This is a genomic window from Ewingella sp. S1.OA.A_B6, from assembly GCF_049889095.1.
GTDB lineage: Bacteria > Pseudomonadota > Gammaproteobacteria > Enterobacterales > Enterobacteriaceae > Ewingella.
Genome location: NZ_JBLJFK010000002.1, coordinates 1 through 230,686 on the forward strand (window position 1 = coordinate 1; position 230,686 = coordinate 230,686).

200 protein-coding genes, 1 tRNA gene, 1 other RNA gene, 6 pseudogenes and 1 other annotated feature (1 of these 209 cut by a window edge) are annotated in these 230,686 nt (G+C 51.3%); of the genes and pseudogenes, 117 read left to right on the forward strand and 91 right to left on the reverse strand.

Annotation, left to right across the window (positions count from 1 at the left end; all coding sequences use genetic code 11):
- Window positions 1-383 (forward strand): transketolase-like TK C-terminal-containing protein (locus ACMV8I_RS08285; RefSeq protein WP_498864763.1); only part of this gene is annotated, 383 nt, incomplete at its 5' end.
- A gap of 112 nt (window positions 384-495) precedes the next feature.
- On the opposite strand, the gene ACMV8I_RS08290 is transcribed toward ACMV8I_RS08285, so the two are convergent.
- A complete protein-coding gene (locus tag ACMV8I_RS08290) occupies window positions 496-1,629 on the reverse strand; it encodes a DUF1176 domain-containing protein (RefSeq protein WP_498864764.1) in 1,134 nt (377 codons plus the stop codon).
- Window positions 1,630-1,779: 150 nt separating this feature from the next.
- Between ACMV8I_RS08290 and ACMV8I_RS08295 the strand changes: the two genes are divergently transcribed.
- Window positions 1,780-2,958: a hypothetical protein gene (locus ACMV8I_RS08295; RefSeq protein WP_498864765.1), complete on the forward strand. Its 1,179-nt coding sequence runs from the start codon at window positions 1,780-1,782 to the stop codon at window positions 2,956-2,958.
- A 103-nt stretch (window positions 2,959-3,061) separates the two neighbouring features.
- Here the strand turns inward: ACMV8I_RS08295 and nudK are convergent, their stop codons facing one another.
- Together nudK and ACMV8I_RS08305 are read right to left on the reverse strand one after the other, a co-directional pair.
- Complete coding sequence (nudK, locus tag ACMV8I_RS08300) at window positions 3,062-3,637, reverse strand: GDP-mannose pyrophosphatase NudK (RefSeq protein ID WP_498865018.1); 576 nt, start codon at window positions 3,635-3,637, stop codon at window positions 3,062-3,064.
- 112 nt (window positions 3,638-3,749) lie between these two features.
- Window positions 3,750-4,034 (reverse strand): winged helix-turn-helix domain-containing protein, encoded by a 285-nt coding sequence (locus ACMV8I_RS08305; RefSeq protein WP_498864766.1) that lies wholly within the window; start codon window positions 4,032-4,034, stop codon window positions 3,750-3,752.
- 408 nt (window positions 4,035-4,442) lie between these two features.
- Between ACMV8I_RS08305 and acrD the strand changes: the two genes are divergently transcribed.
- Complete coding sequence (acrD, locus tag ACMV8I_RS08310; protein WP_498864767.1) at window positions 4,443-7,601, forward strand: multidrug efflux RND transporter permease AcrD; 3,159 nt, start codon at window positions 4,443-4,445, stop codon at window positions 7,599-7,601.
- A 303-nt stretch (window positions 7,602-7,904) separates the two neighbouring features.
- Here the strand turns inward: acrD and ypfM are convergent, their stop codons facing one another.
- Window positions 7,905-7,964, reverse strand: a complete 60-nt coding sequence (gene ypfM / locus ACMV8I_RS08315; protein ID WP_139804174.1) for a protein YpfM — start codon at window positions 7,962-7,964, stop codon at window positions 7,905-7,907.
- Between the two features lie 276 nt (window positions 7,965-8,240).
- Between ypfM and ACMV8I_RS08320 the strand changes: the two genes are divergently transcribed.
- The 8 genes from ACMV8I_RS08320 (at window position 8,241) to ACMV8I_RS08355 (ending at window position 17,150) form a co-directional block, all read left to right on the forward strand.
- A complete protein-coding gene (locus ACMV8I_RS08320; RefSeq protein ID WP_498864768.1) occupies window positions 8,241-8,714 on the forward strand; it encodes a tetratricopeptide repeat protein in 474 nt (157 codons plus the stop codon).
- Window positions 8,715-9,445: 731 nt separating this feature from the next.
- Window positions 9,446-11,938, forward strand: coding sequence for a type VI secretion system Vgr family protein (locus tag ACMV8I_RS08325; RefSeq protein ID WP_498864769.1), 2,493 nt, complete (start codon window positions 9,446-9,448; stop codon window positions 11,936-11,938).
- A complete protein-coding gene (locus ACMV8I_RS08330) occupies window positions 11,938-13,224 on the forward strand; it encodes a VRR-NUC domain-containing protein (protein WP_498864770.1) in 1,287 nt (428 codons plus the stop codon). Before ACMV8I_RS08325 ends, ACMV8I_RS08330 begins: the two co-directional genes overlap by 1 nt.
- 11 nt (window positions 13,225-13,235) lie before the next feature.
- Complete coding sequence (locus tag ACMV8I_RS08335; protein ID WP_498864771.1) at window positions 13,236-14,450, forward strand: DUF3396 domain-containing protein; 1,215 nt, start codon at window positions 13,236-13,238, stop codon at window positions 14,448-14,450.
- A 326-nt stretch (window positions 14,451-14,776) separates the two neighbouring features.
- Window positions 14,777-15,160 (forward strand): ArsC family reductase, encoded by a 384-nt coding sequence (locus tag ACMV8I_RS08340; RefSeq protein WP_498864772.1) that lies wholly within the window; start codon window positions 14,777-14,779, stop codon window positions 15,158-15,160.
- A 1-nt stretch (window position 15,161) separates the two neighbouring features.
- Entirely contained in the window at window positions 15,162-16,289 is a 1,128-nt protein-coding gene (dapE, locus tag ACMV8I_RS08345; protein ID WP_498864773.1) for a succinyl-diaminopimelate desuccinylase, read from the forward strand.
- Window positions 16,286-16,954 (forward strand): M15 family metallopeptidase, encoded by a 669-nt coding sequence (locus tag ACMV8I_RS08350; RefSeq protein ID WP_498864774.1) that lies wholly within the window; start codon window positions 16,286-16,288, stop codon window positions 16,952-16,954. Before dapE ends, ACMV8I_RS08350 begins: the two co-directional genes overlap by 4 nt.
- 10 nt (window positions 16,955-16,964) lie before the next feature.
- The gene (locus tag ACMV8I_RS08355; RefSeq protein WP_498864775.1) at window positions 16,965-17,150 is read left to right on the forward strand and encodes a YpfN family protein; all 186 of its coding nucleotides are present in this window, start codon (window positions 16,965-16,967) and stop codon (window positions 17,148-17,150) included.
- Between the two features lie 52 nt (window positions 17,151-17,202).
- Here ACMV8I_RS08355 and ypfH read toward each other — a convergent pair whose 3' ends face one another.
- From ypfH to dapA, 7 genes are all read right to left on the reverse strand, one after another.
- A complete protein-coding gene (gene ypfH / locus ACMV8I_RS08360; RefSeq protein ID WP_498864776.1) occupies window positions 17,203-17,829 on the reverse strand; it encodes an esterase in 627 nt (208 codons plus the stop codon).
- A gap of 111 nt (window positions 17,830-17,940) precedes the next feature.
- Complete coding sequence (locus ACMV8I_RS08365; RefSeq protein WP_498864777.1) at window positions 17,941-19,989, reverse strand: tRNA(Met) cytidine acetyltransferase TmcA; 2,049 nt, start codon at window positions 19,987-19,989, stop codon at window positions 17,941-17,943.
- A 1-nt stretch (window position 19,990) separates the two neighbouring features.
- Entirely contained in the window at window positions 19,991-20,443 is a 453-nt protein-coding gene (locus ACMV8I_RS08370; protein ID WP_498864778.1) for a DUF441 domain-containing protein, read from the reverse strand.
- Between the two features lie 123 nt (window positions 20,444-20,566).
- Window positions 20,567-21,445 (reverse strand): KPN_02809 family neutral zinc metallopeptidase, encoded by an 879-nt coding sequence (ypfJ, locus tag ACMV8I_RS08375; protein ID WP_498864779.1) that lies wholly within the window; start codon window positions 21,443-21,445, stop codon window positions 20,567-20,569.
- Window positions 21,446-21,669: 224 nt separating this feature from the next.
- On the reverse strand, window positions 21,670-22,383 hold the full coding sequence (gene purC, locus ACMV8I_RS08380) for a phosphoribosylaminoimidazolesuccinocarboxamide synthase (protein ID WP_498864780.1): 714 nt from the start codon (window positions 22,381-22,383) through the stop codon (window positions 21,670-21,672).
- Window positions 22,384-22,478: 95 nt separating this feature from the next.
- Entirely contained in the window at window positions 22,479-23,549 is a 1,071-nt protein-coding gene (bamC, locus tag ACMV8I_RS08385) for an outer membrane protein assembly factor BamC (RefSeq protein WP_498864781.1), read from the reverse strand.
- A 16-nt stretch (window positions 23,550-23,565) separates the two neighbouring features.
- Complete coding sequence (gene dapA, locus ACMV8I_RS08390; protein ID WP_498864782.1) at window positions 23,566-24,447, reverse strand: 4-hydroxy-tetrahydrodipicolinate synthase; 882 nt, start codon at window positions 24,445-24,447, stop codon at window positions 23,566-23,568.
- Window positions 24,448-24,574: 127 nt separating this feature from the next.
- Here dapA and ACMV8I_RS08395 point away from each other — a divergent pair, with 127 nt between their 5' ends.
- Together ACMV8I_RS08395 and bcp are read left to right on the forward strand one after the other, a co-directional pair.
- Window positions 24,575-25,153 (forward strand): glycine cleavage system transcriptional repressor, encoded by a 579-nt coding sequence (locus ACMV8I_RS08395; protein WP_498864783.1) that lies wholly within the window; start codon window positions 24,575-24,577, stop codon window positions 25,151-25,153.
- A gap of 13 nt (window positions 25,154-25,166) precedes the next feature.
- A complete protein-coding gene (bcp, locus tag ACMV8I_RS08400; protein ID WP_498864784.1) occupies window positions 25,167-25,634 on the forward strand; it encodes a thioredoxin-dependent thiol peroxidase in 468 nt (155 codons plus the stop codon).
- Between the two features lie 76 nt (window positions 25,635-25,710).
- Here the strand turns inward: bcp and ACMV8I_RS08405 are convergent, their stop codons facing one another.
- Window positions 25,711-26,775: an AI-2E family transporter gene (locus ACMV8I_RS08405; protein WP_498864785.1), complete on the reverse strand. Its 1,065-nt coding sequence runs from the start codon at window positions 26,773-26,775 to the stop codon at window positions 25,711-25,713.
- Between the two features lie 281 nt (window positions 26,776-27,056).
- Here ACMV8I_RS08405 and bepA point away from each other — a divergent pair, with 281 nt between their 5' ends.
- Window positions 27,057-28,577, forward strand: a complete 1,521-nt coding sequence (gene bepA, locus ACMV8I_RS08410) for a beta-barrel assembly-enhancing protease (protein WP_498864786.1) — start codon at window positions 27,057-27,059, stop codon at window positions 28,575-28,577.
- 28 nt (window positions 28,578-28,605) lie between these two features.
- Window positions 28,606-28,965, forward strand: a complete 360-nt coding sequence (gene arsC / locus ACMV8I_RS08415; RefSeq protein ID WP_498864787.1) for an arsenate reductase (glutaredoxin) — start codon at window positions 28,606-28,608, stop codon at window positions 28,963-28,965.
- An 18-nt stretch (window positions 28,966-28,983) separates the two neighbouring features.
- Here arsC and hda read toward each other — a convergent pair whose 3' ends face one another.
- The 3 genes from hda to upp form a co-directional block, all read right to left on the reverse strand.
- Window positions 28,984-29,691: a DnaA inactivator Hda gene (gene hda, locus ACMV8I_RS08420; protein ID WP_498864788.1), complete on the reverse strand. Its 708-nt coding sequence runs from the start codon at window positions 29,689-29,691 to the stop codon at window positions 28,984-28,986.
- A 325-nt stretch (window positions 29,692-30,016) separates the two neighbouring features.
- On the reverse strand, window positions 30,017-31,309 hold the full coding sequence (gene uraA, locus ACMV8I_RS08425; RefSeq protein ID WP_498864789.1) for a uracil permease: 1,293 nt from the start codon (window positions 31,307-31,309) through the stop codon (window positions 30,017-30,019).
- Between the two features lie 192 nt (window positions 31,310-31,501).
- Window positions 31,502-32,128 (reverse strand): uracil phosphoribosyltransferase, encoded by a 627-nt coding sequence (gene upp / locus ACMV8I_RS08430; RefSeq protein ID WP_188474621.1) that lies wholly within the window; start codon window positions 32,126-32,128, stop codon window positions 31,502-31,504.
- 233 nt (window positions 32,129-32,361) lie between these two features.
- Between upp and purM the strand changes: the two genes are divergently transcribed.
- The 5 genes from purM to ppx all read left to right on the forward strand — a co-directional run bounded on the left by purM (window position 32,362) and on the right by ppx (window position 38,875).
- A complete protein-coding gene (purM, locus tag ACMV8I_RS08435) occupies window positions 32,362-33,399 on the forward strand; it encodes a phosphoribosylformylglycinamidine cyclo-ligase (protein WP_498864790.1) in 1,038 nt (345 codons plus the stop codon).
- A 24-nt stretch (window positions 33,400-33,423) separates the two neighbouring features.
- Window positions 33,424-34,062, forward strand: a complete 639-nt coding sequence (purN, locus tag ACMV8I_RS08440) for a phosphoribosylglycinamide formyltransferase (protein ID WP_498864791.1) — start codon at window positions 33,424-33,426, stop codon at window positions 34,060-34,062.
- A gap of 219 nt (window positions 34,063-34,281) precedes the next feature.
- A complete protein-coding gene (gene speG / locus ACMV8I_RS08445) occupies window positions 34,282-34,857 on the forward strand; it encodes a spermidine N1-acetyltransferase (protein ID WP_498864792.1) in 576 nt (191 codons plus the stop codon).
- A gap of 358 nt (window positions 34,858-35,215) precedes the next feature.
- Window positions 35,216-37,300 (forward strand): polyphosphate kinase 1, encoded by a 2,085-nt coding sequence (ppk1, locus tag ACMV8I_RS08450; protein ID WP_498864793.1) that lies wholly within the window; start codon window positions 35,216-35,218, stop codon window positions 37,298-37,300.
- Window positions 37,301-37,321: 21 nt separating this feature from the next.
- The gene (gene ppx / locus ACMV8I_RS08455) at window positions 37,322-38,875 is read left to right on the forward strand and encodes an exopolyphosphatase (protein WP_498864794.1); all 1,554 of its coding nucleotides are present in this window, start codon (window positions 37,322-37,324) and stop codon (window positions 38,873-38,875) included.
- Between the two features lie 85 nt (window positions 38,876-38,960).
- Here the strand turns inward: ppx and ACMV8I_RS08460 are convergent, their stop codons facing one another.
- The gene (locus ACMV8I_RS08460; protein WP_498864795.1) at window positions 38,961-41,198 is read right to left on the reverse strand and encodes an EAL domain-containing protein; all 2,238 of its coding nucleotides are present in this window, start codon (window positions 41,196-41,198) and stop codon (window positions 38,961-38,963) included.
- Window positions 41,199-41,745: 547 nt separating this feature from the next.
- On the opposite strand from ACMV8I_RS08460, the gene ACMV8I_RS08465 reads away from it, so the two are divergent.
- The 3 genes from ACMV8I_RS08465 to ACMV8I_RS08475 all read left to right on the forward strand — a co-directional run bounded on the left by ACMV8I_RS08465 (window position 41,746) and on the right by ACMV8I_RS08475 (window position 46,600).
- Window positions 41,746-41,904 carry a YfgG family protein gene (locus tag ACMV8I_RS08465; RefSeq protein ID WP_498864796.1) on the forward strand — a complete coding sequence of 53 codons (159 nt, stop codon included), beginning with the start codon at window positions 41,746-41,748 and terminating at the stop codon, window positions 41,902-41,904.
- 36 nt (window positions 41,905-41,940) lie between these two features.
- Window positions 41,941-43,380 (forward strand): magnesium transporter, encoded by a 1,440-nt coding sequence (gene mgtE, locus ACMV8I_RS08470; RefSeq protein WP_498864797.1) that lies wholly within the window; start codon window positions 41,941-41,943, stop codon window positions 43,378-43,380.
- Between the two features lie 226 nt (window positions 43,381-43,606).
- Window positions 43,607-46,600 (forward strand): diguanylate cyclase domain-containing protein, encoded by a 2,994-nt coding sequence (locus ACMV8I_RS08475; protein ID WP_498864798.1) that lies wholly within the window; start codon window positions 43,607-43,609, stop codon window positions 46,598-46,600.
- A 22-nt stretch (window positions 46,601-46,622) separates the two neighbouring features.
- Here the strand turns inward: ACMV8I_RS08475 and alkA are convergent, their stop codons facing one another.
- The 6 genes from alkA to ACMV8I_RS08505 all read right to left on the reverse strand — a co-directional run bounded on the left by alkA (window position 46,623) and on the right by ACMV8I_RS08505 (window position 51,619).
- Window positions 46,623-47,492 (reverse strand): DNA-3-methyladenine glycosylase 2, encoded by an 870-nt coding sequence (alkA, locus tag ACMV8I_RS08480; RefSeq protein ID WP_498864799.1) that lies wholly within the window; start codon window positions 47,490-47,492, stop codon window positions 46,623-46,625.
- Window positions 47,493-47,655: 163 nt separating this feature from the next.
- Window positions 47,656-48,231, reverse strand: a complete 576-nt coding sequence (locus ACMV8I_RS08485) for a TerD family protein (protein ID WP_498864800.1) — start codon at window positions 48,229-48,231, stop codon at window positions 47,656-47,658.
- A 101-nt stretch (window positions 48,232-48,332) separates the two neighbouring features.
- Window positions 48,333-49,364 (reverse strand): TerC/Alx family metal homeostasis membrane protein, encoded by a 1,032-nt coding sequence (locus ACMV8I_RS08490; protein ID WP_498865019.1) that lies wholly within the window; start codon window positions 49,362-49,364, stop codon window positions 48,333-48,335.
- 25 nt (window positions 49,365-49,389) lie between these two features.
- Complete coding sequence (locus ACMV8I_RS08495) at window positions 49,390-49,836, reverse strand: tellurite resistance TerB family protein (protein ID WP_498864801.1); 447 nt, start codon at window positions 49,834-49,836, stop codon at window positions 49,390-49,392.
- 20 nt (window positions 49,837-49,856) lie between these two features.
- Window positions 49,857-51,029, reverse strand: coding sequence for a TerD family protein (locus tag ACMV8I_RS08500; protein ID WP_498864802.1), 1,173 nt, complete (start codon window positions 51,027-51,029; stop codon window positions 49,857-49,859).
- A 2-nt stretch (window positions 51,030-51,031) separates the two neighbouring features.
- Window positions 51,032-51,619: a TerD family protein gene (locus ACMV8I_RS08505; RefSeq protein WP_498864803.1), complete on the reverse strand. Its 588-nt coding sequence runs from the start codon at window positions 51,617-51,619 to the stop codon at window positions 51,032-51,034.
- Window positions 51,620-52,341: 722 nt separating this feature from the next.
- Here ACMV8I_RS08505 and ACMV8I_RS08510 point away from each other — a divergent pair.
- The 7 genes and pseudogenes from ACMV8I_RS08510 (at window position 52,342) to yegD (ending at window position 60,037) form a co-directional block, all read left to right on the forward strand.
- Window positions 52,342-52,743, forward strand: a complete 402-nt coding sequence (locus tag ACMV8I_RS08510; RefSeq protein ID WP_498864804.1) for a transposase — start codon at window positions 52,342-52,344, stop codon at window positions 52,741-52,743.
- Window positions 52,744-52,747: 4 nt separating this feature from the next.
- Window positions 52,748-53,797, forward strand: a complete 1,050-nt coding sequence (locus ACMV8I_RS08515) for an ATP-grasp domain-containing protein (protein ID WP_498864805.1) — start codon at window positions 52,748-52,750, stop codon at window positions 53,795-53,797.
- Window positions 53,787-54,959 carry a phosphoribosyltransferase domain-containing protein gene (locus ACMV8I_RS08520; protein WP_498864806.1) on the forward strand — a complete coding sequence of 391 codons (1,173 nt, stop codon included), beginning with the start codon at window positions 53,787-53,789 and terminating at the stop codon, window positions 54,957-54,959. Before ACMV8I_RS08515 ends, ACMV8I_RS08520 begins: the two co-directional genes overlap by 11 nt.
- Window positions 54,949-55,737: pseudogene (locus ACMV8I_RS08525) on the forward strand (HAD family hydrolase); the annotation flags it as partial. The gene ACMV8I_RS08520 and the pseudogene ACMV8I_RS08525, both read left to right, overlap by 11 nt.
- A 33-nt stretch (window positions 55,738-55,770) precedes the next feature.
- Window positions 55,771-56,862 carry a cysteine protease StiP family protein gene (locus tag ACMV8I_RS08530; RefSeq protein ID WP_498865020.1) on the forward strand — a complete coding sequence of 364 codons (1,092 nt, stop codon included), beginning with the start codon at window positions 55,771-55,773 and terminating at the stop codon, window positions 56,860-56,862.
- A gap of 12 nt (window positions 56,863-56,874) precedes the next feature.
- On the forward strand, window positions 56,875-57,822 hold the full coding sequence (locus ACMV8I_RS08535) for an HpcH/HpaI aldolase/citrate lyase family protein (protein WP_498864807.1): 948 nt from the start codon (window positions 56,875-56,877) through the stop codon (window positions 57,820-57,822).
- 862 nt (window positions 57,823-58,684) lie between these two features.
- Window positions 58,685-60,037 carry a molecular chaperone gene (gene yegD, locus ACMV8I_RS08540; RefSeq protein ID WP_498864808.1) on the forward strand — a complete coding sequence of 451 codons (1,353 nt, stop codon included), beginning with the start codon at window positions 58,685-58,687 and terminating at the stop codon, window positions 60,035-60,037.
- A gap of 79 nt (window positions 60,038-60,116) precedes the next feature.
- Here the strand turns inward: yegD and ACMV8I_RS08545 are convergent, their stop codons facing one another.
- Entirely contained in the window at window positions 60,117-61,070 is a 954-nt protein-coding gene (locus ACMV8I_RS08545) for an aldo/keto reductase (RefSeq protein ID WP_498864809.1), read from the reverse strand.
- 224 nt (window positions 61,071-61,294) lie between these two features.
- Between ACMV8I_RS08545 and ACMV8I_RS08550 the strand changes: the two genes are divergently transcribed.
- The 14 genes from ACMV8I_RS08550 (at window position 61,295) to ACMV8I_RS08615 (ending at window position 82,584) form a co-directional block, all read left to right on the forward strand.
- Window positions 61,295-62,554, forward strand: coding sequence for an MdtA/MuxA family multidrug efflux RND transporter periplasmic adaptor subunit (locus tag ACMV8I_RS08550; protein WP_498865021.1), 1,260 nt, complete (start codon window positions 61,295-61,297; stop codon window positions 62,552-62,554).
- Window positions 62,554-65,703 (forward strand): MdtB/MuxB family multidrug efflux RND transporter permease subunit, encoded by a 3,150-nt coding sequence (locus tag ACMV8I_RS08555; RefSeq protein WP_498864810.1) that lies wholly within the window; start codon window positions 62,554-62,556, stop codon window positions 65,701-65,703. The genes ACMV8I_RS08550 and ACMV8I_RS08555 overlap by 1 nt, the downstream gene beginning before the upstream one ends.
- The gene (gene mdtC / locus ACMV8I_RS08560; RefSeq protein ID WP_498864811.1) at window positions 65,700-68,804 is read left to right on the forward strand and encodes a multidrug efflux RND transporter permease subunit MdtC; all 3,105 of its coding nucleotides are present in this window, start codon (window positions 65,700-65,702) and stop codon (window positions 68,802-68,804) included. The genes ACMV8I_RS08555 and mdtC overlap by 4 nt, the downstream gene beginning before the upstream one ends.
- Complete coding sequence (gene mdtD / locus ACMV8I_RS08565) at window positions 68,801-70,276, forward strand: multidrug transporter subunit MdtD (protein WP_498864812.1); 1,476 nt, start codon at window positions 68,801-68,803, stop codon at window positions 70,274-70,276. Before mdtC ends, mdtD begins: the two co-directional genes overlap by 4 nt.
- On the forward strand, window positions 70,273-71,664 hold the full coding sequence (baeS, locus tag ACMV8I_RS08570; RefSeq protein WP_498864813.1) for an envelope stress sensor histidine kinase BaeS: 1,392 nt from the start codon (window positions 70,273-70,275) through the stop codon (window positions 71,662-71,664). Before mdtD ends, baeS begins: the two co-directional genes overlap by 4 nt.
- The gene (gene baeR / locus ACMV8I_RS08575) at window positions 71,665-72,384 is read left to right on the forward strand and encodes an envelope stress response regulator BaeR (RefSeq protein ID WP_498864814.1); all 720 of its coding nucleotides are present in this window, start codon (window positions 71,665-71,667) and stop codon (window positions 72,382-72,384) included.
- Between the two features lie 159 nt (window positions 72,385-72,543).
- Entirely contained in the window at window positions 72,544-72,882 is a 339-nt protein-coding gene (locus ACMV8I_RS08580; RefSeq protein WP_498864815.1) for a YegP family protein, read from the forward strand.
- 172 nt (window positions 72,883-73,054) lie between these two features.
- A complete protein-coding gene (gene trhP / locus ACMV8I_RS08585) occupies window positions 73,055-74,437 on the forward strand; it encodes a prephenate-dependent tRNA uridine(34) hydroxylase TrhP (RefSeq protein WP_498864816.1) in 1,383 nt (460 codons plus the stop codon).
- 509 nt (window positions 74,438-74,946) lie between these two features.
- Window positions 74,947-75,846 carry a lipid kinase YegS gene (gene yegS / locus ACMV8I_RS08590; protein WP_498865022.1) on the forward strand — a complete coding sequence of 300 codons (900 nt, stop codon included), beginning with the start codon at window positions 74,947-74,949 and terminating at the stop codon, window positions 75,844-75,846.
- 276 nt (window positions 75,847-76,122) lie between these two features.
- A complete protein-coding gene (locus ACMV8I_RS08595; protein WP_498864817.1) occupies window positions 76,123-77,685 on the forward strand; it encodes an MFS transporter in 1,563 nt (520 codons plus the stop codon).
- The gene (yiaK, locus tag ACMV8I_RS08600) at window positions 77,672-78,685 is read left to right on the forward strand and encodes a 3-dehydro-L-gulonate 2-dehydrogenase (protein ID WP_498864818.1); all 1,014 of its coding nucleotides are present in this window, start codon (window positions 77,672-77,674) and stop codon (window positions 78,683-78,685) included. Before ACMV8I_RS08595 ends, yiaK begins: the two co-directional genes overlap by 14 nt.
- 193 nt (window positions 78,686-78,878) lie before the next feature.
- Window positions 78,879-80,093: a D-mannonate dehydratase ManD gene (gene manD / locus ACMV8I_RS08605; RefSeq protein ID WP_498864819.1), complete on the forward strand. Its 1,215-nt coding sequence runs from the start codon at window positions 78,879-78,881 to the stop codon at window positions 80,091-80,093.
- Between the two features lie 11 nt (window positions 80,094-80,104).
- Window positions 80,105-81,130 (forward strand): Zn-dependent oxidoreductase, encoded by a 1,026-nt coding sequence (locus ACMV8I_RS08610; RefSeq protein WP_498864820.1) that lies wholly within the window; start codon window positions 80,105-80,107, stop codon window positions 81,128-81,130.
- Window positions 81,131-81,294: 164 nt separating this feature from the next.
- Window positions 81,295-82,584 (forward strand): MFS transporter, encoded by a 1,290-nt coding sequence (locus ACMV8I_RS08615; RefSeq protein WP_498864821.1) that lies wholly within the window; start codon window positions 81,295-81,297, stop codon window positions 82,582-82,584.
- Window positions 82,585-82,722: 138 nt separating this feature from the next.
- On the opposite strand, the gene ACMV8I_RS08620 is transcribed toward ACMV8I_RS08615, so the two are convergent.
- Window positions 82,723-82,962 carry a hypothetical protein gene (locus tag ACMV8I_RS08620; RefSeq protein ID WP_498864822.1) on the reverse strand — a complete coding sequence of 80 codons (240 nt, stop codon included), beginning with the start codon at window positions 82,960-82,962 and terminating at the stop codon, window positions 82,723-82,725.
- A gap of 84 nt (window positions 82,963-83,046) precedes the next feature.
- The gene (locus tag ACMV8I_RS08625; RefSeq protein ID WP_498864823.1) at window positions 83,047-84,351 is read right to left on the reverse strand and encodes an Nramp family divalent metal transporter; all 1,305 of its coding nucleotides are present in this window, start codon (window positions 84,349-84,351) and stop codon (window positions 83,047-83,049) included.
- A gap of 258 nt (window positions 84,352-84,609) precedes the next feature.
- On the opposite strand from ACMV8I_RS08625, the gene ACMV8I_RS08630 reads away from it, so the two are divergent.
- The gene (locus ACMV8I_RS08630; protein WP_498864824.1) at window positions 84,610-86,181 is read left to right on the forward strand and encodes a hypothetical protein; all 1,572 of its coding nucleotides are present in this window, start codon (window positions 84,610-84,612) and stop codon (window positions 86,179-86,181) included.
- Between the two features lie 43 nt (window positions 86,182-86,224).
- On the opposite strand, the gene ACMV8I_RS08635 is transcribed toward ACMV8I_RS08630, so the two are convergent.
- Window positions 86,225-87,037 carry an IclR family transcriptional regulator gene (locus ACMV8I_RS08635; protein WP_498864825.1) on the reverse strand — a complete coding sequence of 271 codons (813 nt, stop codon included), beginning with the start codon at window positions 87,035-87,037 and terminating at the stop codon, window positions 86,225-86,227.
- A 276-nt stretch (window positions 87,038-87,313) separates the two neighbouring features.
- Between ACMV8I_RS08635 and ACMV8I_RS08640 the strand changes: the two genes are divergently transcribed.
- The 5 genes from ACMV8I_RS08640 to ACMV8I_RS08660 all read left to right on the forward strand — a co-directional run bounded on the left by ACMV8I_RS08640 (window position 87,314) and on the right by ACMV8I_RS08660 (window position 93,189).
- Window positions 87,314-88,852, forward strand: coding sequence for a sugar ABC transporter ATP-binding protein (locus ACMV8I_RS08640; RefSeq protein ID WP_498864826.1), 1,539 nt, complete (start codon window positions 87,314-87,316; stop codon window positions 88,850-88,852).
- 68 nt (window positions 88,853-88,920) lie between these two features.
- The gene (locus ACMV8I_RS08645; protein WP_498864827.1) at window positions 88,921-89,994 is read left to right on the forward strand and encodes an ABC transporter permease; all 1,074 of its coding nucleotides are present in this window, start codon (window positions 88,921-88,923) and stop codon (window positions 89,992-89,994) included.
- Between the two features lie 37 nt (window positions 89,995-90,031).
- Window positions 90,032-91,138, forward strand: a complete 1,107-nt coding sequence (locus ACMV8I_RS08650) for an ABC transporter substrate-binding protein (RefSeq protein WP_498864828.1) — start codon at window positions 90,032-90,034, stop codon at window positions 91,136-91,138.
- Complete coding sequence (locus ACMV8I_RS08655) at window positions 91,138-92,025, forward strand: SMP-30/gluconolactonase/LRE family protein (protein ID WP_498864829.1); 888 nt, start codon at window positions 91,138-91,140, stop codon at window positions 92,023-92,025. Before ACMV8I_RS08650 ends, ACMV8I_RS08655 begins: the two co-directional genes overlap by 1 nt.
- Before the next feature lie 186 nt (window positions 92,026-92,211).
- Entirely contained in the window at window positions 92,212-93,189 is a 978-nt protein-coding gene (locus ACMV8I_RS08660; RefSeq protein WP_498864830.1) for an SEL1-like repeat protein, read from the forward strand.
- Between the two features lie 83 nt (window positions 93,190-93,272).
- On the opposite strand, the gene ACMV8I_RS08665 is transcribed toward ACMV8I_RS08660, so the two are convergent.
- The 3 genes from ACMV8I_RS08665 to ACMV8I_RS08675 all read right to left on the reverse strand — a co-directional run bounded on the left by ACMV8I_RS08665 (window position 93,273) and on the right by ACMV8I_RS08675 (window position 96,060).
- Window positions 93,273-94,082, reverse strand: coding sequence for a pyrroline-5-carboxylate reductase family protein (locus ACMV8I_RS08665; protein WP_498864831.1), 810 nt, complete (start codon window positions 94,080-94,082; stop codon window positions 93,273-93,275).
- Between the two features lie 34 nt (window positions 94,083-94,116).
- Window positions 94,117-95,274, reverse strand: a complete 1,158-nt coding sequence (locus tag ACMV8I_RS08670; RefSeq protein ID WP_498864832.1) for a M20 aminoacylase family protein — start codon at window positions 95,272-95,274, stop codon at window positions 94,117-94,119.
- A gap of 72 nt (window positions 95,275-95,346) precedes the next feature.
- Complete coding sequence (locus ACMV8I_RS08675) at window positions 95,347-96,060, reverse strand: GntR family transcriptional regulator (RefSeq protein ID WP_498864833.1); 714 nt, start codon at window positions 96,058-96,060, stop codon at window positions 95,347-95,349.
- A gap of 566 nt (window positions 96,061-96,626) precedes the next feature.
- Here ACMV8I_RS08675 and ACMV8I_RS08680 point away from each other — a divergent pair.
- From ACMV8I_RS08680 to dcuR, 8 genes are all read left to right on the forward strand, one after another.
- Window positions 96,627-97,754: an ABC transporter substrate-binding protein gene (locus tag ACMV8I_RS08680; RefSeq protein ID WP_498864834.1), complete on the forward strand. Its 1,128-nt coding sequence runs from the start codon at window positions 96,627-96,629 to the stop codon at window positions 97,752-97,754.
- A 50-nt stretch (window positions 97,755-97,804) separates the two neighbouring features.
- Window positions 97,805-98,698, forward strand: coding sequence for a branched-chain amino acid ABC transporter permease (locus ACMV8I_RS08685; RefSeq protein ID WP_498864835.1), 894 nt, complete (start codon window positions 97,805-97,807; stop codon window positions 98,696-98,698).
- Window positions 98,691-99,578, forward strand: coding sequence for a branched-chain amino acid ABC transporter permease (locus ACMV8I_RS08690; RefSeq protein WP_498864836.1), 888 nt, complete (start codon window positions 98,691-98,693; stop codon window positions 99,576-99,578). Before ACMV8I_RS08685 ends, ACMV8I_RS08690 begins: the two co-directional genes overlap by 8 nt.
- Window positions 99,575-100,354 carry an ABC transporter ATP-binding protein gene (locus tag ACMV8I_RS08695; protein WP_498864837.1) on the forward strand — a complete coding sequence of 260 codons (780 nt, stop codon included), beginning with the start codon at window positions 99,575-99,577 and terminating at the stop codon, window positions 100,352-100,354. Before ACMV8I_RS08690 ends, ACMV8I_RS08695 begins: the two co-directional genes overlap by 4 nt.
- Window positions 100,351-101,070: an ABC transporter ATP-binding protein gene (locus ACMV8I_RS08700; RefSeq protein ID WP_498864838.1), complete on the forward strand. Its 720-nt coding sequence runs from the start codon at window positions 100,351-100,353 to the stop codon at window positions 101,068-101,070. Before ACMV8I_RS08695 ends, ACMV8I_RS08700 begins: the two co-directional genes overlap by 4 nt.
- 53 nt (window positions 101,071-101,123) lie before the next feature.
- Complete coding sequence (locus ACMV8I_RS08705) at window positions 101,124-101,975, forward strand: VOC family protein (protein WP_498864839.1); 852 nt, start codon at window positions 101,124-101,126, stop codon at window positions 101,973-101,975.
- A 106-nt stretch (window positions 101,976-102,081) separates the two neighbouring features.
- The gene (locus ACMV8I_RS08710; RefSeq protein ID WP_498864840.1) at window positions 102,082-103,707 is read left to right on the forward strand and encodes a sensor histidine kinase; all 1,626 of its coding nucleotides are present in this window, start codon (window positions 102,082-102,084) and stop codon (window positions 103,705-103,707) included.
- Window positions 103,704-104,423, forward strand: a complete 720-nt coding sequence (gene dcuR, locus ACMV8I_RS08715) for a two-component system response regulator DcuR (protein WP_498864841.1) — start codon at window positions 103,704-103,706, stop codon at window positions 104,421-104,423. The genes ACMV8I_RS08710 and dcuR overlap by 4 nt, the downstream gene beginning before the upstream one ends.
- Here dcuR and ACMV8I_RS08720 read toward each other — a convergent pair.
- Window positions 104,417-105,376 (reverse strand): FAD:protein FMN transferase, encoded by a 960-nt coding sequence (locus ACMV8I_RS08720; protein ID WP_498864842.1) that lies wholly within the window; start codon window positions 105,374-105,376, stop codon window positions 104,417-104,419. The two genes, dcuR and ACMV8I_RS08720, sit on opposite strands and share 7 nt — an antisense overlap.
- A 61-nt stretch (window positions 105,377-105,437) precedes the next feature.
- Window positions 105,438-108,215 (reverse strand): flavocytochrome c, encoded by a 2,778-nt coding sequence (locus ACMV8I_RS08725; protein WP_498864843.1) that lies wholly within the window; start codon window positions 108,213-108,215, stop codon window positions 105,438-105,440.
- Window positions 108,216-108,917: 702 nt separating this feature from the next.
- Between ACMV8I_RS08725 and ACMV8I_RS08730 the strand changes: the two genes are divergently transcribed.
- Both ACMV8I_RS08730 and fumA read left to right on the forward strand, forming a co-directional pair.
- Window positions 108,918-110,429, forward strand: coding sequence for an anion permease (locus tag ACMV8I_RS08730; RefSeq protein WP_498864844.1), 1,512 nt, complete (start codon window positions 108,918-108,920; stop codon window positions 110,427-110,429).
- 166 nt (window positions 110,430-110,595) lie between these two features.
- Window positions 110,596-112,242 carry a class I fumarate hydratase FumA gene (gene fumA, locus ACMV8I_RS08735; protein WP_498864845.1) on the forward strand — a complete coding sequence of 549 codons (1,647 nt, stop codon included), beginning with the start codon at window positions 110,596-110,598 and terminating at the stop codon, window positions 112,240-112,242.
- A gap of 71 nt (window positions 112,243-112,313) precedes the next feature.
- Here fumA and ACMV8I_RS08740 read toward each other — a convergent pair whose 3' ends face one another.
- The gene (locus ACMV8I_RS08740; protein ID WP_498864846.1) at window positions 112,314-113,258 is read right to left on the reverse strand and encodes an AEC family transporter; all 945 of its coding nucleotides are present in this window, start codon (window positions 113,256-113,258) and stop codon (window positions 112,314-112,316) included.
- Window positions 113,259-113,750: 492 nt separating this feature from the next.
- Between ACMV8I_RS08740 and ACMV8I_RS08745 the strand changes: the two genes are divergently transcribed.
- Complete coding sequence (locus tag ACMV8I_RS08745) at window positions 113,751-115,436, forward strand: NAD-dependent malic enzyme (RefSeq protein WP_498864847.1); 1,686 nt, start codon at window positions 113,751-113,753, stop codon at window positions 115,434-115,436.
- Window positions 115,437-115,592: 156 nt separating this feature from the next.
- Here the strand turns inward: ACMV8I_RS08745 and ACMV8I_RS08750 are convergent, their stop codons facing one another.
- From ACMV8I_RS08750 to ACMV8I_RS08770, 5 genes are all read right to left on the reverse strand, one after another.
- Window positions 115,593-116,594: a VirK/YbjX family protein gene (locus ACMV8I_RS08750; RefSeq protein WP_498864848.1), complete on the reverse strand. Its 1,002-nt coding sequence runs from the start codon at window positions 116,592-116,594 to the stop codon at window positions 115,593-115,595.
- Between the two features lie 386 nt (window positions 116,595-116,980).
- Window positions 116,981-120,064, reverse strand: coding sequence for an efflux RND transporter permease subunit (locus ACMV8I_RS08755; protein WP_498864849.1), 3,084 nt, complete (start codon window positions 120,062-120,064; stop codon window positions 116,981-116,983).
- Window positions 120,064-121,215: an efflux RND transporter periplasmic adaptor subunit gene (locus tag ACMV8I_RS08760; RefSeq protein WP_498864850.1), complete on the reverse strand. Its 1,152-nt coding sequence runs from the start codon at window positions 121,213-121,215 to the stop codon at window positions 120,064-120,066. Before ACMV8I_RS08760 ends, ACMV8I_RS08755 begins: the two co-directional genes overlap by 1 nt.
- Window positions 121,216-121,311: 96 nt before the next feature.
- The gene (locus ACMV8I_RS08765; protein WP_498864851.1) at window positions 121,312-122,493 is read right to left on the reverse strand and encodes a sensor histidine kinase; all 1,182 of its coding nucleotides are present in this window, start codon (window positions 122,491-122,493) and stop codon (window positions 121,312-121,314) included.
- Window positions 122,490-123,185 carry a response regulator gene (locus ACMV8I_RS08770; protein WP_498864852.1) on the reverse strand — a complete coding sequence of 232 codons (696 nt, stop codon included), beginning with the start codon at window positions 123,183-123,185 and terminating at the stop codon, window positions 122,490-122,492. The genes ACMV8I_RS08765 and ACMV8I_RS08770 overlap by 4 nt, the downstream gene beginning before the upstream one ends.
- 129 nt (window positions 123,186-123,314) lie before the next feature.
- Between ACMV8I_RS08770 and ACMV8I_RS08775 the strand changes: the two genes are divergently transcribed.
- From ACMV8I_RS08775 to ACMV8I_RS08790, 4 genes and pseudogenes are all read left to right on the forward strand, one after another.
- Entirely contained in the window at window positions 123,315-124,103 is a 789-nt protein-coding gene (locus ACMV8I_RS08775; RefSeq protein WP_498864853.1) for a MipA/OmpV family protein, read from the forward strand.
- A 508-nt stretch (window positions 124,104-124,611) separates the two neighbouring features.
- Window positions 124,612-124,962: a DUF1304 domain-containing protein gene (locus tag ACMV8I_RS08780; RefSeq protein WP_498864854.1), complete on the forward strand. Its 351-nt coding sequence runs from the start codon at window positions 124,612-124,614 to the stop codon at window positions 124,960-124,962.
- Between the two features lie 344 nt (window positions 124,963-125,306).
- Window positions 125,307-127,229, forward strand: coding sequence for a methyl-accepting chemotaxis protein (locus ACMV8I_RS08785; RefSeq protein ID WP_498864855.1), 1,923 nt, complete (start codon window positions 125,307-125,309; stop codon window positions 127,227-127,229).
- Window positions 127,230-127,306: 77 nt separating this feature from the next.
- Window positions 127,307-127,689, forward strand: a pseudogene (locus tag ACMV8I_RS08790) (hypothetical protein).
- 79 nt (window positions 127,690-127,768) lie between these two features.
- On the opposite strand, the pseudogene ACMV8I_RS08795 reads toward ACMV8I_RS08790, so the two are convergent.
- From ACMV8I_RS08795 to ACMV8I_RS08810, 4 genes and pseudogenes are all read right to left on the reverse strand, one after another.
- Window positions 127,769-127,978 (reverse strand): annotated as a pseudogene (locus ACMV8I_RS08795) (Fic family protein); the annotation flags it as partial.
- Window positions 127,979-128,124: 146 nt separating this feature from the next.
- The gene (locus ACMV8I_RS08800; RefSeq protein WP_498864856.1) at window positions 128,125-128,379 is read right to left on the reverse strand and encodes a hypothetical protein; all 255 of its coding nucleotides are present in this window, start codon (window positions 128,377-128,379) and stop codon (window positions 128,125-128,127) included.
- A 1,842-nt stretch (window positions 128,380-130,221) separates the two neighbouring features.
- A pseudogene (locus ACMV8I_RS08805) lies at window positions 130,222-130,479 on the reverse strand (DUF2280 domain-containing protein); the annotation flags it as partial.
- 31 nt (window positions 130,480-130,510) lie between these two features.
- Window positions 130,511-131,149: a putative metallopeptidase gene (locus ACMV8I_RS08810; protein ID WP_498864857.1), complete on the reverse strand. Its 639-nt coding sequence runs from the start codon at window positions 131,147-131,149 to the stop codon at window positions 130,511-130,513.
- Window positions 131,150-131,666: 517 nt separating this feature from the next.
- Here ACMV8I_RS08810 and ACMV8I_RS08815 point away from each other — a divergent pair.
- Window positions 131,667-132,194: a hypothetical protein gene (locus ACMV8I_RS08815; RefSeq protein ID WP_498865036.1), complete on the forward strand. Its 528-nt coding sequence runs from the start codon at window positions 131,667-131,669 to the stop codon at window positions 132,192-132,194.
- A gap of 77 nt (window positions 132,195-132,271) precedes the next feature.
- Entirely contained in the window at window positions 132,272-132,718 is a 447-nt protein-coding gene (locus ACMV8I_RS08820) for a hypothetical protein (protein WP_498864858.1), read from the forward strand.
- A 159-nt stretch (window positions 132,719-132,877) separates the two neighbouring features.
- Here the strand turns inward: ACMV8I_RS08820 and ACMV8I_RS08825 are convergent, their stop codons facing one another.
- Window positions 132,878-133,132 (reverse strand): hypothetical protein, encoded by a 255-nt coding sequence (locus ACMV8I_RS08825; RefSeq protein ID WP_498864859.1) that lies wholly within the window; start codon window positions 133,130-133,132, stop codon window positions 132,878-132,880.
- A 271-nt stretch (window positions 133,133-133,403) separates the two neighbouring features.
- Here ACMV8I_RS08825 and ACMV8I_RS08830 point away from each other — a divergent pair, with 271 nt between their 5' ends.
- Together ACMV8I_RS08830 and ACMV8I_RS08835 are read left to right on the forward strand one after the other, a co-directional pair.
- Window positions 133,404-133,616, forward strand: coding sequence for a hypothetical protein (locus tag ACMV8I_RS08830; RefSeq protein ID WP_498864860.1), 213 nt, complete (start codon window positions 133,404-133,406; stop codon window positions 133,614-133,616).
- Between the two features lie 244 nt (window positions 133,617-133,860).
- The gene (locus ACMV8I_RS08835) at window positions 133,861-135,024 is read left to right on the forward strand and encodes a tyrosine-type recombinase/integrase (RefSeq protein ID WP_498864861.1); all 1,164 of its coding nucleotides are present in this window, start codon (window positions 133,861-133,863) and stop codon (window positions 135,022-135,024) included.
- A gap of 15 nt (window positions 135,025-135,039) precedes the next feature.
- On the opposite strand, the gene ACMV8I_RS08840 is transcribed toward ACMV8I_RS08835, so the two are convergent.
- Window positions 135,040-135,116 (reverse strand) — tRNA-Arg (locus ACMV8I_RS08840).
- 312 nt (window positions 135,117-135,428) lie between these two features.
- Here ACMV8I_RS08840 and folD point away from each other — a divergent pair.
- Together folD and ybcJ are read left to right on the forward strand one after the other, a co-directional pair.
- Entirely contained in the window at window positions 135,429-136,295 is an 867-nt protein-coding gene (folD, locus tag ACMV8I_RS08845) for a bifunctional methylenetetrahydrofolate dehydrogenase/methenyltetrahydrofolate cyclohydrolase FolD (protein WP_498864862.1), read from the forward strand.
- 28 nt (window positions 136,296-136,323) lie between these two features.
- Window positions 136,324-136,545, forward strand: a complete 222-nt coding sequence (gene ybcJ / locus ACMV8I_RS08850) for a ribosome-associated protein YbcJ (RefSeq protein WP_140470623.1) — start codon at window positions 136,324-136,326, stop codon at window positions 136,543-136,545.
- Between the two features lie 82 nt (window positions 136,546-136,627).
- On the opposite strand, the gene cysS is transcribed toward ybcJ, so the two are convergent.
- Window positions 136,628-138,019: a cysteine--tRNA ligase gene (cysS, locus tag ACMV8I_RS08855; RefSeq protein ID WP_498864863.1), complete on the reverse strand. Its 1,392-nt coding sequence runs from the start codon at window positions 138,017-138,019 to the stop codon at window positions 136,628-136,630.
- 219 nt (window positions 138,020-138,238) lie between these two features.
- Here cysS and ppiB point away from each other — a divergent pair, with 219 nt between their 5' ends.
- The 4 genes from ppiB to purK all read left to right on the forward strand — a co-directional run bounded on the left by ppiB (window position 138,239) and on the right by purK (window position 141,197).
- Window positions 138,239-138,733: a peptidylprolyl isomerase B gene (ppiB, locus tag ACMV8I_RS08860; RefSeq protein WP_498864864.1), complete on the forward strand. Its 495-nt coding sequence runs from the start codon at window positions 138,239-138,241 to the stop codon at window positions 138,731-138,733.
- Window positions 138,734-138,743: 10 nt separating this feature from the next.
- Window positions 138,744-139,469: a UDP-2,3-diacylglucosamine diphosphatase gene (locus ACMV8I_RS08865; protein ID WP_498864865.1), complete on the forward strand. Its 726-nt coding sequence runs from the start codon at window positions 138,744-138,746 to the stop codon at window positions 139,467-139,469.
- A gap of 157 nt (window positions 139,470-139,626) precedes the next feature.
- Window positions 139,627-140,136 carry a 5-(carboxyamino)imidazole ribonucleotide mutase gene (gene purE, locus ACMV8I_RS08870; protein ID WP_498864866.1) on the forward strand — a complete coding sequence of 170 codons (510 nt, stop codon included), beginning with the start codon at window positions 139,627-139,629 and terminating at the stop codon, window positions 140,134-140,136.
- Window positions 140,133-141,197 (forward strand): 5-(carboxyamino)imidazole ribonucleotide synthase, encoded by a 1,065-nt coding sequence (purK, locus tag ACMV8I_RS08875; protein WP_498864867.1) that lies wholly within the window; start codon window positions 140,133-140,135, stop codon window positions 141,195-141,197. The genes purE and purK overlap by 4 nt, the downstream gene beginning before the upstream one ends.
- A gap of 45 nt (window positions 141,198-141,242) precedes the next feature.
- Here the strand turns inward: purK and ybbP are convergent, their stop codons facing one another.
- Both ybbP and ybbA read right to left on the reverse strand, forming a co-directional pair.
- Window positions 141,243-143,675 carry a putative ABC transporter permease subunit YbbP gene (gene ybbP, locus ACMV8I_RS08880; protein WP_498864868.1) on the reverse strand — a complete coding sequence of 811 codons (2,433 nt, stop codon included), beginning with the start codon at window positions 143,673-143,675 and terminating at the stop codon, window positions 141,243-141,245.
- Window positions 143,672-144,358 (reverse strand): putative ABC transporter ATP-binding protein YbbA, encoded by a 687-nt coding sequence (gene ybbA / locus ACMV8I_RS08885; RefSeq protein WP_498864869.1) that lies wholly within the window; start codon window positions 144,356-144,358, stop codon window positions 143,672-143,674. Before ybbA ends, ybbP begins: the two co-directional genes overlap by 4 nt.
- On the opposite strand from ybbA, the gene tesA reads away from it, so the two are divergent.
- From tesA to ACMV8I_RS08910, 5 genes are all read left to right on the forward strand, one after another.
- A complete protein-coding gene (gene tesA / locus ACMV8I_RS08890) occupies window positions 144,329-144,976 on the forward strand; it encodes a multifunctional acyl-CoA thioesterase I/protease I/lysophospholipase L1 (RefSeq protein WP_498865023.1) in 648 nt (215 codons plus the stop codon). The two genes, ybbA and tesA, sit on opposite strands and share 30 nt — an antisense overlap.
- A 41-nt stretch (window positions 144,977-145,017) precedes the next feature.
- Window positions 145,018-145,794, forward strand: coding sequence for an SDR family oxidoreductase (locus ACMV8I_RS08895; RefSeq protein ID WP_498864870.1), 777 nt, complete (start codon window positions 145,018-145,020; stop codon window positions 145,792-145,794).
- 92 nt (window positions 145,795-145,886) lie between these two features.
- Window positions 145,887-146,744 (forward strand): co-chaperone YbbN, encoded by an 858-nt coding sequence (locus tag ACMV8I_RS08900; RefSeq protein ID WP_498864871.1) that lies wholly within the window; start codon window positions 145,887-145,889, stop codon window positions 146,742-146,744.
- Window positions 146,745-146,964: 220 nt separating this feature from the next.
- Window positions 146,965-147,873 (forward strand): SPFH domain-containing protein, encoded by a 909-nt coding sequence (locus ACMV8I_RS08905; protein ID WP_498864872.1) that lies wholly within the window; start codon window positions 146,965-146,967, stop codon window positions 147,871-147,873.
- Complete coding sequence (locus tag ACMV8I_RS08910; RefSeq protein ID WP_498864873.1) at window positions 147,873-148,328, forward strand: NfeD family protein; 456 nt, start codon at window positions 147,873-147,875, stop codon at window positions 148,326-148,328. The genes ACMV8I_RS08905 and ACMV8I_RS08910 overlap by 1 nt, the downstream gene beginning before the upstream one ends.
- Before the next feature lie 4 nt (window positions 148,329-148,332).
- Here ACMV8I_RS08910 and cueR read toward each other — a convergent pair whose 3' ends face one another.
- The gene (cueR, locus tag ACMV8I_RS08915) at window positions 148,333-148,758 is read right to left on the reverse strand and encodes a Cu(I)-responsive transcriptional regulator (RefSeq protein WP_498864874.1); all 426 of its coding nucleotides are present in this window, start codon (window positions 148,756-148,758) and stop codon (window positions 148,333-148,335) included.
- 96 nt (window positions 148,759-148,854) lie between these two features.
- Here cueR and ACMV8I_RS08920 point away from each other — a divergent pair, with 96 nt between their 5' ends.
- From ACMV8I_RS08920 to ACMV8I_RS08935, 4 genes are all read left to right on the forward strand, one after another.
- Complete coding sequence (locus ACMV8I_RS08920; RefSeq protein ID WP_498864875.1) at window positions 148,855-149,055, forward strand: cation transporter; 201 nt, start codon at window positions 148,855-148,857, stop codon at window positions 149,053-149,055.
- Between the two features lie 124 nt (window positions 149,056-149,179).
- A complete protein-coding gene (locus ACMV8I_RS08925) occupies window positions 149,180-149,989 on the forward strand; it encodes a TraB/GumN family protein (RefSeq protein ID WP_498864876.1) in 810 nt (269 codons plus the stop codon).
- 355 nt (window positions 149,990-150,344) lie between these two features.
- Window positions 150,345-150,824: a Cys-tRNA(Pro)/Cys-tRNA(Cys) deacylase YbaK gene (gene ybaK / locus ACMV8I_RS08930; protein ID WP_498864877.1), complete on the forward strand. Its 480-nt coding sequence runs from the start codon at window positions 150,345-150,347 to the stop codon at window positions 150,822-150,824.
- Window positions 150,825-150,876: 52 nt separating this feature from the next.
- A complete protein-coding gene (locus ACMV8I_RS08935; RefSeq protein ID WP_498864878.1) occupies window positions 150,877-152,094 on the forward strand; it encodes an MFS transporter in 1,218 nt (405 codons plus the stop codon).
- A gap of 106 nt (window positions 152,095-152,200) precedes the next feature.
- Here the strand turns inward: ACMV8I_RS08935 and ACMV8I_RS08940 are convergent.
- The 11 genes and pseudogenes from ACMV8I_RS08940 to ACMV8I_RS08990 all read right to left on the reverse strand — a co-directional run.
- Window positions 152,201-152,431 (reverse strand): annotated as a pseudogene (locus ACMV8I_RS08940) (helix-turn-helix domain-containing protein); the annotation flags it as partial.
- 39 nt (window positions 152,432-152,470) lie between these two features.
- Window positions 152,471-152,992, reverse strand: coding sequence for a P-loop nucleotide/nucleoside kinase family protein (locus tag ACMV8I_RS08945; protein WP_498864879.1), 522 nt, complete (start codon window positions 152,990-152,992; stop codon window positions 152,471-152,473).
- An 86-nt stretch (window positions 152,993-153,078) separates the two neighbouring features.
- Window positions 153,079-153,336: a helix-turn-helix domain-containing protein gene (locus ACMV8I_RS08950; RefSeq protein WP_498864880.1), complete on the reverse strand. Its 258-nt coding sequence runs from the start codon at window positions 153,334-153,336 to the stop codon at window positions 153,079-153,081.
- Window positions 153,337-153,409: 73 nt separating this feature from the next.
- The gene (locus ACMV8I_RS08955; RefSeq protein ID WP_498864881.1) at window positions 153,410-153,553 is read right to left on the reverse strand and encodes a hypothetical protein; all 144 of its coding nucleotides are present in this window, start codon (window positions 153,551-153,553) and stop codon (window positions 153,410-153,412) included.
- A 710-nt stretch (window positions 153,554-154,263) separates the two neighbouring features.
- On the reverse strand, window positions 154,264-155,583 hold the full coding sequence (locus ACMV8I_RS08960; RefSeq protein WP_498864882.1) for an inosine/guanosine kinase: 1,320 nt from the start codon (window positions 155,581-155,583) through the stop codon (window positions 154,264-154,266).
- Window positions 155,584-155,627: 44 nt separating this feature from the next.
- A complete protein-coding gene (gene hemH / locus ACMV8I_RS08965) occupies window positions 155,628-156,590 on the reverse strand; it encodes a ferrochelatase (protein WP_498864883.1) in 963 nt (320 codons plus the stop codon).
- Window positions 156,591-156,823: 233 nt separating this feature from the next.
- The gene (adk, locus tag ACMV8I_RS08970) at window positions 156,824-157,468 is read right to left on the reverse strand and encodes an adenylate kinase (protein ID WP_498864884.1); all 645 of its coding nucleotides are present in this window, start codon (window positions 157,466-157,468) and stop codon (window positions 156,824-156,826) included.
- Between the two features lie 103 nt (window positions 157,469-157,571).
- Window positions 157,572-158,456, reverse strand: a complete 885-nt coding sequence (locus tag ACMV8I_RS08975; protein ID WP_498864885.1) for a DMT family transporter — start codon at window positions 158,454-158,456, stop codon at window positions 157,572-157,574.
- Window positions 158,453-159,334, reverse strand: a complete 882-nt coding sequence (locus ACMV8I_RS08980) for a DUF6024 family protein (RefSeq protein WP_498864886.1) — start codon at window positions 159,332-159,334, stop codon at window positions 158,453-158,455. Before ACMV8I_RS08980 ends, ACMV8I_RS08975 begins: the two co-directional genes overlap by 4 nt.
- Window positions 159,334-159,732, reverse strand: coding sequence for an NUDIX hydrolase (locus ACMV8I_RS08985; RefSeq protein ID WP_498864887.1), 399 nt, complete (start codon window positions 159,730-159,732; stop codon window positions 159,334-159,336). Before ACMV8I_RS08985 ends, ACMV8I_RS08980 begins: the two co-directional genes overlap by 1 nt.
- Before the next feature lie 14 nt (window positions 159,733-159,746).
- A complete protein-coding gene (locus ACMV8I_RS08990; protein ID WP_498865024.1) occupies window positions 159,747-160,418 on the reverse strand; it encodes a hypothetical protein in 672 nt (223 codons plus the stop codon).
- Window positions 160,419-160,679: 261 nt separating this feature from the next.
- On the opposite strand from ACMV8I_RS08990, the gene ACMV8I_RS08995 reads away from it, so the two are divergent.
- Window positions 160,680-161,552 carry a LysR substrate-binding domain-containing protein gene (locus tag ACMV8I_RS08995; RefSeq protein ID WP_498864888.1) on the forward strand — a complete coding sequence of 291 codons (873 nt, stop codon included), beginning with the start codon at window positions 160,680-160,682 and terminating at the stop codon, window positions 161,550-161,552.
- Window positions 161,553-161,614: 62 nt separating this feature from the next.
- On the opposite strand, the gene htpG is transcribed toward ACMV8I_RS08995, so the two are convergent.
- The 4 genes from htpG to dnaX form a co-directional block, all read right to left on the reverse strand.
- The gene (gene htpG / locus ACMV8I_RS09000; RefSeq protein ID WP_498865025.1) at window positions 161,615-163,483 is read right to left on the reverse strand and encodes a molecular chaperone HtpG; all 1,869 of its coding nucleotides are present in this window, start codon (window positions 163,481-163,483) and stop codon (window positions 161,615-161,617) included.
- A 197-nt stretch (window positions 163,484-163,680) separates the two neighbouring features.
- Window positions 163,681-164,286 (reverse strand): recombination mediator RecR, encoded by a 606-nt coding sequence (recR, locus tag ACMV8I_RS09005; protein ID WP_498864889.1) that lies wholly within the window; start codon window positions 164,284-164,286, stop codon window positions 163,681-163,683.
- Window positions 164,286-164,615, reverse strand: a complete 330-nt coding sequence (locus ACMV8I_RS09010; protein ID WP_498864890.1) for a YbaB/EbfC family nucleoid-associated protein — start codon at window positions 164,613-164,615, stop codon at window positions 164,286-164,288. The genes recR and ACMV8I_RS09010 overlap by 1 nt, the downstream gene beginning before the upstream one ends.
- A 42-nt stretch (window positions 164,616-164,657) precedes the next feature.
- Complete coding sequence (gene dnaX / locus ACMV8I_RS09015) at window positions 164,658-166,601, reverse strand: DNA polymerase III subunit gamma/tau (RefSeq protein WP_498864891.1); 1,944 nt, start codon at window positions 166,599-166,601, stop codon at window positions 164,658-164,660.
- Window positions 165,267-165,331 (reverse strand) — a sequence feature (DnaX frameshifting element). It overlaps the preceding gene by 65 nt.
- Window positions 166,602-166,923: 322 nt before the next feature.
- Between dnaX and ACMV8I_RS09020 the strand changes: the two genes are divergently transcribed.
- Window positions 166,924-168,987 carry an alpha-amylase gene (locus ACMV8I_RS09020; protein WP_498864892.1) on the forward strand — a complete coding sequence of 688 codons (2,064 nt, stop codon included), beginning with the start codon at window positions 166,924-166,926 and terminating at the stop codon, window positions 168,985-168,987.
- A gap of 48 nt (window positions 168,988-169,035) precedes the next feature.
- On the opposite strand, the gene apt is transcribed toward ACMV8I_RS09020, so the two are convergent.
- Window positions 169,036-169,587, reverse strand: a complete 552-nt coding sequence (gene apt / locus ACMV8I_RS09025; RefSeq protein ID WP_498864893.1) for an adenine phosphoribosyltransferase — start codon at window positions 169,585-169,587, stop codon at window positions 169,036-169,038.
- Between the two features lie 184 nt (window positions 169,588-169,771).
- Complete coding sequence (locus tag ACMV8I_RS09030; protein WP_498864894.1) at window positions 169,772-170,140, reverse strand: DUF454 family protein; 369 nt, start codon at window positions 170,138-170,140, stop codon at window positions 169,772-169,774.
- Between the two features lie 144 nt (window positions 170,141-170,284).
- Between ACMV8I_RS09030 and priC the strand changes: the two genes are divergently transcribed.
- Entirely contained in the window at window positions 170,285-170,821 is a 537-nt protein-coding gene (gene priC / locus ACMV8I_RS09035; RefSeq protein WP_498864895.1) for a primosomal replication protein PriC, read from the forward strand.
- A 231-nt stretch (window positions 170,822-171,052) separates the two neighbouring features.
- Window positions 171,053-171,226 (forward strand): pleiotropic regulatory protein RsmS, encoded by a 174-nt coding sequence (rsmS, locus tag ACMV8I_RS09040; protein WP_498864896.1) that lies wholly within the window; start codon window positions 171,053-171,055, stop codon window positions 171,224-171,226.
- 79 nt (window positions 171,227-171,305) lie between these two features.
- On the opposite strand, the gene mscK is transcribed toward rsmS, so the two are convergent.
- Together mscK and ACMV8I_RS09050 are read right to left on the reverse strand one after the other, a co-directional pair.
- Window positions 171,306-174,644 (reverse strand): mechanosensitive channel MscK, encoded by a 3,339-nt coding sequence (gene mscK / locus ACMV8I_RS09045; protein ID WP_498865026.1) that lies wholly within the window; start codon window positions 174,642-174,644, stop codon window positions 171,306-171,308.
- A 352-nt stretch (window positions 174,645-174,996) separates the two neighbouring features.
- Window positions 174,997-175,265: pseudogene (locus ACMV8I_RS09050) on the reverse strand (TetR family transcriptional regulator); the annotation flags it as partial.
- Between the two features lie 141 nt (window positions 175,266-175,406).
- Between ACMV8I_RS09050 and ACMV8I_RS09055 the strand changes: the two are divergent.
- From ACMV8I_RS09055 to ykgO, 4 genes are all read left to right on the forward strand, one after another.
- Window positions 175,407-176,597, forward strand: a complete 1,191-nt coding sequence (locus ACMV8I_RS09055; RefSeq protein WP_498864897.1) for an efflux RND transporter periplasmic adaptor subunit — start codon at window positions 175,407-175,409, stop codon at window positions 176,595-176,597.
- 17 nt (window positions 176,598-176,614) lie between these two features.
- The gene (acrB, locus tag ACMV8I_RS09060) at window positions 176,615-179,767 is read left to right on the forward strand and encodes a multidrug efflux RND transporter permease subunit AcrB (protein ID WP_498864898.1); all 3,153 of its coding nucleotides are present in this window, start codon (window positions 176,615-176,617) and stop codon (window positions 179,765-179,767) included.
- Window positions 179,768-179,889: 122 nt separating this feature from the next.
- A complete protein-coding gene (locus tag ACMV8I_RS09065; protein ID WP_498864899.1) occupies window positions 179,890-180,147 on the forward strand; it encodes a type B 50S ribosomal protein L31 in 258 nt (85 codons plus the stop codon).
- A gap of 20 nt (window positions 180,148-180,167) precedes the next feature.
- Window positions 180,168-180,308 carry a type B 50S ribosomal protein L36 gene (gene ykgO, locus ACMV8I_RS09070; RefSeq protein WP_498864900.1) on the forward strand — a complete coding sequence of 47 codons (141 nt, stop codon included), beginning with the start codon at window positions 180,168-180,170 and terminating at the stop codon, window positions 180,306-180,308.
- A 127-nt stretch (window positions 180,309-180,435) separates the two neighbouring features.
- Here ykgO and ACMV8I_RS09075 read toward each other — a convergent pair whose 3' ends face one another.
- The 3 genes from ACMV8I_RS09075 to ACMV8I_RS09085 are packed head-to-tail and all read right to left on the reverse strand — an operon-like array spanning window position 180,436 to window position 182,934.
- Window positions 180,436-181,314: a metal ABC transporter substrate-binding protein gene (locus ACMV8I_RS09075; protein WP_498864901.1), complete on the reverse strand. Its 879-nt coding sequence runs from the start codon at window positions 181,312-181,314 to the stop codon at window positions 180,436-180,438.
- Between the two features lie 25 nt (window positions 181,315-181,339).
- Window positions 181,340-182,197, reverse strand: a complete 858-nt coding sequence (locus tag ACMV8I_RS09080) for a metal ABC transporter permease (protein WP_498864902.1) — start codon at window positions 182,195-182,197, stop codon at window positions 181,340-181,342.
- Window positions 182,197-182,934 carry a metal ABC transporter ATP-binding protein gene (locus tag ACMV8I_RS09085; RefSeq protein WP_498865027.1) on the reverse strand — a complete coding sequence of 246 codons (738 nt, stop codon included), beginning with the start codon at window positions 182,932-182,934 and terminating at the stop codon, window positions 182,197-182,199. The genes ACMV8I_RS09080 and ACMV8I_RS09085 overlap by 1 nt, the downstream gene beginning before the upstream one ends.
- Window positions 182,935-183,343: 409 nt before the next feature.
- Between ACMV8I_RS09085 and ACMV8I_RS09090 the strand changes: the two genes are divergently transcribed.
- The 3 genes from ACMV8I_RS09090 to ACMV8I_RS09100 all read left to right on the forward strand — a co-directional run bounded on the left by ACMV8I_RS09090 (window position 183,344) and on the right by ACMV8I_RS09100 (window position 184,547).
- Window positions 183,344-183,697, forward strand: coding sequence for a hypothetical protein (locus tag ACMV8I_RS09090; RefSeq protein WP_498864903.1), 354 nt, complete (start codon window positions 183,344-183,346; stop codon window positions 183,695-183,697).
- Window positions 183,698-183,927: 230 nt separating this feature from the next.
- Window positions 183,928-184,296: an Hha toxicity modulator TomB gene (gene tomB, locus ACMV8I_RS09095; protein WP_498864904.1), complete on the forward strand. Its 369-nt coding sequence runs from the start codon at window positions 183,928-183,930 to the stop codon at window positions 184,294-184,296.
- A 47-nt stretch (window positions 184,297-184,343) separates the two neighbouring features.
- On the forward strand, window positions 184,344-184,547 hold the full coding sequence (locus tag ACMV8I_RS09100; protein WP_188474474.1) for an HHA domain-containing protein: 204 nt from the start codon (window positions 184,344-184,346) through the stop codon (window positions 184,545-184,547).
- A gap of 463 nt (window positions 184,548-185,010) precedes the next feature.
- Here the strand turns inward: ACMV8I_RS09100 and ffs are convergent.
- Window positions 185,011-185,107: signal recognition particle sRNA small type (gene ffs, locus ACMV8I_RS09105), an RNA gene on the reverse strand.
- A gap of 206 nt (window positions 185,108-185,313) precedes the next feature.
- Between ffs and ACMV8I_RS09110 the strand changes: the two genes are divergently transcribed.
- A complete protein-coding gene (locus tag ACMV8I_RS09110; RefSeq protein ID WP_498864905.1) occupies window positions 185,314-185,628 on the forward strand; it encodes an MGMT family protein in 315 nt (104 codons plus the stop codon).
- 60 nt (window positions 185,629-185,688) lie between these two features.
- On the opposite strand, the gene ACMV8I_RS09115 is transcribed toward ACMV8I_RS09110, so the two are convergent.
- Window positions 185,689-186,246: a YbaY family lipoprotein gene (locus ACMV8I_RS09115; RefSeq protein ID WP_498864906.1), complete on the reverse strand. Its 558-nt coding sequence runs from the start codon at window positions 186,244-186,246 to the stop codon at window positions 185,689-185,691.
- A 252-nt stretch (window positions 186,247-186,498) separates the two neighbouring features.
- On the opposite strand from ACMV8I_RS09115, the gene tesB reads away from it, so the two are divergent.
- Window positions 186,499-187,365, forward strand: coding sequence for an acyl-CoA thioesterase II (gene tesB / locus ACMV8I_RS09120; protein ID WP_498864907.1), 867 nt, complete (start codon window positions 186,499-186,501; stop codon window positions 187,363-187,365).
- A 115-nt stretch (window positions 187,366-187,480) separates the two neighbouring features.
- Here tesB and amtB read toward each other — a convergent pair whose 3' ends face one another.
- The 5 genes from amtB to ACMV8I_RS09145 all read right to left on the reverse strand — a co-directional run bounded on the left by amtB (window position 187,481) and on the right by ACMV8I_RS09145 (window position 193,728).
- The gene (amtB, locus tag ACMV8I_RS09125) at window positions 187,481-188,770 is read right to left on the reverse strand and encodes an ammonium transporter AmtB (protein WP_498864908.1); all 1,290 of its coding nucleotides are present in this window, start codon (window positions 188,768-188,770) and stop codon (window positions 187,481-187,483) included.
- A gap of 67 nt (window positions 188,771-188,837) precedes the next feature.
- Window positions 188,838-189,176 (reverse strand): P-II family nitrogen regulator, encoded by a 339-nt coding sequence (gene glnK / locus ACMV8I_RS09130; RefSeq protein WP_498864909.1) that lies wholly within the window; start codon window positions 189,174-189,176, stop codon window positions 188,838-188,840.
- Between the two features lie 340 nt (window positions 189,177-189,516).
- Entirely contained in the window at window positions 189,517-191,301 is a 1,785-nt protein-coding gene (locus ACMV8I_RS09135; protein ID WP_498864910.1) for a SmdB family multidrug efflux ABC transporter permease/ATP-binding protein, read from the reverse strand.
- A complete protein-coding gene (locus ACMV8I_RS09140; RefSeq protein WP_498864911.1) occupies window positions 191,294-193,081 on the reverse strand; it encodes a SmdA family multidrug ABC transporter permease/ATP-binding protein in 1,788 nt (595 codons plus the stop codon). The genes ACMV8I_RS09135 and ACMV8I_RS09140 overlap by 8 nt, the downstream gene beginning before the upstream one ends.
- A 191-nt stretch (window positions 193,082-193,272) precedes the next feature.
- Window positions 193,273-193,728: an Lrp/AsnC family transcriptional regulator gene (locus ACMV8I_RS09145; RefSeq protein WP_498864912.1), complete on the reverse strand. Its 456-nt coding sequence runs from the start codon at window positions 193,726-193,728 to the stop codon at window positions 193,273-193,275.
- A 118-nt stretch (window positions 193,729-193,846) separates the two neighbouring features.
- Between ACMV8I_RS09145 and ACMV8I_RS09150 the strand changes: the two genes are divergently transcribed.
- Complete coding sequence (locus tag ACMV8I_RS09150) at window positions 193,847-194,890, forward strand: PLP-dependent cysteine synthase family protein (protein ID WP_498864913.1); 1,044 nt, start codon at window positions 193,847-193,849, stop codon at window positions 194,888-194,890.
- A gap of 74 nt (window positions 194,891-194,964) precedes the next feature.
- Here ACMV8I_RS09150 and ACMV8I_RS09155 read toward each other — a convergent pair whose 3' ends face one another.
- A complete protein-coding gene (locus ACMV8I_RS09155; RefSeq protein ID WP_498864914.1) occupies window positions 194,965-196,074 on the reverse strand; it encodes an ElyC/SanA/YdcF family protein in 1,110 nt (369 codons plus the stop codon).
- Window positions 196,075-196,249: 175 nt separating this feature from the next.
- Window positions 196,250-197,068 (reverse strand): HMP-PP phosphatase, encoded by an 819-nt coding sequence (gene cof, locus ACMV8I_RS09160; protein ID WP_498864915.1) that lies wholly within the window; start codon window positions 197,066-197,068, stop codon window positions 196,250-196,252.
- A gap of 232 nt (window positions 197,069-197,300) precedes the next feature.
- On the opposite strand from cof, the gene ACMV8I_RS09165 reads away from it, so the two are divergent.
- Together ACMV8I_RS09165 and queC are read left to right on the forward strand one after the other, a co-directional pair.
- Complete coding sequence (locus tag ACMV8I_RS09165) at window positions 197,301-199,001, forward strand: SgrR family transcriptional regulator (protein WP_498864916.1); 1,701 nt, start codon at window positions 197,301-197,303, stop codon at window positions 198,999-199,001.
- 89 nt (window positions 199,002-199,090) lie between these two features.
- Window positions 199,091-199,795, forward strand: coding sequence for a 7-cyano-7-deazaguanine synthase QueC (queC, locus tag ACMV8I_RS09170; RefSeq protein WP_498864917.1), 705 nt, complete (start codon window positions 199,091-199,093; stop codon window positions 199,793-199,795).
- Window positions 199,796-199,873: 78 nt separating this feature from the next.
- On the opposite strand, the gene ACMV8I_RS09175 is transcribed toward queC, so the two are convergent.
- From ACMV8I_RS09175 to bolA, 9 genes are all read right to left on the reverse strand, one after another.
- Window positions 199,874-200,275, reverse strand: coding sequence for a YbgC/FadM family acyl-CoA thioesterase (locus ACMV8I_RS09175; protein ID WP_498864918.1), 402 nt, complete (start codon window positions 200,273-200,275; stop codon window positions 199,874-199,876).
- Window positions 200,276-200,396: 121 nt separating this feature from the next.
- Window positions 200,397-200,783, reverse strand: a complete 387-nt coding sequence (locus tag ACMV8I_RS09180; protein WP_498864919.1) for a ComEA family DNA-binding protein — start codon at window positions 200,781-200,783, stop codon at window positions 200,397-200,399.
- Between the two features lie 137 nt (window positions 200,784-200,920).
- Complete coding sequence (gene ppiD / locus ACMV8I_RS09185; protein ID WP_498864920.1) at window positions 200,921-202,801, reverse strand: peptidylprolyl isomerase; 1,881 nt, start codon at window positions 202,799-202,801, stop codon at window positions 200,921-200,923.
- 171 nt (window positions 202,802-202,972) lie between these two features.
- Window positions 202,973-203,248 (reverse strand): nucleoid-associated protein HU-beta, encoded by a 276-nt coding sequence (gene hupB, locus ACMV8I_RS09190; RefSeq protein ID WP_140470871.1) that lies wholly within the window; start codon window positions 203,246-203,248, stop codon window positions 202,973-202,975.
- A gap of 216 nt (window positions 203,249-203,464) precedes the next feature.
- On the reverse strand, window positions 203,465-205,819 hold the full coding sequence (gene lon, locus ACMV8I_RS09195; RefSeq protein WP_498864921.1) for an endopeptidase La: 2,355 nt from the start codon (window positions 205,817-205,819) through the stop codon (window positions 203,465-203,467).
- A gap of 192 nt (window positions 205,820-206,011) precedes the next feature.
- On the reverse strand, window positions 206,012-207,286 hold the full coding sequence (gene clpX, locus ACMV8I_RS09200; RefSeq protein WP_498864922.1) for an ATP-dependent protease ATP-binding subunit ClpX: 1,275 nt from the start codon (window positions 207,284-207,286) through the stop codon (window positions 206,012-206,014).
- A gap of 183 nt (window positions 207,287-207,469) precedes the next feature.
- Window positions 207,470-208,093 carry an ATP-dependent Clp endopeptidase proteolytic subunit ClpP gene (gene clpP, locus ACMV8I_RS09205; protein ID WP_498864923.1) on the reverse strand — a complete coding sequence of 208 codons (624 nt, stop codon included), beginning with the start codon at window positions 208,091-208,093 and terminating at the stop codon, window positions 207,470-207,472.
- A gap of 433 nt (window positions 208,094-208,526) precedes the next feature.
- Window positions 208,527-209,831, reverse strand: coding sequence for a trigger factor (tig, locus tag ACMV8I_RS09210; RefSeq protein ID WP_498864924.1), 1,305 nt, complete (start codon window positions 209,829-209,831; stop codon window positions 208,527-208,529).
- A gap of 462 nt (window positions 209,832-210,293) precedes the next feature.
- Entirely contained in the window at window positions 210,294-210,608 is a 315-nt protein-coding gene (bolA, locus tag ACMV8I_RS09215) for a transcriptional regulator BolA (RefSeq protein WP_498864925.1), read from the reverse strand.
- Window positions 210,609-210,973: 365 nt separating this feature from the next.
- On the opposite strand from bolA, the gene ACMV8I_RS09220 reads away from it, so the two are divergent.
- The 9 genes from ACMV8I_RS09220 (at window position 210,974) to ACMV8I_RS09260 (ending at window position 221,556) form a co-directional block, all read left to right on the forward strand.
- The gene (locus ACMV8I_RS09220) at window positions 210,974-211,552 is read left to right on the forward strand and encodes a lipoprotein (RefSeq protein ID WP_498864926.1); all 579 of its coding nucleotides are present in this window, start codon (window positions 210,974-210,976) and stop codon (window positions 211,550-211,552) included.
- A 170-nt stretch (window positions 211,553-211,722) separates the two neighbouring features.
- Window positions 211,723-213,201: a muropeptide MFS transporter AmpG gene (gene ampG / locus ACMV8I_RS09225; RefSeq protein ID WP_498864927.1), complete on the forward strand. Its 1,479-nt coding sequence runs from the start codon at window positions 211,723-211,725 to the stop codon at window positions 213,199-213,201.
- Between the two features lie 554 nt (window positions 213,202-213,755).
- Window positions 213,756-214,709, forward strand: coding sequence for a cytochrome o ubiquinol oxidase subunit II (gene cyoA, locus ACMV8I_RS09230; protein WP_498864928.1), 954 nt, complete (start codon window positions 213,756-213,758; stop codon window positions 214,707-214,709).
- A 3-nt stretch (window positions 214,710-214,712) separates the two neighbouring features.
- A complete protein-coding gene (cyoB, locus tag ACMV8I_RS09235) occupies window positions 214,713-216,704 on the forward strand; it encodes a cytochrome o ubiquinol oxidase subunit I (protein ID WP_498864929.1) in 1,992 nt (663 codons plus the stop codon).
- Window positions 216,694-217,311 carry a cytochrome o ubiquinol oxidase subunit III gene (locus ACMV8I_RS09240; RefSeq protein WP_498864930.1) on the forward strand — a complete coding sequence of 206 codons (618 nt, stop codon included), beginning with the start codon at window positions 216,694-216,696 and terminating at the stop codon, window positions 217,309-217,311. The genes cyoB and ACMV8I_RS09240 overlap by 11 nt, the downstream gene beginning before the upstream one ends.
- Window positions 217,308-217,640, forward strand: a complete 333-nt coding sequence (locus tag ACMV8I_RS09245; protein ID WP_498864931.1) for a cytochrome o ubiquinol oxidase subunit IV — start codon at window positions 217,308-217,310, stop codon at window positions 217,638-217,640. Before ACMV8I_RS09240 ends, ACMV8I_RS09245 begins: the two co-directional genes overlap by 4 nt.
- A gap of 18 nt (window positions 217,641-217,658) precedes the next feature.
- A complete protein-coding gene (cyoE, locus tag ACMV8I_RS09250) occupies window positions 217,659-218,543 on the forward strand; it encodes a heme o synthase (protein WP_498864932.1) in 885 nt (294 codons plus the stop codon).
- 187 nt (window positions 218,544-218,730) lie between these two features.
- Window positions 218,731-220,095 carry an MFS transporter gene (locus ACMV8I_RS09255; protein WP_498864933.1) on the forward strand — a complete coding sequence of 455 codons (1,365 nt, stop codon included), beginning with the start codon at window positions 218,731-218,733 and terminating at the stop codon, window positions 220,093-220,095.
- A gap of 162 nt (window positions 220,096-220,257) precedes the next feature.
- The gene (locus ACMV8I_RS09260) at window positions 220,258-221,556 is read left to right on the forward strand and encodes a Gfo/Idh/MocA family protein (protein WP_498864934.1); all 1,299 of its coding nucleotides are present in this window, start codon (window positions 220,258-220,260) and stop codon (window positions 221,554-221,556) included.
- A 173-nt stretch (window positions 221,557-221,729) separates the two neighbouring features.
- Here the strand turns inward: ACMV8I_RS09260 and ACMV8I_RS09265 are convergent, their stop codons facing one another.
- Window positions 221,730-222,221, reverse strand: a complete 492-nt coding sequence (locus ACMV8I_RS09265; protein ID WP_498864935.1) for a YajQ family cyclic di-GMP-binding protein — start codon at window positions 222,219-222,221, stop codon at window positions 221,730-221,732.
- Between the two features lie 259 nt (window positions 222,222-222,480).
- Here ACMV8I_RS09265 and panE point away from each other — a divergent pair, with 259 nt between their 5' ends.
- Together panE and yajL are read left to right on the forward strand one after the other, a co-directional pair.
- Window positions 222,481-223,392, forward strand: coding sequence for a 2-dehydropantoate 2-reductase (panE, locus tag ACMV8I_RS09270; protein WP_498864936.1), 912 nt, complete (start codon window positions 222,481-222,483; stop codon window positions 223,390-223,392).
- Window positions 223,355-223,960, forward strand: coding sequence for a protein deglycase YajL (yajL, locus tag ACMV8I_RS09275; RefSeq protein ID WP_498864937.1), 606 nt, complete (start codon window positions 223,355-223,357; stop codon window positions 223,958-223,960). Before panE ends, yajL begins: the two co-directional genes overlap by 38 nt.
- Before the next feature lie 42 nt (window positions 223,961-224,002).
- Here the strand turns inward: yajL and ACMV8I_RS09280 are convergent, their stop codons facing one another.
- Window positions 224,003-224,572, reverse strand: a complete 570-nt coding sequence (locus ACMV8I_RS09280) for a DUF3251 domain-containing protein (protein ID WP_498864938.1) — start codon at window positions 224,570-224,572, stop codon at window positions 224,003-224,005.
- 205 nt (window positions 224,573-224,777) lie between these two features.
- Between ACMV8I_RS09280 and nrdR the strand changes: the two genes are divergently transcribed.
- From nrdR to pgpA, 6 genes are all read left to right on the forward strand, one after another.
- Window positions 224,778-225,227: a transcriptional regulator NrdR gene (gene nrdR, locus ACMV8I_RS09285; RefSeq protein ID WP_498864939.1), complete on the forward strand. Its 450-nt coding sequence runs from the start codon at window positions 224,778-224,780 to the stop codon at window positions 225,225-225,227.
- Window positions 225,228-225,235: 8 nt separating this feature from the next.
- Window positions 225,236-226,360 (forward strand): bifunctional diaminohydroxyphosphoribosylaminopyrimidine deaminase/5-amino-6-(5-phosphoribosylamino)uracil reductase RibD, encoded by a 1,125-nt coding sequence (gene ribD, locus ACMV8I_RS09290; RefSeq protein ID WP_498864940.1) that lies wholly within the window; start codon window positions 225,236-225,238, stop codon window positions 226,358-226,360.
- Window positions 226,361-226,540: 180 nt separating this feature from the next.
- The gene (ribH, locus tag ACMV8I_RS09295; protein ID WP_188474345.1) at window positions 226,541-227,011 is read left to right on the forward strand and encodes a 6,7-dimethyl-8-ribityllumazine synthase; all 471 of its coding nucleotides are present in this window, start codon (window positions 226,541-226,543) and stop codon (window positions 227,009-227,011) included.
- Between the two features lie 20 nt (window positions 227,012-227,031).
- Window positions 227,032-227,448, forward strand: coding sequence for a transcription antitermination factor NusB (gene nusB, locus ACMV8I_RS09300; protein ID WP_497231325.1), 417 nt, complete (start codon window positions 227,032-227,034; stop codon window positions 227,446-227,448).
- Window positions 227,449-227,640: 192 nt separating this feature from the next.
- On the forward strand, window positions 227,641-228,627 hold the full coding sequence (gene thiL, locus ACMV8I_RS09305) for a thiamine-phosphate kinase (RefSeq protein WP_498864941.1): 987 nt from the start codon (window positions 227,641-227,643) through the stop codon (window positions 228,625-228,627).
- 77 nt (window positions 228,628-228,704) lie between these two features.
- Window positions 228,705-229,199: a phosphatidylglycerophosphatase A gene (pgpA, locus tag ACMV8I_RS09310; RefSeq protein ID WP_498865028.1), complete on the forward strand. Its 495-nt coding sequence runs from the start codon at window positions 228,705-228,707 to the stop codon at window positions 229,197-229,199.
- Between the two features lie 78 nt (window positions 229,200-229,277).
- Here pgpA and ACMV8I_RS09315 read toward each other — a convergent pair whose 3' ends face one another.
- Window positions 229,278-230,252: an aldo/keto reductase gene (locus ACMV8I_RS09315; RefSeq protein WP_498864942.1), complete on the reverse strand. Its 975-nt coding sequence runs from the start codon at window positions 230,250-230,252 to the stop codon at window positions 229,278-229,280.
- Between the two features lie 158 nt (window positions 230,253-230,410).
- On the reverse strand, window positions 230,411-230,686 hold the final stretch of the coding sequence (dxs, locus tag ACMV8I_RS09320; protein WP_498864943.1) for a 1-deoxy-D-xylulose-5-phosphate synthase. 1,587 nt of this gene lie beyond the right edge of the window; the window shows 276 of its 1,863 coding nt (coding positions 1,588-1,863); the start codon falls outside the window, past its right edge; it ends in the stop codon at window positions 230,411-230,413.

Sequence of the window (230,686 nt, forward strand, 5' to 3'; positions counted from 1 at the left end):
GCGGTGCTTACGTGCTGAAAGATTGCGACGGCACACCTGACGTGATCCTGATCGCGACCGGTTCTGAAGTGGGTATTACGGTAGAAGCGGCCGATAAACTGGCGGCAGCGGGCACCAAGGTGCGCGTCGTGTCCATGCCGTCAACTGACGCCTTCGACAAGCAGGACGCGGCCTACCGTGAATCTGTGTTGCCGAAAGCGGTGAGCGCCCGCGTAGCGGTAGAAGCGGGTATCGCTGACTACTGGTACAAATACGTTGGCCTGAACGGCGCAGTGGTGGGTATGACCAGCTTCGGCGAGTCAGCCCCGGCGGAAGAGCTGTTCAAAGAGTTTGGCTTCACGGTAGAAAACGTTGTGGCCAAAGCACAAAGTTTGCTGGCTTAATCGTCAACGCCAGAGGTGCAGCGCGCTTAATCTCTCGCGTTGAAGCCATATTCACTGTGCTAAGCACCCATCTGGGTGCTTTTTTTATATCTGGACAGTGCCTTTATCAGGACTATTGTGTTCTCCATAACACTGGCCATTCTCCGCTGGTGTTGTAACCATCGCAAACAGGCTCCGAAGCAAACGAGGTAAGCTGGAACTGCCTGCCATCATAGATCCAGCGAGATGAAACGCCGCAGTCCCCTATTCCACGGCCTTTATCAAAGGTTGAAAGCTCGCCGGTTTTCTGGTCGAAATCGGCATTAATCAGCTCGGGAGCCTGCTCGTCATCGCCCAGTTTGAAAGGCATGTTCAACGCCAAATCTTCAGTTTTGTAAGGCGTCTGTCGTGAAACAGTAAAACCAAGCACAAACAGGTTATAGGCTCCGATATCGCAGTTGACCGTCATCAGCGCTTTGTCATTGCTAAGCGCGTACAGATGTACTTCCCGCTCAGAAGGCTCAAGACTGCAATCATTGTTATCGATAGTGGCTGCTGCGCTTTGGGTTATACCGGAAATCTCGCTGTCACTAAGAGGATGTGGCTCGCTAAAGCTCGGTTTAACCGGTGCTTCCGGAGCAGCAGGAACTGTACCTGGCAGTTTAGCACCACGGCTGACCCAAGCAGATTTTGTGCCGACCCGCCCTTGCTGGGCATCAATCGCCAGCAAGGCGGCCTTAAGTCCTTTAAGCGAGATAGCGGGATGCGATGTTTGGGCCGGCACCGACTTCCCGCCCAGTTGAATCACTTTGCCTTCGCGAATAACGTTGATGAACTCATTGATCACCAAACGATTGGTGGTGGAAAGTTGTCTTTTACTGACATCCCATTCACGATGATTAAACATCAGCGTTTTGCCATCAAGTTGTAAACGATTCACTATAGGCTGTCCGATGCTTGGTTCATCGCCATTACGCTGATACTCAATTTTAACCGATGAGTGGCCTTCTGCACCGGCTTCACGGGTTATGTTCAATACCAGATCCTGACCATCCTGCGAATTACGCGTGGCGCAGTGATTCAGGTTGTCGCAACTCACCTGCCAGTCATTGTAGATAGCCTGTAGCGGAGCGGCCTCGGCATTTACGGCCAGCAGGGCCGTCAGCAAAAATAGGGGGGCGGTTAGGCAATTAGAAATCATCGCGTTCAACTCATTTTCGAATTCATCGTCTTGATGATAGCGTATGCGGATGCAGGGTAATGACATAAATTGCACAATAATCAAATACCCAACAAAAAAACAAGCGGCGACGCATTAACACTGCCATCAGACTGATACCCTGTATCGGAATACCTCTTTATCTCGAATGTATAAAAAACAATCAAAATAATAAAGCGCATTTTTCAGGAGACACGGATGAAGTTTTGGATAATTTCGATGGCATTTTTTTCATTATCTGCTTTTGCCGAAGAGCCACTTTTGGTATTCACAGGCACGTTGGGCAAATCTAACATCGTGATGGAACTGGATCTGAATAAACCCGATGAGGTTACAGGTCGCTATTTTTATCAAAAGCATCGTCTGGACTTACCCATCAATGGGACGCTGAAAAATAATGAATTGAGTTTGAATGAAGGAACAGATGACTTCGATGATACACCACGCCCGACGCTGACGTTGGATCGTGATGAGCAGGGAAACTGGCAAGGAACCTGGACTAACACGGCGGGTAAATCGTTGCTGCTGGAACTGACTCCAGCAGTGCTCCCTGATACCCCAGAGCAAAGCTATCCGGGCTCGCTGGTGCACAGTGAGCCTTACGAATATCTGCGCTTATCGGGCCTGAGCCTGGTGGAAGGGAAAAGTCAGGAATTCATGGGATATACCCTGCAATGGTGGAGCGAACCCCAGTCGCACATCAGCTTGTTCGACATTGTTGCGGGTTATCCGGAAAAACAGCGTGCAGCCATCAATCAAAAACTTCGCGCCCGTCTCTGGCAGGAAGTCATTGGCTGGCATGCCTGTATGTTGAGTGCCAGTCGGTTTGGCGAGGGGGAATACAGCCAGACGGTGACGCCAACCTTCCTGAATGCGGATGTGGTAAGCATTAGTATTTTTACCAACTACGACTGCGGCGGCGCTCATCCTGATTTCGGCGAAACACCGATTAACCTCGATGCTAAATCAGCTGAGCCATTAACACTCGAAGATGTGCTTTGGGTTGGTGAAGGTAAACCCCTGCACTATCTTGAGGCTCAAGATCGTACATCAGCCAGCAACCCTGATGTCGATTTCGATACCTTCGCAGCCTATCGTGAAAAGTCCTTTGCCCCTTGGTTGATAAAACAGATGGCGATCGCCCATCCGCAGGAGATGGTCAAACCTACCGAGGATAGCGACGACGACTGTGATTACTCCGACGCTGAGATCTGGCATTTTCCGGCCTGGTACTTTACAGCAAAGGGGATCTATTTCGGACCTACTTTCCCACGCGTTATGCGTACATGCGAAAGTCCAGACTGGTCAATATTGCCCTGGTCAGCCATTAGCGGACATACAGGCAGATTGATGCTGAAGCTCCCAAAAGTGGATTAATGCTGTCGCAGCACAGGCCATGTGCAATGAATGAAATATTGAAGTAATAAAGGGCCGCCCGGCCCTTTTCTTTTATACACGCTGACAATATCCGCCAGGTGCTTTATGCCATCCAGCCCTGAACTTGAGCGTAATGCAGCAGCATGATGGTTTTGCCATCTTTAATACGTCCGTCCTTTATCATTTCCAGAGCCTGCACAAACGGCAGCTCCAGGACTTCGATGTCTTCATCGTCTATACCACCACCGGCGGTTGCACGTTGTGATTCGTCATACTCGGCAGCAAAAAAATGCACGACTTCAGTCACGCTGCCCGGAGACATGTAAGCCTCAAACAGCTTCTCCACCTTGCTGATCGCATAACCGGTTTCTTCGATGGCCTCTTTACGGATGCAATCTTCCGGCGAGTCGTTATCCAGCAGGCCCGCGCAGGTCTCCAGCAGCATACCGCTATCATTGCCGTTGACATAAGTGGGCATGCGGAACTGGTTTATCAGCAAAACGGTTTTTTTGCTGCGGTTATAAAGCAAAATGGTCGCGCCATTGCCGCGGTCGTAGACTTCACGAGCCTGGGGTTGGCGTTCACCATTTCGTTTGATCAAATCGTAGGTGTATTTGCGCAGAACATACCAGTTATCAGAAAGTAACTGGTTTTTTATGTTTTCAATCTTCGATGACATACCGCGTCCCCGCTCAAAAGGTGGATGAGAGAAGCCAGCCATAATAGGTTCCTTACCTAAAGTATGCCAACGTAAATAGTGCGTTTCTCATCCTGCGGTAAGGTGATACAGGCTATCCTTGTGCGATGGCATTGAGGATCTGCTCACGGTTGAGATCAATCCACTGCTCGTCCAGCGGCCCACAGCCGATGAGTTGATAATAACCGTCATTATTACGGACACCTTGCTGAATAAATTCCAGCTCGACGCCCATACCAGGCAAGGCCTTCAAAACATCCTGCAAGGTCCGTCTTGGCCAACCGGTAAGCACCATTAATTTTGGTACGTTCGGTCGCTGTTCGTTTTTCAACAACCAGCACACATAAAGCCGGCGGGCAAATACCGAATTCAGCCCCATGAATCACTCCTGTTCTCTATTTTTTGATCGCATTATCGTCTTCTATTTCATGATCTGGTCATCAAATAGTAGCGTGAGAGTAAGAAATTTGTCGGCATGATGATGTATCAGCACTAATCTTTTTTACATTATCTCCTTTATTTCTCCACGTTTTATTCCTGACCAGCGGGTAAAGTGCTTATGCATAATGTTGCCTCACCCTTTACCGCTTAATGTGGCATCATTTGGGCTTTCAGCACTATTTTGGCTTTTGGCACTATTTTCGATGTGAAGACATCGGCGCAGCGAGGCATCTCCCCTCTCAGCGTTTATACCCTAAATAATTCGAGTCACAGAGTCGGTGACAGAAATTCTGTTTATTTACTGATGTTAGTCACTCTGTTCGGGTGATAACGAGGTTTTTGACGCATGGCCAACTTTTTCATCGATCGCCCAATTTTTGCCTGGGTTTTGGCGATCATCATCTCCTTGTCCGGTGCGCTGGCTATTCACTCTTTACCTATTGAGCAATATCCCGATCTGGCACCGCCAAACGTGCGTATTACAGCAACCTATCCGGGCGCTTCAGCCCAGACGTTGGAAAATACCGTCACTCAAATCATCGAGCAGAACATGACCGGGTTAGATAACCTGATGTACATGTCCTCGCAAAGTAGCAGCAACGGTAAATCTCAGATAACCCTGAGCTTTGAGGCAGGTACAGACCCGAGCGAAGCGTTGCAACAGGTGCAAAATCAGCTGCAGCAGGCGCTTAAACGTTTGCCACAGGCTGTACAAACCCAGGGCGTGACCGTGTCGAAAACCGGTGATACCAACTTGATGACCGTCGCGTTCGTCTCCACAGACGGCAGTATGGATAAGCAGGATATTGCCGACTATGTAGCCTCCAATATTCAGGATCCGCTAAGCCGCATCGACGGGGTGGGCAGTATCACCGCCTACGGCTCGCAATATGCTATGCGAATCTGGCTCGATCCTAACAAACTCAATAACTACCAGCTGACCACCAGCGATGTGGTCTCGGCAATTCAGGCGCAGAACAGCCAGGTCGCCGTGGGTCAGTTGGGCGGCGCACCGTCCGTCGATTTCCAGGCACTAAACGCCACCGTTAATGCGCAATCTCAGTTGCAGACGCCGCAGCAGTTCCGCGATATTAGCCTGCGGGTGAATCAGGATGGTTCGCAGGTAAAACTCGGTGATGTCTCGGTTATTGGACTGGGTGCTGAAGACTACAGCATTTTGAGTCGTTACAACGGACAAGCGGCTTCTGGGATGGGTGTACAGCTGGCTTCCGGTGCCAATGAACTGGAAACCGATAAACTGGTTCGCGCACGGCTTAGCGAACTGGAAAAATATTTCCCACACGGTCTGGAGACACGCGTTGCCTACGAAACCACTCCCTTCGTTAAAGCGGCAATCACCGACGTGGTTAAAACGCTGTTTGAAGCGATCGTGCTGGTATTCCTGGTGATGTATCTGTTCCTGCAAAACTTCCGCGCTACGCTAATCCCGACCATCGCCGTGCCGGTGGTGCTGCTCGGTACCTTTGTGGTACTGCATCAGTTCGGCTATACGATTAACACCCTGACCATGTTTGCCATGGTACTCGCAATCGGGCTGCTGGTAGATGATGCCATCGTGGTGGTAGAGAACGTCGAACGCGTGATGAGCGAAGAGGGGTTAAGCCCCAGAGAAGCCACGCGTAAATCGATGGGGCAAATTCAGAGTGCGCTGGTTGGTATCACGATGGTGTTGTCGGCGGTATTTATTCCGATGGCCTTCTTTGGCGGTACCACCGGGGCCATCTACCGCCAATTCTCCATCACCATTGTTGCAGCTATGGTGCTTTCCGTGTTTGTGGCCCTGACGCTTACTCCTGCCCTGTGCTCTACGTTATTAAAACCTATCGCCAAAGGGCATCACCACGGTAAAACCGGTTTCTTCGGCTGGTTTAACCGCATGTTTGACCGCAATGCCAGCCGTTATGAAAGAGGAGTAGGCAGCGTCCTTAAGCACAGTATGCTCTACATGTTGGCCTATCTGCTGATTCTGGGCATCCTGGCTTTCCTGTTCGTCAAATTGCCAACCTCCTTCCTGCCGCAGGAGGATCAGGGTGTTTTGACCGTACAGGTCCAACTGCCACCGGGTTCCACCCTGCAACAAACGCAGAAAGTGGTCGAGAAGATCGAACACTACTTCCTGACTGATGAGAAAAAAGACGTTGTGTCGGTATTCTCGACGTTGGGCGCAGGCCCTGGCGGTAACGGTCAGAACGTGGCGAGGCTGTTTATCAGTCTGACAGACTGGGATCTACGGACCTCAGGTAAAAACTCGGTGTTTGATGTCATCGAGCGGGCAACCAAACAGTTTAAGCACATCAAGGAAGCGCGAGTCATTGCCAGCGGCCCACCTGCGATCAATGGTCTGGGGACTTCCGCCGGTTTCGACATGGAATTGCAGGATCATGCCGGTAATGGTCATGACGCTCTGATGTCGGCACGCGATCAGTTGCTGGAAATGGCGGCTAAAAACAGCAATTTGAGCCGCGTTCGCCATAACGGTCTGGATGACAGCCCACAGTTGCAGATCGACATCGATCAAGCCAAAGCGCAGGCACTCGGCGTCTCCATCACCAATATCAACAGTACGCTAAGTACCGCCTGGGGGTCGACGTATGTGAATGACTTTGTTGACCGTGGTCGGGTGAAGAAAGTCTACGTCCAGGCAGAAGCCCCGTTTCGCATGATGCCCGATGACGTGAACAAATGGTTCGTGCGTAATTCCGCAGGCACCATGGTCCCCTTCTCGGCATTTGCAACCTCACATTGGCAAACCGGGTCGCCACGTCTTGAACGTTATAACGGTTACTCAGCATTAGAAATTGTGGGGGAAGCTGCCGTCGGCGTCAGCAGCGGTACGGCAATGGATGACATGGAGCAGTTGGTCGCCAAACTGCCGGGCGGTTTTGGTCTGGAATGGACCGGCCTCTCCTATCAGGAACGCTTATCCGGTGCGCAGGCCCCGGCGCTCTATGCTATTTCACTGCTGGTAGTATTCCTGTGCCTGGCGGCGCTGTACGAAAGCTGGTCAATTCCCTTCTCGGTCATGATGGTGGTGCCGCTTGGCGTGATCGGTGCGGTGATGGCGACCTGGTTGCGTGGGCTGGAGAACGATGTTTACTTCCAGGTCGGGATGCTAACCATCATCGGTCTGTCGGCGAAAAACGCCATTCTGATCGTCGAATTTGCCAACGATCTGAACCTGAAAGGTAAATCGTTAATGGAGGCCACACTCGAAGCATCACGCCAGCGTTTGCGCCCTATCCTGATGACGTCACTGGCATTTGTTTGCGGCGTACTGCCGATGGCGACCAGCCAGGGCGCAGGCTCAGCCAGTCAGCACGCAGTAGGGACCGGAGTGATTGGCGGAATGATTTCCGCTACCGTTCTGGCCATCTTCTTCGTTCCGCTGTTCTTTGTACTGGTGCGACGTCGCTTCCCGGCAAAAAATTCGGTAACGCCACTGATGGGTGATAGCGTCGAAACCCTACAGGAACCGCATAAATAAAGACGAGAATAACCAATAAAAAAGGCGCTAATTTTGGTTAGCGCCTTTTTACTTATTGTCATTTAAACTGCAATTTTTGTACTGCGTTATGTAAAACGGAACATTAAACTGCGGTATAATAAGGATTTCGTTTTGTATCACCTCGACATACTTTTTTATATTACTGTGTATGCGGCTCTAAGATGAGGATGTTTATATTGGTTCCCACGGGTGTCATATTAATACAAAACTAAATAGAGCAATGACAATTGACACAACAAACGGAATTTTTAATACTCTTTATCTTTCTAACTCTCTGGGCGATTAACCGCGCAGCATGGCTTCGATAAAGTCTTTCCAGTTACCCAACTCTTGTTCGACCATAATACTCCCCTTAAATTTAACGAAAGTGATCATACAGCGAAAATTTAACCATACCAATTCTAATTACCGATATTTTAATCAGGATCACAGTTGGAAAACCGGTAATCAGCCAAATCAAAACGTTAGCATTAGTCCTAAAATTCGGACAGTTATTGCCCTATCCGCCATGACGCGCTATTTTATTTGACTTTAGTTACTATCAGTATCGGCACTTCAGCTGCTTTTCTTTAACTGTTCCTGCTTTCATACGAAAAGAAAGAGTAAGGGTCACTGTACATGCTACAAAAAATTGAGAAACTGAGCCTTCAGGGTCGTTATGAAGATGCACTGCAAAGGGCGCTGAGAATGTTGTCTTCGAAGACCCAGCATCCGCAGTTACTTTACAAGGTGGCCTCTTTGTACGACATCATCGGGCTGGAACAGCAAGCTGTACCCTTCTATGAGGCAGCCATAAAGTGCCATCTTGGCGGCGAGGATTTACGCGATGCTTATTTAGGCCTTGGCAGCACTTACCGCACGCTGGGACGTTATCAAGAATCGCTGGAAACCTTCGATGAAGGCTTGCGCCTGTTCCCAGATGCCAATGATATCCGCATGTTTCGTGCCATGACGCTTTATAATTTAGGTCATGCCAAACAAGCGGTATCGCAATTATTATTACTGATGACTGAAAGCTCCACGTTGCAGGAAATCATCCGTTATAAAAAAGCCATTACTCACTATTCTCATGACCTCGATCGGATTGAATAAAATGCGCCATTACTTCTGATATATAACTACATCAGGCCATGTATTTTATCTTTCCCAGCGACTGAATTGATTAATAAAACTGTACGGTTTCCATTTTAAATAGCACCTCTGAAGCCGGTTTTGACAGCATTCAGCGCCGCCGAACATTGTGGATGCGTCGTCAGACGTGACGGCTATATTCAATTCAGCCCTATTTCCTTCGGGTATGGGGTGAGGAAAATTCGCCCAGTAACGGATTATATTAATTTACTGAACAATAGCCATTATCTCATCATGTTACGCGCAAGAATGACATTCCGGTCTGGATCCCTTTTCCCGCATTATTGTTAATAGCTTTGGGTCATCAAACTGGCCCGGCAATACGTTGTGATCACAGGTAACGTTTCCCATGACAGAGATATCCTCAGCGGTTCCTTTCACCCTTTATGGTATCAAAAATTAATAGATTCAATGCATCACCAACAAAGCTCTGTAGCTGTGCGATTGACCTTGAGCTGGACAGTCTTTCGGCAACTGACCCTATGACCAGATATATTCCTGATTTAATCTACCGGAAACCCGCTGTCGTATGAACGGACGGATTTCAACATGCGTGAGTTTTTGCATATCCTCAGCGAGCAGGACGCCCGAGAGAAATATCCTTTTTTGTATGAATTATCATCATCCCACTTGATTTGTAGGGGTAATGGACAGACAATTCCAGGCCACTGATTAAACTCAGGATCGAGTTGATGGATACCGCCTCTCCCTATACCCTTACGATCAATGGCAGCCCCGTTTCTCCCGATGTACTGCGTTTTCGTGGCACCGAGGCCCTAAGCAAGCCCTTTAGCTGGCGCATCGAATTCACCACCCCACAGGCCAATATCCGCCCTGAACAGGTGCTGATGAAATACGCCAGTTTCGCGATGCGGGATAATAAGGTGGTCCACGGTATCATCACCGGGCTGGAGTGGCTTTCGACGAATGCTGACCAGTCGCACTACCGCATCACTCTCGAATCCCGTCTTGCTCTACTGTCACATACCCGCCGTTGTGCCGTGTTTCTGGATAAATCGGTTCCGGAAGTCGTGGAGCAGATACTGCGGGCACACGGGCTGGAAGAGCCGGATTTTGAATTTCGCCTCGAACGCACCTATCCCTCGAGAGAGCTGATCACCCAATGGAGGGAAACTGACCTCCAGTTCATTCAGCGTATCCTCGCCGAAGTGGGTATCTGGTTCCGTCAGGAAATGAACGACGTCACCGAACTGGAATTGACGGTATTTTGCGACAGCCAGACTCACTATCAATTTAATCATGTTCTGCCGTATCACGAACCTTCTGGTCTGTATGACGGAGCCGAGCTGTGTGGTTGGGGCATCAAAGTCAGGTTCAACACGACGCCGGCTAAAGTCACTACCCGTGATTATAATTATCGCACGGCGGCTGACCCCATGGACTCGACAGCAGAAGTTCGTTCCCCGGCAGTCACCACCGGAGGGCATTACCGTTACGCTGAACCTTACCAGACCGCCGGAGATGAGCTGGAACCCGAAACCGAAAGCGGTGCTTTCTATGCCCGGCTGCATCACGAACGTCTGTTGAATAAATCTGCTCTCGTCCACCTGTTCAGTAACGCTTACTGGCTAAGTCCTGGCATGGTCATTGAGCCACAGGGTCTTACTCTGCGTGACATCCCAGACGGCATACTGATTTACTTCACCTCATACATTGGCGCGCGTGATTCCCGCCTGCATGTGTCGGTGTGGGGCATGCCTTACAGCGAACAATTCTGCTGCCGACCACCAGAAATCCCGCGTCCGGTGATGTACGGCTCGTTACCGGCCCGGATTGAAAGCCGCCAGCCGCATGATAACTACGCTCATCTTGACCGGCTGGGTCGCTATCGGGTGAAACTGGATTTCAGCCGCGAAGATGCCGAGCCGGGCTACAACTTCCTGTGGGTACGGATGGCAAAACCCTACGCCGGAGAAACGCACGGCTGGCATACGCCGCTGACTGACGGCACCGAAGTCGGGATCCTGTTTGATGGGGGCGATCCGGATAAGCCCTATATCGGCCATGCGTTTCATGACTCTGAGCACCCCGACATCGTAAACCGGGACAACCGCAGCCAGAACATACTCCGCACAGCAGGAAAAAATGAAATTCGTCTTGAGGATAAACGCGGTGAAGAGCATATCGCTCTCAATACTGAGTTCGGTAAGACACAGCTGAATCAGGGCCATATCGTTGACGATCAGAATAAACAACGCGGGATCGGCTTTGAGTTGCGTACCGACGAATACGGCGTTATCCGCGTAGCAAAAGGGCTGTTTATCAGCGCCGACGGCCAGACTAAAGGCCAGGGCGAGGTGCTGGATATGAACACGGCCCTCAGGGAAATCGAGGTTTGCCAGCAGCAAATGCAGCACCTTGCCGCCGCAGCCCGACAGGCGGAAGCGCTGGAGGCGGATATCGCCAGCCAGCTCGCGATGTTTAACCAGCGGCTGAAACCGTTGAACGAGATGCTCCACTTCTCGGCTCCGCAGGGTATCGCCTTCACCAGCGGCGAACATATGCAACTGGCCGCAGAGAAGAACGTCGCCATGAATGCGGGCGGAGATATCAGCGCCGGAGCAATGGGCAACATCGTGGGGCTGGCGGGTGAGCAGGTTGGGTTATTTGCGCGTACCGGCAAGCTGAGCGTGATATCCAGCGAAGGCCCGGTACAGATTCAGGCGCAGAACGGCGCGATGCACCTGAGTGCAGAGCAAAAGCTGAGCCTGGTATCGGCGGCAGACATGCTGTTTGCGGGTAAGAAAAAAGTCACCTTAATCGGCGGCGGCAGCTACGTGATTATTGATGCCGGGAAAGTGGAATACGGCACGGCGGGGACCTATACGCGCAAGATTAAGCGGACGACGACGACGGCAAGGGCGACGATGCCGGTAAGCATGCCCAGGATGGGGACGCCGTACATCTATTCTGCCATTTATCAGTTGCAGGATGAGCAGGGCAATATTCTGTCGGGAACGCCTTACAGCCTGAAAACATCTTCGGGTCAGACTGCAACGGGATACAGCGATGATGAAGGCCGTACTGTGCCTGTATATAGCCGCCAGCCGGAAGATGTGAAGCTGCACATCGTGCAGGAGAAGCCACAACAGAAAGAAACGTTGTGGTTTGTTGGCGGTGACGATAACCAGCAACTGACAACAGAACTCAGGGAGGATGCGTAATGGAACTGCCCGATTTACCCGATACCTCAATGGACATTCCTACCGGGACGAACAATCAGCCATGGGACTGTACGACAACCGGCGTAGAAATGGTGGAGAAGCGTTCCAGGCTCCCCACACCGGAAAACCGCAAGTATCTGCATATGAAAGTCGAGTACGCCATGCGCTTTCCTCGTCTGTCAGCAAATATCCGCCGGAATGGCAAAAGCTACCAGATGAGCCTTAAGCAGTTGATGATGAGCGGGCTTATCCGTGCCGACGAAATCGCCCGCAATTACCACTGGTGGTATAAGGCGGAAGTGTCATTCGATATGCGGACCAGCCCGCCACGCCCGTTTCTCAGTAGTACCCTTCTGGAGAAGGACGGCGCAGGTCGTCGACACACCACCAACCCATTTCCTGTGCCGGGTAAAGGTATCTACCGCCGCCCGGATGTTATTATCGTCAAGAATAAGCAGGATCGCTGGCCGGGGCTAACCGGGCTGGATAACGGAGGTCATATGCATGTTGATAATTTGGCTCGTTTGGTGGAGGTGAAGTTTCCGGGAGATGTCCTTTATCGGGATCAGTACGACGAATATATGCAGATTGTTGGCGATGATTCTACACGAATGACCATTCTGGAGATCCACGACTGCCGCCCAGAAGGGCAGCAGTGGAGCGATCAGGTGGTGAATGTGACGATGAAAGCCTGGAAAACCAGCGGTGCAAAATACTGGCCGCTGTTTCTCTATCCGCCGATCTTTATGCCACGTCCGCCATCAATCCCCGTCGCCGCAAAAATAGAGCCCTGGACTTACGCTGGTAAAATGGTGGCCGACCTCAGCGAAGGTGCCATACAGGGCGTTGCCGAGGGTTGGAATGCATTATCAAAAGAGACACAACAGGTACTAAGCTCTGCGGCTGGTTGGCTTAACGACGAAGGTGAGTGGGTTTATCAGCAAGGAAGCGAGGCCTGGGTATGGGCCAGTAAAACCGGCAAGTACGTCAAATCCTGGACCAATACCCAGATTCAGGCGGCATGGGCAGAAATACAAATAGCCACCGATATGACACTGGAGATGCTGAAACAGGTGGACTGGGTGCAAGTCTTGACCAACGTTGCTAAAACGGTCGGAGTGATCCTGGTTGCCGTGGGTATCGGGGTGCTGGTCGTAACGTTGGGTATACCAGAAGCCATTATTGGGGCATTTTTACTGATTGTCCGTCTGGCAATCAGTGCCTGGGGAGCTCTGTCGGGGATCCTCGGAGCAGGTGCGGGTACGGCAGCACTGGCAGCTGGTTAAAAGGAGCAGGTATGGAATTGCAGGATTTTGAACTGAATTATATCGAGAAATGGCTACCTGAAGCCTCTGTTAAATACAAAGATGGCAGCCCGGCGGTCAATCTTGGTCTGATCATCACCGTGTTTTTTAAAGATGGGCATACACCAGAAGTTCGCCAAAAGATGGTGGCTTGTGTCGATCGTTTTTATGCGGAATTTAAATCGCATCTGAAGAAAACGATAACAAAGAGCTGGGTGGGTATCACGGAAAAGAACTATCAGAAAAAGCGGCAGGAAATTCTCGATTCAACACCAGAAGAGATCTTTTCCTGGTATCTGGGGAGTGCAGAGAAGGATTTTCTTGCGCCTGATTACGAAGTTTCTTTGTTAGGACAACGTGTTTTCCATAACGATAATGACAGATCCGTAATTAAACTAATCTTCCCATTTTCTTTGCTAAAAGAGCCTGATGGTAAAGAGCGCTACCAGAACTGGTTACTGTGGTTATGTGATACCTTTTCTGTAGAAAGTGGCTACGCTGGATTATCCTTTATTCTCCCAAGAGAATTTCAACGAATGTTCCCGTATGAATTTGCCTTGGCACAGCGTTTTTCCGGGGTGATGGTGGATTCGCTGGGCTTTCTTGAAGGCGGTGGAGCTGTTATTGGTCTGAAAGGTGCCTGTTGGTATACCGTGATCGGTACGCCCTGGTTGGAAAAACTGGGCGGAGGTGAACTGTTAAAGCACCGTTTAGCCAAAACACCGGAAATCACCCCGCTGGACTACAGCAATGGTGTGATCCTTAAGGCCGGAAAACTGCCACCGCCGTTGGGTGAACTCAAAACCGACGGTTTATCACCACTGTTAGTCAAGGTCAACCAGCTTATTCGCCCTGTCCGCTTCAATGATTCGAGATCCCTGCATTTTTACTCTGAATATGAAGGGTTTCAGTTCGATAAAGAATCTACCATGAAGTGGTACAGACGTTTCGACGAAGCCAGCGCCCTGCTGGATAAAGACGAAATAGGAAAATCATACGAACCAGTACGTATCAAATGCTGGACGGATGAAATAGCTCCCTACGCCGGACGTTGGGCGTCGATCGTTGAAGGTACAACTCAGTATATCCAGACCCGCAAAGGACAGACGATGCCGGAGTTTGAGGATAAATACGGCAAGAAATACCGTGCCTGCTGGTCACTGCTGGAGCGTGATGATAAGGGCAGTGTTTTCCTTATTCCTGATTAATCTGCCGAATATTAATGCACCATGTTCATCTATATCATGGTGCCATTTCTTCTCGAGAATTTAGTAGAAAATGAAGGGTAGCTAATCTTGCACAAGCTGATAAGCCAACCAAATTTGAGATAAGGCAGTTAAATACTCTCGAGGAAATACACACGCTACTTAGAGAAAGAGGAATTAGATAGCCTCTCCGAAAAGGCTGGCGTTTCAACCAAGGTTGGGCTCGCACCGAATTCTGGATCCTGTATCGATTTTCCCGCATTATTGTTAATAACTTTGGGCAATTAAACTGGCCCGGCAATACATTGCGATCACAGGTAACGTTTTCCATGACAGAGACATCCTCAGCGGTTCCTTTCATCCTTTATGGCATCAAAAACTGCGATACCGTCAAAAAAGCGCGCCGCTGGCTGGACGAGAACGGTACCGGCTATCGTTTCCATGATTACCGGGCCGACGGTCTGGATGACGCACTCTTGCAGCAGCTTATCGACAAACAGAGCTGGGAGGCGATGCTGAACACCAAAGGCACTACCTGGCGCAAGCTGGATGAGGCGACGCGTGCCGCCTGCGATAATCAGACTGCGGCCAAAGCCCTGATGCTGGAGCATCCGGCCATCATTAAACGCCCTTTGCTACTCGCCGCCAGCGGCCAGTCTCTGTTGGGTTTCAAGCCTGAAAACTATCAGCAGTTCCTCGCGGAGGTTAAGTAACATGAGTTGCCCGGTTCTCGATTTAGCACAGCAGTTAATCCGCCGCCCTTCCCTTAGCCCGAACGACGCAGGTTGCCAGGAGATCTTAATCGCCCGATTAAAAGCTATCGGCTTTCATATTGAACCGATGAATTTTGGCGATACTCTGAATTTCTGGGCCACCCGTGGTGAAGGCAAAACGCTGGCGTTTGCTGGACATACCGACGTGGTGCCGACCGGCGACCCTAAGCTATGGGTCACCGGTCCGTTCGAACCGGCCCTGCGCGACGGCATGTTGTACGGACGCGGGGCGGCAGATATGAAAGGTTCTCTGGCCGCCATGGTTGTCGCTGCCGAACGTTTTGTCGCCAATAACCCAAACCACCAAGGGCGCCTGGCATTTCTTATCACCTCCGATGAGGAAGCCAGCGCGGTCAACGGCACGGTGAAAGTGGTCAATGCATTGATGGAGCGCCGCGAACGGTTGGATTTCTGCCTGGTCGGCGAACCCTCCAGCACCAGCCGCGTCGGCGATATCGTTAAAAATGGCCGCCGTGGTTCCATGACCGCCACTCTTCATGTGCACGGCGTGCAGGGTCACGTCGCCTATCCGCATCTGGCGGACAACCCGGTACACCGAGCAATGCCAGCGCTGAATGAACTGGTGGCCACCGAGTGGGATCGGGGCAATGAGTTCTTCCCACCAACCAGCATGCAGATTGCCAATATCAACGCCGGTACCGGCAGCAATAATGTGATCCCAGGCGAGCTGTATGTGCAGTTCAATTTCCGCTTCAGCACTGAGCTGACCGACGCCATGATCAAACAGCGTGTGGCCGAACTGCTCGATCGGCATAATTTGCAATACACCTTAAACTGGGTGGTCTCCGGACAACCGTTCCTGACTTCGCGCGGTGAACTGGTCAACGCGGTGGTTAACGCCGTGCGCCATTACAGCGAAATCACACCGGAGCTGCAAACCACCGGTGGCACCTCCGACGGGCGGTTTATTGCGCTGATGGGGACGCAGGTGGTGGAGCTGGGACCGGTCAACGCTACCATCCACAAAATTAACGAATGCGTGCACGCTGCCGATCTGCAACTGCTCAGCCGCATGTATCAACGCATCATGGAACAGCTGGTCGCATGATAGATAACGCCATGCTAACAGGCCGCACAGCGACGCACCTGGTGCCACTGGGCGACGGCCCCCACCGCCTGCAGGCTGAAGCCGCTGGGGCTTTTAGCCGCATGCAGGATGCCGCACGTCTGGCTGGGTTTGACCTGCAACCGGCCAGCACGTTTCGTGATTTCGAACGGCAATTGGCTATCTGGAATGGCAAATTTCGCGGTGAGCGACCAGTATTAGATCAGCAGAGTCAGCCGGTTGAAGTCAGTTCGCTGCCGGATGCGGCGCGCTGTGAGCTGATCCTGCGTTGGTCAGCCCTGCCGGGCGCCAGCCGCCACCACTGGGGCAGTGATCTGGACATCTATGATCCGACGTTATTACCCGCAGACAGTAAACTTCAGCTGGAACCGTGGGAATATGAAACAGGCGGATATTTCGCTGCGATGAATCAGTGGCTTACGGCTAATATGGCAGAGTTTAGTTTTTACCGGCCCTTTGCCGTGGACCGGGGCGGCGTCGCCGTCGAACCCTGGCATTTGAGTTATCGTCCTCTGGCCGAACTGTGCGAAGCTCAGCTCACTCCGGAGGTTCTTATCAATGCATGGCATGGACAAGACGTTGCAGGTGCAGACTGGGTGATCGCCCATCTGGCAACGATCTTCCCGCGTTTTATCGCAATTAATTAAGGAGTCAGCCATGGAGTGGATTAAAGATTACTGGTGGATCATTCTGATTATACTGGCCGGGATCATCATTAGCGGCGTCAAAGAACTGAACCGTGTTGATGTTAAAAAGTATCTGAACGACAAACCTGAAATCCCGCCGCATCGCGATAATAATGCCGAGTGGGATAACGATGATGACTGGCCTAAGAAGAAATAAGCGGGTCAGATGCAGAAAGCAGCCATTCGGCTGCTTTTTTACTGGCATTCATTCACTGACGCAAATAGGCCAGCGCAGTACTGATCATCTGCTGATCCAGCCCGTGCGCCATATCAGGTTGCAGGTCCAGAGTGCACTCATTACCCAACGACTTCAGACGTTCAGCAGCGCTTTTAGACTGGAAGGGATTGATCACCGGATCCTGCTCGCCGTGGATAAAGTGAATAGTGGTTCCGGCATCAATCGGGGTTTCCGGCAGGTTGCCGAAACGCCCGCTAAACGCCACTATTCTGCCTGCCAGCCCGGCTTCCACCTTGGTGGATTCCAGCGCCATAATCGTCCCCTGTGAAAAACCTACCAGCACGGTATTCTGCGGCTTCACACCGCTGCTTTGCTGCCACTCACGCACCGTGTTAATAAACAACGGCATCGCCGCATCTATGCGCGACTGACGATTTTTCTCGGTGACGCCCTGTACCGAGAACCACTGGAAGCCGCGACCAAAATCACAGATATCCGGACTACCGATGCTGACCACCAGCGCATTGGGAAAAGCAGCCGCGAAAAACGTCCCGACTTCACCCATCGATACCGGGTTATCACCGACGCCGTGGAACAGCAAAATAAGCCGGTCTGCCGCTATTTCCGGCTGCTGAACAATAATGCTTTCAATCGACATGGTGTTGCCTCAGGTAGGGAGTTTGCTGCGCCCTGAAAAGCGCGCGTCTTGGGCCACTATACCGCGTAGTGAACAAGGTGAAACCGGGTTTTATTGAACGACTTTTTCGATTTATTGCAACGACGTCAGGCGCGGTAAGGTGAATTGCCGCCAGTGATGACACAGAGCGGCATTACGGGTTTCCAGCGCCAGCGCGGTTTCCTCACGCCAGTGGCGCAACAGCGCTTTGCGGCCACTCAGTTGCAGGTTCGACGTGCATTGCGCCACAGTGAGCCCCTCCTGAAGATGAGCACGCAGCGCTGTCATAGGTAATTCAGTACACAGTAATAAACGTTGCAGCGCCGCATAACTGCTTTCCAGTGCGCGGTGAGCGAAGGCGAAACCGGCCAACTCCCGCCAGTCATCATCCGTCAATGTGGCGTCATCACTGGCGTTCAAATCTAAATCCAGAGGAATGATACGTTGAAGCCAGTACACGTCACGAGCCAGTTGCTGAACCGCATCATCAGCCATTGCATGACCGGCATCACTAAGCGGCAGTACCGCCATCGCGGCGTAACAACCGCTGCTGGCTTCCCGCTGACTGCCTATTCGTACCAGTCTGTAACCCGCCCTCTGCCACAGAGCAGCCAGTTCGGAGGTATAGCCAAAACTGACCGACAGGAAATCCAGCCCCTGCGATACGGCCGGCCCGACCTGCTGCGCCAACAATGCCAGTGCGATACCCTGACGACGCATGTCAGGCTGAACGGCAATACGGCTGACGCGACGTGAACGCAGTACCGGTGCGCAACCCTGCCCGGCGTGAGCCGCCAGAGATTGTGCCACCAAATTGCCACGCGGACGTCGCCTTCCGGCCCAGACTTCGTGGGCCAGCGCCTCACTTAAGCCACCCTCGTCCACCAGCCATATCGCCCCCGCCACGCGGTTTTGCAACATGGCTGCGGCAAAAGCGCTGCCGGGCACATCGAGCAGGCGGCGTAAATCCAGGGGTGAAGTTCGGTAATGTGCGCTGGTCAACAGGCCGTAAAAACCGGCCAGCAGGTTGGGTTCTGACAACCACTGCGCGTTATCTATCGTGCAGAACTGAATGTCTTCGGATTGGAGGGCTAAGGCTGGCGCATCATTGAACAGCAAAAGATGGTCAAGAAAAGGCTCCAGCGGGTCAGTCGCAGACCAGCGGATCGGCACCTCCAGGCGCAGGTCATGCCACTGCGGGAGTGACGCGCAGAATTTGAGTATGAAACCGCGGCCAGTGCCTTCATAGCCCTGCACGGTAGTCGTCAGCAGCACGCGCGGGAAGAAAGCGATAAGTTTAGATAATAACGGTGCAGGAATAGCGGCCGCTTCGTCAATCAGCAACCAGTCCACTTCCGTGACGGCATTATTCTCGCAATACTCCAGCAGGGCATCGGGCGACCAGAAACGTGCTTTCCCCTGACCTTGGTCGCAAAGCTGCTGTGCCGCGGCTTTGGCCGGTGCGCTCACCCAGCATGTACCCGGCCACTTAGCGACTAACATGCCCGCCAGCGTTGATTTTCCCCGTCCTCGGGCAGCAGTCAGTATCCAAACACCTTCTTTGGCTGCCAGTAAACGTGACAAAATCTGCTGTTGTTGCCGCGTCGGCTGCCCGTCCGGCGGCGTCCAATCTGGGGCCGCCGGTAAGTAAGTCAACGTGCACGGCAGATGCTGGCGCCAGATCAGACCACTGGGATCCTGTTCAAGACATTGCTGCAAACGACGGATGAAATTCGGCGTGGGGATCGGTTCAGGCCGTTCACTCCAGCGGACGCTGTCAGCGTCTGGCTGCAGCGGCCACTGCTGCCACTGCGGCACCAGTAAAATCAGCCAGCTTCCGGCACGTAACGTGCCGGCGAAAGCGGCCAGTGCCTCCGCGTTCAGTCCAAACCGTGCATCAAATATACCGTGCTGTTTTTCCTGCCCAAGCAATGCAGGAACAGCAGAGAAAGTGACTGACTCAGCCCCTAATGGCGGTCTGTCACTCACCCACAGCCAGTCACCACACAGCCCTTCACTGAACGCTGCTGCCTGCTCTGCACACCAGCCCGCTTCACCGCTTAATACCAGCAAGCGACGCACACCCAGTTGCTGCAGTTGATATTGCAGCGCGGTTTTCAGCGCGGGATCGGGGAGCGTCACTTCAGGTTTTCCCCACCATCAATGAGAGCAGTCCGGCGGCAATCAGCGGCCCGACAGGTACGCCTTTAAACAGCGCCACACCCAGCACGGTGCCGACCAGCAGACCGGCCACCAGATGGGGTTGGGAGCCCATCAACGTCAGACCGCGCCCACCCAGCCACGACACCAGCACGCCGACCACAATCGCCAGGATAGATTTCCAGTGCATAAAGGAGTGCATCACGGTGCTGGCGCTGATCTTCCCGCTGGCAATCGGTGCCATGACACCAATCGTCAGAATAATGATGCCGATAGTCAGGCCATAACGTTCTATCCACGGGAAAAACTGGTTGAGCGGCGTGATGCGAACGGTAAGAAGAAAGAACATCGCGATGGTAACGGCACTGTTATTACTGATAATCCCCAAACCAGCAAACACCAGTAAAATCAAAAGAGTAGGATCGAGAAAAGCCATGTCTATCCCTGCATTTCAATATATAAAGAGAAAAGAGGCACGCAGGCCCCTCTGGATCGTACGCTGATTATTGAACAGTTTCTGCGGGCAGACCAGCGTTCAATGGCTTGAATTGGCAGGGGATTAGCGGTTGGCGAAGGTATTGCACTGGTTCGGATCCCCACTGTCGAAGCCGCGTTTGAACCAGGTGTAGCGCTGCTGCGAGGTACCGTGAGTAAAGCTGTCCGGCACCACTCGTCCCTGACCTTGCTGTTGCAAACGATCGTCACCAATGGCCTGCGCGGCATCCAGCGCTTCTTTCAGATCTCCCTCTTCCAGCGCATTCTGCTGCTGCATGCTGTGTCCCCACACGCCGGCAAAGCAGTCGGCCTGCAATTCCATCTTCACCGACAGTTGGTTGACGGTGGTTTGCGAAGCGCCCTGCTGCATCTGCTGCACTTTGCTATCGATGCCCATCAGATGCTGCACATGATGACCCACTTCATGCGCGACGACATATCCCTGCGCAAAGTCGCCGCCTGCGCCGAGCTTGTCTTTTAGCTCCTGATAAAAGGATAAATCGATATAAACCGTGCTGTCCGCCGGGCAATAGAACGGCCCCATGACGGACTGGCCGGTGCCACAGCCGGTACGGGTTGAGCCACGATACATCACCAGTTTGGGGTCAATGTACGTTTGCCCCTGACGCTGAAAGATCGTTTTCCAGGTGTCTTCGGTTGAGGCGAGGATCACCGAGGTGAATTTAGCCTGCTCGTCATCTTTCGGGCTTATCGATTGAGCGCGCGTCTGCTGGGTACCGCCGGACTGGCCGCCGTCAATGAGCGGCGTGAGGTCCACACCGTAGTAACCCGCAATCAGCACGACGATAATGATCACAATACCGCTTTTACCACGAATAGGCAGACGCATACCGCCACCACCTAAGCCACCTCTTCCGCTGCCCGAACTCTCTCCGCGCCTGTCTTCCACATTGTCGCTTTCACGACGTCCTTGCCAACGCATAGATTCATCTCCCCTGCTGTTTTCTTAAGATTAGATAATGAGCTATGTAAATACCATTGGCCCAAAGCGGCAATTTTAAAGCAGATGGGCACAAAGAGAATGAATTCAGGGCAATAAATGCGAAAAATAAAAAAAGGCAGTCAAATGACCGCCCTTCTCACTGACAACATCAGTATTACCGCTGCGTAAACGATTGCGTCGTCAGGCTAAAAAATCGTTGCCGATCAGTCTAATTTAACACCGATGCGGTGAGCGACCTCTTCGTAAGCTTCGATCAGGCCACCCAGACTCTGGCGGTAGCGATCTTTGTCCATCTTGTTGAGGGTTTTCTTGTCCCACAGACGGCTGCCATCTGGGGAAAACTCATCGCCCAATACCACTTCACCGTTGAACAGACCAAATTCCAGTTTGAAATCGACCAAGATCAGACCGGCATCATCAAACAGTTTACTCAGCACGTCGTTGGCTTTGTAGCTCAGCTCTTTCATACGCGCCAGATGCTCTTCGTTCACCCAACCGAAGGTTTTACAGTAAGACTCGTTGATCATCGGGTCATGCATCGCATCGTTTTTCAGGAATAGATCGAACAACGGTGGATTGAGTTCCAGACCTTCTTCAATGCCCAGACGTTTTACCAGCGACCCCGCCGCACGGTTACGGATCACGCATTCTACCGGGACCATATCCAGTTTTTTCACCAGCACTTCGGTGTCAGACAGCAGACGCTCCATTTGCGTAGGAATACCAGCTTCTTCCAGTTTAGTCATGATGAAGTGGTTAAACTTGTTGTTAACCATGCCCTTACGGTCAAACTGCTCAATGCGCTGACCATCCAGTGCTGACGTATCATTACGGAACTCCAACACCAGCAGATCTGGATTTTCGGTGGTGAAGACGGTTTTCGCCTTTCCGCGATACAACTCAGCTAACTTTTGCATCTTAAGTTACTCCAATAGGTAGTGGTAATACTTGCAACATCATTTGATAAAAAAAAGGATGTAAAAAGGGGCCGAAGCCCCTTTCTGATAACATTTTACTTCGTAGCACTGCTCTGACTAAACGCAGCCTGCATGACCGCCACCATCGCATCGTTCTGCGACTGGCTGAGTGCATGTCCTTTAGGATCAAGGAATTGCAAGCTACTGCGGTTGTCGAGATCGCCGACCTGAAGCTTGTAATCACCGGAAGCCAGACCCGGATCTTTCGCACCTAATGTATCCCAGGCGCTGTCGTTCAACGGGCTATAGGTCACAGACATCGTTCCTAGCGGACGGCTGCTGTCGGTTACTTTCATGCCCGCTTTAGCCAAGGCATTTGGCAGACGATCCCACACTACGCCGTAGGTTGCACGCACGATAAGTACAGCCAGACCCGTGTCATCCGCGCCGCTCTGCACGTCGATTTCACCTGCTTTGCGGTTATCCAGACTGGCTTGTGTATCCTGCTGCACTTTATCAAGGCTTGCAGTGATGGAGTTCAGCATCTGGCTGTTGTAACGCTGGATCTCAGCCGGTGCGGTAACCACCTTATCTTGCTGTTTCAGCTCAAGCGTTTTCACCGTCAGGGCTAACTGGTAGCTCTGCTGCTGAACGCTGATCTGGTAACGGCCCTGATACTGGAAGTCTTCATCAGCACGATTCCAGTCAACCATGTCAGTAGACAAAGTCTGTTTAGCATCATCGCGGCTGGCAATTTTAAAGTTATTCTGCTGAACCGCTTTAACCACGTTGTTCCACAGGTCGCGGTTTTGCGGGGTATTTTCCAACAATACGGTACCGCTGTCGCCGGTAAATTGGGTACGCGAACCGTTGAGCAGCGCCAGCGGCTGCATTGGCGGACGGATATCCAGTTGTTTGCCAACGCTGCCTTTAAGCGCGCCGCGAGGAATTTCATAAGTACCATTTTGCAGTGGCAGAATCATTCCAGCAGGGGCTTTCAGCTCACTGACAGGAGGAGCGTCCAGATAGGCTTCATCGCCACTTACCTGACGTTTATAGCGCTGATCGGTGGAACATGCCGCCAACAGCATGATGAGGGATATCCCCACTACTTTCGCAACCATAGACTTTTGCAATCTGGTTTTTTGAACTAATGAACAGGCCATCAAATCTCCCTAAGAGTTACAGCAAACCGGCGCTTTTTAATGCGTTTTCCACTACCGGACGGGCAGCATCTGTTAACGGCGTCATAGGCAGACGCAGTGTATCGGTTGCCATCAACCCCAGTGCCTTACAGGCCCATTTCACCGGGATCGGGTTTGCTTCTACAAACAAATGCTGATGCAACGGCATCAAGCGCTGATTTAAGCGACGCGCTTCGGCAAAATTGCCCTGCGCGGCCAGCTCACAAAGTTGTGCCATTTCACGTGCTGCCACGTTGGCTGTCACGGAAATAACCCCTTTGCCGCCGAGTTGCATGAAGTCCAGGCCACTGGCGTCATCGCCGCTCAGCAGAATGAAGTCTTCATCATCAACCAGCACTTGGATCTGGCTAACACGACTTAAGTTCCCCGTTGCCTCTTTAAGAGCAACAATATTCTTTATTTTTGCTAAACGAGCCACGGTTGGCGGCAGCATGTCGCAGCCGGTACGTGAAGGCACGTTATAGAGAATTTGCGGCAGGGACGTATGTTCAGCGATGGCTTTAAAATGCTGGAACAAACCTTCCTGAGTCGGGCGGTTATAATAAGGTGTGACGGTCAGACAGCCAACAATGCCTGTATTTTCAAAACGCTGGGTGAGCGAAATCGCTTCGGCGGTGGAGTTAGCACCGGTTCCTGCGATAACGGGAATGCGCCCATCGGACAGTTCTAGCGTTTGCATGACCACGTCACCGTGTTCGTCATGCGTTAATGTCGCCGACTCACCGGTTGTGCCTACGGAAACGATCGCCGCAGTACCACTGGACACATGATAATCAATCAGTTTTTTTAAACTCGCGCGATCGACGGCACCTTTGTCGTCCATCGGCGTAACCAGTGCAACAATACTTCCCGTAAACATTGACCTTCCCCTCCACAAACAGGTCACTCATGGTACTTTTGACACCACTGCAAAAGCAAGCAATCAACGTGTTGTAAGCGCTTGTCCGGCGGTTTTTTTTATGTTTACCTTGAGAATACTCCCAAGCATGACAGGAAGAGCAATTTTGCCGCAGCCACAACAACACTATCTTGTTATCACCGCATTAGGTGCTGACCGCCCAGGTATCGTGAACACCATTACCCGTCAGGTCAGCAGTTGCGGTTGTAATATCGAAGACAGCCGTCTGGCAATGCTCGGTGACGAGTTCACCTTTATTATGTTTCTTTCCGGCAGTTGGAATGCCATCACCCTGATTGAGTCCACTCTGCCGCAAAAAGGGGCCGAGCTGGAGCTTCTGATCGTAATGAAACGCACCAGCGCTCACGAACGCCCACCGATGCCCGCAACCGTGTGGGTTAAAGTCGAAGTCAAAGATTCCCCGCACCTGATCGAGCGCTTTACCGACTTGTTCGATACGCATCGGATGAACATTGCCGAACTGGCATCCAAGACCCATCCAGTCGAGGGTGTTAATCCAGTTCAGTTGTCTATACAGATAACAGCTCACAGCCCGGCCAACGCCGATGCAACAATTATTGAGCAAGCTTTTCATCAGCTATGTACAGAACTGAATGCGCAAGGCAGTATTAATGTCGTAAGCAACACTCAGCATGATGACAATTGACGGAGATATAAAAATGAGCCCACTGAAAGCCGGTGATTCTGCGCCGCAATTTAGTTTGCCTGACCAGGACGGCGAACAGATTAATCTGGCCGACTTCCAGGGACAGAAGGTCCTGGTCTATTTCTACCCCAAGGCCATGACGCCTGGTTGTACCGTTCAGGCCTGCGGCCTGCGTGACAATATGGACCAATTGAAAGAAGCAGGTGTAGAAGTGCTGGGGATCAGCACGGATAAGCCAGAAAAACTTTCGCGCTTTATTGATAAAGAGATGCTGAATTTCACGCTGCTGTCTGATGAAGATCATCAGGTCTGCGAACAGTTTGGCGTCTGGGGCGAGAAAAGCTTCATGGGCAAAACCTATGACGGCATCCACCGCATCAGCTTCCTGCTTGACGGTGACGGTAAGGTTGAAAAAGTGTTCGATGATTTCAAAACCAGCAATCACCACGACATTGTGATGGCTTATCTCAACGAGAAATAAGCCTCAGCAACACAGCCAGATAAAAAAAGCGCAGACGCGCTTTTTTATTTTGTATTATTTGACCAGCAACGACGTATTAAGGCGCTTCATTGAGTAGCTCATCAGGCCAAACGTGTACCACGGCTTTCACCAGCGTTGCCAGCGGAATGGCAAAGAATACGCCCCAGAATCCCCACAATCCGCCGAAGATCACCACAGACAGAATAATCACCAGTGGGTGCAGATTCACCGCTTCAGAGAACAGCAGCGGCACAATGACGTTGCCGTCCAGCCCCTGCACCACCAGATATGCCACAAACAGCGTCCAGAAGTCAGCACCCATCCCCCACTGGAACAGCGCCACGACCACCACCGGAATAGTCACCAGCATGGCACCAATATAGGGAATAAGGACAGACAGACCGACCAACACCGCCAGCAGTAGCGAATAGCGCATGCCCATGATGAAGAACACCAGATAGGTCGCCACGCCGACGATGATCATCTCCAGTACTTTTCCACGAATATAATTAGTGATTTGCTGGTTCATCTCCTGCCAGACCTGCCCTGCCAGACCTCGGTCACGCGGCAACACGCGACGTACCGCACTGACCATCTGCTCTTTATCTTTGAGCAGGAAAAACACCATCATCGGCACCAGAATCAGGTAAATCGCCAGCGTCAGTAAACCGACCAGCGATGCCAGAGAGAATTTCACCAAATTATCACCGACGCCCGACAGCTTGGCGCGCAGGTTTTCAGCCATCATATCGATGATGCCGGCATCAACCAGAGCCGGATAGCGCTTAGGCAAGGTGGCCGCGAAATCGTAAAAGCGGTTGAGCATACTGGGCAAATCAGCCATCAGATTGATGCCCTGCTGCCAGGTGACCGGCGCGATAACAAACACTGCCAGCATCACCACACCGGCGAAAATCAGCAGCACGACGCTGGTAGACAGCGTGCGGGACAGCCCAAAATGTTGTAGCCGGGCCACCGGCCATTCGAGTAAATACGCCAGCACTATCGCCACCAGTAATGGGGCAAGAATGCCGTTGAAAAAATAGAGAATACAAAACCCAGCGACCAAAATTGCCAATAAGGCAATGGCCTGAGGATCGGTGAATCGTCGGCGGTACCATTGTAATAACATCTCTAACATCGGATATCGCTCCTGTAAGATCCTGGTATAACGGGCCAACAGACGATTTGCCTGCATCCCTGCCCCTGATTCAGCCTTAGCGTAACTTTATGCTGAATATGTTGTCACAGAGGGTAATGGTTAATCGCTTCAAAGTTTTCTGATCAGACTACTATTAAGTGTCAGAAAAATAGCAAAGAATGTGCCAGTGAAAGAGTGTACTGGAGTCCGTTTCACGGAAGAAGAGCTCTTATGGCTGTTTACGTCAGAGTGATCAATTATTCATTAGGAATGGCTTAATTATGGCAATGCGGTTTAACAAAACGGTGACCGCCCTTCTGATGGGCACCATGCTGGCGGGAGCAATAGCACCCGCTCTCGCGGATGACAGCACCTACTGGACGACGCCCATCGCGTCAACCAATCCGAACAAACCGTCGGTAGCCGATCAGTTGCCGGACATGGGCACCACGGCCGGGGGCATCCTGAGTATCGATCAGGAACTGCAAATGGGCGATTTTTATGTTCGCCAGATGCGTGCCAGTACCCCGCTGATTAACGATCCCCTGCTCAATCAGTACATCAATGAACTGGGGATGCGTCTGGTTGCCAGCGCTTACTCGGTGCGTACCCCTTTCCACTTCTATATCGTCAATAACGATGAGCTGAACGCCTTCGCCTTCTTCGGCGGCAACGTAGTGCTGCACTCAGCGCTGTTCCGCTACACCGACAACGAAAGCCAACTGGCTTCGGTGATGGCGCACGAAATCTCTCACGTTACCCAACGCCATCTGGCGCGTGCGATGGAAGATCAGCAAAAAAGCGCCCCGTTGACCTGGGTTGGCGCACTCGGCTCTATTCTGCTGGCAATGGCCAGCCCGCAAGCCGGGATGGCTGCGCTGACCGGAACCCTCGCAGGAACCCAGCAAAATATGATCAGCTTCACTCAGGGTAATGAGCAGGAGGCTGATCGCATCGGTATTCAGGTATTGCAACGCGCCGGGTTTGACCCGCAGGCGATGCCCGCTTTCCTGCAAAAATTAGCCGACCTATCAAGCTACTCGAGCAAACCGCCGGAAATGCTGCTGACGCACCCCTTGCCTGACAGCCGCCTGGCAGATGTGCGTAATCGTGCCAATCAGATGTCACATCCGGCGGTACATTCGTCGCAAAGTTTTCTGTTAGCTAAAGTGCGCATTTTGGGGATGTACGGTTCAGAGTCCTATCCGCTGAGCGATGACTATTTGCACCAGTTGAGCAACGGCAACGTGCGCGAACAGCTGGCGGCCCGCTACGGCAAGGCGCTGCAGTTCTACAAAGCGAAGAAATACGATCAAGCACGCCCCATTCTGGATGCGTTGCTGGCGCAGAATCCAGGCAACGACTGGTTCCTTGATTTATCTACCGACGTTGATATTGATCAAAAACATGCCCCGCAGGCCATTGCCCGGCTGGAAAAAGCCAACGCCGAGACCAGTAAAAACCCGGTGCTGTTACTGAATCTGGCCAATGCTTACGTGGAAGGCGGCCAGCCGGCTAATGCCAGCCGCATTCTCAACCGCTATACGTTCAGCTACCCTAATGATCCGAATGGCTGGGATTTACTTTCACAGGCTGCCGCAGCGCAGGGTTTACGCGCGCAGGAACTGGCCGCCAGGGCAGAAAGTATGGCACTAGTAGGGCGTCTTGATCAGGCGATAGAATTATTAAGTAATGCCAGTGCGCTGCAAAAATTGGGCACTCTGGAACAGGCCCGCTACGATGCCCGCATTGACCAATTGCGCCAGTTGCAAAGGCGTTTTCGTCAATATCAGAAGGGCTAAGTTCTGCATGAATTATGAGGTTATGAACATGCCACATCATGATGTTGCGATTTATCACAACCCACGCTGTAGTAAGAGTCGTGAAACGCTGAAATTACTCGAAGAGAAAGGCCTGGATCCGGACGTGATTTTGTATCTGGAAACCCCGCCGTCAACCGATACGCTGAAAGCGCTGATCGGTAAGCTGGGATTCAGCTCTGCACGCGAACTTATGCGTAAAGGCGAGGAGATTTACAAAGAATTGAATCTGGCGGATCCGGCAATCGACGAGCAGCAACTGATCCAGGCGCTGGCCGACCATCCCCGGCTGATCGAACGCCCTATCGTGCTGGCAAACGGCAAGGCACGGATCGGACGTCCGCGGGAGCAAGTGCTGGAGATCGTATAATCCAGTTAAAGCCTGTTTCTACAGGCTGAGAATATCTTTCACAAAAGGAATAGTGAGTTTGCGCTGGGCGGTGATAGACGCCCGGTCAAGCTGATCCAGCGTGGTAAATAACGTGCGCATCTCGCGATCCAAGCGCTTCAACAGGAAACGCCCGACGTCTTCTGGCAGTTCAAAGCCCCGCAGTTTAGAACGCAGTTGCAATGCCTGAAGTTTCTCTTCATCGGACAACGGTTGAAGCCTATAGATTTGCCCCCAATCCAGCCGCGAGGCTAAATCCGGCAGGCGGAGATTAAGCTGGCGCGGCGGACGGTCGCCGGTAATAAACAGCCGTGTGCGGCCCGTTTCCAGAATACGATTGTACAGGTGAAACACCGCGGCTTCCCACTCATCATCCCCGGCAATGCCTTCGATATTATCGATACACACCAACGCCAGATGTTCCATGCCGTCCAGCACTTCCGGCACGAAGTAGGCACGTTTATCAAGCGGCACATAGCCTACTGCTTCACCGCGCTGAGAGAGCTCAGCACAGGCCGCGTGCAGCAAATGGCTGCGGCCGCCGCCTTCGCGTGACCAGAAGTAGATGTAGGTGCCATGCTCCTGTTGCAGCGCCGTCTGAATGGCAGAGAGCAGAGAGGGGTTCTCGCCCGAATAAAAACTGGCAAAAGTTTCATCATCGGGAAGATAAAGTGGCAGGGAAAGCTGTGCCGGCGTATTCAGAAGCACCTCAACCAATACGGTCTGAAGACCGCGAATGTTGTCATCAACAAAAAGTTGTTATCTCAGCTGTTAACTATACCCAAAATCATTCGATTTGCAGCTAGGCGGCAATTGAATGAATCCTGGTGAGCTTACTCAAGTAAGTGATTCAGGTGAGTGAAAGCAGCCAAAAACCCTGCAATTTGAAGGATGCAGGGTATAAACGAATATGTACGGGCAGAATTCTAACATAGGATCCTGCCGGAGTTGAACTGTACGCGCCCAACCACTTGCTAACAGGTCGAATCCGCCGGGGAAATAATCTTCTCCGGCGATCTTTCCGCACCGGGGTTCACGCCGGTGGATTTTCCCGCTCATCTTCGATATCAATGATCTCTTCTTCGCCGCGCACCATTTCAATTACCTTAAACAGCAGGCTGAGGAAAATGCCGACGATGGTCGCCAATGCCATGCCTTTCAGCTCAGCCGCACCAATGTGAATTTTTGCGCCGCTGACGCCGATGATAAGGATCACTGCAGTCAGGATCAGGTTTTTCGCTTTGTTGTAATCCACTTTAGATTCGATCAACACGCGGATACCTGATGCAGCAATCACGCCGTAAAGCAGCAGGGAAACACCGCCCATTACCGGCACTGGCACAGCCTGGATCGCGGCCGCCAGCTTACCGATGCATGAAAGCATGATGGCCAGAATCGCCGCCCCGCCGATCACCCAGGTGCTGTAAACCTTGGTTATCGCCATCACACCAATGTTCTCGCCATAAGTGGTGTTCGGCGTTGATCCGAAGAAACCAGATAACACCGTGGACAGCCCGTTTGCCAGCATGGAGCGGTGTAGGCCTGGATCACGCAGCAGGTCTTTTTTCACGATGTTTGCTGTCACCACCAGGTGCCCGACATGCTCAGCGATCACCACCAGCGCCGCAGGCAGAATAGTCAGGATCGCCACCCATTCGAAACGCGGGGTATAGAATGTCGGTAAGGCAAACCAGTGTGCTTTGGCGATAGTTGAAGTCTCTACCACCCCCATGAAGAACGACAATACATAGCCAACCAGTACGCCGATCAGGATTGGGATGATCGCTAAAAAACCTCGAAACAGCACGGAACCCAGCACGGTCACACCCAAGGTCACCATCGAAATGATGATAGTGGTGGAATCTATCGCTACGCCATCAGCTGGCAATAAGCCGGCCATATTAGCCGCCACGCCCGCCAGTTCCAGCCCGATGACGGCCACGATCGCTCCCATCGCCGCCGGAGGGAATACCACGTTGATCCAGCCAATCCCGGCTTTTTTAACAATCAGCGCCACCAGACAAAACAGCAGCCCGCAGACGATAAATCCGCCAAGCGCGGCTTCATAACCCATCGGTAACAGCAAGAGAACCGGTGAAATAAAAGCGAAGCTTGATCCAAGATAGGCCGGGATTTTACCTTTACAGATGTAGAGGTATAACAAGGTCCCGATGCCGTTGAACAACAGTACCGTCGCCGGATTGATTTTGAACATTATCGGCACCAGTACGGTCGCACCGAACATGGCAAACAGGTGCTGTAAGCTCAGGGGGATAGTCTGCAAGATCGGCAGACGTTCGCTTACCCCGATAACACGACGGGTCATGGGTTGTTCCTCTATGAAGTTATGAAATCGAAATTTGTACTCTACATAATTCAAGTCGCAGGAAGGCGGCAAGCCCATGAGTCCCCGGGAGCATAGATAACTATGTGACCGGGGTGAATGGCCGCAGCCAACGCATCTGTGGCTTGAAGTATGACGAGTAAAAAAAAGCCGACTCATTAGTCGGCTGATTGCTTACTTAGTACCAAATATCTTATCGCCCGCATCCCCGAGCCCCGGGATGATGTAACCATGCTCGTTGAGACCCTGGTCGATTGAGGCGGTGTACAGCTCAACGTCAGGATGGGCCTTCTCCAGCGCAGCAATACCTTCTGGTGCAGCAACCAGTACCAGCACCTTAATGCTCTGGCAGCCGGCTTTTTTCAGCAAATCGATAGTGGCAATCATTGAACCACCGGTTGCCAGCATGGGGTCAACCACCAACGCCAGACGTTCTTCAATATTGGAAACCAGCTTCTGGAAATATGGCACAGGCTTCAGGGTTTCTTCATCGCGATAGATCCCGACCACGCTGATACGCGCGCTTGGCACGTTTTCCAACACGCCTTCCATCATGCCGAGACCCGCACGTAGAATAGGCACGACGGTAATTTTCTTGCCCTTAATCTGATCGATTTCAACCGGGCCGCACCAGCCTTCGATGGTGACTTTTTCGGTTTCTAAATCAGCGGTCGCTTCATACGTTAGTAAACTTCCCACCTCAGAAGCCAGTTCGCGAAAACGTTTCGTGCTGATGTCATTTTCACGCATCAGGCCCAGCTTGTGTTTCACCAGCGGGTGTTTCACCTCGACGATCTTCATTTTTAATTCTCCTAAGGTGGTTGAGCTGCAAAAAAAAATCGCGAGATTATAACGCCTTTTATTTTGAACGCCACAGCCATTAGCTTGATCGACATCAATAGAATCCTGATAAACAGTATAGACAGGAGATTCATCCTCACACCGCATATGCCCCTCGCAAACGTTTGCCTGGGCTGTTAGAATTGCGGCGCTTCATTTCAACCACTAACCCAAACCGCCATGGGGACTCCGCAGTGACCGATAAAACCTCTCTCAGCTATAAAGACGCAGGCGTGGATATCGATGCCGGTAACGCATTGGTAGACCGTATCAAAGGTGTAGTAAAACAGACTCGTCGTCCTGAAGTCATGGGCGGGTTGGGTGGTTTTGGTGCCCTGTGCGCGCTACCGCAAAAATATCGTGAACCTGTACTGGTTTCAGGGACCGACGGCGTTGGCACCAAGCTGCGTCTGGCTATGGACCTGAAACGTCACGACACTATCGGCATTGACCTGGTCGCCATGTGCGTCAATGACCTGATTGTCCAGGGTGCTGAACCCCTGTTCTTCCTTGATTATTACGCTACCGGCAAACTGGACGTTGATATTGCTGCCAGCGTGATCACCGGTATCGCCGAAGGCTGTAAGCAGTCTGGCTGTGCGCTGGTCGGTGGTGAAACCGCTGAAATGCCGGGCATGTATCACGGTGAAGATTACGACGTGGCCGGTTTTTGCGTCGGCGTAGTGGAAAAATCAGAAATTATCGACGGCAGCAAAGTCGCTGACGGCGACGTCGTGATCGCTCTGGCTGCCAGCGGCCCGCACTCTAACGGTTACTCTCTGGTACGCAAAATTCTGGAAGTCAGCAACACCAATCCGGAAACAACCGATCTGGCGGGTAAATCCCTGGCCGATCACCTGCTGGCTCCGACCAAAATCTACGTAAAATCGATCCTGAAATTGATCGAAAACGTCGAAGTCCACGGCATCGTTCACCTGACCGGTGGCGGCTTCTGGGAAAATATTCCACGCGTCCTGCCGGAAAATACTCAGGTCATCATTGATGAAGCCAGCTGGCAGTGGCCAGACGTCTTTACCTGGCTGCAAACTGCCGGTAACGTCACCCGCCATGAGATGTACCGTACCTTCAACTGTGGCGTTGGTATGCTGGTCGCCCTGCCTGCTGAACTGGCAGACGAGGCGATTGCCCTGTTGAATGATAATGGTGAGAAAGCGTGGAAAATCGGCAGTATTAAAGGGTCTGACTCCGCAGAACGCGTTATCATTAAGTAACTTTGGCTAAAGATGGGTGTTGAGATGAAAAGGATTGTGGTTTTGGTGTCCGGCGAAGGGAGTAATCTCCAGGCGCTGATTGATGCCTGCCAACAGGGACGAGTCTACGCGAAACTCAGCGCCGTCTTCAGTAATAAAGCGTCCGCGTTCGGGCTGGAACGGGCACAGTCTGCTGGCATTCCTGCTCATGCGCTGGACGTGAAATCTTATGCTGACCGTGCGGCGTTTGACGCCGCATTGGCCGACGCCATCGATGCTTACAACCCCGATCTGGTGGTTCTTGCCGGTTACATGCGGGTTCTGGATGCCAACTTTGTCCAGCGCTTCGCTGGCCGGATGCTAAATATCCACCCTTCCCTGCTGCCAAAATATCCCGGCTTACACACTCACCGTCAGGCGATTGAGAACCAGGATGAAGCGCATGGCACCTCAGTTCACTTTGTCACTGAACAGCTGGATGGCGGACCGGTTATTTTGCAGGCCCGAGTGCCGGTATTTAGCGATGACACCGAGCAGGACCTGATAGAACGCGTGCAAACGCAGGAACATAGCATCTATCCGCTGGTGATCAGCTGGTTTGTTGATGGCCGGTTACAGCTCAAGCAGGGCCAGGCCTTTCTCGACGGTAACCTTTTGCCAGAACAGGGTTACGCAGCAGATTAAACTATTGAAATCGATTATTTCTCTATAAACCGGCCACGTGCCGGTTTTTTATTTTATCTTATTTGGCACTTGTTTACAGTTCAGCCGATATAATTGCTTTTCGGCGCACGTTTAAACGTCGTTTGTGTGCCGACCTTCACCTAAAACACGGCTGTTTTAGATTTCATTTTCACGAAGGTTACCTCAGGTAAAACGGCTATATTCTTTGAGGAACACCCCATGCTTAGCAATAACAGCGTCAGATTACGTCCACTGGAAAAGGACGACCTGTCGTTTGTTCATCGTCTTGATAATAACGCCAGTGTCATGCGTTATTGGTTTGAAGAGCCTTATGAGGCATTTGTCGAACTGACCGATCTTTATCACAAGCATATCCATGACCAAAGCGAACGCCGCTTTATCATTGAATTCCAGGGCGGGCCAGTCGGCTTAGTCGAACTGGTGGAAATTAACCATATTCACCGACGTGCGGAATTCCAAATCATCATTGACCCACAACATCAGGGCAAAGGATTTGCTGGTGACGCGGTGCGTCTGGCGATGGATTATGCCTTCTCGGTCCTCAATCTCTACAAGCTGTATTTAATCGTCGATAAAGAAAATAAAAAGGCGATTCATATTTACAGCAAATTAGGGTTTGAACTCGAAGGTGAACTGAAGCAGGAATTTTTCGTTAACGGGGAGTATCGTAACGCTATCCGTATGTGTATTTTCCAGCCACAATTTTTGGCCATGTACAAAACGAAACATTCAGAAGCCAAACGCGTTGATCCCATTGGCGCTGGCGTGGTTTAGTTTCAGTGACTCATTTAATTTCAGGGAGTTAACCCTATAACCAACAGTACCGGCGAACCTTTTTTTATTCCAGGTAACAAGGGATATCTTGTTCACCGGTAAGACTTTTCTTCCTTTTCTTTCTCCCTTTTTGAGCCCTTATCGACCTATCAGGTTAAACCTCTGCTTTATGTTGGACATTCCTGTCAATCTTTCGCAATATTGTTCATAGACACTAGGCCCCTCTCTCTTCGGATTTTCATCAGAGATATGTCGAGCACCTTCGGGTGTGAGCTGGAAATGACGAGAGTTTTCCCTGCAGTTGTAGCGATAACGCTGAATGTTGGGCCAGGTTTCAAGTTTACTGAATGGGGTTTAAATGGGTCAGGAAAAACTTTACATAGAAAAAGAGCTGAGCTGGTTGTCCTTTAATGAACGCGTTTTGCAGGAAGCGGCAGATAAAAGCAATCCACTGATTGAGCGCATGCGATTTTTGGGCATCTATTCCAACAATCTGGATGAATTTTACAAAGTCCGTTTTGCTGACCTCAAGCGCCGGATATTGATCAGCGAGGAGCAAGGTTTCATTGGCGCATCGCGTCATCTGCTGAAAAAGATCCAGGCCAAAGTGCTGAGCATTGACCAGGAATTTGACGGTCTCTATAACGACCTGCTGCTGGAGATGGCCCGCAACCAGATTTTCCTGATCAATGAGCGTCAGGTTTCTGAAAACCAACAAAACTGGCTTCGGCAGTACTTCAAGCACCATTTACGCCAATTCATCACACCCATTTTGATTAACCGCGACACCAACCTGGTGCAGTTCCTCAAAGACGACTACACCTATCTGGCCGTCGAGATCCTTCGTGGTGAAGAGGTGCATTACGCGCTACTGGAAATTCCTTCAGACAAAGTGCCACGTTTCGTTAATTTGCCACCGGAAGCCCCACGCCGCCGTAAACCGATGATCTTGCTTGATAACATCCTGCGCTACTGTCTGGATGATATTTTCAAAGGCTTCTTCGATTACGATGCACTCAACGCCTATTCGATGAAAATGACCCGTGATGCCGAATACGATCTGGTCACTGAGATGGAATCCAGTCTGCTGGAACTGATGTCATCCAGTCTTAAACAGCGTCTGACCGCAGAACCTGTGCGGTTTGTTTATCAGCGCGATATGCCGGATGACATGGTGGAACTGCTGCGCGAAAAACTCGGTATTTCCAACTACGACTCCGTGATCCCCGGCGGCCGTTACCATAACTTTAAAGACTTCATCGGCTTCCCAAATGTGGGAAAAGCCAATCTGGTCAACCGCCCGCTACCACGCCTGCGTCATCTGTGGTTCGATAAATTCCGCAACGGGTTTGCTGCGATCCGCGAGCAGGATGTGCTTCTTTACTACCCGTATTATACCTTTGAGCACGTGCTCGAACTGCTGCGCCAGGCATCGTTTGACCCGAACGTACTGTCGATTAAGATCAATATTTACCGCGTAGCAAAAGACTCACGCATTATTGAATCGATGATACATGCCGCGCACAACGGTAAAAAAGTCACGGTGGTGGTCGAACTGCAAGCGCGTTTCGATGAAGAGGCCAATATTCACTGGGCCAAGCGTCTGACCGAAGCCGGTGTTCACGTTATCTTCTCTGCGCCGGGTCTGAAGATCCACGCCAAGCTGTTTCTTATCTCACGCCGCGAAGGCGATGAAATTGTCCGCTATGCTCATATAGGGACCGGCAATTTCAACGAAAAAACCGCGCGGCTTTATACTGACTATTCTTTGCTGACCGCAGACAGTCGTATCACCAATGAAGTTCGCCGGGTATTTAACTTTATCGAAAACCCTTACCGTCCGGTTACCTTCGAGCATCTGATGGTATCGCCGCAAAACTCCAGAAGCATGTTGTATGCATTGATCGATCAGGAGATTGCCAACGCGCAGGCAGGTAAGAAAGGAGCTATTACTCTAAAAATCAATAATCTGGTAGATAAAGGCCTGATTGACCGGCTTTACGCCGCCTCGAATGTTGGGGTAAAAATCCGCCTGCTTATCCGCGGTATGTGCTCTCTGGTACCCGAGTTGCCAGGCGTTAGCGAAAATATTCAGGTGACCAGTATTGTTGACCGTTATTTAGAACACGATCGGGTATATGTGTTTGAAAACAATGGTGATAAGAAGGTATTCCTCTCCTCGGCTGACTGGATGACCCGTAACATTGATTATCGTATTGAAGTGGCGGTAGCGCTGCTGGATCCGAAAATCAAACAACGCGTGCTGGATATCCTCGAGCTGCTGTTCAGCGACACGGTTAAAGCCAGACATATTGATAAAGATCTCAGTAATCGTTATGTTCCACGCGGAAATCGTCGTAAGGTGCGCGCGCAATCGGCCATCTACGAGTATCTGAAAGCGTTTGAGCACGGAAACAACAAACAACAAAAAGATCAGGCCTGACACTTTGGAGCACCACATATTATGCCCCTGAAAAACACCATGAATGCCAAACCACAGGAAATTGCTGCTATCGACCTTGGGTCGAACAGTTTCCATATGGTGATCGCCCGCGTCGTCAATGGCGCGCTGCAGGTGTTAGGCCGCCTGAAACAACGTGTCCATCTGGCCGACGGCCTCGACAGCAATAGTGTTCTCAGCGAAGAGGCAATTAAGCGAGGGCTAGATTGTCTGGCACTGTTTGCAGAGCGTTTGCAGGGCTTCGCCGCTGAGAACGTCACCATCGTCGGCACCCATACTCTGCGACAGGCCGTGAATACAGAAGAGTTTTTAAAACGCGCCGCCGCCGTTATCCCCTACCCAATTGAGATCATCTCCGGACAGGAAGAAGCACGCCTGATTTTCATGGGCGTTGAACACACCCAGCCGGAAAAAGGCCGTAAGCTGGTGATCGACATCGGTGGCGGCTCAACCGAGCTGGTGATTGGCGAAGATTTCGAACCTCTGCTTGCAGAAAGCCGCCGCATGGGTTGCGTCAGCTTCGCACAGCAATTCTTCCATGAAGGTGAAATCAGCCGCGCCAATTTTAAGCGTGCACAGCTGGCCGCGGCGCAAAAGCTTGAGACCCTGGCCTGGCAGTATCGCCTGCAGGGCTGGCAGTATGCGCTCGGCGCCTCAGGAACCATCAAAGCTACCTATGAAGTACTGGTGGAAATGGGTGAAAAAGATGGTCTCATCACCCCTGAGCGGCTGAAAATGCTCACCGAAGAGGTGCTGAATTTTAAAAGCTTCTCCTCTCTGAGTTTACCTGGCTTGTCTGAAGACCGGCAGTCTGTATTTGTGCCGGGACTGGCTATTCTATGCGGAGTTTTTGACGCACTGGCCATCAAAGAGTTGCGCCTTTCAGACGGCGCACTGCGCGAGGGTGTGCTGTATGAAATGGAAGGCCGGTTCCGTCATCAGGATATCCGCACCCGCACGGCGAAAAGCCTGGCTGAGCACTACAATATTGACCGCGAACAGGCCCGCCGCGTGCTGGAAACCACGGAGCTGCTGTACGCTCAATGGCTGGCGCAAAACAGCAAACTGGTTCAGCCTCAACTTGAGTCTCTGCTGAAGTTTGGCGCGATGCTCCATGAAGTCGGCCTGAGCATTAACCATACCGGCATGCATCGTCATTCGGCCTATATTCTGCAAAACACTAACCTTCCAGGATTCAATCAGGAGCAACAAACGCTGTTGGCGACGCTGGTACGGTTCCATCGCAAAGCCGTGAAACTGGAAGAGTTACCGCGCCTGAACTTGTTCAAGAAAAAATATTACCTGCCGCTGATCCAACTGTTGCGTTTGGGAGCCTTATTAAACAATCAGCGCCAGTCAACCACTAAGCCGGAAACTCTGCGCCTGAATACTGATGACAGCCACTGGACGCTGTGCTTCCCGGCAGGATACATGGCACAAAACAACCTGGTTCAATTAGATTTTGAACGTGAACAGAGTTATTGGGATGACGTCACTGGCTGGAAACTGATGATTGAAGAAGAAGATCCTAATCAGGATGATGCTGTGAAAGCATAAATCAGGCATTGCAATTAAAAAACCCTCTTCCTAAGGGGTTTTTTAATTGGCATCGTTTTCTCCATCCAGAAACGATGAAAAATCATCATCTTGCAGGGCTGACGGGATGAGAAATCAGCGTGGTCAGCCGTTCAGGTTTACCAATCAAATACCCTTGCATGTAATCAACACCCAGAGCACGAAGTGCCACGCGCTGCTCTTCGGTTTCAACATATTCAGCCACGATTGACAAATGTCTCATTCGGGCAACCTGACAGATTGACTGCACAATGTAAGCATCCAAAGGATCGGTCAACATATTGCGCACAAAGCTGCCATCAATTTTCAGAATATCGGCCTGAATCAGCTTAAGGCGGTCATAGCTGGCGTAGCCGGTGCCAAAATCATCTATAGCAATACGGCAACCGTAATTACGCAAGTCACGCATCGAATAATCGGCATATTTTATATTATGCAGTAAGTGTGACTCCGTGACCTCCAATACAATCTGATACGGTTCTACCTCATATTCAGCCATCAGTGCTTTAAACTCCGAGCTGAATGCTGGACGGCACAAGGTTGAAGGTGAGAAGTTTACCGCAAAGCGCACGCTCGGCATTTTCTCGCGATGCTCATGAATAAACATCAGCGTGTGCTTAAGCACCCACATATCCAGCAGATAGGCCAGACCGAATTCATGGACAACAGGCAGGAATTTATCAGGTGACATCAGCTCACCACTTTCGTCCAACATACGGATCAACACTTCGTGATAGCTATCTCCCCGAATCCCCGCAATGGGCTGAGCCATAAGAATGAACAGATCTTCATCTAACGCACGCTGAACTTTATGCAGCATCTCAACTTTGCTTTTGATCTCGTTCTGAACCTGGCGATGATCGCTTTTATTTGACTCCGGTTTACCGGTAGTCAACGATATTTCAGCAATACCACTCAGCTCACCCAGCAACATATGTAGATGTTCAACCGGAGAGAAGACGGTACAGTAAGCTAAACCGATATTTGGGCGCAGCGGTAAGTCATTCCAAATCAAGCGAAAATTATCGACATAATGCTGAATCCGCTCTAGTTTTTGTTCGCTATCATCACAATTCAAGCGCAATGCCAAATCATAGCCGGGAAGATGGTAAACCCTTTCGCCAGGCAGCATCAAAAGCTTCAAACCCATGGCCAACTGTTGCTTAAATTGGATGCGTAATTGCATACCGTAGTTACGGCTGAGCACATCCATCTCCGAAACACGGACGAAACAGAGTAAAGAGCGCGGATATAGAGAGAGATCACGGGAGAATGCCCGCAGGTTAGGCAAGCCAAAGATAGGGTCCAGCAGAGACGCGGAACGGGTTTTCTGCATCAACCGACGCTGGCGGGAGGAGATAGCCGACATCAGCAGCAAGCTCAGCGTAAATACCAGCATGAGCGTAGAAACAAAGAGTAAATTGTGGATAAACCCTTTTTCACTGATAAAGCCACTGCGATGGGTAAACAACACAGTGATCACTACCGTCCATACTATAACGACAGTGTGATAACCGTAGCGCATCGCGCCAAACAGCATCACCGGCAACATTAGCGCCAAAGTGTAATCACTGAGTATAATCTTCGCGACCGGGCCAGTAATACCTTTCATACAGAGCAGGAAAACCATCGAGGCCAACAACATAAGCCACAGAATAACTTCTGCTGCTTTCAGTCCTGCAGTTCGTTCATTGCGTATGTTAGCCAGAATCACCCGCAGATAACGCGGCTTACGGATAATACGCAGTAGCAGGTACCACACGTGGCTGCTGAGCAAAATGCCTAACATCGTAGCCTGGAAGTTGATCAACGTACGCAGGTTCATAAAGTCACGAGTGACCAGGCCGATGTAATTAGGCAACAAGCCCATATCCGCCACGATCTGCAATAGTGATTCAAATAACACAGACAATATTAACACCAGCCACAGCACGTACGGCCCCGGCATCCGAAGTAAACCGAAGCCCGCTGACCAACGCCTACCCGCATGCCATCGATAACCCGCCCAGGCAACGGTGAGCGAAAATAGCCAAATCAGCGTCATTATTATCGTCATCACGGAGTCAATACGCAGGTAGTAACGGATGAGTAATGTCAAAGCGATACCCGGCATGGCACGCCAGTCAAAGACCATGAGCAGTGCCACACATGCGGCTATCGGCATGTACATCAAATAAGTGCGACCTTGCGGCAGCGAAATAACCGGTGATAAGTAGGAGGCGGCGTTAATCAATACCAACGCACTAAGCACGGGCAGGCCCCAAAATTGACGGCTAAACTCACGCCATGAAAAAAATTTATTCATAAAGTCGATCATGTTTCCCGGATGAAGTTCACGCAATACCTGACAGATTGAGTTGACGAGAGGTCGAGCGAACATCGAGAAAAACAGCCCGCCAGCATAGATTCCCACCGACTAACAGACATGCCCAATAAACAATTTGTTTCGGTAAATGTCGCAGGACTTGGCTCAAATGCGATAAAAAATGTTTTTACATTTCAGAGTAATTAATACCAAATTCTAGTTTGGTCTATATTAAACTATTTGATGCTAGTCAATAAACTGCGCATTGGCTAATTTTCACAAAAACATTCCAAGTCAATTACTCTGTAGGTTAATAGCCTTATTTTTTAATTTCAAAGGGTTATCATTCACCAGATCTTCGTACTATGTGCGGACATAAACAGCACTAAAAAACAGTAGTTTCTTATACAAACATAAGATTTTTCCCGCTAAATCAGACTTTTTCTAGCTGATAAAGTTGATGTAATATATTGTCATGGTTCATAGGTTTGTTTTAATTCATTATTTTTTAATATCAGGAGAGCAGACTTAATAAGCTGAAATCATTATGTCGAGAAAAACTAAAATCAAGATGACAAAAATCGTGCTGACGATCAGTTTTATTATTCTGTTCGGACGTCTGGTTTACTCAGCGCTCGGCGCCTGGTCCCACCACCAAAATCTGAAACAGACTCAGGTTGAGCAATCCACACCGCCTGCTCACTGAAAGATTTCTTAAAAATTCAAAGGATAACGACTCAGCATGTCTGCCACTCAACATCGATACCCTATAAAAAAACTGGCGAAAACACGTAGCCGTATCCTCAGCCTACTGTTGGACAGTGATCAGCTTGCCGACAGTATTCTTGGCGAATCCAAAGAGATAGACGTTGCAACCCATGCGCTATTGATGGATCAGACGGCAGAACTTAGTCAGCTGATTTCCGGCCTGCACGCCGCCGACCTGGCAGATATCCTGGAGGCTCTACCGAACCATGAACGTCTGGCCTTATGGCGGCTGGTTGACCCTGCCGATCGGGGTAAAGCGCTGGTAGAAGTCTCAGAAACGGTATGGGACAGCCTAATTGAGGAAATGAGTGACAAAGATCTGCTGAAAACCATGTCACTGCTTGATGTTGATGATCAGCTTTACCTGGCCGAATACTTGCCTCGCGATCTTATGGGTCGCGTTCTCACGTCACTTGACCCACGCCAGCGGGAAAAAGTGCGCGAAGTCATCAAATTTGGCAAGGATACCGTCGGTCGGATTATGGATTTCAAACTGCTGACCGTACGTCCGGATGTCACTTTAGGCACGGTTCAACGGTACTTGCGCTACCGCAAAGACATTCCAGAAGCCAGTGACAAACTTTTCATCACCGATCGTAAAAATACCCTGCTTGGCGAACTGCCGCTGACCACGATTTTGCTCAATCCGCCACATCGCTTGGTGTCAGAAGTCATGAATGAAGACCAAACCTATTTTGAGGCCGATGATAAGGCTGAAGATGCGGCCAGCGCTTTCGAACGTTATGACCTTATCACCGCACCCGTTATCGATAAAAAAGGCAAGCTGATGGGCCGTCTGACGGTCGAGGAAATTGTCGACTTCGTGAACAGCGATACCGATAGCAATCTGCGTCGCATGGGCGGTCTCAGCCCGGAAGAAGATGTTTTTTCTCCGGTAGGGAAAGCGGTTCGCAATCGTTGGGCCTGGTTGGCCATTAATCTTTGTACTGCCTTTGTTGCCTCAAGGGTTATTGGTCTGTTTGAGCACACAATCTCGCAACTGGTCGCGCTTGCCGCACTGATGCCCATTGTGGCGGGTATTGGGGGGAATACGGGCAATCAAACTATCACCATGATTGTTCGCGCACTGGCATTGCATCAGTTGCAAGTCGGTAACCTAAAATTCTTGATATTCAGGGAGTTAGGAGTCGCAATGATCAACGGCCTGGTATGGGGCGGACTGATGGGTGTGGTTACCTGGCTACTTTATGGTGACTGGGAAATGGGTGCAGTAATGACACTGGCAATGGTTCTTAATCTGCTGGTCGCCGCGATGATGGGCGTCATCATACCTTTAACCATGGTGCGTATGGGGCGTGATCCTGCGATCGGCGCCAGCGTTATGATCACCGCCATTACCGACACCGGTGGTTTTTTCATTTTCCTCGGACTGGCCACCATCTTCCTGCTGTAAGTCATTTATTAGGCTAATCTTTGATTAGCCACTTTCTACATTACCTTTTTTGACGTCATGCCATTCCCCGCCCATCAACGGAGAAAACCTTTTTCTATAACGCAGTTCAGGTAATCGGGGCCATCAATGCAGCGTAATCATCATCATTCGTTATCAATTAATTACTAATGTAGAATTCATTTCATTATCAATCTGTTTCGGGACGAGTCTGAGAAAGGTTTTCACCATGGAAAAAAACATGCTTGGTCTGTTCTCGGCTTCACAGGTTACCTGGAAGGTATTGCTGGCATTGGGCCTCAGTATTGGCTTACTGGCTCTCGTCTCTCTGAAGGTCATCCAGCAAACTTCAAGTCTGGCCGCCATCTGGTTGCCCACCGCTTTGCTAATACCGGTGCTTTTCCATTATTGCTACCGCGACTGGATCCCGTTGCTTTTTGCCGCAGCGCTGGGGCTTGCCGCGGTTCATACTGCAGTAGGCACACCCTTTGCGCACTATTGGCCCTATGTTCTCAACAACCTCATTGAGGCAGGGCTTTGCGCATTGTTGCTCCGCAAACTGCTGCCTGCTCAGGACCCGCTGTCCGGGCTGACAAACTGGATAAAATTCCTGGCGGTTGCTGTCGTATTCTCACCGCTGCTTAGCTCTGTGTTTTCTACGCTGTTTATTTTGCATTCGCACTCTGCGCAGGAACTGCAACATAGTTTCGCCACTTGGTATATCTCAGAAGCCGTGGGAATCTTATCGCTAACGCCGCTTGGCCTAATCTACCAGCGCGGTTATTGGCAGCAGTTAACCCATTCACGACGCCTGTATGAAATGCTGCTGACGCTGACGTTAACCCTGCTGGCCGGTTTCCTCGCACTGAAATGGTTGCCTTATCCCTTTGCTTTTATTACTATTCCACTGCTATGGACCGCGATCCGCCTGCCTCGTGTTGAAGCTTTTTTCATATTTCTTTGCATGACGCTGATGATTACGCTATTGCAAACCACTGGCGTTATATCAGTGATACTGCATTTCACTCCCCTTCCTGAGAGTTTATTGTTTACTCCTCTTATTCTGATCCTGCTGCCCGCCAATGCCATGGCGATGGCGATGCACGCCCTGCGGGTGGAGAAGTCCAACATTACCCAAAGTGAAAGCCGTTTTCGCAATGCGATGGAGTATTCGGCCATCGGCATGGCGCTGGTATCTCCTCAGGGGAAATGGCTGCAGGTGAATAAATCGCTGTGTAACTTACTGGGGTATGAGGCAAGTTATCTCAAGACACTGACCTTTCAGGAGATCACCCACCCGGAAGATCTGAGCATAGACCTGGCCATGTTACAGAAACTATTGGATGGCGATATTCAGAGCTATCAGATAGAGAAGCGGTATCTGTGCCGCAGCGGAGAGATGGTCTGGGCTCTGCTGGCGGTGTCTCTGGTAAGAGATGACAATCAAAATCCGCTCTATTTCATCTCGCAAATCGAAGATATCAGCGATCTGAAAAAGACAGAAATTACCAATAAGCGCCTGTCTGAAGCATTACACGAAGAGAAAGAGTTACTGCATATCACGCTGAGTGCCATCAAAGAAGCGGTGATCTCCACTGATCGCAATATGGACGTGACTTTCATGAATCCGGTGGCAGAGAAAATGACCGGCTGGACGCAACAACATGCCCAGGGCAACCCCGTAAGCAGCATTGTGCATATCAGCGTCGGCGCCGATGGCCCATTGATCGATAATCTGATGCAGTTTGATATCAATAAAAACCTGCACTCTTCTATCGATCAATCACTTACCTTGCATGGTTATCCCAGCGGTCAGTTTGACGTACAACTGGCGGTATCGCCGCTGCGTACCCTAAAGGATGAGCCAATAGGCATCGTGCTGGTGCTACAAGATGTCAGTAAATCCCGCGAACTGATGCGCCAGCTCAGTTACACCGCTTCTCATGACCTGCTCACCAGCTTATCCAACCGCGGCAGTTTCGAAGTGAGCTTAAAAGACGCGCTGCAACTCACCGCTGACGAACATCAGCATCACACTTTAGCCTTTATCGATCTTGACCACTTTAAAGCGGTCAATGATACCGCAGGCCACGCAGCAGGCGACGAGTTATTACGCCAGATAAGCCATCTGATGCAAGAGCAAATCCGTGACAGCGACAAGCTGGCACGGCTGGGCGGAGATGAATTCGCACTGGTTCTCTTCAACTGTCCGCAGGAGCAGGGACTGCAGGTTATCCATAAACTAGTTCGTAAAATCAACGAGTTCCAATTTATGTGGAACAACCAGATTTACCGCATCGGTGCCAGCGCCGGGATCACCCGTATCGTCGACGCCTCGGTGAACGGCAGCGAATACATGGCCCAGGCCGATATCGCCTGTTACACCGCCAAGAATCGCGGGCGTGGCCAGGTATTTAACTATGAAGCACGGCAAAAACGCCTGCTCTCTCCACATACCGAAATATTTCGCCCCGCAGATATCCGCCAGATCATCAATGAGGATAAATTGTCGTTGAATTGTCGCGCAGCTTCGCCACCCAGAACACCGCTGTCGGTCTGTTTCTATCAGCTTTCCATACAGTTTGTTGAACCGCTCAATGGCATTAAACGGGCCGATATCATGCTCGAAGCGGCGCGTTTTTACGATATGATGCCGGATATTGACCGCTGGATGCTGCGAAAAATACTAAAAGAGTACGCCCAAGGGATCAGCAATAAAGGCATTTGCGTCGCCATTCCACTCTCTACTGAAGGGTTGTTACAGGATTCGCTGCGCGAGGAGCTGATCAGTTTGCTCGACAACACCGTAATGCCTCTCTCCTCGGTCAATCTGATGATTAACGATGACGTCCTGCTCAAATACGACCACTTGAGCACCTTCATTGCCGGGCTGAAACAACGCGGCTGTAAAATTGTGCTGCAAAATGTCGGGAAAAATCTCAATGAGTTTAATAGATTGGCAACAGGCTCAGTGGACTATGTGCAAATAGACCCTGACTTCATGAAACAGATCCATTACAACCAGATGGACGAGGTGCTGGTGACTATTTTGCATGGCAATATACACCGCATAACCGCGCAGACCCTGGCTGGGCCTGCCGATCTCAACCAAACGCTGGATAAGCTCACCAGCATTGGTATAGATCTGGTGGAAGGCGATACCATCGCACCGATGACCTCCCTGGACAGCCTGCTCAACACCGGCTATTTCGGCATCCACTGATCGTAGCGGAGGCTTGTTACCCTCACTCTGGTTGGAAGCTGTCGTTAAACCACAAGTGCAGCGTGGCGTAAGTGCGCCACGGTTGCCAGACTTCGGCGTAACGAGCAATATTCGCCTGCGTCATTCCCGGAAAACGTTGTTTAATCAAATAATCACCGCTGAGGAAAACATCCGGCGCTGACCACGCCCGCATGGCGACGTAACTGGCTGTCCAGTTACCAATACCGGGCATCGCCAGCAATGTTTTTACGCCCTGTTGCAGATCAGTTATCGCATCTAACGGCAGCGTTGCCTGTTCAACGGCTTGCGCCACGCCAATCAGGCAGGCTGCGCGTTTCGCCTGGATGCCTATCCCGCGGAGATCATCCACACAAAGCTCAGCAATGCACGCCGCAGTAGGGAATAAATGCGTTAGGCCGTCGAAGGGTGTGGTAATGGGTTGTCCCCATTTTTGGGTCAGTCGTGTCGCTAACGTGGCGGCCATTTTCACGCTCACCAACTGCCCGAGAATCGCACGGACAATCAGTTCAAAACGGTTAATGCAGCCCGGCAGGCGCAGTCCGACAGCATTTTCTGCCAGCTTTCCCAGTCCGGCTGCGATAAGCAGAGGATCAGCGTCCAAATCCAGCAACCGTCGAACTTGCTGCTCGACCTGCGACGTCACCGTCTGCAATGACGGTGATAGCTGCAGTTCAACACAGTTTCTCTCCGCTATTGGCCGCAGCCTTAGCCAACCGGAGAAGGTTTCATCGCCGGACACAACCACCAGCGTACGTTGATAAAACTCACCCTCTTTCTGCTCAATACCGGCCAACGTGCGTGCGCCAAGAAATGCCATCATCCACTGCCAGTCATAGGGTGGTGCGTAACTGAGATATGTTTTTGCAGACACGATAGTTCCCAGAATCAAGTACAGAATAAAAATGAGAGTACAACCCCATCAGCAGTGTAACAGGTGAGATAAAAAGATAAAAAAACCGACGGAATTTCCGTCGGTTTTAGGTCTTGCGGTACCGGATTGAATCACCGGTTCAGGGCGTGACGTTAACCCACACTCAGATACTCACACCAAAATTCTTCGCGAGTGCGGAGAGCCCGCCTTCATAACCTTGTCCTACGGCTTTGAATTTCCACTCGCCGTTGTGGCGGTAAAGCTCGCCGAAGATCATCGCTGTTTCAGTTGCGGCATCTTCAGAAAGATCATAACGGGTCAGCTCAACCTGGTCATCGTTGTTCACCGCACGAATGAAGCCGTTAGTGACCATGCCGAAGTTTTGTTTGCGCTCTTCCGCTTCATAAATGGTCACGGCAAAAACTATTTTCTTGGCCTTCGCATCGACTTTATCGAGATGGATCAGCAGCTGTTCGTCATCGCCGTCACCCTCACCGGTACGGTTGTCACCCTGATGTATAACGCCACCACAGGTACTGGTAATGTTGTTGAAGAAGATGAAGCTGCTGTCAGACAGAACTTTGTCATCTTCGCCGACAATAAATGCCGAGGCATCGAGGTCAAAAGCCGCGCCATCCGTTTTACGGGAATCCCAGCCTAAACCAAACATCACCGATTTCATCGACGGTGCTTCTTTAGTCAGGGACACGTTGCCACCTTTTTTCAAAGATACAGCCATAATTCAACTCCTTAATTACATTTTGTTGAAAGGCACTGCCTTACTTAGCAGTACCGTTAAGCGAAAATTAAACGCCTCTCCGGGCTGTCAACGGCTCAACATTACGATTGAGCCGGTTGGTCTTTAGCCGGGAATATCACGCTGGCAACAATACCAATGGCCAGTACCACCAGCACCACATACAGGCTGGCAGTTGCACTGATACCAAAGCCATGCCCCCACAGATGGTCACTGGCATTTAAGCCCAGCTTGAAGGCAATGAAGAACAGCAGTGCGATAACAGCCTTCTCCAGATGCACCAGATACTTGCGCAGTGCTTCCAGTACGAAATACATGGTGCGCAGGCCAAGAATGGCAAACATCATGGCGGAGTAGACGATCAGCGGTTCGCGGCTGACTGCAATGACGGCGGGTACGCTGTCGAAGGCAAACATGATGTCGGAAAGCTCAACCACGGCCACGCACAGCAGCAACGGTGTGGCATATTTCGCGCCTTTCTTTACATCAAAGCTGAAGCCTTTGTTTTCAGGCTTTTCCATCTCAGCGCTGACTTCTTTGGCACTGAGCATAAAGCGGTTACCCGCCAGCTTTGGCCAAACAGGATAGAAGCGCCGTACCAGACGATTTGCAAAGTGATCGGAATAGTCTTCCGTCTCGCCATCATCATCGCCGGAGCGCAGCATCATCACAGCGGTCAAAGCCACTAGCACGGCGAACAACATTTCTACCCACGGGCCGAGCATCAATAAACCGGACCCGATGGCAACAAAAATGGCGCGGAACACAATGGCGCCGATAATTCCCCAGTACAGCACACGGTGACGGTAGCCATCCGGCACTTTGAACCAGGCAAAAATAGCCATCATCACGAACAAATTATCGACCGAGAGTACTTTCTCCAGCGCATAACCGGTAACAAACAGACTGGCAACTTCAGCGCCGTGACTGACGTACAGGAACGCGGCAAAAGCTAACGCGGTAACAATCCAGAACAACGACCACAGCACCGCACTCTTTAACCCAATGGCTTTATCACCACGGTGCGCTAATAAGTCGATCAACAAGGCAGCGATAGCCAGTACCACAAATACGGCGACAGTTACCGGCGGAAAACCAATCAGGGTAGATTCCATCATTACTCTCAATCAAAACGAACAATCAGAAAAATTCTTCAGGCTTCAGGCCCAACTCATTACACACTTCCAGCAGCGCCCGCTTTTCATCTTCATCGAAATTAGCGTCACTCTTGGCAATCATCACACCTAGCCGAACGGCAGCGCGTGCTTCTTCGGGTTTTTTACGTAATTTACCGACGGTCTTCAGGCACTCAGAGCGCCCAATATCCAGATCGAAATCGAACTTGGCAGAGAGCTTCTGGAACTCACTTATCACCTCTTCGGTACTGAACACTTTCAGGGTGTCGCTGATTTCAAAATATTTAATCAGCTTTTGTTTTTCCTGCGCGCTGACCACGCCATCGGCGAAGGCAATGTAGGTGCCCACAGCCACACATCCCTGCATGAAGTCTTTACCTTTATAACGGCTGACTTCAGACAACAGCGTTTCACGCCCCTGATTAAATTTGTTTTTAGCCCAATCCAACATGTTGTTTTCCTCTGTGAAATTTATTTGCTGCCTGCACGCCAGTTGAAACCCCAACCATAGGCTTTATCCATAGGTTCGTGGCCACCAAAATAGACATTCAGGCGTTCGACTTTTAAGGTGTTATTGATGTTCTCAAGACGGGCAATGGCGCACATTGACTGGCTGCCGCCGTCCGCATTCAGGCGGGTTTCAATCGGTGGCTGCTCCGGTAATTGCAGCGTCACTACACCGTCGGTTTTCGCCCAGTTCGGAACACCTTTATAAATGAAGGCGAAGATCACGACTTCTGCGATATCGTCCCACTTTGCACCGTTAATATTGAGCCACTCGCCTTCCGAGGCTGAGCCCGTGCGGTCGTCTGCTTCAAGATGCACATAAGGTACATTCTGGTAATCGCCAAAACGATTTCCCAACGCTTGCACTAAATCCTGATGGCCGTCCTTGAAGCGCACGTAGGCTCCCAAATCCAGATCGATGGCATTAAGCTTGCTGAAAAACCCGCCGCCGGACGCCCGATTCCAGTTCAGATTGACCCGAATACGCCCAAAGCCCTGGCTTTTGCTGAGATTAACCGGCTTGGTTAAATTAACGCTCGGCTGCTCTTTAGTAAGCGTGACTTTGCTAAGATTGATCGGTTTCACCGCCGCTGCAGGAGATGGAACCGACACAGGTTTTGGCACCTCTTCAACGGGTGTATCGATGATCACACCAAAGTGCTCGGCCAGCGGCTGTAACCCTCCGTTGAACCCCTGGGCGACAAAGCGGAATTTCCACTCACTGTTACGCCGATAGAGTTCACCGAGGATCAATGCAGCCTCATTGCGACCGGCTAAATCTACCGGGCAGGCCAGATGAGGCTTGCCATTCACTTCCACGCTGATACCTAAAGTACGCAACGTCTGAATGGTATGCCCTGCCTCAGGCGTAATGGTAAAAGCGACGCGTTGTACACTGGCAGGCAGCGCGCTGAGATTGACTGAAAATGAACTGTTATCCCCTTCCGTCAGTAACAGGACGGAGCGGTCGTTGCTCTGCTTCTGGCCGTAGAAAATAAAATCGTCATCAGATTGAGTTTTACCGTTGGCATCTAACCGAAAGGCTGACACATCACCCGCAATGGCACTTTTAACCCGAATGATCAGCGTAGCTTCAGGGACAGACCCGTTGCCACCAGCAATAAGTTGAGTCGCCATGCTTACCCCACCAGCTCACGAATAACCAGCGGCAACATGCTTTCCACCGTTCGTCCGCTGGAAGTCTGGCCGTGAGCCTTGAAGGTCCAGTCATTGCCCTTACGGGACAGTGATGCGATAAACAACGCCGAGTGCGCCCCCTTCTCCGACAGATTGAAATTCGCCAACTCTTTGCTGCGCTGGTCAAGAATACGCACGCTGGCATTCTCAACTTTGGTGAAATTCTGACCGGTAAAACTGTTCACTGTGAAAGCCAGATGTTCGACGTCGGAAGGTACGCGGCTCAAATCGATGAGGATCACTTCATCGTCGCCATCTCCGGCACCAGTACGGTTATCGCCACTGTGTTTGACTGAACCACAGCTGGATTGCAACTTGCGAAACCAGATGGTGTCGACCGCTTCGCCGTCGCTGTCGAGCATCACGCAGGAGGCATCCAGATCAACCTCACCCCCGCCGCCACCGAACATACCAAATAGCCCTTTGCTTTTCGCCGCATCCCATCCCAGACCGATATGCACAGCCGTCACGCTAGCGCCGGATTCTTTAGCCAGGGATACCGATTGATTTTTACTGAGTGAAATAGCCACAAAAGCTCCTTTTTGGAAAAATGGTATTAGAAATCGATTAGTTCAAATAATTACCAGCGTCATATTCGACACCATTTGATAACCACAAAAGAAATAATGACAAAATTAGGGTTATTTTTTAAATTTCCCGAAAAATATAAAGGCGATCGATACATAAATAAGAATGCACACAAAATACGCACAATGACGAGATAGATTCTCTGATGTTACGAGCGACAGTATTACGCGATTTTATTCACTTTGTTTAGGAAAGGTTTATTGTTTTACACAGAAACACACTTTGATAGAAAAATTGACAATAACCATAACTATTATCCTGCTTATTATTTTTCAAGCTATGCAATACATGATATTTGCTTGAACTTTCACTTTATCGATCAGTAAGCGTGAAAAAAATCAATCGTAAGCTCATGTTTTAAATTGAACAATAGACATTTCATGATCATTTTCTTTTTTGTCGATCTGGATTCCAATGTACAGAAAAAATACCCCTCCAGCGTCGTACTGACGTAATATTTAATTCAGGACGGCATATTGCAAAGAAACGTAAATAATATTGCTTAAAGCATTTTATTTCCTGCCAACTATGAAAAATTCATGAAAAAATACGCTGTTATTTTATAAGAAATATTGCCCCCGTCATTCCCTGAATATTTTTTTTCATTCATTGAATTCTGGCGCAATAAATTAAACTGGCTGACAGCTTAGTTTTAACGTTATTTATGGTGGTTTTGGTATTGATAAACTCCAATAGATACAACCTGTTTAACATTCGCATACAGCTTATTTTTGCCTTTAGTTCTCCGCTTAGTGTACATGCGAGAGATCGCCAATTACTTAGCGAGATAATCCCGCGATGCGGCAAGAATTCGGCGTTCAGTATTGAGCAGATAAACATGCTTTCCGAAGGCGTAGAGCTTCAGCTAACTATGTCACCGGAGATGGAAATTCCCATGCTGGTCAATACCCTGAAGACCCACAGCGCTAAACAGCTCGGGGAACTGTCGGGGGTGAAAAAGAATGGGCTGTGGTTACGCGGCTATGTAGCACATTCCCTGGGAAATCTGCCAGAGGCTCAACACAATCTGTCAGCGCTGATTGCTAAAAACCGGCGGGAGAAATAATCCAATGATCTGGCTTATGGAAGGTCTTTCATCACAACGCGGCATTCTCCAGGCTTTACGCTGCGCCATTACCACAGAAAAATGGTGTAACCGTGAGGGAACGCCTCTGCAACTGATGGCATCACACCGAAATTTTCGGCCGGAAATTACCGGCATGGCCGACGTTGCGCTAAGCGAACCGGTGGATAAAACCCAGAAGCTGGCGTTTATTTTCGACACTATTGCGCGCTATTCGGTCACGTTGATTCATACCGGTCGCGCGGACACCTGGTTTGAAGAGCATCGCCCGCAAATAGAAGCCAAAGGCGTGGTGCTTATTACCGGTACGCTGAGCGTTGAAAGCCTGCAACTCGCCGATGACAAATACCGTTTTAGCCTGCAACTGGCGCAAAACGGTATCGCTCACACTCCAGCCTGTCTGGTGGATTCTCTTTCCGCGCTGAAAGCGGCACTAAAAAGCATTAAATCTGATTTCAGCGAGCTGTGTATAAAACCTAATCAGGGCATTTATGGCTGCGGTTACTGGCGTCTTGATGATCATGCTTCAGCAGATTTGGTGCTGCGAAAACCAGAAAGCCGGCGGATAAATACACAAACTTATCTGGATATGGTAGAGAAAAGCGGCGATCTGTCGCAACCCATGTTAGTGATGCCTTACCTGCCGGGCCCGGAATGCAGTATCGATATAGTAACCGAACAGGGACGTACGCTGGCTGTGCTCGGCAGACGTAAAAACGATGCATTACAGCAGTTTTTTACCGAAGGTGAAGAGATAGAACTGGCCCGTCGGGTAGCCACACTTTTGCATGCTGACGGTCTCATTAACGTTCAAACCCGGGCTGATAATCAGGGAAAGCCGCTGGTGCTGGAATGTAATCTGCGTCCGAGCGGCGGTGTGCCTTATGGTCTTGAAAGTGGCATTAACTTACCTGCCATCATGGTGGCTTCGCGTATGGATTTACCGCTGTCCGAGCAGAAACTCCAGCGCTGTAACGTGCGCATTCTCGACCATGCCGTCCACATTCCTGCCCGCGAGTTAAGTCATGAAAAATAAATCCGTCGTTGACGACGCCTGTCTGGATAAAAAACTGAGAGATGAACACTACCAGGCGTCGCTGAGCGCAGGTGTAATGTCATTACAGCTTCGCAGCCAGTCGGGCTGGAGCGCAAATACTTTGTTCGATATGGCCCAGCGCCGCAATCCGCGCCGCGCGTTCTTATTCGTCAGTAAAATTTTAGGCCGTCATATTCCATGCTCCCCGGGGATCATCCGCCAGGCATTTACCGACCTTGCAGACAATATTCCAGACGGGCTGCCCGGTCCGACGCTGGTTACCGGCATGGCAGAAACCGCAGTCGGGCTGGCGGCTGGCGTGCACTCAGCTCTCTCGCAGCGCTATACCGATTGTATTCTGCTGACTACCACCCGCCACCCACTCGGAAGTGATTTGCTCTGTCGTTTCGAGGAGGAACACAGTCATGCCACCGCGCATTTAGTTCATCTACCAACAGACCCTGCACTACAGGAAAAGCTGTTACAGGCCCGCACGCTGGTCATGGTGGATGATGAAGCGACGACCGGGAAAACCTTTCTCAACTTATTCAACGCGTTGAAAGAGGCCGGAATGTGCAAGTTGGAACACATCGTCACCGCGACGCTCACCGATTGGTCGGAAAACGCACTGGCAAGGCAAATCGACCTGCCAGTCACCGCCGTATCGCTGGCCAGTGGCCGCTGGCAGTGGGAGCCGGCAGCGCATCCGCCGCCAATTAACGCACCGGAAGTTAACGTCACGGCCCGTGGATCACAACCGCTGAATGCCATTGCGCATCTGTGGGGGCGAACCGGTGTCGAATTCCATACCCGGCTACTCACCGCCACGGCCCCGCAGAAAGGCCAGCGCATTCTGGTGCTGGGCTCCGGCGAATATGTCTGGCAGCCCTATTTATTGGCCCAATGGCTGGAGGACCAGGGAGCGGAGGTCTGTTTCAGTTCGACCACTCGCTCACCGGTCGCCATCGGCAACGCCATTCGCTGTGCCATGAGCTTTACCGATAACTACGGCCTGGGTGTACCGATGTATGTCTATAACGTCGATCCTGCACAGTGGGATCGGGTGATTCTATGTTCAGAGACGCCGGCCGCTGCGTGGGATCCGACTTTTCTGGCGCAATTTAAAAATCTGGAAATCAACGAGGCTAGCCATGACTGCTAACATCGCCGCGCGGCCGCTGATCTTCACCGACCTTGATGACACCTTGTTTCAGACAGGACGAAAAATCACCGATTCCCGTGAGCGCCAGCTAAGCCTGCCGGGCGCGCTCGACAGAAGCCTGACGCCCCGCAGTTTCATGACGCCGCGTCAGCATAATTTAGTCCAGTGGCTATTGACCTGTGCGGAAACCATTCCGGTGACAGCACGGGGCACTGAGGAAATTGCGCGTGTTTGCATTCCCTTTGATTCATGGGCAATAACGACTCACGGCGCAGTGATCCTCACACCTGAAGGTCAAGCGGACCCGCAGTGGCAACAGTTGATTACGGAACAAATGCGCAGTTTTCGGCCAAGGCTGCTTGCGCTGGAGCAGCACCTTAGCCAAATGCTCTCGGATCCGCAGGCCGTCTCGCCACACTTGCCTGTTGAAGCAGGATGGTGCCGGATGAACGAAGAGTACGGTATGCCGGTCTATCTGGTAATGAAGGTTAACGATAGTCAGCACCTTATCGCGCTGAATCACTATGCCAACTGGGTGGAGCAGACCTTCGATCTCGACGGTTTTTATGTGCACCGTAATGGCAATAATGTCGCCTGGCTGCCGAAGTGCATTGAGAAAGTACATGCGGTGAAATTCCTGCTGGCAAGGCTGCGTGCAGAGAACCCCGATCGCCCGGCATTGGGTTTTGGCGATAGCCTTTCAGATTTTAGTTTTATGCAGCAGTGCGACTTTCTGGCGATACCACAGCGCAGCCAACTGCTGGATGCACTGGAAAGTGCGCAGCCCGCCGCCCCATCAGAGGAGAGCAACATGCTGTCACCTGAAATAGCGCCACAGACATTGCTTTCTGGCTCCTATCCGCCCGGCGATATCCACTTTTTGCTCGCCCCGGCGCAGATTGCGTTCACCTCCGTGGCGGAGAAAGAGCGGCTGATTCAGAGCGGTGAAAAGCACTATTCGGAAATGCTGTCGCAAGAGCCATCCCCCTCTGACAAACATTTGTCGCTCTACCAGCATGCCATGACCGATTTTGGCGCACGCCTGGCCCAAGAGGTCACGGCGCTGGCGAAAGGCCTGGCGGCACAGGTGACCGCCAGACCGATTGTGTTGACCTCGCTGGTTCGTGCCGGTGTACCGCTGGGCGTTTGCCTGCTGCACGCCCTGCGCGATATGCAGATAGACACCGTGCATTACGGCATCAGTATTATCCGCGACCGCGGGCTGGACGAGGCTGCGTTGGCGCACATTATCCGGCAGCACGGCAGCGCAGGCGTCGTGTTCATCGATGGCTGGACGGGAAAAGGCGCTATTTCACGCCAGCTCACCACGTCACTGGCCAACCGGCCTGAATTCGGCTCACCGCCCAGGCTGGCCGTGCTGGCTGATCCCGGAGGATGTGCGTGGTTGTCGGCTAGCGGGGAAGACTGGTTGATGCCTTTCGGCATTCTCGGCGCACCGATTTCCGGGCTGGTCAGCCGCTCGCTTTGGCGCGAAAACGGGTTTCATGCCTCGATGTTCTGCCAACATCTGCAACCTTTCGATCTCAGTGCAGGTTTTGTCGCAGCGGTCGACGCCCTGCGTCATCAGCAAACCGGGAATATTCCCGCGGCCCATCCGCGTAAAGAAGAAAAAAAACGTCTGCAACGGTTGAGTGAGCAGGTGATAAACCGGCTTGCCGAACGCTTTAAGGTTGGCTCGATAAACCACATTAAACCCGGTATTGCCGAAGCGACCCGCGCCGTGATGCGCCGCGTACCAGATCACGTTCTGGTCGCCAGCAAGCAAGATGCCGACGTCGCACTGCTGGTCCATCTGGCAGAAAGTTTGGGGATTCAGGTAGAAGAAGTCGGATCTGACATCGGGGTATACCGCGCCGTCACCCTGATTAAGCCTATTCCATGAGTCGGAGATAAATTGATGAGAAAAATCACCCCCAACGATCTCGGGGCCACCATGTATGTTCCCGCGACGCATCCGGAACTGACGCGCATTGCCCGCGGAGAAAAATATCCGGAACTGCTGTCGATGGTGATCTGTCTGGAAGATGCCGTGCTGGATCGCGATATCCCGCAAGCGCTGGATAACCTGCGTAAGACGCTGTTCATTCTCAAGAGCCCGCGCAATTTCAGCGACGGGCCGCTGGTGTTTATCCGCCCGCGAAGCACCGCTATGGCTGCCAGACTGGTGGCTGATAAAACATTTTGTTTGCACGCGGCTGACGGTCTGGTGTTGCCAAAGTTTACGTTATCCTCACTCGATACCTGGCTGCGCATTACTGCAGGCACCCATCTGCTGTGGATGCCAACGCTGGAAGATTCCGAGGTGTATGACGTCACCAAAATGCAGCAGATGGCCGACGCGCTGAAAGCCAAAGCCGCCAACCGCGTACTGGCGCTGCGCATTGGTGGTAACGATCTGATGAGCGTATTGGGTTTGCGCCGTAGTAAGGAACATACGCTGTACGAAGGTCCGCTCGGCTATGTGATCAAAATGCTGGTGAGCGTGTTCGGCGCACAGGGTTTCGCGCTGACGTCCCCGGTGTGTGAATTAATCGAACCCGACGACATGCTAAGGCGCGAACTCAAACAGGATATCCTGCATGGACTGGTCGGTAAAACGGCTATCCATCCCAGTCAGATCCCAGTCATCCACCAAGCCCTGCGCGTCGCCCCGCGCGACTATCAGGAGGCGTTACGCATCCTCAATGCCGACAGCGCGGTTTATAAATCCGACGGTGCCATGTGTGAACCTGCGACACACATCAATTGGGCCCACAGGATTATTCAACAGGGGAAGAAATATGGGTACAGGGAGACAAGCCCTTGCGAGCAGGATCTGGGGACTGCCGCCCAAACCGGCTAATGCTTTAACTTCAGGACCTTGGGTCGCCACCCAATCTGGCTTTAAGGCCAAGACCTTGGGTTGCCACCCAAACTGGCTTTAAGGTCAAAGTCGTGGGCGCCGGCCCACACCGGGTTAAGGGCAGTAAACGCTGCCCTTAACAATCCTGCGTTTTTTTGCTGCTGTAGCACCGCAGCTGCGCTGGTCACAATGGCCGTGTTTCAGGGATTTCCGTTATAACCGCAAAATGTCGTCGCTTAGGCGATGCCTTCGCTGCGGGCTCCAACCCGCGTAAAAAGACTCGCGGTTTTCCACCTCTTGCTCAGCGCCATTTTTGAATGCGGTCCACGCATCTAAAACAACACTTGGTCTGCGCCTTCCCCTCTCCACGAGGGGAAGGCGGGGATGGGGTGTGGGTGTGGGTTTGGGTTTGGGTTTGGGTTTGGGTTTGGGTTTGGGTTTGGGTTTGGGTTTGGGTTTGGGTTTGGGTTTGGGTTTGGGTTTGGGTTTGGGTTTGGGTTTTGAAGTTAGAAAAGCCTCGGCCGCATTCAGAAATGCCGCTGAACGAGAGGTGGAAAACCGCGTGTGTGTTTTCGCGGGTTGTAACCCGAAGAGAAGGAACCGCAACGCGGCGGTATTTCGCGGCTATAACAGAGATACCTGAAACACGGCCATCCCAACTTGCGCAGCAACGGAGTAAATAAAACGCGGGATTGATAAGGGGATTCGTTTCAATCTCCTTATCCCGGTGTGGGCCGGCGCCCACGACCTTGACGTTGAAGTTGAAGTTGAAGTTGAAGTTGAAGTTGAATTCAAAATTGAATTTGAAATTAAAACCAAAACCACATACAGTCCCGCCCCTTCTTTGGCATGGGGAATAGTGATGTTTATTGGATTTGACTACGGCACCGCAAATTGTTCAGTCGCCGTGATGCGCGATAATAACGCCCACCTGCTGGCGTTAGAAAACAACGATCCTTATTTACCCTCCATGCTGTGCGCGCCTACGCGTGAAGCGGTCAGCGAATGGCTAAACCGTCACGGACAGGTTCCGCCGGGCAGTGACGACAATATTGCGCTGTTACGCCGCAGTATCAATTTTAACCGTGAGGAAGATATTCAGGTTAACGCCAACAGCGTGAATTTTGGTTTGCACGCTCTTTCTACCTATATAGAAGATCCGGAAGAAGTCTATTTCGTGCGCTCGCCCAAATCCTTCCTGGGCGCTAATGGTCTGAAACCCCAACAGATTGCGCTGTTTGAAGATCTGGTCTGTGCCATGATGTTTCATATCAAACGTCAGGCAGAAAGCGCACTGCAACAAAGCATCGAACAGACGGTCATTGGCCGTCCGATTAACTTTCAGGGCATGGGTGGTGAAGAAGCCAACCGTCAGGCACAGGGGATTTTGCAACGTGCCGCCGAACGGGCGGGTTTCCGCGATATTGCTTTCCAGTTTGAGCCGGTCGCGGCGGGTCTTGATTTTGAAGCCACGCTGAGCGAAGAAAAAACCGTACTGGTCGTTGATATCGGCGGCGGAACCACCGACTGTTCAGTCCTGTTGATGGGGCCGCAATGGCGAGACAAAGCCGAGCGCCAACAAAGTCTGCTTGGCCACAGCGGCTGCCGCGTGGGCGGAAACGATCTGGATATTATGACCGCGTTTAAACAGCTGACACCGCTGTTTGGTATGGGCAGTGAAACGGCGAAGGGCATTGCCATTCCATCCCTGCCCTACTGGAACGCCGTTGCGACCAACGACGTGCCTGCCCAACTGGATTTCTACAGCGTGGCCAATGGTCGCATATTGCGCGATTTAATCCGCGATGCCGCTCAGCCACAGCAGGTGAAACGCCTGCTGAAAGTGCATCAACAACGTCTGAGCTATCGTCTGGTACGGATGGCGGAAGAGAGCAAAATCGCGCTGTCTGCGCGTGAAAACGTCACGGCGACACTGGACTTTATCGAAGCAGGCCTGACGGAGAATATCAGCCAACAACAGCTGAGTGAGGCGATTTCGCAACCGCTGGAGCGCATTCAGGAGCAAGTGAAACTGGCGCTCTCCACCAGCAATATCACGCCGGACGTGATTTACCTGACCGGAGGCAGCGCACGTTCACCGTTACTGCGCGCCGCATTACAGTCCCAACTACCCGGTATTCCACTGGTGGGGGGGAATGATTTCGGCTCGGTCACCGCCGGGCTGGCCCGCTGGGCACAAACCCTGTTCCGCTAACTGCCTGACCTCTGAATGTAAAAAACCGCCTGTGTACTCATCATGTCACAGGCGTTTTTTTTATTTTAAAGCAGGAAGATCACCAACTGCTGGCCTCGTTCAGTGCGCGGATATCCGCGTCATCCAGCGTAAGGTCAGCCGCTTTAGCCAGTTCATCCAGCTGTTGCAGTGAGGTGGCACTGACGATAGGAGACGTCACACTCGGCCGGGCGATCTGCCACGCCAGTGCGATTTGCCCCGGCTTAGCCCCGTGTTTCTGCGCCACCTGATCGAGCGCAGCAAGAATTTTCAACCCACGATCGTTGAGATACGTATCGACCACTTTGCTACCGCGCTGGCTTTTACTGGCATCCGCTTTAGTCCGGTATTTGCCGGTGAGGAACCCGCTGGCCAGCGCAAAAAAGTTGATCACCCCCAGACCGTTGTCCGATACCACTTTTTCCAGATCTTCTTCATACACTTTACGATCGCACAAATTATAGAGCGGCTGGAGGGTTTCATAGCGAGCCAGCCCGTTATCTTTACTGACTTTCAGCGCTTCAATCAGGCGCGGTGCGCTGTAGTTGGAAGCACCGACTGCGCGCACTTTACCCTCTTTGATCAGCGTATCAAACGCGGCCATCGTTTCCGCCAGCGGCGTATCGGCGTCATCATCATGGGACTGATACAGATCGATATAGTCCGTTTGCAGACGCGTGAGGGAGGCCTCAACCGCTTGTTTAATGTAACGTGGGGAAAGACCCACTTTGCCTTCGCCCATTAGTTTTCCCACCTTGGTAGCCAGGATAATCTGGTCACGCCTGCCGTTTTTTTTCAGCCAGTTGCCGATAATGGTTTCAGACTCACCGCCGCTATTGCCTTCTGCCCAGTTGGAGTACATGTCGGCGGTATCAATAAAGTTAAGTTCATGTTCGAGCAAGGCGTCGAGAAGGCTAAAAGATGTCGATTGATCAACGGTCCAGCCAAATACATTACCGCCGAAAGTTAATGTCGGTACCTGAATACCAGAACGACCCAGTTCTCTTTTACTCATGACGTGTTCCCTTTTTATGGTCAGATTGGAAATTGCTTTGTCTATGAACCATTAGCCGCAAGAGAATAACAGTAGCACCTCACCTTATAATGTCAGGCCGGATTAAGGTGTTAATTTGTTAGAGGATGAAAGTGACTCCTTATTTCCTCCATTTTTCATCTGCTGCCAATGGCTACACTAGCGTCTCAGAACAGGCTCAGAATGCCGTCGCCCTGGTCATCAATATAAAGAGTGAGATTGTGCTAAAAAGCCCTCTGCGATTTTTAATTATTCTGCTGGTGCTGCTGATTACTGCGGCAACCATCGGGTATGTCTATGTTGACAGGTCCGGTTCGGACAACATAAAAGCCAACGCGCCCAACGCGAAAAGTGCCACACGGCCTGCCGGGGGACGCCGCAATATGCCGCTGCCGCCGGTTCAGGCAGCGATGGCCACCGAAAAATCCGTGCCGCAGTATCTCAGCGGGCTTGGCACCGTGACCGCGTCCAATACCGTGACGTTACGCAGCCGGGTTGATGGTCAGTTGATGTCGCTGCATTTCACCGAAGGGCAACAGGTCAAAACCGGTGATCTACTGGCAGAGATCGACCCGCGCCAGTATCAGGTACAGCTCACACAGGCACTGGGGCAGCTCAACAAAGATCAGGCTACGCTCGATAACGCCCGTCGTGACCTGGCGCGTTACCTGCAACTGGTTAAAACTAATATGGTTTCACGTCAGGAGCTGGACACTCAGCAGTCGCTGGTGCGCCAGAGCGAAGGGGCCGTGGCGGTGGATCAGGGCGCGGTTGACAGTGCCAAACTGCAACTGACCTACAGCAAAATCACTTCGCCGATCGATGGCCGCGTTGGCCTCAAACAAGTGGATATCGGCAATATTATCTCCAGCAGCGACACCACCGGCATTGTAGTACTGACCCAAACGCAGCCAATTGACGTGATTTTCACCCTGCCCGAAGCCAGTATTGGTGCCATTGTTCAGTCGCAGCAAAACGGCCAGCCACTGACGGTGGAGGCCTGGGACCGCACTAATCAGCATCAGTTGACGCAGGGCACGTTGCTGACCCTTGATAATCAAATAGATGTCACCACCGGCACCATTAAGCTGAAAGCGCGTTTTGATAATCAGGACAACGCGTTGTTCCCCAACCAGTTCGTCAATGCCCGGCTGAAAATCGGCACGCTGAAAAATGCAGTGGTGGTGCCTACCGCTGCGGTACAAATGAGTAACGACGGCCACTTCGTCTGGGTAGTAGACAGCGATAACAAAGTCAGTAAACACATTGTGACAACCGGTACACAGGACAGTCAGCAAACCGTCGTCACCGCCGGGCTGAGCGCCGGGGTTAACGTGGTGACTGATGGTATTGACCGGCTGACCGAAGGCGCTATTGTCGAGGTCATCCAACCCGAAACTGCCGCGCAGGCCGCCGCAGCGGCCGATAAGGTGCCAGAAAAACATCATCGCCAAAGGAAGTCCTGATGCAGGTAATGCCGGATAAACCCCAGGGCGGGCCGTCACGGCTGTTTATTCTGCGCCCGGTGGCCACCACGCTGTTGATGATCGCCATTCTTCTGGCCGGTATTATCGGCTACCGCGCCCTGCCGGTTGCCGCGTTGCCAGAGGTCGACTATCCGACTATTCAGGTGATCACACTCTATCCAGGTGCCAGTCCGGATGTCACTACCTCAGCCATTACTGCACCGCTGGAGCGCCAGTTCGGGCAGATGTCCGGCCTCAAGCAGATGCAGTCGCAAAGCGCCGGTGGCGCGTCGGTCATCACCCTGCAGTTCGGTCTGGAACTGCCTCTGGATGTCGCCGAACAGGAAGTGCAGGCCGCCATCAACTCCGCAACCAATTTACTGCCCGCCGATCTGCCGAACCCGCCAGTTTATAGCAAAGTTAACCCGGCCGATCCGCCCATAATAACGCTGGCGGTAACGTCAAGCGCCCTGTCGATGACGGCGGTGGAAGATCTGGTGGAAACCCGTGTAATGCAGAAGCTGGCCCAGGTCAGCGGGGTCGGGCGGGTGAGTGTTTCCGGCGGGCAGCGCCCGGCGGTACGGGTTAAACTCAATGCGCCCGCCATGTCGGCCCTTGGGCTAACCAGCGAACAAGTGCGCGCGGCCATCGCGGCAGCTAACGTCAATTCCGCTAAGGGCAGCTTCGACGGCCCGGAGCGCTCGGTCACACTGTCCGCCAATGATCAGATGAAAACCGCCGCCGATTACCGCGCGCTGGTGATAAGTTATAAAAACGGTGCGCCGGTGCTGCTTAGCGATATCGCCAGCGTCGAGCAGGGTGCTGAAAACAGTAAACTGGCGGCGTGGGCCGACACACATCCGGCCATCGTGCTGAGTATTCAGCGCCAGCCAGGCGCCAATGTGATCACCACCGCCGACAGCATCCGGGCAATCCTGCCTGCGCTGCAACAGAACCTGCCGAAATCTGTCCACATCGAATTAGTGACTGACCGTACCGTCACCATCCGGCACTCGGTCAGCGACGTACAGTTCGAGTTATTGCTTTCCGTGGCGCTGGTGGTCATGGTGATGTACCTGTTTTTACGCAATATGGCCGCGACGCTGATCCCCAGCGTGGCCGTACCGCTGTCGCTGATTGGCACCTTTGCTGCCATGTATTTTCTGGGTTTTTCGGTCAATAATCTGACGCTGATGGCGCTGACCATCGCTACCGGGTTTGTGGTCGATGACGCCATCGTGGTGATCGAAAATATTTCGCGTTATATCGAGAAAGGCGAAACGCCGCTCAATGCCGCGCTAAAGGGGGCGGGAGAAATCGGCTTTACCATTATTTCCCTGACTTTTTCACTGATTGCCGTGCTGATCCCGCTGCTGTTTATGGGCGATATTGTCGGGCGATTATTTCGCGAATTTGCCGTGACGCTGGCAGTAGCGATTCTGATTTCCGCCGTCGTCTCGCTCACCCTCACGCCCATGATGTGCGCCCGTATGCTCAGCCATGAATCGCTGCGTAAACAGAATCGTTTTTCCCGCGCCTCGGAGCGGATATTTGAGCGCATTATCGCCACCTATGGCCGCGGCCTGACGGTGGTGCTGCGCCATCAGTGGCTGACGCTTGGGGTGGCACTTGGCATGCTGGCGCTGACCGCCCTGCTCTATGTTTTGATCCCCAAAGGCTTTTTCCCGGTGCAGGATAATGGGCTGATTCAGGGCACGCTGGTGGCGCCGCAGTCGGTGTCATTCAGTAATATGGCCACCCGTCAACAGCAGGTGGCAGCGATTATTTTGCAGGACCCGGATGTGGAGAGCCTGACGTCGTTTATCGGCGTGGACGGCACCAACCCGACGCTCAATACCGGCCGCTTACAGATTGCCCTCAAACCGCTGAGCAACCGCAGTGACAGAGTGAGCGCTATTATTCCGCGTTTGCAGGAGGCCATCGCCAGAGTGCCGGGCATTGCGCTTTATCTGCAACCCGTGCAGGACCTGACCATCGATACTCAGGTGGCACGCACGCAATATCAGTTCACCTTACAGACGCTGACTGCCGATTCGCTCGGCCGCTGGGTGCCACCGTTGCTGGATAATCTGCGCACCCTCCCGCAGTTGCAGGATGTGAGCAGTGACTGGCAGGATCAGGGGCTGGAAGCCTATATCAAGGTAGATCGCGACAGCGCCAGCCGTCTGGGCATCAGCATGACTGACGTCGACAACGCGTTATACAACGCTTTCGCCCAGCGGCTGATCTCCACCATATACACCCAGGCCAACCAGTATCGCGTGGTGCTGGAGCACGATACTGCACAGACACCCGGCCTGAGTGCCTTGCAGGATATCCGCCTGATTGGCAGCAATGGCACCAGCATTCCGCTTAGCACCATCGCTCAGTTTGAACTGCGCAAAACGCCGCTTTCGGTCAACCATCTCGACCAGTTCCTGTCGGCCAGCGTGTCGTTTAACGTAGCCCCCGGCTACTCCCTCGGCGAAGCGGTTGACGCTATAAAACAGACCCAACAGCAGCTGGCACTGCCCGCCGATATCAGCGTTCATTTTCAGGGCGCAACGCTGGCGTTTGAAGCCGCGCTCAGCAATACGCTGTGGCTTATTCTGGCCGCCGTGGTAGCAATGTACATCGTGCTTGGCGTGCTTTACGAAAGCTTCATTCACCCGGTTACTATTTTGTCGACGCTGCCAACTGCGGGCGTTGGCGCACTGCTGGCGCTGATGCTGGCAGGCAGCGAGTTGGACGTGATTGCCATCATCGGCATCATTTTGCTGATCGGTATCGTGAAGAAAAACGCCATCATGATGATCGACTTCGCGCTGGCCGCCGAACGCGATCAGGGTATGACACCGTATGACGCGATTTATCAGGCCTGCCTGCTGCGCTTCAGACCGATTTTGATGACCACGCTGGCGGCGCTGTTTGGCGCATTGCCGCTGATGCTCAGTACCGGTGTTGGCGCAGAACTGCGGCGTCCGCTGGGAATCTGTATGGTCGGCGGGCTGGTGGTCAGTCAGGTGCTGACACTGTTCACTACGCCGGTGATTTATCTGTTGTTTGACCGCTTGGCTCGCCGCCTGCGTCCACACGCCTATCCCCACACAGGATTGCCGCAGCCCGACCCTGAGCGGCCTCCGCGATGAAACTCTTCGCGCTGTTCATCCACCGGCCAGTCGCCACTACGTTGCTGACGCTGGCGATTGTGCTGGCCGGCATACTGGGTTTCCGACTACTGCCAGTGGCACCGCTACCGCAGGTGGATTATCCGGTGATTTCGGTTACCGCCTCGCTGCCGGGTGCTGACCCGGAAACCATGGCAGCGTCAGTGGCGACGCCGTTGGAAAGCACGCTAGGCCGCATTGCCGGTATTAATGAGATGACCTCCGTCAGTACCCTCGGCAGCACGCGTATCACGCTGGAGTTTAATTTTGACCGCGATATCAACGGTGCTGCGCGCGACGTGCAGGGGGCGATCAACGCGGCACAAAGTCTGTTACCCACCGGAATGCCAAACCGCCCGACCTACCGCAAAGCCAACCCTTCCGACGCACCGATCATGATCTTAACGCTGACGTCAGATACCTACAGTCAGGGCCAGCTGTACGACTTCGCCTCGACACAGCTGGCGCAAACTATTTCGCAGCTGGACGGCGTGGGTGATGTCACGGTTGGCGGCAGTTCCCTGCCTGCGGTGCGGGTCGATCTCAATCCTGATGCGCTGTTCAATCAAGGCATATCACTGGATGCAGTGCGTCAGGCGATTGCCGCGGCCAACGTGCGCAGACCGCAGGGTGCGGTGGAAGATGAGAGCCAGCGCTGGCAGATCCGCACCAATGATGCCCTCAAGACCGCTAAAGATTACGCACCGTTGGTGGTTCACGTCAGTAACGGCAATACCGTCCATCTGCGCGACGTCGCCGCCGTCAGTGACGGCGTACAGGATCAGCGCAACGCCGGGCAAACCAGCCTGGGCAACGGTGCCGTCAGACCGGCGATCCTGCTGCTTATCCGCCGCAGTGCAGACGCTAATATTATTGCCACCGTGGACGGTATCCGGGCGGAATTACCCCTGCTCCGTGAGGTGATACCGGCGGCCATCAGTTTGCAGGTGGCACAAGATCGCTCACCCACGATTCGTGCCTCACTTGATGAGGTAGAAACCTCACTGAGCATCGCTGTAGCATTGGTGATCCTGGTGGTGTTCCTGTTCCTGCGCTCGTGGCGTGCGACGCTGATCCCTGCCGTCGCCGTACCGGTGTCGCTGATCGGCAGCTTTGCGGCCATGTATCTGTGCGGCTTTAGCCTGAATAACCTGTCGCTGATGGCGCTGACCATCGCCACCGGTTTTGTGGTCGATGACGCCATCGTGGTACTGGAAAATATTTCGCGGCACATCGAAGCCGGAATGAAACCGATAGAAGCCGCACTGCAGGGTGTCAGAGAGGTCGGATTTACCGTGTTATCAATGAGCTTATCACTGGTGGCGGTGTTTATTCCGCTGCTGCTGATGAGCGGTTTACCGGGGAGGCTGTTTCGCGAGTTTGCCGTGACGCTATCCGTGGCAATAGGCATTTCCCTGTTGGTATCGCTGACGTTAACGCCGATGATGTGCGCCTGGCTACTGCGCCCTTCAGCCCTGCCTCAGCCGCCGAGAAAGCGCGGCGTCAGCCGGCTGTTGCTGCGCATGCAGCAGAGTTATGGTCGTTCGCTGAACTGGGTGCTCAACCATGCGCGCTGGGTCAGCGTGGTGCTGCTCGCGACCATCGCTCTGAATATCTGGCTCTATATTGCCATCCCAAAAACGTTCTTTCCTGAGCAAGACACCGGCCGCCTGATGGGCTTTATTCAGGCAGACCAGAGCATTTCGTTTCAGGCGATGAAAGGTAAAATGTCGGACTTTATCCGCCTGGTCAGCCAGGACAAGGATGTCGCCAACGTCACTGGCTATACCGGAGGTTCACGGACTAACAGCGGGATGATGTTTATTTCGCTCAAGCCGCTGTCGGTGCGTCAAAGTAATGCGCAGGAAGTGATTGCGCGCATCCGCACCGCGGCTTCTCAGGAAGCCGGAGCCGGGCTTTACCTCTCGGCCGTGCAGGACGTGCGCGTCGGCGGACGACAGGGAAATGCCAGTTACCAATACACGCTGCTGTCGGACAACTTGCAGGATTTACGTCAGTGGGAACCGAAAGTCACCGCCGCGCTCAGCGCGTTGCCGGAACTGGCTGATGTCAGTTCAGATCAACAAAATCAGGGCGCGGAGATGCAACTGACTTACGACCGCACCACGATGGCACGCTTGGGCATTTCGATTTCCGCTGCCAATACGCTGCTCAATAACGCCTTCGGCCAGCGGCAGATCTCCACGATTTATCAGCCGCTAAACCAGTACAAAGTGGTGATGGAAGTCGCGCCGCAATATACGCAGGATGTCAGTTCGCTGAGTAAAATGTTTATGATTAATAGCAGCGGGACCTCGGTGCCGCTCTCGTCGTTCGCCACATGGCGACCGGCCAACGCGCCGTTGCAGGTGAACCATCAGGGAATGTCGGCGGCGGCAACGATCTCCTTTAACCTGCCGGAGAGCGGCAGCCTGTCTGAAGCATCCGCAGCCATTGACCGCACCATGACTCAGCTTGGCGTACCTGCAACCCTTCATGGGCAGTACGCCGGTACCGCGCAGGTGTTTCAGGAGACGCTGAAATCTCAGCTGCTGCTGATCATCGCCGCCATTGCCACGGTATATATTGTGCTTGGTATATTGTATGAAAGTTATATTCACCCGCTGACTATTCTGTCGACCCTGCCCTCAGCGGGCGTCGGTGCGCTGCTGGCGCTGGAATTATTCAGTGCGCCGTTCAGCCTGATTGCCCTGATTGGTATTATGCTGTTGATAGGTATTGTGAAAAAAAATGCCATTATGATGGTGGACTTCGCCCTCGACGCGCAAAGACGCGGGCACCTTACCGCCCGTGAAGCGATCTTTCAGGCCTGCCTGTTGCGTTTTCGGCCCATCATGATGACCACGCTGGCGGCGTTGTTTGGTGCGCTGCCTCTGGTACTCACATCAGGCGACGGCGCAGAATTGCGCCAACCGCTTGGCATCACCATCGTCGGCGGTCTGGTCGTGAGCCAACTACTGACGCTTTACACCACGCCGGTGGTGTATCTGTTTTTTGACCGGCTGCGCAGCCGGCTCAGCCGACCATCGCGGCTGACATCACTTGCTGAGACAGATTTATGACTTCATCCCCAGAGATAACAGACGCTACGCCACCCGCCCCGCTCCCACCTTCTGTGCGCTGGCAACTGTGGATAGTGGCTTTTGGCTTTTTCATGCAGGCGCTGGACACCACCATCGTCAATACGGCGCTGCCATCAATGGCGGCCAGCCTCGGAGAAAACCCGCTGCATATGCACAGCGTGGTGGTGGCCTATGTACTGACCGTGGCCGTCATGCTGCCCGCCAGCGGCTGGCTCGCGGACCGCGTTGGTGTCAAATGGGTGTTCTTTTCGGCCATTGTACTGTTTACCCTTGGTTCGCTGCTGTGCGCGCAATCCTCCAGTTTGCAGGAACTGGTGATGTCTCGCGTGGTTCAGGGGATAGGCGGGGCAATGATGGTGCCGGTTGGGCGGCTGACGGTGCTGAAAATCGTTCCACGCAGCGAATATATGGCCGCGATGACCATGGTGACCCTACCCGGTCAGATTGGTCCGCTGCTGGGTCCTGCACTGGGCGGTTTTCTGGTGGAGTACGCCAGCTGGCACTGGATTTTTCTGATTAATCTGCCTGTCGGTCTGGCCGGATGCATCGCGACATTGATGATCATGCCTAATTATCAGATGCAGACCCGACGCTTTGATATCAGCGGTTTCGTGATGCTCGCGGTCGGCATGGCCACCCTGACGCTGGCGCTGGACGGCAGCCGTGGGCTCGGCCTTTCGCCGTGGCAGTTGGTACTGTTGGTGGCGACAGGTCTGGCATCACTGGGGATTTACTGGCTGCACGCGCGCGGCAATCTGTCAGCGCTGTTCTCGCTGCGTCTGTTCCACACGCCAACATTTAAAATTGGTCTGATTGGCAGTTTCCTTGGCCGTATCGGCAGCGGTATGTTGCCGTTTATGACCCCGGTATTTCTGCAACTCGGCATGGGGTTCACTCCCTTCAACGCCGGTCTGATGATGGTGCCGATGGTGCTCGGCAGCATGGGCATGAAGCGCGTGGTGGTTCGGCTGGTGAATAAACTCGGCTATCGGCAGGCGCTGGTCACCGCCACATTATTACTGGCGCTGATCACCCTGATCTTTCCATTCGTCGCCATTTATGGGGCATTCTGGATGATCCCGGTGGTACTGTTCTTCCAGGGCATGGTTAACTCACTGCGCTTCTCCTCAATGAATACGCTGACGCTCAAAGATCTGCCATCGCGTCTGGCGAGCAGCGGTAACAGTTTACTGTCGATGGTTATGCAGCTGTCGATGAGCCTTGGTGTCAGCATCGTGGGGATTTTTCTCGGCCTGTTCGCTCATCAGCAAGTCATTGCCGGCAGCGCCAGTATGCACAGCACTTTTCTTTATTGTTATTTATGCATGTCATTGGTTATCGCCCTGCCCGCCTGGATATTTTCACGCGTACCTGAAGGCGGCCTGAAAAACACCTTAATTGACCGCCGCCGCGCACAGGCCGCTTCACACAACCCAATGAGAAAATCATGAGACCTGGAATTACCGCCAAATTGTTTATGGCCATTTTCTTCACCTGTGGACTGGTGTTAATCACCATGAACTGGGGCGTGAGGATGAGTTTTGAACACGGATTTATCGACTATATCCGTCAAAGCAACGAGCAGCGAATGGAGCTGCTGGCCGACACTTTACAGGAACAATATAAGCAGCACGGCAACTGGGAGTTTTTGCAAAAAAACGACAAGCTGATCTATCAAATCATGCGTTCGTTTGAGCAGAACAGCGGCAGCAATCAGGCGCTGCCACCACAAGGTTGGCGGACAAAATTCTGGATCCTCGACAGTCACGACCGGCGCATTGGCGGTTCCGAAGCAACCATCCCAGCTGACCTGAAAGGTACGCGGCGTATCATGAACGTTGACGGTGTGAATATCGGTACCGTGCTTTCCACGCCCGCCGAGCGCCTGACGCGCAACGCCGATATCAACTTCGACCGTCAGCAGAACCGCACAAGTTGGATCATCGTCGGCTTCACCATTCTGCTGGCCGCCGCCGTCACTTGGCTGCTGTCACGCGGCATGCTGGCACCCGTCAAACGGCTGGTTAAGGGAACGCACCAGTTAGCAGCTGGAAATTTCAGCAGCCGGGTCAAAGTGGACAGTCAGGACGAACTTGGAAAGCTGGCGCAGGACTTCAACCAGTTGGCGATGACACTGGAAAAAAATGAGCAGATGCGGCGTGCTTTTATGGCTGATATTTCCCATGAGCTGCGCACGCCGCTGGCGGTACTGCGCGGCGAGCTGGAAGCCATGCAAGACGGCGTACGCAAGATGACGCTCGACTCGCTGGGTTCGTTGCAGTCAGAAGTCTCCATTCTGACCAAACTGGTGGATGACCTGCATCAGCTATCACTCTCTGATGCGGGTGCGCTGGCCTACCGGAAAGAGGAGATAGATGCGGTACATCTGATTCAACTGGCGGAAGCTGGCTATCGCGATCGTTTCCAGCAAAAACAGCTGAGTCTTACGAGTTCGCTACCGGAAAAAGTCATGCTGTTTGGTGACCCACAGCGCCTGTCACAGCTGTTCAATAATTTGCTGGAAAACAGCCTGCGCTATACTGACGGCGGGGGCGGTTTAGACATTATCGCCAACAAACGGGATAAATCGCTGCGTATTGTTTTTCAGGACACCGCGCCGGGCATTAATGACGAACAGTTGCAGCATATTTTCGAGCGTTTTTACCGCGCTGAAGGATCGCGCAACCGTGCCAGCGGCGGTTCTGGGTTAGGCTTGGCTATCTGCCAAAATATTGTTGAAGCCCACAGCGGGCGGATAAGTGCCAGCCATTCACCTTCCGGCGGCATCTGCATTACTCTCAATCTGCCGCTTTCCATTCCACTTGGACCGAGAAACTGAATGAATTCCTCTGTGATATCCGGCCCTGCGCCGCTGCAAATTTTGATTGTTGAAGATGAGCCGAAACTCGGTCAGCTGTTGGTTGACTACCTCGAAGCCGCCGGTTATGCCACTCAGTGGTTGTCCAACGGCAATGAAGTGGTACCGCTGGTGAAAGCGCATCCGCCCGCGATGATCCTGCTGGATTTGATGCTGCCGGGTATCAGCGGTCTGAGCATCTGCCGTGATATCCGCCAATTCTCCGATATCCCGATCATGATGGTCACCGCCAAAACCGAAGAGATCGACCGCCTTTTGGGGCTGGAGATCGGCGCGGATGATTACATCTGCAAACCTTATAGCCCGCGTGAAGTGGTCGCCAGAGTCAAAGTGATCCTGCGCCGCTGCGTGCGCCCAAGCGACAGCCCGGCCGAAGATTTCGGTCTGCACATTGACGAAGCCTGTTTTCAGGCCAGTTATAAAGGTCACGATTTGGATCTGACACCGGCGGAATTTCGCCTACTGAAAACACTGTCAGTTAAACCGGGCTACGTATTCACCCGGGAAGTGCTCCTGAATAATTTGTACGACGATTACCGCGTGGTCACTGACCGCACTATCGACAGCCACATTAAGAACTTACGCCGTAAGTTAGAGTCTATCGACGGAGATAAAGCTTTTATTCGCGCGGTTTACGGCGTGGGCTATCGCTGGGAAGCCGAGCCTTGCAGGATGGTCTGACGTCCACTTGATGTGCATAAAATGGTAAATCTGGCTTAAGTCTGCCCGTTGGATCACAGTTTTACTGATAAATACCGCTGCCAGAGGATCGCCCGCCAGCGAAAATCCTGTCGTTAACTACACTTATCTCTGGATGAAATCACGCACTGGAGAAATCATATGGCAACGGGTCATTATGATCTTAAAAAAGCAAAGAACGGACAATTTCACTTTAACCTGAAGGCCGGTAATGGAGAGATTATTCTCACCAGTGAGATGTATGCCAGCAAAGCATCAGCAGAGAATGGCATCGCGTCCGTACAAAGCAATTGCACCGATGAGAACCAATTTGAAGTCAAACCTGGCAAAGACGAACAGCACTATTTCGTTCTCAAGGCCAAAAACCACCAGGTAATTGGCGTCAGCGAGATGTACACCACCGACGCGGCGGCGCGTAAAGGCATGGCTTCGGTGATGAAAAGTGGTCCCTCGACCGAGGTCAGGGATCTGACGCACTAATTGAGATCCCATTCCTGGCTTCAACTATTCAGGGGCTAAATTGATCTAAGCCCCTGATCGGTCCAAATACCCATACTAACAGGCTGCTTTTTCCTTTTTCAGACGCTACAATTCGGGCCTTTCGTCGCCCCCTTAGGGACGGCCCTGACTTGCTATCAGACTGAGAATAACTATGTTTACTCCGGAATTACTCTCTCCGGCTGGTTCGCTTAAGAACATGCGCTACGCCTTTGCTTATGGTGCAGACGCGGTTTATGCCGGCCAGCCTCGTTACAGCCTGCGCGTCCGCAATAACGAGTTCAACCATCAGAATTTGGCTATCGGCATCAATGAAGCCCATGAACTGGGCAAAAAATTCTATGTCGTGGTGAACATTGCCCCACATAACGCCAAGCTGAAAACCTTTCTGCGTGATTTAAGACCGGTGATCGACATGGGGCCTGATGCGCTGATCATGTCCGATCCTGGGCTGATTATGATGGTTCGCGAAGCCTTCCCGCAGATGGACATCCACCTTTCGGTGCAGGCCAATGCGGTCAACTGGGCGACGGTGAAATTCTGGCAGCAAATGGGGCTGACGCGGGTGATTCTTTCACGCGAACTCTCACTCGAAGAGATCGCTGAGATCCGTGCTCAAGTGCCGGACATGGAAATCGAAATCTTCGTGCATGGCGCACTCTGCATGGCTTATTCAGGCCGCTGTCTGCTCTCCGGTTATATTAATAAACGCGACCCGAATCAGGGTACCTGCACGAATGCTTGCCGCTGGGAATACAAAGTTCAGCCGGGCAAAGAAGACGATCTCGGCAATATCGTGCATCAGTACGAGCCGATCGCGGTGCGACAGGTGGCGGCAGAAGAAGCGCCTGAATCCACGCTGGGCATCGGCCAACCGACCGACAAAGTCTTTATGTTAGAAGAGGCACTGCGCCCCGGCGAATACATGAGTGCCTTCGAAGATGAACACGGCACCTATATTATGAATTCTAAGGATCTACGCGCCATTCAGCACGTGGAAACCCTGACAAAAATGGGTGTTCACTCGCTGAAAATTGAAGGCCGGACGAAATCCTTCTATTACTGCGCCCGCACCGCACAGGTGTATCGCCGTGCGATAGATGATGCCGCCGCCGGAAAACCTTTTGATCCGACGCTGCTGACCACGCTAGAAGGGCTGGCGCACCGCGGCTACACCGAAGGTTTCCTGCGCCGTCATACCCATGATGCCCAACAGAATTACGAATACGGTTTCTCAGTCAGTGACCGCCAGCAGTTTGTCGGCGAATTTACCGGTAACCGCGTGGACGGCTGGGCAGAAATTGACGTCAAAAACAAATTCAGCGTTGGCGACAGCGTTGAAATGATGACGCCGAAAGGCAATGTACAGTTCACACTCGCGGCATTGCGTAACAAGAAAGGTCAACCGGTGGAGGTTGCACCGGGTAATGGTCACATTGTTTATGTATTGCTGCCAGAAGAGGTCGGTCTGGAGTTAGCTATTTTGTTGCGCAATCTTGAAGATACTGACACACGCAATCCTCACGCTAAAGCCTGAGCGTTAATAATTTCATTAAATAGCGTTAACAATGACGCCACACTACGTGGCGTTTTTTATTGGTCTTTTTTAAAAATAACATCAAAAATAAGAAACCGGTCACATTCATCCTCTGTTTCTTTAGTTATTATCTTTTCGCAATTTACACGAATGATAAATAAATTATCGAACTACACTAAGAACCACCTCCTTGGCCAGCTCAACCTCCCTTGAGCTGGCTTTTCTTATTATATCAACACATCCCATCTCATGAAAACCCATTCAATAATCAAGGCTGATATTGAAACTCGTTAATATCATGATTTAACTTCATCGATAATAAAAAATATATTTCATTATAAAAAAACCATCTTATATTTAGCATTCCGATATTATTCAGCAATTGATAACGCCTGAACGTTCTACTTCATTACCTGATTATTCCGATAGCTTTGATACCGGTTTGTCCTCTATATTTATGGGTAAAAGATAACCCTTGCGACAGACAGGAAGCATTCATGAAGGAAAGTATGCAAGAGACGCCGGGCGCGCTTTTGATTTTAAACGGCAAAGGGGCAGGCAATGAGGCGCTGCGTGAAGCGATTTATGCCTTGCGCGCAGAAGGAACCCGCCTTGAAGTCCGTGTCACTTGGGAACATGGCGATGCAGCCCGCTATCTGGCAGAAGCCGTAGCATTAGGCTGTGAAACGGTGATCGCGGGAGGCGGTGACGGCACCATCAATGAAGTCGCCACCGCGCTGATTAATCTGCCTGAGGAAATGCGTCCGGCGCTGGGTTTATTACCGCTCGGCACCGCCAACGACTTTGCCACCAGCTGCGGTATTCCTGTTGCACTGGATCAGGCGTTACAGCTGGCGATAAAAGGCCGTGCAGTGAACATCGACCTCGCCCGCGTCAATGAAAAACGCTATTTCATTAATATGGCAACCGGCGGTTTTGGTACCCGTATTACCACTGAAACGCCTGAAAAGCTGAAGTCTGCGCTGGGCGGCGTCTCCTATTTCATTCACGGCCTGCTGCGCATGGACCAACTTAAGGCCGATCGCTGTGTAATCACCGGCCCGGATTTCTCATGGGAAGGCGAAGCGCTGGTGATCGGCATAGGTAATGGTCGTCAGGCCGGTGGCGGCCAGCAGATCTGCCCTGAGGCGCTGATTAACGACGGTTTGCTTCAGCTACGTCTGCTGACCTCAGAAGAACTGTTGCCGTCGTTCCTGCGCAGTCTGCTCAACAATGAAGAAAATAAAAATATCGTCTCCGCTCATCTCCCGTGGCTGGAGATCACCGCGCCACATGAAATGACCTTCAATCTTGATGGAGAGCCGCTAACCGGCACTCAATTTCGCATCGAAGTCGTGCCAAACGCTATTCAGTGCCGCCTTCCCCCACAGTGCGAACTGCTGGGCTGATCTTCTTTCACACCGCTTTATCGTTCATTCTCTGTACTGTGATCTGCCTTGCAGTACAGAGCAAATCTGCGCCTTTTTTTGTGATCCTTTCTGTCTTATTTTGATAATCATACTTGTATGGTAGACGTCTAGTGCTTAGATTTACTCTGCCGATGTCGCTGAATAATTCAACGTTGAACTTCCGCGGGCAAAAGAATAGCCGTCTAGTCGAGGCTTTTGTTCATCCAGAATTTATTTGATGTTCTGCGGCGAATTATCAAAGAGTGCAGGGGAATTATGATTAATCATCATAAAGAAAGACCTATATCTGTAAAAAATATGCTGGCTTACGGTGGAGGCGATTTCTTCGGCGGCGGGTGTTTCGCGGTATTAGGCTTGTGGATCATGTTTTTCTATACCACCTATGCCGGATTAAGCCCGGCAGAGGCGGGGGCCGTTATTGCTACAGCCCGCTTGCTGGATGCTTTTTTTGATCCGTTGATGGGATACGTGACGGATAATTTCTACCGCAATAAACTGGGCAGAAAATATGGTCGCCGCGGTTTCTTCTTCTTACTCGGCGCACCACTGATTATGGTGACTTACATTATTATGTGGGTCAGCGGTATGGGTTTCTGGTATTACCTGTTCACATATATTCTCTTCTACGCCGCCTATACGCTGGCAATTGTGCCTTATGAAACGCTGGCAGCAGAAATGACGTCCAGCTTTAAAATGCGCACTAAACTCACTGGTGTGAGGATGTTCTTCTCTACCGGTGCGGCAATATTAGCCGCCTGGCTGCCGGGGCGAATTATTACTTACCTTGGCAAAGATTCTTCCTCATCATTTTTGATTATGGGGGTTATTTTCGGTGTACTGTTTGCCGTCGTGATCCTGATGCTCTACTTCTATACATGGGAACGGCCGATCCCCGTTGACGTTTCCGCACCAAAACTTTCTTTTCGCCGCGACATGAAGCACCTGTTTAGATCGCTGGTGTCGACCATGAAAGTCCGTACCTTCCGCCAGCACGTCGGGATGTATCTGGGCGGTTTCGTCGCACTCGATGTGCTCGGTGCCGTCCTGGCTTACTACCTTATTTTTGTACTCGGGCAAAATGCCGTCACAGCATCGAATGCAATGACATTAATGACATTGGTACAGTTTGTCTGCGTGGCCCTGTTTATTTTCTTGTGCATGAAATTAGGCAACGGAGCCTCATACCGAATCGCACAGTTATTTATGCTCGCGAGCGTCGGGTTATTTTTAGCCATTCACTTACTGCAATTACCTTTTAATATAACGTTGATTTATCTCTCCGTTATATTAATGGGCGTCGGCCGCTCCGGCACCAGTTACGTCTGCTGGAATATCTACAGTTTTATTCCAGATGTGGATGAGATGCTAACCGGGAAACGTCGTGAGGGGATTTTTGCGGGTGTCATGACTTTTGTCCGCAAAGCGGTGCAGGCAGTCGCGTTATTTGGCGTTGGATTGTTATTGCAACATTATGGATTTACCCCAAAAACCAGCACACAGCCCGCTGAAGCGGTTTATGGCATCACGCTGGTATTTGGCACCGGCTCGGTTGTCTTCCTGTTGGTCGGTCTGTACAGCTCAATGAAGTTCAAGCTCACGCGTCATAATCATGGGTTACTGGTGAATGAAATTGAACGTCTGAAGGCCGGTGGCAGTAAAAAGGATGTGACGCCGGAAACCCGTGTAATGGCCGAGCAACTGACAGGCTGGCCATACGAAAAATGTTGGGGTGAAAATAACATCCTTAGTCAGGCAGAAGATATCTCGCCTTTAACCTCCTCTAACATCTCAACCGGAGCCAACCATGCAAAGAATTGAATTCAACCTGATGCAGCAGACTGTCCAGCGTGCCTTGCTCAACGCAGGTCTTGACGAAGACAGTGCGCGAGTGTGCGCGCGCATTCATACCGAATCCAGCTGTGACGGCATTTCATCTCATGGTTTGAACCGCGTGGCCCGTTTTGTGGATTACGTCAAGAAAGGCTGGATCGATATTCACGCCAAACCCGAACTGGAAAAATCACTCGGTACCCTCGCCATTTATAACGGGCATCAGGGGATTGGTATCACCAACGCGTTGTTTGCCGTCGAAAAAGCTACTGAAATGGCGAAAGAACATGGCACAGGGATTGTGGCAATGAAAAACAGCAGCCATTGGATGCGCGGCGGCAGCTATGGCTGGTACGCTGCTGAACAGGGCATGGCGGCCATTTGCTGGACGAATACCGAGTCCTGTATGCCCGCATGGGGCGGAAAAAACACGCGAGTGGGCAATAATCCGTTTGTGATGGCAATTCCGAGAGCTAAAGGACCCATTGTACTGGATATGGCAATGTCTCAATATTCCTACGGAAAATTACAGGTCACCCGACTGAAAAACGAAAAACTGCCCTTCCCCGGCGGCTACGATGCGCAGGGGAAGCTGACCGATGAACCGGGCCCGATCGAAGCATCCAAGCGTATTCTACCCACCGGGTACTGGAAAGGTTCGGGGCTGGCGATTGTGCTCGACGCGATGGCCGCGTTGCTGTCTGCAGGCTCGCCGACCAATGAGATCGACAAGATCGACAAAGGCAGTTGCACCGGTGCCAGCCAGATTTTCATGATTTTTGACCCGTCGCAGTTAGGTGGTGCTGAATTCACTGAGCGCATGGCCGACAGCGTTGCAGATTACGTCAATCAGTCAGAGCCCGCAGAAAACAGCCGCGACGTTCGTTATCCGGGCCAAACGGCAGCCTCAAATCGCGAAGAAAACCGTCGTCTCGGGATCCCGGTCGATGATGATGTATGGAATGAAGTGATGCAGCTGGCAGAGTAGTCCCCTCTTGTTTTTCCTTTCCCCCCACGCCTGCCACCGCAGGCGTTTTCTTTTATATTTTCGGCCTTTCTACTGGCCAAAATGTGATCTTGTCTGGCAAAAAACAATATACATACTTGTATGGTAGTTGTGCTATGACGTATTTATAACCAAAGAAAATACGCCCTACTTTTACTGCAGAAGGTTGTAACCGATGAAGATCGTGAAAGCTGAAGTCTTTGTTACCTGTCCCGGACGTAACTTTGTCACGCTGAAAATCACCACCGACAGCGGCCTGACCGGCCTCGGCGATGCCACTCTGAATGGCCGCGAGTTGCCGGTTGCGTCCTACCTGAAAGATCACGTCTGCCCGCAGCTGATTGGCCGAGACGCCCACCAGATCGAAGACATCTGGCAGTTCTTCTACAAAGGCGCGTACTGGCGTCGCGGGCCAGTAACCATGTCGGCTATTTCGGCGGTCGATATGGCACTGTGGGACATCAAGGCCAAAGCCGCCAATATGCCGCTGTATCAGTTGCTCGGCGGCGCGTCACGCACAGGCGTAATGGTTTACTGCCACACCACCGGCCACTCCATTGATGAAGTGCTGGACGACTACGCCAAACATAAAGAGCTGGGTTTCAAGGCAATTCGCGCGCAGTGCGGCGTGCCGGGCATGAAAACCACCTACGGGATGGCGAAAGGTAAAGGTCAGGCTTACGAGCCAGCCACCAAAGGCATCTGGCCGGAAGAGCAGCTGTGGTCCACCGAAAAATATCTCGATTTCACCCCGAAACTGTTTGAAGCCGTACGCAATAAGTTTGGCTTTGATGAACACTTACTGCACGACATGCACCATCGCCTGACGCCGATTGAAGCAGCACGCTTTGGCAAAAGTATCGAGCAATATCGTCTGTTCTGGATGGAGGACCCAACACCTGCTGAAAATCAGGCGTGTTTCCGTCTGATCCGCCAGCATACCGTCACGCCTATTGCGGTGGGCGAAGTATTCAACAGTATCTGGGATTGTAAGCAGCTGATTGAAGAGCAGTTGATCGACTATATCCGCACCACGCTGACCCACGCGGGCGGCATCACTGGCATGCGCCGGATTGCGGATTTTGCGTCGCTCTACCAAGTACGCACTGGCTCACATGGCCCATCGGATCTTTCACCGGTGTGTATGGCGGCCGCGCTGCACTTTGACCTGTGGGTGCCGAACTTCGGCGTGCAGGAATACATGGGCTACTCCGAGCAGATGCTGGAAGTCTTTCCGCATAACTGGACCTTTAATGACGGCTATATGCATCCGGGAGAGAAACCGGGGCTTGGCATCGAGTTTGACGAAAAACTGGCGGCGAAATATCCGTACGAGCCGGCGCACCTGCCGGTGGCCCGTCTGGAAGACGGTACATTATGGAACTGGTAAGGAAATCGAAAATGAAAAGCGTTGTTATACAACAACCCGGAACGCTGGTGATCGAAGAGCGGCCACTGCCACAACCGGCCGCAGGTGAGGTGCGGGTAAAAGTCAGTTACGCCGGAATTTGCGGTTCTGATGTGCATATTCACCACGGCCACAATCCGTTTGCCAAATATCCGCGGGTGATTGGTCACGAGTTCTTCGGTCATATTGACGATGTAGGTCAAGGTGTTGACGCCGGTCGCATTGGTGAACGCGTGGTGGTTGATCCGGTGGTCAGCTGCGGCCACTGCTACCCCTGTTCTATCGGCCGGCCGAACGTGTGCACTGAATTGCAGGTGATCGGCGTGCACCGGGATGGCGGTTTCAGCGACTACGCCTGTGCACCTGCAGCCAATGCTTATGAGGTTCCGCCAACCATTTCCGACGAGCTTGCCAGCATGGTGGAACCCTTTACTATTGCGGCGAACATTACGGCGTTCCTGAAACCTCAGCCACAAGATACCGCGCTGATCTACGGTGCCGGCCCCATGGGTCTGACGGTTATTCAGGTATTAAAGGGGGTTTATGGGGTGCAAAAAGTCATTGTGGCTGACCGCATTGACGAGCGCCTGGTCATGGCAAAACAGAGCGGCGCAGACTGGACTATCAACAATCAGCATCAGTCCGTGACTGACGCACTGGCAGCTGAAGGTATACGCCCGACAATCGTAGTGGATGCTGCCTGCCATCCGGCGATTTTACAGGAAGCTATTTTACTGGCCTCCCCCGCCGCCCGTATCGGTATGATGGGCTTCTCCGGTGAAGCCAGCAGCGTGACTCAGCAGAGTATTACCAGCAAAGAGATTTCACTGTTTTCATCGCGCCTTAACAGTCACCGCTTCCCGCAGGTGATTGAATGGATGGAGCAGGGAAAAATTGATCCGAAAAAACTGGTGACGCACTGGATGCCCGCGACTGACGTTGAAGCCGCCATGCATTTGTTTGAAAAAGACCAGCGCGCCTGCTGCAAAGTACTGTTGAAGTTCCCGATGAATGGCTGATCCACAACACATTGACTCGCCACATCATTACACAGGAAGGATGCAGCTTCATCCTTCCTGTTTTCTATGTTCTATTTCAACACCTGTAATACCCGTATGTTATTTACTTTATACAACACCGGCAGTACGCATCACTATTATAAATAATACCAAGTGGAGCTTCTATGTTTAAAAACCTACGCTGGATCATCGTATTCCTGTTATTCATGGTTTACATGATTAATTACCTCGACCGTGTTGCACTGTCGATCACAGTACCCATGATAGAAAAAGAGCTGACCATTAACCCAGAGCAATTTGGTTTGATATTTGGCAGTTTCTTCTTCGGCTACGCAATATTTAACTTCCTCGGTGGTTTAGCCGTGGATAAATTCGGCCCGACCATCGTGATGGGGATAGCCGTCGGAATGTGGTCACTATTTTGCGGAATGACGGCCATTGCTACCGGCTTTTATTCCATGCTTATACTGCGGGTATTATTCGGCATGGCCGAAGGACCTATCTGCGCCTCGGCCAATAAGATGATCAACGGCTGGTTTCCGAAGAAACAGGCCGCCACCGCCATGGGTTTACTCAGCGCCGGTTCGCCATTAGGTGGCGCAGTGGCAGGTCCGATTGTCGGTTATCTGGCGATCTCTTTTGGCTGGCGCCCGGCTTTCATGGTGATTGCCTCCATCGGTATCGTCTGGATGGTTATCTGGTTCTTCACCGTGGCGGATAACCCATTAAAAAGTAAACGTGTTTCGCAGAACGAATTACGTTTAATTGATCGGATGAAAAATGAAAATCTGAGCAAGGAAGAAGATTTAGCCCAGGCCGCCCATGGTTTAGGTTATTACCTGCGCCAACCGATTATTCTGGTCACCGCTTTTGCTTTCTTCTGCTACAACTATATTTTATTCTTCTTCCTCAGCTGGTTCCCGGCCTATCTGGTGCAGGCTCACGGTCTGAATATTAAAGAAATGAGCCTGACGACCGTGATCCCCTGGATTGTCGGGTTTGTCGGACTGGCGCTGGGCGGGATTATTTCCGATAAAATATTCAATATTACTGGCCGTCTGTTACTGTCGCGGAAAATAATATTGGTCGTTAGCCTGTTAGCAGCAGCAATTTGTGTTGCTCTGGCTGGTATTGTCACCAGCGTGGTACCTGCTGTGGTGCTGATGTCTATTTCGATCTTCTTCTTGTATACCACCGGTGCGATTTACTGGGCGATTATTCAGGATGTGGTGCATAAATCACGTGTGGGCGGGACCAGTGGGTTTATTCATCTTATTGGCAGCGTGTCTGGAATTATCGGCCCGGTGGTGACGGGTTATATCGTGCAGAATACCGGCCGCTTTGATAGCGCCTTTATTCTTGCCGGTGGCGTCGCCGCTCTCGGTGCCATCCTGGTGTTCTTCGTCATTAAACCCCCTAAACGTCTACCCGCTAATCATGTAACTCAGCTGTAAATCGGTATCTCCGTGGTAATAAAAAACGCCTTCTGATATCAGAAGGCGTTTGTCCATTCATCTTTCTCGTCGCCGTTTCAGCTGAGGTAAAAACAGTCTGCTGTTGACTCAACATAATGTAATGACCCTATCACTGCGTTAACGCTGATTTTTGTCCATTTCTGAAGACCACTGCGCAATCTGCTCGGGGGATAAAAACTCTACCGTTTCACTCTGCTGCCCATCTTGCCCTTTGACAATACTGGCAATACAGGGGAATTTTTCGGGCATCTGCCGTAGCAGTTCTTGTTCCTGCTGATCGGGGCTTAACGTTTCCGTATTGAGAAAATCTTCTAACATCCAGGTACGGTATTGCATTGGGGTTTTCAGTAGCTTCATAAGCCCTCAGAGTCTTTGGCGCGCAAAGAACCGATGCTACAGGATACTGACTGTCATTAAAAAGGGCTGAGTGACTATTTTATGTTATCCAAGACCCGGAATATTCACCCCGAAAATCTGCAAGAGCAGCACGATATTCAACGTAATGATGACCACCGTACCGACGACGGAAACCACTACGGTCAGGCGGTTATTAACGAATTCTCCCATGATGTCGCGCCGGCGGGTAAACATCACCAGGGCAATCATCGGCGCGGGTAATGCCAGACTCAATACCACTTGGCTATAGACCAGAGCGTCGGTAGCATTTACGCCCATCGCTACCACAATAAAGGCAGGCACCATGGTCACCAAACGGCGCAGCCATATCGGAATGCGAAAACCCACAAAGCCCTGCATGATCATCTGACCGGCCATCGTACCCACAACAGAGCTCGAGATCCCGGAGGCAATCAGCGAGATCAGGAACACGCCCGCCGCGCCGAGACCCAACAAGGGGGTCAAGGTATGGTAGGCGGTTTCGATTTCTGCCACATCACTGTGACCGGAGTGGAACGCGCTGGAAGCCATGATCACCATCGCGATATTCACCAGCCCTGCCACTGTCAGCGCAATCACTACTTCGATATTAGAAAATCGCAACACTCTGCGGCGCTCAACCTGATTTTTGACCTGAATGCGGTGCTGGGTGAGACCGGAGTGCAGAAAAATGGCGTGCGGCATCACCGTTGCACCGATGATCCCAACGGAGATAGTCAGCGCCTGGGCATCGGGCAGTTGCGGCATAATCATGCCCATACCGGCGGCAGCCCAATCTACCGGCACGATAAACATCTCCACCAGATAGCAAAGTGCGATGACTGCCACCAGCCCACCAATCATCAGTTCAAGCGGCCGGAAACCGCGCTTTTCCACCATAAGTAAGAGGTAAGTGATGACTGCTGTAACGCCCATACCCGCCAGCAACGGCATATTGAACAACAGCGACAGCGCGATCGCGCCACCAAGGAACTCAGCTAAATCTGTGGCCATCGCCGCGACTTCGCTGACTCCCCACATTCCCCACACTACCGGCTGCGGAAACTGCTCACGACACATCTCAGCCAGATTTTTATTGGTGACGATCCCAAGCTTGGCCGACAGTGCCTGAAACAACATCGCAATCAGATTCGCCATCACCACCACCCACAGCAGCGTATAGCCATATTTCGATCCGGCCTGGATATTGGTGGCAAAATTTCCGGGATCCATATACGCAATCGACGCGATAACCGCAGGGCCGGCAAACAACAACGGGGTCATCATTCCGCGCTTACGCCCGGAGAGCGCATTGCCAATAGCTGCGTTGGTCCGCTCGGTCATTGAGGGGGAAAGATTCACTTCGCGCATTCTGATCCTTGCCCTATACAGGGTGCATTATTGTGCTGTTCGATTTTCATTCGGCAACATCAAATATAGCACTGGCTATACTCTATAGAGCAAGCTCAGTTTAAGCCTGGATTGAGCCATTCTGTATCAAAATATAACGCGGTATGGCAGGAAGGATCCCGCGAGCATAAAGTTTTCCTAAATTTTGCCGAAAATAACACCGTAAAGGATCAACGTATCCATCAACGCGCAGACGTGAAAAATAAGGGACTTATCAAGATGACTGTAATATCTATGGCGGGTAATCAATCTTTTAATTCGCTGTTATCGGCAACCAAAACAACGATAGCACTTCCAGTCACCGAGCAGGCGCAGCAGACCCCGACGACACAATCGGTTTCTGTTACCCTCGGACGATTGGAGGCATCAGACAGTACCCCGGTCTACACCATTACCCGGCCGGTACCGTTATGGGAAAAGGCGTCGGGCGACAGCATCAGCTCAAAAATGGCAGGCAATTTTTCCTCTGCAGCCACCGCCGTACGTTTTCAGGGTCTGGGCGCCGCGTTGCTTAACCGTTTTAGTACTGATAGCAGTAACTTCTCCCAATCGGTTCGGCAGGCGTCCGCCAGTGATGGAATGAATACGGCGAAAAATGCTAACAATCAATTCAGCCTGAGTATCAAAACGGCAAGTGGAACACTGGTTAACGTAATGCTGGGCAGCGATAACGATGGATTAGGCGTACAAATTGAGGTAACCAACGGCAATCTGAATGAAGCTGAACGTGCAGCACTGGCAAAAATGTCGGATGGATTTCAGAAAGCCATTGATGGCCTGACGGAACAACCGCCACGCCTTGACCTCGGCGGGTTAACCAAATTCGATACTTCGGTACTGTCTTCAGTGGACCTGCATGCCAGATTGGCCGCTTCCGAGGGTCAGACGCTGGATTTCCACGCCGATAGCCAGCAGCGCTCGGTGAAATCGACCGGGATCGCGGGCACAGTAGATATCAGCGTAGACATGAGTAAACGCGCACTATTAGGCAACGCCACTCAGCAGCAACAGGCGCTTAACCAGTATTTAAAGCAGTTTGATAGCGCGAAGGTTCGCGGCAACGGCAATGAATCGTTGATGACCATGTTCAAAGACGCCTTCAGTGCTCTGAACAGTAACTATGGCGAAGCTGTCGCGACGCAAAAAAATAGCGCACCAGCACCGATCCACTTTTCCCTGAGTGGCACAGATAAAAACATGCTGACCGGGCTGGCAGATTTCACCGCCTCCGTCACGCAGACGCCGGACAATACCACCAATCCGCTGCGCCCGGATGAAGCCGATACCTTCGCTTATCAGGTATCGCAAACCAGCAGCGTCACAGGTACTAGCGCTATGGACCGGGCTATCAGCCAGAAGCAGCAATCCCATTTGGTGGCCAGCTACCATAAACCGCTGTCCTCAGGACTTAAACTCCACCTGACCACGCTGAAGGATTCGCAAAACTACGAGTACACACAAATAGATGACAAAGCGAAAAGTGCCACCGAGATCCAGTACCGCAAAGGTGCATTGGCCAGCGCAACACTGAACCAGTCAGCCAGTACCTCACTTCACGTATCTAGATACATAAAAGGATCTCTGGAATCAGATGCCACCCACCCAGAGCAAACCGCCAAATCCGTGGATTTACTCGGTATGCTGCAATCAGCCTGGGAAAAGGACAATACCCGCATGTCATTTGATACTTACCTAAGCCAGCACACTCTGCCGGACTTCAGCACTCTGGTATTGTTACAGACGGATCCTTTGAAGATGAGTCAAACCGAAGAGAGTACCTCTGCGGCGTGAAATAACGCACAGGTATAAGTATCAGCGCGGTAGATCCCCGCGCTTAAGAAACGAAGCCTATCTCATGCGAAATGCGCTGCGCGATATCTTGAATGGCGTTGACCAGCGCTTTTGCGCCCACGTGCTTAAGCTTGGCCGTTGGCAAAGAAACGGAGACGCTGTACTTAACGTTATGATGTATATCAAAAACGGGTGCAGCAATGCAGGACACGCCAAGCTCTTTCTCTTCTCTGTCCATCGCTAATTTCAGCCGACGGATATCCTCCAACTCTTCGAGCATTTTGGGCAGTTCGGTGATCGTATTTCGGGTGAAAGCCTGAATCACCTCTCGGTGTGTAAGCCAATAATTCGCCGCAAACTGACTTTTCTCGTAGGCCATAAAAATCTTGCCCATTGCCGAGCAGTAAAGCGGCATGTGCTGGCCAATATAGGCACGGGTACGCATCATCCCAGTGGTCGGTTCAAGCTTGTAAATAAGGAGAATGTGGTCATCTTCCCGGGTCGAAAAATTAACTGTTTCTCCGGTGATCAAATTCAACTGTTCAAGATGCGGTGCGGCCACATGGATGATATTGAGCGAAGACAGCGCTTTTTGTCCGATAGAGATGAGTTTCGTCGTCAAGCGATAACTGCCCGGTGAGGGGGCTGGCGTCACGTAACCGCTGGCATGGAGTCCCTGCAACAGGCGATGGACCGTGCTTTTATTCATTTCGGCCAACTCAGCTAAATGGGCAAGCGGGCATCCGTTAGGAAAATTGCCCAGGATCTCAATCAACTGAAGGCCCCGAAACAGGCTCTGGCTACCCAGAGTTTTCTCTTTTTTAGTTTTGTCGTCATCAGTTGTTATCAAATTCATCCCTCGCATCCTTTACTTGCAAAAATATCAGACTAGCACGCTTCACGCGGTGAAGAGAAAGTGTGTTACCGGTCACATTTACGCAACATAATATTTAACTAATTGATTTTTAAATAAAATAAAAACATCCTCTTCTTTGATTATTTCTAATATTGCGCATAGTATTTTTGAAATCAGGTTTCGCATACTGAAATGCACAGTGCGATAGTAGACCAGACATTCAGTACTTTCTATTTTTTTGGTAAACCAGCATGGCGTTAAAAAGGGCGTGTAAAGATGCAAAACGACAATCATCCGGGCAACGATCGGCCAATTTTGTCTCTTAACCACATTGTTAAACGCTTTGGCGGAAACCTGGCGGTCAATGACGTCAGTCTGCAGGTTATGCCCGGCGAGGTATTGGCGCTACTGGGTGAAAATGGCGCAGGCAAGTCCACGCTCATTAAAGTGCTGGCCGGCGTTTATCAACGAGACGGCGGTGAGATTTTATTTCAAGGTCAAAACATCAGCTCAGCAGCAGAGCTAAAAAGCGGATCCAGGCAGCCGATCGCTTTTATTCATCAAGACCTCGGACTGATTGAATGGATGACCGTTGCCGAAAATATGGCACTGGTCATGGGTTTTCCACGCCGAATGGGGCTGATTAACTGGAAGGCTATCCGCCAATGCGCGCTCGATGCGCTGAAAGACGTGGGGATTTTGCTCGATCCTGATGCTCGCGTGTTCGAACTGTCGCGCACAGAAAAATCACTGCTGGCAATCGCCCGTGCGGTGGCAGTGAACGCCGAACTGCTGGTGTTGGACGAACCCACCGCCTCACTGCCTGCCAACGACGTCAGGCATCTGTTTGCAGTGATAAACCGCCTGCGGGACAAAAAAGTCGGCATGATTTATGTCACACATCGGCTGGATGAAGTGATCGAAATTGCCGACAGCGTGTGTGTCATGCGCGACGGACGCTATGTAGCAGGCGGCAAAACGTCTGAATATTCCCTGCGTGATTTGGTTCATATGATTGTCGGAGAGAGCGTCGATGAGGACCAGCGTGAACCCCTGCCAGTCAATAAGCCTCCCGTTTTACAGCTGCATGACGTTGCTGTCGGTGAAATCGGCCCCGTCTCTTTTTCCCTGCAACCAGGTGAAATGCTGGCACTGGCAGGGCTGAGAGGTGCAGGTCAGGAAGAGATTGGGCGCTTACTTTTTGGGTTGCGTGAAACCAACGCAGGCAGCATTACTTTCCGCGGCGAACGTTACGAGGTGAACACTCCGGCTCAGGCGATCCAGAGAGGCGTATCTCTCGTGGCCGGCGACCGTACAGGTGAGAGCCTGGTAATGACCATGAGCGTCAGGGAAAACCTGTTTCTTAACCCCTGCACCGTCGGACACAAACTGTTTTCGCGCTACAGCAACCGCCAGGAAATAGCCGCGAGTTGGTGGAAAGTGCAACTTTTTGATATTCGGCCAAAAGACGTTAATACCACCATCAGTGCCCTCTCGGGAGGCAATCAACAAAAAGTGGTTATGGCTCGCTGGATGAACCTCAACAGCCCTCTGCTTATTCTCGAAGATCCTACCGCGGGCGTTGACGTCGGTGCGCGTGCAGAAATCTATAATCTGCTGAATAAGTCACTCGCTGAAGGCGTTGCGGTATTGATTATTTCCACCGATTTCGAGGAGATAGCGCACATCTGCAATCGTGCGCTGGTCTTTAACCGCGGCAAAGTTGTCGGCGAGCTCAAAAATGAACGCGTCTCGTTTGCGAATCTTTTGGAGTTGGCATCTGCCAGCACAGGGGAAACAATCGCAACATCCTGATTTTACTTTTCAACCACCGATTCTATCTGGCGAAAGCGTTTAATAAGAACCATGAGGCGTAAAATGTCATGTCAAAAACATCTGTAAAATCAACGGCGCTGGAACAACGCGTCAACTTTCGTGAGCATGGCGCTGGCGCATGGAGTATGCAGATCCTCACCCGTTACGGTCTGCTGCTGCTGTGCATCGTACTGGTGATTTTCTTCTCTCTGACGACGCCGGCGTTTGCCTCAATGCTCACTCTGCAAGCCATTCTTTCGAGCAAGTCCAAAATTGCTCTCCTGGCGCTGGCAGCAACCATTCCGATGATTGTCGGAAAAATTGACCTCAACGTCGGCTTCGGCATTGTGCTTTGGCACATTCTGGCCATCACTCTTCAGGTGCAGTACGGCTTTTCGTGGGAGTTTGCCGTATTAGCTGTGCTGGTGCTTTCAGCACTTTACGGGCTGCTGAACGGTATTTTAGTCGCGCTGGCCGATATCGACAGCTTTGTTGCCACGCTGGGTTCTGGCACGGTTATCTACGCCATTGCCCTTTGGCACTCTGGCGGACGCCAGATAGTCGGTGATCTGCCCGATGCCTTTACAGCCATTCATCATACTGAGATTGCAGGCATTCCGATTGTTGCCTTCTATGTTCTTCTGGTCGCCGTGGTTTTGTGGCTGGTCACCGAACACACACCGCTTGGGCGCTGTATGTATGCGGTTGGCGGCAATCCGGCTGCGGCAAGGCTGAATGGCATTTCAGTCACTCGCTACACTATCGGCGCCTTTATTGCCTCCAGCGTATTGACCGGTTTCACCGGCGTATTAATTGCCTCCGAGCAGGGTGTGGGCCAGGCCAGCGTCGGCATGGACTATCTATTACCGGCGCTGGTCGGCGCCTTCTTAGGCAGTACGACCATCAGACCCGGACGCGTCAACGTCTGGGGAACGGTGGTCGGTATTACCGTGCTGGCGATCGGCATTGCCGGTATCCAGCAGTTTGGCGGCGACTTCTGGGTCGAACCGCTGTTCAACGGCGTTACGCTGCTGCTGTCCATTACTATCGCGGGCTACGCCCAGCGCCGCCGGCTGCTAAACCAGAAAGCGGTGCAACGTAGTCAGGCTGTCATTAAAGAAGAGTCGTCCCCTACCCCATAAACCGATATATGACCTTAAGTCGCACTGGAGAAAAACAATGAAATCAAAAAACCTCTTCGTCGGAATTGTATTAAGCAGTGCCCTGTTCAGCGCCCCTGCCGCATGGGCAGATGCCTATCTGGATCAGGCTAAACTGGCGGTAGAAAAAGCCACAACGCCGGTCACTCAGTGGGACGGTCCGACTACCGGGCCAAAATTGGTGGCGGGTAAGCGCATCATCTTTATCGCCTCGGATATGAAAAACGGCGGCGTTCAGGGCGTACAGCAGGGAATGAGTGAAGCCGCCGCCGCCGCCGGATGGAAGCTTGAAACCCTCGATGGCGGTGGCTCTATCAAGGACCAGCTCTCATCCCTGAATCAGGCTATTGCGCAAAAGCCTGACGGTATCGTGATTGGTGGGTGGAATCCTAACGTGGCAAAAATTCCGCTGAAAAAAGCCATCAGCGAAGGCATCACACTGGTTGCCTGGCATGCCGTGCCTGAGCCTGGCCCAATCCCTAAATACAATGTTTTCTACAATGTGACCTCCGACTCAAACCAGGTATCACAAATAGCGGCACAGTACGCAGTAGTCAAATCGAACGGTCAGGCAAAAGTATTGATCTTCACTGATTCGCTTTACCAAATTGCCCTTGATAAGGCCAACGTGATGAAGAAGGAGATTGAGAAGTGCAGCGGTTGCCAGGTGCTTGAGTTCATCGATACCCCGCTGGCGGATACGGCCAACCGCATGCCGTCAATGACGTTTAGCCTGCTGCAAAAATATGGCGATAAGTTCCAGTACGCGCTCGCCATCAATGATCTCTACTTTGACTTTATGGCACCGTCGCTGAAAACCACAGGTAAAGGCGGTGATAAAGCCCCGTTTAACATTTCTGCCGGTGACGGCTCAATCTCTGCCTATCAGCGTATTCGCTCCGGTGATAGCCAGTCAGCCACGGTGCCTGAACCGCTTAAACTGCACGGCTGGCAACTGCTGGATGAATTGAATCGCGCCTTCGCCAAACAGCCACCTTCAGGTTACGTGACGCCGGCGCACCTGGTTACTCGCGACAATATTGGCAACGACGGTGGTAAAAATAATATGTTTGACCCACAAAACGATTATCAGGGTCATTACAAAACCATCTGGGGCGTGAAGTAATGTGGAATAAGGTTGCGTCTGACCTGAGCACACCGGCGGTTGCACTGGATAATAAGCCAGAGAAGCTATGCTCACCGGCAATCTGGGCTGAAGGCCCAGTATGGTTGCCGCGCGAAAATGCGCTTGTGTTCAGTGATGTTAAAGGCAACCGCATGTTTCGCTGGTCGGCGCGCGACGGGGTCAGCCTGTTTCGCGCCTCGTCCAACTTTGCCAACGGCAATGCCCTTGACTCTGAAGGACGGATCATCAGTTGCGAGCACGGAAGGCGAGGGATCAGCCGCACCGAACACAACGGTGAGATCACCATGTTAGTTGATCGGGTTGACGGTAAACGTTTCAACTCGCCCAACGACGTGGTGGTGCGTTCTGATGGCACCCTCTGGTTTACCGATCCTCCCTACGGCATCATTAATGATGAAGAAGGGTATAAAGCTGAAAGTCAGGTGATCGGCTGCTACGTCTACTGTTTCGACCCGCGTGATGCTTCGTTGAGCATTGCGACCAGCGACGTACAACGTCCTAACGGACTGGCATTTTCGCCGGATGAAAGCCTGCTCTACGTCGCCGACATGTCAATTGTTGACTTCCCTACGTTGGGTCGCAGAGAGCTGAGAGTCTTTCCTGTTGAGGAAAACAAACTGGGAGTCGGGACGTTTTTCGCACAGGTTGAACCTGGCATCCCGGACGGATTCTGCGTTGACGGTCAGGGCAATATTTTTTGTAGTTGCGAAGATGGCGTTATTATTTTCGACCCACAGGGAAATCAAACAGGGAAAATTCCGGTGCCGGAACGGGTGTCCAACTGTACGTTGGGCGGCGAACACCGCAATGAGCTTTATATTACTGCTACCACCTCGCTCTACCGTATCCGCTTGACGTCTGCATGACCCGTTTGGTGAGCACATGGCGCTCACCAAACTCGTTTTTCGCCAAAAAATGCGGGGTTAACGCCCAATACCTCAGAAGGATTATTTTAGGAACGCTTTAAAAACGCGGCCAATTTTGTGTTGATCCCTTCAGTTCTTTACTTGAGTATCATTACTTAAAATAATCTGGATACAACAAGACACACAATGAAACCTTTTCCGCATCATGCTCTGCTGTTCATTGGCATATTTTCATTCTGTGCCAGTACCTCTGCAAAAAATTTAGAAGACTTTAACCATTTACCTGCATCGTATGGTGCGTCGGCAGAACTCTCCGTTGAACCGAATTTACTGGCTCAATTTAAAGATAAACCATTCGTTTGCCGCAGTGAGGCAAGTTTTATACCGAAGGAAAGCCCCGCCGCGGCGGATGCTTTCCAGCATCTGGTTGAGTATGTTTCCGCGGGCGATCAGGTAGAAAAATTCTGGATGGATAAAGATCACAGAGCGAAACGCGAAGATTTGCTCGCGGCCGCGCTGAAGGAAGGAGGCTGGAAGGCCCGATACCTCAACAGCGCATGGACGTTACGTTATCCTGCCAACCCCAAAGAAGTCGCGGACGCCAACGCTGAACTCCAGAAGCTTGTTCAACAAGGTATTCCCATTGTGGTTTCCCACTATGCAGCCTCTCTCTATGGCAGGGATTACAAAACAATGTATGAATTACTGTCTGCCGCGGTTGATCACGGCAGCCCGGACGCGATGACATCGGCGGGCGGAAATATTGTTCCGCAAGCCAGGGAGCTACACCCTATCGGCAGAAAAATGCTTGAATGCGCGGTTGAACAGGGCTTTGCTCCCGCCTACATAAGCCTTGGTCAACTGGCATGGATGGAGGGACGTCGGTTAGATGCTTACCGGCTGTGGGAAAAAGGCATCAACGAAGGTTGTGCCGCATGCAGTGAACGCCTGGAGTCAATTGGAAGAGTGCGTCGTGGCTACACCTCCGCAACGTCTATGCTCGAACTGGTCCCAGAGCTTGCAGCCATCAATGCATTCTACGAAAACAATTTTTTTTACAACATTAGCGGGCTACCTGACTTTAAGCGCCCCCTTCCAGATAAACTAAAGTTTCACCTGGATGATAAAGAGCTCTTAAAACTGCTGAAATTAGAGCAGCGTTAATCTGTGATTAAATGCCCTTACTATGAGGGCAGTATCATTTCGACGGGATCGCTAAAAAGGGCATAGCACTCCAGCGAGTCTATTTACACAGTCTTGTTGCCCGAAAGCTCAGTCGTTTTTCTTACTGCGGTCATCACACTGCGCTGTAATCCGGCGGCAAAATCGCTGTTGTTAAGTTCATACAAACCGTTGATCCCTACGCCTGCGGGCGAGTTATTGATATCCATTAACTGACGCGGGTGCTTGTCGCTGATTTTCAGCATTTCTACGCCACCGATCAGATTTTCCCACACCACTTGGGTCGCCTGCGGGCGAGATAATCCGCTCAGAACACCGGCATCGGCCAGCGATTCGATAAAATAATAAACATAATTGATCCCGGCGACCGCAAAGCCAGTGAAAGCATCAATCAGGCGCTCTTCCAGCAACATGACTTTGCCAAAACTTTCCAGAAAAGGCATCAGGGGTTTGGCTTCAACCTGCTGATTAAACACCACGCCACTGTAACCGTAACCAGTATCGGTCAGGGTATTTGGGATCATCCGCACGATCGGACGTGTGGCCCCGAACAGGGCCGCAAGCCGTTCTAGTGTTACCCCGGCGATAATCGAAATAATCGTCGCCTGTGGTGAGGCGTACTGGCCGATATGGCGGGCGACGCCGTCAATATCATCCTGCGGACGCACGCCAATCACAATGTAATCTGCGGCAGCAAGGGCCTGGTTTTCACTGTGCGTTGAACTCAACTGATAACGTTCGCGCAGCGTGGCGATTCTCCCCTGATCGATATCCGCAAGCGTAATATTCCCCGCAGAAACCGCCTTGCGGCTCAGTGCAGCGCGGATAATCGCTTCTGCCATCTGACCGGCACCGACAAAATGAATTTGACTCATGGATGACTCCGTTAAGGTGAAAACAGGGTGGGCATTATTCCTTCAACGATCTCTCCACCAGCGTCGCCCAGATGCCGATACCCAGCGGGATCAGATCGTCATTAAAGTCGTAACGGGCATTATGCAGCGAGGCCGAAGGCTTAGTACCATCAGCGCCCAGCCAAAAATAAGCGCCGGGACATCGCTCAAGCAAATAGGCGAAATCCTCCGCGGCCATCGACGGTGCGTTGTTGAAATGTACCTGCTGAATACCAGGGGTGTTCTCCGCCGCTTCACGTAAAATATTGGCCTGTTCCGGATGGTTTTTGGTCACCGGATAACCGAATTCCCAACGAACTTCCCCTTTCACGCCATAGGGCAGCGGCACGGCGTTGACGTACTCTTCAATCAGCCGCCAGCAGGTCTTACGCGTTTCATTGCTCAGGCAGCGCAAGGTGCCGGACATATGCAACGTCTCGGGGATAACGTTAATGGCTTCGCCTGCCTGAAGTTGGGTAAGGCTGATCACCGTCTGTTCCAGCGGCGACAGACGGCGTGAAATCAAACTTTGCAGCGACAGAATCAACTGCGCCCCCGCTACCACCGGATCTGCACCCAGTTCAGGCATTGCCGCATGGCAGCCTTTACCGGTCAGCGTGATGTAGAAATTGTCCTGTGAAGCCATCATTGGCCCCTGACTTACCGCCACGTCCCCCACCGGCAAACCCGGCCAGTTGTGCATAGCGTAAACGTCCCGCATCGGAAAACGTTCAAACAGCCCTTCATTGACCATCATCTGCCCGCCTCCGGCGTTCTCTTCGGCAGGCTGAAAAATAAAATATACGGTGCCACGAAAGTGGCGGGTTTCACTCAGATAACGTGCGGCACCCAGTAAAATAGCGGTATGACCATCGTGGCCGCAAGCGTGCATCAAACCGGGATTCTGAGAAATATGGCCGAAATCGTTGAGCTCCTGAATCGGCAAAGCGTCAATATCTGCACGCAGACCAATCGATGGCCCGTCGCCGTTACGCAACGTCGCGACGATGCCGGTTTCGGCGATCCCGCTGTGCACTTCAAGACCAAAAGAGACCAGCAATTCATTGATTTTTTGGGCCGTATTCTGTTCTTTCAGGCCCAACTCAGGCCGGGTATGGAAATCCCGGCGCCAGACCTTTGCCTGGTCAATAATGTGTTGAGAAATGGCAGCCATAGATCCTCTGTGGTGATCTGTAATGATATGCAGGTGATTTTTTCAGAAGGTGCATGTTGCGAAACAACAGCCTCACAAAACCTGTTTCTTACCGAAATAGATCCTTGCCAGCCCTTCTTTTGTAACTTCAACCGCGTGTTCCGAGCTGAGTGAGACATGGTGTTCAATTAATCGCGCACCCTTTTCTACATCGCGATGACGTAGCGCAGAAATAATTTCGACATGCTCATCGTAGGCATTAATGCGACGGCTCGGTGTTTCCAGATCAATACGCCGGAAGAAACGAATTAAGGCGTTAAGGCTGTCGAGCATTTCGTACAGGCGCGTGTTTTGTGAAATACGGGCGATTTCCATATGGAACCGCTCATCAGCGCGGGCAATGTCAGACCAGTCGGTGATTTCACTGGCGTCGAGCTGCTTTTGGCTGACCTCCTCCCAGATCGCGGCGGTTGCAGCAATATTTTCGTCGCTGGCACGCTGGCAGGCAAAGCGGAATGTCGCCTGCTCAATGACCATGCGCACCTCATACAATTCCCGCACGCCTTCCGGCGTAATATCCCGTGCATAAAATCCGCGATTGGGTACAAAACTCATAAAGCTGTCTTTTGCCAGGCGGGTAAGCGCCTCGCGCACCGGCGTTCTCGATACGCCCAGCTGACCGGCAAGCTCAACTTCATTAACACGCTCACCAGGGCGAAAATGGTAGTCGATAGCCAACAGCTTCACTTTCTCATACACTTTTTCTACGCTATCCGCACTGCGGGACTTTTTCTTGGGAACGACCACGTTGCCTCCTTTCTGCTTAATTTTCTGATGACGCTATTATTTTTTGTTTTTTAGAACGTATTTTTAAAAAATCTAAGCAGACGTAAAATGTCAGATAACGTTTTAATTGATAACACAGTGATAAAAGTGGCTCAACACAAGATTGCATACACTTTTGCACTCACTTAAATAACCTCTTATTTTTCATATTATTAATCATCATATAATCTTTAAAACGTTGTTATTCCCTGATGGAAACCTTATTTGCACTATTGCAGTGCGGGTATTGCCCTAAAAAAGTGAAATAATTGAAAACGTAAACATAAAATTTAATTAAAATGAAAAATAAACCCTCTGGCATCACTGGTTATTTATTTATCTGCGATCGACTCACTCTGTTTTTCTTCACTATTTCCCCTTTTTTCTCCTCTCTCCTGATCCCTGCCATGGGCACATTGCGCACATGGCATAGAACTTGCCTGTAAACATAAGTGTATGCACTTGTATATTAACTTCAGTGTGCACACTTTGCGTCATCCCAGGGAACTCACACGCCAACTCACGTCAATAAAAGCCGGAGATACACAATGAACACTCGTTTTCGCCGTAACCTCGTCTGGTCTGCAATGACCAGCATGACCAGCATGACCATTTTGTGCGTGGTTCATCCCGCCTTCGCTGACATCAAGCTGGGTGCGATCCTACCGTTGACCGGCACCAGCGCCAGCATTGGCGAAGACCAGCGTCGCGGCATTGAGCTGGCCGTGGAAGATCTCAATGCCAAAGGTGGCGTCGCCGGGCAAAAACTGGATGTCGTGGTAGAAGACTCGGCGGGAAGCCCTGTCACCGGACTGAATGCGGTCAGAAAATTAACCCAGGTGGATAAAGTCCCGCTGGTTGTAGGCGATTTCTCCTCCAGCGTGACCATTCCTGTCGGCCAGTTTCTGGTGAAAAACAATCTGGTTCACATCAATATTTCCGGTACCAGTGCCGATGTACGCAAAATTGGTAAATCGTCTTACAGCGTCATCGGGCTGGATGATCTGTCCGCCCGCTTCTCCGCAGAGGATGTCTGGAAACTGGGTTATCACAACGTGGCCTTTATCGCACCGGACGGTGCTTACGGGCAAGGAATGGCACAGCAGTTTAAACAGGCGTTTGAAAAACTGGGCGGGAAAGTGGTCGCTAAAGTACTTTACACCAGTGGTCAGCCTTCTTACCGCCGTGAGCTGGAGCAGATATCTCGCGCCAAACCTGACGCCTACGTCTATACCACGTACGGTCAGGATGCCATTGTCCTGAACCGCGAATCCTGGGAGCTGGGACTTGCTCACACGCCGTGGTACGGCATGTATCTGACCATGGCGATTGCCGATTCCCCGGCGCAGTACACCAACGGGCAAATCGGCATGGAAGTGTCGGGTATGGCGCAGAAAACCGAAGGTCAGAGTTACACCGAGAATTATCAGAAACGCTTCCATGAAAAACCGCGTTCCGTTTACGGCAGCTACGCCTATGACAGCATCATGCTGGCTGCCGCAGCCATCAATAAAGCGCAAAGCGCCAGCCCGGCAGCGTTGGTCGCAGCAATGAAAACCGTGGCGCCGCAGTTCACCGGCCTCACAGGGACACTCAATCTTGACGCTGATAATCAGCGTCAGTCCCAGCCGTACCTGAAAGTGAAAGCACTCAGCGGCGAGCCTGTGGCACGTTAACACACGACGGCGCGATCGCTTCCTTATGTCACTTTGTTCAGGAAATCACCATGTTTCAGTTTATCGTTGATACGTTGATCCGTACGGCAGATTTATCACTGGTTGCCCTCGGGCTCAGCCTGGTTTACGGCCTGGTGCGGTTTGCCAATATCGCCCATGTACAGTACGCCATGGTGGGGGCTTTTCTGACCGCCGGTGGCCTGAAAATGGGGATGCCATTTCCATTGGCGGTACTGTTTTCTGCCCTGTTGTGCGGCATTTTAGCCGTACTGCTTCACCACTGGGTGTTTCAGCGTCTGATCCGCGCCGGGGCAGCTAACGCCATGATTGGCTCCCTTGCGGTATCGATGGTGATGATTGCGTTAATGCTCGGTGTCGAAGGATCGGCACCCGTCAGCTACAACCTGCCTGTCAGTCACATCTTGCAGTGGGGAACAATCCGTCTCTCCGTCGATGAGTGCTGGAGCCTCGGCACCACCGTTGTCATCATTCTGATTTTCAACGTTCTGCTGTTTTTCACGCCTCAGGGCCGCTCCATCCGTGCGCTGGCCAGTAACCGCGAACTGGCGGCAGCATGCGGGCTGAACGCCAACGCCATCGTACATACCGTCAATATGATTTCCGGCATGATTGCCGCCGTCGGAGGCTCACTGATCGCCATGACCAGCAGCGCCTATATCAATCAGGGGAATGATCTGATGCTGCCGGTGCTGGCCGCTGCAATTCTTGGCGGACTGGGTAATCCGATGGGAGCGATCCTGGGCGCATTACTGATTGCCGTTACTGAAACGCTGGTCACCAACATCAACTGGGGAGGGTTGTACGGCCAGGAAATGGTGTTCATGCCAACCACCTGGATTAATGCCGCCTCCTTCGTGATGTTGCTGCTGGCTCTCTTGTTACGCCCCTATGGCTTATTCAACCGGGAGGTGCGCCGTGTCTGAATTTCTGCTGCATATTCTTTGCATCGCAGGTATCTACGCGATGATTGCGCTGGCCCTGAATCTCCAGGCCGGTTACGCAGGCCTGCTCAATTTTGGCCACATTGCGTTTGTCGGTATCGGCGCTTACGCCATCGGGATCGGCAGCCAGTTTTCACTGCCACTCTGGGTGGTGATCCCCGCAGGGATCGCACTGGCGATGGTCGTCGCCGCTGCAATGGCGCTGCTCGGACGCCAGCTTTCCACCGACTATTGGGGAATTGCCACGCTGGCACTGGCAGAGATCATCCGTATTTCGGTGATCAATGAAGAAGAGTTTACCGGCGGTGGTCAGGGCATTGGCGGCATTATGGCCCCGTGGGCGAGCGGCGAACAACGGCATGACGTGATGATCTTCGCCGTACTGATCCTGCTGTGTATCGCCCTTTGCACCTTTATTTCCCTGCGTTTCGCTTCCAGCCGGTTCGGACGTGCCCTGCGTCTGATGCGCGAACAACCTCAGTTGGCGATGTGCATGGGCTACTCTCTGTTGTGGCTGAAATGCCGCGCACTGATGTGTAGCGCGATCATGTGCGTTATCGCCGGGATGCTCCTCGCCTGGTACACCAACTATGTCAGCCCGGATTACCTGCTCTCTTCTGAGACGTTCCTCATCTGGAGCATGGTGATGATCGGCGGTATCGGTAATGTGCGCGGCGTGCTGGCCGGGGTGCTGGTCGTTGAAGGGTTGTACAATTTTATTCCTTTCGCCAAAGATCTGCTGCACATGAGTTCTGACTTAACCGGTGCACTTCGGCTCGGGCTGGTTGGGCTGGTGATGCTGATCGGTTTGTTATTGCGTCCGGGCGGTATTCTCCCGGAGAAACTGAGGATCCTGCCATGACCACATTGCTCACTGTAGATGACATCAGCAAAGCATATGGCGGCAATCAGGTGCTGAAATCGGTCACGTTTGACCTTAAAAAAGGTGAAATTCTGGGATTGCTGGGGCCGAACGGTTCGGGCAAAAGCACCCTGCTTAACGCCATTTCAGGATTTACGTCCATCGACAACGGCACCATTAACGTCGGGACGGAGCGCATCGACAAGATGCCGCCGCATCGCATCATCAGAACCGGTATTGCGCGCACTTTCCAGCTACCGGCGATGCCGGCAAAAATGACGGTGATGGAAGTGGTGATGTCGGCGGGAACGCGGCATCACGGTATCTGGAACGGGCTGTTGTCGCTGCCATCAGGACGGCGCGCAGAACGAGAAGATAGCGTAAAAGCCACGGCATTACTCGACACCCTGTTGCTGACTCACGTTCGGGATTTGCCTGCCGCTGCGCTTTCCGGCGGCCAGAAAAAACTACTGGGCATTGCCTGTGCGCTAATGGGTGAACCGAACATTCTGATGCTGGATGAGCCGATGGCCGGTGTTCACCCTAACTTGCGTCAGGAGCTGGTTGAAACCTTGATCTCCCTGAGCCGTCAGGGCATTTCGCTGATTATCATCGAGCATGACATGCATTTTATTAAGTCACTCTGTCAGCGCTGTATCGTACTGGATCGCGGGCACATCGTCGCCAGTTGCCACCCTGACGATCTGTCTAAAAATCAAGATGTACTGGATGCGTATCTCGGACGCGGAAACCGCACGTTGAAGGAGGCAGTATGATCAGACTCAATGATGTTGTCGCCGGTTACACGCCGGGCGTCGATATTTTACAGGGAATTTCGCTGGACGTTTCGCAGGCGGAAATCGTGACGCTGCTGGGACCCAACGGCTGCGGGAAATCCACCCTGCTCAAATGCATTGCAGGGTTTCTGACCCCACGCCGTGGCGAAGTTCAACTGAACGGGCAACACACCGCTGATATCCCAATTCACCGTAAAGTCCGCGAGTGTTCGCTGGGGTTTGTGCCTCAGTTGGATAACGTTTTTAACAGTCTGAGCGTGGCAGAAAACCTGCGAACTGGCGGGCAGTTTTTGCCGCCGATGAAACGCAAAGCGCGTATGGAGCAGCTTTGTGAACTCTATCCGCTGTTGCGTAAAAAATGGCAGTCACCGGCCTCAGCACTCTCTGGCGGCGAGCGACAAATCCTGGCTCTGACCCGCGCACTGATGCCGGAACCGGCGATTTTGCTGCTGGATGAACCTTCCGCCGGGCTGTCGCCCAAAATGCTCGATGAAGTTTTTAGCGCGATTCAGGTTATCCGCCAACTGGAAAAAGTCACGATTCTGATGGTCGAACAAAACGCCATGGAAGCCCTGCATATTTCAGATCGCGCCTACATCTTGTCCCTTGGCAAAGTCGCGCTGACCGGCAATGCCCGTGATTTGCTCAATGACCCGCGCATGAGCGAACTGTATTTCGGGGGGCGCACCGTTTAAACCATGACGTCACCCTTTGATATCAAAATAAAAACAGGTCGGGAGAACATGTTATGTCTCAATTAATTCCCGAGGTTGATCATGCGGTGATCAACGTAGATGACCAACTGGACGATGCCGAAGCGTTATTTATCCGCATGGGATTTCAACTGACCGCCCGCGGGCATCACTCGATGGGATCGAGCAATCATCTGGCAATATTTGGCGATAACTATCTGGAGCTGCTCGGCTATGAGCCAGATGCTTCAGACAGCACCGGCACACCCAAAGGCTTATGGCAGCCGCCGTCCGGTTTAGTCGGGCTGGTCTGGAAAACCAACGACGCTGGGGAAACCTATCAGCATTTAGAGGCTTGCCAGCTGGCCGGTGAGCCGCCGACGACATTTTTCCGACCGGTGACGCTTCCCGATGGCAACATTAAGGATGCACGGTTTTGCATCACGCGAATTGACGCCAGCAATATCCCTAACGGCTTCAGTTTTTTCTGCCAGCACCTTACGCCAGACGCCGTATGGCAACCTGTGTGGCAGCAGCATCCCAACGGCGTGCTTGAGCTGAGTGAATTCGTGATTGTGGCCGACGATCCGCTGCACGCCATGCAGGTGTATTCCCGGATGTTCGCACCGGCACACGACATATGCGCCACGGGTGAAGCATTTTATCTGCAGGCAGGAAAAACTCGTCTGCGGTTCATCTTGCCAGAGCAGGCTAAGCACGAGTTCATCGCCCTGCCCGACGATTATTGTGGGCAACCGCGCATGAGTGCACTGGAATTTACCGTATTCTCTCTGGCTCAGCTACGCACCTGTCTGACTAAGGGCGATGTCTGTTTTAGTGAGTTAAATAGCGCTATTGTCGTTTCCCCGCCCAATGCATTTAATGTGGCGCTGCGGTTTCGCGAGTAAGAAGTCAGATGCAGCTCTCACGTCTGTGTTTGACACGTCATTTGAGGTAGACGCCAGAGTCGCAAACGTAGACCATAAGCCATCAATAATGGTCACCGGGACTTCAATGAGCGACTCGCCGCATCCCGTGCGTAAGCACCCCATGAAACTGAGTACTTCCGTCTTTCTGATGATCAGCGCCGTGATTATTTCCGTACTGCTGGTAGTACATCTGCTGTATTTCGTTCAGATCAGTGACACCGCGCGCGATGGCGTGAAAGATAAGGCGCTGGCGGTGGCACGTACGCTGGCGGATTTGCCCGAAATTCAGCACGCGCTCTCTCTGCCGCCCGACAGCGGCATTATTAAGCCCATCGCCAGTGCGGTGCAAAAAAGAAACGATCTGCTGTTTGTGGTGGTCACCAACATGGATGGCATTCGTTACTCGCATCCGAATGCGGACGTGATTAGTCACCACTTTATTGGCAAGGATATTGATCCTGCGCTGCTCGGCAAAGAGAACGTGTCGATCAATAGGGGTATGCTGGACGAGGCGCTACGCGTCTTCACGCCAATCTATGACGATCAGCACCACCAGATCGGCGTCGTGGCTATCGGGATCTCACTGGTGAAAGTGACCGAGCAGATTAATAAAAGCCGCTGGAGCATTCTGTGGACGGTGCTATTCGGCATGATAGTCGGCACGCTGGGCACCTGGGTTTTGGTGAAAATGCTCAAACGTATTCTGTTCGGGCTAGAACCTTATGAGATATCCACGCTGTTTGAACAGCGTCAGGCAATGCTGCAATCCATTAAGGAAGGCGTGATTGCCGTGGATGACAATGCCCAGGTGACGCTTATCAATCAGGAAGCCCGCCAGATGTTTCTGGAAACCGGCACAGAGATCGGCACCCGTCCTGAGAGCAATCGTGAATCGCAGCCGCTGATCCTCAACTTGTACGATGTTTTACGCACCGGCATCTCACGGCGGGATGAAGAGATCAATTTTAAAGGCCGGTTCTTGCTGAGTAATACCGTTCCCGTGCGCAACAATGGCGTTATTATTGGTGCCATCTGTACCTTCAGGGATAAAACAGAAGTCAGCCAGTTAATGCAGCGTCTGAGCGGCATGGTAAACTACGCCGATTCGTTACGTGAGCGCTCACACGAATTCATGAATAAGCTGCACGTTATTCTTGGATTGCTACACATGAAAAGCTATGCGCAGCTCGAAGACTACATTCTCAAAACGGCCAATAAGTATCAGGCAGAAATTGGCTCCCTGCTGTTGAAAATCAAATCGCCGGTGATCGCGGGCTTCTTACTGAGCAAGATTAACCGTGCGTCGGATACGCGGCATTTGCTCACGCTGAGTGATGACAGCTTGTTGCCTGATAACGCCAATGAAAACCAGGTTGCAGCACTAGTGACCGTGTTAGGCAATTTAATCGAAAACGCACTGGACGCGCTGGGTGAGCAATCAGATGGTGAAGTGAGCGTGTTGTTGCATTATCAGAATGGCTGGCTGGCCTGCGTGGTCAGTGATGATGGCCCCGGCATTGCGCCGGACAATTTGGACGCCATTTTTCAGAAAGGTTTTTCGTCCAAAGGCGTAGAGCGTGGCGTCGGGTTATTCCTGGCAAAACAACAAATAGAAAACCTGGGTGGTACGATTGCCGTTGAGTCAGAACCTGATGTTTATACTCAATTTTTTGTTAAAATTCCGTGGGATGGTGAGGGGAAAACTGCATGATCAATGTGCTGGTAGTCGATGATGATGCCATGGTCGCAGAGCTAAACCGCTGCTACGTGAGCCAGATCGCCGGGTTTACGTGCTGCGGAACGGCCTCTACGTTACAACAGGCAAAAGACATCGTTTTGAATACACAGCAGCCTATCGATCTGATTCTGCTGGATGTGTATATGCAGCAGGATAACGGTCTGGATTTACTCCCGGCGCTGCGTAATACCAAACGGCCTATCGATGTGATCGTGATCTCTTCCGCTGCCGATGCGAAGACCATCAAAAAGTCGCTGAACTACGGCGTGGTGGATTACCTGATTAAACCGTTCCAGTTTTCCCGCTTTGAAGAAGCACTGATCGGCTGGCAGCAGAAAAAATCGCTGATGGATAATCAGAAATATTATGAACAGTCGGACGTTGACCAGTTAATTCATGGCAATAATCAGGCAGTGACCGATAATAAAAAGCTGCCTAAAGGCTTAACAACACAGACGCTGCGCACGTTGTGCCTGTGGATTGATGCACATCCTGAGACTGAATTCTCAACAGATGAACTGGCGAACTCGGTCAACATTTCGCGGGTTTCTTGCCGTAAGTACCTGATATGGCTGGCAGACTGTCATATTCTGTTTACCAGTATTCATTACGGCGTCACAGGCAGACCGGTGTATCGCTACCGTTTGCAGGCGGAACATTATTCGTTGCTGAAACAGTACTGTCAGTAAACCGTGCAGAAACGGTTATCCAGCAACGTGAAAGTAAACTGGCGCTGTGAGGAGAAAATCACCTGCTGATCCCGGGTAACGAAAATAGCCTCGATGTCCGGGAAATTATGTAAATACCGGAGGCTTTTTTCGACCCCCATGCCGTAGAGCAGCGTGGTGTAGATGTCGCCGTCGATGGAGTTATCAGAAATAACGGTCACGCTGAGCAGTTCGTTATCCAGCGGATAACCGGTTTTAGGATCGAGGATGTGATGGTAGCGATGGCCGTCACATTCAAAATAGCGTTCGTAAATACCAGATGTCACCACCGATTTACCGTTCACGTTAATCACACCGATCAATGCATCAGGCTCTGAAAAAGGCGTCCTCAGGCCAATCGCCCACGCCCCTTCCCCGCCGGCACCCAGCGTTTGTACATTCCCGCCCAGATTAATCAGCGCATGCTGAACCCGTTCCTGATGCAGGAAATCCCTCACCACGTCGGCAATATAGCCTTTGGCGATCGCCCCGAGGTCAATTTCCATTCCGGCTTTTTGCAGAAACACGGAGCACGACTGTTCATCGAGGATCACGTCATGCGGGTCCGTCAGCGCGATCAACGCACGAAGCGCGTCGGCGTCAGGCACGCTGTTGCCGCTGAAGCCGATTTTCCAGCATTTAACCAGCGGGCCGATGGTGAAGTTGAAACAGCTATCCGGCAGCAGGCTGACCGCTTTCGCGCATTCAATCAGATTAAATATCGGCGGGCTAACCGACACCGCATGACTGCCCGCTGCATGGTTTATCGCCATGATGTCAGAATCGTTCCGGTTAACCGTGAAGATATTTTCCTGCTGTTTGATGAGCCTGAAAACGCGCGATGCCAGACTCTCGTTATGTTCAAACAGCTTGAGAAGAATGGGCGAGCCCATCAAAACGGCGGAATAAGCATAAACACGGGCATCTGGCGTCATAGAAAGTACCTGAACTGAGGGGAAAAAACCTGCGCCGCATAGGCGACGCTGGGGTTAGCAGTTAGCACATAGCGTGTTTCGCGGCATTACGTCCGGCCAGAATACCGAAGATGATGATATCTGCAACGGCATTACCGCCAATGCGGTTCGCACCGTGGATCCCGCCGGCCACTTCACCCGCCGCATACGCGCCGCTGATGATCTGCTCGTGGCGGTCCAGCACGCAGGTGTTGGTGTTAATCGTCACACCGCCCATGGTGTGATGCACACCCGGCGCGATGCGGATCGCGTAGAACGGTCCCTGATTGATCGGATGGCGCAGCGCCGTTTTACGGCCAAACTCGGCATCGCTCTGTTTATCTACCGCCACATTGTAGCTTTCCAGCGTGGCGAGGAACGCGTGGTGATCAATCTCCAGCTTCGCCGCCAGTTCCATCGGTGACGCGGCGCTAATCACAAAACCGCGCGCGATATATTCATCGGCCGCTTTGTTGTTCAGACGGATTTGCTCATCAAACACCACGTAAGCGAATTTCTCCGGCAGGCCAATGATGTTCGCAGACACTTTGTCGCGGGTTTCCATCTCGTTGAAGAAACGCTTGCCCGCCTGGCTCACCAGAATTGCACCGCCGCCACGAATGGCTTCGGAAATCAGATACGACGTGGTTTGTTCAACGGTCGGGTGGATCTGAATTTCGCCCATATCCACTGTGCCTGCGCCGATTTTCTGCAAAATCGCGATGCCGCTGCCGGTCGCGCCTTTGTGGTTGGTGGTCACGAAGCCGTCAAGCTCTGGACGATATTTCACCACCATTTCACTGTTAGCACTGAAACCGCCGGTGGCGACAATCACGCTTTTGGCGTTGATGGTCAGTGCTTCGCTGTCGTCGTTGAGCAACTTCACGCCCTGCACCACGCCGTCGTGATAACGGATTTCGGTGACGGACGTATCCAGCATTACGTCGATGTTACGTTTGTTGAGATTCTTCACCAGACCGCTGATCAGGAAGCCGCCGACGGCGCTGCGATCTGCCGGACGGTGCGTACGGTCGATGCTCATACCGCCGGTGATGGTGATGTCGCTCAGTTCAATATTGTGCTCTGCCAGCCATTCGACCGCCTGCGGGGCACGCTCCACGAACTCTTTCAGCAGCACGGTGTTATTCTTTAAATGGCCGCCTTTCAGGGTTTCCTGATAGAACAGCTCTTTACTGTCTTCGATGCCTTTCAGCTTCTGATAACGGGTATCGGCGGCGTTCATGCCGACAGATGCCTTAATGGTGTTACCGCCGATAGTGGACATTTTTTCCACGATCAGCACTTTCGCGCCTTCGTCACACGCCTGAATTGCCGCCGCCAGACCGGCACCGCCGCTGCCGACCACCACCACATCGTAGCTTTGCGGCTCAGACAGGCTGACGCCCTCTTCCAGCAACTGCGCTTTACAGGATTTCGCAATCGCCTTAGAGACGGCTTTTTTCACCGCCTCACTCTGCTCGGTCGCGCCGGTCACCGCATCAACGTGCGGGCTGTTGGCATCGAGGATACGCGTGCGAATAATGTCAAAACTGGTGGTGAATTCGACGTCAATATCGGCACCGGCTTGCAGTTCGATATCCGCAATGCGGTCGGTTTCCAGACTGACGTTAATCGCCAGTTCACTGGCCGGATGCTGCACTTTTTCCTGAAACATACCGGCTTTGAATTTCTTCGACGTCATGCTCATGTCGCGGATCATCGCGTCCACCAGCGAGAAGCGCCACAGCGGTTCAGGGATGGTCAGCGCTTCGCGTTGGGTGCTGTCGATGAACAGTTCGAGTTTCTGAGCACTGGCGATGCGGTCGATCCAGTCGGGATAGGCGATGCACGCTTTACCGATGGCAATCATGTCATAGCCATGTGCCATCGCCAGTTCGGCATCGACTTTATTGACGATACCGCCCACACCCATCACCGGGATTTTCGCCAGTGTGTCAGAGCGCATCGCGACGTATTTGTCGATAAGCGGCGTCGGGTCAGTGGTATCGACGATGGAAGGTCGCAGCGAATAACCCAGCGAGAAATGCAGATAATCCAGACCGCGCGCCGCCAGCTGCTCCAGCAGATAGAGGGTGTCGGCAAAACGGATGCCCGGCTCTTCCAGCTCTTCCGGCGAGAAACGGTAACCGATGATGAAAGAGGCGTCGGCGTACTGTTTCGCCATGCGGTGCGTAATGTCGAGGATCGCCAGCGGGAAACGGGCGCGGTTTTCGCGGCTGCCGCCCCATTTATCGTCACGCTGGTTAGAGTTCGGCGAGAAGAACTGCTGGATGAGATAGGTGTTGGCACCGTGGATTTCCACACCATCAAAGCCGGCTTCAATGGCACGACGCACACCTTCACCGAATTTGGTGATCATGCCGTCCACGTCTTCAGCGGTCAGCGCGACCGGCGTCGCTGCGCCATCTCGCGGCGCAGCCAGTGCGCTGGGTGCAACCGGCGTCTGACCGCCAATCAGTTTAGGTTCACTCATGCGGCCGCCGTGATAAATCTGCAGCACCGCCCTGGAACCCTGGGATTTCACGGCCTCAGCGATTTTGGCCAGACCGTCAATTTTACTGTCGTTGTCGATACCAATAGCACCGGGGAACGCCAACCCTTTGTCATCGATAAAGCAGCATTCAACGATAACCGTACCGATGCTGCCGGCACGTGCGCGGTAGTATTCCACCAGCTCGCTGGTGACCGTGCCGTCGTAAAAACCGGTACAGGTGGTCATCGGTGCCATCAGCACACGGTTTTTCAGCACGGTGCCATTCGGCAGAGTGAACGGACTCAATAATTGCGATTTATGGTTCATTATATTCAACCCCAAGCTTATAAAATATTTAATAATCTATGAATTCACTATCGACTCTATATTTATTAATTTTATTTACGGCCGATGTCATAGGCGTATCATAGCGATAAAATTAGTTACAAAAGGTGCGACTTTAGTTAATTAACTATTTATCCATTAATAGAATGGCTGTGTTATTAAATTAATGTTAACCATGTTATTAAATGATCGCATTAATTTTAGTTACGGTCTCTCCCCCCTTTATTTGAAGGAGGAAATATTACATTTCTCCAACAAAACTCAGCGAGAAGCCTCATGGCATCAGGCCTCGCTGCGGTTAACCTTTACGGTCAGGAGGTACTGCTCAGGGTGCGATTTCCTACCTCTTTATTTTTCCGGGTGTAGAGGATAACAATACCCCTGGAAGAAAGTGGGTAATAAATATGATAAAACATAGTCCGCCGCCATTCTCATTGCATTTGATTAATTTTAATAGCCCGGTATTTTCTTGATCGAGATCAACAGTAATAAATAATAAAAACGCATTATATAAACATTTACTACTGCTTAAGGGGGATGAGTATCATCAAATAAAAATAACAACAATGAAGCAGTTTAAACACCACTATTAAATAACTAAGAAAACTTAAGTAACTAAAAAAACAATAACTATCTTACCTATGCATCAGCAAATATATTCTCAACTACTTGTAGACAAATAAAATGACAGATATATCAAAAACTACGGTTACACCGCAGGTGAACAAAGTGACAGGCAACAAAAAAAAACGCCTGTTTCTGCTGTTCTTACCTGTGCTGGTTGCAGTGTTGTTGTTACTCGCTCCCGTACCCGGTGGATTAGAGCCGCATGCCTGGCATTTTTTCGCCATCTTTATGGGTGTGATTATTGGTCTGATCTTCGAACCGTTGCCCGGTGCGGTTATCGGCCTGACCGGCATTGTAGTCATCGCTTTATTCAGCCAGTGGTTGCTGTTCAGCCCGGCTGAGCTGGCCGATCCTAAATTCACAGTCGCTTCACAGTCCTTTAAATGGGCGGTAAGCGGCTTCAGTAACTCAACCGTATGGTTAATCTTCGGCGCATTTATGTTTGCCGCAGGCTACGATAAGACCCGGTTCGGCCGCCGTCTGGCGCTGATCCTGGTGAAATATCTCGGCCGCCGCAGCCTGACGCTGGGTTATGCCATTATGTTTGCCGATCTGTTGCTGGCACCGTTCACACCGTCTAACACCGCGCGCAGCGGCGGCACGATCTATCCGATTATTGCCAACCTGCCTCCGCTGTACGGCTCCAAACCCAATGACCCGAGCGCCCGTAAAATCGGCTCTTATTTAATGTGGGTCGCGATCACCGCCACCTGCATCACCAGCTCAATGTTCCTGTCTGCTTTGGCGCCTAATCTGCTGGCTCTCGGCATTGTGAAAAGCATCACTGGGATCAACATTTCCTGGGGTATGTGGTTTCTCGCCTTCCTGCCTGTCGGTTTGCTGCTGCTGTTGACCATGCCGCTGCTGGCATACTGGTTCTACCCGCCGGAAGTAAAAAGCAACGATGAAGTGCCGCGCTGGGCTACGGCTGAACTGGCAAAACTGGGCAGAATGTCCCGCCATGAAATTCTGCTGCTGATCTTCGTATGCTTCGCATTAGCCATGTGGATTTTTGCTGCCAGCTTTGTTGAACCCGCCATGGCTGCCCTGCTGGTCGTGGCTCTAATGCTGTGGACAGGCGTTCTGAACTGGAATGATATCACCAGCAACAAAACGGCCTGGAATACCTTCGCCTGGTTTGCCACGCTGGTTGCGCTGGCTGACGGCTTATCCCGCACCGGCTTCATCGCCTGGCTGGGTAAAGAAGGTGCGGCGATGATGGGGGGTATTTCTCCGGGCACGGCGACTATTGTGCTACTGCTGGCGTTTTACCTGCTGCACTACCTGTTTGCCAGTACTACGGCACACACTACCGCGCTGTTACCGGTCATGCTGACCATCGGTGCTGCCATTCCGGGCATCAACATCCAGGTGTTCTGCCTGCTGTTGGTGACATCACAGGGCCTGATGGGGATCATCACACCTTACGGTACCGGCCCAAGCCCAATTTATTACGGCAGCGGCTATCTGCCGACCAAAGATTACTGGCGTCTGGGTACTCTATTTGGCGCAATCTTCCTGGCGGCGTTACTGGTGATTGGTTATCCGTGGATGATGATGATGTTTTGATAAGTGAGTCAATTCATACTTATATACCCTAAATAATTCGAGTTGCCAGCCAGAGCCATTGGCTGGCAACATACGGACTGAATAATAACGCCGCCCTGATTTCCCGTGCTCTACCCCAAAAATCGGTCTTACCTATGGCGGCAATAACGGATTAAGTGAGAAAAAAATGTCGAATAAACCCTTCTATTATCAAAACCCTTTTCCTGTTTCCAAAGAAGAGACCGAGTACTACCTGCTGACCAAAGATCATGTTTCTGTGAGCCACTTTGACGGCGAAGAAGTGTTAAAAGTCGAACCTGCCGCGCTGACGATGCTGGCACAGCAGGCATTCCACGACGCCTCCTTCATGCTGCGACCAGCGCATCAGCAACAGGTTGCCTCTATTCTTCACGATCCTGAATCCAGCGAGAATGACAAATATGTTGCGCTGCAGTTCCTGAGAAACTCCGAGATCGCGGCAAAAGGTATCCTGCCTACCTGTCAGGACACCGGCACCGCGATCATCATGGGTAAAAAAGGCCAGCGCGTCTGGACCGGCGGCGGCGACGAAGCCAGTCTGTCTAAAGGCGTTTACAACACCTTCATTGAAGATAACCTGCGCTATTCGCAAAATGCCGCGCTGGATATGTACAAAGAAGTGAACACCGGCACCAACCTGCCTGCGCAAATCGACCTCTACAGCGTCGATGGCGACGAGTACAAATTCCTGTGTATCGCCAAAGGCGGCGGTTCAGCCAACAAAACCTACCTGTATCAGGAAACCAAAGCGCTGATCACGCCCGCTAAGCTGAAAAATTATCTGGTGGAGAAAATGCGTACGCTGGGTACAGCGGCCTGCCCGCCGTACCATATCGCGTTTGTGATCGGCGGAACCTCAGCCGAAGCGACGCTGAAAACGGTGAAACTGGCCTCCACCCATTACTACGATGGTCTGCCAACCGAAGGCAACGAGCACGGTCAGGCATTCCGCGACGTGAGACTGGAACAGGAGCTGCTGGTCGAGGCGAATAATCTGGGTCTGGGCGCACAGTTCGGCGGCAAATACTTTGCTCACGACATCCGCGTCGTCCGTCTGCCACGCCACGGCGCATCTTGCCCGGTTGGCATGGGCGTTTCCTGCTCTGCAGACCGTAACATCAAAGCAAAAATTAACCGCGACGGCATCTGGATTGAAAAACTGGAAGACAATCCGGGCCAGTACATTCCTGAATCCTTGCGCCAACAAAGCGAAGCCGGTGTTGTGAAGGTGGATCTGAACCGTCCGATGACCGAAATCCTCGCTCAGCTTTCCGAATATCCGGTGTCTACCCGCCTTTCCCTAAGCGGCACCATCATCGTCGGACGAGATATTGCTCACGCCAAGCTGAAAGAGCGTCTGGACAACGGCGAAGGTTTGCCGCAGTACGTGAAAGATCACCCGATTTACTACGCAGGCCCGGCTAAGACGCCAGAAGGTTATGCATCCGGTTCCCTCGGTCCGACAACGGCTGGCCGCATGGATTCCTATGTTGATCTGCTGCAATCCAACGGTGGCAGCATGATCATGCTGGCAAAAGGCAACCGCAGCCAGCAAGTAACGGATGCCTGTCATAAACACGGTGGTTTCTATCTGGGCAGCATCGGTGGCCCGGCGGCAGTTCTGGCGCAGCAGAGCATCAAAAGCCTGGAATGCGTGGAATATCCTGAACTAGGTATGGAAGCAATCTGGAAAATCGAAGTAGAAAACTTCCCGGCTTTCATTCTGGTCGATGACAAAGGCAACGATTTCTTCGACCAGATCCAGCGCAACCAGTGTGCGAAATGCGTGAAGTAAGCGTTATGAAATGACAAAAGGCCTGCCTGAAATGGCGGGCCTTTTTATTGTCGGAGCGATCTTAACCGCCTCTAAGACATCATATAAATCATCACCCCTTCCGTCACAATCCCGACTGCCGTGCCGATCAGGATCGAGGAAGAGGCAGATTCAACGTATGTGTCACTACGCACTGCGAACATGCCGGCTGCGATAGCCGATGGCGTGGCACCGATGATCACCACCTGCTGCATCAGCGTGTGGCTGAGCCCGAAAGCCATCCCCGCCGTTGCCATAATCGCAGGCTGAATCAGATTCTTTATACCGATGTTGGTAAACGTATGAACGTTGAGTATTGGGCGTTCACCAAAGAACAACAGACCCAGCGCGAACAGCGAAATCCCGCCGGCGGTTTTCCCCATCATTTCAACGGACGAAGACAGCAGTTCAGGAATTTTAATCCCTGCCAGGCTCATCATCACACCGAGCACCGGGATCCAGACTATCGGGTTACGCGCCGCTTTAAACAGGTTGGTCAGGATCATGGTTCCCAAACTGCCCTGCCCCGCCAGATCACTGTTTTTATCACCCATACGGATCAAGACGATAGTCAGCGGGATCATCAGAACGCTAGTGATCAGATTGCCAATCAGCACGCCCAGAAAACCTTCCGGGCCAATGAGCACCGCCAGAACCGGTGCGCCAAAGTACGCCATATCAGGAAATGCGCAGACCAGAGACTGGATAGCACTGGTCTTTATGTCGTGGCGAAACAGGAAGCGGGAAATGCACAGCGTCAGGAGATATGACCCCATTAACCCGATAACCAGCACCGCCATAAAAGACAGATTCTGTATTTTATGAGGATCGGTGTGCAGTGCACCAATAAAAAGATGTAAGGGCAGCGCAAACCGAATCACCACGGTGGCTAATACCGTCGCGTCATCACGTTTCATATAACCGAGCTTTCCACTCAGCCAGCCTAAAAGCATCACGAAAACCAAAGGAAATAATGAGGATAAGAGTAAAGATGGCATAATATAACCTTTTTCTTTTTTATAGTGGATCGAAAAAACAAAGTGGCGAGCATTTATATCCGTTAAGAATCATAGCAATTGTGATAATCATCACATTCGTTCCTTAGGTTGCGATAACAATAATTACTTAATTAAAGAATCCATTAAAAACAATGAGTTATTTTTTGTTAATTAATTTATCTTAAGCGAATGAAAATATAATAACTCGCTTTGATATATCCTGAAAAATCCAACAACACTATGTGTTAAATTATCACCAGTAAGTATTGAAAACCTTTTGTAATTTAAGTAACCAGAATACCCCCCTCCTACATGTTATAAAAAAGAAGAAGCATGTTTTTAAAAAATTCCTATTCGACGTTGGCGGCCATGCGCCATTGAATATATGTACATTGATTCAATTGATAATGGAATTTTACTGCAAGGGTTCTGGAGACAGAAACACAACGCTTCGGAAAATAACTGAGTTCAAACTCACAAAGGCTGTAAACGATGTTAAAAAAACGCCCACTCTACACACACTATACTGGCTCGCTTTTACTGGAAAACCCGCTGCTGAACAAAGGCTCCGCTTTTACCCGCGATGAACGCCTGGCTCTCAATCTCAACGGTCTGTTACCCAATCAGGTTGAAACCATCAGTGAACAAACTGACCGTGCGTATTCCCAGTTTTCTGATTTTAAACGCGATATTTCCAAGCACATCTATTTACGCAATATCCAGGACACCAACGAGACACTGTTCTATAACCTGGTGAGTTCGCATCTGGAGGAGATGTTGCCGATCATCTACACCCCGACCGTCGGCGAAGCGTGCGAACATTTTTCGGATATCTATCGCCGTGCACGCGGCCTGTTCATTTCCTACCCCGATCGCGACCACATTGATGAGATGCTACAAAACTTCTGCAAGAACGATATCCGGGTGATTGTCGTCACCGACGGCGAGCGGATTCTCGGACTGGGCGATCAGGGGATTGGCGGCATGGGCATCCCGATTGGCAAATTATCTCTCTATACCTCCTGTGGCGGCATTAATCCGGCCAATACGCTGCCCATCATGCTGGACGTCGGTACCAATAATGCACAGCGCATTGCCGACCCGCTGTACATGGGCTGGCGCCATCCGCGGATCACCGACGGCGAATACAACGACTTTATGGACCTGTTCATTCAGGCAGTAAAAACGCGCTGGCCGGATGTGCTGTTACAGTTCGAAGATTTTGCCCAGACCAATGCGATGCCTCTGCTTGAACGCTATCGCAACCAGTTGTGCTGTTTTAATGATGATATTCAGGGGACAGCAGCCGTCACATTGGGCTGCCTGATCGCAGCCAGCCATGCCGCAGGAACACAGTTACGCGACCAGCGCGTGACGTTCCTGGGGGCGGGGTCTGCCGGTTGTGGTATTGCCGAGAAGATCATCGCGCAGATGATTGCCGAAGGCGCAGCGGAGGACGAAGCGCGCAGTCAGGTCTTTATGGTGGATCGCTTTGGTTTGTTAACCGATGACATGCCAAATCTGCTCGATTTCCAGCGTAAACTGGTCACGCACAAAGACAAGATCAGCCAGTGGCCGGTCGACCCGCAAAATATCTCTTTGCTCGATGTCGTCCGTCACTCCAAACCGACTATTCTGATTGGCGTTTCCGGGCAGCCAGGACTGTTCACCGAAGAGATCATCCGCGAGATGCATCATCACTGCCATCATCCGATCATTATGCCGCTGTCTAATCCGACATCCCGCGCCGAAGCGCGTCCGCAGGATGTGATCGCCTGGACAGAAGGCGCTGCGCTGATGGCGACCGGCAGCCCGTTCGCACCGGTGCATTATCAGGACCGTATTTACCTAATCCCGCAATGTAACAATGCCTATATTTTCCCGGGGCTGGGTCTGGGGATTCTGGCGTCAAGAGCGCGCCGCGTGACCGATGGCATGTTGCTCGCCGCCAGCCAGGCGCTGGCAAATCTTTCGCCGCTGGCGACAACCGGCCAGGGCTCATTATTGCCCGCGCTGGGCGATATCCAGAAAGTGTCAAAAGTGATTGCGGCGGAAGTTGCCCGCGTGGCACAGCACGAAGGCGTTGCGCCAGTGGTCACGGAAGAGACGCTGCAAAACCGATTGAATACCGAATTCTGGCAGGCAACTTATCTGCCTTACAAACGCTCTTCATTCTGATCTTCTCAGCCGGTACCTGTGTGCGGGAGAAAGAGAGGGATCTGATCTTGATTACGGCCCGCATACCTTTCGAACAGGTTGTTCTCATATAAGAACAACCTGTTTCACACCCTTCAGCAAAATAGCCATGCTTATTATTATATTTCCCCATGAATTCTATATTTTAAAAACAGAGTGTTTTTCAGCAATCATTGTCTTTTCCTTAAATTTTTGCAATGGAGGGATTAATACATTTTCATAGACTTGCGTAAAAACTAACGCAAGGAGCTCCTGTTTTCTTTTATACTGCGCTCGTTTCTTTGATGGAATATCATCCAGTGATTTTGAGACGGAATTAATCGGTATAATATAATGGTCATTACTGTCAATTTCTCCACCGATTGACTCCAAAAATGTGTCATAACTTGCTAAAAAAACATCCTTTTTCTTTGTCATATATCTCTTACTCGAATAGACATGTGTTTTATTTGACACACTAACGATACGATTGATATTCAACTTTATTGAAAAGGCTCTGATAGCTTCAATGACAATCCTTTTAGGGAAGGCACCATAACATTCTTTTGTCGCCTGCTTGATTTGATCATGTGCGGTGCCTGGTGCTCCACCCTGTATCCCACCGATAAATAAAACATCCTGCCCACTATAGGACATTATTGTGAAGGTTATTTTTGCAAGAATATTTCCACAATGATTGATTGAGAAAGTTAGCTCACCTTCTTTATCAAGACCGCAGGATGAATAAAAGCGTAGTAAATACTCGCTGCCAGAGGAGCCCTGAAAGCAGGCAATAACTGCGCCATTTTTTGAACCCTCTCGATTAAAAATCAGGTCATTACTGATGAGTTGATTACTGTAGTGAGAGATTATTCCTTTAAGACGATCCTCTCCTGACAAGGCCAGGGATAAATAAGGCCTGTGTAGTTTATAAGGGAATCCAGGCTGCCAATGCAGAATGTATCCTCTGTTGTGGTGATTCGCAATATAGTAAATCAGCTTGAACGTTAAAATAGGAAACCAAAATGTTCTCAGTATAAATCTTATTTTATGGATATGTTTTTTGTTTTTTCCTATGTCGCTGGGGGTTATAACATAGGAAAGATAATAAAGAACGGCATTCTTAATTTTCTTGAGTAATTTCTTTGTTTTGGTCAACATATTTCACATCCACTAGAATTGGTTTTTGCATTTACCTAGTAGACTCCCCGCGAATCAATGTTCAATGAAGATATTATCAAGGAATACTCAACATGATAATTTTATAAAGCATGGCTTCTGTCAGCGGCTTGGGGTTATTTCGGCGAGGCTCATCCTCGTGTCGTAAACCACATAGGCTAAGGCCGCTCTGATTTTCCGGTGAGTGTGCCGGATAAATCCCGAGAGGGCCTTGCCATCAGTGACATTATTTAATAACGGTATGCACTACCCTTAGTGGCCGGAATTATTGTGATATTTTCACCTTACATCTCCGTATAACATTTAGATCAACCTGCCTGGCCGCGAGTTTACTACAATGTAAAAAACAATAGCCGAATACAGTTAAGTTAGGTCTGTTTGTTTTTTCCCGTTTTTTCCCACCGCTGTTCAAGCTGCATAACAAGACTCATTGCTGCAGGGAGAACCGTCAGTGTGATGATGGTGGCAATAAGCAACCCGCCAATAATGGCATAAGCCATTGGCCCCCAGAACACCTGCCGTGAGATAGGAAGCATCCCAAGAATAGCGGCACAAGCTGTAAGAAATATTGGGCGAGATCGATGCTTTGCCGCTGCAATAATGGCATCGTCACGCGTCATCCCAGCGCGAGTATTGCTATCTGCCTCGCTTATTAGGATCACCGCATTGCGAATTATCATGCCCGCCAAAGCAATAATACCAAGCAGCGAGACAAAACCCATTGCAGTTCCCGTCGGTAACATGCTCAGTACCACACCTATCAAGCCAAACGGCGCCATCAATAGCGCGAGCATCATGCGTGAGATCTGCCGCAACTGAACCATAAGCAGAACCAACATCACGATGAGCGTCACCGGCAGTACGGCAAACACAGAGCTGTTCCCTTTGTCAGACTCCGCCACCGACCCATCTTCACGTATATGATAATCGGTTGAAAGAGTTTCACGCAGTTGTTGCACGCGCGATGCCAGCTGCGCTGATACCGCAGAAGCGTTCATACCCGGTGCCAGATCGGTCTGAACCGTGATGAAAGGCAGACGATTACGCCGGTATATCAGCGAATCTTCGATGCCCCATGCCGGCGTCGCAACCTGACTTAAAGGTATTTTATTTCCGTCTGCCGTGGTGACCGTTAATCCGGAAAGGATTTGGGTATCCTGCCGTTCTCTATCGTCCCCGCGTAAAACTACATCAATCAGACGATTACCGTCACGTACCGTGGTGATGACACTTCCCGAGTAAAGGGTATTTAGTGCACTCGCCAACCCTTCTGAAGAAACACCCGCTGCACGGGCCGCCGTCTGGTTAACCTTAAAGGTGATCACCCGCTCTGGCTCGCCGGCTGTCAGGTTGACCTCGCGCGAGGCAGAACTGTCGCCCAGTGACGCGGCAAGTTGACGGGCGATGATCTGTACTTTTCCATAGTCAGGGCCAGTCACGCGATACCTGATTGGCCAGCCGACGGGTGGCCCGAGTTCAAGAGGAGATATCCTCGTTGTAATATCGCTGAAGTCTTGTGCCACCACCGTTTCTAATTGTTGCCTGAGCCGGTCTCTTGCCTCTAAATCCTTTGCCACGACGACCATCTGGGCCGTGTTTTCATTATCGGATAATGTGTCCATAGGCAGATAAAAACGTATAGCGCCCCCGCCGATATACGTTGAGAAGTGATCGATATTGGCATTACCGCTGAGTATTTTCTCTAACCGTTCGACCTGACGCGCAGTCTCCTCGTGAGAGGCATTTGCCGGCAAGGTCAGACTGACAAGTAATTCAGGCCGATCGGATGCCGGGAAGAATTCCCCTTGCATAAAGGTTGAGCCATACGCGGCTGCGACCAATAAACTGATCGCAGTCCCCAATGTCAACCCTCGGTGACGCAGCACGCCGCGGAGAATGAATTGATAGAACCGCACGATTTTACCGGGAGTATCATCATGGCGTTTTGCTGGAACAGTCAGCAACCATGTCCCCATTAGCGGCGTGAAAAGGATGGCAACAACCCATGAACACAGCAATGAAATCATCACCACGGCGAACAGCGAAATACAGTATTCGCCAGCGCCTGAGGCGGCAAAACCCACCGGAATAAAACCGGCAATCATGACCAGTGTCCCGGTCAGCATTGGGAACGCAGTTGTCTCAAAGGCATAGGTGGCGGCCTGCCAGCGGCTGTCGCCAGCTTCAAGCCTGGCGACCATCGCCTCTACGCTGATCATGGCATCGTCGACCAATAGGCCAAGCGCAATGATCAGCGCGCCGAGTGAGATACGCTGCAGCCCAATTCCACACAACATCATACCGGCGAACGTCATGGCCAGAACCAGAGGAATTGCAGCAGCCACCACCAACCCTGCGCGGGTGCCCAGGGAGATAAAGGAGACGGCCAACACAATGACGACGGCCTCCAGCAGGACGTGAACAAATCCATTGACGGCTTCTTTCACCACGGCGGACTGGTCAGCAACCTTAGTCATCTCAATCCCATGCGGGAGCCGGGACTGAATATCTGTCATCCGACTGTTTATAGCGTCGCCGAATTTGAGCATATTACCGGTAGCAGCCATAGAAATAGCCAAACCTATCGCCGGCTGGCCGTTCACCCTGAAGGTCGGTGCTGGCGGTTCGGCAGGTTGCCGACTTATTGTCGCAATATCAGTGAGGGGGATATAGCGACCAGCAATATGCAACGTTGTCGCATTGAGGCTCTGTTCTGGATCTAAAGCCCCGCTGACCCTCAACGCAATATTTTCCGCTCCGCTTCTTAACACCCCGGCTGATACTACGGCATTCTGCGCTTTCAGCGCGTCACTAATCTGTTGCAGATCCAGCCCCATACCGGCCAGTTTTCGCGGGGAAAAAGCAATCACCATCTGCTCTTCCTGCTCACCTAGCAGCGTGACTTTCCCGATATCAGGAAGTGACATCAGCTCACGGTGAATATCGTCAACTTTGTCTCTGAGTTCGCGAGTCGTGTACCCTTCGGCAGTAAAGCCGTAGATGGTGCCAAATGTGTCGTCGAAATTATCGTTGACGGCTGGACCCTGAACGCCTGCCGGCAATGAATATTTGATGTCCTGCATCTTTTTTCTTACCTGATACCAGATATCGGGCACCCGGGACGGCGGCGTGTCGTCGCGCAGGTTGACATAGATAGTCGACTGCCCGGCGCGGGTTTGGCTCTCCACGTAATCGAGATAAGGTATTTCTTGCAGCTTTTTCTCAAGGGGATCGGTCAGCAGATTCACCGTATCCTGGACATTCGCGCCGGTCCATCGAGCGGAAACAATCGCCGTTTTAATAGTGAAGGCCGGATCTTCATTGCGTGGAAGGCTTTCGTAGCTCATGACGCCAGCCGCCATCACTAGCAGCATAAAGAACACCATCAACTGCTGGTTTTTTAACGCCCAGGCTGAGAGGTTAACCGCGTGTTTCATCGAACGGTCTTTCATTATTTATCCTCCACGAGCGAGACCTTCTCATCCTGACGCAGCTTACTGACTCCCGCCGTAACGACCGTTTCGCCTGGGTTTACCCCACTGGCAATAAATATTGCAGCACGCGTAAAATGGGCAATGTCAACGACGCGAAGATGTAGCTTGAAGGTCGTGCGATCCACAATGAACACCGCGGGTTTATCTCCCATGCGCGTCAGCGCGTGTGCTGGCAGCGCTATCACCGGCGCTCCTGCCTGCTCCATTTGCCCTTGAACTGTCGCGCCCAGGGCCATAGCCACCGGCGGGTTATCGAGGGAAACACGCACCCGCCAGGTTCGCGTCTGCGGGTCTGCCTGAGGACTGACATCCCGTAAGTGTCCACTCGTGTGTATTGACGGATCAGAAAGGAGTGAAAGGGTAAAAGGTACCGCCGAATTTCGTGTCATGACCTGAGGATCCGCGAGATCAAATACCGCATCGCGCCCCTCTCCCACGGCGAGAGTAATAACCGACTGCCCTATACTGAGGATCTGACCTGGAAAAGCTTTTACCTCGGTAACCACGCCGGATTGCGGTGCAGTCAGACGGGTCCACGAGAGGGTATCTTGAGCATTTTTTAGTGCGGCTTCACTGCTCTGGCGGTGCGATGCAGCGGCCTGCCAGTCAGACTGAGCGGTATCGTACTGGGCGCGGGCAATGGCACCCAGCGGCATGAGCTTCCTCATTCGCTCGAGGTTGAGCGCTGCCACACGTTCAGCCGCCCGCGCACTGTCCAGATCGGCTCTGGCACTGTGGAGCTGATTCTGACCGGTATCACTGTCCACCGCTGCCAGAACTTGGCCGGCCTGCACGCGATCGCCCACGTCCACTGTACGGCTCAGCAGACGTCCTTCCACGCGAAAACTCAGCGTGACTTCATCATGCGCCTGTATCTCGCCAGTTTGGATAAAAGGCATGCTGGAGGTAGGGGCTGGTGCGACGATAAAACGAACAGGTCGGGGAGGCGCACTTTGCTTCTGGTCTTTGTCTCCGCAGCCAGACAGTAAAAATACCGCAGAAAGTAAAATCAGCGACGCAAGTAACATTAACGCCGTGGATTTAAATAGCCCCACTCCCCCGATAGGTTGTAACGCCTTTTTGGTGCAGCCGGCAAATAGATGAGTCATGGCCATGTTCCTGAATTGAGATAGCACTATTCAATCCAGGTTTTATCCAGATACGCTTTACATTTCATCAAGGGATCGTCAAGACCAGCTAATTTGTTAGTCTGCTGTTTCCACAATAGGTAAGTGGGCGGTGATCAACAAACCGCCTTCAGCAGGCAGTGATGCTACGATGCCACCGCCGTGGGCCACACAAATGGCCTTGGCAATCGACAAACCCAGGCCGCTCCCGCCTGAATGTCGCGCACGGGATGACTCTTCGCGTGTAAAACGCTCAAACATTGTTGGCAGAAAATCCGCAGAGACACCCGGCCCGTTATCACGAAAGGAAATAGCGTACCCGCGGTGGGATGGCGTTACGTTGATAGTCAAATACCCCCCTTCGGTTGCATAACGCAGCGCGTTTTCCATGAGGATGGTAAATAACTGTCCAAGTCTAAAAACGTCTCCTTCATATAAGCTCGGGGACGCCGTGACTACCACAATTTTCATGCCACACGTTTCGGCCTGCGGTTTTAACCAGCCAGCACGCTCTTTCAACACATCAGTGAGGCTCATGTGGGTTTTGCTTAGGATAAGCTGGCCCGCGTCGGCCAGTGATAGCAGATGCAGATCATCAGTCAGCAGGCTGAGGAGCTGAAGCTGTTTCATGACCGTTTCCAGCTGTGTAGGCTCCAGCAGAAAAACACCGTCGAGCATGCCCTGCACACGGCCAATAGCGGCGGTTAGTGGAGAGCGGAGTTCATGCGCCATAGCGACATGTGAAGCATGCAGTTCCCGTTCATAGCGTTCCAGCTGACGTGTCATCGTGTTGAAATCGTCGGTAAACTGAGCCAGCTCAGCCGGTGCTTCTTTTATCCGAGCAGCGCGAACCGTAAACTCACCCCGTGACACCGCTCTCGCGGCGGTAGCCAGATTGATAAACTGTTCTGAAAGTGGTCGGGCAGCCCGGAGTCCCAAAATGACAATAAATGGAATGACCACCAGGACAAGCATGCCCACCATCAACCAATCGGCTGACATGATCGAGGGAACGGAGTACCAGATCCCCCAATGCTCATCCATAATTTGATGAAAGAGCAATGGATTACGTTCAGGGTTCTCGAACAATGGCAAAAAGACATTTTTACTCGCTTGCGACATGTGCGAGATGACCCAAAAATTCTGAATCCCAAAACGCAGCCACATACAGAAAGCAATGACAATCACAGAGCCAATTGCCAGCGTCAGAATACGCACGCAAATCCAGCGCCAAAGGGACTGGCTTTTAAAATTACTCATGGTTGCTTGAACCTGTACCCAACGCCACGAACATTAAATAATATGTTGCTGATCCCCGCCGACTCCAGTTTTTTTCGCAGATTATAAATGTGGGTATCGACCACCCGCTCAAGCGCCTCACTTTCAGGCAGGCACTCCTCCAACAGGTGCTGGCGTGACAGCGGCCGCGTCGGCGTACGCATAAGCGTGATAAGCAAGGTGAATTCAGTGGGCGTAAGGTCCGGCTTTGACACATGGCCTAATGCATCAGTAACGCTGACCGACATGGATTCTTCATCGATAGAAAGCCCTTCCCAGCGCAGCTGTTTTCTCAGAGTTTCATTGGGAGTAATGCGCCTTAATACCGCCTGTACGCGGGCGATGACCTCTCCCGGGTTGTAGGGTTTAACCACATAATCGTCGGCACCGTAGCGCAAGGCGCCAATTTTATCGTAGATATCCCCCATCGCAGTCACCATAATTACCGGTATGTCGCCAGCACGGCGGATAGCGGACAGCACTTCTGTGCCGTTCATCACGGGCAACATCACGTCAAGCAGGACAATATCGGGCTTCCAGCGCTTGAACATATCTAACCCTTTCAGTCCATCGCCAGCAACGGCAACCTCATAATTCTCACGACGAAGATAAGCCTCAAGCACATCGGCCGCATCCGCATCGTCTTCTATCACCAGCACGCGTTTAGCATTCATTTTAGTCACCTTGACAATTTCTTCATAAAGCCCTGACAGTTCGTTGACACAGCGTCTTCATAGTAGTGCCTTAAACACGGCCGTGTAGATTTAACAGGGTCAGGCAATAATACGGGGATGAGGTTGACGATGATAACCAGAAAATTGATGCTCCACATGTTTTGTATTGCGACTTCCGCTGCAGCGGCGCAAGCCTGTGCTGATAGCGCCAGCGCATCGCAGCAGAGCCTCATTATTGGTCTGGGAGCACAAAATGCCCCTCTCTACAGTGGTTCTGACAAACGACACACACAAGTGGTGCCGGTTATTCAGGCCCGTGACGGCGCCTTTTTCTTTGACTCCCTAAAAGGGATTGGGTACGACCTACAGAGTGACAATGGCCTTTATCTTGAGCATACCCTTGGTTATGGTCTTGGACGCTCAGACCGTGATTCCAAATGGCGAGACGGGTCTGATAAACTCAAAGGTATGGGTAATATTGACGCGACAGTCAACACGTCAATCTCGGCCGGGTGGATGGCCACCTCGTGGCTCTCGCTCGAAGAGCGGGCTACTCTGCCACTCAGCGACGGACAGGGTGTCCAATATCGAACCTCAGTCACGCTTATCCCGGTGCAAAATAACAATGATAACGTCGCACTTCAGATTTCGGCACTGTTTGGCGACGGGCGTTATATGAACACTTTTTATGGTGTCAATGAAGAACAGAGTACGCACTCTGGTTATGCACGTTACCGTGCCGCAGGCGGGTTTTACGGAATGGACAGTAACCTTATGTGGAGCCATCAGTTCACGCCACACTGGGGCTCTGCACTCAGCGTTGGTTACACCTGGCTCGATGATCATGCGGCAAACAGTCCGATTGTGTTTCAGCGAAATCAGACCACCGCAGCGGTCGCCGTAACTTATTCGTTCTGACCCCTTTGCTCTCCGATGCCTAAAGAGAGCGGAGTTCCGTGAATAAATGCGTACTGTTGCTATTTCTTATAGCGGGAAGCATAGGGCTTTTTTTGTCACTGACATTACTAAAAAATATTATGAGGTTAATTATTTTTATACTGTTTCCCTACGTTATATTAAATATTATTTTTTATCTTTTTTTCTATGACTGAGACTGTCTCTTTGCGGCTTTGTTGAATATCTCTTCAGAGAAATGATCATACGGGTTAGTGTGCAAGATGCGCCGCACGTTAAAGCGCGGTCAATCCTCACGCCGTTCAGCGTAATGCAGGAACTCTGCGTTTTGGCTAATCATGGTCAGCCTCCAGTATCTGCCTTACAAACGCTCTTCATTCTGATCTTCTCAGCCGGTATCCATGTGCCGGCTTTTTTTGGGTGTTCTGGAATATGAACCTGCCGGATGGCAGTAAATTTAGGCTGCACATATACTTGCCTCAAACCATTTTTAACTTCGGTGAGGCACAATATGTTATCAAACGTTCTCATAGTTTTCGTGGCGGCTATTCATATCTATATCCTCATCCTTGAAATGTTTCTATGGGATACCAGCACAGGTCGTAAAGCGTTTAATATAAACGCTGATTTCTCTCGGGCAACAAAGACATTGGCAGCAAATCAGGGCCTCTACAATGGCTTCCTGGCGGCAGGACTTCTTTACGGGTTGTGGTTAGGCGAAGGTGGTTTTCAGTTTAAGCTCTTCTTCCTGACGTGCGTGCTCATCGCTGGCATCTATGGTTCGATCAGCGCCAACAGAAAAATATTGTATGTTCAGGCACTGCCTGCATTGATAACCCTTACAGCACTGCTTTTTCTGTAATTGCTGTCATCAAAATTGTCATCAATGAGCTGGTTTATTCCACTCATAGGATGATGTTGCCATTCCAGCCACGGAAAACGGTGATCCCTTCGAAAACACCGTGTAGTTGTCAGTAGAATTCTTCAACCCTTCTTCATTCTGATCTTCTCAGCCGGTACCGGGGTGCCGGTTGTTTTGGGGATGTTTTTCCTCAATCCGATTTATTCAACCAAGCCGCATAAAGATTGCCCAGAATTTGCCGATAGATTGTTCAAAGGGAAATCCATCGACAGGAAGTTAATCGCGCTTAATCTCTTACACTGGGGAAATTTCACTTGCACATCCAGCCTAAACCAAAACGAAAAATGAGTACGCGCACGCTGATGCTCCTGACCGGAGCCCTGACCATCACCTTAGGTTTCACTATCACCATCGGCTTGCTGAGCTGGCAGTCGAGCCAGCACCAGCGCAGGGTTGCAGAAAACTATCTGGGCAAAATTGCCGAGACCAACGCGCTTAATGTGCAGAAGGATCTGGAGTATGCCCGCACGGTAGCCAAAGATCTGGGACAAAGCCTGATCGCCTTGCCCGCTGCCGGGATCACCGACCGAAAAGTCGCTGAAGAGTTGATGAAGTACTCGCTCAAGCAGAATCCGAATTACCTGTCGATGTCGGTGATTTTTGAGGAAAACGCTTTCGATGGCCGCGATGCTGAATTTGCTCAACGGCCGGACTCCACCCCCAAAGGCCGCTTTGCCCGCTTTGTCGACCGCGGAAGTGACGGCACCTTCACCCTGCATAACCTCGATTCCATTTTCAAACCAGGACAGGGCGACTACTACCTGATCCCGCAGAAGCTGCAAAAAGACGTGCTCACCGAGCCCTACAGCTACGCCTACAACGGCGTCGATACTCTGCTGACCTCCGTCGCCGCCGTGGTGATTGATGACAACCAGCTCAAAGCGGTGATCACCTCAGACATCTCCCTTGCATCGTTACAGAAAAGCGTTGGGGCAATCAGACCCTGGGAAGGCGTGGGCTACGCTCTGCTGCTGTCCAACACCGGCCGGGTGATCTCCAGCCCCGACCAAGCGATGGCGGGCAAACCTTACAAAGGCAATACCGACAAGTTTACTCAGCAAGTAGTGGAGCATTATGACAGCTCGCTGGGTGAGAACGTGCTGGAAACGTGGCGGCCGATCACCGTCGGCACCAGCACGATGCCCTGGTATCTGGGCGTGGTAACGCCGGTCAGTGTCGTGATGGCTGCGGCTAATCGGCAACTGATGCATGCGTTGATCATGATGCTGCTGAGCATTGTGATTGTCTGCACCGTGCTGGCTCTGATCTTCAACCGCAAGATTTCCAGACCGATCGGTGGTGAACCCTCTCAGGCAGCGGCCATCGCGCTGGGTGTGGCAGAAGGTAACTTATCCGCCGAAATACCCGTGGTGGCTAACGATCGTCAGAGTATTTTCTTTGCCATGCATACCATGCAACAACAACTGAGAACCATGGTGGGAGAGATTATCTCTGCCAGCGACTCGGTGCGGCAAGGTGCGGAAGAAATTGCCTCCGGCAACCTCGATCTGGCCTCGCGCACTGAACAGCAGGCCGCCGCGCTGGAACAGACCGCCGCCAGCATGGAACAACTGACTGCCACGGTGAAACACAACGCGGACAACGCCCATCAGGCCACGGCACTCACTGAAAATGCCACTGACATTGCGCAACGCGGGGAGCATTTGGTGCAGCAGGTGGTGCTAATTATGCAGCAGATAGATGACAGTTCACAGAAAATCGGCGCGATTACCAGCTTAATCAACGGCATTGCCTTCCAGACCAATATCCTGGCGCTGAATGCGGCGGTAGAAGCCGCTCGCGCCGGTGAACAGGGTCGCGGCTTCGCCGTCGTTGCTGCGGAGGTTCGCAGCCTGGCGCAGCGCAGCGCCAACGCGGCGAAAGATATCTCAGCCTTAATCAGTGAATCCACTGTGCGTGTCGATCAAGGCGTCTCGCTGGTTGAGGATGCAGGAAGAACCATGCAGGAGATGACTACCGCGGTGAATTCGGTGAAAACCATCATTGGTGAAATCGTTCATGCTTCAGATGAGCAGTCACAGGGCATTGGTCAGGTAACGGTCGCTGTCAACCAGATGGACGGTGCCACCCAGCAAAACTCGGCGCTGGTACAGCAGATGTCCGCCGCCGCCGCATCACTGGAGGATCAGGCACAGCAGTTGGCCCAGACGGTGCAAATCTTCCGCCTGGGCAGCCACGTAAAATAAGGTGTTCCCTTACAGTAAAACAGGTTAGCCGCAGGGATGCGGCATTCAAACTATCTGAGTTAATTCCATGACTTGAGATTACGCACGCTAACCTCGAGTGGGTGTCAACAACGGATTACGGGGGAGTTCGGCGCCCCCCTTTCGATGTGTCCGGCGTGGCGTATCTGGTTCAGGGATTGGACTCCTTCAACTCAAGGCATTATCTGGAATCTACCCGGCGAACGCTGGAAACGATGGTTCGTGATGGCCTGCTAGAAAAATCACCAACTATGAGCAACGTCAGGACACTACGCAATCCGGCAGCGGTAAAGGCGTGTGGTGTAATGTCTCGCGGGATGGCTTGCCTGGAACATGTTCCGGAATACGAGATGACGGCGGCATCAGACTAAAGCAGGTAAGGCGTGCGATAAGGATATTTATAGCGCCTGAAAGCGTCAGGGAGATAATCATCAACTGGTGAAGAAAATGCTGGCTTCATAGCCAGCTTTCACGTTAGAGATCTGGGATAAACCCCGCTTCACGCAGAGTTTTGATCACCCCGCGAGAGTCGTATGGTTGCCCTCTATCCTTGCAGATCCGAGGCTTTCCAGCATATGAAAAACATCTTTTAACTGTACGAAAAGTATTGGGTGAACATCCGTTTCTAGCCTCAAATGTCTGAGTAGCTCCAACTCAGTGAGCACATCAACTAACGGAGAGTCGAAATCCGGATTTAGAAGCCCAAGTTCAAAGTGGTTAAATTCAGCCATGGTGGTTAGTTATCTTAATTGGTTGCATAGTGATATCTCGAAATTACCATAAAAAAACCATTATAATCTATATGTTACATGGTGGTATTTTTAAAATTAACTCAAAAATGAGTAAACCAACAAATCAAATGTAAGTGGACAACAACTCAAATTCGCCACTTACTACGGCATTGATCACTGATGCCAATCATGACCCACAACCCGTTTTTTATCGCATAAGTCTGGGCTTCTTCCACTGGAAGATCGGTGCTGTCATTCGTTACCGCTGACTGGTAATGCCCTATTTCTTCTTTGGCTTCTTTTTCGACTTCTTTCGCATAGTCCCGGACGGTTATCTCAAGCTGGTGGTGTAAGGTCAGGGATGCAGAATCAAAGAGTTCCGATAATTCCAGCAAATCCATATATCCCCCCCGCTAGTTTGTTGATAATCCACTTACTTGCCCTGGATGAGTCATCGTCATTAATGAGTCAAAGGCGCTTGTGCCGGATGGGGCTTTCGTTGCTTCTCGCGTCTGATATTTAGTCACATGTTCACCAATTTTTTTACCATCCAAGATGCTTTGAACCGTGATATTCATCGTTATAGGTTGCTTCGGTGGGACTGCTGGGAATTGTGATGCTTTAGATACACCAGGCTTTGCCGGTATGCCGTTTAAATCCCATACTCGCGATCCGACATAAGGCTGACCAGGGTGACTAATTGCCCAATTCCTCTTTGCCAAACGGTCACGCTCCGCCATCTCTTGGGTTTGCGTGGGTAACTGGTCGTAGGGTGTGCCATTTTTGGCCGCCATAAATCTGCGATATATTTCTACGCCTAACTCAGTACCAATGGCTGCGGCGGCTAGAGCCACTACGTTTGGCATGTCTCCTATCGCTTTCGAGAGCAGAGGGATCCCACCTTTGCCACCCAAAAACTTTATTGGCCCTATCAGCGCACCGGCTGCATGTTTCAATATCCACATACCGCCACTCATACCAGCCAAGGCAGTAATTACCATCACCCCATCCATAGCGTATCTCGCCATATTGGGATGCGAACCTACCGCCCGCGTCAGGACGTTGATCCCTTTCGTCACATTATCTATTCCACGGGTAAAGCTCTCCATCACGCCGCCTTTTTGCGCTAAGGCAATCTGCAGGTCTTCAAAGGACTTCGCCATTGCCTCCCTAGCCATCAGTACGTGGTTATTGGGGTCGTTAAGGATAGGCATCGTTCCCCGTGAAATATCATAGGAACCCAGCGACTGCTCAATGGTGCCCATCTGCGCCATGATCCGGTTATAAATTTTCGCGCCGCCACGGCCAAATAGGATGGAGTTATCATGTTCAATATCTACGGAATTGGTGATGCCGTGTGCTTTGTATATTTGCATCATCTTTTTTATGTAGCCGGGTAGGTTCGTTGCTTGCAGGTTGGTAAGACTTCGGAATTGCTCTATGCCTGTACCGTCAGCGATACCCAACCTTGCCATTTCCCTGCGGAGATTTTTTGGCACCAAAGACATATTGCCACTGATACGGTTATAAGCGGTCAGCATACCGTTAGCCGTTACATCACCGCCCATTTCACCGATTATCGGCTCAAGCGCCCCCATTATTGCCCGGATACTTTGGTGGTTTGTCGCTGTACTGCCGTGGGCTACAAATAATTTAAGCGCCCGAGGATCCACCATCCCCCCGCTCGATTGTGACGCTTTAAAAACACCATCAACGATACTGGAAGCTTTCGCGGTATCGCTCAGTCCGCCCATGATTTCTACAATTTTGTTGAGGTTTCGCATATTACCGCCTGCGGCGGCCTGAGATTGTCCGCTTAAAGCCTGAGAAGCAACCTCATATTTTGCTAGAATTGGCATCATGATCTCTGCCGCTTCCATGGCCTTCTTACCGCCCATACCTGACTCCCGGAATGAGCCTTGTGCGTCGGTAAATATACGCAACCGGTCGAGTCTGGACGTGTTCATGACGCTATGGGAATCCGTAAACGCCTTGGCTTCGTTAATTTGAGCCGTATTGAGTCCCATCTGGCGCAAACGTGCTAACTCTCGCTCGTAGGAAATGCCTTTTTCTGTGATGGAGTTAAAAAGCTCATATCCCACATATGCCGTGGCCAGGTTGGTCATGCCATTCATGTGGCCGCCGTTGCTTGGTCGAGGATTGCCAGTGCCACCGCCTGCGGCCGCTGATCCAGTAACAGCTCCAAGCGCAAGGTAAGGCATCGCGTTTGCTGCCTGGGAGGGTAACCGGTATGCTTTATTCGCAATCGCAATGTCCGCCGTCTCATTCTGGAATCGGTCGCGTGTCGCGTTGAACATATCGATCCATTTCTTGGCGAGAGTCTTACCGGCGGCCTTGTTTGGATCGTGCGATTCAGCCTGCTGGCGCGTGATTTTGACGCCGAATTCTTTTAAGACGGCATCGACTACCTGAGAGGGGGGATCGAAGCATGCAAGCGATTGAACGATGAAGGCTTTCACTTCTGATTTCAGTGATGCCATGTTTCACCATCCGTCTAATTCTGTCTAATTTTTAAGCCAATTTGAGCAGGCACGTCCCGCATGCTCTGGCAATATTAAGGTGAGCCACCTCCGCTGGCCGGTTTGCAGCATCAACCAGCTCTTGCACTTCAACGCTGGCACCGTATCTGCGCACCACGCCAACGAACTCTTCGACGTCGTGGCCACGCAATTTAAGTACCGGTTTTCCGGTATCGCGGTTGAATTTTGGAGCGCCGAATTCATCAGTAGCCTGGGCGATGTGATAAAGCTCATGTTCAACCAGCGCGCAGAACTCCAGATCGGTGCACAGCGCGCAGAAGTCAGCAGCCAGGGTGATGATGAACGTTGGCACTTCACCGAACCATTCATGCATCTGCTGTTCCATGCGGGTCTTCTGCCAACCTCCTGCCCTCATTGCGACTTGTTCAGCCTGTCCGAGAACCGTCCGACCAGTTTTAGCAAAGGCGTTTGCAGCCCACATAAAACGGATGTCGGCATCTACTAGGTGAACATGGTCGGGGTTATGGAGATCACCGTCTTCAGCGATTATTTGCTGAATTGCCCAATCCATGATTTCAGGCGCATGGATAAGGCGATTGTACGAGCGAAACTCATCAATTAAGGAAAGTGGAGGTATTGGTTTTTGCGTGTCATTTGAGAGAGTTGGCATTCGGTTGCTCCCTTATCTGCAGGCAATAAAAAACCGCCCGGAGGCGGTTTAGTTCTCATTCGTTTTTCGCTTGGTTTTCACAAGCTCATCAGCAGGGGTTCCCTGTAAACGCGGCACGCCTCCAGAACTGTAAAAACAGGTCTTTTGACAAAATTCATTTGAGTTAATATCCCACAAAGTTTATTGCCCATATATGAACCCTCCTTGCAGATAAAATCTGCGGACAAACCAATTAATTCCGCGACAAAGAAAAGACGTAACGAGGTTAAGCCATCGAGAATCCCTAACATGCCTGTCATCATCAGTCTCAGGAGGCAACCGCTGAGAGACGCTACGCGTTTCGACTAATTCAGTTTAACCCCAACCCATGTAGCCTTACCAATTAAGTTAGCCTATCGCTCACAGATTCGGATTGAGTAATCGTCTGACTTAGCATTTCCTTCGCGCCCTTTGGGTGATGTTGCGTCAAGATGCAATTTCACGGACAGACATCAAGCCAACTCGGTATGCCGATTCGATGGCCTCCCAGTCTGGTTTGGTCATTTTTAATATTCCCAATCAAGTTTATAAAGATAATGCCGATGTATTCTTGAAATTCTCTTCGCTCATGGTGACTATGAACACACGAACTACAGCCAATGCACTTGTGCTTATCCTCTTAGGTCTCTCTTACTCCGCTCAGGCTAATAGCGATCTATGCTCAACAGTTACGTTTGAAGCCTTTGGGGAACCTAAGCAGACAGTCAGAGATTGTGCTGACCCCTATGAATCCTTTTGGGTAGCAGTGACGATTGATGGTAAGCGCTTTATGACCCAGGGATTAGGCTTGGTCGTGCCGCAAACGCCATCTCGCCAGAGGGGTGAAGAGATGCAATTCTTAACAATTCAGGTCACTAAGAATAATAATGAATATACTGTTCGCTTCCTGCGGGCGATCAATGGTCAATCAATTTACTGGTCTGGTATCATGTTGCCGGGTCATCAACAAGACGTAACCATCAAAGGGCATAAGGTTAACATCCGCTTTGAGCGTCAAAAAAACTGATATTCATCATTGGTGCTCGCGACAGAACATTTCTTGCTTGTCGGTGAGTGCCATTTAAACCTCTGAGGGAAAACTGTATGAGTCAAATACTAATTGGGGACATTCATTCAGCGCTGAAGAATTTCGGCACTTATCTTGATAATGAAATTGAACACTTCAAAAATGGGATGGTGGAATACTGGGAAGCAAAAGGTTCTCTTAAAAGTTGCTTAGATATATACATCAATGAGGACAACTCACTTTATTTTTCGATTCCAAAATTGAAGTTCTCTTGCCATACAAGGGACAGATTTGTTTTTTTTGGTAAAACCCTAATCGCTGAGATTGAGTTTTTCTTTACGGAAAAAAATAAGGATATTGTCGTCCTTCGCTGTTTCATTACTTCAACTGGGATTTTGACTTTTGATGCCCCGGACTCTGAAGAGGGTCATGATGCATCCTATGATCAAAACCTTGAGCTTAAGGTCGTGAACAAGTTGATCTCATCTGCCTCAGCGTCAGGTTTGATTTCAGTTAACGCCTAAAAAATAAAGCATTTAAGCAAGCTAGTGACTTTATATGGCTGCCACTAAAAAGCAGTCCTATACCAAGCTTGCCAGCGGTAGATATTCAAGCGAAGTTCTCGCAAACATTCTGCAGTTTCCTTGTCTGCCTGTAAGTCTTCGTCACTATCCTTCCCGGCGTCACTTCCCTTGCACGGTGGCGTCATCAAATCCTGTGATATTGTTGGCAGCGTCGATTGACTGCTGACGCAACCGGATAGCAGTAGCATCAAAATCACACTTGATATGATTCGGGTCTTGGACATATTTCACCACTTCGCGGGTAATTGTTTTGTAGATGACCTTTCCATCGTCTTTGGCCTTTGCTGCCTTCTGCTCTATAGGCTCAAGCTTCGCCTCGGCTTTCTTCTGCTTCTTGGCGGCCGCTGCGTTCATTTGGTCAGAGTGGGCATACCAGCCATTTCGGTACCGGATTTCTCCACAACGTTTCCCGCATAGAGCTGTTCAGCCGCGGCGACGTTGGTGGCTGGCATCACTGGGGCAACGAAAATCCGTTCAACGATATCGAGCTGGTCCCTGCAAATTTCACCACCATTCCACCAGCGCGCAACTCACGCGTAAAAGCTCAGGTCGGTCATTACCTGCCTGTTCTTGCTGGCGCGTTACAACAAAACCAGCCGCATAAACGAGATGAAGGAGCCGCCATGTGAATGAGTTGGAACGAAACGCCCTGCGCTCCGCTGCGCGAAGATGCAGCGACGAGTTGCACCAGGCCGTACAGGCCAATCCCAAAACCCCATTCGATAAACTTTCCGGCCCGATAATCAAACGCCACTATCAGCCCATTAAGCCGATCTACCGATTGGTTGATTTTCTGTGGACGATTGGCGTGCTCAACGGCCAATTTGAAGAGAGGTAAGTATGGCAGATATACGCATGGACGATGTGCTATTCAACCTGTCTGAAGCTTCAGGTTTTCTCAAGAAATCACCCCGTACTGTTCGCCAGTTAATTAAGGCTGGAAAGCTCATTGCCGGGAAATCCGGAACTAACGGAGGCGGTCGATTCGAAATCCTGAAGTCAGCATGTCTTGAATATATCCACAATCAGCAACACAATCAGGCCGTGAATGCAGGAGTCGGCCATACAGAGAGGAATACTGCATGGGGCTCAAACAAAGGTACGGCAACTGGTACTGTGATTTCGTTCGCCCGGACGGCGAAAGAGTTAGACGCGGCCTTGGAACGTCAGACAAGAAGCAAGCGCAGGAGCTATTCGATCAGCTAAAGGCAGAGGCGTGGCGCGTAGATAAGCTCGGTGAGATAGCCGAGCATACTTTCGACGAAACATGTCTGCGCTGGCTGAATGAAAAGGAGCATAAGCGATCACTGGACGATGACCGCACGAAGATTGAATTTTTCTTGGGTCATTTCTCCGGCAAGCCGCTATCCAGCATCACTGAGGATAAGGTGATGAAAGCGGTGGCACGGATGCCTAACAGGAAGCACAGGCAGATATGGGAGTCGCGCAGGGATGCAGCAGAGCGAAAAGGTAAGCCTGTCCCAGAGTACAAAGAGAAGCTGATATCGGCGGCCACGCGCAGCCAATACCTCTCATTTATTCGCGGACTATTCCGGATCGCCGCCGATGAGTGGAAATGGCTAAGCAAGGCTCCAGTCATCAAGACCAGAAAGCCTATCTCGCGCAGAGTGAAGTGGCTCACACGCGAAGAGGCATTAGCGCTCATCGAATGTATGCCTGATGGCTTCAAGCCGATTGTTATATTCGCGCTGGCCACCGGGCTACGCCGGTCTAACATTTTGGATTTGGAATGGTCGCAGATTGATATGCAAAGGAAGGTTGCATGGATACATCCAGAGAACGCCAAAGCGGGCAAGGCTATCGGCGTGGCACTGAATGATACCGCATGCAAAGTTCTGAAAGAGCAGATTGGTCGTCACCACCGGTTTGTGTTTGTTCACAATTCAGCATGGCACCGCGCTGACGGGACAAAGACGGCAGAAGTGAGAAAGATGCGCGTTGATGATAACACGGCTTGGAGGACTGGATTAAAGCGGGCAGGAATTACAGATTTCCGGTTCCATGACCTGAGACACACCTGGGCGAGTTGGTTAGTTCAGGCCGGGGTTCCACTTTCTGCTTTGCAGGAAATGGGTGGATGGGAATCTATCGAAATGGTACGCAGGTATGCACACCTGTCACCAAATCACCTGACCGAGCACGCACGCAAAATCGATGACGTTATGGCGACTCATGTCACTAATCTGGCACTTTTGGATTTTGATGGTGAATCTAAGAAGGCGTAACTGATTGATTTTAAATGGTACGCCCTACAGGATTCGAACCTGTGACCTACGGCTTAGAAGGCCGTTGCTCTATCCAACTGAGCTAAGGGCGCATTGCAGTCCCGTTAGGGAGCGTTGCGGACTCGGATTATACGGGCAGACCGCAGTGAGTCAATGGCTTTTGAACTCACTGCTTAATGACTGAACAATTTGCTCTTATTCTCTGCTCTGCGCGCTTTTACCGTGAGTCCGCGAAAATCTATCTCTCTGAATTGATGACCGTCGTCATAGCGCCATTCCAGCAAGCTTCTGCGCCACCCTGCTGCTATTTTATTGACCAAGACAATTCAGCGCCTGACAGCGCGCGCCGCATCTGCCAAAATAGCCCATCCCCTGCATTTTTTAATTGATGGATTTACGCCCCGATGTCAGCGAAGATTATTGACGGTAAAACGATTGCGCAGCAGGTCAGAAATGAAGTTGCGGAAAAAGTGAAACAAAGACTGGCTGACGGTAAACGTGCGCCGGGCTTAGCTGTGGTCCTGGTCGGAGAGAACCCGGCGTCGCAGATTTACGTCGCCAGCAAGCGCCGATCCTGCGAAGAAGTGGGTTTTCTATCACGCTCTTATGATTTACCCGTCAGCACTTCCGAAGGCGAGTTGCTTAAGCTCATTGATGAGCTAAACAACGACGACGCCATCGACGGCATTTTGGTTCAGTTGCCGCTGCCTGCGGGCATCGATAACATCAAGGTTCTGGAACGTATTCACCCAGACAAAGACGTTGACGGCTTCCACCCTTATAATGTCGGCCGCCTGTGTCAGCGTGCGCCGACTCTGCGCCCTTGCACTCCGCGCGGCATTGTGACTCTGTTGGAACGTTATGGCATCGATACCTTCGGGCTGAATGCCGTGGTGATTGGCGCATCCAATATCGTGGGCCGCCCGATGAGCATGGAGCTGCTGCTGGCCGGTTGTACCACCACCGTCACGCACCGCTTTACCAAAAATCTGCGTCACCATGTCGAAAACGCCGATCTGGTGGTGGTTGCCGTCGGTAAACCGGGGTTTATTCCCGGCGAATGGATTAAACCGGGCGCAATCGTAGTGGATGTCGGTATAAACCGTCTGGAAAGTGGTAAAGTTGTCGGCGATGTGGAATTTGATGCCGCCGCTGAGCGCGCTTCATTTATTACACCGGTGCCGGGCGGCGTAGGCCCGATGACGGTCGCGACGCTGATTCAAAATACCTTGCAGGCTTGCGAGGAATATCACGACATCAGCGCCAACTAAAAGTCAGTAACAAATAAGTCAGGAAACCATGGAAACTTTTTTTCTCGAAAAACACCCGCACGTTGAACTGTGCGACCTGCTCAAATTTATGGGCTGGTGTGAAAGCGGCGCAGCGGCTAAAGCCGTGATTGCTGAAGGTCAGGTGAAGGTCAACGGGCAGGTAGAAACCCGCAAACGTTGTAAAATCCTTGCCGATCAGCAAGTTGAGTTCGCCAGCAGCAAGCTGGTCGTCAAAGCCTCAGCCGAATAAGCCTTCGGTTCTGAGCATAAAAAAACGCGGAGGGGATAACCCGACCGCGTTTTTTTTATGCCGTTTTAGCACATCAAAAAGATCACTTACGACGCCAGGTTGTACCTGACGGGCCATCTTCCAGCACAATTCCCATCTCGTTTAAGCGATCGCGCGCCATATCAGCCATGCCCCAGTCTTTGCTGGCACGGGCGTCATTACGCTGTTTGATCAGCGCTTCGATCTCCGCCACTTCGCTATCGTCATCCGCCTGCGCGCCGGATTGCAGGAACTGCTCAGGATCTTTCTCCAGCAGGCCCAGCACGCCGCCCAACGTGCGCAGTTCGGCGGCTAATCCATTGGCGGCCTGCATGTCTTCCACTTTCAGGCGGTTGATGTCGCGCGCCATGTCAAACAGAACGGAATAGGCTTCCGGTGTGTTGAAATCATCGTCCATTGCTTCGCGAAAGCGTGTCACGAAGGCTTCGCCACCGGCAGATGCAGACTGCGCATCGGTGCCGCGCAGTGCAGTGTACAGACGCTCAAGCGAGGTACGCGCCAGCTTGAGGTTCTCTTCGCTGTAGTTCAGCTGGCTGCGGTAGTGGCCGGACATCAGAAAGTAGCGCACGCTTTCGGCGTCGTAATATTTCAGGACATCGCGCACGGTAAAGAAGTTATCCAACGATTTGGACATCTTCTCGCGGTCGATCATCACCATGCCAGAGTGCATCCAGGTATTGACGTAAGGGCCGTCATGGGCACAGCTCGACTGAGCGATTTCGTTTTCGTGATGTGGGAACATCAGGTCAGAACCGCCGCCGTGAATATCAAAATGTTCGCCAAGCTGCTTGCAGTTCATGGCTGAACATTCGATATGCCAGCCCGGGCGCCCTTCACCCCAAGGTGAAGTCCAGCTTGGCTCCCCCGGCTTAGACATTTTCCACAGCACGAAATCCATCGGGTTACGTTTTACATCGGCGGCCACTTCAACGCGTGCACCGGCCTGCAACTGATCCAGATCCTGACGCGACAACAGACCGTAATCAGGGTCACTTTCTACCCAGAACATCACGTCGCCGTTGGAGGCCACATAGGCGTGATCGCGATCGATCAGCTTTTGCACGATCTCGATGATTTCAGCAATATGACCTGTCGCACGCGGCTCAGCGTCCGGAGGAAGAATACCGAGCGCAGCAAAATCAGTGTGCATCTCGGCGATCATACGGTCAGTCAGTGCGGTAAAAGCTTCGCCCTTTTCTGCTGCACGTTTAATGATTTTGTCATCAATATCGGTGATATTGCGCACATATTTTAGGTCATAGCCCAGATAACGCAGATAGCGTGACACCACGTCGAATGACACAAATGTGCGACCATGGCCGATGTGGCACAGGTCGTAAACGGTTATCCCACACACGTACATACCGACTTTACCGGCATGAATTGGCTTGAATTCCTCTTTTTGGCGACTCAGGGTATTAAAAATCTTCAGCATCAGGCTATTCCGTGTTGGGCATTGAAAATGTCAATTGGGTTCATAATATAACGAAAATGACTCTACCGAAACGGCATAAGCCGCTGTGTGTCCATTGTTCGTGCATTGTTTATAAGTAGGATAAGGCTGCTGACGCCTGCTTTTGAGTTATGGTATAAGAGAAGGCTATAGTAGCGGCTCACACGAAGAGCACACATCAACATAAGCAGGATGATTATTATGGTCACTTTACACACCAACCACGGCGACATTGTTATTAAAACTTTCGCGGACAAGGCACCGGTCACCGTCGAAAACTTTCTTAACTATTGCCGTAAGGGTTTCTACGACAACACCATTTTCCACCGTGTCATCAACGGTTTTATGATTCAGGGCGGCGGCTTTGAGCCAGGCATGAATCAGAAAAATACCGATGCGCAAATCAAAAATGAAGCCAATAACGGTCTGAAAAACAACAAAGGTACGCTGGCAATGGCCCGTACCAATGACCCGCATTCTGCTACTGCACAGTTCTTCATCAACGTCAGCGACAACGATTTCCTTAACCATACGGGTGAAAACGACCAGGGCTGGGGTTATTGTGTGTTTGCAGAAGTGACCGATGGTCTGGACGTAGTTGAGAAGATCAAAGCCGTGAAAACAGGCCGCAGCGGCATGCATCAGGACGTTCCAAAAGAAGATGTTGTGATCCAAAGTGTGACCGTCAGCGAATAACTGACCTTTAATGGCCACATTTTTTATCGCAGATATCCATCTTTGCGCACAGGAACCGGCAATTACTGCCGGTTTTCTGCGTTTTTTACGCGAAGATGCGCCGCAGGCCGATGCGTTGTACATCCTTGGGGATCTATTCGAAGCCTGGATAGGCGACGACGATCCGCAACCGTTGCACGGCGACATCGCAGCGGCGCTCAACACCCTCCACCAGCAAGGTGTGCCCTGTTTTTTTATTCACGGTAACCGCGACTTTCTGGTTGGGCGGCGTTTTGCCCGTGACAGCCTGATGCAAATTCTGCCGGAAACCCAAGTGCTCGAACTGTATGGCCGCCGGTTACTGATTTTGCACGGCGACACGCTCTGTACTGACGACACCGGCTATCAACGTTTCCGCAAGAAAGTGCGCAATCCGCTAATTCAGAAAATCTTCCTCGCTCTGCCGCTAAAATGGCGTCTGTCCATTGCGGCCAGAATGCGCGCCGACAGTAAAGCATCCAACAGCGGAAAATCGCTGGAGGTCATGGACGTCAATCCGCAGGCGGTGATCAACGCGATGCAGGAGAGCGATGTCGAATGGATGATCCACGGCCATACCCATCGCCCCGCTATCCACAACATACTGCTAAAAAACGGTAAGACTGGCCACCGCGCAGTGCTGGGAGCCTGGCATGAAGAAGGTTCGATGATCACCGTTAGCGCCAACGGCGTAGAGTTAGTCACCTTTCCGTTCTGATCTTCCCTCCAGCTCTGCTTCTCATACAAACCCGCTACGCAATCGTTTTCCTCGCTTTGTGAGCATGATATGATTTGCGCCCTCTCCGCCAGAAAACCTCGGTGTAAAACCTCGGAAAGTCTGGCAACGCTTGTTTAATCACAGGAGCTTTACAGACATGTCATCCAACGTTACCCCGGCAAAAATCGCCATCGTTATGGGGTCTAAAAGTGACTGGGCGACCATGCAGTTCGCCGCCGAGGTTCTCACAACGCTGAATATTCCTTTCCATGTCGAAGTTGTTTCCGCTCACCGCACGCCAGATAAACTGTTCAGTTTTGCAGAACAGGCATCTGAAAACGGTTTGGATGTGATTATCGCAGGCGCGGGCGGCGCAGCCCATTTACCCGGTATGTTGGCAGCAAAAACGCTGGTGCCAGTGCTGGGTGTGCCAGTACAAAGCGCGGCCCTGAGCGGCGTCGACAGCCTGTATTCTATTGTCCAGATGCCGCGCGGCATTCCCGTCGGTACGCTGGCTATCGGTAAAGCCGGTGCGGCGAATGCAGCCCTGCTGGCAGCACAGATTCTGGCGCTGCACGACGCGGAGATTGGCAAAAGTCTGGCGGCGTGGCGCAAGGCGCAAACTGATGAAGTGCTGAATAATCCCGATCCACGGGAGGAAGTATGAAGCCGGTTTGCGTACTCGGTAACGGCCAGTTAGGCAGAATGCTGCGTCAGGCCGGTGAGCCGTTAGGTATTGCCGTTTATCCGGTTGGCCTTGATGCCGAACCCGAAGCGGTGCCTTTTCAGCAGAGCGTGATCACCGCAGAAATTGAACGCTGGCCGGAAACCGCACTGACCCGCGAACTGGCGACGCACAAAAGCTTTGTTAACCGTGATATTTTCCCGCGTCTGGCCGACCGCCTGACGCAAAAACAACTGCTCGACCAGCTCGGGCTGGCGACGGCACCGTGGCAATTACTGGCCGATGAAGCCGAGTGGCAACAGGTGTTCGCACAGCTCGGCGAACTGGCAATTGTAAAACGCCGCGTTGGTGGTTACGACGGCCGTGGCCAGTGGCGCTTGCGTCCCGGTGAAGAAAACACATTACCTGCTGATTGCTACGGCGAGTGTATCGTTGAGCAAGGCATCAATTTCTCTGGCGAAGTGTCACTGGTTGGCGCGCGCGGCCACGACGGCCAGACCGTATTCTATCCGCTGACTCACAATCTGCATCAGGACGGTATTCTGCGCACCAGCGTCGCGCTACCCACACCCAACGCCGCGCTGCAACAACAGGCCGAAAGTATGTTGTCAGCCATCCTCAATGAACTGAATTATGTTGGCGTGATGGCGATGGAGTGTTTTGTGGTCAGCGAAGGTTTACTGATCAACGAACTGGCACCGCGTGTCCACAACAGCGGGCACTGGACGCAAAACGGCGCATCCTACAGCCAGTTCGAGATGCATCTCCGCGCCATTCTCGATCTGCCATTGCCGAAACCTGTGGTCAGTACGCCGTCGGTGATGGTCAATCTGATTGGCACGGATGTCGCGACCGAATGGCTGACTCTGCCGCTGGTGAACCTGCACTGGTACGAGAAAGAGGTGCGCGAAGGCCGCAAGGTCGGCCATCTGAATCTGAATGACGCCAGCTCAGAGTTACTGAAAGAGACGCTGAACGCACTGGTCCCGATGCTACCGCCAGAGTACAAAAGCGGGATCGAATGGGCCATTGCGAAGCTTTGATGTGTTCCGTACCGCCTCCGTTATATACCGGAGGCGGTGTTTTACTTAACCACCGTACGCTTTAAACAGCGCCCTTCCCCGCAGCAATCGCACGCCCATCCAGCCGCCGCACAGTGACAGCAGCAGCGCACTCACCAGCGGTACCGACCACCACAGAACCAGATTCGGCTCCCATGGGAAATCAAACACCTTACGTTGCAGTATCCACAGTGAAGCTTCAGCGCCGACGGCGGCAGCAATACCGGCCACCAGCCCCAGTACGGCGAACTCACACCACAGCGTGCTGCGTAACAGTTTTTTGCTGGCACCCAGCGTGCGGTAGACGATCAACTCCTGACGACGCTGACGCATTCCCACCTGAATTTGCGCCAACAGCAATAAGCCGCCGCACAGCATCACCAAAATCACCATCACTTCCAGGGCACGACTCACCTGCTGCAACACCTGTCCAACCTGTTTCAGCATGGCTCCTATGTCGAGCAAACTGAGCGTTGGGAACTGGCGGTTAAGCTGGGTAATCGTTTTGCCGTCACCATGATAACGGAAACTGGTCAGCCAGCTTTGCGGCTGCGCATCCAGCGCGCCCGACGGGAAGATAAAGTAGAAATTTGGTCGCAGGCTGTCCCAGTCCACTTTACGCAGGCTGGAGATTTTGGCGCTGAACTCTTGAGTATCGCCGCTGAAGGTCAGCGTATCGCCGATTTTCACGCCAAGCCGCCCTGCCAGTCCGTCGTCTATCGAGACTTCACCGGCCTGCGGTGGCCCGTTGCCTGCTAACAGCGGATTGTGATCAGGTAGCCCCTGCATCCAGGTCAGATTCAGCTCACGGTTGACGGCCTCGCCCGCCGCATCGTCAGGTTTGATGATGTCGGTCGCGATATGCTGGTTTATCTTGGTCAGCCTGACGCGAACAATCGGATAGAAGGTTTCCGGCTCCGTCTGATGCTGGCGCAGAAAATCGGTCACCTGTGGCACCTGATCTTTGGTGATATTCAGCAGGAAGTAGTTCGGGCTGTCCGGCGGCAACTGCTGCTCCCAGCGGTCGAGCAGATCACCGCGCAGCACCAGCAGCAAGGCCAACAACATAAATGACATGGAAAACGCCGCCAGCTGGCTAAGCGTCACCCACGGCTGGCGCACCAGACGGTTGATCGCCAGACGCAGCGGCAGCTTGCCGACGGTGATCCGCCGCAGCAGCAACAGACTGCCCCAGCCAATAGCACCGAGCAGCAGCGACAACACCATCACGCCCGCCAGCAGTGACCACAACAGTGTACTGCCCCCGACCAGCGCCGCCAGCAGGCCAACCACAATCACCAGCATCACCGGAATAAACCAGCGCAGCGGCCAGACGTTAGCCACCACGTCGTTACGCAGAACGCGCAGCGGCTGGGTTGCCAACAGCTGTTTGTAAGGCCGTGCACCGACCAGCAGCGAAATCACCACCAGCGACCCCATCGACCAGACCCATGGCCAGATGCCCGACGGCGGCAAAGCCGCCGGTAACACCGGTGCCAGCATTTTCATCAGTAAGGCTTCAAACAGCAGCCCAATGACGCTACCGCACACTGCCGCCAGCAACAGCACCGAGACCCACTGGCCGATGATCAGCTTCTGTAGCGCGGTTTTACCTGCACCGAGGGTTTTGAGTACCGCCACTAAATCGTAGCGGCTACGGCAGTAATGCCCCATGGCGACCGCGACCGCGGCGATTGACAGCATCAGGGTCAACAACGCGGACAACAGCAGGAACTGTTGGGAACGTTGCAAGGATTTCCCCAGTGCCCCTTCAGAATCTTCCATGCCGTACCAGCGCTGGTCAGGTTTCAGCAGCCCTTGGATGGCATCGCCGTAGGTTTTAATGTTTTCCGGCGATCCGGCAAACATATAACGGTAAGTGACGCGGCTACCGGGCTGAATCGCACCGGTTTTCGGCACATCATCCAAATTCATGATCACGCGCGGTGCGGTCTGGAACGGATTAAAACCTGAGTCCGGCTCCTGAATGACTTCACCGGCAATTTTCAGCGTCGCATCGCCGACCTCAAGATTGTCCCCCACTTTGACGTTCAGCAGCGCCATTAAGCGCGGCGCGGCCAGCACCGTGCCGGGCTCTGGCTTAACACCCGGCGGCTGAGTTTGTAAGTCGCCATACAGCGGATAGGCCTGATCCGTGGCTTTCACATCCGCCAGTTGCGGGGTGTCGCCAGCGAAGGTCATGGTCATAAAACTCAGTTGGCGGCTGACTTTCAGACCCTGTTTGCTGGCGTCTTCTAACCAGGCTTCGGTGATCGGGCGCGCAGAGCGCAGCACACGGTCAGCGGCAATAAAGTCACGGCTTTGCTGACTTAGCCCTTTTTCCATGCGATCGCTGATGCTACCAAGCGCCAAAACGCATGACACTGCCAGCGTCAGCGCCAGCCAGACAATCAGCAGTGACGGTTGCCGCCACTCACGCCAGAACCAGCGCCAAATCATGCTTCCTCCCACAATTTTCCATCACGCAGACGCAGGCGACGCTGGCAGCGGGCCGCCAGTTGTTCATCATGGGTGACCAATATCAGCGTGGTGCCAGCGTCGCGGTTGAGCGAGAAAAGCAGATCAACGATGCGCTCACCGGTGGCGCGGTCCAGATTACCGGTCGGCTCATCGGCAAATAACAATTTTGGTTTGCCAATAAATGCGCGAGCAAGCGCAACACGCTGCTGTTCACCGCCTGAGAGCTGCGCAGGCAAATGATGTTGACGTTCACCCAACCCCAGCTGTTGCAGCAGCTGCACGGCCTGCGTGCGGCTGCTGGCGTCAGATTCGCCACGTAGCAGGGCCGGAAGCTGGACGTTTTCCAGCGCGTTCAACGTCGGCACCAACATAAAGGATTGAAAGACAAAACCGACGTTTTTGGCCCGCAGCGCGGCACGACCCTCTTCATTCATGTCCGTCAGCGACTGTCCCAACAGTTTCACCTCACCCCCGGTACCGTCGTCAAGACCGGCGAGGATCCCAAGCAGCGTTGACTTGCCCGAACCAGACTCGCCAATCAGCGCGATAGTTTGCGCCGGTTTGACAACCAGCTCCACACCGGAGAGGATGGTTAACTGACTTTCACCCTGACCGACGTGTTTACTAAGATGATGAACTTCAAGAACGTTTCCCGCTGGCATCTTCCTTTCCTTTTACTTGTATCAATACTGGTCACTGCGACAGTGAGTTTTCGGGCCGCAGCAGCTGATAATTTGCTGATAATAGGTGATAGTCTGAGCGCCGTTTACCGTCTGCCTGCCGACAATTCATGGCCATCGCTGCTCAATAAAAAGTGGCAGCATGAAGGCGGTAAACCGAACATTATTAATGCCAGCATCAGCGGAGATACCGCCGCACAGGGGCTGGCGCGCCTGCCCGCGCTGCTGAAACAGCATCATCCGCGCTGGGTGTTAATTGAACTGGGGGCCAACGACGGTCTGCGCGGTTTTGCTCCACCGGCTATCTCCCAGACGCTTACCCAGATAATTAAGTTGGTAAAACAGGCTGGCGCCCAACCTTTGCTGATGCAAATCCGCCTGCCGCCGAACTATGGCCGCCGTTATACTGACGCGTTTTATGCCCTTTACCCGGCGTTGGCCAAACAAAACGATATTCCGCTGGTCCCGTTCTTTATGGAGCAAGTGGCGCTGAAACCGGAATGGATGCAGGACGATGGTTTGCATCCTGCACAGGCCGCCCAGTCATTTATTGCCGACTGGATGGCAGACAAACTGGCACCGCTGATCAACACTAAGTAAACCACAGTCCTGAAAAATAGGGGCTTCTGACAGGTAAAGTTATGCAAAAAGCAGTATTGATCACCGGTTGCTCCAGCGGTATTGGCCTGGTGGCTGCACAGGATTTACGTAACCGTGGTTACCGCGTTCTGGCCGCCTGTCGTAAAACGCAGGATCTTGAAAACCTGCGTCAATTGGGCTTTGAAACCATTGCGCTGGATCTGGATGACAAACAGAGCGTGGCCCGCGCCGCCGCCGACGTGTTGACCCTGACCGGCAACCGGCTTTATGGCTTGTTCAACAATGCCGGTTACGGCGTTTACGGCCCGTTGCATACGGTCAGCCGGGAACAGTTTGAGCAACAATTTTCCACCAATCTGTTCGGCACTCATCAACTGACCCAACTGCTGTTACCCGCCATGCTGGCGCACGGCGAAGGGCGAATTATTCAGACCAGTTCGGTGATGGGTCTGGTGAGCACGCCGGGCCGCGGGGCGTATGCTGCCAGCAAATATGCGCTGGAGGCCTGGTCCGACACGCTACGCATGGAGCTGCACGGCACCGGCATCCAGGTCAGTTTGATTGAGCCGGGACCACTCAGCAGTAATTTCACCCAGAACGTGAATCAGTCGCAGGCCGATAAACCCGTGAACAATCCCGGTATTGCCCAGCGTTTTACCCTCACACCAGAGGCAGTATTGCCGAAATTGCACCATGCTTTAGAAAGTCGACAAGCCCGCCTGCGCTATCCGGTCACGCTGGTCGCCCACGCCTTGTCGGTGCTCAAACGCCTGTTGCCCGGTCGTCTGCTGGATAAATTGCTGCGTGGTAATAGTTAACGCCACGGTTTTAGGGGTTGAAGCGACGAAAGCCGCCCCCATTTAAACCTATATACTCATACCGTTGCGTCAGAAATAAGAGAATCCAATTCATGCTTGTACAACCTTCGATTATCGATATCAACGAGACCAACCTGCACCAGACGCTGGAACAATCCATGTCGCTGCCGGTGATGTTTTATTTCTGGTCTGAACGCAGCCAGCACTGTCTGGAACTCGGGCCAATTCTTGACCGGCTGGCGGCTGAATATGCCGGACAGCTGATCCTCGCCAAAGTCGACTGTGACGCAGAACAGGCCATCGCTCAACAGTTTGGCCTGCGCTCTATTCCGGCAGTCTACTTGTTTAAAGACGGCCAGCCGGTGGACGGTTTCCAGGGTCCTCAGCCGGAACAAGTGATCCGCGAGCTGCTGCATAAAGTTCTGCCGAAAGAAGAAGAGCTGAAAGTCGCTCAGGCGCAGGAGCTGATCGAAGCAGGCGATCTCACCGCTGCCCTGCCGCTACTTAAAGAGGCATGGCAGTTGAGCAATCAGCGCAGCGACATCGGCCTGATGCTGGCGGACGTGCAGATCCAGCTTAACCGCAGCGAAGAGGCTGAAGCAGTGCTGGCAACCATTCCTTTGCAGGATAAAGATTCTCGCTATCAAGGTCTGGTAGCGCAAATCGAGCTGCTGAAACAGGCTGCCGATACGCCGGAGATCCAGCAACTGCAGCAACAATTTCTACAGGAGCCAGAGAACATCGAACTGGCGGTTAAACTCAGCCTGCAACTGCACGCCGTCGGGCGCAATGAAGAGGCGCTGGAACTGTTGATGGCTCCGCTGAAAAAAGATCTCGGCGCAGCCAACGGTACCGCCCGTAAAACACTGATGGATATTCTCGCCGCTCTGGGCACCGGAGACGCGCTGGCGGCTAAATATCGCCGCCAGCTATATTCTCTGCTGTACTGATTGCTCTGCCGCGGCGGTTCCTTCGGTGAACCGCCGCGTTGTTTTATTTCACGCCATCTTATTCCCACTCTCTGAACTATCCTTAATCAATACGACTTCGTATCGAACTGTGCGACAATCTCGCTGAGCAAAGCCTGTCCATTTGCTTACAGGAATATGTTTTTTCTGAAAAATATCCAGAAAAAACGCCCAGGACATCGGATTACAGGAGTTCTATATCATGCTTACCGTTATTCCCATTCTTATTGTTCTCGCGCTGCTGGTGGTGTTTGCCGGTGTCAAAATTGTGCCACAAGGCTTCCAGTGGACCGTCGAGCGTTTCGGCCGTTACACTAAAACACTAATGCCAGGCCTGAATCTGGTGGTGCCTTTTGTTGACCGCGTAGGCCGTAAAATCAACATGATGGAGCAGGTGCTGGATATTCCTTCACAGGAGATCATCTCCCGTGACAACGCCAACGTTGCCATTGACGCCGTATGCTTTATTCAAGTTATCGATCCGGCGCGTGCCGCGTATGAAGTCAGTAACCTGGAGCAGGCCATCGTCAACCTGACCATGACAAACTTCCGTACAGTACTGGGCTCGATGGAGCTCGATGAAATGCTTTCGCAGCGCGATAACATCAACGCCCGCCTGCTGCACATTGTCGATGAAGCTACCAACCCGTGGGGCGTCAAGATCACCCGTATTGAGATCCGTGACGTGCGCCCGCCTGCTGAACTGATCTCTGCGATGAACGCACAGATGAAAGCGGAACGTACCAAGCGTGCTGATATTCTGGAAGCAGAAGGGGTACGTCAGTCCGCCATTTTGCGCGCTGAGGGTGAAAAGCAGTCACAAATACTGAAGGCCGAAGGTGAGCGTCAGTCCGCATTTTTACAGGCTGAAGCCCGCGAACGTGCCGCCGAAGCCGAAGCGCAGGCCACTAAAATGGTTTCTGAAGCCATCGAGGCTGGCAGCGTTCACGCCATCAATTACTTTGTGGCGCAGAAATATACCGACGCACTAACCAAAATCGGCTCAGCTAACAACAGTAAAGTGATCATGATGCCACTGGATGCCAGCAGCCTGATGGGCTCGATTGGCGGTATCGCTGAATTACTGAAAGAAACCAAAGGCGGCAAATAATGCTGCAACAGCTTATAGCAAGCCCGCACCTTTTCTGGCTGTCGCTCGGCGGACTGCTGCTGGCAGCGGAACTGCTCGGTGCGAGCGGTTATTTGCTGTGGAGTGGTATTGCGGCGGCGCTGGTCGGTTTGCTGACCTGGGTGTTGCCACTGCCGTGGGAATGGCAGGGTCTGTGCTTTGCAGTGCTAACAATGGTGGCCGCATGGCTGTGGTGGCGGTGGCTGAGCCGCCGCCAGAAATCCGACCCGCAGAACGGTTCACTGAACCAGCGCGGACAGCAGATGGTGGGTATGCATGCTACGGTATTGGAGCCGATGAGTAACGGCTATAGCCGCGTACGCATCGGTGACAGCACCTGGCGCATAACCAGCACCGCGCTATTAAGCGTCGGCGATGACGTAGTGATCACTCAGGTAGAAGGGATTACTTTGCGGGTTGAACCCACAAGAAGTTAAACAGCTAACGCTGCTGCACTTTCAATGATGAAGAGGAATGGCAGCAGCCGCTGAGGTTATCGATGATGGGGCAATTCGCTCCTTCATCTCCTGGGCAGGACTCCGCCAACGTCAGCAGTCGCTGATGCATCGCCTTCAGTTCTTCGATGTGCCGCGCAATCTCGGCGGCCTTCTCCAACGTCCGCGCTTTGACGTCCGCACTGTGACGCTCAGGGTTGTGGAATAATGCCACCAGCTCCTGACACTCTTCCAGCGTAAAACCCACCAGTCGTGCCTGGCGTAGTAAAGTCAGTTCTTCGATATGCTTGGGTGCATAGCTACGGTAGCCATTCCCGCTGCGCATCGGTACGGTGATCAGCCCCTTCTCCTCATAGAAGCGGATTGCCTTGCTGGTCAGTCCGGTTTTTTTTGCCACATCGCTGATATTCATTTCGTTCCCTTGACCTTCCCCTTGGCGGAAGGTTTATCCTACCGCCTGAAACAAAAAAGGCCAACCGGTCGCAACGATAATGATGAGGGCAACACCATGACGACCACTATTTTGAATCTTGAAGGTTTAACCTGCGGACACTGTGTAGCCTCCACCCGCAAAGCGCTGGAAGCCGTTCCCGGCACCACTCAGGTTGACGTGGAACTGAACAAGGCCGTGGTGCAAAGCTCAGCCTCCGGCCAGCAGTTGATCGACGCGGTTGAAGAAGCCGGCTATCACGCCGAACTCGCATCCTGACCGACAGTCAGCCAAAGCTAGCCCTTTGTTTGCGCTACGGCAGAAAAATCAAGACTTTCCCTCTGTTCGCTGAACCGATGACGCGCTAGCATGTCCCTTCGTTCATTGAAGGAGACAACGCCATATGGGCCATATTTTTTACCAGCTTGCCCGCTGGCTGGATCTGCTTTCGCCCGCTGAATATCACTATCCGGCCATCGATATTCAGCTTTCAGGCGATCAACATTTGCATCTGGTGGGCAGCATTCATATGGGCACGATGGACATGCAGCCGCTGCCCGAGATCCTGCTTACACGTCTTTCCCAGGCCGATGCGTTGATTGTCGAAGCTGATATCAGCGGCGCCGACTCACCCTTTGGTCAGATGGACGATCTCTCCCCTCTCGCCGAACGACTGACAGAACAGCAATATCAGCAAGTCGAAAGTCTGTGTGATGAACTCGGTACTTCGGTGTACAGCATGAACAGCCTGCCCTGTTGGCAGGTGGCATTGATGCTGCAGGCCGGACAGGCTCAGCGTCTGGGCTTACGTGGCGAGTACGGTATCGACTATCAGTTACTACATGCTGCGCGACGGCAGCAGAAAAAAGTGATTGAGCTCGAAGGCCCACAGGAACAGTTGGCCCTGCTGCAGCAGTTACCAGAAAACGGGCGCACGCTGCTCGAAGACACCCTGCTCCACTGGCACACCAACGCACGTCTGCTGCAAACCATGATCAGCTGGTGGCTTGAATCACAGCCAAGCCAAGCGATGGAACAGTTACCCAATACGTTCAGCAATGAGTTATACGATGTGTTAATGCACCAACGCAATCAGCGCTGGAAACAGCAGCTGAACGCCCTGCCACCAGGAAAATATGTGGTGGCGGTCGGTGCGCTGCATCTTTATGGTGAGGGGAATTTACCGGATCTGTTGCAGGATGATAAACGCTGACTTTGGGGCGGTTCGAAGGATAAAGAGGAATAAAAAAATGGCCAATATTCCTATTGGCCAGTCAAAGAGGAACTTCTTTTATTAATTATAGCTTCAGCGCTGACCCTTCGCAGGGCAAGGCACCGGCGATGGTAGGTTAGCAACCTGCATTGGGTCTTGGCAACACCCAATCACTGGACTACTATTTGTAATCGGTTCAATAAACGACCTTTATTGTTTACTATCAGAAGATTGAGCAAGGTTATTATTTTTCTGTTAATTAAGTCATCGTAGTCGCCTGAAACCCTTTACGGCGGAAGACACGATGGCTTTTTTTTATTGCATTATTTTATCAGCGTTTTATCAGAGGTCAGCCATGACACCCGCAGTTAACTTATTGGAAAAAAACCAGGTGGCCTTCAGTCTCCACCACTATGAACACAGCAGTGATGAAACCAATTTCGGTGATGAAGTGGTCAAAAAGCTTGGGCTGGATGCACATCAGGTTTATAAAACGTTACTGGTCGCGCTTAACGGTGATGCAAAAAATTTGGCGGTGGCCGTAACGCCAGTTGCCAACCAGCTGGATCTGAAGAAAGTCGCCAAAGCGCTGGGCGTTAAGAAAGCCGATATGGCAGATCCGCAGCTAGCGCAGCGCGTGACCGGATATTTGGTGGGTGGAATAAGTCCTCTGGGGCAGAAAAAACTGCTGCCTACGGTGATCGACAGCTCTGCACAGAACTTTGCCACCCTTTTTGTATCCGGCGGTAAACGCGGACTTGATATTGAACTGGCCGCCAGCGATCTTTGTAGCCTGCTACGCGGAAAGTTTGCCGACATCGCAAAAATCGACTGACTCATTTCGCTATCTTCAATAACAACCTACAACAAGAAGAAAGGCCGCTTGAATGACCGAACGTACTGACATCCCCGCTCCTCAGCCGGTAAACGCAGCGAAACGCACCGCATTTTCTATTCTGGCTGCCATTAGCGTCTCGCATCTGCTCAATGACATGATCCAGTCGCTGATCCTCGCGATTTATCCCCTGCTGCAAAATGAGTTCTCCCTCAGTTTTACACAGATTGGTATGATCACTCTGACCTATCAGATCACCGCCTCGCTGCTACAACCGCTGATTGGTTACTATACCGATAAACATCCGCAGCCTTATTCGCTGCCGATTGGGATGGGCTTCACGCTATCCGGCCTGCTGCTGCTGTCAGTGGCACAAACCTTCCCGCTGGTACTGGTGGCCGCAGCGCTGGTCGGTACCGGCTCATCGGTGTTCCATCCCGAGTCTTCTCGCGTGGCGCGCATGGCCTCCGGTGGACGCCATGGTCTGGCGCAGTCGGTATTCCAGGTCGGTGGCAACTTCGGCAGTTCACTCGGGCCCTTATTGGCAGCGCTGATTATTGCACCTTACGGTAAAGGCAACGTGGCATGGTTCTCACTGGCGGCGCTGCTGGGGATTGTGGTGCTGCTGCAAATCAGTAAATGGTATCGTCAGCAACAGCAGATCATCAAGAAACGCGGGCCGTTCCCGAACAATGTAACGATGCTACCGCGCAAAACAGTGGCAGTGTCGATGGGTATTCTGCTGGTGCTGGTGTTCTCAAAATACTTCTACCTGACCAGTCTGAGCAGCTATTACACTTTCTATCTGATCCATAAATTCGGCGTGTCGATTCAGAATGCACAGATTCACCTGTTCATATTTCTGTTCGCCGTGGCGGCCGGCACCATTATTGGCGGACCCATTGGCGATAAAATTGGGCGCAAGTATGTGATTTGGGCCTCGATCCTTGGCGTCGCCCCCTTCACGCTGCTGCTCCCTCACGCCAACCTGATGTGGACCAGCATACTGAGTGTGATCATCGGGGTTATCCTCGCGTCGGCGTTCTCCGCCATTTTGGTCTTCGCACAGGAGCTGATCCCGGGCAAAGTCGGCATGGTGTCCGGGCTGTTCTTCGGCCTGGCGTTTGGTATGGGCGGGCTGGGTGCAGCGGTGCTGGGTTATGTGGCCGACCGCACAAGCATTGAGCTGGTCTATCAGATCTGCGCCTTCCTGCCACTCCTCGGTATTCTGACGGCCTTCCTGCCGAATCTCGAACAAAAGCAGCCTTAAATTTTCTGCTTTCTGCCAGCCTCTCTTTTTCAGGCTGTCTCTATACACCGATCCTCCGACAAAACTCAAACCCCATCCCAAGCTTCCCCTCGTGAAGAGGGGAAGCTTGGGATGGGGTTTCTTTTAACCACTGGGTTTCGGGTGTTTTTTTCCATTCAACCAGCCATGCTGTCATTTTTGCATAGGAAATATACTTATTCCCTGCTTCATGGTTTTCATTCTGCAACGCCAGTGATTTGTTGAATACAAAACGACATGCCCCAGCGAAACGTCGCATATCACGCTCTTGCTGGCCATTCGGTCTTAGCTGGAATTTAAAGGCTTGTAGTCGTTTCATGCGTTGAATTTTAACAAAAATCAGGTGGACAACCGTACCTTATATCCCCGCCCTGAAGGATGAGGCTTTACGGCGCACAATCGTAAAACCTTCTTCTTCGGTCGGCGGCACGAAGTAGCGGGTGATCAGATCAAACTGCTGGTCAGTGGCGGCAAAATCATGCTCACCATTCTGATTACGCGCATGCAAACGCGCTTTACATACTTCATCAGAGACATTGAGAAAATAGAGACGATTATCCGCGCCGGACGCATCAGCGATCCCTTTCATCCACTGCCGGTTTGCCAGCGTGTTGGCGGGGAAATCGAGCACCACAGATATCCCGGCCTTCAACAAAGCAATCAGATGCGGTGCCATGGCGTCCCTGAGTTTGCCTGAGCAACGCACGTAGTCTGCCACGCTGTGCATTTCCTCGGCATAAAGACGCGCCAGCCATTGATCTTCACTGATAAGGACGGTCATCGGACGTGCAGAAAGTTCTGCCGACAGGGTCGATTTACCCGAGGCTATTTTACCGCAGAGTAAATGAAGGGTTGGTTTTTCTGGGGCTGATTGTGCCATCTCTTTCCTCTTTGAATTTTATTGCCCGCAAATGATTATCTTAGTGTGTCAGATTGGGCGCAGCACTTTACATGCGCCCTTTTGTTTTATGCCTTGCGCAACGTTTTGATAATCACTTTTCCTGCATCATCAAAATAGCGGCTTGGCCAGATTTGTGCCGGAGGTACACCAATTGCCTGCGCGATCAGCATTTCACCTCTCGGCCACGGGCGATTTAATGCATTCGCCAGCGTCGAAGAAGACAACCCTGCAGCGCGCGACACCGCTGCCAGCGTGGTGCCTTTCTTACGCAGAGACGCAATAATATCGGCCTGATGCCAGTCAGTTTTCTGAAATTTACTCATTGTTCACCTCCGCAAGAAAGCGGATGACGTATGTTAGTAAGGAACGGGAGAAAGGTCGGGCTATGTGACGTTTTCATAAAGGCATTTCCAGTTTTATTGGATTAATACCACCGCCGAAGAGCCGCAATTCTCTTTGGGTGGTGGCCCAGACAGGGGATTGCGGTACCGGATTTCTGGAAACCGGCCTGACCGAAGTCAGCCCCGCCTGAGCCACCATAGAACATCTCAAATTTCGCAAACCACGAACATTTTTGATGGATGTGACAAGGCATTAGCAAGAAGTGAACATCAGATGCACTCCTTGCCTCCAGTTAATCCGGGCCGCAACTCCCGACTGCGAATGTGTCGCAGCGGGACTGATAATACCGTAACGGCTTAACGCCCGCCAATACTCAAATCAATAACTTGAGAGACAAATTCAGATAAATATCTGGCGTTACATGACGTTGCAGAAATGAAGAACAAACTTTCGATGTAAACGTCCAGGCCGCATTCAAAAATGACGCCGAACGAACGGTGAGAAACAGCGAGAGTTTTTTGCGAGCTGGTCTGAACCTGAAGTGAGGGCACCGCGCAAGCGGCGGCATTTTGCGGCTGTAACAACGGTGACTGAAACACGGCCATCCCGATTCAGCGAAGCGCGCAGTGAAAGAGCCGGAGATTTTTAAGAGGCGCGGCGATAGGCGCCTCTTAAAGCCAGTTTGGGTGGCAACCCAAGGTCTTTGCAGGTTTGGGTGACAACCCAAGGTCTTTGCAGGTTTGGGTGACAACCCAAGGTCTTTGCAGGTTTGGGTGACAACCCAAGGTCTTTGCAGGTTTGGGTGACAACCCAAGGTCTTTGCGGGTTTGGGTGACAACCCAAGGTCTTTGCGGGTTTGGGTGGCAACCCAAGGTCTTTGCGGGTTTGGGGCCGCAGCCCCAATAAACTCACCGTTCCCAGTATGACTCCTCAAGACTGTCTTCCCGCTCTGGCAGCCCGCGCGTTAACCGCGGCGAATGCTGATTCAATACCTGATAACTGACCCGGTTGGCGTATTTACACACCTGCGCCAGCGACGAATAAGTCAGATATTCGCGGGAATGTTTGCTTGAGTTAGGCACACTGCTGCGGTGGAAACCGTTGGCGGCGATATCATGTAACAGCGCAGACAATGCGCCATCCCCTGCTCCATTGGTATTCATGATCTTCTCCGGCCCGCCCATATAGGGCGCGATGTGCGAATAGATCTTCAGCGGTGTTTGACAATTTTCACGGCGCATCGCGCGGCTGAATTCATACAGGTTAAACTCGGCAATCGCGCCCGGTAACAGCGGATGCTGCGTTGTTCGTTTGAATTCGTCTTCGGTATAACTGGCCATAAACAGCCCGTTTGGCCCGGCAGTGCATAGCACCAGATCGGCCCAATCCAGCGCTTTATCTGCCGCCATCAGCGGATCTTTCAGACCGGTCAGCGCGAAGCCTTCATCTTCATTCATCGCCAGAATCGACACGTTATCGCGGATGAAATCACGCCACGCCTGCGGGTTTTCTGCGATCACAAACTGCGTTCCCAGCGTCAGCACCACCGGCACCTGATACTTTTTGGCATAGGCGATGGCCTGCATGGTGGCGTCTGGCATTGGCTCACCTTCACCGCTGCGCAGCAGGTAAGAGGTCAGCACCAGCGCCGATGCTCCGGCGATCACCTCTTCCGGCACGTTTTCCTGACGCAGGTTATTCATATGGCCCGGACTGATGGCAAAGGTGCGTTCGCCGCTATCGCTTATCAGCGTAAAACAGCGACCAATCGCGCCGTCAACACCCTGCAAATAGTTGAGGTCAACACGGCTTGAGGTATTGCACAGATAGCGATAGGCGTAACTGCCGATCTGTACATGGCTGCACATCACGCCCAGCAACACCGAGCGGTCATCCGCCAGCACCGAATAATTGTGCAAGGTGTTGCCGATGGTGCCGCCAGCAAACTGGTGGGTGATCAGCAATTTCTCCATCAGCTCCTGATACAGCGCTTCGGCAGTATCATCATCAATAACGCTCGACTCACCGGCTTTGAGCCCGTACCGCGTAACGAAGTCTTCATCCACCCTAGCCTCGATATCTACCATCGTCTGGTCAATGCCGACAATATAAGATGTACCCGCTTCGCTTTCCGGCTGCATCTGTTGCAACATCGAATCACGCAATAACGGATCACGCGCGCTGACCGGAAAATAGTGTTTTGACTTACGTTTACCAGGAAATTTCATTGCTACTCTCTGTGGATCATAAGGACGCGGGAGATCAAAAGACGTTAAAAATGCTGAGTCACTAATTGCTGCAACAGGTCAATATGCTCAGGCTGATCGTTGAGCGCATCAATGTAGTCAAAACGCTCACCACCGGCGTGCATAAAGATCTCGCGGTTCTCTTCTTTGATCTCTTCAAGCGTCTCCAGACAGTCGGAGGCGAAACCCGGGCACATAACCTGAATGTTTTTGATACCCTGCGCCGGTAACCCTTTCAGCGTTTCATCGGTGTAAGGCGTCAGCCAAGGCTCGCGACCAAAGCGCGACTGGAAGGTCAGCATGATTTTACCGGCTGGCAAACCGAGAGCATCCGTCAGAGCTTGCGCGGTGTCATTACAGCGCTGTTCATAGTCATCACCCTGTGCGACAAAACGTTTAGGGATGCCGTGGAAAGAGAGGATCAGGCGGTCCGGCTCGCCGCGTTCGGCAAAAGAGCGCAGCACGGTGGATTTTAGCGCAGAGATATAGGCCGGATGCTCGGCGTAATCACGAATAAAACTGATCGACGGCAAACGGCGTTTATTTTTCAGTACGCGCGCCACGCCGTCAAATACGGCAGCACTGGTAGAACAGGAGTATTGCGGATACAGCGGCAGTACCACCATTTTGGTCACGCCCTGCGCCAGTAATTTCCCGATGGCGTCCTGCATGCTCGGGTTACCATAGCTCATCGCCAGTTCGACCGGCGTGCCAGGCAGGCGTTCAGCCAGCGCCTTTTGCTGACGGCGGCTAAAAACCATCAGTGGCGAACCGTCTTCCATCCAAACGGATTTGTACAGTTTGGACACCCGTGTTGAACGAAGAGGCAAAATAACCCCATATAAAATAGGCAACCAAATCAGCCGGTTGACGTCAACAACGCGAATATCACTTAAAAATTCAGCCAGATACTTTTTTACGGCCTGCGGCGTAGGTGCTTCGGGGGTACCGAGATTAACCAGTAACACACCGAATTTAGTTTGCATCATTCTGAATTTCCTAAATTAATGCGGCCAATGGGCCAGAGGGACTCGAAGCTGCCCGAAGGGGCTTCGGTGTAACGACCTATAGTGTAACTAAATTGTCAGGGATCGGAACCGATAACAGCCAACGGCAGAAGTAATCAACAAGATTAACGGGCAGGAAAACCGGGGAGAATTAAAAATAATAAAGGCGACCGGAGTCGCCTTTAAATCAATCAATAACGCTAAATAGGAATGAATTAGCCCAAGATAGCGGCCAGTTCCTGACGAACTTCGTCAACTTTCTGCGTGCCATCAATGCGCACGTATTTAGTGTTACCTGCTTCTGCTTCTTTGCTGTAATAAGCGATCAACGGTTCAGTCAGCTCATGGTATTCCACCAGACGCTTGCGCACGGTTTCTTCCTGATCGTCTTTACGGGTGATCAGGTCTTCGCCGGTCACATCATCCTTACCTTCAACTTTTGCAGGGTTGAATTTGATGTGGTACACACGGCCAGAGCCAGGGTGTACGCGACGGCCAACGATGCGATCAACGATCAATTCGTCAGGTACGTCAAATTCCAGAACGTAATCCACTTTGATGTCAGCGTCTTTCATCGCATCAGCCTGTGGAATAGTGCGCGGGAAGCCATCCAGCAGGAAACCATTACGGCAGTCTTCTTGCTGAATACGCTCTTTTACCAGTGCGATCACTAATTCGTCGGTGACCAGTTTCCCTGCGTCCATAATTTCTTTTGCTTTCTTGCCGAGTTCACTTCCGGCTTTCACAGCTGCGCGCAACATATCACCGGTAGAAATTTGCGGAATGCCATATTTCTCGATGATGAATTGAGCCTGTGTACCTTTACCAGCGCCAGGAGCGCCCAGCAGAATGATACGCATTGCGTAAATCCCCTTGCATGTAATTTTTATTAAAACGCAAAAAACGTCCAACCATACCATTCTGTACGTCCTTCCTCAAGGAAGGGGCATTGCGCGAAGCGGCTCAGGCCAATGCTTCCTGACGTTTTACCCGCAAAGTTTGCGACACCACCGCCAGCACGATAATGCCTCCACCGACGATAGCCTGCGGCGTCGGCGCTTCGTGCAAAAACAGGTAGATCCACAGCGGTGCCAGCGCGGTTTCCAGCAGTAAAAACAGCCCGGCATTGACCGGTGAAACGAAGCGCGTGGAGAGTGATATCAAGCCCATCGCCAGCGGCATAATGACCGCACCTTCAATGGCCAGCCATAGCCACTGATAATGCGTAAGCAACGGAACACCGTGCAGTACACTGCCACCGGTTAAGGCAATCACGCAGGCCGAGGCCAACACGCCACCGATTGAAGGTAAACCAACGGTGCCATTATCCACTTTTGAGGCGAAGATAAATGCCAGGGCCATCGACACTGCGGTCGCCAGCGCAAAATAGTTGGCCATCGGGTCGTACCCTTCAGCACGCCCGGTCATGACAATTGCCACGCCCAACATCCCGACGATAGCCGACAACATAAGAGCTTTGTCAAATTTGGTGCCAAAAAACAGCCGCGAAATAATAGCGGAAACAAAGGGCGTCGAAGAGATGATCACCAGAACAGTGGCGATACTGCCGCGATTCAGGGCATTAACAAAACAGGCCGATGCAACGCAGAAAAATAACGTAGATAGGACGTTCTGCCGTGTGATCCAAGGCACACCGAGCACTTTGCGGCTTTTCGGCCACAGCAGATAGACCACCACCACTAGCCCCCACATAAAGAGACCACGCAACATCACGATCATCCACGAGTTATCGATGCCCATCAGACGGATAAATACCGAGTCTGTACTCAGGATTATTCCGCCGAGAATACCGATCAGATTGCCGTTAACGGGGGTAGATTTACTCATTTTTGACTCCAAAGTCGGGCTAAATCATCAATCACACTTCCCGTGTGATCGATGTGTTGAGAACGGGTGCCCCGCTTCCAGCGCGATATGCGCAGAGTGTGGGAATGCTCGAAATAGCTGCCATCCATTTTCTTAACTTTGCGCAGTTGCTCTTCTGAAAGCATCGCCACCGGGAAGCAGACAAACGGCAAACCGGAAGCACTGATCGAGGTGAGACGCAGCCCATTGCTCAGCGGCAGGTCGATCTTTTCAATGCTGGCCACGTTATACGGTTGCCAGGCCGGGTCATCCATGGTGGCAATTGCCTCTTGTAAAGGCCGCTGCGATACGGTGGAACCCTCGAACAGGCGCAACTCACTGCGAAATAAACAGCTGTAGTGCTCGGGGCGTACGGCAATGATCGATAACCCTACCGCTACTGATGCATGTTTATGCAACGGCGCAAGGAAAATTGAGCTATTGGTGATCAGCTCGTCATGCAGGCCGGTAGCAAAACTGTGTGACGCATCCACCACCGCTTTGCCTTCGCTAGATTCAAGATCGCTTATCACGCCAGTGTAAGGATTAACGTGCGTGACGATATTAACGCCGCTATTTTGCGCCGTGGTATCACCGGGTGTCTGATTGGAAAACAGCAGTTCTATCGGTTGATAGTGGCGATGCTGGCCCAGTTGTAACGTCAACTGATGCTTGTGCAACAAATGAGACAGCATGGCTAAGCCGACACGCACTGACTGCACCAGAAAAATATCATAGTCTTCAAGCTGATAAGTCGTTGTCAGCTTGTCGCGCAGCACTTCCCGCAGCTGGTTAACTTCCCTGTAATAGTGGTCACCGTGCTGTTGCTGCAAGGCCGGAGCCAGAGATGAAGGATCCATCAGTCGATCAACTCACGCTGGAACAGCAATGGCAGGACGTTGTCACGAAACACGGATCCCACTCCGACTTCGCAAGGTGGCTTGCGGTAATTCACCCAGGCTATTTCAGCAATCTCAGCGCTGGCGACCGGTTGTCCAACCACTTCCACCTGATACACATGGTTTTCGATGGCGACTTTTTCGAATTCTGCCATACCGTGAAATAAGCCTAGCGGAGTGATTTTCGCGGTATCAACGTTTAACTCTTCTTTCAGTTCACGCTTCAGACAGCTGATGTGATCTTCGCCGGTAAGGGGTTTGCCGCCGGGGGAAATAAAGATATCGGTACCGCGTTTGCGCGTGAGTAATAACGCCCGGTCACGGATGATCACTGCCGAACATTTGACAATAGTTTTCATCATAATCCCCTTAATTACGCCGCAGCATGCGCCGCAGTTCTTGGCCCAAGATTCAGGGTTTCACCTGAAAGGAACTTGACAATATTCAGCGCCAGTGGCGTTTTTTCATTCAGGTAAGCCAAAATGGTCTCATCACTCGGCGTCGAGAAGCTGTCACCGAAAATACTCACACCTTCCAGTGATTTCGTGGAGATGCCTAATTGCAGCAGGCGGTATTTCACGTCATCGGCTGACTGGGCAAATTCATAAATTGGCGAACGGTATTGAATGTCGAACTGATTCATCAGGTTCACCAGAAAATCTTTCGCCACCTGGCGCTGTTCCGGAAATTCCTGCTGATAGTGGGTGATACCGTCGTTGATGATGCTGATGTCGTTGCGGCGGCAGAAGTCCACCAAATGGGCATGGATCGCCAGTTTTTCGCCTAACAAAACCAGATTCTTACGGTGGCGCAGAATATCGCTTTCGATATTTTCAATCGCGATGGAGCGGAAAGTCCCGCTAATATCTTCCACGGTATGTTCCACCACTAACTCACCAAAGCGGTTACGCAATTCTTCAACACGATGCGCCAAAATGCCGCGATGCAGAGAACAACCACTGTTAGCCGAATAAAGATGAACCGGAATACCTTGTAACATCAGATAACAGGCAGCCAGCGTGCTGTCGCGACCGCCGGTAAACATAACAAGCTGTGTATTAGGAACAGAAGAAGCTGCAGAAGTCGTTTTATCAGAAAGTGAATTGTTCATAGTCATCCTTATTTTTTACAGACATAACCAGCGCGCAAGGCGCAGACTGGCGCATCTACTGAATATCAATCAGTAAAATCACAGCGCCTGTTGGAGAGATATGCTTCGGAACAAGGGCGAGACTAATGGGTTTCTTCGGCGTAAGAAAATGATATAAACAGACATTGGAGTTGAATTAATCTAACAAGGTGAATCATGACTGACTTACCCGCACTTCGCTCGCTGCACTATTTTAAGCAGGCCGCGCTGTTTGAGAGTTTTAGTCTGGCGGCGGAATCATTGAATGTGACGCACAGTGCGGTGAGTCATCAGATAAAAAACCTGGAAGGATGGTTGGGAACAGCGTTATTTAAACGCGCAGCCGGACGGGTATATTTAACCCGTGATGGCGAGAAATTAAAAAAATGCTGCGATCAGGCGTTCGGCGAAATAGAAAATACGTGTCGCGACATAAAAGCGCGGCAGGAAAATAATTTAATTATTTCCTGCGCCCCCAGTTTTCTGGCGCAATGGCTAATTCCACGTATCAGCCGCTTTTCAGAACGTCATGAAAATATCGTTCTAACATTTCAGACGCATACCGATGTGCAGAAAATTCGCGAACAGCGCACCGATATTTTGATCAAAAGTAATGAGAGCCAGCTAACCAGCGAGATTGAATCGACGCTGATCACCGTCGATTATATCGGCCCGGTGTGCTCACCGGGTTTTCGTCACCGCTTCACCTACCAGACGGATTTCTCTACCCTGCCGCTGCTGCACGCTGACACCAAGATCAACGCATGGCAGGAGTGGGCCAGAAAAACCAACGCCAAAGGCGACTTCGCGGCAGGCAAACATTTCGACAATTTAACCCTGGCCATTCAGGCGGCAAAAAACGGACTGGGGATCATCATGACGCCACAGATCCTGGTGAAGAAAGAGTTACAGGAAGGCACGGTGATCGCACCACTGGGCTTTGCCGAAGTTGACCGCGCGACTTATATGCTGGTGAAGAACAACCGCAGCCATGAACCCGAGATCACCGCGTTTCGCAGCTGGTTGCTGGAGGAAGCCAGCCAAGGATAGCCGGCAAAAAAAAGCCCCGTCAGAAGACAGGGCTGAGTTTCAAATTTTATTTCGAGGATGATTTACGCTTGTAAAAGTTGGTTCATACGACGAATAAACAGGTTTGGATCTTCCAGCGTTCCGCGTTCCGCAAACAGCGCCTGATCGAGCAACAGCTCAACCCACTCGCTAAATTGTGCGTCGTCGGCAACGTCTGAGGCACGTTTCACCAAGGCATGATCCGGGTTCAGCTCGAAGATATATTTCACCTCAGGCGCATCCTGACCGGCAGAAGCAAACAGTTTTGCCATCTGGGTGGTCATTTCGTCAGCACCAGTAGTCACGATGGCCGGCGTATCAGTCAGACGGTGCGTCAGGCGCACCTCTTTCACGCGGTCAGCCAGCAGTGCTTTAACCCGCTCTACAAACGGCTCCAGCGCCTTGTCGGCTTCTTTCTTCTCTGCGCTCTCTTCGTCTGCCAGTTTATCCAACGAGTCGTCAGCTTTGCTGACTGACTGGAACACTTTGCCATCGAATTCGGTCAGGTAGCTCATCATCCACTCGTCGATACGATCGGACAACAGCAGCACTTCAATGCCTTTTTTGCGGAACAGTTCCAGATGCGGGCTGCTTTTCGCGGCGGCATAGCTGTCAGCGGTGATGTAGTAAATTTTGTCCTGACCTTCTACCATGCTGGCAACGTAGTCGTCCAGCGACAGAGTCTGTGCGCTGTTGTCGTTGCGGGTGCTGGCGAAGCGCAGCAATTTGGCGACAGTGTCTTTGTTAGCGCCATCTTCTGCCGGGCCTTCTTTCAGGACCAGACCGAACTGCTGCCAGAATTGCAGGTATTTTTCGTTGTCGTCTTTCGCCAGTTTTTCCAGCATCTGCAATACGCGTTTGGTCAGTGCGCTGCGCAGATTCTGGGTAATACGGCTGTCTTGCAGAATTTCACGCGATACGTTCAGTGGCAGATCGTTGGAATCGATCAGACCACGGACGAAACGCAGGTAGTTCGGCATGAATTGCTCGGCTTCATCCATGATGAATACGCGTTGAACGTAGAGTTTCAGGCCATGTTTGTGATCGCGGTTCCACATATCCCAGGGTGCCTGCGAAGGTATGTACAGCAGGCTGGTGTATTCCTGCTTGCCTTCAACACGGTTGTGGCTCCAGCTCAGCGGATCGCTGAAGTCATGGGAGATGTGTTTATAGAATTCAACATACTCTTCGTCGGTCACTTCCGCTTTGCCACGGGTCCACAGAGCCTGAGCCTTGTTGATCTGCTCCCAGGTGACGGTGCCATCTTCTTCGTTGCGGATTTCAACTTCCACCGGCAATGCAATATGGTCAGAGTATTTGCTGATGATCGAACGCACGCGCCAGTCATCAAGGAACTCGTCCTGATCTTCACGCAGGTGCAGGGTAATTTCAGTGCCGCGTTCCGCTTTTTCGATATAGGCCAGGGTGTATTCACCTTCACCGGCAGATTCCCAGAACACGCCCTCTTCCTGCGCTGCGCCTGCGGCACGGGTGCGCACGGTGACTTTGTCGGCGACGATAAACGCCGAATAGAAACCCACACCGAACTGACCGATCAGCTGGCTGTCTTTTGCCTGCTCAGAACCGACAGATTGCAGGAAAGCTTTGGTGCCGGATTTAGCAATCGTGCCGAGGTTGTCGATCACTTCGTCACGGCTCATGCCGATGCCGTTATCGCTCAGTGTCAGGGTGCGTTTTTCTTTATCAAATGCCAGACGCACATGCAGCTCGCCATCACCTTCATAAAGTTCCGGCTTGGAGAGCGCGCGAAAGCGCAGCTTGTCGGCAGCATCTGAGGCGTTGGAAATCAGCTCACGCAGAAAAATTTCTTTGTTGGAGTAGAGCGAGTGGATCATCAGATGCAGCAGCTGTTTAACTTCAGACTGGAATCCGCGGGTTTCTTGTCCTTTCATACTCATCAAATTACCTCAATCACGCTGTTTGATTTTTCATTACATTGGAAAGCCCGGCCTTAACGGCAGCAAGCTGACTTAAAAGTAAAACGCTGAGGAATAGATGGGGTTACTAAGGGATTAATTCAAGAGGAAAACGTCTGTTCGATGGAAAACTGAACCGACGCGCAAAAAATAACGCGCCGGAACAAATCAATTCAGAACTTGAAAGGATGACGCCCAGCCAAAGAGTGCGACAGCGTAGTGCCATCAACCATCTCTAGCTCACCGCCTACTGGCACACCGTGGGCGATCCGGCTGGCCATGACGCCATACTGACCGCACATTTCAGCGATGTAGTTTGCCGTCGCGTCCCCTTCAACCGTCGGATTGGTCGCCAGAATCACTTCTTTCATGCTTTCGCTTGCCAGACGGTGCTCAAGACGATCCAGACCGATGTCATCAGGACCAATGCCGTCCATCGGAGACAGGTGGCCCATCAGCACGAAATAACGACCGGAGAACTGACCGGTTTGTTCTACCGCATGAATATCTGCCGGGCTTTCTACCACGCAAATCTGGCCGTTTTCTTTCCGCCGTGGATTGGCGCAAATGGTGCAGATTTCTTGTTCGGTGAAAGTACGGCAATCGGTGCAGTGGCCGATTTCAGACATCGCACGCGTCAACGACTGCGCCAGCCGCATTCCGCCGCTGCGATCGCGCTGCAGCAGCTGGAATGCCATACGCTGCGCTGATTTCGGGCCAACGCCCGGCAGGCAGCGCAACGCCTCCATTAGTGATTCAAGGAGCGGGCTGGTTTGCATTAGAACGGCATCTTAAAGCCCGGTGGCAATTGCATGCCGCCTGACACGTTAGCCATTTTCTCTTTCTGGGTTTCTTCGATGCGACGCGCAGCATCATTGAACGCCGCAGCGACCAAATCTTCCAACATGTCTTTGTCATCGGCCAACAGGCTTGGATCGATCTCCACGCGACGCACGTTGTGCGCACCGTTGATGGTGATTTTCACCAGGCCAGCGCCTGATTCACCCGTCACTTCTAACAGCGCGATTTCCGCCTGAGCCTGTTGCATTTTTTCCTGCATTTGCTGGGCCTGTTTCATCAGGTTACCAATGCCGCCTTTTCCAAACATAATCATCTCTCTTTGTGTCGGGCCGCAGGGTAATTGCGGCGTTTAAACGGGGCGAATACTCTCTTCATCCAGCTCTGCATCAAAGAACCTGCGCAGAGTCTGAATGTTATTATCCGCAATAATCGACTGACGCGCCTGCGCCAGTTTTTCTTCATAAATTGTCTGCCGCCACTCTAGCGGCGTTTTGACCGCCAGATTATCATCTTCCAGCACGGTCAGTTCAACCGGCAACTGATGCAGGGCTGACAGAGCTTCTGCCAGCATCTTCTGCGCCGACGGCGAATTCAGATGGCGCTGCGAGGTCCGCAAATGAAGACAAATCTTGCCGGGTTCCGGCTGTTCGCACCAGGCGTTCATCGCCAGTTGCTGGACCAGTTTTGGCATCACCATCTGGTTGATTTCAGCCGCCCAAGCGTCCCGCTCGGTGGCTTCGACCGCCAGCCGTGCTGCCAGTTCCGGTGACTTTTCATGCTCAAGTGCAGTACGCAGCATTTTCGGCGTGGCGACCGGTTGTGGCGCTTCTTCCGGCTCGTTCAGCGTCTTCCAGCGGTAAGCTTCTTCCTTTACCGGCTGCTCAGGTTGCTTCTCTTTTCGGGCGCTGGCCTGCGTTTGCACACGTTCAGTCACTGAGGCGAGGCGCTCCAGTGCTGAGTTTGCCGGCCGCGCTTTTCCTGGCGCCGCCGGCTCAGCTTTTTTTGGGTTGGTATTTCCCTGCTGTCTGAGTAACTGCGTTCGCGCTTGCAAAAGCTGGGCTGTGGCATCCGGCATTCCCGGCTGTGCGCCTCCCTGAGGCAGCGGCGTTTCTTGCTGAGCGGTTTTCGCAGGCTGCGGTGCTGCCGGGGCAATCAAAGCTTGCGGGGCTGTCACCGGAACAGGCGTTGCCGGTTCAGCAATAAACACTTTTGGGTGGAAGGCCAGCGCACGCAACAGTGTCATTTCGACCCCCATACGCTTATCCGGCGCATAGGCCAACTCTTTGCGACCCACCAGCAGAGTTTGGTAATAGAGCTGTACATCAGCGGGTGGGATCACCCGGGCCAGCTCACGTAAGCGTTGCTCAATCGAGGCATAATGGTTATCGAGAACCGTCGGCAACAGCTGCACCATCGCAATGCGGTGCAACAGAGCGAGTGTCTCTATCAGTAGGTTTTCCCAGTCAACGCCACGCGAAGCAGCCTGTTCGACCTGCGCCATCATCTGCGCGCCATCGGCACTGACCAGCGCTTCAAGCACCGCCAGCGGTTGTTCATCGTCCAGCGTCCCGAGCATCTGGGCAACGGTTTCGGTGGTCACAGCACCCTGGCCCATGGCGATAGCCTGATCGGTGAGGCTTAAACCATCGCGCATACTGCCATCGGCGGCGCGCGCCAGTAACTGCAAGGCACGGGGTTCGCTGGTGATTTGCTCGGCGGTTAGCACCCGCTCAAGCTGATTGCGGATCTGTTCTACATCCAGGGCTTTCAGATGAAATTGCAGGCAACGGGATAAAATGGTCACCGGCAGCTTTTGCGGATCGGTGGTTGCCAGCAGGAATTTAACGTGCGAAGGCGGCTCTTCCAGCGTTTTCAACAGCGCATTAAAGCTGTGGCGCGAGAGCATGTGCACTTCGTCAATCAGGTAAACTTTGAAACGCCCGCGAGCCGGAGCGTACTGCACGTTGTCCAGCAGTTCGCGAGTATCTTCAACTTTGGTACGAGAGGCCGCATCGATTTCAATCAGGTCAACAAAACGACCCTGTTCGATTTCACGGCAGTTGTCGCATACGCCGCAAGGTGTGGAGGTGATACCGCTTTCGCAGTTCAGTCCTTTCGCCAGCAGGCGCGCAATAGACGTTTTACCCACACCGCGGGTGCCGGAAAACAAATAAGCATGATGGATGCGCCCGAGCGACAGGCCATTAGCCAATGCGGTCAGCACATGTTCCTGTCCGACGACGTCGGCAAAAGTTTGGGGGCGCCACTTACGGGCAAGAACCTGATAGCTCATTAACACTTCATCGTTGATTTATAATGAATAATTTGACGATACACGAAAAAACATCGTTTAACCCGTCTTTCTGCGCTGGTCTGCTTAACGGAGACTGAAGGTCTCAGCATAATAGTGCCGGCACCAGACTGCCACTTCTTAGTGTATCAGCACGGTCACTATCATTCCTATTACTTTACTTTTTGCGGGCTGCATCGCAGGTTCTCCGCCTTCGTCCTCCTCCTGGGATTTACTCCACAAGGAGGAGGGAAATTTGCACGCGCTGATTACACTGGATTAACCCCTGCCCTAATAATGCTTCCTGCCACGCGTAAGGAGAGCCATGAAACGCCTGACACTGCCTCTGTTATTGTTAGTTTCACCCGCCGCACAGGCGAACTGGACGCTGCAAGGTTTTCCCGATTTCTTCGAACCTTCAAGCGGAATATTAACCAGTAGCGCCACGTTGCCCAAAGGCCAGCGCACGCTGGAACTGAATCAGGATAATCAATGCTGGCAACCCGCTGACGACGTAAAACTTAACGTTATGCTGTCGCTGCAACCCTGCGAAAACAAAACGCCGGTTAACTGGCGCCAGTTCCGCGCGGGAGACTATCAGGTGCGGATCGACACCAGAAGCGGAACGCCAACGCTCCAGTTGAGTCTGAAAACGCAGCAGGCAGCCGTTTCCGCAGCGACGCAAATCTGTCCGCGCTGGAATGGCAAACCGCTTTCGGTGAATGTCTCAGGAACGTTCGCCGAGGGCGAGAAAGTCCGCGACTTTTATTCCGGCAAGACCGCCACGGTAATGAAAGGTCACGTGGTGCTGATGCCGGATCCTGCCAGCGGCGGTTTACTGTTACTGGAATCCATCGTTCGTAAAACCCCTGCCACTTTCAGCTGGCAAAACGCCACAGTTTATTTTGTGCTCACCGATCGTTTCGAGAACGGTGAGCCAGCCAACGATCACAGCTATGGTCGCCACAGCGACGGGCTGCAGGAAATCGGCACGTTTCACGGGGGTGATCTCGCCGGGTTGACAAAAAAACTGGATTATTTACAGCAGTTAGGTGTCAACGCACTGTGGATCAGCTCCCCGCTGGAGCAAATCCACGGCTGGGTCGGCGGCGGAACTAATGGCGATTTTCCGCATTATGCTTATCACGGCTATTACGCACTCGACTGGACAAAACTCGATGCCAACATGGGTACAACTGAGGAGTTGCATACGCTGGTCAGTGAGGCGCACAGACGCGGGATCCGCATTCTGTTTGACGTAGTGGTGAATCACACCGGCTACGCAACGCTGGCAGATATGCAAACGTTCCATTTTGGATCGCTGTATCTAAAAGGCGATGAGATCGAAAAAACGCTCGGTAAGCACTGGACTGACTGGAAACCCGGTCGCGCTCAAAACTGGCACAGTTTTAATGACTATATCAATTTCGGAGACAAAGACGGCTGGGGCACGTGGTGGGGTAAAAAATGGATCCGTACCGATATCGGCGATTACGACTCGCCTGGTTATGATGATCTGACCATGTCGCTGGCTTTTCTGCCCGACATCAAAACCGAATCATCAGCCGCCAGCGGTCTGCCGGTTTTTTACCAGTATAAATCGGATACTGCTGCCAAAGACCTGCCCGGCGCGACGCCTCGTGACTATCTGGTGACCTGGCTCAGCCAATGGGTGCGCGATTACGGGATTGATGGTTTTCGCGTGGATACGGCCAAACACGTTGAAAAACCAACGCTGGCGTTGCTGAAAGAGCGATCTGTCGACGCGCTGAAACAGTGGAAAGCGGCGAATCCTTCCCAGGCTCTGGACGATACCCCGTTCTGGATGACAGGTGAAGCCTGGGGTCACGGGGTGATGAAAAGCGATTATTATCAAAACGGTTTCGACGCGATGATCAACTTTGATTTTCAGGATCAGGCCGCTGCTGCGCTGTCCTGTTTCGCTAACATCGACGCAACTTATCAGCAAATGGCGGATAAATTGCAGGATTTCAACGTATTGAGTTATCTCTCTTCGCACGATACACGGCTGTTTTTCGATGCTTACGCTAAGGGGTCACTGCCTTTACAACAACGTGCGGCAGATTTGTTACTGCTGGCACCCGGTGCCGTTCAGATTTACTACGGTGATGAGAGCGGACGCCAGTTTGGCCCGACGGGGTCGGATCCGTTACAGGGCACGCGTTCCGATATGAACTGGAGTGAGTTGATCGGTGCGAAGCAAAACTTGCTGACCCACTGGCAAAAACTGGGAAAATTCAGGGAACAGCATGCTGCGGTCGGTGCGGGAATTCAGATAACACAGCACCAGACTGAGTATTACGCATTCAGCCGTCAGAAAGGGGACGATAAAGTGATGGTGGTTTGGGCGGGAGAGTCAGGTAAATAGCGAAAAAACAATTGGCCTCGCTTTGAACGCGAGGCCAATTCACATCAATCAATGCCCATCGAAAGAAACCAGGCTATAGCAGTTGATGTTCAGTTTGTTTAGGCGTTTTTCACCGCCTAATTCTGGCAGATTGATGATAAACGCGGCATCGGTCACTTCACCACCCAGACGGCGGATCAGTTTCGCGGTAGCTTCAATCGTGCCACCTGTTGCCAGCAGATCGTCAATAACCAGAATTTTTTCACCTGGCTGGATCGCATCAATATGGATTTCCAGGCTATCAGTGCCGTATTCCAGATCGTAGGTTTCACTGATGGTTTCACGCGGTAATTTACCCGGTTTACGTACCGGAACAAACCCCACGCCCAGAACCAATGCAACCGGTGCGCCAAATAGGAAACCACGTGCTTCGGTGCCGACTACTTTGGTCACACCGGCATCACGGTAACGATCGGCCAGTAATTTAATGCTCTCAGCGTAAGCTTTTGGATCTTCCAGCAAGCTGGTAACGTCACGGAACAGTATGCCTGGCTTAGGGTAGTCAGGGATGGTTTTAATACTGTCTTTAATAAACTGTAGCTGCTGTGCGGTAGCGGTCATAATGTCATTGCCTGATATAGCTGCTGTTCATACTTAAACGCGGGCGGTCAAATGTCCCCCGCCATGCCCTGTATAAAGCATGCCGTTTAAGGAAGGAAATTGGGAGCGCACCGACGTACGAGATGCCCAAATCTATGCAAAGCCGCCCTAAAAAGCAACCCGCAGCCGGACATGATCGCCTGTTTTATTGCTTCAGGTCAACCACCGGCAGACGCCACATCATAATGAGCAAGGCGATCATCATGCAGAGCAGCAGGATGCGTACCCACCAAAACGCAACAAAATAGAGCGAAACAGCGAAAGTCGCGATGATCACTACGACGGCTTTGCTTTTAGCGCCCGACGGTAAAGCGCGATGCTCCTGCCAGTGACGCAGATAACCGCCAAACCATGAGCGATAAAGCAGCCAATAATGAAAGCGTGGAGATGAACGAGCAAAACACCAGGCAGCCAGCAGCAGAAACGGCGTGGTCGGCAGCAAAGGCAATACCACCCCGAGAGTGCCAAGGAACACGGCCAGCCAGCCAACAATAATGAGTAACAGACGTTTCATTCCACTCCCTGCAGAAACTGCCAGGGCGCATCACCCGGCAAGAGAAAGCAGTGTAAACAAGTGTGATACTACTGCCAAATCCCACGTACCTTGTTTCTGGTGGTGTACAGGTTAAGCTAGGCGTGTCGATATCGGAGAAACCCTGTGAGCACTGAACAAATATTACATGCCCTCAACCAGCAGATTGAAACGCTGGCGAGCGAGATTGAACCTATCGGACATGTTTCTGCCCAGCAGGCCCGCTTCGACGTGGCGCTGTTTGCCACCAAAGGAACAAGGCTGCGCGACTATCTGGCAGAGATCCGCCTGAATCTTGGCCAGCTACATCTGATGGTTAAAGAGAAACGCCAGGCTCAGGTCGCTTTTGTGGCCGAGCGTCTGATTTCTCAGATAACGGCTCTGCAGCGTGAACTCGCCACTCAGACTCTTCGCAAGAACAATCAAACGCCAGAGCGAAAAAGTCATGATAATTACACCAGGTTATCTGAACATCAGCAGTTTGAGCGCCGCCTGATCACGATGATTCAGGACCGGGAGAGCACGCTGGGTCAGCTCGCTACTTTCAGTGATCAGCAGCGGGTACAGAAAGAGCTGGCAGCGCTGGAAGGGCGCCTAATGCGATGCAGACAGGCGCTGGCAAAAATAGAGCGCCAGATTGAGCGGCAGGAAAACGGTTTTTGAATGTTTATCACAATTTTTGAAAACGATGGGCCAAATGCCCCCATTTGTATCTATAATCAGTTTCCTAACCTGAATGATTATTCTTTACGAATAACGTGCTAGATGGCTGTTAAAAAGTCACGTAACCCTCTTCAGGTTAGCTTCGGATCTCGTAACAGAAGGTGGTTGTTCTACTGGGCTGCATGAAGTGCAGGATCTTTTTATCGCACACTACAATGAATGTTGGCTTCCATGTCTGTTGAAAATGCGCCTCCCGAGTTACAGCTCGCTGTTGATTTAATCTACTTGCTTGAGTGTAACGAAATTGCCCCTGAGACGGCCCTGGCTGCGCTTGATATTGTTCGGCGCGACTACCTGGAAAAACTAAAAGGCAGCAAAAATACGCTGTCTATCAGCTATTTATAATTTTTATATTTATCGCGCTTACGCCCCGTCGCCGGGGCCTAAAATTCAGGGCGCCCTTGTTCTCTGGAGATGGGTGGCGTTAACTCTGCGCTGACATTATCGGGTCGGGTTCATCACCCGGCTGGCGTAATGTGCGTTTCACTTCCTGAACTTCCTCATCCCCGCCCTGCTTATGCAAGTAAACCTCAAGCTGATTAAAAGCAATGTTGATGCCATTTTCGCGACAGAGTTTGTCGATGCTACGGTTCAGTTCATCAACCGTATAGCTACGATCGCCCAGTTCGCGTACGTATAAACGCAGTTCGTGATCGAGCGTGCTGGCCCCAAAATTGAGGAAAAATACCTGGGCTGGGGGATCGCTCATCACACGCGGATTATCGTGGGCTGCTTGCAGCAGGATCTCTTTCACTTTATCCAGATCTGAACCGTAGGCCACGCCAATTTTGATCAACACGCGCGTGACGGTGTCCGTCAGCGACCAGTTGATCAACCGTTCCGTGACGAAGGCTTTATTCGGAATGATCACTTCTTTGCGATCGAAGTCGGTGATCGTGGTAGCGCGGATGCGAATACGACTGACTGAGCCGGAATAAGTGCCAATGGTGATGGTATCGCCGATGCGTACCGGGCGTTCAAACAAAATAATCAGGCCTGATACAAAGTTAGCGAAAATCTCCTGCAAGCCAAAACCTAACCCCACCGACAGTGCAGCCACCAGCCACTGGAGCTTGTCCCAGGAAACGCCCAGCGATCCCAATACGGTGATCGTGCCGATCACTGTGATCGAATAGCTCAGAATGGTAGTAATTGCGTAAGAGGCCCCCTGCCGTAATTGCAGCCGGGAGAGCACCAGTACTTCCAGTAATCCGGGTAAGTTTCGTGTCATGACGTACGCCACGATAATCGCGACAAACGACAGTAAGAGGTTACCGAGCGTGACAGTTTGTTGCACCACCACTCCCGCCACATTACTCGAATAGTGCCACAGACTAATGCTGTCGAGATAAGAGATCACCGTCAGTAAGTCAGACCAAATCCAGTAAAACACCGAAGCAAAGACAAAGAACAACGCCATCGTAGTCAAGCGCAGGGATTGCTGGTTGATTTGATCCAGACCCAGCGGCGGTTCTTCGATAACTTCACTGCCTTCAGCACCCTCTTTGGCGTTACTACTTTGCCTGCGTGCCAGCGCCCGTCGATAGGCCAGACGACGAGCCGCAACGCTTAAACCTCGCAACGCGGTCTGGTAGGTGAAATTCCACAGAATGAGCAAATAGAGGCTGTCTATCCACCGCCCGGCCAGACGCAGAGTGGTGTAGAAATACCCGGCCAGCATCAGTCCAATCAAAAACAGCGGCGCGATAGCAATGGCAGTCACAATCACTAGGCGCACGGTATGAGATTCTTTCTCACGCCAGCCGTCGCGGCAAATAGGGAAAACCAGTACCGCCAGCACGGCCAGCGTCAGCAAAATCACCACTTGCCCGATAATGTCATCCACCAGTCCCAATGGGGCTTTTTCGCCCCCAACGGACCAAAAAATCAGCGGGACCATCACCAAACTTAAGCGCACCACGGCTCGGCGGTAATGTTCACATCGCTTCACAGGAGTATTGAAATGATGCTCGCTCACGCCGTTGGGCTTAAGCAACCGGTAACAAAAACCCATTACCAGCAGGAAGACCGCCAGCCTCTGGGACAGTGTCCACAGAAAATCACTGAGTTGAATATCGCACTGTGAGAACCAGTAGCCGATGCCAAGGACCAGCAACGTCAGCGGCAGCGTATTGAGTAACGTAAACAACAATGCGCGGGGCGTGTGCAACTGGGTATCGCGCTTTAATTGACCCACATCGTTGTTAAGTTTTTCGACATGTCTGTCGATGGATTTCCGTCGCCATAGCAACAGTAGAATTGTCACGAATAAAGGTACGGTCACCGGTAAAGAGTGCAGTGCACCCATCATCAGTTCACCCGGCGGGATATTGATGTGCAAACTGCTCAGTTGAGTTTTAACGTCTTCTGGCAAAGATTTAATAAACGCCCAATCCATCGGTTTATTGCTGTTAACCCAGAAAATCTGCTGAGTGAGGGTCTGCGTCAACGACTCATTAATACTCGCCAATTGCTGTTGGTTGATTTGCAGATTAATCGCCAACGAAAGCTGGTTGCCGAGCTGTTTGTTGAGCTGATCGAGCAGCTCACGACGCATATCAACAATCTGCTCAAGCGCATCGTTGATGTCATCGCTGATCTTCTCTTTGCTGTTACCCACCACGCTCTGAATATAGGTATCACCCTGGAATAAGGCGTCACGCTGCTGGTTAATGGTGAATTGCTCAAGGCGCAAATCGGCGATGCGTGAGCTCATGTCAGTGATAAGACCGGTCGGCGGAATGGTATTTTGCTGCTGCTGATAAAGAATGCGGGACAGCAACAAACTGCCCTTCAGCACGCTGATCTGTTCTTTAAGATCGTGCTCGGCCTGTGATGAGCGGTCGAGCCAATTTTTGACCGTGATGTTCTTCTGCACCAGCTGATTGCCCTCTTCGGTCGCGGCAATCAGGCGCTGGCTGAGCGTGCGGTTAATCCCAAGCTCCTGCGCCACCAGCGGATCATTTTGAATATTCGAGGTGTCACCCGGCGTTTGCGCCTCTTTCGCCGTGCGCTCTGACAGAGTTAACCGTTTGCCGTTGACTACCTGCTGAAAAAGTTGCGCCACGCGCTCCAACTGGCTGATGTGGGCGTTAGTGAAATCACGCTGTTTTTGCAGCAAATCTTGTAAGGTGGTGTTGGCCTCCAAACTTTTACGCTGGAAATCTATCTGTGCATTCACCAGCGCCTGCTGGGTTATTAACATGCCCTGCTGCGTCGCTCTCAGATTCTCCTGACTTGGCGCCAATCCATTAAGCTGATTGCGGATTTTCTGCAGACTCTGAGAATAGGTGTACATCGCACTCTGCACGCGCTCGGGCTGCGTTTGTAATGAAATAAGCTGAGTGTTGAAGGTCGAGAGATCATCCTGTGATGACTGAAGGTCATCTAGCATGTCATTAAGGCGGTTCTCCAACTGTCGCAGTGACAGCGCGGACAGGGACTGTTGAGTGACGCCGTCATTGTCGCCATTTTTCAGCTTTTCCAACCCATCAGTAGCCGCGCGTAATTTAACCGGGGCTTCAGTGACCTGCTGACGCAGTTGCGCGGCATCTTGTTTGACACGCTCCAGCGCATCAAGATATCCGAGGGTATGGATCAAATCCTGTTGGGATAGTTTGTCGACTGGGGTCAGGCTTTTCTGTTTATTCAATGAGTCGAGCTGATTCTGCACTTCATTGCGCGTCGGCAGATCGTTGTTGATGGCTGCGCTGACGGGCAAAATAGTCATAACCGACAGAGATACCGTCAGCACGAAGGTCATTACACGCCATAGCGTTATCGGAACATGAGAAAACCACGACGTGGGCAACAACGCAGAAAATCGGCTATGCATGAGTTAACTTTATGTCAGAAAAGAGAGAGTGATATTAACACTACAATAACAGCTGACCCAGAGCCAATATGCTGAAAAAGCATGTCAGATTACGACGGACGATGCGGGAAGATGAAGAAAAACAGAGATAGAAATCAATGGTTCTTTTGAAAATGAAAAAACCAGGGCAAAAAATCATAACTTTTATATAAATATCAATAAATTGTAAAATATTACGCTCTAAATCAAAACTTTCAAGAACAAATAGTCCGTTTCCCCTTAGCCCGGTCAGATAGGCTGGCAAGATACGCAGTGGATTATTGGGAAATTTTATCTGATACTCTATTTCAATATTATACAGTTAGGATTCACACTGCTCCCAAACATTATTAAACAGCCCCACTTGATTCTTGAAATGCCAGTAGATCGCGCCCGGGATACACCTGCTGCGTTAGCAATATCAGTCAACGCAGTTGATGACGCAACTCCGCGCGCAGAGAATTCCCATATTGCAGCATTGAGAACCTGCTGTCGGGTTTCAACTGCCTGTAATTTGGTTTTTCGTGCCATGGGGTTAGCTTTTGGGGGGGTTTGATTTACATACTTTCTGGAATGTATGTAACATAGAACACACATATTAAAAGCGCAGCAATGGGTTTTAAAGCTTGTGATCCATTGGCCAATTTGAATTCGGACACTTGAGGTTTATTTATGAAAAAAAACAGAGGGTTAACGCCTCTGGCGGTAGTTCTGATGCTTTCCGGAAGCTTAGCTCTTACAGGGTGTAATGATAAAGAAGCTCAACAGGGTGCGCCGAAAGCGCCAGAAGTCGGCGTTGTAACGCTAAAATCTGCGCCTTTGAATGTCACTACTGAACTTCCAGGTCGTACCGCTTCCTTCCGAATCGCTCAAGTCCGCCCACAAGTCACCGGAATTATCCTTAAACGTAATTTCGTTGAAGGCAGTGAGATTAAAGCTGGCATGTCCTTGTATCAAATTGATCCAGCCACCTATCAGGCTGCGTACGACAGCGCTAAAGGCGACTTGGTTAAAGCCCAGGCCAATGCTCAGGTTTCCCGTGTGACGGTTAACCGCTACAAACCATTACTCGGCACCAACTACATCAGTAAACAAGATTACGACACGGCTTTCTCTACCGCTGCTCAAGCTGACGCAAGTGTCGTCGCTGCCAAAGCCGCAGTTGAATCTGCCCGAATCAATCTGGCCTTCACCAAAGTGACTTCACCGATTTCCGGCCGCATTGGTAAATCTGCCGTTACCGAAGGCGCATTGGTAACCAATGGTCAGGCTGATGCTCTGGCGACAGTACAGCAGCTCGACCCGATCTATGTTGACGTTACTCAGTCCAGCAATGATTTCCTGCGTCTGAAACAGGAACTGGCTGACGGTTCAATTAAACAAGCTAACGGTAAAGCCCAGGTTAAATTGCTTTTGGATAACGGTAGTGAATATTCACAGGCGGGTACATTGGAATTCTCTGATGTTACCGTTGACGAAACCACCGGCTCAATTACGTTACGCGCTGTCTTTCCTAACCCGAAAGATGAGCTGCTGCCAGGCATGTTCGTTCGTGCCCGTCTGGATGAAGGTGTGAATGATGATGCTCTGCTGGTCCCTCAGCAAGGTATCACCCGTAACCCACGCGGTGACGCGACGGCGATGGTGGTTGGCGCAGATAACAAAGTTGAACTTCGCACTGTCACCACCACGCAGGCAATCGGCGATAAGTGGGTTGTTACCGCTGGCCTGAAATCAGGGGACAAAATCATCGTGACCGGATTGCAGAAAATCAAGCCAGGCGTGCAGGTCACTGCGCAGGAAGTCGATCAAAACGCAGCGGCTCAGAAACAAGCTGCACCTGATACAGCGCCGAAGTCTTAATTAGGAGCCGGTAATTCATGGCTAAGTTTTTTATAGATCGCCCTATATTTGCATGGGTTATCGCCATCATTATCATGTTGGCGGGCGGGTTGGCAATGATGAGTTTGCCAATCGCACAGTATCCAACCATTGCGCCTCCAGCCATCCAGGTGACCGCAACTTATCCGGGTGCCGATGCGCAAACGGTTCAGGATACCGTGACTCAGGTTATTGAACAGAACATGAACGGTATCGATAACATGATGTACATGTCATCGACCAGTGACTCCTCGGGCACCGTTCAGATAACCATTACTTTTGCCTCCGGTACCGATGCGGATATCGCGCAAGTACAGGTACAGAACAAACTGCAGCTGGCGACGCCATTGCTGCCGCAGGAAGTTCAGCAACAAGGTATTTCGGTTCAGAAATCAAGCAGCAGCTTCCTGATGGTGGCCGGTTTTATTTCTAAAAATGGTTCAATGAATCAGGAAGATATCGCCGACTACGTGGGTTCTAATATTAAAGACTCCATCAGCCGTACGAACGGTGTAGGTGATGTTCAGCTGTTTGGTGCCCAGTACGCGATGCGTATCTGGATGGATCCGAACAAACTGAATAATTTCCAGATGACGCCGGTTGATGTTATCAACGCCATTAAAGTTCAGAACAACCAGATTGCGGCAGGTCAGCTTGGTGGTACTCCGCCAGTTCCCGGCCAGCAGTTGAACTCATCTATCGTGGCGCAGACGCGTCTGAAGTCTGCAGATGAATTCGGTAAAATCATCCTGAAAGTCAATGCTGATGGTTCGCAGGTTCGGCTGAAAGATGTCGCGAAAATCGAACTTGGTGGTGAAAGCTACGATGTTATTGCTCGTTTCAACGGACAACCGGCAGCAGGTTTGGGTGTTAAACTGGCCACTGGCGCTAACGCCCTTGATACCGCATCATCGGTCAAGGCAACGCTGGCTAAGCTTCAGCCATTCTTCCCGGCGGGCTTAGAAGTAGTTTACCCCTATGACACCACGCCGTTCGTTCAAATCTCGATTAAAGAGGTAGCCAAAACACTCTTCGAAGCCATCCTTTTGGTCTTCCTGGTGATGTTCTTGTTCCTGCAAAACTTCCGCGCAACGTTGATCCCAACGATTGCCGTTCCGGTGGTTCTGTTAGGTACCTTTGCGATCCTCGCCGCGTTTGGCTATTCGATAAATACTCTGACAATGTTCGGGATGGTGCTCGCGATAGGCCTGTTGGTCGATGACGCCATCGTGGTGGTAGAGAACGTTGAACGTGTCATGGCCGAGGAAGGCCTGCCGCCAAAAGAAGCCACCAAGAAGTCGATGGAGCAGATCCAAGGCGCATTGGTAGGTATTGCCATGGTGCTGTCAGCGGTATTTATTCCGATGGCATTCTTTGGGGGTTCAACCGGTGTTATCTACCGTCAGTTCTCCATCACTATTGTGTCCGCGATGGTGCTGTCAGTACTGGTAGCGATGATCCTGACCCCGGCACTTTGCGCCACCATGCTTAAACCTATTGCCAAGGGCGACCACGGCGAGAAAAAAGGCTTCTTCGGCTGGTTTAACAAGAAATTTGAGCAAAGCACACACCACTACACCGACAGCATAGGCAACATTCTGCGGAGTACTGGTCGCTATCTGGTGATTTATCTGCTGATCGCTGTCGGCATGGTGTTGCTGTTTATTCGCCTGCCAACGTCCTTCCTACCGGAAGAAGACCAGGGCGTATTCCTGACCATGGCACAGTTGCCAGCAGGTGCTACTCAGGAACGTACGCAGAAAGTGCTTGATGAAATCAGCAACTATTATCTGACGAAAGAAAAAGCCAACGTGAACTCCGTGTTTACCATTAACGGCTTTGGCTTCGCAGGTCGTGGGCAGAACACCGGGCTGGCGTTTATCAGCCTGAAAGACTGGTCTGAACGCAGTGGCGCAGAAAATAAAGTTCCGGCAATTTCCGGCCGTGCAATGCAGTATTTCAGTACCATCAAAGATGGTATGGTATTCGCATTCAACCTGCCTGCAATCGTAGAATTGGGTAACGCTACCGGTTTCGACTTCCAGCTGATTGATCAGGCCAACCTTGGTCATGACAAGCTGACTCAGGCTCGTAACCAACTGCTGGGCATGGTTGCTCAACATCCTGATTTACTGTCGCAGGTACGTCCTAACGGTCTGGAAGATACACCGCAGTTCAAACTTGAAATCGATCAGGAGAAAGCCAGCGCGCTGGGTGTCTCATTGTCTGATATCAACACCACACTGGGTGCATCTGTTGGTGGTAGTTACGTCAATGACTTCATTGACCGTGGCCGCGTGAAGAAAGTGTATGTGCAGGCGGAAAACAAATACCGCATGTTGCCAAAAGACATCGACAATCTGTATGTCCGTGGCAGTGCCGGTCAAATGGTTCCGTTCGCGGCTTTCTCTACGGCAAAATGGGAATACGGTTCGCCTCGTCTGGAACGTTACAACGGTCTGCCATCGATGGAGATTCTGGGTCAGCCAGCTCCGGGTAAAAGCAGTGGTGCTGCCATGGAGATGATGGAATCACTGGCTTCTAAACTGCCAAGTGGTATCGGTTATGACTGGACAGGCCTCTCCTATCAGGAACGGTTATCCGGTAATCAGGCTCCAGCGGTGTACGCCATCTCACTGATTGTCGTCTTCCTGTGTCTGGCGGCCTTGTATGAAAGCTGGTCAATACCGTTCTCTGTCATGCTGGTTGTTCCACTGGGTGTCATTGGGGCATTGATTGCAGCGACCATGCGCGGTCTGAGCAATGACGTTTACTTCCAGGTGGGTCTGTTGACCACCATTGGACTATCGGCGAAAAATGCAATCTTGATTGTTGAGTTTGCCAAAGACCTGATGGACAAGGAAGGGAAAGGCTTGATCGAGGCAACGCTGGAAGCGGTGCGTATGCGTTTACGCCCAATTCTGATGACCTCTCTGGCCTTCATCCTCGGTGTTATGCCGCTGGTTATCAGCACTGGCGCAGGTTCCGGCGCTCAGAACGCAGTGGGTACCGGTGTCATGGGTGGGATGGTTACTGCAACGTTGTTGGCTATCTTCTTCGTTCCAGTCTTCTTTGTGGTGGTTCGTCGCCGCTTTAGCAAGAAGAGTGATGACGTCGAACGTACTCATACACCAGAGCATCGAAATCCGTAATTGATTCGCCACTACTCTGAAAGGCCGCGTAAGCGGCCTTTTTTTATGCCTGAAGAAGCTTGAACCTGCGATAAAAACGGCGCATACTATTGTTATAGTATAACATAACAATTGAGGTTGTAATGAAAGCCAACATCCATCCGGCCTATCGCACCGTGGTATTCCACGACACCAGCGCTAATGAATATTTCAAAGTCGGGTCAACTATTAAAACTGACCGCACTATCGAACGGGAAGGCGCTACCTTTCCGTATATCACTATCGAGATCTCTTCTGCTTCGCACCCGTATTACACCGGTAAGCAGAAAGAGTACTCAAAAGAAGGCAGTACCGCGCGCTTCAATCAGCGTTTCGGCAGCTTCCTGAATAAGACCAAGTAACAAATTTTTAGGAACATCAGATGCAGGTATTGAGTTCGCTACGTTCTGCTAAAGGTCGTCATCCAGATTGCAGGGTCGTGCGCCGTAAAGGTCGTATTTATGTGATTTGCAAAACTAACCCGCGTTTTAAAGCAGTACAGGGCAAGAAGAAAAAACGCTAAGCAGCACCCTTCTTCTGCTCTCTTTACAATAGAAAAGCCCCGACGCTTGCCCGACGGGGCTTTTTATTTACGGCTGAAATGATAAAAAACACCTTTCCACCATCGAGCATGGAAAGGTGATAAAGCATTACTTCATACTGGCTACAATAGACTCTACATTATGCTTGAACGCTTTCTCATACGTTGTTGCCGGGCCCTTAGGGCCTGAAAGTGCCTCAGGATAAAGTTCACCGCCTGCTTGTGCACCGGTAGCTGCCGCGATCTGTTTTACCAGACGAGGATCGGTCTGATTCTCAATGAAATAAGTTTTCACTTTCTCTTCTTTGATCTGTTTGATCAGAGAAGCAACACCGCTGGCGCTGGCTTCAGATTCGGTTGAGAACCCCACTGGAGCCATAAAAGTCACATTATATTCGCGGCCAAAGTAGCCAAAGGCATCGTGGCTGGTTAGCACTTTGCGATGCGCCTGCGGAATACCCTTAAATTCTGACTTGGCCCATTCGTCCAGTTTTTTGAGTTGTTCAATATAGGCACCGCCACGCTTACGGAAATAATCTGCATCTTCCGGATCGGCGGCAATCAGTGCATTCATCACATTAGTGGCATAAATAACGCCATTTGCCATGCTGTTCCAGGCATGTGGATCAGTGATTTTTTTACCGTCATCCACCATTTGGCGCGAATTCACTCCTTCAGAAGCAGTGACCACTTTGCCTTTATAGCCCGATGCCGATACCAAACGGTCAATCCATCCTTCCAGACCCAGGCCACTCAAAAAAACCACGTCAGAAGCATTGATCGCTTTACTGTCCTTTGGTGAAGGTTCAAAACTGTGTGGATCACCATCCGGGCCAACCAGACTAGTGACCTTCACATGCTCACCACCTACCTGGTGAACGATATCCCCTAAAATTGAAAAACTGGCCACAGCATTGACGGTTTTTGCCATTGCAAGCGGGCTCGACAGCAGGGCAGCTACTGCCAGAGCAACAGGTAAACGTTTCATCATTTCTCCTTTTTTGTGGTACTGCTTAACGGCGCGATGCGATTAACATGCCGCCCCGCGCTCCAAATAATACTGAGATAAAGAAAATAACGCTGGCGCTGAGCACAATCGCAGGACCGGCTGGCAGGGACGCATAATAAGACCACACAAGGCCAAACAGACTGCTGATAATACCAATCACCATGGCAGTCAAAAGCGTATATGGCAGATCGCGAGCCCAAAAGCGTGCACTGGCCGCAGGTAACATCATCAGGCCGACGGACATCAGAGTGCCGAGGATTTGGAAGCCCGCCACCAGGTTGACCACCACTAATGCCAGAAAAATTCCATGTATTGCTGCCAGCCATTTACCAGCACTAACGCGCAAGAACAGTGAGTCAAAAGACTCAATCACCAGCGCGCGGTAAACCGCAGCCAGCACCAACAGTGAAACACTGGCAATTATGCCGACCATAATGATAGCCGACGAATCGATCGCCAGAATCGAACCGAAAAGCACATGCAGTAAATCCACGCTCGAACCGCGCAATGACACCAGTGTCACTCCCAGGGCTAAAGAACCCAGATAGAATCCGGCAAAGCTGGCATCCTCTTTTAGTTGAGTACGACGACTCACCAGTCCGGAAAGCATAGCGACGGCCAGCCCGGCGATAAATCCGCCAATCCCCATTGAAACCAGTGACATTCCAGAAATTAAATAGCCAATTGCCGCACCGGGTAATACGGCGTGCGATAAAGCGTCGCCCACCAGGCTCATACGCCGCAACAACAGGAAAACACCGAGGGGTGTAGCGCTGATGGACAGCGCCATGCAGGCAATAAGCGCGCGGCGCATAAAGCCGAATTCAATGAAAGGGTCAGCAAGTAGATGAAAAAGCAACATTACGCAGTGACTCCAGCAGCAAGGCTAAACGTTTCTGTGGAAACGCAGGCATGCGTCCGGTTGGGAAAATGATTGAGCACATCATCAGTGGCCCCCCAAATATTTCGCTCTGCGCTGAGATACAAAACCTGTGGGAAATGGCGGGCCACCATTGAAATATCATGCAGCACGGCAATGATCGTTTTTCCTTCGCTGTGCCACTGAGCAATCACTTTCAGCAGCAGCTCAATGGTCTGACTGTCGATACCTGAGAACGGCTCATCCAGCATGATAAGCGGCGCCTGCTGGATAAGTAGCCGCGCAAATAGAGTGCGCTGTAGTTGTCCACCAGAGAGATCCCCTACTGGCGAATTCGCCATTGCGCTCATGCCGACGGTACTCAGTGCCTGGATGACCTGTTCTGCCGACTGGCCACTGATACCACCGAATAGCCCACTTTGCGGCCAGCACCCCATTGCGACCAGGTCAAAAACGCTGATCGGAAACGTTCGGTCCAGTTCGGCTTGCTGGGGCAAATACGCCATACGTGGCAGCTTTCGACCACTACCTTCAGTGTTAAAAGTCATCTTGCCTGCTACGGCAGTCTGTAAACCGGCCAGTGTTTTCAATAAGGTGGATTTACCTGCACCATTAGCACCGATGATCGCAGTGAGAGAACCGGTGGTAAAACGCCCATCCAAAGGCATAGTCACAGCATGGCGGTCATAGCCGACTGAAAGTTGTTTAACTGAAATCATGGCAATGAAATGGCCCAATAAATCCCACACCAAAGCAGCGCCAGAAGAATAATAACGGCGCCACAACGGGCAAGTGAAGAGAGAGTAAACAGTGTATTGTGCATGGAAACCTCTTTAGTGTTATAATATAACATCACACATATCGCTCATATACAAGATTCTAAGTTGTAATTTTTCATGTTCAGTGATGTTAACTGACGTTAAAAAACTCATGATTGATGCTTCACTGTAGTGAGTTTTGGTTTCATTATCCGAGTGCCAGTAAAAGGTAATTAAATATGAACTCACAACAAAAAACATATAAATCAATGAGATAAAAAAAAGATACTGCGCAAAAAAAATCCCAATACAGGACACTTTTTCCAGAAAATATGCAATACTATAATTAAGTATCTTGAGAGGGGGGCGAGTGAAGAGATTAATCCCTTATGAAAATGATGGAAAAGAGCTTTCTGTATCATATTTACAACATCATATTGATGCCCGTCTTTCAGATATTGAGGAGCTTTTGGTTGGTAATTTGAGTTATTACTCTGAGAATGCACAATATACGCTAGGTTCGTTGAAGGTGATGTCTATTACCGCTATTAATAATGATGTGTATTCAATGAGTTATCAGTTTAAATGGAGCATGTTCAATGATTGCCTTGACATTAATGCTGAGGAAATCACTTCCGAGAAGGTGACATTTAAAGTGAAAACATATGCGTTAGTATTTGATATCATTGATACTCAACGTTCTGCCATGGCAGATGAATTGTAAATTTTAGTAATATATTTGTGCAGCTTTAGTAAAATAAATTGCATTTATAATGTTGTCATCTTAATACTCTCTTTCCAACGTATCAGCGTTTATTGTTGTTGAGTAACAAAGATGTTTTAGCTTGTCGTTCAATGTGTCTGGTTGTACACAGTTATCCATAAGCCATCAGGTTCTGTTGTTTACTCACTGAGTGTTATCAGCACCGAATAAGCCATTACGGAGGGGATGATATGGATGAGTACTCGCCTAAGCGACATGATATAGCGCAGTTGCGGTTCCTCAATGACAATCTTTACGATGAAGGGATTGCAACGCTGGGAGACAGCCATCACGGTTGGGTTAACGACCCAACATCCGCGGTGAATCTGCAATTGAACGAACTGATAGAGCACATCGCATCATTCGTGATGAGCTTTAAAATAAAATATCCTGATGACAATCATCTGAGCGATTTGGTAGAAGAGTATCTGGATGATACCTACACCTTGTTCAGTAATTACGGAATTAACGATTCTGATTTACGACAATGGCAAAAAACCAAAAAACGATTATTCAGAATATTCTCAGGTGAGTACGTGTACACCCTGATGAAAAATTAAGTAATACTTTACCCGCGGTATTTGAGATTAATAACGAAAAGGCCATGATGAACAAAATCGACTATTTGATGCGTTTAAGAAAATGCACCACAATTGATACACTTGAGCGCGTCATTGAGAAAAATAAGTACGAACTTTCTGACGATGAACTGGAGTTGTTTTACTCCGCAGCGGATCATCGCCTGGCTGAGCTGACAATGAATAAACTTTTCGACAAAGTGCCCGTTGCCGTTTGGAAATTCGTACGTTAACGTTGTTCAGAATGTCTTGATTGGGCCGGTAATATCATCGGCCCGATGGTTATTATACTTATAGACATACTGCTCGAGCCTCGTGCTTAACTGTTCCCTTTATTGAAAATCCCCCTTCTTTTCTTAATTCTTTTTTGAAAAATATTTTATAGAAATTGAAAACACAGTTCTTACGGTCGAGATCTCAAAGTAAACAGCGCTTATCGAGGGTTTAAAGCCTTCGAAGGAAACTGCCGCGCCTGTGATGTCGTTCGGCTGGATGAGCCTGGCAATATGCGACACATTCACGACTTATTGCAGTTGATCCGATTGTCGATGCTAATGATCACGATATTGCACCACTGACGGTTAAAATAACGGCAAAAATGGTGTGCGATGATCGTGCTTTTGTTGGGCTGCGAAAAATGCGTAAGGGAAAATTTATGGAGGTTCAATGAAAGAGGTCTGTCAGAAATGGTGGAGGCCCTGCCAGCTACATCCCGGCACACACGACGCCTGCTGCGGCTGCTTCCTTCCGGACCTGACCGAGTTAACAAGTTAGTGTTGCGGGAGAACCAACAGAGCCCCCATTGTCATTACTGGCCTCGCTTTTCTGCATAAGAAAAGTGAAGCGGCCTGCATTATCAGGGATGGCCGCTGCAAAAGCAAGGTGACGGTCGCCGACCGTTGTTTTCTTATACAATCGGCCGGCTCAACCAGCCTGCTAAGACGCTTTATGAAATCAGGGTTTACGGCATAATGGGCAATCATCACTGAGGAGCTAGCCATGTCGGAGTCGGAGAAAGATTCTTTTCGCCAGCGTGTTTATCAGATAATTGCCGCCATCCCTGCGGGACAGGTCACTACCTACGGCAACGTAGCGCAACTGGCTGGTTCACCGCGCGCTGCGCGCCAGGTCGGCGGCGTACTCAGAAAATTGCCCGAAGACAGCTCACTGCCCTGGCACAGGGTAATTAATCGCCATGGCGAGATCTCCCAGCAAGGTGAAGATTTCAAACGTCAGCGTCAGGCCCTGTTATCGGAAGGCATTATGTTCGAAAATGGACGCATTGATCTGGATAAGCATGGCTGGAAGTGGTGATGACTGCCATAAAAAAACACCGCCGCAGCGGTGTTTTTTAACTCTGCTTCAACGTGATAATCAATACATCGGCTGGGTGGGCGCAGGGTTAACCGGTGCTGGATCGTTCGGATTACTCATCGGACCTAACCCTGTAGGCTTAGTCGTCACCGGTACTGAAGCGACAGGCACCAACTGCAGGTCAACGCGAGTACCCTGACCACGGTTTACCACTTCTTTCACTGAATCGGTGATAAACGTCATCTGACCATTCACCGTTACCGCCGCACTAAGGATGACTCGGGCATTAGGCTGAATATCCTTAGGGTTGTAAGGCAGAATAAAGGTAAATGGGGCCTGTTTCCCGCCGGTACGCGCCACGTTCTGCGCGATCACACGAGATGGCGCGTCAGCCATAGAGGCGTCAGACAGGGTAACGGTCAGCACAGCATCTGGCGGCAAGGCAATTCGCTGAGATATATTCACCGTACCCGATACGTTAGGGCCGGTAATTGCCGGGCCTGAGGGGCTGGCCGACGTATTAGCAGGAGCTTCCTGCGCGGGCGTAGTATGTTGCGAAGCGCAACCGGCCAGTGTGAGAGACAGCGCGGTTCCACCTACAATCTGCCAAAGTTTCATTGATCGTACTCCTTTTTATTATTCACTTGTCGACAAGCTCTAATAAACGCCGACTATGACTAGTGGCTTTAACCACCTTACATATTAATCATGGCACAATAATCTGGAACTTTCCTGCTGACAGCCAAATTCAGCTTCTGGGGACTGTTTTTTTCCACTATTATGAAAGAGATAACTCACTGCCTCTCCTGCTGCAATAGATTTCTCGGAGTTTTCCGACCCGTCAGGAGACCAACTGTCATGAGGCCACCTATGAGTCAGGCACTGCAAAACTTACTGGATCTGCTTGATCTGGAAAAAATCGAAGAAGGGTTGTTTCGTGGTCAGAGTGAAGATCTTGGCCTGCGCCAGGTATTTGGCGGTCAGGTCGTCGGGCAGGCGCTGTACGCAGCCAAACAAACCGTACCGAGCGAACGAGGGATCCACTCCTTCCATAGCTATTTTTTACGTCCCGGAGACAGCAGTAAACCGATCATTTATGATGTGGAAAATCTGCGCGATGGCAACAGTTTCAGCGCCCGCCGCGTCAAAGCCGTACAAAATGGCAAACCGATTTTCTATATGACCGCCTCCTTCCAGAGCCAGGAAGAAGGTTTTGAACATCAGAACACGATGCCGGATGTGCCGCCGCCAGAGTCGCTGAGTTCTGAATCGGATATCGCCAAAAATCTTGCACATCTAATACCAGAGAAAGTACGGGAGAAGTTCATCGGCCAGAAGCCCATCGAAATGCGTCCGGTGAAATTCCATAATCCACTCAAGGGCAGCGTAGAAGAGCCGAATCGCGCGGTATGGTTCCGTGCTAACGGGTCAATGCCGGATGATTTGCGTGTTCACCAGTATCTACTGGGTTATGCATCAGATTTCAATTTCCTGCCGACCGCATTGCAACCACATGGTGTCGGCTTCCTTGAGCCGGGTATGCAGGTCGCTACTATCGATCATTCAATGTGGTTCCACCGCCCTTTCCGTATGGATGACTGGCTGCTGTATGTTGTCGAGAGTACCTCAGCCTCTGGCGCACGCGGTTTTGTCCGCGGCCAGTTCTATACCCGCGACGGCGTGCTGATTGCTTCAACGGTGCAGGAAGGCGTGATACGCAAAAGAAATCCCGCTTAATCAAAAAAGTTGGCATAAAAAAGGAGGCGATATCATTATCGCCTCCTTTTACATTCACTCTTATTTATATCGTTGGCTTACTCAAGAGTTAGCAAGCTACTTCTTTCAAACCTGATTACTGGTTGTAGGCATTCTCGCCGTGGCTGTTAACATCCAGACCTTCGCGTTCCTGTTCTTCAGGTACACGCAGACCGACCAGCATATCCGCCAGTTTGAAAGCGATGAAGGCAACGACGCCAGACCATACCAGTGTGACACCTACGCTTAACAGCTGAATCAGAACCTGATGACCCATGGTCACGCCTTCTGCATAGCCTACGCCACCCAGAGAGCTGGAAGTAAACACACCCGTCAGAATACAACCCACAATGCCGCACACGCCATGCACACCGAATACGTCACAGGTATCATCCACATTCAGCCATTTTTTCAGGGTGACGACACCCCACAGACCGGCAACACCACCCACCAGACCGATAACTAACGCACCACCGACACCGACAGTACCGCACGCTGGAGTGATAGCAACCAAACCGGCGATAGCCCCAGAGCTTGCGCCCAGCAGAGAAGGCTTACCACGGACCATCCACTCAACAAAAGTCCAGGAAAGGATTGCACCCGCCGTAGCCATCACTGTGTTCAGGAAAGCCAGTGCCGCTATAGAGCTTGCCGCACTTGCTGAACCCGCGTTGAAACCAAACCAGCCAACATACAGAATCGATGCGCCCGTGAAGACCATCGGCAGGTTGTGTGGTTTGAAGGCTTCTTTACCGAAACCAGCACGCTTGCCCACCAGATAAGCCCCCACCAGACCCGCGATAGCGGCATTAATGTGAACCACTGTACCGCCCGCAAAGTCCAGCGCCCCATCTGCGGCCAGGAAACCACCTGCCCATACCATGTGTGCAATCGGCAGATAAGAGAAGGTTAGCCAAATCACGGTGAAAATCAGTACTGCGGCGAAGCGAACACGCTCTGCCAAGCCACCGACGACCAACGCAACGGTGATGCAAGCAAATGAACACTGGAAGGCCACATGGATCATCTGCGAGAAAGTGCCGGTAACGGAGTCCAAACCGATGCCTTTGAGCATCGCATTACCAAAGCCACCGAAGAAGGCGTTGCCTTCGCTGAAGGCCAGACTGTAGCCGTACAACATCCAGAGTACGCAAACTAAAGCAAAAGTGACGATGACCTGTGTCAGCATCGACAACACGTTTTTAGAACGCAGCAGTCCGCCGTAGAACAACGCGACACCGGGAACCGTCATGAACAGCACCAATGCAGTACAAATCATCATGAAGGCGTTATCAGCACCATTAGCCACTGCCGGAGCCGCTGCCATAGCGAGTGATGGCAGCATGGCTACAGCACCGAGCCCCATCATCGAAAGAAGTTTTTTCATTATTAACCCACCCCTGTTTCTCTAAGCTGTTGTTCTAAAATTATAATCGAAAGTCGTGAGTCCGAAATTACAGCGCTGCTTCGTCAGTTTCGCCGGTACGGATGCGAATAACGCGTTGCAATTCAGCAACAAAAATTTTGCCATCCCCGATCTTGCCGGTGTAGGCCGCCTTGCTGATCACGTCGATCACTTCATCAAGTTGATCGTCGGCAATCGCAACATCTATTTTGACTTTTGGCAGGAAATTAACGCTGTACTCTGCGCCACGATACAGCTCTGCATGTCCCTTCTGACGACCAAAACCTTTAACTTCAGTCACGGTCAGCCCTTGAATTCCTACAGCAGACAGCGCTTCGCGCACGTCTTCCAACTTGAAAGGTTTGATCACCACAGTAACCAGCTTCATTTTGCCACTCCTCGAATTAAGAGCTTGTCGCGAGGGGATTCGCGCCCTATACGCAAGGATTAAAGCAAGGGCTGTGCCAGAGTTGTTCTCTGCACTTGATTACTTTATTAACCGCATAGCAGCGCCATTTTCAGAATAGTCGTGAAGGGGTGACAGATGTGCTGGTGCAAAAAGGCTGAGGTCGATCGCACCATAAAAGTGCGTAACGCTTTTTTTTAGTGCATTTAATCAAGAATAAAAAAGGAGGATGCTATAAGTAAGTGCATTTAACGACTAACCAGAAAAAAAACGCAAAAGTGAAGGGTTGAAACCGCCGTCAAGACGGTTCCATATTTTGAATTTAACTGTTCTCAGCTACCGGGGTTTCATGCTGACCAGAAGCCAACTCTTCGCCCACTAACTGCAACTGATACATTTGATAATATCGACCTTTTTCAGCCAAAAGCTGCTGATGGTTGCCCTGCTCCACCGCCTGGCCTCGATGCAAAACCAGAATATTATCAGCTTCGACAATAGTCGATAAACGGTGAGCAATCACCACCAGCGTAGTATGTTGCCTGATCGAGCGAAGCGCACGTTGGATCGCCTGTTCCGTGCCGGAGTCAATATTGGCGGTTGCCTCGTCAAGGATCAAAATTTCCGGCGCTTGCACCAGAACGCGTGCCATTGCCAGTAATTGCTTTTGTCCAACCGACAGATTATTCCCCTGCTCACCGAGGCGGGTATACACGCCGTCCGGCATCGCTCTCACCAGTGGAGCAAGCTGGACTGTTTCCAGCGCCTGCCAGACCTGTTTCTCGTCAATATCGCGGCCTAATGTCACGTTGGCATACACCGATTCAGCCAGAACCACCGGATCCTGCTGAACCATAGCGATGCCTTTTCGCAGAGTATTATGAGAAAGCTCAGAGAGAAGGCGCCCGTCGACCCGGATCTCGCCATGCGTTATCGGGTAGTAGCCCATCAGTAAGTTCGCCAATGTGCTTTTACCACTGCCGGTATGGCCCACCAACGCAGCAAAACCACGCGAAGGCACCTGGAGGCTAATATTCTCTAACACCCATTTATCCGTACTGTAAGCGAAACTCAGATCTCGAATATCAATTTCCCCGCTGGCCAGCGGCTTAACATCTTCACCATATTGCTGCTGCGTGCTGTCCATAAGATCAAAGATGCGCTCACCGGCCACTACCGCCTGCTGAAAAATCGACTGTTGCGAGGTGAGTGCAATCAGCGGCTCATTCAGTCGCCCCAAATAGTTAATAAAGGCGTATAGCACGCCGACGCCAATCGAGCCCTCGGTGCTGAATCCAAACAGTAGCAAAAGACCACACAGAATCAGAGAGGAGAACAGACTCAGCAAGGGGCGTAATAAAAAACCTTCCATTTTCAGGGTCTGCATACGGGCAAAGTAATGCGACTGACTGGCCTTTGCCAGACGTTCACCGAAACGCTTCTGCTGTCGGAATTGCTGAATCACGCCCATGCCATTAATCACTTCATTGAAGCCATCATTGATATCCGCCAGATAGCTGCGAACCCGCCGCACAATCGGCGTGCTGTAGACCTGATAAATTGCCATCACGATAAACACGGCTGGGAAAATACAGACAGCAATGGATGCCAGCCGCCAGTCGAGGCTGTACATCGCCACCAGCATCGCCCCTATCAGCGCCATACTGCGCAGCACCGTCGAGACTACCGTGACATAAAGATCGCGGATCACTTCGGTATCATTGGTAACCCGGGAGATTAACTGCCCCACGGGCTGAGTATCGAAGGCGCTCAGAGGCTGACGCAACGCCGCATCCATGACGTCGGTTCTCAGTCGTTGCACCACGCCTACGGCAGCACGGTTAAATAACAGCGCCTGAAAGTAGTGCAATCCGGCTGCCAGAAATTGCAGCAGAATAAAGGTGATCGCCAGCAGACTGACCATCCCGAGCGGCAACTCTCCTTTAGCGACGTAGTTATCGATAAAGAAACTGATGAGAATGGGGCCCAGCACTTCAGCGGCCGCCGCCACCCAGAGCATGATCACCGCTATTGATAATGGCTTACGGTAGGCTTTGCCATAACTGAGCAACCGCTTCAAGGTTGGCCAGCTTTTCTGAATTTTAATCATCTTTATTTTCTACCAAAACCGGTGCAAGCTTTTCTTGCGGAACATCGTCCAGTGCGGCTTCCAGCTGTTGGTAACGATACATATCGCGATACCAGCCGGGTTGTGAGGAGAGATGGTCATGATCGCCCCGCTGAGCCACGGTGCCGCTGTTAAATACCAGGATCTCACTGGCCTCGGTCAGTGCCGACAAGCGATGCGCGCTGATGATCACGGTGCGCTCGCTGCCCCACTGACTCAGGTTCTGCAGAATCTGATGCTCGGTACGACCGTCCACGGCGGAAAGTGCGTCATCAAGGATCAGGATTTCCGCCTGCAAAAGCAGCGCTCGGGCAATCGAAATACGCTGCTTCTGCCCACCGGAAAGCATTACGCCACGTTCTCCGACTTCAGTTTCATAACCTTGTGGCAGACGCAGAATGTCGTCGTGAACGCTGGCTAAACGGGCTGCGGTTTCAATCTCTTCCTGCGTTGCCTCAGGGCGACCGAGGGCGATATTTTGCGCAACGGTGTCAGAAAACAGAAATGGCGTCTGGCTGACAACGGCCATGCGGCCACGCCAGTCATCGAGCCGAATGTTTTTCAATGACATACCGTGATAGCTAATATCACCTTGCGTCACATCAAACTGGCGCTGGATAAGCCCGAGTAGCGTACTTTTCCCCGAACCCGTTGGGCCACATAATCCCAGCATCTGGCCGGGACGTAGCGTGAAGCCCACGGTGTGCAACCCAGGCTGGCTGTTTTCGGGATAATAGAAATTATCAATATGCACCTCGAGTTTGGCGCGTCCAGCGGGCAGCGGAGCTTCACCGTCAACTACGCTGGGTGCTTCTTCCAGTAAACTGCGGATCCGGCTGTACGCCGCGCTGCCGCGTTCCACAATATTGAACATCCAGGCCAGGGCCAGCATTGGCCAGATCATCAACCCGAGATACATCACAAAACTGGTCAGTTGACCAAGCGTCAGGTGACCGTTAACCACCATCCAACTGCCACCGCCGATAGCCAGTAGGTTAGCCATTCCGATGGCAACATAGATCGTCGGGTCGAAACGGGCATCAACACGTGCGACGCGCATATTTTTAACGCCGGTATCTGCGGCGACCTCTGCAAATTGGGAGGACTGATGATTTTCCAGACCAAAAGCTTTGATCATGCGGATACTGGTCAAGCTCTCCTGCGCCTGATCGTTTAAGGAGGAGAACGCCGCCTGTGCGGTTTTGAAACGCTGATGTAGCTGGTCACCGTAGCGTTTGATAACAATGGCCATAATTGGCATGGGTACCAAAGATAGCAAGGTCAGCTCCCAGCTAATTTGCGTCGCCATGACGATCAATACCGCCAGCCCCATCACCATCGAATCCACCAGCGTCAGCACGCCTTCACCGGCCGCGAACACCACCCGATCCACGTCGTTGGTGGCGCGAGCAATCAGATCACCGGTGCGGTGACGCAAATAGAAGGCAGGATGCTGGCGGCTGAGCTGCCTGAAGAAGTTCTGCCGCAGTTCTACGGCCAGCTGATAGGAGGCGCCGAACAACAGAACGCGCCAGACATAACGCAGCAGATAAACCAAAATAGCCGTGGCAAACATCAGCCCCAGCCAGGTAAATAAGAGTTTGGGAGGCATCTGTTTTGAGGTCACACCATCAATCACAATACCGACCAATTTAGGCGGCAGTAACTGCAAAATAGCGATCACAATGAGCAGAGCGACGGCACCAAGGTAACGTCGCCATTCGCGGCGGAAATACCAGCCTAGTTGAACAAACAATCTCACGCAGATTTATCCATTTATTGATGACCAACGTATTGGCCGTCTAAAACACAGAATGATTTTTATTATCGAATAACCATCAGAATAACATTGTTAACACCCCATTCTGATGAAACTTTTTGCTGGAACATTGTAAAAACACTCAGCAACTGTTGTGTTACAACAAGGTAGTAATAGCGAAGATTTTGATGTGTTTATAATGGTAATGCCGTCGTGGATTTAATACGTTCCATCGCAAAACTCGAAGTCACGTCGATCAGGCCCGAAACGCCGTTCACCAAACGTTTGTAAAAATTGTCGTAACTTTTCATATCAGCCACCTGCACCTGGAGCAGATAATCGTACTCGCCGGCCATACGATAAAAGTTCATCACCTCTGGCAATGACGCCACCTGATCGACAAAGTTTTGATACCAGTCGCTGCTGTGATGTTGGGTTTTAATCAACACAAACGCCGTCAGGCTTAGCCCCAGTTTTTCGTTATCCAGCAACGCAACCCGGCCACGAATAATGCCCTCCTCTTCCAGCCGTTTCAGGCGCTTCCAACAAGGCGTGGTGGTCAAATTTACGGCTTCTGCCAGCACGGTGATCGACTGGGTGCAGTCTTCCTGCAACATCGCCAATAGCTTGCGGTCAATTTTATCTACCACTTCACCTCTATAGAGAAAAATATTCTCTTTTTAATGCCAATCATGGGCTAAAGAGTAACTTATTTCTCTGTTGAATGCGTTAATCTAGCACAATCAAATCCTTTCTACGGACTTCAACATGACCAATGCCTGGGTGAATCACGCCATTAAAGAGATCGACGCCGATTTTCAGCGTTCTGCCGACACCCACCTGATACGTCTTAGCTTGTCGGACTTTCCTGGTATTGCGCTTTATTTGAAAGATGAAAGCACTCATCCGTCCGGCAGCCTGAAACATCGTCTGGCACGTTCGCTTTTTTTGTACGGGCTATGCAATGGTTGGATCCGGGAAAACACGCCGATCGTTGAAGCCTCTTCGGGCAGCACCGCCATTTCTGAAGCCTATTTTGCCCGCCTGCTCGGCCTGCCGTTTATCGCCGTTATGCCGTCATGTACTGCACCGAGTAAGATTCAGCAGATCGAATTTTACGGCGGACGCTGTCATTTTGTTGAGAACTCAGGTCAAATTTATGCCGCGTCGGAGCAACTGGCCAAGGAAATGAACGGCCATTATATGGATCAGTTCACTTACGCCGAGCGCGCGACGGACTGGCGCGGAAACAACAATATTGCCGACAGCATTTTCCGCCAGATGTCTCTTGAACCTCATCCGGTGCCGCGATATCTGGTGATGAGCGCTGGCACGGGCGGCACATCCGCTACGCTTGGTCGCTATATTCGCTATCAGGGACATCAGACTGAATTGGTCGTGGTTGACCCGGAAAACTCGGTATTTTATGACTACTATCTACAGCGCGATCCTTCTGTGACCGCCCAATGTAATAGCAAGATTGAAGGGATTGGCCGCCCGCGCGCCGAGCCGTCATTTATTCCCAGCGTGATCGACAGCATGATCCCCGTCCCCGATGCCGCAAGCATCGCCACCCTGCGCTGGCTTGAAGGGATTTTAGGTCGCAAGGTCGGCGGTTCAACCGGTACCAATGTATGGGGTGCGCTTCAATTGGCAAAACAGATGCAGGAAAAAGGCGAAACCGGCTCGATCGTCACTTTGCTGTGCGACAGCGGTGAGCGGTACTTAAATACTTATTTCAACGATGAGTGGGTCGCCGCGAATATCGGCGACATCAGCCATTATAGTCAGCAATTAGCCGCCGTGCGCTGAGTGCTGAGTCTCTGTGAGAGGTAAAAAAGGCGGCTGAGCCGCCTTTCGCTTTCATTGAATGGGGTTGATTCGTATTAACGCTCTTCAAGCGGATAACTGCGAAAACTCCAGAGTCCCATAGTTTTCAACGCATCACGGTAAATCCCTTGCTTGTCCCCGTCAGAAACTTTTTGTAATTCAGCCAAGGGCTTGTCAATAGCAGCGACTGACACGAAGCGGATATCGCGCGGACCGGTTTCCCAGCTGGCGATGGTGAACAGCGCCTGAGCACGGCGCACATGGCTCCCTGAACTGACAACCACTGCGTTTTTGATACGATGCCTCGCCAGCGCATAGCGGCTGAATAGGGCATTCTCCACCGTAGAACGCGCAAAGTTATCCTGATAAATACGTTTGCTGTCGATACCCTGATTAACCAGCCATTGTGACATCAGCTTACCTTCCGTCTGGTGGCTTTGCGGAACGCCGCCGGTAACAACAATCATTGCATCGGGCAGTTGTTTCGCGAGTTCCAGCGTTTTCTCCAGCCGTTGAATAAGCACTTTATTCATCGAACCATCAGGATCGAGTGCATAGCCTAAAGTGACAATGGCGGTCGGACCGGTAAAGGACTTGGCGACATCGGCAGACAAAGCGTCGTGAAGCGGCATCAATGTGACCTCATCAATGACCGCAAAAACTTTTTTCAGCTGGTCTGCGCGGCCAGGGTTAAGCTTTTGCAGTTCGGTCATCTGAGACTCGACGGCGGAGGTATTGCCTTTGTAGCGTTGCCATGCGGCGATATAACTGTGGGCATCGACGTCATCTGGCGCGATATCCAGGATCTGCTGATACAACATAAGTGCCTTATCGACATTTCGATTATAAATGTACGCACTGGCAGTGCTAAAGATCAGGTCAGCGCGATAAGGCTCCAGTTTACTCGCCTGCTGAAGGCGATCGGCAACAATTTCCATGTTAGTGGGCAGTTTTCCGGTAAAACCTGCATCGGAAACCCGGGCTGGAGATTTAAAAGCAGTCAACGCATCCTGGATCAGGAAGTCGACGGTTTGACGCTCGGAAATATACTGTTGATAATCAGCCTGTGGCTGAAGCGTATCTATGGCCCTGGCGGACACATTGGCAGAAATAAATAAAGTTAAAGCAAGTGCAATGCGGGTTGCCCCATGAGTAGCGATCATCATTTTATCCTTAACGGGTGAACTACCTCTCGGGACTATAGATAAAAGCAGCGATGAGTAACAGACTGGCAGGGTGAGATCGGGGAACTATATAAAGCCTTTATGACAATTTTGTGACGGAGAGGCGTACAACAGAAAAAAGCCGGGACAGATAGCCCGGCTGGCTGGAATAACCTTATTATTCGGGGGAATAGGTGAGGTGTGGTGAATGCAGCCAATGTTGTAAAAAGTGGGACACTGCCTGATTCTGACAGTGGCCAATAACTTGCAGATGAGGAGAGCGCTGTTTCAACACTGGCAGCGCATTGCCCATGACCAGTCCCATACCGACGCTCTCCAACATTTCGCGGTCGTTCATCGCATCGCCAAAAGCCATACATTCGGACATATCGATATTCAGACCATCCGTCAGCAACGCCAGCGCACTACCTTTGTTGCTACCCGCTGGCTGGATATCCAGACAATCAGCGGCTGAGAAACACAGATCAACGCGCGAACCAAAATGTGCCTCAATAGATGGCTCCAACTTAAGAAGGACATCATGCGGAGCGGTGAAGCACACTTTACTGTTACCGGTGACAGGCAGCGAGGAAAGTTCCTGTAGCTGGTAGCGAAAACCACTGAACTCATGCGGCACCAACAACTGCGGATCATTATGGTCGGTGAACCAGCCCTCATCCCGAAAAACATGCGCGCTGGCAGACGTATTCCAATTTGTATTCAGTAGTTCTTCGGCGCAATCCGCTGGCAAATCACTGGCGTGCAGGCGTTGCCCGGCCAAATCATGAATGCGCGTGCCATTGCCAGTGATCAAATATCCTTTCAAATCCAGATTAGCCAGAATATCTTTCATTTCAAGGTAATGGCGGCCTGTCGCAAAAGTGAGTGTCATCGGTTGTTCAGCCAACTGGCGCAGAGTAGACAGCGTTTTCTCACCTAACCGGTGATCGGGCATTAACAACGTGCCATCCATATCAAATGCAGCCAAACGGAACATAAAACCTCACAATGACAAGACAAAGCAGCATGAAAAAGAGTTTCCTGTCTGGCTGCCTTGGGAAAGTTAATGCCGCAAGTATGCCCCGGCATTTACGGAAGTAATAGTGAACACTTTATTAATAGTGTTCCGGATTTAGATCACACTACGCCCTTCTACCGCATGTGACAGTCATGCGGCTTCTATATGCTGGCTATTACAGGCAAACTTTCTTCAGGTGTTCCAAATTTCTATGCGACTACAAAACCGCCTTAATCAGTATCAACGACTGTATGTGAAAGTGGGCGATCAACCTTCGGCGTTAACGGTGGGTGACCTGGCCAACATATTCGTTTGCAGCGAGCGCCATACCCGTACCTTACTGACGCAGTTCCAGCACGCAGGCTGGATAAGCTGGCATTCGCAGGCAGGCCGCGGAAAGCGTGCCTCGATTCAATGCCTCACATCGCCGGAAAGTTTGCGCGAGTCCTATTTGCAGCAGCTACTTAAAAATGGCGATCACTCGGCGGCTTTGCAACTCAGCGAAATGGACCCCAAACATCTTACTGCTCTGCTGGCTCCGCATCTTGGCGGACAGTGGCAAGCGGATGCACCGACGCTGCGCATTCCCTATTACCGCATTATGCAGCCGCTGGATCCACAAACCCTGACCGGACGGGCAGAACAACATCTGGCGCATACACTGCATGCAGGCCTGACGCGTTTTATCACCGGAGAGTCGCTTCCCCAGCCAGACCTTGCACATCACTGGCAGATAAGCAATAACGGTAAAACGTGGCGCTTCTTCCTGCGTAGCCAGCTCTACTGGCACAATGGTGAACCCGTGACCGCAGGCCAGCTATGCACCCGTTTTGAAGCGCTGCGCCAGTCACCGCGCAGCAGACAAAGTCTGGCGACAGTGACTCACCTCAGTCAGCCTCATGCTCTCTGTCTGCAATTCGATTTGCAGGTACCAGATTACTGGCTGGCACACCGTCTGGCCGATCTCAATTCTCTATTGTCGCATCCTGATGACCCACTTTGTGGCGCAGGACCTTTTCGTCTGGCAAGTTTTGCCCCGGAATTGGTTCGCCTTGAGCAACACACCTACTATCACTTACAGCATCCTTTCCTGGCCGCGATTGAATTTTGGATCACACCACAACTTTTCGCGCAAAAAGATAATGTCAGCTGTCAGCATCCAGTACGAATTATGTTAGGTGAAGAAAATGAACTGGTTAATGTAAAGCCGGTGAAACGCAGCACCAGCCTGGGCTTTTGCTATATTGCGGCCAACCTGCGACGCGGAAATTTATCCTCAGAGCAGGCGCAGAAGATCATTATGATCATTCAGCGCTCCGGCCTGTTGAGCCGGCTACCTATTGACCACGATCTGGTTAAGCCCAGCCAAGAGATGCTGCCTGAATGGCCGATCCCCAGGCATGATGTGCCACAGGTAACCCTGCCGAAAAAACTCAAATTAGTGTTTCATCCGCCCATTGAACTTGAATTCGTGGCCGATGCGCTGAAAGCCTGTCTGGCCGATGAGGCCTGTGAATTAGAGGCCATCTATCATCCCGGCCGTTTATGGGATAACGAAGATTCGATAAATTCTGCCGACCTGCTGCTAGGTGACCGCTTAATTGGCGAGGCGCCTGAAGCCACGCTGGAACACTGGCTGCGCCAGGATCCGCTATGGCCAGGCATTCTCGGTGAGGAAGATCTCCAGGAGCAGCTCAGCCGCCTGCACTCTATCCAACAAATTCCGCTCGCCAATGAAAGAGCGAAGGAGCTGCGGGATCATTTTTACCGCCTAATGAAACGCGGGATCATCACGCCGCTGTTTAACTATCAATATCAGGTCAGTGCGCCGCCGCGCGTCAATGGCGTGCAGCTTACGGCATGGGGCTGGTTTGATTTTTCTCAGGCGTGGATCCCGCCGCCGTTGCCCTGACCTTTTATATCAAGCCAAAGGGCAGTACCATGGGCGGGATTTTTTCTGTCAGCGCATCTGGCATACGTCTGAGTAAAACAGGTAAACATATGAAAAGAGCAGTGGTGGTTTTTAGCGGCGGTCAGGACTCAACAACTTGCCTGATTCAGGCATTGACGCAATATGATGAAGTGCACTGCATCACCTTCGATTATGGTCAACGACATCGCGCAGAAATCGACATTGCTCGCAAACTTTCTGTAGCGTTAGGCGCTAAAGCCCACAAGGTGTTGGATGTCGGTCTGTTGAATGAACTGGCAGTGAGCAGCCTGACTCGTGACAATATTCCTGTGCCCGCTTTCGGCGAGGAGTCTGACAACGGGCTCCCGAGTACCTTCGTTCCAGGCCGAAATATTTTATTCCTTACGCTGGCGGCGATTTATGCCTACCAGATTCAGGCCGAAGCCGTGATCACTGGCGTATGTGAAACCGATTTCTCCGGCTATCCGGATTGCCGCGACGAATTCGTCAAAGCACTGAACCATGCTATTTCATTAGGTATAGCCCGAGAAATCCGCTTTGAAACGCCACTCATGTGGTTGAACAAAGCGGAAACATGGGCATTGGCCGATTATTATCAGCAGTTGGAGCTTGTCCGCCACCAAACGCTCACCTGCTATAACGGTATCGCTGGTGATGGCTGTGGCGACTGTGCAGCCTGTCATTTGCGCGCCAATGGTCTGCAACAATATCAGCAGGACAAACGTGCCGTAACGGCCAGTCTGAAAAAAAAAGTCGGCGGGCTTACATTTTAAGATTTCGATGACCGGGTTTGACACTTCACACCCGGTCAATCACTTTCCTAACTGTATTCTCATCATTCCAGCCCACGTTTAATTCTCTTTAAGTTCCAGCTCCCGCAGTCTTTCCAGCAGTTCCCCTTCAAGCGGCAGGGCTTTTTGTGTCCGCAGATCGATACATACAAAAGTCAGGGTTGCATCGGCGACTATATCTCCTTCCCTTGTGATCACCTGTTCTATGACGCCGCTGCGGCCATTGATCTGCTGCAGGCTGCTGTCTATGCGTAATACGTCGCCTAAGGTTGCTGGCTTGCGGTAATTAATATTGATATTGACCACAATGAACGCAATGTTGTTGGCGCTCATCCATTTAAAACCGCTTTTGTTATCGAGCCACTCCCAACGGGCGGACTCTAAAAACTCAAGATAGCGGGCATTATTAACATGTTGATAGACGTCGATATGAAAACCACGAACCGTAATAAACGTATGCATAATCTCTTCGGTGCTCCTGAGAAACAAGGGTCAGGTAAGGTATCTGTACTGGTCAGATGTCTTGAAAGATTAGCAGAAGAAAACGGCGATAACCGTTATCAGGTCATCGCCGGGACATCCGTCACAGTTTCAGACGGTCCTTGTTACGTTCAAATAGCGCAGCACCAATTCCTGGTACTTCCTGCAACTGATCGATAGCGGTGAACGGCCCCAGCTCTTCACGATAACTGATGATCGCCTGCCCCTTCTTAAGACCTACGCCGTTCATTACCTGGGCAAAATCTTCTGCGGTTGCCGTGTTGACATTGACCCTGGCATCATCCGTAGTGATGGCCTGCTCTTTTTTAGCTACCGATGTTCCCACTTTACTCGTCGGAGCCTGCGCGACTGCAGACGTCGTGGTTGCGACCTGACTAACCGCCATCGGTGCAGCCTGAAGCATGACCGGAAGAGTAGATAGACCTAAAGCCAGGGCCAGTGAGAGTGAAGTAATGCCTAATTTTTTCATGCTGTATCCTCCATGTGTTTTCAGCATGGACAGAGTGCAGCAAGTTTTATCAGGCAACAATTGGCAGATTTAAAATGTGGAAAAGGCCGCGAAAGCGGCCTTTGGATGTTGCAACACGTTGCATAGTTTTGCGACATTTATTGGTTTTGCGCAGCAGAACCCAGCTTGATCTTGGCTTCCTGACGCAGGTTTGTCAGCAAAGCATCGAAGGTCACGTTGGATGAAGACTGTTGCAGTTGCTGCTCAAAACGTTCTGTTTCGTCATCTGGCAGCTTGCCCGGGTTAACCGCAGTCAGCTCAACGAGCACGCTATTACCTTTGTCATCCTGAGATAAGCCATATACTGGCTGGTCTTTTTGCGAATGAGGCAATGCATAAACGTTTTGCTCAAACGCAGAAGGCTGCTGAGTACGCTGGATTTTCTGCACATCACCAAAGCTCAAACCCGCTGCTTTTAAGGCTTCATCACCTTTACCGGCTTTAAGTGCTGTCAGCAGTTTCTCACCCTCCATACGCGCCTGGTCTTCCGCTTTCTGGCGTTTCACTAATGCAATCACTTGATCTTTAACTTCAGCAAAAGGCTTAAAGCCTTCGGCTTTGTGCGCATCGACGCGTAGAACAAAGGCGCGGTCACCATCAACGGTGATGATGTCTGAATTGCTGCCTGGCGTGCCGTCCTGACCAATCAAACCACCTTCGAAGATAGCCTGAACAACAGGTTTGAAGTTAATACCCTCAGGAATCTGTTCCTGAGTAAACCAATCAGTATGTGTTGCTTTCACACCGGCAACCTCTTCAGCTGAGGCTAAAGATTCGTTGTCATTGGTAGCCGCTTCACTGACCTTCTGCTGTAACGCGTAATAGGCGTCAACGGCTTTCTCTAGTTTAAGCTTATCAACGATGCTGTCATGCACTTGAGCCATAGGTTTGATTTGCTCAGGTTGAATGTCTTCGAGACGTAAAATGAAGAAGCTACTGTCGGATTTAATCACACCAGAAATCTGACCTTTCGTGGTCAAATTGGCGCTTTTAAATTCAGGCAGCGTCGTTTCAGGTTCAACCCAGTCCATCAGGCCGCCCTGCTTACCGCTCAGCTTATCAATGGACTTCGTTTTAGCCAGTTCGGCAAAATCAGCGCCCTTCTTCAACTCAGCGGCGACGGCATCTGCATCCGGCTGTGTTTTGAGGACGATAACACTATAGCGACGACGTTCCGGTTGACCAAACTCGCTCTTGTGCTGATCATAGTAGGCCGTGACGTCAGCATCACTGACGCTTGATTTCCCCTGCATGGCCGCTGCATCCATTTCGATATAGCTGACTTTTACCTGCTCGGGGGAGACAAAGTTATTCTTGTGTTGGTCGTAGAAAGTCTGTGCTTCGCTGTCGCTGACCTGTTGTTTCGTAGCCAGAGCCGCGGTATCGAGAGTCGCCGTACGAACGTCACGTCCCTGCAGAAGTAATTCAGACATGGCTTTGGTTTCAGACGGCAAAATGAAATCTGACGTTCCAAAAGCCTGAGCCAGTTGCTGGCTGACCAACTGCTGTTTCATCAATTTAGCAAAATTGTCTGGGCTGTAACCCATACCCTGAATGCTTTGCAGATATTTGGCGTTATCGAAACGGCCTTCAGTCTGGAATTGCGGGGTTGCCAGGATAGCGTCTTTAATTTGTTGATCGCTGACGGTGATACCCAGCGTCTTGGAATACTGATCGAGCAAAGTGACATCAATCAGGTTGTTTAGGGATTCCTGACGCAGTTGTTGCATATAGCCTTCGCTACCTGCCAGCGTAGAGAATTGATCGCCAAGCTGTTGCTGCAGTCGGCTACGCTGGGTTTGTACCGCTTGCTCCAACTGCGAACGTCCTATTTCCTGACCATTCACTTTCGCTGCATAGTCGCCTGAACCGCCGATCAGGTAGTCGCCTACCCCTGTCAAAATAAAGGACAGAATAATCAGGGCCAGAATAATTTTGAGCACGACGTTGTTGGAAGCCGCGCGTAAATTGTCCATCATAGTGAGGCAACACTCCGCTGTAATAAAAAAAGCGCATCGATTCCGATGCGCCTTGTATCTTACCTTACCAGCCCGTTGACGTCAGGTTATTGTTTAACAACCAGACCTGAGAATGAAAAGCACTGTACTGGCTTTTGTCTCGCACAGGTTTGACGCCTGACCAGCAGGTAATTAACCGTTGACTGCGTCTTTCAACGCTTTACCAGCACGGAAACCAGGCACTTTTGCCGCAGCAATGCTGATTTCTTTACCAGTCTGTGGGTTACGGCCTGTACGAGCAGAACGCTCACGAACCGAGAAAGTACCAAAGCCAACCAAAGCAACTTCTTCCCCAGATTTCAAGGTGTCGGTTACCGATCCAAGTACTGCATCCAATACGCGTCCAGCAGCCGCTTTAGAAATATCAGCACCAGCGGCAATTTTGTCGATCAGTTGTGACTTATTCACTCTATTTATCCCCTCTAGAAATTCTATCGTCACGTCGCATTTTCCCAGCGAATATGACAGCGCAGCTGTTATATCAAGCCTGCCAGGGCTATGCAAGCGGCTAAAAGCAGCCTGAAAGGTTCTGACAGTTGTCTAACTTAACGATACAAAAAAAGGCTGGCAAGTGAGATTTCGCCTACCAGCCCGAGTTTTATTCAACTGTGACGGCTATGATCACTATTTCACTGCAACCGGCAACGCACCGAAGGCTGGATTTTGCAGCGCAAAATTCAATACATCATCAATACGCTTCACCGGATGAATCTCAAGATCACCTAACACGTTGGCAGGGATCTCTTCCAGATCACGTTTGTTGTCATCCGGGATCAGCACCACTTTGATGCCACCTCGGTGTGCGGCCAGCAGTTTCTCCTTCAGACCACCGATCGGCAGAACCAAGCCACGCAGGGTAATTTCCCCTGTCATCGCTACGTCGGCACGTACCGGATTACCGGTCAGGCAGGAAACTAGCGCAGTACACATCGCAATACCGGCACTCGGACCATCTTTCGGTGTTGCGCCTTCCGGTACGTGGACGTGAATGTCACGTTTTTCGTAGAAGTCAGGGTTGATGCCCAGTTTGTCTGCACGAGCACGCACGACGGTCAGTGCAGCCTGAATGGACTCCTGCATCACCTCGCCTAAAGAACCTGTATAGGTCAGTTTACCCTTACCAGGAACACAGGCTGTTTCGATGGTCAGCAGTTCGCCGCCCACTTCAGTCCAGGCTAAACCGGTCACCTGACCTACGCGGTTTTCGGTATCAGCACGGCCGTAGTCGACCTTCTGTACGCCGAGGAAATCTTTCAGGTTGTCGCCGTTGATCTCAATGTGCTTGAGGGTTTTATCCATCAGCAATTGTTTAACCGCTTTACGACACAATTTAGAAAGTTCGCGCTCCAGACTACGCACACCCGCTTCACGAGTATAGAAACGAATAATACCGATAATGGCGCTGTCATCGATCGTCAATTCGCTCTTTTTCAGAGCATTACGTTCAATCTGTTTCGGCATCAGATGTTGTTTGGCAATGTTCAGCTTTTCATCTTCGGTATAACCGGACAGACGAATCACTTCCATACGGTCCAAAAGTGGCGCCGGAATGTTCATTGAGTTGGACGTCGCTACAAACATCACATCGGACAGATCGTAATCAACTTCCAAATAGTGATCGTTGAACGCCACGTTCTGCTCTGGATCCAGCACTTCCAGCAGCGCAGAAGCTGGGTCACCACGCATATCCGAAGACATTTTGTCGATCTCATCCAACAGGAACAGCGGGTTTTTAACCCCCACTTTCGCCATTTTCTGAATCATCTTGCCTGGCATAGAGCCGATATAAGTGCGGCGATGCCCACGGATTTCCGCTTCATCACGCACACCACCCAGCGCCATGCGCACATATTCACGGCCTGTTGCACGGGCAATGGATTGCCCAAGAGAGGTTTTACCCACGCCCGGAGGCCCAACCAGGCAGAGGATAGGCCCTTTAATTTTACTGACGCGCGTCTGCACTGCAAGATACTCAAGGATACGGTCTTTGACACGTTCCAGGCCAAAGTGATCAGAGTCGAGAACTTCCTGCGCTTTACGCAGATCTTTCTTCACTTTACTGCGGGCATTCCAAGGCACCTGAAGCATCCAGTCGATATAACCACGCACAACGGTGGCTTCAGCGGACATCGGTGACATCATTTTAAGCTTTTGCAGTTCAGCTTCGGTTTTTTCACGCGCTTCTTTCGGCATTTTTGCCGCTTCGATTTTGCGTTTCAGCGCTTCATGTTCGTCAGGCGTATCATCCATTTCACCCAGCTCTTTCTGAATAGCTTTCATTTGCTCATTCAGATAATACTCACGCTGGCTCTTTTCCATCTGCTTTTTAACACGGTTACGGATGCGTTTTTCAACCTGTAACAGGTCGATCTCCGACTCCATCATCGCCATCAGATATTCCAGACGCTCGGTGATATCAAACATTTCCAGTACGGACTGTTTATCAGCGAGTTTCAACGGCATATGTGCTGCAATGGTGTCAGCCAGACGGGCTGCGTCTTCAATACTGTTGAGTGAAGTCAGCACTTCAGGCGGGATCTTTTTATTCAGTTTGATATAGCCTTCAAACTGATTAATGGCGGTACGAACCAGAACTTCTTGTTCCCGCTCATCCACGGCCGGTGATTCAAGGTATTCAGCCTGTGCAGCAAAATGCTCGCCACTGTCAGACAGCGTGGTAATGCGCGCGCGCTGTAAACCTTCAACCAGAACTTTCACGGTGCCATCAGGCAGTTTAAGCATCTGTAATATGGAGGCAACTGTGCCTACAGAGAAGAGATCGTTAACGCCCGGCTCATCGGTAGAGGCTTCTTTCTGCGCTACCAGCATGATTTTTTTGTCGTGATCCATCGCAGCTTCGAGGCAGCGAATCGATTTTTCCCTGCCAACAAACAACGGGATCACCATGTGCGGGTAAACCACCACGTCGCGCAAAGGCAAGACGGGGATTTCTATGCGTTCGGAACGCTCAGGGTTCATAGAGCTCTCTCTTAGTTTAGCTTCCGCCAGGTTAAGGAAATCTCGTGAAACACGAGTCAAACGGGTTTCAGCAAGTCATTATCTGAGTATATGGGGATGAATATCTGACATTCAACGACAAGAATGCGAGTAAAAAAAATGGGGGACAAAATCCCCCATTTTATTCACTAACCTTATGGAACAGTTGGCTAATTATTCGCCAGATGCCTGTTGCGCCTCAGGTTTACCGTAAATCATTAGCGGCTCTGACTGGCCCGAAATAACGGACTCGTCGATAACCACTTTCTCTACGCTGTCCAGTGATGGCAGGTCATACATGGTGTCCAACAGTGCGCCTTCAACAATCGAACGCAGACCACGGGCACCGGTTTTACGTACCATCGCTTTTTTGGCGATTGCCACCAGAGCTTCATCACGGAATTCCAGCTCGACGCCTTCCAGATTGAACAATGCCTGATACTGCTTAGTCAGCGCATTTTTCGGCTCTTTCAGAATCTGGATCAACGCGTCTTCACTCAGTTCGCTCAGGGTTGCGACCACTGGCAGACGACCGATGAATTCTGGGATAAGACCAAATTTAATTAAATCCTCTGGTTCAGCCTGGGCCAGCAACTGGCCTTCGGTTGCTTTTTCAGACTTACCCTTCACTTCAGCACCAAAACCAATGCCGGTACCCGTGTTAATGCGCTGTCCAATCACCTTATCGAGACCAGCAAATGCGCCTCCGCAGATGAACAGGATCTTGGAAGTATCAACCTGCAGGAATTCCTGCTGTGGATGCTTCCGTCCGCCCTGAGGTGGAACCGCAGCAACGGTACCTTCAATCAGTTTAAGTAACGCTTGCTGAACACCTTCACCGGACACATCACGGGTGATCGATGGGTTATCAGACTTGCGGGAAATTTTATCGATTTCATCGATGTAAACGATCCCACGCTGCGCTTTTTGTACGTCATAATCACATTTCTGTAGCAGTTTCTGGATGATGTTTTCCACATCTTCACCCACATAACCAGCTTCGGTCAGCGTGGTGGCATCGGCCATGGTGAATGGCACATCCAGGAAACGCGCAAGCGTCTCAGCCAGCAACGTTTTACCACTACCGGTTGGCCCAATCAGCAGAATGTTACTCTTACCTAATTCGATACCATTAGTGTTATCGCCATTACGTAAGCGTTTATAGTGATTATAAACCGCTACAGCCAGAACCTTTTTAGCCGGTTCCTGCCCGATGACATAATCATCCAGGTGCTGTCGGATCTCATGGGGAGTAGGCAAAGCACTGCGTTCGCGGTGCGGTGCGACTTCTTTAATCTCTTCGCGAATAATGTCGTTACACAGATCGACACACTCATCGCAGATATACACTGACGGCCCGGCAATCAGCTTTCGCACTTCATGCTGGCTTTTGCCGCAAAAAGAGCAGTACAGCAGCTTTCCTGAACCGTCTTTGCGCTTATCTGTCATCAGTAAACCTCTTCTTTAGTCTCTGTTCCGCAGAAATACGCGGCACGGGCGTGTTAATCGCTGCCGTATCGACGGCGGGTGGTTGTCATGTCGGCAATGGGCCAAACGCAGTGCTCACAGAAAGAACCTGCGTTGCCTCTGTATGACTTAACTATAGACCATCAACCCGGCAGATTTAAGCCGTCAAACACGATGGGAAAATACGGAGTCAACCAATCCATACTCTACAGATTCATCCGCTGACAAGAAACGGTCGCGCTCAGTGTCACGTTCGATCTCTTCCAGTGACTTCCCAGTATGCTTCGCCATCAGCTCATTCATACGAGATTTCACTTTCAGGATCTCTTTGGCGTGAATTTCAATATCCGTCGCCTGTCCCTGGAAACCGCCCAACGGTTGGTGAATCATCACCCGTGAGTTCGGTAAACAGAAACGCTTACCCTTCGCCCCTGCGGTCAACAGGAACGCGCCCATTGAGCAAGCCTGTCCCATACAAATGGTGCTGACGTCCGGTTTAATAAACTGCATGGTGTCATAGATAGACATACCAGCAGTGATCACGCCGCCCGGAGAGTTAATGTACAGGAAAATGTCTTTTTCTGGACTCTCGGCTTCAAGGAACAGCATTTGAGCCACAATCAGGTTAGCCATATGGTCTTCAACCTGACCCGTCATGAAAATAATGCGCTCCTTCAGCAGACGGGAGTATATGTCGTAAGAACGCTCACCCCTTGAAGTCTGTTCCACAACCATGGGTACCAAGGCCATGTTCGGTGCAAATCGATCTTGTTCACTATTGTATGACATAACCGTCTCCTAATAGAATTCTCTTTGGCGCTAGTTAAACCGATTCTACTTGAGATAAGCTTTGATGACTACGCTCAAGCGGCCAAGTCGTCGTTTACACGGCTGACGGTTGTTATCAGTCAGAATTTAACAGCAAAGTACTTTGCATTTATAGTTAACAATTGGGGGAATAAGCACCCTTTTTCAAGCCCGTAGCGGGATTTCTTTTCGCGGGAGACACATTTTGTTCACCCTGCTCTGCGAAAAACACCACTCACTCCTCATCTTGTCAGCAGCGGTCCCACATACGTTTAATTTAACTCACCTGCGTAAATATAGTGCAAAAACAATAGCAAAAAAGAAAAATGTCATGTTTTGAACATAAAAAAGCCCGCAGTAAAAACTGCGGGCTTTTATTCTGAGCTTATGAAAATCCAACAACGTGCACTATCTATTATGCAGGTTGCGTCTGGTTCATCAGTTCAGTAAAGGTAGTGGCTTTCTCAGTCACTTTCGCTTTAGACAACAGCGTCTCGACCGCTTGTTCTTCCAGCGCGACGTTACGCATGTTGTTCATCAGCTCTTTATTTTTGCTGTAGAACTCAACAACTTCAGATGGATCTTCGTACGCAGAAGCCATTTCTTCGATCAACGCTTTAACGCGTTCTTCGTCAGCTTTAAGTTCGTGCTGGCTGATCACTTCACCCAACAGCAAACCAACAACTACGCGACGTTTAGCTTGCTCTTCGAACAGTTCGCGCGGTAATTCCAGCGCTTGCTTTTCGTCGCCGCCAAAACGTTGTGCAGCCTGACGACGCAGAACGTCAACTTCACCGTCAATCAGCGCAGCTGGAACGTCGATGTCGTTGGCGTTAACCAGACCGTCGATTGCCTGAGTTTTGATGCGGTTACGGACAGCACCTTTCAGCTCACGTTCCATGTTTTTACGCACTTCAGCACGCAAACCTTCAATAGAACCATCAGCAACACCGAAACGTTTAATGAATTCAGACGTCAGTTCTGGCAGTTCACGCTCTTCAACTTTCTTCAGGGTAATGGCGAATTTAGCCGATTTACCTTTCAGATTTTCAGCGTGGTAATCTTCTGGGAAGTTTACGTCGATAGTAAATTCTTCACCGGCTTTGTGACCCAACAGACCGTCTTCGAAGCCTGGGATCATGCGGCCCTGGCCCATCGCCAGAACGAAATCAGAGGCTTTGCCGCCCTCGAATTCTTCACCGTCGATAGAACCGGAGAAATCAACAGTGACGCGATCTTCTGCTGTTACAGCAGCGTCAGTTTCTTTCCAGTCAGCTTGTTGCTTGCGCAGAGTTTCCAGCATGGTGTCAACATCGGCATCGTTAACTTCAACGACTGGTTTCTCAACTTCGATGTTTTCCAGATCTTTCAGCTCAACTTCTGGGTACACTTCGAATTCAACGGTGTAGTTGAAATCTTCGCCCAGCTTGTATTCACCCGGCACATAGTTAGGTGCGCCAGCTGGATTGATTTTTTCTTTGATGATGGCGTCAACGAAGTTGCGCTGCATCAGATCACCCAGAACGTCCTGACGAACAGAAGCACCGTAACGCTGCTCGATGATATGTTTTGGTACTTTGCCTTTACGGAAGCCGTCAATACGTACTTTTTTAGATACGTTGACCAGTTCGCTGCTCACTGCTTTTTCAATGCTGTCAGCAGGAACAGTAATCGTTACACGGCGCCCAAGGCCTTGAGTGGTTTCAACAGAAACTTGCATCTTGTTACCTCAAAAAAATTACAGTGCTCGGTCAACTCCAGAAGTCGTTCTCAAGATGAGAAGCGTGGAAAAGAACGAACTTACCTTGAAAACGACTTCTAAGAACCGGGACAGTCCTCTATAAGGACGTAGCCCTGTATTCGAAAGCGTCCCGAAACCATTCCGGAAAAATAAGACGCGACATTATAGCGGCGCATAGTCTGCGAGTCGAGGACGGTAATCTACTGCGTGGGAGGAAAAATCACTTCACGGTCGATCCCTCGGAAACGTAGCCGATGTAAAGGCTTAAACACCCCTGTCGCCTGCCAGTCGGTTATCTTTCACGACTAAAAACAGAAACGGCCCGCGGGCCGTTTCGAAATTCGCTGCTACTAATACCGCATCTTGTGGAGAAAGTCCCACGTGATACCCAGATCTTTGTGGTTTTTGCGAATGAGATCCGGAATTTTCAGATCAGACTTTTTAGGCCAAAGTTCCGGCACCGCGACATGGCGGCGAGGAAGGGACAGTATCCTGCAAACCTTCCCACTCCTTTTGCGTGTAAGTATGCAGCGCCAGAGCGTGAACGCTGCCTGCAAGTTCAGCAGACAACTCGCCGTAGATAGCGCGATGACGAGACAAGAAACGCTCACCCATAAACTTGTCGGACACCAATACCACCTTGAAATGGCTCTCTGAACCTGCAGGTACATTATGACGATAACTCTCATCAGTCACTTCCAGGTACGCAGGTTCAAACGCTGCAACTAATTTTGCTTCTATTTGCTCGCGAATCATAGCAATCTCCTTACACCGCTTTAGCAGAGAACTGCGCCCTTACTGGAACATCCGTCACATAATAAGGATAGCGGCTTTGTGACTTATTAGTATGTTACAGAAACAAAATTTCTGCGGTGATTGATAAAAAAGGCAATCAGTTTGTCTTACCCAATGATATTTAGCCATCATTCCGCCGGCTGGATGAAATCAATCAATATCAATGAGTCAGTTTGGTGAACTTAGTTAGATGTAAATGTAGGCAAATGTTGTTTTTCCATACACTCAGGGCTTCCCCCATAAAAAGGCGATGTTATGATGTGCAAACTTTACGTAACCCGTCCCATTTTGCATTTTGAATCAGATGCATTCATTGAGAAATTAACATGTTGAAAAAAATCATTTTTCCCGTGCTCGCACTATTGATGCTAGCCGGTTGTGCCACCAGCTCTAACACACTGAATATTTCACCAAAAATTTCTTTGCCAACGCAGGATCCTACCCTGCAAGGCATAACCATCAGTATTAACGGTGCCGATCAGCGTCAGGATCAGGCGCTGGCTAAAGTTAACCGTGACGGGCAGTTAGTCTCCCTGACGCCTTCACGCGATCTGCGTTTCCTCCTGCAAGAGTCCCTGGAAAAACAGATGACCGCACGGGGTTATATGATTGGTGCAGATGGCGCAGTAGACCTGCAAATCGTCGTCAACAATTTGTTCGCTGACGTTCAGGAAGGCAATTTGCGTTACAACATCACCACCAAGGCAGACATTTCCATTATTGCTACCGCGAAAAATGGTAACAAACAGGTCAAGAACTACCGCTCGACCTACAATGTTCAGGGAGCGCTTACCGCTACCAACAGCAAAATCACCAATGCGGTTAACAGCACACTGGGTGATGTCATCAATGATATGGCGCAGGACACCAGCATCAGCAATTTCATCAAGGCTAATGCCCGATAATTCTGCCGTTTTTTGCTGATGTCCCCCTTCTGCCCGGCGCTGTCGGGCAGAAGGGGGACATCACCCCACGCTGAAATTTCGCGTTGCGCTAATCCCTCCTTTATTATCTCCCCGCATCCTTTATTATGCCGATGTGCCACTCTTTCACCGGTCTTCGGGAACATATTTTCATGGTAAGTCAGTACTTCAAAATTTTCTCACAACGCAACACTCTTATCCTTCTGCTGTTGGGTTTTGCGTCCGGCTTACCGCTCGCCTTAACATCCGGTACGCTTCAGGCCTGGATGACGGTGGAAGACGTCGATTTAAGAACCATTGGTATCTTCTCTCTGGTTGGTCAGGCTTACGTTTTTAAATTTCTCTGGTCGCCGATGATGGACCGCTACACTCCGTCTTTCTTCGGTCGCCGCCGGGGATGGCTAATTCTTACGCAACTGTGTCTGGTCGCTGCTATTTTTGCCATGGGTTTCATGGATCCATCCAAAGAGCTGTTCTGGCTTGCCGCACTGGCAGTGCTGATCGCATTTGTATCAGCTTCACAGGATATTGTTTTTGATGCCTACAAAACTGACTTACTGCCTGCGGCGGAGCGAGGAAGTGGTGCCGCGATATCGGTACTAGGTTATCGGCTGGCGATGCTGGTGTCCGGCGGCCTCGCGCTGTGGATAGCCGATCGTTATCTTGGCTGGCAACATATGTACTGGCTGATGGCTGGGCTGATGCTGATTGGTGTTGTCGCCACTATTATGGCCCCAGAGCCAGATATCAACGAACCCGCGCCGCGCACGATCGAAATCGCCGTCATCGCTCCCCTGAAAGACTTTTTCGGGCGTAATAACGCCTGGCTGATTCTGCTTTTGATCGTCATGTACAAAATGGGCGATGCTTTTGCTGGTAGTCTGAGTACCACATTTCTGATTCGCGGCGTCGGTTTTGATGCCGGTGAAGTCGGGTTGGTGAATAAGACCCTTGGCTTGCTGGCGACCATCATTGGCGCACTTTACGGCGGTATGCTTATGCAGCGCCTGAGTTTGTTCCGCGCTCTGATGATTTTTGGCATTTTGCAGGGCGTCTCAAATGCCGGATACTGGATTTTAGCCGTTACCGACAAACACCTCTATTCAATGGGCACGGCGATATTTTTCGAAAATCTGTGCGGCGGTATGGGAACGGCGGCCTTTGTCGCCCTGCTGATGACGTTGTGTAACCGTTCTTTCTCAGCCACCCAGTTTGCTCTGCTTTCTGCACTTTCTGCGGTCGGCCGGGTCTATGTTGGCCCTATTGCCGGATGGTTTGTTGAAGCCCACGGCTGGCCGCTGTTCTACCTGTTTTCTATCGTCGCCGCGATTCCTGGCTTAATTCTGCTGGCCATTTGCCGCCAGACACTGGAATACACCCAAAAGACCGACCTATTCTTACCGCGCGTCGATTTTGCCAGCAGCTATCGTCTGGCGCTGCGTTTACTGTTGGCTGGCTGTTTATTGCTGGCAACCTGGCTGGTCATTTTGATGAGTAACGGATTAGGGTGGACAAACTGGAGTATGCTTCCACAGTACTTGGTTGAAGCCGGTGCCTTGATTTGTTTGACCGGGATCGTGCTCGGTAGCACCTTAGATTTTCTGGCGTTGCGACGCCAGAAGGCGGTTTGACATCCGTTTGGTTAAATTTTAGGAATGTGTGTCATTGCTGTGTAAATCAAAGTCTGGCCTGATGTAGCTTGTTGAGCCACTGGAGAGATTTTGAGCCGATTTAACGCTAACTTACGGAATTTAGTATTGTTATCAGAATAGTAAATTACGGAAAATTTCCCTGCGCTACGATAAGTTTTCCGCAATAAGTAATATTTAATGAGTTACATTATTTTTCAAATACACTTTTTTTTTACCTGGCTTGTTTTTTAAAATTCACCATATTAATACATTGTATTAACATTAATTAAACTTATCCAAACCATTACACTTCGCGTTAAATATCCTTCCTGACTGCTATACGTTGTTTTTGCTCACCATAGTAAAATCGCCCACTGCAACATATTGTTGACATTGAGAAATTATCACTCTGCGTGACATCTGTGACTTCGTTAACATAATGTGGCAACGGCATGCTGACACTTCCTTAAGCGTGTTTACAGTACTGCAACGTTCCCGTAAAATGCCCGCACACATGGAGCGACAATAGAGCCCTAGTTTATTGAGGTCGTTAGATGAGACTTAAGAAATACAATAAAAGTATTGGGATGTTGTCCTTATTTGTATCTGCGTTAATGTTAAGCGGCTGCAATACGGCATTGATGGATCCCAAAGGAGCAATTGGACTTGAGCAGAGAACGCTGATACTGACCGCCATCGGATTAATGCTGATCGTGGTTATACCAGTTATTATCATGGCCTTTGCGTTTGCCTGGAAGTATCGTGCTTCTAACACAAATGCTAAGTACAGCCCGAACTGGTCCCATTCTAATAAAATCGAAGCTGTGGTTTGGACCGTCCCGATTATCATTATTGCCATCCTGGCAACGATAACCTGGAAAACCACTCACTCGCTTGATCCGTTCAAGCCTATCGTATCAGACCAAAAACCGATCACGATTGAAGTCGTTTCTCTGGACTGGAAATGGTTGTTCATTTATCCAGAACAGGGCATCGCCACTGTTAACGAATTGGCTATTCCTAAAGATGTCCCGGTTCAGTTCAAAGTCACCTCTGACTCTGTCATGAACTCGTTCTTTATTCCTCAGTTAGGCGGACAGATTTACGCAATGGCCGGTATGCAAACTCAGTTGCATTTGATTGCAAATGAAGCGGGTACCTATAAAGGCATCTCGGCAAGCTACAGTGGCCGCGGTTTCTCTGGTATGAAGTTCAACGCAATTGCGACCCCAACCCGTGACGATTTCGACGCTTGGGTTGCAAAAGTGAAGACTTCACCAAAGCAGCTGGCAACCACTGACGACTTCAACAAACTGGCTGCTCAAAGTATTGACAACCCAGTTGAATATTTCGCCAGCGTAAAACCTGATTTGTTCAAAGAGATCATTGGCAAATTTATGGGTGATATGAACATGCATAAAGGCCAGACAATGCCAATGCCAGCAGGCACTGACATGAAAGGCATGGACATGGGCGATCATGCTCACGCAGCCGGAGCCGAGGAATAAACGATGTTCGGAAAATTAACGCTTGATTCGGTTCCGTTTCATGAACCGATTGTCATGGTCACCGTTGCCGCGATAATTCTTGGTGGTTTGGCTGTTGTGGCCGGTATTACCTATTTCGGTAAATGGAAATATTTGTGGACCGAATGGCTGACCTCAGTCGACCACAAAAAAATTGGTATCATGTACATCGTCGTTGCCTTTGTCATGCTTCTGCGTGGCTTTGCCGATGCCATCATGATGCGTAGCCAGCAAGTGCTTGCTTCCGCAGGCGAACCTGGCTTCCTGCCGCCTCATCACTACGACCAGATATTTACCGCGCACGGCGTTATCATGATTTTCTTCATGGCGATGCCTTTCGTTATCGGTCTGATGAACGTGGTTGTGCCGTTACAAATCGGTGCTCGCGACGTTGCGTTCCCGTTCCTGAACAATATCAGTTTCTGGTTCACCGCTGCCGCTGTGATTCTGATCAACATCTCTTTGGGTGTTGGCGAATTCGCACAGACCGGCTGGCTGGCCTACCCTCCGTTGTCAGGTAAGGAGTACAGTCCTGGTGTCGGGGTCGACTACTGGATATGGAGTCTACAGATATCCGGTATTGGTACCTTGCTGACCGGTGTTAACTTCTTCGCCACCATCCTCAAGATGCGTGCACCTGGTATGCCGCTAATGAAAATGCCGGTATTTACCTGGGCTGCACTTTGTACCAACGTCCTGATTATCGTGTCATTCCCAATTCTGACTGTGACCGTTGCGTTGCTAACCCTGGATCGCTATCTGGGCACCCATTTCTTTACCAATGATATGGGCGGCAACATGATGATGTACATCAACCTGATTTGGGCCTGGGGCCATCCGGAAGTGTATATCCTGGTTCTGCCCGTATTTGGTGTGTTCTCGGAAGTTACCGCGACCTTCTCCAAAAAACGTCTGTTCGGTTATACCTCACTGGTGTGGGCGACCATCGCCATTACCGTGCTGTCATTCGTTGTTTGGCTACACCACTTCTTCACCATGGGTTCAGGCGCCAACGTCAATGCCTTCTTCGGCATCATGACGATGATCATTTCTATCCCGACCGGGGTAAAAATCTTCAACTGGCTGTTCACCATGTACCAGGGGCGCATCACGCTGAACGCAGCGATGTTGTGGACCGTCGGTTTCATCATCACCTTCTCTGTCGGTGGTATGACCGGTGTTCTGCTGGCAGTTCCGGGCGCAGACTTCGTGCTGCACAACAGCTTGTTCCTGATTGCCCACTTCCATAACGTAATCATTGGTGGTGTGGTGTTCGGTTGCTTCGCGGGTCTGACTTACTGGTTCCCGAAATCCTTCGGCTTCACGCTGAATGAGAAATGGGGTGTGCGCTCATTCTGGTGCTGGATCATAGGCTTCTTCGTTGCCTTCATGCCGCTCTATATTCTGGGCTTCATGGGCATGACACGTCGTCTCAGCCAGAATATCGACCCTGAGTTCCACCCGTTGCTGGTCGTTGCAGCTTGTGGCGCAGCGTTGATTGCAATGGGTATCCTGTGTCAGTTGATCATGATCTTCGTGAGTGTTCGTGACCGCGAGCAAAACCGTGATCTGACCGGTGATCCATGGGGTGCACGTACTCTGGAATGGTCTACCTCTTCTCCTCCTCCGTTCTACAACTTCGCTATCGTGCCGCAAGTCCACGACCGCGATGCCTTCTGGGACATGAAAGAGAAAGGCGAAGCTTATGTTAAACCAGCGAAATATGAAAAAATTCATATGCCACGCAATAGCGGCATGGGTTTCGTTATCGCCATGCTCAGCCTGGTCTGCGGTTTCGCATTAATCTGGGACATCTGGTGGTTGGCGCTCGTGACCTTCATCGGCATCGCTGTATCCTGGATTGCAAAAAGCTTCGATGAAGATGTTGATTACTACGTGTCGGTTGAAGAAGTCGAACGTATTGAGAAGCAGCATTTTGAACAAATCAGCAAAGCAGGCGTGAAACATGGCAACTGATACCCTGACTAACCACGACACAGCCCATGCAGAGCATGGGCACCATGATGCAGGTGAAACCAAAGTCTTCGGCTTCTGGATCTACCTGATGAGTGACTGCATCCTGTTTGCGAGTTTGTTCGCAACATATGCAGTCTTGGTGCACGGAACCGCAGGCGGCCCGACAGGTAAAGACATTTTCGAACTGCCGTTCGTTTTGGTTGAAACCTTCTTCCTGCTGTTCAGTAGTATCACTTACGGCATGGCGATGCTGGGCATGTCGAAAGGCAGCGTTAAAGCCGTTAATGGCTGGCTGTTTCTGACCTTCCTGTTCGGTTTAGGCTTCATCTGTATGGAATTGTATGAATTCCATCATCTGATTAAAGAAGGCTATGGACCAGACCGCAGTGGTTTCCTGTCAGGCTTCTTTGCACTGGTTGCCACTCACGGTATCCACGTAACTTGTGGTCTGATCTGGATCGCGGTAATGATGATTCAGGTCAGCCGCCGTGGTCTAACCGCTGTTAACCAAACGCGTCTGATGTGTCTGAGTCTGTTCTGGCACTTCCTGGACGTAGTCTGGATCTGTGTGTTTACCGTTGTATATCTGATGGGGGTATTGGGATGAGTCATTCTGTAACTTCCCATGGCGGCGCAAGCCACGGCAGCGTGAAGTCATATCTAATTGGCTTCATTCTGTCAGTTATCCTGACGGTTATCCCGTTTGCCATGGTGATGAGCGACACGGCTTCGCATTCGTTGATCGTTGGCACCGTGGTAGCATCTGCGGTCATTCAGATCGTCGTCCATCTGGTATTCTTCCTGCACTTAAGTACTGCGTCGGAAGCACGCTGGAACCTGGTGGCGTTCCTGTTCACCGCTGTGATTATCTTTATCGTTGTTGTGGGGTCATTGTGGATTATGTATAACCTCAACATCAATATGATGGTCAGTTAAAGAGCCGAGCTGCATGTGATGATTAAGCAATACCTGCAAGTAACGAAACCAGGAATTATTTTCGGCAACTTAATTTCTGTCATCGGGGGATTCCTCCTTGCTGCCAAAGGCAGCATCGATTTCCCACTCTTTCTCTCCACTCTGGTGGGTGTTTCGCTGGTCGTTGCCTCGGGTTGTGTATTCAACAACTTCATCGATCGCGACATCGACCGGATCATGGAAAGAACGAAAAACCGTGTACTGGTGATGGGGCTTATTCCGCCTAAAACGACCCTGGTTTACGCGACCATTCTGGGTATTGTGGGCTTTGCGCTGCTGTACCTCGGTGCCAATCCGCTGGCGATGTGGCTGGCAGTGATGGGCTTCGTGATTTATGTCGGCGTTTACAGCCTGTACATGAAACGCAAATCGGTTTACGGCACGCTAGTCGGCAGCTTGTCAGGCGCAGCGCCTCCGGTCATTGGTTACTGTGCCGTCACCGGCCAGTTCGATATGGGCGCGCTAATCCTGCTGCTGATCTTCAGCCTGTGGCAGATGCCTCACTCGTACGCGATTGCCATCTTCCGCTTTAAAGATTATCAGGCTGCGGGTATCCCGGTTCTGCCGGTGGTGAAAGGTATTTCCGTCGCCAAGCACCATATTACTGTCTATATCCTGGCATTTATGATTGCCACGTTGATGCTGACACTGAGCGGTTACGCAGGCTATAAATACCTGATCGTGGCTGGCGCAGTGAGTATTTGGTGGCTGGGTATGGCACTGAAAGGTTACAAAGCCGAGAACGACATCGTCTGGGCGAGAAAGCTGTTTGGCTTCTCAATCATCACGATTATGTCGTTAAGTTTCATGATGTCTGTTGATTTCAATTCAGCGCCAACATCAATGTTAACCAACGTTTGGTGACCTGAACGGTGAGTTAAACGCGCTGTCATTCACTTCGATTACCAGCACACGTAAAGGCCAGTAGCAATACTGGCCTTTTCTTTTCCTGCGCCGACGCTAATGACCGTAATATCTACTAAAGATCCATCGTTTTACCCAAACTGGCTAAAAGCACTACAATGTCGGATTGTAATTTTGAGGTAGTCATGTGAACGATAACCAAATGACCCCACTGGAAAGCCGGGCGACATGGGGACTAGGAACCGTTTTCTCATTACGCATGCTCGGCATGTTTATGGTTCTGCCCGTCCTGACCACTTACGGTATGGCGCTGTCCGGTGCCACCGAAACCCTTATCGGCATTGCGATTGGCATCTATGGACTGGCTCAGGCCGTCTTTCAAATTCCTTTCGGCCTGCTTTCTGACCGCGTGGGCCGCAAACCGCTGATCGTCTTTGGGCTAATTATCTTCTGCATCGGCAGCGTAGTGGCCGCCTCCACAGACTCAATCTGGGGAGTGATCATTGGCCGTGCGATGCAAGGTTCCGGAGCGATTGCCGCCGCCGTAATGGCATTGCTTTCTGACCTGACGCGCGAACAAAACCGCACCAAAGCGATGGCGTTTATCGGCATCAGTTTTGGAGTGACCTTCGCGATTGCCATGGTGCTCGGCCCCATCATCACCCATGCCTGGGGATTACACGCTCTGTTCTGGGCGATTACGGCACTAACATTAGTCGCTATTGTTATCACGCTGTTGGTGGTCCCCTCGCCTGCAACACATCTACTCAACCGTGAGTCGAGCATGGTTAAAGGCGGCTTTGGCAAAGTACTCTCCAACGGTAAACTGCTGAAATTAAACTTTGGCATTATGTGTTTGCACATCCTGCTGATGTCGAGTTTCGTGGTGCTGCCACAGGTGATGGAGCACGCGGGCTTCCCTCCCAGCGAACACTGGCGCGTCTATCTGGTTACCATGTTGGTGTCGTTCGTCGCTGTTATTCCGGTCATCATCTATGCTGAGAAAAAACGTCACATGAAGCAGGTTTTCATGGGGTGCGTGGCGGTTCTCCTGCTGGCTGAACTCGTGTTGTGGTATGCCGGTTTGCATTTCTGGGTAGTGATTGCCGGTATTCAACTGTTCTTCCTGGCCTTTAACGTGATGGAAGCGATTTTGCCATCGCTTATCAGCAAAGAATCCCCTGCTGGTTACAAAGGGACGGCGATGGGCATTTACTCCACCAGCCAGTTTATCGGCGTTGCCATTGGCGGCAGTCTCGGGGGTTATATCTATGGTGTAGCCGGTGCAGGTGCAGTATTCATGGTCTGCGCGGCCATTGCCGTGGTGTGGTTGATAGTAAGTTCAACCATGAACGAGCCACCGTATGTCAGCAGCTTACGTATTACGCTGTCTGAACTGGCAGTGAAAGATTCAGCCCTTCAGGCGCGCCTTCTGGCACAGCCGGGCGTTGCGGAAGCCGTTGTCGTTCCGGAGGAATTGAGTGCTTACGTGAAAGTCGATACCAAGCAGACTAACCGTAAAGCGTTAGAATTGTTGGTTAGCGCTGCTTGATTTTAGTCAAAAAGCTGTGCCATTTAAAATGACACGGCTTTTTAATTTCATCCTCCCCGTTGTGACATCCCTCACTTAAAAATTTCCCTCAATCATTATCCTCAAGAATTCCTTAACAAAATTTTGTCAGCGATGATGGCTTGCGCGCCTTTTGAGGATCTCATGAAAACGTATGCTTTAGTTGGAACAGGCGGACGCTCAGGTTTATACATTGAAGCGATCACCGGTAAGTACCGCCACAATGCAAAATTTGTGGCCTTCTGTGACACCAATCAGACGCGAATGGATTATGCGAATCAGCAACTAAAGCATAATGACATGGCGCCGGTTTCCACCTGGAAGGCCGCTGACTTCAATTCAATGCTCGAAGAAACGAAACCGGATATTGTCATTGTCACCAGCATGGATCGCACGCACGACGATTATATCGTCCGTGCTCTGCATGCCGGTTGCGATGTGATCACCGAAAAACCGATGACCATCGATGAAAACCGTGCATTACGCATTCTTGATGCAGTAGATACCACCGGCTATCAGGTCCGCGTCGCCTTTAATTACCGTTATGCACCACATCACAGCAAAATCCGCGAACTCCTCCAGCAGGAAACTATCGGCGAAGTCCTTTCCGTACATTTTGAATGGCTGCTGAACACCGAGCACGGCGCAGACTACTTCCGCCGCTGGCACCGCGAAAAGCGTAACGCCGGTGGTCTGCTGGTGCATAAATCCACACATCACTTTGATTTAATGAACTTCTGGCTTAACAGTACGCCGGAAAAAGTCTATGCACAGGGCGATCTGCGTTTTTACGGCAAAGAAAATGCCGAGAAGCGCGGCATCAGGGAATTTTATCCGCGCACACATGGCTATCCGCAAGCGGAGAACGATCCGTTTGCACTGCACATGGCAGACAACGCCCAGCTTAAAGCGCTGTATCTGGATGCCGAACACGAAGATAACTATTTCCGCGACCAGAGCGTTTTCAGCGACGGAATAAATATTGAAGATACGCTCTCAGTACTGGTGAAATATCAGAACAAAGTTCAGTTGACCTATTCGCTAAATGCGTATCTACCGTGGGAAGGCTTGAACGTGGTGTTCAACGGCACCAAAGGCCGTATAGAAATGAAAATCGTTGAGATGTCTTACGTTAACGCGGGCGGTAAGCGCGAAAACGAAGGCAGTCTGGAAGAGGCTAAGATCATGGTGTATCCGCTGTTTTCCGAAGCATGGCAGGCTGAATTTACCTTAGGTGAAGGCGGTCACGGCGGTGGCGATAACGCGATGCTCGACGATTTGTTCGGCGAACGGAAAAAAGATCCGTTAAAACGTGCCGCCGATCACCGCGCCGGAGCGATGTCTATCCTGACTGGGATCGCCGGAAACTTGTCGATGCAATATGATAAACCGATCTACTTTAAAGATTTCGAACTGGTAAGAAGGCTGCAACAGAAAAAATAAAAATCAAAAAAAGGGACGTGATAAACGTCCCTACGCTTCTTTATATCACCGCATAGCCAAGTAATTTGAGTTACAGAAAGGCGCCAGCGAAGGAACCCAATGCGCTTACATCAATAAGTGATTCGGGTAACTAAGCGCAGCCAACGCATCTGCAGCTCAAAGAACGACGGCTATTAGTCACGGAAGTTTTTAAACTGGAACGGCTGGCCCAGATCACCACCGCGCACCAGCGCCATCACTGCCTGCAAATCGTCGCGCGCTTTGCCTGTCACGCGAACTTCCTCACCCTGAACCTGCGCCTGTACTTTGATTTTGCTGTCTTTGATCAGTTTAACGATCTTCTTGGCAAGCATAGCTTCAATACCTGAATGCAGCTTGGCTGTAACACTGTAGGTTTTACCGCTGTGCTCCATCTGCTCAGGCACATCCAGCGACCCACCCTCAATCCCGCGCTTAGCCAGCTTTTCTCGCAATATATCAATCAGTTGACTAACCTGAAAATCAGATTCGCTGGCAGCTTTAATAGATTCATCCTTTTCATTCAGCTCGAAGCTGGCAGAAACGTTGCGGAAATCCCAACGGGTAGTCAGTTCACGGCTGGCATTGTCGACCGCGTTGCGGACTTCCTGCATGTCAATTTCGGAAACAATGTCGAATGACGGCATAATCGCTTCTCCCTGGGACATTAACCCATGTCGTTATGATGATAAGTCGTTTGATGGTGTGCATAATACCGTCTTCGCCCTTTGATGCCAAAAACAAGCCGCAACGATTTGCAGGTAGAAGCCAAAAGAGACAATAAAACCCCAATAAAATGTGACACACTGCACAAACAGCTATACTAGAAAATACAAATAAATAACAAATAAATAACACTACATTCGATTTACTGAGTGCATTCGATTCAATTGCTCAGGAGGAATAATGAAGATCACAGTACTTGGCTGCGGTGCATTAGGACAACTTTGGCTTTCAGCCCTGTATAAGCAAGGTCATGATGTTCAGGGTTGGATCCGTATTACACAACCCTTTGTTGCGGTTAACGTTATTACGCCCGATGGCGACGCCTTTAACCGCAACCTTCCAACCAATGATCCGCAACATTTAGCTGAAAGCGAACTGCTGCTGGTCACGCTGAAAGCGTGGCAGGTTTCAGGCGCAGTCGCCGCATTAATGCCTATGCTCAATGCCAATTGCACCTTGCTGCTACTGCACAACGGCATGGGCACGGTAGAAGAGTTACCGGCTAACCGTTTCCCTATTTTACAAGGTGCAACAACCCATGCCGCACGCCACGAAGGCAATTCAATTATCCATGTAGCCGGCGGCGTAACACATATTGGCCCCGCCTCTGTGCGCGGTGCAGCGGCAAGCCATTTAGCCGATACTCTGCATAACGCCCTGCCTGACGTCGCCTGGCACGATAACATCTACCCTTCTCTGTGGAATAAACTGGCGGTTAATTGCGTGATTAACCCGCTTACCGCGGTGCACGACTGTACCAATGGCGAGCTTATTGCGTATTCGACTGAAATCGAAAAAATCTGCGCTGAAGTTGCTGACGTTATGGCCATTGAAGGTTATCAGACTCATGCGGAGTCTCTGCTGAGCTATGTTTATCAGGTGATCGATACCACCTCGGCCAATCACTCGTCAATGTTGCAGGACATTCGTAATCAACGTCATACCGAAATTGACTATATTACGGGTTATATTATTCGCCGAGCGCGCAAGCACGGCCTCTCTGTGCCGGTGAATACCCGTTTATTTGAGCTGATTAAAAGAAAGGAAAATGACTATGAGCGTTTCGGTTCTGGTCTGCCTGGCACCTGGTAGCGAAGAAATAGAGGCGGTAACCGCCATCGATTTACTGGTACGTGCTGGTGTCACTGTAACGACAGCCAGCGTCGCGGGTGACGGCAATCTGGAGATCCGCTGTTCGCGCGGAGTACGTATTCTGGCAGACGCCGCACTCGTTGACGTGGCTGACGATTATTTTGATGCCATTGTTTTGCCTGGTGGTATTAAAGGTGCCGAATGTTTTCGAGACAGCCCGTTACTGGTCGAAACGGTTCGTCAGACGCATTTTGCCGGAAAAATTGTGGCAGCTATCTGTGCAGCCCCGGCGCTGGTACTGGAGTATCATGGCCTGTTCCCGATGGCCAATATGACCGGCTTTCCTACGCTGAAAGATAAAATTTCACCGTCAAAATGGTCCGATCGGCGTGTCATGCACGATCCGCGCGTCAATCTGCTGACCAGCCAGGGGCCGGGCAGCGCAATGGAATTTACCCTTAAATTGATCGAGCTGCTGCTCGGCAGGTCCAAGGCGGCCGAAATCGCGGCGCAGTTGGTGATGTCACCGGGGATATATAATTTTACCGATGAAGGTGCACGGGAATAATTGCCTGCTCTTTTTACGTATATAAACCCTCGTAAAAAAGGTTTATTTAGCGGTTACCGCCGCTTGCTGGGCAACCTCGGGCCCGACAATATGATGCAAGCGGATGAAGCCCAGTGTTTCAATGCGAATATTATGGAAATTGACGTCGAGCGTTTGCTCCGCGCTCGGCAAGAGAGTTGGCGAACTGATGAGGTTCTGCGTCTGCATATCCACGGTTAAAGGCTTACCCGTTACCGGATCCAACTGTCCCCAGTCGAGCGATGCCGTGAACATCGGCAATGGTTGGCCGGAGGTATTTTTAATATGCAGAATGCCCTGAACGCCGTTGACATCGGGAACCAGATTGGTCAGATAAACGCTAATTACACCAATCTCGCTTTTAAGCACCGCTGCACTTTTGGCTGCCGGAAGAAGGTACAAGCCGTCGGTAGACTGACGGTTTAATGTCGTTTGTTGCTCTAGTGCGCTGGCTAAATCAGTCAGACGGCCTAATTTCTGATTCAACTGACCAACTTCGGATTTAAGTTCAGGTAACTGCGGATTTTCCTGAGCACAGCCTGCCAGTGTCAGCAGGGCCGAAACGGTGATGGTTGTGCGTAAATATCTTTTCATTTCAGTGAGTTCCTTTTCTTCCGCCCTATTACCATTCGTCCGTCAGGGCATCAAAATTCATACTGCGGCTGAGGGGGATGCCCTTATAGCCACTCTTACGGGTGGCTAAGTTTAACCCAATGCCAGCCAAAGTAGCGACAGCCTTTGTTGTCGTGCCACTTCGCGCTAAACTAGGGGCCAATCGGGTCTGCCATCAGGAAGTGCTATGCATTGCCCATTTTGTGCTGCTGTTGATACGAAAGTCATCGATTCCCGCCTGGTCGGTGATGGATCACAAGTCCGGCGTCGTCGCCAATGTCTGGTATGTCATGAACGCTTCACTACGTTTGAAGTGGCTGAATTGGTGATGCCGCGGGTCATTAAAAGTAATGAGGTTCGTGAACCCTTCAATGAAGATAAGCTGCGCAGCGGTTTCCTGAAAGCGTTGGAAAAGCGGCCGGTCAGTTCTGATGATGTTGAAACGGCTATCAGCCATATTAAGTCGCAACTGCGCGCTACTGGCGAGCGCGAAGTCCCCGCTAAAATGATTGGTAATCTGGTGATGGATGCACTCAAAGGGCTGGATAAAGTCGCATACATTCGGTTTGCTTCGGTTTACCGCAGTTTTGAAGATATCCGCGAATTCGGCGAAGAAATTGCTCGCCTGCAGGATTGAGGACCGTTATGCCCGCTGAACAGCTACATACAGATGAGAAATACATGGCGCGCGCGTTTGAACTCGCGCGACGTGGTCGTTTCACAACGACGCCCAATCCTAATGTCGGATGTGTGCTTGTTCGCGATGGAGAGATTGTGGGCGAAGGTTACCATCTGCGCGCGGGTGAACCTCATGCCGAAGTCCATGCATTGCGCATGGCGGGTGACCGGGCGCAAGGTGCCACCGCTTTCGTCACACTAGAACCTTGCAGCCATCATGGCCGCACGCCCCCTTGTGCTGATGCGTTAGTCGCTGCGGGCGTCACGCGGGTTGTGGCCTCAATGCAGGACCCTAACCCGGAAGTGGCGGGACGCGGACTTTACCGTCTCAAACAGGCAGGTATTGACGTTAGTCACGGGCTGATGCACAGCGAGGCAGAAGCGTTAAATCTTGGCTTCCTCAAGCGCATGCGTACGGGTTTCCCTTATGTACAATTGAAAATGGCAACCTCGCTTGATGGGCGTACTGCGATGGCCTCCGGTGAAAGTCAGTGGATAACCTCTGCTGCTGCTCGTGCTGACGTGCAGCGTTTTCGTGCCCAGAGTTCGGCGATCCTCAGCTCCAGCGCCACGGTGCTGGCAGATGACCCTTCCCTGAATGTCCGTTGGAACGAACTCGACAGCGGCACCCAGAGTATTTATCCGCACGAAAATCTGCGCCAACCACTACGCATTATTTTAGACAGCAAAAACCGCGTGACACCCCAGCATAAGCTGATCAATCAGCCGGGTGATACGTGGCTGGCACGTTTGCAGGCTGATGCATTAAGCTGGCCTGAATCGACTCAACAATGGGTGGTTCCAGGGCGTGACAACCGTGTCGATGTGGTCCTGATGATGATGATGCTGGCTAAGCGTCAGGTGAATTCTATTTGGGTTGAAGCCGGTGCCCAACTTGCGGGTGCCCTCCTGCAGGCTGGTCTGGTTGATGAGCTGATCGTGTATATGGCACCGAAATTACTCGGGGACAGCGGGCGGGCGCTCTGTATGCTCCCTGGCTTGCAAAGCCTCCGCGATGCGCCAGAATTCACCTTCAGCGATGTACGTCAGGTTGGGTCTGATTTACGCCTGCGTCTGAGACCGTCGAACTAACGTGATGCCTAATCTTTAACAGACAGGTATGTCACCGTATGCAATATCCTCCTGTCTGGCATGGGTTCATAAATCGCATGTCCAGACATGGGAATAATATGATAGAATCCGCCCCCCTACGGCTGGGCCAGGCTGGGGTTGTTAAAAGCTATACTCTTGAACCCAATTAAAGGAAAACCTATGAACGTTATCGAAGGTGTTGTAGCAACGCCGAACGCGCGCGTAGCAATCGCTATTGCCCGTTTCAACAATTTCATCAACGACAGCCTGCTTTCAGGCGCGATCGATGCCTTGAAACGAATTGGTCAAGTTAGCGACGACAACATCACTGTGGTATGGGTCCCAGGCGCTTATGAACTGCCTTTGGCTACCCGTGCACTGGCGAACACCGGCAAATACGACGCCGTGATCGCACTGGGTACCGTCATCCGTGGGGGCACTGCCCATTTCGAATTCGTTGCAGGTGAATGTAGCTCTGGCCTATCCAGCGTTGCCATGAGCAGCGAGATCCCGGTTGCGTTTGGTGTGTTAACGACTGAAAGTATTGAACAAGCCATTGAACGTGCAGGGACAAAAGCCGGTAATAAAGGTGCTGAAGCAGCTCTGACCGCGCTTGAAATGATTAATGTTATCAAGGCTATTAAGGCCTGAATCTAGTTAAGGGGAAATCCGTGAAACCTGCTGCTCGTCGCCGCGCCCGTGAATGTGCCGTACAGGCAATTTACTCCTGGCAGTTGTCGAAAAATGACATCGCCGATGTTGAATTAGAATTCCTGACTGAGCAGGATGTCAAAGATGTCGACATCACCTATTTCCGCGAGTTGCTGACCGGTGTTGCCACCCATGCTGAGAAACTTGATGCACTGATGGCTCCGTATCTCTCCCGTCAACTCGAAGAACTCGGTCAGGTGGAAAGAGCGATTTTGCGTCTGGCGCTGTTCGAGTTAAGCAAACGTCAGGATGTCCCGTATAAAGTGGCTATCAATGAAGCGATCGAACTGGCGAAAACCTTCGGCGCAGAAGACAGTCACAAGTTTGTGAACGGCGTGTTGGACAAAGCCGGCCCACATATTCGTACTAAGAAGTAACTGAAGAGTCTGTTAGTCACACTGTTCGTTGATAATGATGAGACACTACATCGTTTAACATTGGCATTGACTACCTGTTAAGGCCGGATATCCGGCCTTAATTCATTCTATCTCCCCCTCATTCTTCAGGTTGCCGATGTGTTGGCATCAAGCATCCTGAATGATTTGGGTCACACGACCTGGAATTGTACTATGGCATGCGGCGAATTTGATTTAATAGCGCGCTATTTTAACCGGTATCGAACAACACGCCGGGACGTACAGTTAGGCATTGGCGACGATTGCGCCCTGCTGACTGTCGCAGAAAAGCAGTTATTGGCAGTAAGCACCGATACCCTGGTAGAAGGCATCCATTTTCTCAAGACAATTGATCCGGCAGACCTTGGCTACAAGGCGCTGGCGGTGAACCTTAGCGATCTGGCTGCTATGGGCGCTGACCCTGCCTGGGTTTCTCTGGCGCTGACCTTACCCGACGTTAACACTGACTGGCTCGAAGCCTTCAGTGACAGCCTGTTTGAACAATTAAACTATTACGGTATGCAGCTGATTGGCGGTGATACTACCCGCGGTCCGCTAAGCATGACCCTTACTATTCAAGGGCTCATTCCCATGGATCGCGCACTCACGCGTGCAGGGGCCCGCGTTGGCGACTGGATCTTCGTCACCGGGTCCTTGGGCGACAGTGCTGGCGGTCTGGCGATTTTGCTCGATCAGTTAGAAGTCAGCAATGCACAGCACCGTCAAAACCTTTTGCAACGTCATCTGCGCCCAATGCCGCGCATTCTGCAGGGTCAGGCACTGCGCGATCTCGCCACTTCTGCCATTGATATATCTGATGGGCTGATTGCAGATCTGCAGCATATTCTTACCGCCAGCGGCTGTGGCGCACGGCTTGATCTCGACGCGCTGCCGTTATCAGACGCCCTGCTCGCCAGTGTGGACAAAGAGCAGGCTTTGAAATGGGCGCTGACCGGGGGTGAAGATTACGAACTCTGCTTTACCGTTCCGGAAATCAACCGTGGCGCGCTGGATGTGGCGCTGAGCCATCTGGGCGTCGATTTTACCTGTATTGGCCAGATAGCTCCGCTTTCCGAAGGTGTGAAACTTATGCGTTCAGGCGCATCGGTTGAACTGGACTGGCACGGATTTGATCACTTTGCTGCAGGAGAAACCTTGTGACGAACGAACCAAAGCCTATCGGCCATAAAAAACGACCGGCGAATTACAAAGGTAAAACCGGCGACCATGTTCAGGACATGGCCGCGGCGAAAAAACGTCTAAATTTACGCAATCCGTGGCATTTACTGGCCACCGGTTTTGGCAGCGGTCTGTTCCCTGTCGGCCCGGGCACAGCGGGTTCCATTGCGGCTATTCCTTTCTGGATACTGCTGACCTATCTGCCATGGCAGGTATATTCGCTGGTGGTGATGTTCAGTATCTGCATCGGCGTATATCTCTGTCGTCAAACCGCCAGAGATATGCGCGTGCACGATCACGGCAGTATTGTTTGGGACGAGTTCGTTGGGATGTGGATCACCCTGATGGCCTTACCGACCAATGACTGGCAGTGGGTGCTAGCCGGTTTCGTGATTTTCCGCATTCTGGATATCTGGAAACCCTGGCCGATCCGCTGGTTTGACCGCAATGTTCAGGGCGGTATGGGAATTATGATTGATGATGTGGTAGCCGGTATTATCGCCGCGGGGATTATCTTTCTTATTGGCCATCACTGGCCGCTCGGTTTGTTCTGATCTCCGCCAGATGATAAATAAAAAAAACGCGGACGTTTTACGTTCAGCGTTTTTTTATTTATAGCCGGTTGAAACCGGTTATTGGAAACCGGTCTCCGCGTGTGGCTGGTAGGCCATTTCCAGTTCGGCGATCTCTTCCATAGACAGTTTTACCTGCAATGCCGCAATTGCGTCATTAAGATGCTCGGCGCGTGAAGCTCCAACTATAGGGGCCGTCACTACCGGCTTAGCGAGTAGCCAGGCCAGCGCTATCTGAGCGCGGGGCACGTTGTGATCTTCTGCGACTTTTGCAACACGTTCAGCGATTTTTGCATCGGCGGTTTCGGTGGCGTCATAGAGTTGGCTGGCAAATTTGTCTGAGACCGAACGGGCCGTCGTTTCTCCCCATGGACGAGTTAATTTACCGCGCGCCAGCGGACTCCAGGGCAACACGGCGATATCTTCATGCAGACAAAGCGGGTACATCTCATTTTCCTCTTCACGCTGGATCAGGTTGTATTGATCTTGCATCGAAACAAAACGCGCCCAGCCGTTTTGCGTTGAGGCTTCCAGCGCCTGTTTAAACTGGTGAGCATGCATGGAGGAGGCTCCGATATAGCGTGCTTTCCCGGCTTTCACTACGTCATTGAGCGCTTCCAGCGTTTCCTCTATCGGCGTCTCATAATCCCAACGGTGGATTTGCAGCAGGTCAACATAGTCCATACCGAGGCGTGTCAGGCTGTCATCGATGGACTGCATGATGGAAGCGCGAGACAGGCCAGGCTTGAGACCGGTTACCGCGTTATACACTTTCGTCGCGACGACAATTTTGTCGCGCTGGGCGAAATCTCGCAGGGCACGCCCCACAATCTCTTCGCTGCTGCCGTCGGAATAGCTGTTGGCAGTATCAAAGAAGTTAATACCGGTATCGAGGGCTTGTTTGATTATCGGACGGCTACTCTCTTCTGGGAGCGTCCAGGCGTGAGTCCCGCGATCGGGCTCACCAAAAGTCATACAGCCGAGACACAGACGTGACACCTTAAGATCGGTTTTCCCGAGGGTAGTAAATTGCATCATTCCTCCTGGTTTTTATTCTCATCAGTGAAAAGTTAAATGCTTAGCACGCTATAACTGTAGTTCACGGTAAAAAAAAGTGGTGAATGAGGAAAGAGAAGATGAAAAAACCACTGCCTGCTGACAGAGGTTTTTTCTAATGAGGTCAGTCAGTTAAGTCAGGCTAACCCATCGGTGATTTGACGCTCAATACCGGCGGCATCTAAGCCTAAGTCAGTACGAATTTCATCCTGCGTTCCCTGAGAAACGAAATGATCCGGCAGGCCAATATTAAGTACCGTCACCCTCATACGTTTTGACATCAACAGCTCGTTTACGCCGCTGCCTGCACCGCCCATGATGGCATTCTCCTCCAGCGTCACCAGCACGTCATGGCTGGCCGCCAGCTCTAGCACCAGCGCGTCATCAAGAGGTTTCACGAAACGCATATCGAC

Excerpts from the sequence above, each read along its gene's own strand:
- ACMV8I_RS08990 (WP_498865024.1), bottom strand. The coding sequence starts at position 160,418 with ATGTTTACCGGCGGTCGCGACAGCACGCTGGCTGCCTGTTATCTGATG.
- purE (WP_498864866.1), top strand. The coding sequence starts at position 139,627 with ATGTCATCCAACGTTACCCCGGCAAAAATCGCCATCGTTATGGGGTCT.
- upp (WP_188474621.1), bottom strand. The coding sequence starts at position 32,128 with ATGAAGATCGTCGAGGTGAAACACCCGCTGGTGAAACACAAGCTGGGC.
- clpX (WP_498864922.1), bottom strand. The coding sequence starts at position 207,286 with ATGACAGATAAGCGCAAAGACGGTTCAGGAAAGCTGCTGTACTGCTCT.
- baeR (WP_498864814.1), top strand. The coding sequence starts at position 71,665 with ATGAATTCCTCTGTGATATCCGGCCCTGCGCCGCTGCAAATTTTGATT.
- ACMV8I_RS08750 (WP_498864848.1), bottom strand. The coding sequence starts at position 116,594 with ATGTTGACCAAAACAAAGAAATTACTCAAGAAAATTAAGAATGCCGTT.
- mscK (WP_498865026.1), bottom strand. The coding sequence starts at position 174,644 with ATGACCTTCGTGCTGACGGTATCTCTGTCGGTTATGACTATTTTGCCC.
- cyoA (WP_498864928.1), top strand. The coding sequence starts at position 213,756 with ATGAGACTTAAGAAATACAATAAAAGTATTGGGATGTTGTCCTTATTT.
- ACMV8I_RS08780 (WP_498864854.1), top strand. The coding sequence starts at position 124,612 with ATGTTATCAAACGTTCTCATAGTTTTCGTGGCGGCTATTCATATCTAT.
- ACMV8I_RS08725 (WP_498864843.1), bottom strand. The coding sequence starts at position 108,215 with ATGAACCATAAATCGCAATTATTGAGTCCGTTCACTCTGCCGAATGGC.
- ACMV8I_RS08945 (WP_498864879.1), bottom strand. The coding sequence starts at position 152,992 with ATGGCACAATCAGCCCCAGAAAAACCAACCCTTCATTTACTCTGCGGT.
- ACMV8I_RS08485 (WP_498864800.1), bottom strand. The coding sequence starts at position 48,231 with ATGGCTGTATCTTTGAAAAAAGGTGGCAACGTGTCCCTGACTAAAGAA.
- acrB (WP_498864898.1), top strand. The coding sequence starts at position 176,615 with ATGGCTAAGTTTTTTATAGATCGCCCTATATTTGCATGGGTTATCGCC.
- ACMV8I_RS08330 (WP_498864770.1), top strand. The coding sequence starts at position 11,938 with ATGGAACTGCCCGATTTACCCGATACCTCAATGGACATTCCTACCGGG.
- ACMV8I_RS08680 (WP_498864834.1), top strand. The coding sequence starts at position 96,627 with ATGAACACTCGTTTTCGCCGTAACCTCGTCTGGTCTGCAATGACCAGC.
- nudK (WP_498865018.1), bottom strand. The coding sequence starts at position 3,637 with ATGTCATCGAAGATTGAAAACATAAAAAACCAGTTACTTTCTGATAAC.
- ACMV8I_RS08630 (WP_498864824.1), top strand. The coding sequence starts at position 84,610 with ATGACTGTAATATCTATGGCGGGTAATCAATCTTTTAATTCGCTGTTA.
- ACMV8I_RS08325 (WP_498864769.1), top strand. The coding sequence starts at position 9,446 with ATGGATACCGCCTCTCCCTATACCCTTACGATCAATGGCAGCCCCGTT.
- ACMV8I_RS08825 (WP_498864859.1), bottom strand. The coding sequence starts at position 133,132 with ATGAACGCAGCGGCCGCCAAGAAGCAGAAGAAAGCCGAGGCGAAGCTT.
- ACMV8I_RS08985 (WP_498864887.1), bottom strand. The coding sequence starts at position 159,732 with ATGAAAACTATTGTCAAATGTTCGGCAGTGATCATCCGTGACCGGGCG.
- ACMV8I_RS08515 (WP_498864805.1), top strand. The coding sequence starts at position 52,748 with ATGATCTGGCTTATGGAAGGTCTTTCATCACAACGCGGCATTCTCCAG.
- tig (WP_498864924.1), bottom strand. The coding sequence starts at position 209,831 with ATGCAAGTTTCTGTTGAAACCACTCAAGGCCTTGGGCGCCGTGTAACG.
- ACMV8I_RS08670 (WP_498864832.1), bottom strand. The coding sequence starts at position 95,274 with ATGGCTGCCATTTCTCAACACATTATTGACCAGGCAAAGGTCTGGCGC.
- ACMV8I_RS09155 (WP_498864914.1), bottom strand. The coding sequence starts at position 196,074 with ATGATGATCGCTACTCATGGGGCAACCCGCATTGCACTTGCTTTAACT.
- hemH (WP_498864883.1), bottom strand. The coding sequence starts at position 156,590 with ATGATGCAAACTAAATTCGGTGTGTTACTGGTTAATCTCGGTACCCCC.
- ppk1 (WP_498864793.1), top strand. The coding sequence starts at position 35,216 with ATGGGTCAGGAAAAACTTTACATAGAAAAAGAGCTGAGCTGGTTGTCC.
- yegS (WP_498865022.1), top strand. The coding sequence starts at position 74,947 with ATGCAAGAGACGCCGGGCGCGCTTTTGATTTTAAACGGCAAAGGGGCA.
- ACMV8I_RS08350 (WP_498864774.1), top strand. The coding sequence starts at position 16,286 with ATGATAGATAACGCCATGCTAACAGGCCGCACAGCGACGCACCTGGTG.
- ACMV8I_RS08305 (WP_498864766.1), bottom strand. The coding sequence starts at position 4,034 with ATGGGGCTGAATTCGGTATTTGCCCGCCGGCTTTATGTGTGCTGGTTG.
- ACMV8I_RS08465 (WP_498864796.1), top strand. The coding sequence starts at position 41,746 with ATGTCGAGAAAAACTAAAATCAAGATGACAAAAATCGTGCTGACGATC.
- ACMV8I_RS08770 (WP_498864852.1), bottom strand. The coding sequence starts at position 123,185 with ATGAATGCTAAACGCGTGCTGGTGATAGAAGACGATGCGGATGCGGCC.
- ACMV8I_RS08595 (WP_498864817.1), top strand. The coding sequence starts at position 76,123 with ATGATTAATCATCATAAAGAAAGACCTATATCTGTAAAAAATATGCTG.
- queC (WP_498864917.1), top strand. The coding sequence starts at position 199,091 with ATGAAAAGAGCAGTGGTGGTTTTTAGCGGCGGTCAGGACTCAACAACT.
- yajL (WP_498864937.1), top strand. The coding sequence starts at position 223,355 with ATGAGCGTTTCGGTTCTGGTCTGCCTGGCACCTGGTAGCGAAGAAATA.
- ACMV8I_RS08810 (WP_498864857.1), bottom strand. The coding sequence starts at position 131,149 with ATGCCAACTCTCTCAAATGACACGCAAAAACCAATACCTCCACTTTCC.
- ACMV8I_RS09165 (WP_498864916.1), top strand. The coding sequence starts at position 197,301 with ATGCGACTACAAAACCGCCTTAATCAGTATCAACGACTGTATGTGAAA.
- ACMV8I_RS09280 (WP_498864938.1), bottom strand. The coding sequence starts at position 224,572 with ATGAAAAGATATTTACGCACAACCATCACCGTTTCGGCCCTGCTGACA.
- ACMV8I_RS08320 (WP_498864768.1), top strand. The coding sequence starts at position 8,241 with ATGCTACAAAAAATTGAGAAACTGAGCCTTCAGGGTCGTTATGAAGAT.
- ampG (WP_498864927.1), top strand. The coding sequence starts at position 211,723 with ATGGTAAGTCAGTACTTCAAAATTTTCTCACAACGCAACACTCTTATC.
- ACMV8I_RS09180 (WP_498864919.1), bottom strand. The coding sequence starts at position 200,783 with ATGAAAAAATTAGGCATTACTTCACTCTCACTGGCCCTGGCTTTAGGT.
- ACMV8I_RS08655 (WP_498864829.1), top strand. The coding sequence starts at position 91,138 with ATGTGGAATAAGGTTGCGTCTGACCTGAGCACACCGGCGGTTGCACTG.
- ACMV8I_RS08975 (WP_498864885.1), bottom strand. The coding sequence starts at position 158,456 with ATGAGTAAATCTACCCCCGTTAACGGCAATCTGATCGGTATTCTCGGC.
- trhP (WP_498864816.1), top strand. The coding sequence starts at position 73,055 with ATGTTTACTCCGGAATTACTCTCTCCGGCTGGTTCGCTTAAGAACATG.
- ACMV8I_RS09265 (WP_498864935.1), bottom strand. The coding sequence starts at position 222,221 with ATGCCGTCATTCGACATTGTTTCCGAAATTGACATGCAGGAAGTCCGC.
- ACMV8I_RS08700 (WP_498864838.1), top strand. The coding sequence starts at position 100,351 with ATGATCAGACTCAATGATGTTGTCGCCGGTTACACGCCGGGCGTCGAT.
- thiL (WP_498864941.1), top strand. The coding sequence starts at position 227,641 with ATGGCATGCGGCGAATTTGATTTAATAGCGCGCTATTTTAACCGGTAT.
- ACMV8I_RS08650 (WP_498864828.1), top strand. The coding sequence starts at position 90,032 with ATGAAATCAAAAAACCTCTTCGTCGGAATTGTATTAAGCAGTGCCCTG.
- ACMV8I_RS09220 (WP_498864926.1), top strand. The coding sequence starts at position 210,974 with ATGTTGAAAAAAATCATTTTTCCCGTGCTCGCACTATTGATGCTAGCC.
- ypfH (WP_498864776.1), bottom strand. The coding sequence starts at position 17,829 with ATGTCGATTGAAAGCATTATTGTTCAGCAGCCGGAAATAGCGGCAGAC.
- ACMV8I_RS08475 (WP_498864798.1), top strand. The coding sequence starts at position 43,607 with ATGGAAAAAAACATGCTTGGTCTGTTCTCGGCTTCACAGGTTACCTGG.
- ACMV8I_RS09075 (WP_498864901.1), bottom strand. The coding sequence starts at position 181,314 with ATGAAACGTTTACCTGTTGCTCTGGCAGTAGCTGCCCTGCTGTCGAGC.
- ACMV8I_RS09030 (WP_498864894.1), bottom strand. The coding sequence starts at position 170,140 with ATGAAACGTCTGTTACTCATTATTGTTGGCTGGCTGGCCGTGTTCCTT.
- ACMV8I_RS09110 (WP_498864905.1), top strand. The coding sequence starts at position 185,314 with ATGTCGGAGTCGGAGAAAGATTCTTTTCGCCAGCGTGTTTATCAGATA.
- ACMV8I_RS08785 (WP_498864855.1), top strand. The coding sequence starts at position 125,307 with ATGAGTACGCGCACGCTGATGCTCCTGACCGGAGCCCTGACCATCACC.
- ybbP (WP_498864868.1), bottom strand. The coding sequence starts at position 143,675 with ATGATTTGGCGCTGGTTCTGGCGTGAGTGGCGGCAACCGTCACTGCTG.
- ACMV8I_RS08995 (WP_498864888.1), top strand. The coding sequence starts at position 160,680 with ATGACTGACTTACCCGCACTTCGCTCGCTGCACTATTTTAAGCAGGCC.
- bepA (WP_498864786.1), top strand. The coding sequence starts at position 27,057 with ATGGCAATGCGGTTTAACAAAACGGTGACCGCCCTTCTGATGGGCACC.
- ACMV8I_RS09115 (WP_498864906.1), bottom strand. The coding sequence starts at position 186,246 with ATGAAACTTTGGCAGATTGTAGGTGGAACCGCGCTGTCTCTCACACTG.
- ACMV8I_RS08695 (WP_498864837.1), top strand. The coding sequence starts at position 99,575 with ATGACCACATTGCTCACTGTAGATGACATCAGCAAAGCATATGGCGGC.
- cysS (WP_498864863.1), bottom strand. The coding sequence starts at position 138,019 with ATGCTGAAGATTTTTAATACCCTGAGTCGCCAAAAAGAGGAATTCAAG.
- cueR (WP_498864874.1), bottom strand. The coding sequence starts at position 148,758 with ATGAATATCAGCGATGTGGCAAAAAAAACCGGACTGACCAGCAAGGCA.
- ACMV8I_RS08520 (WP_498864806.1), top strand. The coding sequence starts at position 53,787 with ATGAAAAATAAATCCGTCGTTGACGACGCCTGTCTGGATAAAAAACTG.
- ACMV8I_RS08645 (WP_498864827.1), top strand. The coding sequence starts at position 88,921 with ATGTCAAAAACATCTGTAAAATCAACGGCGCTGGAACAACGCGTCAAC.
- bcp (WP_498864784.1), top strand. The coding sequence starts at position 25,167 with ATGAGCCCACTGAAAGCCGGTGATTCTGCGCCGCAATTTAGTTTGCCT.
- purN (WP_498864791.1), top strand. The coding sequence starts at position 33,424 with ATGAAAAGGATTGTGGTTTTGGTGTCCGGCGAAGGGAGTAATCTCCAG.
- ACMV8I_RS08665 (WP_498864831.1), bottom strand. The coding sequence starts at position 94,082 with ATGAGTCAAATTCATTTTGTCGGTGCCGGTCAGATGGCAGAAGCGATT.
- ACMV8I_RS08660 (WP_498864830.1), top strand. The coding sequence starts at position 92,212 with ATGAAACCTTTTCCGCATCATGCTCTGCTGTTCATTGGCATATTTTCA.
- ACMV8I_RS08460 (WP_498864795.1), bottom strand. The coding sequence starts at position 41,198 with ATGAATAAATTTTTTTCATGGCGTGAGTTTAGCCGTCAATTTTGGGGC.
- ppiD (WP_498864920.1), bottom strand. The coding sequence starts at position 202,801 with ATGATGGACAATTTACGCGCGGCTTCCAACAACGTCGTGCTCAAAATT.
- ACMV8I_RS08710 (WP_498864840.1), top strand. The coding sequence starts at position 102,082 with ATGAGCGACTCGCCGCATCCCGTGCGTAAGCACCCCATGAAACTGAGT.
- ykgO (WP_498864900.1), top strand. The coding sequence starts at position 180,168 with ATGCAGGTATTGAGTTCGCTACGTTCTGCTAAAGGTCGTCATCCAGAT.
- bamC (WP_498864781.1), bottom strand. The coding sequence starts at position 23,549 with ATGGCCTGTTCATTAGTTCAAAAAACCAGATTGCAAAAGTCTATGGTT.
- ribH (WP_188474345.1), top strand. The coding sequence starts at position 226,541 with ATGAACGTTATCGAAGGTGTTGTAGCAACGCCGAACGCGCGCGTAGCA.
- ACMV8I_RS08955 (WP_498864881.1), bottom strand. The coding sequence starts at position 153,553 with ATGGTGGCTCAGGCGGGGCTGACTTCGGTCAGGCCGGTTTCCAGAAAT.
- ACMV8I_RS08555 (WP_498864810.1), top strand. The coding sequence starts at position 62,554 with ATGCAGGTAATGCCGGATAAACCCCAGGGCGGGCCGTCACGGCTGTTT.
- ybaK (WP_498864877.1), top strand. The coding sequence starts at position 150,345 with ATGACACCCGCAGTTAACTTATTGGAAAAAAACCAGGTGGCCTTCAGT.
- ACMV8I_RS09055 (WP_498864897.1), top strand. The coding sequence starts at position 175,407 with ATGAAAAAAAACAGAGGGTTAACGCCTCTGGCGGTAGTTCTGATGCTT.
- ACMV8I_RS08610 (WP_498864820.1), top strand. The coding sequence starts at position 80,105 with ATGAAAAGCGTTGTTATACAACAACCCGGAACGCTGGTGATCGAAGAG.
- ACMV8I_RS08950 (WP_498864880.1), bottom strand. The coding sequence starts at position 153,336 with ATGAGTAAATTTCAGAAAACTGACTGGCATCAGGCCGATATTATTGCG.
- ACMV8I_RS08865 (WP_498864865.1), top strand. The coding sequence starts at position 138,744 with ATGGCCACATTTTTTATCGCAGATATCCATCTTTGCGCACAGGAACCG.
- mdtC (WP_498864811.1), top strand. The coding sequence starts at position 65,700 with ATGAAACTCTTCGCGCTGTTCATCCACCGGCCAGTCGCCACTACGTTG.
- baeS (WP_498864813.1), top strand. The coding sequence starts at position 70,273 with ATGAGACCTGGAATTACCGCCAAATTGTTTATGGCCATTTTCTTCACC.
- ACMV8I_RS08905 (WP_498864872.1), top strand. The coding sequence starts at position 146,965 with ATGCTTACCGTTATTCCCATTCTTATTGTTCTCGCGCTGCTGGTGGTG.
- ybcJ (WP_140470623.1), top strand. The coding sequence starts at position 136,324 with ATGGAAACTTTTTTTCTCGAAAAACACCCGCACGTTGAACTGTGCGAC.
- ACMV8I_RS08495 (WP_498864801.1), bottom strand. The coding sequence starts at position 49,836 with ATGTTGGATTGGGCTAAAAACAAATTTAATCAGGGGCGTGAAACGCTG.
- ACMV8I_RS08620 (WP_498864822.1), bottom strand. The coding sequence starts at position 82,962 with ATGAAGCTACTGAAAACCCCAATGCAATACCGTACCTGGATGTTAGAA.
- ACMV8I_RS08625 (WP_498864823.1), bottom strand. The coding sequence starts at position 84,351 with ATGCGCGAAGTGAATCTTTCCCCCTCAATGACCGAGCGGACCAACGCA.
- apt (WP_498864893.1), bottom strand. The coding sequence starts at position 169,587 with ATGACCGCTACCGCACAGCAGCTACAGTTTATTAAAGACAGTATTAAA.
- ACMV8I_RS08355 (WP_498864775.1), top strand. The coding sequence starts at position 16,965 with ATGGAGTGGATTAAAGATTACTGGTGGATCATTCTGATTATACTGGCC.
- ypfJ (WP_498864779.1), bottom strand. The coding sequence starts at position 21,445 with ATGCGTTGGCAAGGACGTCGTGAAAGCGACAATGTGGAAGACAGGCGC.
- ACMV8I_RS08685 (WP_498864835.1), top strand. The coding sequence starts at position 97,805 with ATGTTTCAGTTTATCGTTGATACGTTGATCCGTACGGCAGATTTATCA.
- ACMV8I_RS08800 (WP_498864856.1), bottom strand. The coding sequence starts at position 128,379 with ATGGATTTGCTGGAATTATCGGAACTCTTTGATTCTGCATCCCTGACC.
- ACMV8I_RS09240 (WP_498864930.1), top strand. The coding sequence starts at position 216,694 with ATGGCAACTGATACCCTGACTAACCACGACACAGCCCATGCAGAGCAT.
- recR (WP_498864889.1), bottom strand. The coding sequence starts at position 164,286 with ATGCAAACCAGCCCGCTCCTTGAATCACTAATGGAGGCGTTGCGCTGC.
- adk (WP_498864884.1), bottom strand. The coding sequence starts at position 157,468 with ATGCGTATCATTCTGCTGGGCGCTCCTGGCGCTGGTAAAGGTACACAG.
- mdtD (WP_498864812.1), top strand. The coding sequence starts at position 68,801 with ATGACTTCATCCCCAGAGATAACAGACGCTACGCCACCCGCCCCGCTC.
- amtB (WP_498864908.1), bottom strand. The coding sequence starts at position 188,770 with ATGAAAAAACTTCTTTCGATGATGGGGCTCGGTGCTGTAGCCATGCTG.
- dcuR (WP_498864841.1), top strand. The coding sequence starts at position 103,704 with ATGATCAATGTGCTGGTAGTCGATGATGATGCCATGGTCGCAGAGCTA.
- ACMV8I_RS08635 (WP_498864825.1), bottom strand. The coding sequence starts at position 87,037 with ATGAATTTGATAACAACTGATGACGACAAAACTAAAAAAGAGAAAACT.
- ACMV8I_RS08960 (WP_498864882.1), bottom strand. The coding sequence starts at position 155,583 with ATGAAATTTCCTGGTAAACGTAAGTCAAAACACTATTTTCCGGTCAGC.
- ACMV8I_RS08705 (WP_498864839.1), top strand. The coding sequence starts at position 101,124 with ATGTCTCAATTAATTCCCGAGGTTGATCATGCGGTGATCAACGTAGAT.
- ACMV8I_RS08835 (WP_498864861.1), top strand. The coding sequence starts at position 133,861 with ATGGGGCTCAAACAAAGGTACGGCAACTGGTACTGTGATTTCGTTCGC.
- ACMV8I_RS08815 (WP_498865036.1), top strand. The coding sequence starts at position 131,667 with ATGGCCTCCCAGTCTGGTTTGGTCATTTTTAATATTCCCAATCAAGTT.
- ACMV8I_RS08895 (WP_498864870.1), top strand. The coding sequence starts at position 145,018 with ATGCAAAAAGCAGTATTGATCACCGGTTGCTCCAGCGGTATTGGCCTG.
- ACMV8I_RS09065 (WP_498864899.1), top strand. The coding sequence starts at position 179,890 with ATGAAAGCCAACATCCATCCGGCCTATCGCACCGTGGTATTCCACGAC.
- ACMV8I_RS08925 (WP_498864876.1), top strand. The coding sequence starts at position 149,180 with ATGGGCCATATTTTTTACCAGCTTGCCCGCTGGCTGGATCTGCTTTCG.
- ACMV8I_RS08910 (WP_498864873.1), top strand. The coding sequence starts at position 147,873 with ATGCTGCAACAGCTTATAGCAAGCCCGCACCTTTTCTGGCTGTCGCTC.
- ACMV8I_RS09010 (WP_498864890.1), bottom strand. The coding sequence starts at position 164,615 with ATGTTTGGAAAAGGCGGCATTGGTAACCTGATGAAACAGGCCCAGCAA.
- ACMV8I_RS09080 (WP_498864902.1), bottom strand. The coding sequence starts at position 182,197 with ATGTTGCTTTTTCATCTACTTGCTGACCCTTTCATTGAATTCGGCTTT.
- manD (WP_498864819.1), top strand. The coding sequence starts at position 78,879 with ATGAAGATCGTGAAAGCTGAAGTCTTTGTTACCTGTCCCGGACGTAAC.
- folD (WP_498864862.1), top strand. The coding sequence starts at position 135,429 with ATGTCAGCGAAGATTATTGACGGTAAAACGATTGCGCAGCAGGTCAGA.
- ACMV8I_RS08530 (WP_498865020.1), top strand. The coding sequence starts at position 55,771 with ATGCTGTCACCTGAAATAGCGCCACAGACATTGCTTTCTGGCTCCTAT.
- acrD (WP_498864767.1), top strand. The coding sequence starts at position 4,443 with ATGGCCAACTTTTTCATCGATCGCCCAATTTTTGCCTGGGTTTTGGCG.
- ACMV8I_RS09085 (WP_498865027.1), bottom strand. The coding sequence starts at position 182,934 with ATGATTTCAGTTAAACAACTTTCAGTCGGCTATGACCGCCATGCTGTG.
- yiaK (WP_498864818.1), top strand. The coding sequence starts at position 77,672 with ATGCAAAGAATTGAATTCAACCTGATGCAGCAGACTGTCCAGCGTGCC.
- rsmS (WP_498864896.1), top strand. The coding sequence starts at position 171,053 with ATGTCTGTTGAAAATGCGCCTCCCGAGTTACAGCTCGCTGTTGATTTA.
- ACMV8I_RS08290 (WP_498864764.1), bottom strand. The coding sequence starts at position 1,629 with ATGTCATTACCCTGCATCCGCATACGCTATCATCAAGACGATGAATTC.
- ACMV8I_RS08405 (WP_498864785.1), bottom strand. The coding sequence starts at position 26,775 with ATGTTAGAGATGTTATTACAATGGTACCGCCGACGATTCACCGATCCT.
- ACMV8I_RS08395 (WP_498864783.1), top strand. The coding sequence starts at position 24,575 with ATGACAGGAAGAGCAATTTTGCCGCAGCCACAACAACACTATCTTGTT.
- cof (WP_498864915.1), bottom strand. The coding sequence starts at position 197,068 with ATGTTCCGTTTGGCTGCATTTGATATGGATGGCACGTTGTTAATGCCC.
- fumA (WP_498864845.1), top strand. The coding sequence starts at position 110,596 with ATGTCGAATAAACCCTTCTATTATCAAAACCCTTTTCCTGTTTCCAAA.
- ACMV8I_RS08335 (WP_498864771.1), top strand. The coding sequence starts at position 13,236 with ATGGAATTGCAGGATTTTGAACTGAATTATATCGAGAAATGGCTACCT.
- panE (WP_498864936.1), top strand. The coding sequence starts at position 222,481 with ATGAAGATCACAGTACTTGGCTGCGGTGCATTAGGACAACTTTGGCTT.
- ACMV8I_RS09020 (WP_498864892.1), top strand. The coding sequence starts at position 166,924 with ATGAAACGCCTGACACTGCCTCTGTTATTGTTAGTTTCACCCGCCGCA.
- ACMV8I_RS08745 (WP_498864847.1), top strand. The coding sequence starts at position 113,751 with ATGTTAAAAAAACGCCCACTCTACACACACTATACTGGCTCGCTTTTA.
- dnaX (WP_498864891.1), bottom strand. The coding sequence starts at position 166,601 with ATGAGCTATCAGGTTCTTGCCCGTAAGTGGCGCCCCCAAACTTTTGCC.
- ACMV8I_RS08500 (WP_498864802.1), bottom strand. The coding sequence starts at position 51,029 with ATGGCGACTCAACTTATTGCTGGTGGCAACGGGTCTGTCCCTGAAGCT.
- ACMV8I_RS09100 (WP_188474474.1), top strand. The coding sequence starts at position 184,344 with ATGAACAAAATCGACTATTTGATGCGTTTAAGAAAATGCACCACAATT.
- pgpA (WP_498865028.1), top strand. The coding sequence starts at position 228,705 with ATGGCCGCGGCGAAAAAACGTCTAAATTTACGCAATCCGTGGCATTTA.
- ACMV8I_RS08760 (WP_498864850.1), bottom strand. The coding sequence starts at position 121,215 with ATGACTCATCTATTTGCCGGCTGCACCAAAAAGGCGTTACAACCTATC.
- ACMV8I_RS08295 (WP_498864765.1), top strand. The coding sequence starts at position 1,780 with ATGAAGTTTTGGATAATTTCGATGGCATTTTTTTCATTATCTGCTTTT.
- ACMV8I_RS08370 (WP_498864778.1), bottom strand. The coding sequence starts at position 20,443 with ATGGCTTTTCTCGATCCTACTCTTTTGATTTTACTGGTGTTTGCTGGT.
- ACMV8I_RS08920 (WP_498864875.1), top strand. The coding sequence starts at position 148,855 with ATGACGACCACTATTTTGAATCTTGAAGGTTTAACCTGCGGACACTGT.
- ACMV8I_RS08980 (WP_498864886.1), bottom strand. The coding sequence starts at position 159,334 with ATGGATCCTTCATCTCTGGCTCCGGCCTTGCAGCAACAGCACGGTGAC.
- clpP (WP_498864923.1), bottom strand. The coding sequence starts at position 208,093 with ATGTCATACAATAGTGAACAAGATCGATTTGCACCGAACATGGCCTTG.
- ACMV8I_RS09175 (WP_498864918.1), bottom strand. The coding sequence starts at position 200,275 with ATGCATACGTTTATTACGGTTCGTGGTTTTCATATCGACGTCTATCAA.
- ACMV8I_RS08545 (WP_498864809.1), bottom strand. The coding sequence starts at position 61,070 with ATGAGTAAAAGAGAACTGGGTCGTTCTGGTATTCAGGTACCGACATTA.
- bolA (WP_498864925.1), bottom strand. The coding sequence starts at position 210,608 with ATGATTCGCGAGCAAATAGAAGCAAAATTAGTTGCAGCGTTTGAACCT.
- ACMV8I_RS08340 (WP_498864772.1), top strand. The coding sequence starts at position 14,777 with ATGACAGAGACATCCTCAGCGGTTCCTTTCATCCTTTATGGCATCAAA.
- ACMV8I_RS09260 (WP_498864934.1), top strand. The coding sequence starts at position 220,258 with ATGAAAACGTATGCTTTAGTTGGAACAGGCGGACGCTCAGGTTTATAC.
- ACMV8I_RS08640 (WP_498864826.1), top strand. The coding sequence starts at position 87,314 with ATGCAAAACGACAATCATCCGGGCAACGATCGGCCAATTTTGTCTCTT.
- nrdR (WP_498864939.1), top strand. The coding sequence starts at position 224,778 with ATGCATTGCCCATTTTGTGCTGCTGTTGATACGAAAGTCATCGATTCC.
- ACMV8I_RS08765 (WP_498864851.1), bottom strand. The coding sequence starts at position 122,493 with ATGAGTAATTTTAAAAGCCAGTCCCTTTGGCGCTGGATTTGCGTGCGT.
- ACMV8I_RS08775 (WP_498864853.1), top strand. The coding sequence starts at position 123,315 with ATGATAACCAGAAAATTGATGCTCCACATGTTTTGTATTGCGACTTCC.
- glnK (WP_498864909.1), bottom strand. The coding sequence starts at position 189,176 with ATGAAGCTGGTTACTGTGGTGATCAAACCTTTCAAGTTGGAAGACGTG.
- ACMV8I_RS08510 (WP_498864804.1), top strand. The coding sequence starts at position 52,342 with ATGGTGGTTTTGGTATTGATAAACTCCAATAGATACAACCTGTTTAAC.
- ACMV8I_RS09150 (WP_498864913.1), top strand. The coding sequence starts at position 193,847 with ATGACCAATGCCTGGGTGAATCACGCCATTAAAGAGATCGACGCCGAT.
- ribD (WP_498864940.1), top strand. The coding sequence starts at position 225,236 with ATGCCCGCTGAACAGCTACATACAGATGAGAAATACATGGCGCGCGCG.
- ppiB (WP_498864864.1), top strand. The coding sequence starts at position 138,239 with ATGGTCACTTTACACACCAACCACGGCGACATTGTTATTAAAACTTTC.
- yegD (WP_498864808.1), top strand. The coding sequence starts at position 58,685 with ATGTTTATTGGATTTGACTACGGCACCGCAAATTGTTCAGTCGCCGTG.
- ybbA (WP_498864869.1), bottom strand. The coding sequence starts at position 144,358 with ATGCCAGCGGGAAACGTTCTTGAAGTTCATCATCTTAGTAAACACGTC.
- ACMV8I_RS09135 (WP_498864910.1), bottom strand. The coding sequence starts at position 191,301 with ATGATTAAAATTCAGAAAAGCTGGCCAACCTTGAAGCGGTTGCTCAGT.
- arsC (WP_498864787.1), top strand. The coding sequence starts at position 28,606 with ATGCCACATCATGATGTTGCGATTTATCACAACCCACGCTGTAGTAAG.
- ACMV8I_RS08615 (WP_498864821.1), top strand. The coding sequence starts at position 81,295 with ATGTTTAAAAACCTACGCTGGATCATCGTATTCCTGTTATTCATGGTT.
- ACMV8I_RS08820 (WP_498864858.1), top strand. The coding sequence starts at position 132,272 with ATGAGTCAAATACTAATTGGGGACATTCATTCAGCGCTGAAGAATTTC.
- tesB (WP_498864907.1), top strand. The coding sequence starts at position 186,499 with ATGAGTCAGGCACTGCAAAACTTACTGGATCTGCTTGATCTGGAAAAA.
- ACMV8I_RS08490 (WP_498865019.1), bottom strand. The coding sequence starts at position 49,364 with ATGGAATCTACCCTGATTGGTTTTCCGCCGGTAACTGTCGCCGTATTT.
- htpG (WP_498865025.1), bottom strand. The coding sequence starts at position 163,483 with ATGAAAGGACAAGAAACCCGCGGATTCCAGTCTGAAGTTAAACAGCTG.
- uraA (WP_498864789.1), bottom strand. The coding sequence starts at position 31,309 with ATGACCCGTCGTGTTATCGGGGTAAGCGAACGTCTGCCGATCTTGCAG.
- speG (WP_498864792.1), top strand. The coding sequence starts at position 34,282 with ATGCTTAGCAATAACAGCGTCAGATTACGTCCACTGGAAAAGGACGAC.
- cyoB (WP_498864929.1), top strand. The coding sequence starts at position 214,713 with ATGTTCGGAAAATTAACGCTTGATTCGGTTCCGTTTCATGAACCGATT.
- tesA (WP_498865023.1), top strand. The coding sequence starts at position 144,329 with ATGAACTTCAAGAACGTTTCCCGCTGGCATCTTCCTTTCCTTTTACTT.
- ACMV8I_RS09315 (WP_498864942.1), bottom strand. The coding sequence starts at position 230,252 with ATGCAATTTACTACCCTCGGGAAAACCGATCTTAAGGTGTCACGTCTG.
- ACMV8I_RS09245 (WP_498864931.1), top strand. The coding sequence starts at position 217,308 with ATGAGTCATTCTGTAACTTCCCATGGCGGCGCAAGCCACGGCAGCGTG.
- mgtE (WP_498864797.1), top strand. The coding sequence starts at position 41,941 with ATGTCTGCCACTCAACATCGATACCCTATAAAAAAACTGGCGAAAACA.
- ACMV8I_RS08580 (WP_498864815.1), top strand. The coding sequence starts at position 72,544 with ATGGCAACGGGTCATTATGATCTTAAAAAAGCAAAGAACGGACAATTT.
- ACMV8I_RS08720 (WP_498864842.1), bottom strand. The coding sequence starts at position 105,376 with ATGACGCCAGATGCCCGTGTTTATGCTTATTCCGCCGTTTTGATGGGC.
- purK (WP_498864867.1), top strand. The coding sequence starts at position 140,133 with ATGAAGCCGGTTTGCGTACTCGGTAACGGCCAGTTAGGCAGAATGCTG.
- lon (WP_498864921.1), bottom strand. The coding sequence starts at position 205,819 with ATGAACCCTGAGCGTTCCGAACGCATAGAAATCCCCGTCTTGCCTTTG.
- ACMV8I_RS08935 (WP_498864878.1), top strand. The coding sequence starts at position 150,877 with ATGACCGAACGTACTGACATCCCCGCTCCTCAGCCGGTAAACGCAGCG.
- cyoE (WP_498864932.1), top strand. The coding sequence starts at position 217,659 with ATGATTAAGCAATACCTGCAAGTAACGAAACCAGGAATTATTTTCGGC.
- ACMV8I_RS08755 (WP_498864849.1), bottom strand. The coding sequence starts at position 120,064 with ATGAAAGACCGTTCGATGAAACACGCGGTTAACCTCTCAGCCTGGGCG.
- ACMV8I_RS08900 (WP_498864871.1), top strand. The coding sequence starts at position 145,887 with ATGCTTGTACAACCTTCGATTATCGATATCAACGAGACCAACCTGCAC.
- dapE (WP_498864773.1), top strand. The coding sequence starts at position 15,162 with ATGAGTTGCCCGGTTCTCGATTTAGCACAGCAGTTAATCCGCCGCCCT.
- tomB (WP_498864904.1), top strand. The coding sequence starts at position 183,928 with ATGGATGAGTACTCGCCTAAGCGACATGATATAGCGCAGTTGCGGTTC.
- purC (WP_498864780.1), bottom strand. The coding sequence starts at position 22,383 with ATGCAAAAGTTAGCTGAGTTGTATCGCGGAAAGGCGAAAACCGTCTTC.
- ACMV8I_RS08730 (WP_498864844.1), top strand. The coding sequence starts at position 108,918 with ATGACAGATATATCAAAAACTACGGTTACACCGCAGGTGAACAAAGTG.
- ppx (WP_498864794.1), top strand. The coding sequence starts at position 37,322 with ATGCCCCTGAAAAACACCATGAATGCCAAACCACAGGAAATTGCTGCT.
- dapA (WP_498864782.1), bottom strand. The coding sequence starts at position 24,447 with ATGTTTACGGGAAGTATTGTTGCACTGGTTACGCCGATGGACGACAAA.
- ACMV8I_RS08740 (WP_498864846.1), bottom strand. The coding sequence starts at position 113,258 with ATGCCATCTTTACTCTTATCCTCATTATTTCCTTTGGTTTTCGTGATG.